The sequence below is a fragment of the Micromonospora sp. NPDC007271 genome, from assembly GCF_040634005.1.
Taxonomy (GTDB): domain Bacteria; phylum Actinomycetota; class Actinomycetes; order Mycobacteriales; family Micromonosporaceae; genus Micromonospora.
In genome coordinates, this window is record NZ_JBEYER010000002.1 from 1 (window position 1) to 191,178 (window position 191,178).

A 191,178-nucleotide genomic window follows, 5' to 3' on the forward strand; every position below is an offset into this window, starting at 1 on the left:
CCGGCGCCGCAGCCGCACAGCCGTGAACGACTCCAGGCCCAGCTCGGTGAGCAGCACATCGGGCTGCACCTGCAGCGGGTCGAGATCGAGCACCTCCGCCAGGCAGGCGCTTACGGCCTCCAGGCACTCGGCTGGCCGGTACGGCTCGGTCATACGTCTCCCTCTCCGGGCGGCTTCATTAGAACACGAAAACGAAAACTATTTCCAGCAGCGGCACTGGCGAGGCCGCAAGGGATGATGAGAGTGGGTTGCCCGGCTGGATTCGAAGATGAGGTGGACGGGCGAGTCCGTACTGCGCCGGGAGCAAGCCGGAGGAGATCTCGCCGTCGAGCAGGTAGAGCGCCGGAGCCAGCATCGCCATGGCATCGCTGAACCAGTTGGACAGGGTCGCCGTCGACCTCGTCGAACGTCACGTTGCCCACGGCCCCCGACCGGGTCCTGATGGACGGTCGGGGGCCGCGGGATTGGTTGCCGGTGTCAGCCGACCTGGATGGTGTAGCTGACGGTGGGGCTGGCGACTCCGGAGCCGCCCTGCGTGGTGGCCTTGAACGTCAGGGTGTAGGTGCCCGGTGCCGAGAATGCCCAGTTGCCGTGGGCGTGCGTGCCGGCGCTGATGCCCCCTGGCCAGGTGGAAATCGGGCAGCCGGCGGCGGTGTTGGAGTTGAGCCGGTAGGTGGGGGTACCGAAGGCGTTGGTGGTGTAGAGGGTGAATCGGCCGCCGGCGGGGACTGAGGACACGCTGACCAGTTCCATCTTGATCGGTCCCTGGTCGGCGGGCACGTCTTCGGTGTTCCAGCCGGCCCACAGCAGGCTGGTGTTCTCGGCTTGCGGGGCGACGTAGACGGTGGAGCCGGCCGTGCCGAGGCAGGTCCAGGCGGATCCGCTGGGCACCGTGATGGCAGAGCTCGACGGGAGCCGCAGGGTCGTGCCCGCCGGGGACAGGTCGTCGTTGGCGGGGCTGTACGTCCTGATGTCGAGGGTGAGCGCCCCGTTGGTGTAGTCGACGTCGAGGACGTCGAGGTGGCCGGCCTCGATGGTGGCCGCGGACGCCGGCGCGGCGGCCAGGCCGATGACGGTGGCGGTGACGGCGGCGGTGACCGCCAGCAGCCGCTTCGTGAGCCTCATGATTTTTTCTCCCTTCTACCGGCCGCAAGCCGGGCTGGGGTTGCGGGTCAGCGCTGGACCTGGAAGGTGAGCCACGCCGGTTCTGAGGTCACGCGGTTGCCGGTGGCGGCCAGGATTCCGGTTGCTTCGATCTTGATGCGGTAGGTGCCGGCCTTCTCGAATGCCCAGTTGGCGTGCAGGTGGCTGCCGACCGGCCTGGTGATCGTGTCGGGCAGGCCGTCTTCGCTGTCGACGAGCACGTTCGGCGCGCCGACCGGGTCGGTGGTGAACACGCTGAACCCGTCCGGACCCATGACCCTGGTGACCCTGACCTGGATGCTGTCGCTGGCGAAGACGCCCGCCTCCACTTCCTCGGTCGCCAGGCCGGGCCACAGCAGGTTCTCGTCCTGGACCTCGGGGAGGATGTGGACGGTGGCGCCGGGAGCGCCGAGGAACGCGTAGCGCGGGTCGTCCGGCACGGTCATGGCCGCCTCCCGCTTGACGACGAACACCACGTCGGCCGGGTCGCGTTCCACGTCCGGGTCGACGGTCTCGTCGTGGACCGAGATCTCGAGTGCGCCGTTCTCGAAGGCGACGTCAACCGCGTCGACGTGCCCCTGGGACAGCACCACGGTGCTGGCCTGGGCGGGCGCGGCCCAGGCCAGCACGCCGGCGGTCATCGCCGCCGTGACGGCGGTCAGTGTCGACATCCTGGCTCGCATGCAACTCCTCCTCACGCCCGCGACACCGCGTCGCAGACGTCTGGAAACGATAACCGTTTTCAAGTGACTGTCAATGGCGTCGCCCGGTTAGCGAGACGGCGTGGTGCGACGGGGCTCGCTGTCGTGGGGGCCTCTGTGGAATGCCTCGGTCGCACACCGCCGGTCCACCTGTCTCGACATGGCGATGGGGGCGTGCTAGCTTCCCCGCGAACCTGACATCGGTTTCCATTTTAAACTTGGAGGGAGGGAAATGAGGGCGAGAAGACTGAAGCGCCTCGCTGCCGCCGCTAGTACGCTCATCGCAACCGTCGGCGGCCTGGTGGCGGTCTCCGGCCCCGCTTCGGCCCAGGAGAGCGTGGTGCTGTCCACGGGCCACGTCGATGCGGTCGACGTGCGTTATGCGGAGGGCCGGCTGGTGTTGAAGGTGCACGACGACACCGTGCAGCCGTCGGTCAGCCGGGACCCCGGGAACGTGGTGTTCCAGGTCCTGCCGCAGGCCGCGGTCGAGGTGCCGGAGCTGCCGGAGTACGCGTTTCTCGGGCCTGCGGGCTCGACGGTGTGGCTGCTGCCGATGACGCAGGATCCGAACCTGTTGTGGCCGGGGTGGAACACCACCAGGTTGCCGTCCGGGGTGTTCCGGGGGGAGAAGGTCACCCTGAGCCTGGTGGACGTCTCCGGACCGGGCCGCGTCTCGGTGTTCATGACCGACCCGGTCGGGCAGCCGCTGATCAAGTTCCGCAGCGACGACGGGCTGCCGGATGCGATCGACGTGCCGGCCGGCACGCACGCCCACGCCAACTGGGTGTTCGGGGCGCTGGGAAGCTACACGTTGACGTTCCGCGCCGACGCCACGCTCACCGACGGGCGCCAGGTGTCCACCGGTCCGGTGGCGTACCGGTTCGTGGTGGGTGACCTGCCGGATCCCGACCCGCAGGTGCAGCTGTCGATCCAGGGCCTGCAGCCGACGTACCCGCCCGGCGCGGCGGTGACGCTGACCGCGGTCCAGACCCCGGGCAGCGACCTGAACCGGTACCGCTGGTTCAGCAAGTGCCCGGGTGCGGAGGAGTTCACCGCGGTGCCGGGTGAGACCTCAGCAAGGTACTCGTTCACCGCCACGGCCCAGCTGAACAACTGCCAGTACCTGGTCCGGCTGTACCGCGACGCTGGGGTTGTGGCGGCGGAGAGCGCACCGGTGACCCTGAACGTCGACGATGCCGGCGCACCAGCGCCGTCGCAAACGGTCACGGTCACGATCGACGGTACGCAGGGGGCGTTGGTCGTCAGCGTGGACCCCAACGATCGGACGGTGGCGCTGCCGGCGGCCGTGTTGTCCTCCGCTGGTGACCGGTGGCAGAGCACCGGTGACCTGCGTCCGGTCACGGTGACCGACACCCGACCGGGCGTGCCCGGCTGGAATGTCGCCGGCCGGTTGAGCGACTTCACCTCCGGGGCGACCCGGGTGGGTGGCAAGTACCTCGGCTGGGCACCCACCGTGCTGGGACAGGCGGACGGCCAAGGTGTCGTGGCGGGCCCGGTGGTCGATCCCGGCTTCGGCTCCGGCAACGGTCTGGCCGCCAGCAGCGTGCTCGGCTCCGCACCGGTCGGTGCCGGGCGCGGCACGGCCCGGCTCGGTGCCGGGCTGAGTCTGGAACTACCCACCCAGACCGGCGCGGGGCAGTACACCGCGACGTTGACCCTGACCGCCATCTAGATCCGTTGCGCCGTCTCGGCGGCCGCGGCCTCCGGCCGAGCCGCCGAGACGGCGCAAGCTGTGCTTCTCGACCTCCACCCGCCAGAAACGGAACGCCGATCCATGCACGTAGCAGTCGTCACGGCGGTCCACCTGATCGGCTGATTCGTGCGAGCCGGCTCGCGGCTCACGGCTGACACCTGCACCTACGTCAACGTCGTGGAGTGCGGAGGTGGATGCGTTCGCCCTGCTTTCCGAAGAGGCTGAGCACCTCGACGCTGCCACGTCCGGCGGCGCCGAACCAGTGCGGAATCTGGCAGTCGAATTCGGCTGCTTCACCGGCTCCCATGGTGAAGTCGTGGTTGCCCAATTTTACGCGGAGTTGTCCGCGGAGCACGTAGAGCCATTCGTATCCCGCGTGGGTCCGCAGGTGGGGCTGTTCGTCGTGCGCGGGAATGATCATCTTGTACGCGCGTGGTTCTCCCTCATGTCGCGACAACGGGATCAGCAGCCGGCCGTCTTTCCTGGTGGGGTGCTGCGGCACGCGAGGGTCGACTATCCGGGGCGCGGCGACGATCTCGTCGAGAGGGATGCCGAGCGTTGCAGTGATCGGTAGGAGGAGCTCGAGGCTTGGCTTGCGCTGACCGGACTCCAGTCGGGACAGGGTGCTGGTCGAGATGCCCGTGGCTCGCGCCAGGTTGGCCAGGCTGACGCCCCTCTTCTCGCGGGCGCGCCGCAGCCGAGGAGCGATCTGCTCGATCACGGCACCGACGCTCGGTTGCTCGTCCATGGGATGCAGTCAACCAACGTGTCCCGGTTTCGGCAACAGAGGTTGCTGAAACCGGTGGGCCCGCCGATCCTCTCGGTGGAGGTGATCCGAATGGACGCAACAACGCATTCCACGGGCGGATCGGAGGCAAAGGCGCTGTGGGACACCGTCATCATCGGCGGTGGCGCCGCAGGCTTGTCGGCCGGAATCGTGCTCTCGAGGGCACAGTTCACGACTCTGGTCGTTGACGGCGGCGAGCCCCGCAACGGGCCCGCCGACCACATGCACGGATACCTGACCCGGGACGGCATGGCGCCGAGAGAGTTCGTCGCGACGGGGCGGGACGAACTGAGCCGTTATGGCGGGACGCTCATGCCGGCATCGGTGGTCGACGCGCGCCGCGCGTCGGACGGCACGTTCGAGCTGCGGCTCGACGACGACCGTGCCTTGCGCGCCAGGTCGGTGCTGGTCGCAACCGGGCTGACCGACGAGCTACCCGACATCCCAGGGCTGTCCGAGCGGTGGGCATCCGAGGTGCACCACTGCCCCCACTGCCACGGCTATGAAGTGCGGGGGCGCACCATCGCGGTGATCGGCACCACGATGCAGGCGGTCTCGAGACATCTGGCCGCGCTGATGCGCCGCTACAGCTCGTCGGTGACGTTCTGCGTCAATGGCACCGAGATCAGCGCCGTCGAACGGCACCGCCTCACTGCGTACGGCGTGCGACTGGTCGACGGGCGGGTCACGCGGGTGACCAGTGCCGACACCGCCGGTAGGGACCCGGTCGTGCTTGAGCTCGACAACGGCGAGGCAGTCGAGTGTGGGGCCATCTTCGTGGCGCCTCGCCCAGTGCCCCATGACGCGATCCTGACCACGCTGGGCGCGGGCAAGGACCCGGTGAGTGGACTCGTTGCCGTCGACTCGCAGGGCGCCACGGATGTCCCCGGGGTCTGGGCAGCCGGGAACGTGGTCAATCCGCGAGCCCAGGTCGTCGCCGCCGCGGGCGCGGGCTCGACTGCCGGCATCAGCATGGCCGGCTGGCTGCTCGAACGGGAGCTGTCCGCCGCCGTCTCGGGCGACCAGCCTCACGTCGGAGGTGCGAGCTGATGGCCGGCCCCACCCCAGAGGCATCCGGGGACAGTCCCTCCCACAGGTTGCCTGCCGGCGTGTACCTGCTCGGCTTCAGCCTGTTCGCGATGGGAAGCGCGGGAGTTCCTGTTGGCCGGCGTACTGCCGGCGGTGGCCGCCGATCTGGACGTCACGCTTTCCTCAGCCGGGTTCCTGATCACCGCCTTCGCGCTGGGTGTCGTGATCGGCGGGCCACCATTTGCGGTGCTCAGTCTGCACTGGCCTCGCCGCACCGCACTGGTGGCAACCCAGGGTCTCTTCGCCGCCAGCATCGCCGTCGGACTGCTGGGCAACTACCAGGTCTTGCTGCTGACCAGGGTGGTTTCGGGTATCGCCTACGCGGGCTTCTTCGCTGTCGCGTCCGTGACGGCGATCAGCCTGGTGACGCCGGACCGGAACGCCCGTGCCTCCGGAGTCGTGGTCAGCGGGCTCAGCGTGGCAATGGTTGCTGGCGGTCCCGCAGGCACGTTGCTCAGCCACTTCACTCAGTGGCGCGGCGGCTTCTGGGCCGTTGTGGCCCTGACGGTCGCCGGAATCATCGGTTGCCTCCTCGGACTCCCCGCCGCCGACGCCAACCGGCCCACCGGACCGAGTGTGTCGCGGGAACTCGCCACCATGCGGAAACCGAGACTCTGGGGCATATACGCGATCACGATCCTGACCACTGCGGCGTACATGATCACTTTCAACTACCTCGCAGCCATGCTCGCCGACATCACCGCCATCCCCGAGGTCTGGATCCCGGCGATCCTCGCCCTGTTCGGGGTCGGCGCGTTCGTCGGTCTGTCCATCGGCGGCCGCATCTCCGACCAGCGCCCTCACCTCGCGCTCCTCACCGGCGCGTCGGCGATCGTGATCCTGTCGGTCGTGCTGCTTGTCGCGATCCGGCAGGTCTGGGCGGTGGTACCTACGGTTTTCCTGATCGGCATGGCCGCGTTCGTGCTGAACCCCGCCATCTACGGACGCGTCTTCACTGTCGCAGCCGACGCGCCGACCCTCGCCGGCGCGACCACCGTGTCGGCGTTCCAACTGGGCATCAGCATCACTCCCGTCCTCGCCGCCGCCGCACTCACCCAAGAGGCCGATCTCACCTCGGTCTGCTTGATCGGGGCCACCCTCGCCGTGCCTGCTGTGCCCCTCATTCTCCTTGACCGGGCACGACAGGCCCGCACAACGCAACGTGCGGCGGCCGCCCTCGACCCACACCCCAGCCGAGCGTGACCCGATCAGCGTGTTCAGCTGGAACGTGGCTCGACGGACGACACGGATGGCTTGCCGAAGCGGCACGTGCAGGCCGTGAGCCCAGCCAGATGAGCAGCTCGGGACGGATCAGCGCATTGGCGAAATGTGCCCGGTTGCGGCGGCCCGGCCGGTGGCTGGTTCTGCCTCACCGGAAGGCCGCTGGATTCCCGTACGACGCCAGTGCTTGGCGAGCAGTCCGTGGCGTGGGGCGAGCAGCCAGGCGGCGAGGAAGACGGCGGTGGCGACCAGGACGATGGTGCCGCCGACCGGGGTGTCGTAGCTCCACGACAGGTACAGCCCGACGAGCGCGGAGGTGCCGCCGAGCACCGGGGCGAGCAGCATCATCACGCCGAGTCGGTCGGTGAGCAGGCGGGCGGCTGCGGCGGGGGTGATCAGTAGGGCCAGGACGAGGATGTTGCCGATGGTCTGTAGGGAGATCACGACGGCCAGGGTCACCAGGATGTAGAGGACGATGTCGAGCCAGAAGACGGGCAGGCCCATCGAGCGGGCCATCTCGCGGTCCAGGCAGACCGCGACGAACTCCTTGTGCAGCGCGAGGACCAGGCCGAGGATGACCAGGCCGGTGATTCCCACCAGGTAGAGGTCGCGGTCCGGGATGCCGGTGATCGAGCCGAACAGGAACTGTTGCAGCGAGCCGGAGTATCCGGGCGCCTGCGAGATGATGACGATGCCGAGGGCGAACGTGGCGACCAGGAAGACGCCGATCAGGGAGTCTTCCTTGACCCTCCGGTTCTGGGAGAAGATCGCGATCAGCAGGGCGGTGGCGATGCCGGCGACGGCGCCGCCGAGTACCAGGCTGCCCTGCAGGACGAAGGCGATGGCGAGGCCGGGGAAGACGGCGTGTGCGACGGCGTCGCCGATGAAGGCCATTCCGCGCAGGACGACGTAGCAGCCGACCACGCCGCAGACGATGCTGGACATGACCGCGATCGCCAGGGCCTTGGGCAGGAACGCGAGGTCGGGGTTGAGCAGGTCGGTGAGGAAGTCGGTGATGGACACTAGCCGGCCTTCACGAGTTTGAGGAGCGGGGAGGTCTCACTGACGCCGAAGGTGCGCATCCACACCTCGACGTCCTGCAGGTCCTCGGGTCGTCCGTCGGCGATGACCTGGCCGTTGAGCAGGACCAGCCGGGTGCAGGCTTCCATCGCCGCGACCAGGTCGTGGGTGGTCATCAGCACCGCATGGCCTTCCCGGGCGAGGCTGGCGAACAGGTCGCCCAGCAGTTCCTGGGTGGGCATGTCCAGCCCGGTGAACGGTTCGTCGAGCAGCAGGATGCTCGGCGCGAGCGCGAGGGCCCGCGCGACCAGGACGCGTTGGCGCTGCCCGCCGGAGAGTTCGGCGACCGGGCGGCCGCGCAGCTCGGACAGCTGGACGCGGTCGAGTGCGTCGCCGACCGCCCGCCAGTCGGCTACGCCGGGCCGGCGGAGCAGGCCGATCCGACCCGTTCGACCGCTCAGCACGGTCTGTTCGACGGAGATGGGGAAGTCCCAGGTGAACTCATGGCGCTGGGGGACGTACCCGATCGCCGAGCGTCCGGGCCGGGCCGGCTTGCCCTCTACCAGCACCCGGCCGCCCCTGGTACGGATCAGCGCCAGGATGGCGCGTAGCAGGGTGGTCTTCCCGGCTCCGTTGGGGCCGAGCAGGCCCACCAGTTCCCCGCGGTCGAGGTGCAGCTGCACGTCGCGCAGTACCGGCCGGCCGCCGAGGTCCACGTCCAGGTGTGAGATGTCCAGCGCTCTCACGGCCGGCGCTCCGACGGCGGCGTGCTGCGCTCCCGTTCCGCCCGGCGCTTCGCGCCACGCCCGCGCAGCAGGACCAGGAGCAGGCCGACGGCGAGCACAACCGCGGCGGCGGCCAGCACGGCGACCAGCGGCAATGGCGATGCGTCGCCGGGTTCGTCGGCGGTGTTTCGGGTTTTTCCTGGCACCCTGTCGCCGGCCCGCGTCGTTCCGGGATCCGCGTTTGCCGTGAAGGCCGAGTCGGTGCTGGTCGCGTCGCCGACCGCGAAGCGCAGCGTCCGGATGGCGGAGACCTTCTCGCCGCTGATCAGGTCGGCTGACACCTGCACGGTGACGAGGTAGACGCCGGGAGTGGAGAAGACCCAGTTGGCGTGGGTGTGGGTGTTGACGTCGACCCAGAACGGCTGGGCCTTGGGTTCGGCGGAGCGCCACAGCACCTGCGGCGCCGCGAAGTTGCCCGCCTGGAGGAACGTGGTCAGCCTGCCCGGCCCGCGAACGCCGAGCAGGCTCAGCGTGGCACCCCGGTCGATCGTCCGCATCACCTGCGGATCCTGGGTGTTCCAGCCGATCCAGACCACGTCCTGGTTCTGCACCTGTGGCACCACATGGACCCGCTTGCCCGCGTCGATGCCGAGGAAGGCGTACGCGGGATCGTCGGGAACGGCCTGCAGCGCGGCGTCGGAGACGCGTAGCACGGTCTCGTCGGGGCTGCGCCACACCGGCTGCTGCTGGGTGCCGTCGTGGATGAGCAGCGTCCACTGGCCGTCGACGTAGCGGGGTCCGATGTCCACGTGCCCGGCGTCGAGCACGGCCCGGCCGGTGGCGATGGGCTGGTCCGCCGCGATCGACTGACCCGGGCTCGGCGCTGGCTGCCCGGCCACCGCGGGCGTCTGCGTCGCCACCAGCGCGACCAGGGTCGTGACCGACCATCGGCTGATCGCCGTCGCCGTCCGCACCGCGCGTGAATGCCCCCGTCGTGCCGTCACTTGTTCCTCCCTCGGGCCGCTCCGGTCAGGCAATCGCGCAGTGACTGGGCGTTGAACCGCATCATGTCCACGTAGTTGGTGACGTTGCCGTCGAAGGTGTCGCCGTAGATCGAGCAGATCCGCAGCCGCTCTTCCCGGGCCACCTCGCCGAGGGTGGTGGAGCGGGCCGCCAGGTTCGGTTCCAGGAACACGGCGGGGATGTTGAGGTTGCGGATCGTCTGGGTGAGCCGGCGCCGGTCGGCGAGGCTGGGCTCGGTGGCCGGGTTCGGGGTGACGAATCCGGAAATCTGAACCCCGTACGCCTGGCCCAGGTAACCGAACGCGTCGTGCGTGGTGACCAGGTGCCGCCGGGACGGGGGTATCTGAGCGATGGTGTCCCGGACGTAGCCGTCCAGCCGCTCCAGTTCGGCGATGTAGGCGGTGGCGTTGGCCCGGTACGTCGCCGCGCCCGGCGGGTCCACCCCGACCAGCGTGTCCCGGATCAACTCCACGTACGAGATCACGTTGCGTACGTTCTGCCACAGGTGCGGGTCGATCTCCCCGTGCACGTGCTTCCCGAGCACGGCCTGCGGCAACTGGTACACCCGCGTGCCGGGCCGCCCGAGGAACCGGAACCTGCGGTCACCGGGCACCTCCAGCAGCGCCTTGTTCGGCACCTCGATCACCGTGCGGGCCGGGTCGTACACCTGCTGGCTGGCCTCGCCGCTGCCCTCCGGGTCGGCGAACAGGTACAGCCGCCTCTGGTCGATGTCCGCGGTGAGGTCGGCGTGTCCGGAGTTCAGCACGGGCGCGTCCGACATGCCTGGTGCCGAGTGCGGATCCACTCCGACGGCGAAGGTGAAGGTCTGCTCGCCGAGCGGGACGGGTGCCGCCTGCGGGGTGATCGCGAGTTGTGCCCGCATTGTCAGTCGGTAGATGCCGGGCTCGGTGAACGCCCAGCTCATGTGGGTGTGCGCATCCGGCGGCAGGCGAGCGGTGTCATCCCGGTAGCCGTTGGCGGGGTCGAACCCGTCGGCGGAGTCGACGTAGAACGACGGATTGCCGAACGACTCCGTCAGGTAGGCGACCAGGCTGCCCGGCCCCTCCACCGCAGTGGCGGTGAGCAGCACGTCGGAGGAGCGGCTCGCGCCCAGCGCCGTACCGGTGCCGCGCACGCGCATGCCCAGCCAGATGGTGTCCAACGACGCGTCCTCGACCAGCGGGATGATCTCCGCCGCGTACTTCACCGCTCCCTCGGCCAGCGAGATGTTCGGCACGCCGCTGCGCAGGTTCGCGTCCAGTGCCTTGATGACGGCCTGCTCCTCCAGCAGCAGGTAGTTGCTGAACGCGACGTCGGCGTACACGACGTTGCGGACGTCGCGGAGCGACGGTTCGTAGCTGTGCGGGTCCGCCCTGTCCGGCACCAGCGAGCTGACCCGGACCCGATCGCCACCGACTCGGCTCGTCAGGTCGCGCAGGATTCCGGTGGTCGTGATGACCTGGAGCCGCTCGTCGTGCGCGCTCAACGCGACCTCGGCGCGGCAACCGGCCAGCACCCCGATGAGCAGTGGCAACACCAGAAGCCGTCGCCATGGGCCGGGCGGTCGCGGACAGGCGCGGGGAGCCGCGGGACCGACAGCGGACACCTGCGTCCTCCTTTCCCGCATGACTAGGCGGTGGGTCCGGCGGGAGCTGCCGCCGGGCGGCGGCGACGGGCGGCGATTCGCAGCAGCGCGCCGACCAACACGAGCAGGAGCGCACCGGCGGAGACTGGAATGACCCAGGACTCACCGGTACGGGGCAGGCGGCCGGTGCTGCCGGAATCGCCGTTACCGGGCTTGCCGTCACCGCCGGTGCTGGATCCGCCGCCGAAGCCGGAGTTCGGGTTGATGTTGTCGCCCACCGCGATGGTCAGCGTCTTGCTGTCGGTGACCGTCTTCCCGGCGGTGGTGGTGGCGCTCATCTGTACCGCAAGGCGGTACAGGCCGGGCTTGCTGAAGGCCCAGTTGCCGTGGGCGTGCGTGTTTGGCGGGATGGGCAGCCGCTGCGGAAGGTTCTTGGCCGAGTCGAACAGGACGTTGGCGTTGCCGAACGATCCGGTCAGGAAGAGCGTGAAGCGCCCTGGACCGTCGACGCCGGCGAGGGTCCAGGTCACGTTGCCCCGGGTGCCGGTGACGACCGACTCGTGCTGGGTGTTCCAGCCGGGCCAGACGATTCCGGCCTGCTGCGCCTGCGGCAGCAACCAGATCGTCTCTCCCGGCGTGCCGAGGAAGTCCGCGCCGGCCGGCACTGCGGTCTTGGCGTTGTCCTCGACGTGCAGGACCACGTCGGGCAGTTCTCGCCAAACCGGTGGGCTGGCCGTGTCGTCCCGGACCCGGATCGTCCAGTCGTCGCCGGACAGTTGCGGCCCCATGTCGACGTGCCCATCGGAGATCACTCGCCGAGCGGCGGTGGCCGCCGACCTGGCAGCGGCTGCGTTCGCGTCCGTAGCAGGTGAGGGCGAGGACGTGGCCGTGGGCGCGGCCGCTGCGGCGTTCGGGGCCGCCATGGCCCGCGCCGGCAGGGGAGTGGGCGTCTTGCCCACAGCGGCCGGATGGGGTAGCGGTGCGGCCGGTCCCGGCTGGATGGGCGGGACATTGATCCGGTACGTCGCCTCGGTGGTGACGGTCCGGCCAGTGGACAGCGTCGCCGACGCGGCGAGGGTCAGCCGATAGTCCCCGGCCGCGTCGAACGCCCACACCACCGGAGTGCGGGTCGCGGCCGGCAACGCGATCTCCCGTGCGGCCGCCCCGAGCAGAGGGCGGGGCGCGCCCAGGCTGGACAGGGTGTAGGCGGTGAAGTTTCCGGGGCCTTCGGCCGCTGTCAGTGACAGCGTCACCGCGTCTCCCCGAACGAGGCCACGCCTGACCCCGCTGGTGTCGAGCATGGGTAAACCGCTGTCCCCGGGGGTGAGCGACCAGATCGACGTGCCGGGGCTACCGAGGAACGCGAAAGCCGTGTTCTGCGGTACCCGTACGGCCACTCCACCGTCCGGGCCCAGCGTCACGTCGGCCGGGTCGTGCCCGACCGACTGTCGGGTCACCTGCGCGGCGCCGCGGATGCGCAGCGACAGCGCCCCGTCGGCAATGGACAGGGACACCAGGTCCGCCCCGGCGGCGTCGACCGACACCGCGGCGGCGCCCGCCGGTACAGCGCCGGCGGGCAATACCAGTACGGCCAGGGCGAACCCCGCGACCGCAACACGCATACGTGCCGTTCTCATCATTCTCCCTACTGGATCCGTCGTCTGTCGAAGTGGACCCGCGCGTGGCGCGGGCCGGTCACGCCTCGACCTCCGGAGTCGACGTGGGCGCCGCCGGTACGCCGTCTGGCCTGCGCCCGATCCCGCCCGGCAAGGCATCAGCGGTCAGGTCGGCCGCAGGTGCCTCGGGGCGTGCTGCTGTCGTCGCCGTGGCTTCGGCGCGGCCCTGCTCACGAGCGGCGGCGAGGGCCTGCGCCAAGTCGCGAGCCGCTTTGCGCCGTCGCCGTCGACGGACCGCCCAAAGCGCCCAGACGGCACCAGCGAACAGGGTCAGCATCAGCAGGTGGGACCACGGCACGGCCCAGACGGTGACCTGATGGGACGCGGTGCCCGGGGGCGGGTCGAGCGTCTGCCCGGCAACGGCTGTCGGTGTGACAGCGACGGTGGCGGTGAGCCGGAACAGGGGCGGGACCTGGGAGAGCCGCACGGTGGTCCGTGCCGCGTGTCCGGGCAGGATCTCCGGCAGCGTCCGGCCGGACGCGGATCCGGCGTTCAGGCCGAGCGGTCCCGCGGCGTGCACGGTCGGCGTGCCGGCGAGCCGGACGTTGCCGGTGTTCCGAACGGTGGCCGTAGCGGTGACCTCGCCGCCACCGAACGGGTTGAGTGAACCGTGGTGCTGTACCCGCACGTCTTGCAGGGTCAGCGCCGGCCGGAGTTCGCCGGTGACTCGCAGGTAGATGCGGGTACCGACCCGGTGGTCGACCGCCACATGGTTGCCCTGGGCGTCGGTTGTCGTGGCCGTGAGCGAGGCCACGATACCGCCCACGTGATCACCCGGGATGGCGTTGGCCGGCACGTTCACGGTGAACGGCACGTCTACCCGGGAGCTCGACGGGATTGTCAACTTCCGGGCGGTGAGGCTGACCCACGAACCCACGTCGACCGGCCGCTGCGCCGCGGGTAACAAGTCGAAGCCACCCTGCGGAGTGGTGACCGCATCACTGGCGTAGACACTCAGGGTAATCGGCCGCGCGGAGTGGTTCGTGACGGCGACGTAGTCAGTCAACCTGGCACCGGGATCAAGCTTGTAGGCGAATGCGGCACGCCCGTTGGGCCCCTTCGGGCTCGACGGGCTCACCCCCCACGTCACGGCCGCCGGTGCCACGGCAGCAGGAGAGCCGCCAGCGGGTGGCGGCGTGGGCACCGGTCCCGGTACGGCTATCGGCGGGGCGATGCCGAGCAGGACGACGGCGGAAACACCGATGAGCGAACGCATAGCAGAGGCAGCAGTCCGTTTCAGGTCGAGAACGTGGCCGGGGTGGACCAACGGTGATGGCGGCGAAAGTTACGTGAGCCACGTAGCCGGTCGTGGGGCATCAACGCTCATGAACTCGTCCCGCCGGGACGCAGCCTCTCAGTAAATGAAAACCGTTGTCAAGTAGTTGGCGGGATGCGAGTTCGCCGGATGGTTGCCGGGCGGTCAACGTGCCCATCGTCTGACGGGCCTGGGCCGCAGCGCTCCCAGCGGGCGGCCAGTCGGCGATCGGGGCAGGCGCCTCCAGTGGCCGCACGAGTCCGCGGCCTGCGTCGTCTCGTGCCGCGCGACCCGCGCTGGCCCGTCGAAGACGTGCAGGTGCTCCCTGGCGCTCCGACCCGCCGCAGAGGAGGCAAACGAAAACCATTATCATCTACGGTGCCTGTTCAACGCTCGACACGTGAAGGAGACCCCTCATGGCCGTACCGAAGCGAAAGATGTCGCGGTCGAACACCCGGCACCGCCGGGCCCAGTGGAAGGCGCAGGTGCCGCAGTTGACCCCATGCCCCTGCCCCCGCAAGGAAATGGTGGTACCGCACCGGGCCTGCGCGCATTGCGGGCTCTACAAGGGACGCCAGGTGGTGGACCAGCCGTGACCTGGCGCCTGCCGGTGACCGTGCTCTCCGGCTTCCTCGGAGCCGGCAAGACCAGCCTGCTCAACCACGTCCTGGCCAACCGGGACGGGCTCCGGGTCGCGGTCATCGTCAACGACATGAGTGAGATCAACATCGACGCCTCGCTCGTCCGGGACGGTGGATCGCTGTCGCGGACCGAGGAGCGGCTGGTGGAGCTGACCAACGGCTGCATCTGCTGCACCCTGCGCGACGACCTGCTCGACGAGATCGCGCGGCTGGCCCGGCAGGGCCGGTTCGACTACCTGCTCATCGAGTCCAGCGGCATCTCCGAACCGATGCCGGTGGCCGCCACGTTCGCCTTCGGCGTCGAGGACGGGCAGGTACTCGACGACCTCGCCCGGCTGGACACCACCGTCACCGTGGTGGACACCGCCGGGCTGCTGGCCCGCATCGAGGCGGGAGAGACCCTCGAACAGCGCGGGCTGGCCGCGTACGAGGGGGACGACCGCAGCATCTCCGACCTGCTGGTCGACCAGATCGAGTTCGCCGACGTACTCGTGGTCAACAAGACCGACCTGGTCGACCCGGACGACCTCGCGGTGGTGGAGGCGCTGCTGACCCGCCTCAACCCGGCCGCCCGCCAGGTCCGGGCGACGCACGGCCGGGTACCGCCGGCGGAGATCCTGAACACGGGCCGGTTCGACCTCGACCGCGCGGAAACCGCGCCCGGCTGGGTGGCGGAGCTCAACGGCGAGCATGTGCCGGAGACCGAGGAGTACGGCATCTCCAGCATCGTGTTCCGCGACCACCGGCCGTTCCACCCACAGCGGCTGTGGGACCTGCTGACCGGTGGCCTGGACGCCTTCGGCGTGGTGCGCTCCAAGGGGTTCCTGTGGCTGGCCAGCCGCCCGGACGTGCAGGCCCTGTGGTCCCAGGCGGGCCCGTCGGGACGGTGTGACCCGGTCGGCGTACCGGTCGCGGTGTCCGGGGAATGGCCGGACGACCCTGACGAGCGGACCGAGCTGGAGTCCCGCTGGCACCCGGTCTTCGGCGATCGGCAGCAGGAACTGGTGCTCATCGGGGTGGGCCTGGACGGCGACGGCCTGCGGGCCGCACTGGCTGCCTGCCTGCTGACCGACCGGGAGATCACGGCGGGGGAGGGCGCCTGGCGGGACCTGCCCGACCCGTTCCCCGAATGGGATCTCGGCGACCTGCACGACCACGACCTCGCGGAACCGGTCCCGATTCCGGCTTGACGATGCCGACCACGCCCACCACCGACGAGGCCCGGTGGCCCAACCAGCGCCGCAGATGGCCGGCGGCCGACAGCTGCTGCGACCGGGCTCTTTTCTCGTCGGCGACGCCATGCCGGCTGCACCGGCCGCCGCGCCGGTGCAGCCGGCCCTGACCATGCCCTGGTGGCCGCCGACCCGACCATGAGCACCACTGCGTCTCTCGGGGCGTGCAGGCGCAACTCCAGGCGGGGTCCGACGTCTCAGGGTCGATGACGGGCGGAGGAGCTGCCTTCGACCAGGGCGAGCTGCCCGTCGGGCCTCGGCCGTAGGCCAGGTGTCGGGCCACGGCGAGGTCGTGTTCCGGTTCGGTAGCCGGTGCCGCCCGCGAGCCGGTCGCCAGGTGCGACCAGCTTGCGGGCGGCGGCCCGGTACCAGGCCCGGTCGTCTGCGGCGGCACCGACGAGGCGGGGCGCGTGCCCTGCCCAGTCGGTGCGCGCTGTGCTCATCGCGACTGCTGCGGACCGCGGCGGGCGTACTTGGCGCGGAACTTCTCCACCCGGCCCTCGGTGTCGAGCAGGCGTTGCTTGCCGGTCCAGAAGGGGTGGCTGGCGGAGGAGATCTGCACGTCGATGACGGGGTAGGTGTTGCCGTCGGTCCACTCGATCGTCTGGTCGCTGGTGGCGGTGGAGCGGGTGAGGAAGGCGAAGTCGGCGGCGCGGTCGCGGTAGACGACGGGCTTGTAGCTGGGGTGGATGTTGGGCTTCATGCGGTGTCTCCTTCGGTGTCGGTTGGGGCGAGGTCGGCGAGCGGGAAGCAGCCGGTGAAGGGGTCGTCGTAGCCGCGCCAGGTGTCCTCGCCGTCGGCGAGTTCGGCGTCGGTGAGCAGGCAGCTGGTGAGGGTGCGGTGCAGGCCGGCGGGGTCGAGGTCGAGGCCGATGAAGACGAGGTGCTGGTGCCGGTCGCCGTAGTAGGGGTCCCAGTCGAGGGCGGCGGCCAGCCGGCGGTGGTCGGATGCCTCGTCCCAGTGCGGGTCGGGGAGGGCGGCCAGCCAGCGGCCGAGGGCGCCGAGGCTGAGGCCGCCGCCGGCGAAGTCCCAGGCGATCACCGCCTCGGGCTGGCTAGCGAGCCACATGTGTCCTCGGGAGCGGATGACCTCGGCGTTGACGTCCTCGAGGACGTCGTGCAGCCGTCGGGGGTGGAATGGTCGGCGGGCGCGGAAGACCACGGAGACCACCCCGCAGTCGGGGTGCGGCTCGTGCGCGCCCAGGAGGTAGCCCTCCAGGCCCCGGGTCAGGACGCCAGGGATCTCGGGGCGGTGCCGGCGGGTGCCGCGCAGTTGGCGGGTCAGCGCGGCGGCGTCGATGACATCACCGTCGACCCGCACGTGGGTCGCCCATGGCGCCATGCGTTCCAGCAGCACCGACAGCTGGCTGGTGTCGTAGGGGCCCTCCCCGGATTGTCCCCACAGGACAAGGGTGTCGGCGTACTCGAGCTGGCGGACGATGACGTCGGCGAGCCCGCGGTCGTCGTTGTCGGCGGCGTGGATGCCGAGGGTCTTGAGGTCGTCGGTGCTGGCCAGCCCGTCGAGCAGGTGCTCGGCGTCGACGACGGTGACGTACGAGTCGACGTGTAGGAGGTCGGTGATCGGCGCGCCGTCGACCAGGCAGTGCGCGCAGACGGCGGCGACGGCTTCCGGTTCGACCACCTCCGGCAGCATCAGCACCAGATCGCGGTGCGGGTGGGCGCGCGCCAGCCGGGCGAGGGCCGGCAAGACGTCCTCGCGGAGGGTGCAGGAGACGCAGCCGTGTGCGAGGGCGACGCGCTCGTCCTCGAGTATTCCCTCGCGGTCGCGCACGATGCGATGGACGGTGCCGGTGCCGAGGCCGGCGAGGTCGTGCCGGATCAGCAGCAACGACGGGTCCGCCGCGAGCAGGCTGCGGGCTATGGCGTAGGTGGCGGACGGCCAGAAGCCACTGAGCACGGTCAACGACGGTCGGGCGTAGGACGCCGGAACTCCGGCGTTGGCCGGTGCGAGCGGGGACGTCGACATCACAGTCCTCTCGACTTAGTTGAAAACGATTGTCATTATAGGCACATGGTCGACGGCGAGTGGGGGGGCGAGGTCTTGCCACGAAAGCGTCAGGGCGGCCTGGCGGCGCCGGTGGCGTGGGGGTCGCGGTGCGGGTGTCACGTCCCGGCGACTGGGCGGCATGGACGTGACGCCTCGGCTCGTCTGTGCGGTCAAGGTCGTTGGGGACCCCGAGTGGAGACCGCCGATCAGCCACGGTAAGAATGAAAACCATTGTCGTTACGGTAAGCCTTGAGGAGTACCTGTGTCCCGTCGCTGTGATGTCACCGGCGCGAAGCCGAGCTTCGGCAACGCCGTGTCCCATTCCCACCGGCGCACCCGCCGCCGGTGGAACCCCAACCTGCAGAACCACCGCTACTGGCTGCCCTCGGAGCAGCGCTGGGTCCGCCTGACGCTGACCGCCAAGGCGCTGAAGACCGTGGACCGCAAGGGCATCGAAAAGGTCGTCGCGGAGCTGCGTGCCCGGGGGGTGACGGTCTGATGGCCCGGCAGACCGACGTCCGCCCGATCGTCCGGCTGCGCAGCACAGCCGGCACCGGCTACACGTACGTCACCCGCAAGAACCGCCGCAACGACCCCGACCGGCTGGTGCTGCGCAAGTACGACCCGGTCGTCCGCCGGCACGTCGAGTTCCGGGAGGCGCGCTGACATGGCCCGCAAGAGCCTCGCCAACCGACAGGCCCGCCGCGCCGACCTGGTCACTCGCCATGCGCAGCGCCGCGCCGAGCTGAAGCGGATCATCGCCCACCCGGACACCGACCCGGCGGTGCGGGACGACGCCGTCCGCCAACTGGCGCAGCTGCCCCGGGACTCCAGCCCCGTGCGGTTGCGCAACCGGGACGTCGTCGACGGCCGGCCGCGAGGTGTGCTGACCCGCTTCGGATTGTCGCGGGTGCGGTTCCGGGAGATGGCGCTGCGGGGCGAGCTGCCGGGGATCCGCAAGGCGTCCTGGTGATGACGCCACCCGCCGCGCTGACGTCCGAATCGACGACGTCGGCGAAACTTGCTGCGAGTGCAAGACGAGGAATGACCAGGCCGTAGGCCTGCGAGACACGGACGGATCTCATCGACTGGGAGGAGGGCCGCCGGCGTGGTGTTCGCGCCGGCGGCAGTCTTGGCCGCCGGAAGGGTGGTGCTGTCGCCGGCCCTTGTGAGCGCCCGCGCCGGTATCGGCGCGGGCGCGCATTCATGCCCGTATCGCCGATCGGCGTCTGGACCATCTGCACAAGGTGACCACTCGACTCGTCCGTGAGACCCAAACGGTCGCGATCGAAGACCTCAGCGTGCGCAACATGCTCCGCAACCGCCGCCTGGCCCGCGTCATCTCCGACGCGAGTTGGAGTCAGCTCCGCAGCATGCTGTAGTACAAAGCCCAGTGGTACGGGCGTGAGGTGATCCCCGTCGACCGGTGGTACCCGTCGTCGAAGACCTGCTCCGGGTGCGGGCGGATCAACACCACCCTCGCCCTCAACGTTCGCGCCTGGACGTGCCCGGGTTGCGGGGTTGATCCCGACCGGGACATCAACGCCGCCAAGAACGTCCTCGCCGCCGGGCTGGCGGAGAGGTAAAACGCCTGGGGAGCTGACGTAAGACCCGGAGGGAAAATCCTCCCGGCAAGGCAATCGGCCATGAAACAGGAAACCTCACGGGCGACCGTGACCCCGGCTCCTCAGGGCCGGGAGGATGTCAACTGCAGTGCTTGAGCACGGCCAGGACGAGAGAGACGGCGCGGACGCTGGTGAGCGCGTATTGCATCCGGCCCTGCTGGCGGTAGCGGCGGACGAGGCGGGCGTGGCGCAGGTGCCGAAGCTGGTGCGACACGTGCGGGGCCGGTAGCTGCAGTGCGTCGGAGAGTTCGGTGACGCACGCGTCGGCTCGCGTGAGCTGCTGCAGGATGCGGATGCGTGCCGGGTGGGCGATGGTGCGTAGCAGCTCGCTGATTTCCTCGATCGAGGCGGGTTCGGCGGTCACGGCGCGGTGAGGAAGATCGTGCGGAACCCGTCGCGCAGGCGGTGCGCCGCCAGCGACCCGAGCAGGACGGTGGCGGCGGTCAGCGAGATGCTGCCACCGGCAGCGACATCCCAGAGCCGGGAGAGCCACAGTCCCGCGGCGGCGCTGCCGGCACCGAGCGTGGCGGCGAGAGCGGTCATGGGGGCGAGACGGTCGGTCCAGGCGCGGGCGGCCGCGGCGGGGGCGACGATCAGTGCCAGGGCGAGGATGGTGCCGACGGCGGGCACGATCGCGACGACGACGAGGTCGACCAGCAGCAGGAGAGCGAGGTCGAGCAGCCGAACGCGGTATCCGGCGGCGCGGGCGCCGGCGGGATCGAAACCGACGTACAGCAGGTGCCGGCCGCCGACGGCGAGCGCGACCGCCGTGACCGCCAGCAGGACGACGGTCACGACCAGGTTCTCGGTGGTGACGGTGAGGATCGAGCCGACGAGGAAGGCGGACAGGTCCCGGCTGAAACCGTTCTGGGTGGCGACCAGCGCGACGCCGAGCGCGAAGCCGGCGGAGAGGATGACGCCGGTCGCGGCGGTGGCCTCTTGGCCGCGGGTACGTGCCAGCGCGGCGACGGCGGCGGCGGTCAGCACCCCGGCGACCACGCCGCCGAGGTAGATGTTGATGCCGAGGACGGACGCGGCGACCACGCCGGGGAACGTGGCGTGGGCCATGGTCATGGTGAAGAACGACAGCCGGCGCAGCACGACGTGCACGCCGACCAGTCCGGTGAGCACCCCGACGGCGACGGCTTGGACCAGGGCGCGGCCGAAGGTGTCCTGCAGCAGCCAGCTCACCGGGTCACCGTCGCAGCGGGCGGGTGCGGCCGGCGGCGGAGGTGAGCGGCGAGCAGGGCGAGAACGTAGCAGGCCACGAGGGTGAGCACCACCGCGGCGGCGGAGGTGAGCCGGAGACCGTATCGGACGGAGGCGGTCCAGCTGGCCAGCAGGCCCAGGTAGGCGGCGAGGCCGGTGACGGCGGTGGCGATCACGGCCATGGCGGTGAGTCGGTCGGTCAGCAGGCGCGCGGTGGCGGCCGGCACGATGAGCAGGGCGATCACCAGGATGGTGCCGACGGCCTGTACGGCGGCGACGACGACCAGCGCGACGGCCGTGTTGAGCCCGAGATCGAGCAGGGTGAGGCGGTACCCGGCGGTGGCAGCGGCGATGGGGTCGAAGGCCCGCAGGATCAGCGGCCGGGCGGTGACGGCGAGGCCGGTGAGCACGATCGCGGCCAGCACGGCGGTCTGCGCGAGCTGAGCGGGGGTGACGGTGAGCAGCCGGCCGAACAGGAACGCGGTCAGGTCGCTGGTGTAGGAGTGTTGACGGGAGACGAGCACCACGCCGAGCGAGAACATGGCGGTCAGAAGCACGGCCACCGTGGTGTCGTCACTGAGCCGCCCCCAGCGGGTGAGCACGGTGAGCGCGACCGCGGTCAGTAGGGCGGCGACGAGTGCGCCGCCGGCGATGCCGGTCCAGCCGGCGACGAGGAATCCGATGACCACGCCGGGGAAGACGGTGTGGGTCAGCGCGTCGGCGACGAAGGCAATCCGGCGCAGGAAGACCAGCACGCTGACCGGCCCGCACACCACGGCGAGCAGGAGCAGCTCGGCGAGGGCGCGGCCCATGAACGGCACGCTGAACGGCGCGACGAGACCACTCATGGCGTCACCGTCCGGGCCGCGCGGCGTGCAGGTCGGCGGCCTGGCTGCCGTAGCCGTAGGCGCCGGGCAGCTCCGCGAGGATCTGTTCGGTGGGGCCGGTGACGGCGCGGCCGCCGTTGATGAGGCAGGCGGTGTCGGCGAGGTCGCGGGCCAGCCGCAGGTCGTGGGTGCTGAGCAAAACGGCGGTGCCGGCCGCGGCGAGGTCCCGCAGTTGCGTCACGATGACGTCCTGGCTGGTGGTGTCGAGACCGTTGAAGGGCTCGTCCATGAGCATCAGTCCGGCCTGGGCGGCGATGGCACGGGCGAGCAGGACCCGCTGACGTTGGCCTCCGGACAGCAGCCCGAAGCGGGTGCGCGCGCGGTCGGCCAGCCCGACTCGCTCCAGCGCGTCCGCGGCGACGGCGCGGTCGGCCGCGCGGATCTGCCGTAGCCAGCGGGTGGGCCGGTAGCGGCCCATGAGCACGACGTCGGCGGCGGTGACGGGGAAGTCCGCGTCGAGGGTGTCGACCTGCGGCACGTAGGCGGCTGCGCCTCGGGCCTGCCGCGCCGGCCGTCCGGCGACGGTGATCGTGCCGGCGAGGATGTCGGCGAGCCCGACGACGGCCTTGATGAGGGTGGACTTGCCGGCGCCGTTGGCGCCGACGAGGGCGACGATCTGGCCGGGCGCCACCGTGAGATTCACGTCGGTGAGGACGGCGCGGTGCCGGTAGCCGACGTCGGCCTGCGCGAGGTGCAGGGCGGAGTCGGCTACCGGCGCTGCGGTGGGCTCAGCCACCGAGGGCTGCCACGATGGTGTCGGTGTTGTGTTCCTCGGCGCCCAGGTAGGTGCCCTGGGGGGTGCCTTCGGGGCCGAGGCTGTCGCCGTAGAGGGCATCCTCCCCGCCGACCACCTTCACGCCTGCCTGGCGTGCGATCGCCTCGGCGGCCTTGGGCGGCAGGGAACTCTCGCTGAAGATCGCCTTCGTGCCGGTGGCCTTGATCTTCGCCACCAGGTCGTTGATCTGGGTGGCGGACAGTTCGGCGCTGGTGTCCAGGCTGGGGATCACCGCGCCGATGAACTGCAGCTGGTAGCGGTCGATGTAGTAGCCGAACGCGTCGTGGTTGGTGACCAGCTTGCGGGCGTCCGCCGGCAGGGCGGCGAACTTGCGCTCGTTGTCCGCGTCGAGCTTGTCCAGCTTTGCCGCGTACGCCTGGAAGTTGGCGCGGTAGGCGTCGGCGTGGCTGGGGTCGGCGGTGACGAGGGCCTTCTCGATGTTCTCCGCCATGATCTTGGCGTTGCGGGGGTTGTGCCAGATGTGCGGGTCGCCGTCCTTCGTCTCTTCGTCGCCGGGGTCGCCCTTGCGCAGCGCCACTCCCTCCGAGGTGTCGACGACGGTGCCCTTGAAGCCGGCCGCGGAGATGGTGTCGTCGAGCCATTCCTCGAGTCCGACGCCGTTCTTGATGACGAGCTTGGCGGCCCCGATCGCCTGGAGGTCGGCGGGGGTGGGCTCGTAGTCGTGGGGGTCGACGTTCGGCTTGATGATCTGGGTGACGCTGACGGCGTCGCCGCCGACGTTGCGCGTGAAGTCGGCGACCTCGGGCGTCGTGGCGACCACGGCGATGGTGCCGTTCTTCGCCGCGGTCGCGGTGCCGGTGTCGGTGTCGGCACCGCAGCCGGCGGCGGCGCCGATCGTCGCTATCGCCAGGACGGTGCCGAGCGTACGGATGGACAGGTTCACTACCGCTCCTTGCTCGTGGGATGAGCGGAACGGTAGCCATTTTCAATAAGTCCGTCCAACTGTCAGGTGCTCATATCAGCACCCGTGCAACCATCGCCGGTTCTACTCGTACGGCTCGGCGGGTGCGGGGATGTGTTGCCAGTCCTCCACCTGGAAATAGGGAACATCGGCGTCGTTGACCGGGTCCTTGGCGGTGTGCGGAATCCACCGGCCGGTGGCCCGTACCCAGGTGTTCGCCGGCGCCTGCGGAACCTGGCCACGCAGGCCGATCTTGATGGGGACGCCGTCGGCGGCGCAGCAGGACAGCACGATGCGGGCGAGCATGGGCTGCCGGTCCGGCCCGGGGGCGAGGAAGCCGGTCAGCTGGATGCGCCGGTCCTGCAGGGTCCGGCCGTGGTCATAGACGGCCCGGTAGCCGTAGTCGAGGAGGGTGAGCTCGGCCGGGTCGCCGGGCGGCAGGGGCGGGTAGGCGACGTCCCGGTTGTCGGTCAGGGCGGAGCCGGCGCGTGCGGCGGTGTCGGCGCCGAGTGCCGGCGGGACGACGAAGAGCAGGGCGAGCGCCGGCAGCAGCAGCAACCACCCGACGGCCGGTCCCGAGCTGCCGTGCCCGTGTCCGTCGTCGTCCGGCCCGGCCTCGGTCCGGTTGAGCTGTCGCAGCTCCTGCAGGAGTGCCACGATCGCGGTGATGACCAGCAGCGTTCCGGCGGCGATGAGGAACGGTCGCAGTCCCTGTTTGACGTAGCGCAGGTACAGGTCGGTGATGCTGGCGCGCAGGATCGCGCCACCGAGGAAGGCGAGCACCACTGCTTGGGTTCCGCGACTCACCAGATCACCGTCCCGACGCCGGCCGCGACGAGCACGGCGAGGGCGAAGGTGGCCGGCGCGAACCGGGCGGCGAATCGCCGGCCGAAGATGCCGGCCTGCATGGACAGGAGTTTCAGGTCGACCATCGGGCCGACCACGAGGAAGGCCAGCCGGGCGGTCAGGGAGAACTGGGACAGCGACGCGGCGACGAACGCGTCCGCCTCCGAGCAGATCGACAGCAGCACGGCCAGCGCCGCCAGCGCGAGCACCGACAGCAGCGGTCGGGCGGCCAGGTCGTGCAGGAGCTGCTGCGGCATGGCGACGTTGATGGTGGCCGCGGCCATTGCGCCGAAGACGAGGAAACCGCCGGCGTGGATGATGTCGTGCCGGCAGGCCGCCCAGAACGCCGCCATCCGGGGCAGCCCGTCGAGGTGCGCCCGATGCGGCAGGCGGATCCACTCGGTGCGGCCCAGCCGCAGCCACAACCATCCCATCAGCAGGGCGACCACCAGACTGGCGCCGCCTCGGGCGGCGACCATCTCCGGGTTGCGGGGGAAGGCGACTGCGGTGGCGGTGAGCACGATCGGGTTGATCGCCGGCGCGGCGAGCAGGAACGCCAGCGCCGCGGCGGGGGTGACGCCGCGGCGGATCAGCGACCCGGCGATGGGCACCGAACCGCACTCGCAACCGGGTAGTACCACGCCCGCCATGCCGGCGACCGGCACGGCGAGCGCCGGGTGGCGGGGCAGGGCCCGGGCCCAGAACGAACGGGGTACGAACACCGCGATCACGGCGGACAGGACCACCCCGAAGACGAGGAACGGCGCCGCCTGCACCATCACCGACACGAAGACGGTCAGCCAGGTCTGCAGGCGCGGGTCCGCCATCAGCGCGCCGATCGGTCGGTGCAGGATGCCGATGAGGATGAGCAGGAAGCACAGCACCTCGGTCGAGCCGACCGCCCGTTCTCTGGCGGGGGTGCCGGGCTGGAGGTCTGCGCCGGCCGGGACGGTCGGCGTGACGGGGGCTGCTGGGTCAGTCGTGCTCAGGTGGATCACCTCTCCGATCGACCATCGCATCTTACTGTGATCGTCCAGTCACACACCGTCCGAAACGGGTGATGCCCGTCCTCTGGGGAGCCCCGGGGATGGGCATTGCGAATGGGGACGTGTTCACAGCGCCGATTGCACCGCGGCCCATGATCCCGCCTTCGTCGGTGATCAGGTTGAGCCCGCCGAACCGCTGCCGGCCGGCAGCGCGGCTCTCGGTTCGTGACACCGTTCGGGTCGATGAACCTGCGCTTGTTCAGGCCAAGTTGCAGCAGGACGCGCGAGATCGTACGACGACTGATCGCGACGCCTTTCTGGGTGAGTTCGAACTGGATGGGTGCCGCCGACCATTTGTACTCGCGGCGCACCCACTCGATCTGAGCGATCACCGCGCCATCCGTCGCAGTGGGTTGGCGCAGCGGCGTCGACGAACGGTCTTGCAGGCCGAGGTCGCCAAACTGCTCGTATCGGTTCAGCCACTTCGACGCCGTCGCGCGTGAGATCCCCATTTCCGCGCCGACGTGCGCGATCGGGCGCGTGCGACAGGGGTTCGACAAGGCGACGCCGTCCCTCGACGGTCAACGGTGCATTGGCGTGGCTCATGCGCCGATCGCGTAAGACCGGGCGATGAGGTCGGCCATCGCGCTCTGGAAATCGTCACGTCGTTGCTGGCTCCATCCCGCGGTCAGCTCGGCAAAGATCTCCTCCTGCCATGCGTGGGCCTGCCGTAGCGCGGTGCGCCCGGCGGACGTGACGGACACTTCGCGTCTGCGACCATCCGACGGTGCCGTCGTCATCGTCAGGTAGCCGACGTCGACCGCGCTCTTGATCAGGCGGGATGCGCCGCTCTGGTCGATGCCGATCTCGTCAGCGACGGCGTTCACCGTCGCGGGCTCGTAGCGGCCAACCAGAGCGGCAACTGCCTCAGTCACCAGTACGAGCCTCCCCTGCTCCGCAATAGAAGCGCCCCCCGTGGTCGCCCGACGTGACCAATGCCGCACGAAACCGAACAGGAGCTGCCCCGGCCCCGCCGTGCTCATTCGGTCGCGGCCATTTCGCGGCAGATGTAGGCCAGCTCGAGGGCCGATTTCAGATCCGGCAGCCGCAGCGCGGCCGTGACCTTCGCGCCCACGACGCGGAACACCGTCGCCACGCGAGTGGGAGTCCGGTTGTCGGGCCAGGTCGCGTCTTCCTCGACCACCATGAGCCGCTCGCTGATCGGGTGCCATGAGCGCGGCACGAGCCGGATCCCCGAACGATCCACCCAGTCCGCGAACTGATCCGGCGTGATCGGACCCGCGCCCTTCGGGCCGAGGACGACGACCGGATCACCGACTGCCGCCGCCGAACGGGGGAGATCACCAGCGTTCACGCTGGCATGCCACTCGTTGATGGCATCTTCCAGTTTCGACTCCATGAACCGGAGTGTATGCGAAACGCATATGTTTCTGCCGGAGCGTCAACAACCTCCTGGCCAGCAACACCTAGCCGTCGACCTGCATCCAGGCGGGCGCCTCGCCAACCGCCTGGAGTCGCACCCAAGACTCCTTCATTCGCTGAAACGCGCGCCGGGCGGTGACGACCCGAGGTGTGGACATATGCGCAATGCATAATGGGTTCCGGTATCACGTGACCACCAGCGTCACGGGAGGACAGGGATTCGGGCGTCGAGACAGGCGCCGCGACGAGCGGAGACGGCGGACGGTGACCGAGGCAATGCCCACAGGGACCCGCAACACTCGGCAGCGTGCCGAGGTGCTGGCGCTGCTGCGCGAGGTGGAGGGCTTTCACAGCGCGCAGCAGCTGCACCAGATGCTCGTCGACCGCAAGGCGCGGGTCGGCCTGACCACGGTTTACCGGACGCTGCAGATGCTGGTCGACAGCGGCGAGATCGACTCGACGCGGCTGCCGGGCGGGGAGTACCTGTACCGGCGGTGCAGCCAGAGCCGGCACCACCATCACCTGGTGTGCCGGGAGTGCGGCCGCGCGGTCGAGGTCGCCGGCCCGGCCGTGGAGCGGTGGGCCGACCAGGTTGCCAGCCAGCACGGTTTTACCGACGTCGGTCACACCCTGGAGATCTTCGGCACCTGCGACAAGTGCGCCGCCTGACCGGCGGCTCTCGATCAGCGGCCCACCACCGCGGGCTCGCCGACCGTCTGCGGTCCCATCCGGAACTCCGGGTCGATCTGATCGGTGAGGTCCGCCCCAGCGCGCTCGTTGGCCCACGCGGCGGCGTTGCGCCGGTGGAACTCATGCGCCCACCGCGTGAAGGCCGTCCAGTCCTGCACGGTGTCGTCCACCGCCTCCACGAGCTTGGCGACGGCGGCCTGGTTGGCGGGCTCCAGCTCGGCCAGCGGGCCGACCGTGCCCCGCTCCGCCCGCCGCACGTAACCGGATCTGCTGAACCAGGTCAACAGGTCGCCGCCGACGTGCTCGCGGAGGAACTCCATGTCGCCGGCGTCCTCGACCTTGTTCCCGACCACCGACAGCGCCACGCCGTAGTCACGGGCGTAGCCGGCGTACTGCCGGTAGACCCCGACGCTGCGCACGGTCGGCTCGCACACCAGCACTGTGCGGTCGAAGCGGGTGAACAGCCCGGAGGCGAACGAGTCCGCGCCCGCGGTCATGTCCACCACCACGTATTCGCCGGGCCCGTCGAGCAGGTGGTTGAGCAGCAGCTCCACCGCTCCCACCTTCGAGTGGTAGCAGGCCACGCCGAGATCCTCGGCGGCGAACTCGCCGGTGACCGCCAACCGCACTCCACCGACATCCCGCACGCAGGCGGCGTAGATCGGGTTGTCCTCGATCACCCGCAGCAGCCGTGAGCCGCGTCCCGGCGGAGTTGTCTTGACCATTCGATCCGCACTGGTGATGCGGGGGTTGGCGCCGCGCAGGTAGTCCTTGATGGCCGGCAGGTGTTCACCGAGCGGCTTTATCGGCGGCGGCGCGTCCGCAACGCCGCCGAGGGCGGCAGCGAGATGCTGGTTGATGTCGGCGTCGATGGCCAGCACCGGCAGGCCCTGGCCGGCGAGATGCCGGGCGAAGAGCGCGGCGAGAGTTGTCTTGCCGCTGCCGCCCTTGCCCACGAACGCGACCTTCACCGCTGACACCCTCCCACTCTATTGGAAACCATTTCCATGAGCGGGACCGTACGCGATGGCTCGGGCCTGCCGGGCGGTATCCGGGCGACTCGCCGCAACGAATCGCCATCGGGCAGACCACGCACGTCTTGGTCGCCACTACCTTCGGCGCAACACCTCCCCGCTGAGCCGCCGTATGGTGCGCAGGGTCGTCGCGCGGTCCCCGGTCACCTCGGCCAGAAACAGCAGATGCCGCACACCGGGAAGTGCCGCGGCCGCGTCGACGGCCGCCTGGCACCGCTGCGGCGACCCGACCGGGTGCAGGGCGACCAGACGCCGGACGTACGCGTCGATGTCGGGCGGGCCGGCCGCGGCGCCGTCGAGACGGACGTACTCCCTGGTGCCGGCCAGCAACTCCGGCAGCCGCTCTCGCACCGTCCGAGCTGCATCCGCGTCGGTGTCCTCGACGTGCGCCAGATGGGCGCTGGCATGCGGCACCTGCGTGCTGTCGTGGCCGTGCGCGGCGGCGACCTGCGCGTACCGGTCGAGCAACGACCGCTTCTCCGCCAGGTCGGCATGCAGCCCGAGCAACAGCGGGAGGCCGTGGCGGGCGGCGAGGTCCACGGTGGCGAGCGAGGTGGCCGCGACCCACGTCGGCACCTGTCGACGGGGTCGGGGCACCACCTGCACCGGCCGGAAGGGAAAGCTTCCGTTGCCGGCGACCTGCGCCGCGCCGGACAACCACCGCAGCACGATCTCCACCGCGTCGGCGAAGCCGTTCGCGTAGCGATCCAGGCCGGTGCCGAAAACCTCGAGGTCGACCCACGGCCCGCCGCGGGCGACCCCCAATCGAAACCGGCCCCCGGACAGCTCGTCGAGCAGCACCGCTTCCTCCGCCAGGCTCACCGGGTGTCGGACCGACAGCACGCAGGCGGCGGTGCCGACGGTGATGCGGCGGGTCGCCCCGAGCAGGTGCGCGGCGAAGGTGATAGCCGACGGGCACACGCCGTAGGAGATGAAATGGTGCTCGGCGACCCAGACGCCGGCGTAGCCTGCGGCCTCCGCGGCCAGCCCGTAGCGGTACGCGTCCGCCAAGGCCTGCGCGTGCGTGCCGCCCGCGCGGTGCCCGGCAAGCAGGAACAGGTGCCATTGGACCTGCTCACCGGGCCGCGAGGTGTCGGGCGGTTCAGCAGTCACGCAGCTCTGGCGACTGGTTGAGCAGTTGTCCCCGGGTCGAGATGAACCTGCGGTACGTGTCGGAGTCCACGGCGCCCAGCCGGAACGCTGCCACCCGGTGGCAGTTCTGGAACGCCAGCTTCACCCCGAAGTGGCGCTCCAGGCTCGCCCGGATGGCGTCGCTGGCCAGCGCGCGCAGCAGCTGCCCGCGCTCCGCCTCGGTGGGTGGCGGTACCACGTTGTCGGCGAATTCGGTGTCAGACGTTTCCAGGTCGGCGACCACGCGGCTGACGGTGTTCCAGGCGTACGGAAGGGAGTCCCGGACGCAGGCGACGAAGGCGTCGTCGTCCACGGGGCCGGTCTCGGCGGCTTCGAGCAGGGCAGGCGGCACGGTGAGAGACATGGTCCTCCTCAGGGCCTTAACGACCATGATTGCCGTTAGCGTTACGCTCCGAGCACATCACGTCACCAGCCCCACGTCAACACTCGACACCTATCCCGGCCCAGGTGGCCACTGCTGGTCGTCGTTGCTCGGGCGGGCGCGTCGCTAGTGCGGACCGATGCAAGCCGCTGCCGCACGTTCGGTGACATTCGAATCGGAATTCATTATCGTGATCTCGTCCGCGAGGTAGGGGGTACGTACCTCAGGTGAGGCGGACCCGGCCGGCGTCGCTCACCCAGGGCGCACGTCGGCCGCGCCTCTCTGCCCCCGTTTGCCTCTTCACCGGTGTGACCGTGCAGCCGCCCGCCGCGATATCGGATGTCAGGCACCAAAGATGAAATCGGCTGTCATCGCAGGGATCGCGTGTGGAGCTGGTAGCTCCGGTAGTAGATCCCTGAGGCGACGCGGCGGCCCGTCACCGTTGCCGCCCGTTGCCGTCGGCTGAGCACGGGGACGACCGGCCGGGCCATCCCGAGGGATCTCGTGAACTCCTTCGGTACGGGCGGCGAGCAGGAGTCGTTCAACGCCGACCTGCCTACCGGCCCGCTGCTGGCATGGCCCACCGGCCGCAGGCGTTTCGGGCGGCCGGTCGAGCGCATCCGATGACCGCCACGGGCGCCGCCATGTACGTCTTGGCGTGATGGACGAGGCTGGATCAGCCCACGTCGGCGCCACGTCACCTCGCCGCGGTCTGCGTGGCCACGGCATCCGGAACTGCCGAGATCAGCGCACCGTGGCGGCATTGCAAGAGCAAGCTGCCCCGGGCGTCACTGCAGGAGCGCGGTAGGCTCCACGCCTCGCCGCCGGTGAGGAACTCGCCAGCGGCGAGGTCTTCGGGTTTCGCCACGAGGGAACCGCCCAGACTCTCGGAGTCGATCCGCATCCAGCGGCCGTCGTGCCGGTACTCGGTGATCCAGTGGTCCACGCCCTTGTCCGGGTTGGAAATACGTGGCGAAGCCGCAGCGGGCCCGGGCCGCGAATCCGCGGTAGCGCAGCAGGGCACAGCTGAGCATGGCGAAGTGCGGCAGGTGCCGATCACCCGCCGATCGGGGTCGCGTGCGGCGGTCAGCGGTGCCGGGTCGAGGGCCAGTAGGGCACCGATCAGGCCGCCGACGGGACGGAGCCGGTTCTCGGCGAGCCGCTCGTCGGGGACGCCCAGGCCCTTCGCGTCAGTGGGCTGGATGACGAGGTCGTGGACAAGGCGGCAGATCTCGACGGCCTCGCTCGGGAGATTCGCCAGGGCGGCTCGTGGACCGTGTCGATCCTCGTCATGGACCTGTCCCGGCGTAATCGATCGTCCCCGTCATGCCGCGCATCGGGGTCGGCCATAAATGGCTTGCACAGGCGCCGGTCCGAGAGCTTGGCTACTCGCCATGCCTTCCCCCTCACCGATCTTCGTTGCGGGTACGGGTCGTTCGGGAACGTCACGGATCGCCGATATCATCGGCGAACATCCGCTGATCCATCGGATTCCCATGGAGACCCGGTTTCTCATCGACCCGGGTGGCCTGCGGGACCTGGCCGACGCGCTCAGCGATCGATACGACCCCACCGTCGGTGAGGACGCCCTGCACCGGCTGAGCGACTTCCTCACCGTACGAGTGCCCGGCCGGCGCGACGATCGCGGCAAAACCGTTCCCGAGCTGGTCGGCGAGCGCCGCTACCGGGACGCGGTGCAACAGCTCTGGCCGCAGCTGGTCGCGTACACATTCGACGAACCTGCGCCGGCGGAAGGCTTCGGAAACGCTGGCCGGCCTGCCGGGCCCTTCGAGCCGTCGAGCCGCCGGCGGGTACTCCCGAGGTATTTCGGCGATCGGTGCGAACTGCTCGGGATCCTCCGTGGCCTGATCGACACGACGTTCGGCGGAGCAGCCGCCGATGCGGGCAAGCCGACCTGGTGCGAGAAGACACCGTTCAACCTGCTGTGCATGGACTTCCTGTGGGAACTCGTCCCCGAAGCGACCATCGTGCACATCAAGCGCCACCCGGTCTCAGTGCTCGCATCCCACCTGGCCCAGCCATGGGCACCGCCCACCGTCGACGGCACGCTCGCCTACCTCAAGCCGGTCTACCACCGCTGGCTCACCTGGAAGAACACGGTCGACCTGACGGGCAGGCGATACATCGAGGTGAAAGCAGAAGATCTCGCAGCCGACTGGCCCGGGCAGCGCCGCGCCCTGTTCGAACGGCTCGATGTCGACGACTTTGTTACTCCCTCAACGTTTCGGTCGCACAAGCTGGCGAACCGCAACGACCAATTCGACGACGAAACCCGCGAGTTCATCGAAGAAACACTCGGCGACGTCATCCCGGCCATGGGATATGAGTGACGGCTCTGGCTCTCCACCTTGACGACGCCACGTCGCGCCCTCGAACACCCGTAGGAGGAAGCTGCTTTAGCCGAACCGCATTGCAGACCACTCGTTCTTCGCTTCCGGCCTTATTTCTGAGCCCCGCGCTCATGGACAGGTGCACGCTTCTGCCGCCGAGCGGGCGTCACGGAGAGTGATCGTGATCCCTGTGCAGAACGCGCGGACGTAGCCGTTGATCGGCCACCATTCACGGGAGGGAACATGACGGGCATGTCGCTGCCCACCCCCACGCTGCACACCGCACGCCTTCGACTGCGTCCCTTTAACGACACGGATTCGAACGACCTCTTCGCGCTGCACAGCAATGCCTACGTGCTGCGCTTCTGGGACGCGCCGCCGTGGAGCGAACGCGTGCGCGCCGAGCGGTTCATCACGGCTTGCCGGCAGATGGCAGAGGGGGGCACCGGGGTGCGGCTGGCCGTGGATCGTGTCTCCGACGGGGCGTTCATCGGCTGGTGCAGTCTGACCCGGTGGAATCCGGACTACCGCAGCGCGTCGCTGGGCTACTGCTTCGACGATGCAGTGTGGGGCCACGGCTACGCGACGGAGGCCGCCCGCGCTTTGCTGCGGTGGGCATTCGACACGCTGGACCTGAATCGCGTCCAGGCTGAGACCGATACCCGCAACGTGGCATCAGCCCGCGTGCTGGAGAAGCTCGGCTTCGTGCGCGAAGGGACGTTGCGGGAAGACTGTGTCGTGAACGGCGAGGTCTCTGACTCGTGGGTCTACGGGCTGATCAGGCGGGAGTGGCGGCCGTCGACCGAGCCGGTCCCCGCCCGCTGAGTCCTCGCTCCCTCGCGAGACGTCGCCCGGCACCCGGGTGCTTCGCTTCGCCGCGCCGAGGGGCCGGCACGGGGCACTCTCATGCCGCTTCCAGGGCTCATTGACCGGCGGAGACGTCACGCTCCGCACGAGTCACGAGCTCGCCAGACTCAAGGGGGCTTGTCGGGACGGTAGGCCGTTGGCCCTTCTGCCGGTCAGCGGTGGCTGACGACGTTGACCACCTTGCCGTCCAGGTGGCGGACGAAGAAGCGCCGGACGCCGCACGGCTCGTCGGTGATCGGGTGCACAATCTCTGCGCCTGTCGCGCGTACCGCCTCGTAGGCGGCGTCGACGTCATCGACCTCCACGCTGAGGTCCGGGTTTACGGAGGCCGCATCGTGGTGATCAGGATGACCTGGGCGGTGGGGTTGGCCGATGAGACCAAGTTGACCACCCAGCCCAGGTTCATCTCCTCGCGGAAGCCGCAGCCCAAAAGCTGGTAGAAGCCGCTGCTCGCGACCGGGCCGGCGGTGGTGATGTCGGGCACGGCACGGCGAATCGTCATGCCCGATTTTGGTGGCCGCAGCCGGTTCGCTGGAGACCCGACGGTGGCTATGCCGCCGATGCGGGCGGGCACCGGTCTCCGATGCCGGCGGCAGCTACGCAGTCAGCATCGATGGCCGTGTCATCGCCACGGCAAGGTCAAGGCGCAACAGCCGCAACGGCCGGCACGCTGGCGAGCACGTCATCGCCGCCGCCCGCGCTTTCTACTCCCGGCTGTCGCTGGCGGTCGGATCGAGGCATCGGCCAGTCCCGCCCTCGGCATCACCTGACGACTTTGCCGGGGCCCTGTTGATCGGTCCATCAGCCGCTATTTGTACAGTCCGCCGCCGGCGGCGCGAAGCGGTCTCCCGCGCCGGTGTTGTGATCGTTCAGGGAATGCGAGGGTGTAGTTACAAAAAGGACCGTCTGATGTTGAGCCCAGGTCGACGTCGAATTGGCACTGGGCTCGGCAATTGTTCCGTGGCCTGGCGGGTTCGGTATTATTGTTCGCGCGCACGGCGTTGTCCGTGTACTCTAACCGAGAGTCGCCAGGCGGGCTCACCGGTCGCGCGAAATCCGCAGGTTCTGCGGTCAGTATGGCGGCGAACTGGAGATAGTGCTCGTCGACTATTCGGCGACGCGCGGTCCGGGGACCTGGCGGCTTTGACGTTTCGCGGCCCGGCCTACGGGCGAGCAACGATGGACAGTCGGAGGCCGGTCTCCGTTTCCTCGATGAGCACACGTTCGCCGTGGCTGTGGTCTGGCAGCATCGCGTCGTACAGTTCTTCGTTGCTGATCTCCACAGTGCCACCGGATCTGCCGATGAGGACGTTGAGTACGGCGCGCAGGTTGACGTCGCTGAGGTAGCGCATGGGGGTTGTCTCCGTAAGTCCTGCTGCTCGGTTCGGACATGAAGGCAGTTCGGTCCCGGCGACCGGGATGACGTCGCTCGTCAGGCACCGGTCGGCGCGGCGGGGCGCTGCTCCAGGCGTGCGCTGGATCTCGCCAACGCGGGCAACGATATCGACGAACGGTGCGGGCTGGTGCGGCCGGCGTGGACCCGGACGATCGCCCCCCGCGACGAGCCCTCGGCCCGGAGGCCGGTCACCTGTCCTGCGGGCCGTAGTGGCGCGGCGGCGGGCCGCCAGGCCACCGGTCCCAGCAGGGCTACTCTCACGGAGCTGTCGACTCGCCGAGTTCGGCGGGGTCGAGACGCAGGGTCGCGAGCAGCCCGGCGTGCCGGGTGGTGTCGACCTGCTCCGGCAGCTCCCGCTCGACCCAGTCGGCCCTGGTGTGCTGGCCGCGCCGACGCAGCGCGGAGACGATCGTGTGCCGGGCGATTGTCATGATCTGCTCCTCGGTGGCGATGGTGGGAAGATTGCCGGTCCTTCGCTGCCTCGGCGCAGGTGCTGTCGGCGCGGGTGCCGGTTCCGTTGGTGCAGGGTGTCCGGCGGGTCCAGCGTCGGCTGTGCGGGAAGCGACCGCGGCAGGGTCGCCGGAGGCGGTGCGGAGACGGCCGCCACCCTCTCCCAGGTGCGCCAGCCCGCGCTGTCGGCCGTCGGCTCGGAGATCGTGCGCGGCGACGGTGAGCAGTTGCGGAGTTTGGACCGTGTTGCCGGCGGTGGCGGCGCGCGCCATCGCCGCCTCGGCCAGGTCGACCGGGGTGCCCGGCGGGACGACCAGCAGGTCGACCCGATCCTCGTTGAGGCAGATGGCGGTCAGCAGGCTGGCGGGCTGACTGGTGAAGTAGCCCAACCGCAGTTCCCTGCCGCCGACGATCAGGCGGCGTGGGTTGCCGTCCCAGGTCTCGGTGTTGAGAAGCAGCCGGACGATCGGCCCGTGCAGCAGGTCGATGGCGAGGACGAGGCCGGGCAACTCCGCGAGCGGATCTGTCGAGCGGGGCCACCAGCCGCCGTCGAGTAGCGTGCGCGCGGACCGGGTCGGTCCGATCCGCAGGCGCGGCGCCGACGGCGGCGATGGGGGAGCGAGGGCGTTGGTCGATGGCGTCATGTTGGATCCTTATCGCCGTGACCGCGGCGTAGCGGTGGGTCGTGCGCGGAGTCGCGCCATCCGCCGGGTCGGCGCCGTTCGCCGACCCGTCCGGCCGGGTCGGCGGTTGTCCCGCTCAGTGGCGGCGCTGCAGCTGGGTGATGTGGGCAGTGCGGACCACCATGGCGACGATCGCGAGCGGCTTGCCGTGGTGCGACGCCGATCCGGGTCGCGCCGGCGCGCGTCAACGGCACCCGGCCCGGTGGGAGGGGGAAGTGTTTCCCCATGCTCCGACGGCGGGAGGTCGGTCGGGCCCGCTGCGGATCGGGTGCTTCGGGTACGAACATGGCATCCCCTCGGGGGAGCCGGCGTGGCGGGCACCTCAGGAGTGGGATGTCGTCGATTCCGGGATGGCCCCATCCTACGCCTGTCCGGGCCGGTCAGATCGGTGACGCCGCAATAGGGGCCGAGGCTCACCCCGAACGGTCCGTGGTCGGTGCCCGCCCGACGACGTGCAGCCGCGCGAGATGGCCGGGTTGATGTGGGGTCATCTCGGCCGCTGGCCACCTCAACTGGCGGCCTCCGAACTGCGGCTGCCGACCCTGGCCGACTCAGGCTACGAAGGCGCCGGCCAGAGCATCGATGAAAACGACTGGATAGACGGGATCGAGGGCCGATTCTGCTACTCGGCCATCCCCTCGAGGACCTTGTCGGTGATGCTGCTTGGACACGTCGGCGCCGTACACCTCGGCCAGGCGCGCCGCGAACTCCCCGTGCTCGACGAGGTGGCGGTGCGGCGCCCCGGCGGCGCGGGTCGGCCCAGAGCCGTCTGGACGGCCGTGGCGCGGACAAGGGCTAGAAGGCGGGGGAGGGTGCTTCGGGCGGGCGTCCATGGGCGCGAAGGATGTCCGCAGTGGCTACGCCGGCCAGGACCAGGTTCGCGAGGATGGCGGCCCCCAGCGGTGGGACGTACACCATCACCGGTGCGGCGACGGCCAGCACGAGCAGTGCGACCAGCCGGGATGGGGAGACCCGGCTGAATACCTCGTATTCGAATCGGGCTCGGCCGGCCAGGAACAACGCGGGCCCGCCGAGAATGACGGCGACGAGCCCGAAGGTGGTGTCGCCGCTGGGATGACGGATGATGGTTTCGGCTCCGGCTGCGGCGACGACGACGCCGGCCACCATGATCAGGTGGGTGTAGGGCGCTGACCGCACGAGCCGTCCCGGGTCACGGGAGGACTCGATGGCTGCCTGGAGCAGGGCCCCGGCGCGTTGGCGGTAGATCTGCCACAGCAGCACGGTGGTGACGAACGTGAGCACGAACGCGACGGTCCGGTCGAGTGCGAATCCGCCGCCGGCGTATATCAGGGTGGGGAGCAGGATGAGGTCGCCGAGGGCGAGAGTGAAGAACTGTTGGTAGCGCTCGGCCAGGTGTTCGGCCGCTAGCCTGTACTCCGACCCGGGTACCCTACCGAGCCGGGGTGTGGGGTAGCGGAGCCAGGCCGCCCCGTAATCCAGGGCGAGGGCCGCGGTCCACAGCGCTCCACGCGCGGTGCCTGCCACGGTGACTCCGACGAGCCATGGCACGGCCGAGACGGAGAACCAGAAGAGGAATCGCGCGGCGTGTCGACGTGCCTGCGGCTCCTGTAAGGCGGGCGCCAGGAAGAGATTGCGGCCGAGGTGGATCGCTACGTAGGCGCCGGCGAAGACCACGGCGTCGCGGGTGAAGGCCGCGGGCAGCGCGGCTGCCATCAGCATGGTGCCGAACATGACCGAGATGGTCATGACGTAGATCGGTGGTCGATGCGGTAGGTAGAGGTCGGTCGTGAGCGTGGTGACCGACCAGACCCACCAGAGTGCCATCAGCAGGACCAGGGTTTGAAAAGCGCCGGGCCAGGTCAGATCAGCGGCCAGCTTCTGCGAGGCCAGGGCGAGCGCGGCAACGAAGACCAGATCGAGGAACAGTTCCAACAGGGTTGCTCGTTGCGGTCCCCTGGACTGGCGGGTGAGCCCCACCGCGCGGTCGTTCGTCATGGGCCGCCTGATCTGGTGAATCGTCGGCCACCGGCAATCGGCGGCTCGCCTTCATGCTCGGCCGCCTGGCTGCCCCTAGACACGATCATGATCTGACAATTCGCCCCCTTCGGTCCAATCGTATTCAGGACTGGACCGCCGAGTACCCAAGAACGACACTCCGCTGCTGCCCCGTCGGGCGACCCCGGGGCCATCCCCGCCCTGCACCACGTTGAGGCCAGCCGCTGCTGAGGGCGGCGGCTCAGTGTGGCCGCGCCGAAGGGCGTACGACACTGGTGGCGCGAGCAGCGGTGAGGCGATCAGGGTCCGCAGCGGCGGGGTAGGCGCCAGGAAGACGACCGCCGGGATCAGCGGCAGGACGGTGCGCGTCGCGGCTGTTGGCCGCGTTCGGTGCACCCCACGTTGGCGGTCCGACCGGCGACCAGAGCGTGGGCGTCGCGGATAGGAAGCAACACGTAGTCCGACTTGCGCCCTGTCCGAGCGTGGTACGGTGGGTCCCGTTGCAGTTGCTTTCCGAATATTTTGCCAGCGCATGGTGGGTATCGGATCCCTCCGCGCCTGGTGTTCTCCGGTCATCTCCGGATGTGGGCGATCAACACCGCGACGCTGGGGCCCGCACGGTGTGGGTCCCGAATCCAGCCTTCCAAGGAGAAGACATGGCTGTCGGCACTGTGAAGTGGTTCAACGCGGACAAGGGCTTCGGGTTCATCACCCCGGATGGGGGCGGTGCTGACCTGTTCGCCCACTTCTCGGCGATCGCCTCGACCGGCTTCCGCAGCCTCGATGAGAACCAGCGGGTCGAGTTCGACATCACGCAAGGCGCCAAGGGCCCGCAGGCCGCGAACATCCGCGCCATCTGAACCACCGCCGGCCGCGTGCCCGCCGCCCCTCGGTGGTCGGCACGCGGCTGGCGTCGGCGCAGCACCCGCCGCGAGGAGGCGCCCATGTCCACAGCGTCGCCGCGAGCCGGCACGGGAAGCCCGTACGCACATCTGCTGCGCCAGATCCGTGACGCCGGACTGCTGGAGCGCCGCACCGGGTACTACATCTGGAAGATCGTCATCACCGGTCTGCTGTTCGTGGCCGGCTGGGCGGCCTTCGGGTTCATCGGGGACTCGTGGTGGATTCTGATCGTCGCGGGCTTCCTCGCGTTCGTCTTCACCCAACTCGGATTCCTCGGCCACGATGCCGGCCACCAGCAGATCTTCGTGTCCCGGCGGGCGAACTACGTGGTCGGGCTGCTGCACGGCAACCTGGCCATCGGGCTGAGCTACGGCTGGTGGGTGGACAAGCACAACCGGCACCACGCCCACCCGAACACCGACGACGCCGATCCGGACCTCAGGATCGCCGCGCTCGCATTCACCTCCCGCCAGGCCGGCAACCGGGGGCGCGTTGCCGCGTTCGCGTACCGCTACCAGGCGTTCTTCTTTTTTCCGCTGCTCCTGCTGGAGGGCCTCAGTCTGCACGTGAACAGCGTGCGCGCCCTGCTGCGCCGCGCCGGACGGCCCCGCGCGTGGGAGTCGGTGCTGTTCACCAGCCACGTGGTCGGTTACCTCGGCGCGGTATTCCTGGTACTTTCGCCGGTCCGCGCGGTGGCGTTCATCCTCGTCCAGCAGGGGCTGTTCGGGCTCTACCTTGGGTGCAGCTTCGCGCCGAACCACAAGGGCATGGTGATCCTCGCCGCCGGTGACCGAACCGACTTCCTGCGCCGCCAGGTGGTCACCACGCGGAACGTACGCGGCCATTGGCTGACCGACTTCATGCTCGGCGGCCTGAACTACCAGATCGAGCATCATCTGTTTCCCAGCATGCCCCGGTCGAACCTGCGCCGCGCGCAGACGATCGTCGAGTCGTTCTGCCGCCGGCAGGGACTTGCGTACTGTCAGACGGGCCTTTTCGAGTCGTACGCCCAAGCGCTGCGCCACCTGCACGGGGTCGGACGTACTCCCTGCCCGGCGGGCGCCTGAAACCGGTCACCTGACAGGGGACCGTTCATGAACGGAGCATGTCTTGCCTACGCCGACCGGTGCCCTGCTCGAGCCGTTCGTCGCTTTCCGTGCCGACGGGTTCGACGGACTGCGCCTGGCGCATCTTCCGTTCGTACCGGAGGTCCGCCTGCACCTGGCCGATGACGCGATCGTGTTGCGGGCCAGGTTGGAGGCGCGGGTAGGGCCGGGGCTCACGCCGTTCTGGGCGAACGCCTGGGCCGGTGGCCAGGCCCTCGCCCGGTACGTCCTGGACCATCCGCAGGTGGTGGCCGGCCGGCGGGTGCTCGACGTGGCGTCCGGCTCCGGCCTGGTCGCCATCGCCGCGGCCAAGGCGGGCGCCGCCGAGGTGACCGCCAACGACATCGACCCGTACGCGCTGGCGGCCGTCGCGATGAACGCCACCGCCAACGCGGTCAGCGTGGCGGTGAACGAGGGCGATCTACTCGACGGCGACGGCGGCCTCGCCGACGTGATCCTCGCTGGCGACGCCTTCTACGCCCCTCAGCTGGCCGCGCGGATGCTGGGGTTCCTACGCCGCGCCGCCGACCGCGGCGCGCGTGTCCTTGTCGGTGATCCCGGCCGCGGGCACCTGCCCGAGGATTGGCTGAAGGTACTGACCAGCTACCGGGTACGCGGCTTGGGCGCCGCCGAGGACGCCGAGCTCACCGAGGTTTCGGTGCTCGGCCCCGCCGGGTAGCGCTCAGCGATGGTGGACCTCCGGGGGCGCGCGTGACGTTCGAGGAGTACGGCCTCCCTGATCTCAAGACGGTCAACGGCGCAGAGTTTCCGACTCAGGGGTGAGCCGCCCGCCGGGTGGGTGGTCCGGAGGGCGGCAACGAGGGTGGTTCAGGCGGTGGGTCGCAGCTCAGCGAGCAGCTGCTCCACCCGCGCGCGGATTTCGTCGCGGATCGGGCGGACGGCGTCGATGCCCTTGCCGGCGGGGTCATCGAGCTTCCAGTCCTCGTAGCGCTTGCCGGGGAAGACGGGGCAGGCATCGCCGCAACCCATCGTGACGATGACATCGGAGGACTCCGCCGTCTCGTACTCGAGGAGCTTCGGGGTCTGGTCGGTGATGTCGATGCCGACCTCGCGCATGGCCTCGACGGCGGCGGGGTTGATGTGGTCTGCGGGTGCGCTGCCGGCGGAGCGGACCTCGACGGTGTCGCCGGCGAGGTGGCGCAGCCAGCCGGCGGCCATCTGGGAGCGGCCGGCGTTGTGGACGCAGACGAACAGGACGCTGGGCTTGTCGCTCATGAGGTGCCTTCCATGCAGTAAGAGTCGCGGGGCCGGCTGACCGGCACGTCGTTGAGGTCGAGGAACACCGGGTGAGCCGGGTCGCTGTTGCGGTCGAGCGTCCGATAGCGGCTGGGGTCGTGGCGGCGGTTGAACAAGCCGGGCGAACGCCAAGCCTCGCTGCTGTCGTGTGCCTGTTCCGTTATGGGCGGTGGCTGACGGTCGCGTCCTCGTCGGTGGGGACGACGACCTGGTCGGCGGCGGCGCCAGCGTCGGGGTAGAGGGCGGCGAGCAGGCCAACGCCCACCGCGAGGCCGACGAGTTGGGCCAGGACGAACCCGGGCACTGAGGCGGGGGCGATGCCGGCGAAGGTGTCGGTGAACGCGCGGCCGATCGTGACCGCCGGGTTGGCGAACGACGTCGACGAGGTGAACCAGTACGCGGCACCGATGTAGGCGCCGACGGCCGCGGGGGCGACCGGGGCGCGACCGGAGCGGGCGAGGGCGAAGACCAGCAGGATCAGGCCGGCGGTGGCGACGACCTCCCCGAGCCACAGGTGGCCGGCGGCCCGGTCCTTGCCGGAGAGGTCGACGGCGGCCAGGTCGAACATCAGGTTCGCCAGCACCGAACCGGCGATCGCACCAAGGATCTGGGCCGCGACGTAGCCGCCCAGGTCGCGGCCGGTGAGGCCAGTGCCGGCGCGGCGGCCGAGGAACCAGTCGGCCGCCGACACGACGGGGTTGAAGTGGGCTCCGGAGACCGGTCCGAAGATGAGGATCAGCGCGCCGAGGGCGAAGGCGGTGGCGGTGGAGTTCTGCAGCAGTTGGAGGCCGACGTCGTCGGGCGAGAGAGTGGTGGCCATGATGCCGGAGCCGACCACGGCGGTGACCAGCAGGGCGGTGCCGGTGAACTCGGCCAGCAGGCGCCGCCGAAGTGCGATGGTCATCGGTTCGTTCTCTCCCATGAGCTAAAGGGGGCCGGGCGGGGTGTGACGGTTACCAGGTGGTGGTGACGCTGAGTTCGTCGAGGAGCCGGCAGACCCGGCGTCCGATCTCGTCGCGGACCGGCCGCACATCGGTCAGGTCCAGGCCGGCGGGGTCGTCGACGTTCCAGTTCTCGTAGCGGGTGCCGGGGAAGATCGGGCAGGCGTCGCCGCAGCCCATGGTGACCAGGACGTCGGCGGCGCGGATCACCTCGTCGGTCCACGGCTTGGGGAATTCCTCGGAGATGTCGATGCCGCGTTCGGCCATCGCCGCGATCACGGAGGGGTTGATCTCGATGCCGGGCTCGCTGCCACCGGACAGCCGGCCGCGTGCTCGCCGGCCAGGTGGGTGAAGAAGCCCAGGGCCATCTGAGAGCGGCCGGCGTTGTGGGTGCACAGGAACAGCACGACCGGACGGCCGTCACGGTGGTGTCCCTCGACCGGGCCAGGGCCCGCAGCCGCTGGCGGGCGAGCCGCTCGGCGAGCAGCGGCAGGTAGTTCGGGATGCTGGCGGCAGTGGCGAACTGGTCGTAGCTGCTGTGCAGGAACCGCTCGATGGTCTCGGTGCCGTAGATGCCGTCGAACTCCTCGGCCAGCCGGGTCGCGGCGGTGTGCAGGGCGACCTGCTGGTCGAGGGTGATCTCCTGGTGGGGATAGGCGGTGGTGTCGGTCATCGGGGGCCGCCGGGCAGGACGGCGGGGGCGAGCCGGTCGACCCGGTCGGCGAGGTCGGCGTAGGCGGCTTCGAACGCCTCGTCGGTGTCCACGCGCACCGGGTCGGGCACGGACCAGTGCAGGCGGGGCCGGGCCGGGCCGATCAGTTCCTCGTGGGCGTTGTCGCACACGGCGATGACCAGGTCATCGGCGCGGACGACGTCGGTGACGTGGGCGGTGCCGGTCGGGTCGAGGTCGAGGTGGTGGCGGTCGGCCACGGCGACCGCGCGGGGATGAACCCGGGGCGCCGGCTTGGTTCCGGCGGAGGCGACATCGCTGTTGGTGCGGCGCTTCCACAGCGCGGCGGCCAGTTGAGAGCGGGCCGAGTTGTGGGTGCAGACGAACACCACCCGTCCGACGCCGGTCAGGCGTGGGGTGGCGAGGGCGGCAAGCGCCTCCGGGAGCAGCCGCAGGTAGGTGCGGCGCCGGTCTCCCTCGGAGCGGCCCTTGGCGACCAGACCGGCGTCGGTGAGGACCTTGACGTGGTGGGCGACCAGGTTGGTCGGCATGTCGAGGGTGTGGGCGATCTCCCCGGGGGAGGCGTCGCCCAGGGTGAGCGCGTCCACGATCGCCAGGCGCGCCGGGTCGCCGAGCGCGGCGTGGATCCGCGCCCGCTCGATCAAGGAAGCAAGCTCAGCGTTCATTGACTCAACTATCGCTGAGTAGCGCTTGATCGTCAAGCCGATGCTGCGTCGGTCGCGACGCCGCGCACGTCATCGCCGCACTCACCGCACACCGCCGTCCCCGCGTGCTCCGCCAGAGGCGTCGCGCGCTCGGCGGTCACCCGCGGTCGACCACGCCCCTGCGGGCGGATCGAGCCGCAGACGGCGGCTGACGGTGTCGGCGTACGGGCCAACGTGGCCAACCGGGTCCGCCCCAACGTAAAGGTGCCCGAGCCGCGCGCATCGCGGCATGAGCGGACGACGAGTCAGGGTTTCCGCTGCCCATCTGGTCCAAGAGCTGGTCCGGTCTGGGCTCGCTTGAGGAAGTGGAGCCCAGTTGCCGCGAGACTGTCGTGCTGTCGGATCGCTGACGACCGGCGCCCCGGAAAGTTCTTCAAAGAAGTCCGGGAGGCGGTGTCGGATCGGGGCGGTGGTGTTCGTAGCAGGGGTGAGGCCGCCCGCAAGGGGGCGGCGCCGAGGTAAGGAGCCGCGATCATGAAGCTGACGACCATGACTCAGGTCACCGTCGATGGAGTGATGCAGGGAAACGGCCACGCGTCGGATGAGGACCGCAGGAACGGATTCGAGCGCGGCGGATGGGCCCGGGGGAAGGGTGACAACGAGACCCACGCGTTCATCAACCAGACCTACCAGCGCGCCGACGCGTTCCTGCTCGGCCGGCGGACCTACGAGCTGTTCGCTGGCTCGTGGGGGTCCTTGACGGTCCAGGATGTCCCTGGCTGGGAGCCTGTCATGCGGGCTTTGAACACACAGCCCAAGTACGTGGCGTCGACCACGCTCACCGATCCGGCGTGGTCGGGCACCACGGTCCTGTCCGGAGACGTCGCGGCCGCCGTCCGAGAGCTGAAGGCTAAGTCGGGGGGTGAGTTGCAGGTGCACGGCAGTGGCGCGCTGACCCGGTGGTTGCTGGAGAACGATCTGGTCGACGAGATGACGCTGATCGTGGTCCCGGTGATTCTCGGTCAGGGCGCGCGATTGTTCCCGGAGACCGGCCCGGATCTTGCGCTCGACCTGGTCGAGTCGCGCGTCGACTCGAAGGGCGTGACGATCCAGGTCTACCGGCCGGCCGGGCGCCCGCAGCATGCAGCAGGCTGAAACACCTGAACTGCATCCCACACTGTCTGACACCACAGGAGATGATCTTCAGATGCAGTACCTGCTTTCCGTGATCTTCAACGAGACCGACGGTCTCGCCACCCCGGACGAGGACGCTGCGATCGACGTGTTCAACGACCGGCTCCAGGCCGAGGGCCACTGGGTCTTCGCCGGCGGCCTCGCCTCGCCCGGCGCGGCCACCGTCATCGACAACCGGGGCGGGGAGGCGCTGGTCACCGACGGGCCCTTTCTGGAGTCCAAGGAGTACCTCGCCGGCTTCTGGATCATCGAGGCCCCCGACCTCGACGTGGCGCTCAAGCTCGCCGCCGAGGGGTCGAAGGCGTGCAATCGGAAGGTCGAGGTGCGGCCGTTCCTGTGAACAGGGTCGACGCCCGCGAGGCGGTCACCCGGGCCCACCACGAGGAGTGGGCCCGGGTGGTCGCCGCCCTGACCAGGCGTTTCGGTGACCTCGACATCGCCGAGGAGGCGGCCGCCGAGGCGTTCGCGACCGCCGTCGAGCGGTGGCCGGCCGACGGCGTGCCCCCCAACCCCGGCGCCTGGCTGACCACCACCGCCAACCGCAAGGCCATCGACCGGATCCGGCGCGAGAACAAGCGCGACGACAAGCACAAGGAGGCTCAGATGGGGTACGACGACGACCCGCCCGAGCCTCTCGGCGCCATCGACGACGACCGGCTCAGGCTGATCTTCACCTGCTGTCACCCGGCGCTGGCGATGGAGACCCGGGTGGCGCTGACGCTGCGCATGGTCGGCGGTCTGACCGTGCCCGAGATCGCCCGCGCCTTCCTGGTGGCCGAGAGTGCCATGGGGCAGCGGATCACCCGCGCGAAAGCCAAGATCAAAGCGGCTCGCATCCCCTATCGCGTGCCCTCCGCCGAGGATCTCCCGGCACGCGTCTCCGGCGTACTCGCCGTCCTCTTTCTCGTGTTCAACGAGGGCTACCTGGCGACCGGCCCCGACACCGATCCCGTACGTCACGACCTGACCGCCGAGGCGATCCGGCTCACCCGCCTGATCCGCGCCCTCCTGCCGGAAGACGGTGAGGTGGCCGGGCTGCTGGCGCTGATGCTGCTCACCGAGGCCCGCCGCGCCGCCCGGGTCTCGGCCAGCGGCGAACTGATCGCCCTCGACGAGCAGGACCGTGGGGCCTGGGACAAGGCGCTGATCGCCGAGGGTCACCGGCTCGTGCGCGAGCGCCTCGCCGCTGCCGCCGCCGGGGTGGCTCCGGGTCGCTACCAGATTCTCGCGGCGATCAACGCCGTGCACACCTCCGCCCGCGACATCCGCGACACCGACTGGTCGCAGGTCCTCGCCCTCTACGACCAACTCGTCCACCTCGACCCCTCCCCGGTCATCGCCCTCAACCGGGCCGTCGCAGTCGCCGAGCTCGACGGACCGGAGGTGGCACTCGCGGCCGTCGACCGCCTTGAGCACAGGTTGGCCGGCTACCACGCCTACCACGCCACCCGCGCCGACCTGCTGCGCCGGCTGGGCCGCAGCCAGGAATCCCGCGCGGCCTACGACAAAGCCATCGACCTGGCGGGCAACACCGCCGAGACCGCCTACCTGACCCGCCGCCGCGACCAACTGCGGTAACGCCCACGGACCCCGATCGAAACACCGCGCACAGCGGCGGCCAACCCCGGTGGAACACGCGCGCGGGCCAGAGGATGGTAAGCATCGGGGTCAGGGCCATATATGCCGACGGGCATCCCTGGTGCAACAGCCCGCGCGCCGTACTCATAGAAGCGGATGTGCCATACGGTCGATGCCGGCTCGCTGGTAACGGAACGTCACGCCGCCCGCCCGCTTCCGTGGGTCTCCCTGAATCCGCTGGCCAGCTTGGGGGCGGTTGAAGGCTCGCACCTGCCGCCGCCATCTGCACGACGCTGTGCGCGGCTGTGCACGTTGACCCGTATGCCGACAGACGGTGACAGGGGAGCGGGTCAGGCTCGGGACGCGGGTGTCGACTCGATCGACAGCAGGGCGGCGAGCTGGCGCAGGATCTGCGGCCGGGCCCGGTAGTAGACCCAGGTGCCCCGCCGTTCGGCGTCCACCAGGCCCGCCTCGCGCAGCGTCTTGAGGTGGTGGGAGATCGTCGGCCCGGTCAGGTCGAACGCCGGCGTCAGGTCGCACACGCACGCTTCCCCGTCCTCGGCGGAGGCGATCATCGACATCAACTGCAGCCGCACCGGGTCGCCCAGGGCCTTGAACGCGGGCGCCAGCACCGCGGCCGTCTCAACCGGGACCCGACGCTGGGCCAGCGGAGGGCAGCACGGCGCGTCGGCGTTGAGATTGACGACGGGAAGCGGCGCTTGTTGCTTCGACATGCCTCTAGGTTGACATCTCTCTAATCAGCGTGCAAGTGTCTGATTCGACGGATGTCAAGACAGGCGTTCCGAGGAAATGAGGACGAGCATGTTCGGCTCTACCCGCCGCTCGCGCACATCCCTACCCGGTGTCCGGTTCTGCGACTCCTGCGCCCGGGTGTCCACCCCCGCGCAGCGGGCCGAGCGCCGCTACGACACCACCCGCACCACGGTCTACCCGCTGATCAGCCCCCGTTGAGGAGAGGATCCGACATGAGCGAGAGCACCCCCGCCGCCGGCGGTTTCACCGGCGACCCCGCCGCGGCCCTGCAGGTCACCGGCTCCGGCGCCTGCTGCGGCAGCCCCGCCCAAGCCGTCGGCAGAATCCTCCCGCCCGCCGGCCAGACGGCCAGCGCCGATCCGTGCTGCGGCACTCGGCAGGCCGCCCAGGCGGCGAACTCGTGCTGTGGCACCGAGGCCAAGGCCGACGCCACCGCCACCGAACGGGGATGCTGCTCATGACCCGCTCAAGCAATCTCGCTGACCTGCTCGACCAGATCAGCGCCGACCGGATGACCACCACCATCGCCACCCTCGCCTCGGACCCGATGGCAGGGCGGCGTGTCGGCTCGACTGGCGGGGCGGCGGCCCGCGCCTGGCTCGTCGACCAGCTCACCGCCCTCGGTGGCGAGGTCCGCACTGAGGAGTTCCAGGTCCGTGCCGTGCCGCAGGTGTACGACGCGCCGACGGTCACCTGGGGCGACCGGGGCGGCACCGAGGAGTTGGTGTTCGGGCGGCAGGTCGCGATCCACCCGGCCTCCGCCGACACGTCCGGCATTCGTCGCGGCCCCGTCGGCGTCGCCGGCAGGGCCGACCCGGCAGGGCGGTGGCTGGTCGTGCCGGCCGAAATGAGCCTGTTCGACGCCTACCGCGACACCCGCGGCGCGGCCGGGCTGCTGGTCCGCCGTCCGGTCGACGCCGAGGGCTGGCAGTTCACCATGCTCGCCGGCCCGGACCCGGGGCCGCTGCCGGTGCTGACGCTCGACCCGGACACCCACCACGCCGTGCTCACCGCCGCCGCCGCAGGGGATGGCTGGCTGGCCGGTGCGACGCCGCTGCGCCGCGACGACGTCACCGGCACCAACATCCACGCCCGACTCCGGCAGCATGCCCCTGCTGGCGTCGGCCTGCTGTTGACCGCCCACTACGACGGCGTCGGCGACCACCCCGGGCTGCGTCTGCCTGGCGCCTCGGACAACGCCACTGGCGTCGCCGTGGTCCTTGAGGCTGCCCGCATTCTCACCGTCGCACTGCCCGCCGGCGCCGGGCTGTCCGTCGCGCTGCTCGACGGGGAGGAGGTCGGGGCGCTCGGCTCCGCTCACCACGCCACCCAACTCCGCGCCGAAGGGGGCGCACCGCTGGTCATCAACGTCGACGGCGCCGGCCGTCTCGACGGGGCGGCCGCGGTGGAGGCCGGCGGGCCCGCCCACCGCCTCCTGGCCTTGCTCGACCAGGCCGGCCGGCACACCGGCGTCCCCCTGGCGGCGGGTCCGGTGGCGTCGGACAACCGCCGCTATGGCGGTGCCGGTTTCGCCGCAGTTGGGATCGGGGCCGGCATGGGCGGCTACCACAGCCCTGCCGACACCCCCGACAAGGTCGACCCCGCCACCCTCGGTGCGATCGCCCGCGTTGTCGTCGCGACCGCTCACCTCGCGGCAGCGGCACCCGCTACACTTCCATCGTCAATCGGCGATAAACGATAGAAGGAATGATGGTGGGCGACCTCCTCGACCGGGACATCGCGAGAACCTACGCCTCGTGGTTCCGGGCCCTCGCGGACCCGACCCGCGTGCAGATCGTGGAGTACCTCGCCCGGCACGGCCGGCCGATGAGCGTCGGCGAGATCGTCGCCGCCGTCGGACTGGCCCAGTCCACCGTCTCCCAACACCTGAAGATCCTCACCGAGGTGCGGTTCGTGCTCGTCGAGCCGATCGGCACCGCCCGTCACTACCGCATCAACGACGCCTGCGTCGGCTGCTTCCCGTCGGCCGCCGACGTCGTCATGGGCCGCCCGGCCCCCATTCCGAAGGGAGCCTGCTGATGGCCGACATCACCGTCCGTCCGATGATCTCGGACGACGCCGATCGTGTCCTCGCCATCTACCAGGCCGGCCTCGACGGCGGCAACGCCAGCTTCGAGACCATCGCCCCGACCTGGACGGCATTCGACGCGGCCAAGCTACCTGACCACCGCCTCGTGGCCGTCGACGCGGACGGCACCGTGGTCGGGTGGGTGGCGGTCTCGCCGACGTCGAGCCGGGCGGTCTACGCCGGGGTGGTCGAGCACTCCGTCTATGTCGACCCCACCGCCCAAGGGCGTGGCGTGGCCCGGCTGCTGCTGGACGCGCTGATCGCCTCCGCCGAGGCCGCCGGCATCTGGACCATCCAGTCGGGAATCTTCCCGGAGAACACCGCCAGTCTTGCCCTGCACCAGCGGGCCGGCTTCCGCGTCATCGGCATCCGCGAGCGGGTCGGGCGGCACCACGGGCAATGGCGCGACGTCGTCTTGCTCGAGTGGCGCAGCCGCGTCATCTGAACCCCTTCGGCTCTGCCCGCCCCAGCAGCGCACCTTCTTGATTCGATATTTTCAACACAGAGGAGTGTTCCGATGAGCGTCCCGAACGAGTTGCCCGTCGTGGTGATCGGCGCGGGCCCGGTGGGTCTGGCCGCCGCCGCCCACCTGCACGAGCGTGGCCTGCCCTTCCTTGTTCTGGAGGCGGGTGACACCGCCGGCGTGGCAGTCCGCCAGTGGGGACACGTCCGCCTGTTCTCCCCGTGGCGGTACAACATCGACCCGGCCGCACGTCGCCTGCTCGACGACGCCGGCTGGGTCGCCCCCGACCTCGAGGCCCTGCCCACCGGCGCCGAGCTCGTCGCCGACTACCTGCAGCCCCTCGCGGAGCTGCCGCAGCTCAAGCCGCACCTGCGCTACGGCGTCCGGGTCGAGGCGATCAGCCGCCTCGGCTTTGACCGGCTGCGCACCGCCGGCCGCGAGCAGGCCCCGTTCCTGATCCGCCTCGCCGACGGTGACGAGCTGTTGGCCCGGGCGGTCATCGACGCCTCCGGCACCTGGGGTGCCCCGAACGTCCTCGGCGCCTCCGGCCTCCCCGCACGAGGCGAGAAGGAAGCCGCCTCGTACCTGGAACACGCCCTGCCGGACGTGCTCGGCACGGACCGCGACCGGTTCGCCGGCCGCCACACCCTGGTCGTCGGCGCTGGCCACTCGGCCGCCAACACCCTGCTCTCCTTGGCGGAACTGACCGCCGCTGAGCCGGGCACCGAGGTGACGTGGGCGATCCGCTCGGCCAGCCCGGCGCGCACCTACGGCGGTGGGGACGCCGACGCCCTGCCCGCGCGCGGTGCACTCGGTTCCCGGCTGCGTGAGCACGTGGACGCCGGCCGGATCCGGCTGCTCACCGGCTTCTCCGTCCACGCCCTCACCGCGGCCGATGGCCGCGTCGCGGTGGTCGTGCGCCACGCCGACGGTAGCGAGGAGCAGGTGATCGTCGACCGGATCGTTGCCGCGACCGGCTTTCGCCCGGACCACTCGATCGCCGCCGAGCTGCGGCTCGACCTGGACCCGGTCATGGGTGCCACCCGGGCGCTCGCACCGCTGATCGACCCGAACGAGCACTCCTGCGGCACCGTGCCCCCGCACGGAGTCGACGAGCTCGCCCACCCGGAGGTCGGCTACTACGCCGTCGGCATGAAGAGCTACGGCCGCGCGCCCACCTTCCTCATGGCCACCGGCTACGAGCAGGTCCGGTCCGTCGTCGCCGCCCTCGCCGGGGACTGGGACGCCGCCCGCGACGTCCAGCTCGACCTGCCCGAAACCGGCGTGTGCAGCAGCAACCCCGCCGATTCCACCGGAAGCGACAGTTGCTGCGGGCCCGCCCCAACCGCTGCGGCCGCAAGCCGGGGCCTGGCCACCGGGATCTCCGGCGGCCTGCTGTCCGCGCCGCTGGCGCTGATCACCCTCGACACCGCCAACGAGGGCCAGACCGGCGACTGCTGCGCCAGCTGATGACCACCTCCACGACGGCGCCCGCCGAACAGACGGTCAGCGGGCGCCACGGGTGCGCATCGTCGCCGCCCTCGCCATCACCTCGACCATCGACACTTTGTCCGCTCAACCGGAGCACGCTTGTAGGCGCATTCCCGCCGGCACCGCGACCGCTGCCTGTTGGCGCCGTCCTGTCAGGCAATGCCGGGTCCGTGATGCGACATTGGTTCGTGCACGACGGCCGGCGAACCCGGTCCATCACTTTCGGGTCGACGTGTCGCGAGGTGTGGCTGCTGATGAGCTTGTCTAGACTCGGCGGTCGCACATCTGTACCGGTCGGGAGGGTGCGTGCGTTCCGTTGAGCCAGTGAGCGTGGGGTGGGTCTTCCGCCCGGAGCGTGCCGACAACGTCGAGGAGCACGCCGGTCAGCAGGTTCGCTCGGTCGGCAGCGCGGTCGATGAGGACGGTCGGGTTGAGGTGGTTCTGAGTGACGGGACGCGTGTGCGGGCGTACCGCCACGAGGTGGTTCCCGGGTAGCGCTGCCCAACCTGTTGCTACCGCTCCTGATCCGTTGACCGCTGCCCTGGGAGGGCAGTGGTCCAGACGTATACCCACAGCGGGCCGCCGCCAGCGATTGACCGCCGAAATCCAGGGCCTTCGGGAGGAGCCAGTAAAGGTGCTGTCGTGCCCCGGTTCCGGGTGCTTCGGTGCCCCGGCTTCGCCGTAGTGAGTTCGCCGCCCTCAGCGGGCATCTGAAGCTCCGTCCACAACGGACGGTCGACCACCCGGTGGCCGCGGCACGTCTACCCGCCTCCAGCAGCGGAATCTCACCCGGCGGCTGCCGTACTGGCCTGAGGTCACTTGGCGGTGAGCTTGTCGACGTCTGGGGCGTAGACGGTCATCCAGTGCGGGTGCAGCCGGTAGAAGACCACGTCGTTGTCCCAGTCGAAGGCGCCGTCGCCGTAGAAGTCTTTCAAGTACGTGAGCAGGTCTGGCCAGTCCGCGGCAGGCTCGCTGTCCTGAGGGTTGAGGATTTCCACCGTACCGTGCGTGAACACGCCCAAGTCCTCGCCACGCATGTGCGCCGCACTGGCGGCCGGACGGGCGGCGAGGTGGCGGGCCTTGGCGGCGCTGCGCGCTGTCCCGAAATGCCACTTGCCGTGTAGGAAATGCCCGTCCACGCCGCTGATCCGCGGCTCGCCCTTCGCCGTCACGGTGGACAGGGCAAGGGTGCACATGCCGGTGAGCACCTGGGTGAGCTGTTCCGCGGTCAGGGTGCGCTCAGTGAAGATCGAGCGGAGATGCGAGGTGGAGCGGGACAGGGAGGAGTCCAGGAGGTCCTGGAGCTCTTTGAGATCTTCCGGCGTTTCGCGCATCGAGGTCCTCATCTGTTCGTAAGACCGGTTCACGTCCACCACCGACGCCGACCGGTGAAACCATGTTCGATCAAAAACCTGACACCTTGTGTCGTATTTATCGGTGGCGCCGGTGAGGATGTTTGATCACCGTGGTGCCGACGCCGCCGGGGCCGTACCGCGTCGGCGACGAAGGCCATGCTCTCGATGCTGCGAGGCGCGATGTCAGCGGGCGGTGTAGCCGCCGTCGACAGGAAGTGCGACGCCGATGACGAAGCTGGCACCAGGGCTGCACAGCCACAACACCGCAGCGGCGATTTCTTCGGCTTCGCCGAGCCGGTTGATGGGTTGGTTGGCGACGGCCTCGGCCCGGTCGAGTTCACCCTTGTCGATCATGTCGGCGACCATCGGCGTTGCGATGGTGCCAGGGCAGATAGCGTTGATCCGGATGCCGCGCGGGGCGTATTCGAGGGCGGCGCTGCGGGTAAGCCCCAGCACCCCGTGCTTGGAGGCGTGGTAGGCGGCTCGGCCGGGCAGGCCCACGAGGCCGCCGAGGGAGGAGCAGTTGACGATGGCGCCGACGCCTTGGCTGCGCATCTGGGCGAGTTCGTGTTTCATGCAGGCCCACACGCCGCGCAGGTTGACGGCGTTGACCCGGTCGAAGACCTCGGCAGGCTCATCGGCGGCATCGCTGGGCGGAACTTGAATGCCGGCATTGTTGAACGCCATGTCGAGCCGGCCGAACTCCTTGACTGTCGAGCGGACGGCGGCGGCGACGCTGGCCTCGTCGGTGACGTCGCAAGTCACGTCGAGCACCCGGTGACCGGCGGCGGCCAGAGTCTCGGTGGCGGTCTGGACGGCGGCCCGGTTGATGTCGGCGAGGGCGACCGCGGCGCCGGCCTCGGCGAAAGCGCGGGCGGTGGCCAGGCCCATGCCGGAGCTGGCACCGGTGACCAGGGCGACCTGACCGGTGAAGTCGTAGGTTGGGTTCATCGTTGCGGGTGCCCTTTCGATGAGCAGCAGGCTCGTTGGCAGGCGATCCGGCGGGTGAGCCGGGCGGGACACGCGGGGTCAGGTGGCACATCGGTGCCGGTGACGCCGGCGGCCACCTCAGTGACGCTTTCCTGCGCTTCTATGGTGAAACGGCGCAGGTCGGTGGGCAGGTAGGCACTGTCCCAGCAAACCCGGTTTCACGACCGGGTGAGGAGTTTCTGTTGAAAGGTGTACTGGCAGGTCGAGTCGTTCTGCCGCAGGCACGGCCTCCCGCACTGCCAGATCGGCCTGTTCGAGTCGTGCGCCCAGGCGCTGCGACACCTGCATGCGGTCGGACGTACTCCCTGCCCGCCGGGCACCGGAAACCGGTCGCCCTGACCGGCGACGTCCATAACCGGGGCATGTCTCGTCGCTGCGGGCCAGGTGGGAGGCGCGGGTCGGAGGCTCGCCGACGTGATCCTCGCCGGCGACGCCTTCCACGACCCCGAGGTGGCCGCGCGGACGGGGCTTTCCTACACCGCGCTGCCGACCGCGGCGCTCAGGTTCTCGTCGGTGATCCCGGCCACGGGCACCTGCCGCGCCGATGGCTGAAGGTACTGACCAACTGCCGGGCACGCGGCTTGGGCGCCGCCGAGGACGCAGAGCTCACCGAGGTCTCGGTGCTCGGCCCCGCCGGGTAGGGGTCAGCGCCCGCCGTGGCGAGCGCCCGGCCGGGCCCGGGCGGAGAAAGCCGCCGCACCGGATCGTGTCGGTGCGGTTCGTGTCGAGGTGGTCGGGGCCGGCTTGCCGCCGCGTCGGCCACGGCCGCCGTGGGCGGGCTGCGGCTCGTGTCGCGGACCAGCGGGCCGCGGTACGGGCTGGGGGACCAGCGCCCGTTCCCCCGGGGCGAGTTCGCGTAGCAGCGCGTCACCCGGGCGCAGTCGGGTGATAGTCGCCGTGATGCCCGCCTTGCGCGTCAACTCCCGCACCTCGGGCACCTGCCCGTCGGTCATCAGCGTGACGACGGTCCCGGCCGCGCCGGCCCGGGCGGTACGGCCCGAGCGGTGCAGGTACGCCTTGTGCTCCACCGGTGGGTCGGCGTGCACGACAAGAGTCACGTCGTCAACGTGGATACCCCGGGCAGCGATGTCGGTGGCGACCAGCGTGTGCACCTCCCCGTCGGAGAACGCCCGCAGGTTCCGGGTGCGCGCGGCCTGGGCCAGGTTGCCATGCAGTTCGACGGCGGTCACACCGGCCGCGACCAGCCGGCGGGTGAGAGTCTTCGCGCCTCGCTTGGTACGCGTGAACACCACGGTGCGGCCCGGCGTGGCGGTCAACTCGACCAGCACGGCGAACCGGTCCTCGGCGTGGACGTGCAGCACGTGGTGCGCCATCGCGGCGACCGGCGACAGCGTCGAGTCGACGCTGTGCACGACCGGATCGGTGAGGAACCGCCGCACCAGGACATCGACGCCGGCGTCCAGGGTGGCGGAGAACAGCAGACGCTGCCCGCCGCGCGGGGTCTGCTCCAACAGCCGCCGTACGGTGGGCAGGAAGCCGAGGTCGGCCATGTGGTCGGCCTCGTCGAGCACGGTGATCTCGACGGCGTCCAAGAGCGCGTTGCCGGACTCGACATGGTCGGCGAGCCGGCCCGGGCAGGCCACCAGGACATCGACCCCGGCGCGCAGCCCGGCGATCTGGGGTCGGGCGCCGACGCCACCGAAGATGGTCATCGCGCGAAGCGACAGCGCCTGCGCCAGCGGCGCCATCACGCTGTCGATCTGGGTGGCCAGCTCACGAGTGGGGACGAGGATCAGCGCTCGGGGGCGTCCGGCCCGCCGTGGCGTGGCGCTGGCGGCCAGGCGGGTCAGCACCGCCAGCACAAAGGCGTAGGTTTTACCCGAACCGGTGCGGCCCCGGCCGAGCACGTCCCGCCCGGCGAGCGCGTCGGGCAGGGTCGCGGCCTGGATTGGGAACGGGCGATCCACCCCGGCCGCGGCCAGCACGCGGTTCAGCGCGTCGGGCACGCCGAGGTCGGCGAAGGTGATGGAGTCGGACGAGGTGGTCTGGCGCGGGCGGCTTGCCGCCATGAAGGCTCCGAACGTCGAAGGGACGTCCCGCCCGGCGCTGACCGTTTCGGCCGCGGCATGTGGCGTGGGACATCGAACCCGGCCCCCAGTTTGGGCGGGCCGTGCTGTCAGTCTACTCGAACCCGCTGCCGGATCCCGCTGCCAGCTGACAGGCGGTGAACGAGCACCGGCGCCGGCGGGTCAGGGCGCCACGACCTGCCACTGGCGCTGTCCGTCCATCCATGCCCTGGCCAGGATCTCCGCCGACTGTCGGCCCGGGCACTGGTAGATCTTCGACCGGCCGGCGCCGCCGCCGGCTCGGGCCTCGACCTCCCACGACTCGCCGTCGGTGCGGATGTACACGTCGCGACGCCCTCGCACGGTGCGGTCGCCGTTCCACCAGTGACGCTCGGTTTTCACCCCCCGACCGTATAACACGAGCTCCGAGTGTGGAACGTTGACGATCTTGGTATCCTCCGACGCCGACGCGAGGTGACCCGAACCCGCGGCAATGATCCGCTTCCGCCACGGCGACCGGCTGGTCGTCGGGTGCGGGCGCGGCGCGGGCTGACCCGCCCCACCTCGGCGAGCCGGGGCGAGCCTGCCGACGCTCGTGGCCAAGTCGCGGCACCAGAAGCCGATGGGCGGGTGCTCGCCGTCGGCGGCTTCCTCCCTTGGCGGGGATGGCCCTTGTCTGTCCAGCCGACCGCCGGCGTCCAGCACTATGCCTCAAGTCACAGCAGATCATCTAGCGCTCGCTCAGGTGCAGCCGGCTCTGTCCGCTGCACTCCTTCCTTCGATTTGACACGGTCATGGCTAGCGGTTATCTATTGTCGGCCGATGGAGGTGTTCCTGGGTGCAGGATGTGGTGCTGGCCATGCTGGCGAAGGAGCCGGCGTACGGGTACGAGCTGCGTAGCCGGATGCGTGGCGCGCTCGGCCCGCTCGGCGAGGCGATGAACGCCGGGCAGATCTACGTGACGCTGACCCGGCTGGCGAAGGCGGGGCTGGTGACGTCGGAGCGGGCCGAGGGCCTACCGGACCGGCCCGACCGGCGGGTTTACACGCTGACTCCGGCGGGGCAGCAGCGGGTCGCCGCGTGGCTGGCCGAGGTGAGCTGGCCGAAGCCGGACCTCAGCGAGTTCCATCTCAAGCTGGTGGCCGCCGCTGCTGCCCGGCTGGCCGATCCGGTGGCACTGGTCGATGCGCAGCGGCGTGAGGTGCTGCGCCGGTTGCGGGATGCCCAGCGGGCCGCGTTGGAGCGGTCGGTGGACCCGGTCGTCGGGTTGTTGTTGGAGGGGGTCGTGTTGCGGTTGCGGGCCGACCTGGAGTGGCTGGAGGCGTGCGAGCGCATGTGGACCGATCGCGACCGGGCCGGACGGAAGGCAAAGGCATGATCGAGTTGAGCGAAGGCCGCGAGGGCATGCCCGGTGGTGCCGCGTGAGTGGATCGGCGCTGCTGCGGGCGCGCGGGGTGACCAGGTGGTACGGCCGGGAAAGTGCCCTGGTCCGCGCCGTCGACGAGGTCGATCTGGACGTGCCCGCCGGGCAGACGCTGGCGATCATAGGTCCCAGCGGCTGCGGGAAGTCGACCCTGTTGCACCTGCTGGGCGGGCTGCAACGCCCCACCGACGGCGAGATATGGCTGGCCGACCATCGGATCGACGCCATGAGCGAGCGCGCCCTGGCTCGGCTGCGGCGCGACCACGTCGGTTTCGTCTTCCAGTCGTTCCATCTCATGGACGAGCTGACCGCGGTCGAGAACGTCGAGCTGGCGGCGTTGCTGGCCGGGCAGCCTCCCCGCCGGGCCCGACGACGTGCGCTGCTCCTGCTGGATCGGGTCGGGCTCGCCGACCGTGCCGGGCATCTGCCGTCGGCGTTGTCCGGCGGGCAGCGGCAGCGGGTGGCCATCGCTCGCGCGTTGAGCAACGAGCCGCAGGTCGTGCTGGCCGACGAGCCCACCGGGAACCTGGACAGCGCGGCCACCCTGGAGGTACTGCGGCTGTTCGAGGAACTGCGGCTGGCGGGGCAGACGCTGGTGGTGGTCACCCACGATGCGCGCATCGCCGCGGTCGCCGACCGGGTGATCTCCATGCGTGACGGGTCGTTCGTCGACGACAGCCGGCTCGCCGGCACCGCCGCCGGCGCGGGCACGGTCCGTGGCGGGTGGCGCTGAGGTGGCCGGGCGTCTGCTGCTGGTGTGTCGGCTGCTGGTACGGGATCTGCGCCGGCGCCGGACCGAGACAGTCTTGCTGCTGGTCGCGATCAGCGCCGCGACCGGCACGCTGACCCTCGGCCTCGCGCTGGACGGGGCGCTCGCTCGTCCGTACGAGCGGACCCGGGCCGCCACCGCGGGCCCGGATGTGGTGGCGGTACCGGGCGCGACCGGCCCGGAGGCCCTGGCCGCCCTCGCGCCGCTGGCCACCGCGCCCGGCGTCACCGCACACAGCGGGCCGTACCCGATCGCCTATCTGATGCTGACCGCAAGCGGCAAGACCGTGCCCGCGGTCGTCCAGGGCCGGGACAACTCCCCAGCGGCGCTCGACCGGCCCGCAGTGACCGCCGGCACCTGGGTGCGCCCCGGCGGCGTGGTCATCGAGCCCACCTTCGCCAACGCCCTCGGCGTGCACATCGGCGACACCGTCGAGATCAACGGCCACCCGCTGCGGGTCGTCGGGACGGCGGTCACCGCCGCCAGAGCCGTGTACCCGCGCGCCGACTGGCGCGCCGACGCGGGCAGCCCCCTGACCGAATTCGCCGGCCTGGTCTGGGTCGACAGTAGCCAGATCAGCGCGCTGGCCGGCGCACGGCCGCTGTCGTACACGCTGAACCTGAAATTCGCCGACCCGCGGGCCGGCACCTCATTCACCCACAAGAGAACCGGCGGGATCGAATACACCAGCTGGAAGGCGATCGCCCACCAGAACGGCAGGCTGGTCGAAGCCGCACACGAGGCCCTGCTCATCGGCAGCTGGCTGCTCACCGCCCTCGCGGTGGCCAGCGTCGCCAGCATCGTCGCCGGCCGCGTCGTCGACCAGCGCCGCCGGGTAGGGCTGCTCAAGGCCGTCGGCGCCGGACCGGCCATGATCGCCACCGTCCACCTCGCCGAATACCTCGTCATCGGGCTCGCCGCCGCCGGCGCCGGCCTGGCCGCCGGCTGGCTCGCCGCACCACTGCTGACCAACCCCGGCGCCGGACTCCTCGGCGCCGTCGGCGGCCACCCGCCCGCGCTACCCACCGTTGCCGCGGCCACCGCCCTCGCCCTCGCCCTCGCCGCCGCGGCGGCCCTGGCGCCCGTGGTGCGCGCCACCACCACCGACACCGTCCACGCGCTGGCCGACGCCGCCGCGCCGCCGCGGCGCCGCCGGTGGCGCGTCTGGCTGTCCCGCCGGCTCCCCATCGCCCTGTTGATCGGAGTACGCATCAATGCCCGTCGGCCCCGCCGCGCCCGGCTCGTCACGGTGAACACCCTCGTCACCACGACCGCGCTCGTCGCCGTGCTCATGTATCAGGTGCAGGACAAGCAGGTCAAGCTGGGCGACGTGGAGTTGCCCAACCCGCAGAACGCGCGGACCAACCAGGCCGTGCTCCTCGTCATCGTCGTGCTGTGCGTCCTCGCGCTCATCAACGCCATCGTGAGCACCTGGACGGCGGTCCTCGACGCCCGGCAACCCCTGGCCGTCGCCCGCGCGCTCGGCGCCACACCCGCACAGGCCAGCACGGGCATGGCGGTGGCCCAGCTGCTTCCCGCGGTGCCCGGCGTCGTCGCCGGCGTCCCCGCCGGTGTCTGGCTGTGCCTGGTGGTCGGCCGGGGCGAGGTCCGTTACCCACCCGATTCCTGGCTGTTCGCCACCGGGTTGGGAGTCCTGCTCGCCATCGCCGCGCTCACCGCCATCCCGGCGATGGCTGCCGCACGGCGCCCGGTCGCGGACACCCTCCAGTCCACACCGACCTGACGGCCGTCAACGGCCTACCGGGCGAAGTAGGCATGGGCCCTGGCCGGCGAGGCCCCGGAGCGAAATGATTTCTATCTCTCGATGCCGTTGGTAGTGTGCTGCGGTGCCTTCCCCTCGCACCGTCCGCGCGCGACCGGGCGACCGCGTCCTGATCACCGGATCCGCGCGGCCCCCCTCCCGACGACGGCGGCCGGCGCGCTTCGGTGAACCCGGCCTCGCGTGGCTGCTGCTGCTGCCTTCGGTGGTGGTGTTCGCCCTGTTCGTGTTCTGGCCGCTCGGGCGGACCCTCTACCTGTCAGTACACGGAAACGACATCTTCGGCGCCTCGTCGGTGTACGTCGGTGGTGAGCACTACCGGGAGATGCTGTCCGCGGAGTTCGGCAAGGTGCTGGCCACCACGGCGCTGTTCACGCTCTTCTCGGTGGTGCCGGCCATCCTGGGCGCGCTCCTCGTGGTGCTGTTGCTGGAGGCGCGCATCCGCGGCGTACGGGTGCTGCGCACCGCGTTCGCGCTGCCGTTCGCGTTCTCGGTGGCGACCGCGTCGGTCATCTTCGCTGTCATCTACAACCCGGCGATCGGTGTGGCGAACGGTCTGCTCGGGTCCCTCGGGATAGACCGGGTCAACTGGCTCACCGATCCGTCGATCGCGCTGCCAGCCGTCTCCGCCGCCACGGTGTGGATGAACTTCGGTTACAACATCCTGGTGCTCTCCGCCGGAGTCGCCGCCATTTCGCCCGAGGTGGTCGAGGCGGCGCGGCTGGACGGCGCGACCGGGTGGCAACTCGCCTCGCGGATCACGGTGCCGCTGCTCTCCCCGCAGTTGTTCTTCCTCGTGGTGGTCTCCACGATCCATGCGCTGCAGAGCTTCGGGCAGATCCACATCCTGACCAAGGGTGGACCGGACCAGGCCACCACCACCCTGGTCTACTCGATCTACGAGAAGGCGTTTGCCTTCGGTTCATCGGACTTCGGGGCGGCCAGCGCTCAGGCCGTCGTGCTGCTGGTCATCATGCTCGCCTGCACGGCCGTCCAGTTCGGCATCCTCGAACGGCGGGTGCACTACCGGTGAAGAAACTCAGCCTCGGACAGGTCGTCGTCTACGTGGTGCTCGGCCTGGCCGCGATCCCCGTCCTGTTCCCGGTCTACTACGGCTTCGTCGGCGCCGTCATGGGCCCCGGTGACCTCGCGACCTACCCGCCCGCGCTGGTGCCGAGCGGGTTGCACTGGCAGAACATCACCGATGTGTTCCGCTCGGTGCCGCTCGGCCGCTTCTACCTCAACTCCGCCGTCCAGGCGGGCGTCATCTCCCTGGCTCAGATCGTCACCAGCATCCTCGCCGCGTACGCCTTCGCGTTCCTTCGCCTGCCCGCGAAGGCGGCGACGTTCGGGCTGTTCCTCGCCACCCTCATGGTGCCGTGGGAAGCCATCATCATTCCCAACTACCTGGCCATCTCCGGGTGGGGGCTGGCGCGGGGCGGCCTGACGTACCTCGGCCTCGTCCTGCCGTTCCTGGCCTCGGCGTTCGGCACGTTCCTGCTGCGCCAGGCGTTCCTGCAGTTTCCGACCGAGCTGCGCGACGCCGCGGTGATCGACGGCTGCGGTCACTGGCGCCTGTTGTGGCAGGTGATCGTGCCGCTGTCCAAGCCCTCGATCGCCGCGGTCGGGGTGTACGTCTTCCTCTCCGCGTGGAACCAGTACTTCTGGCCGCTGATCCTGATCCGGGACACGGAGTACCAGACCCTTCAGATCGGCATCTCCCAGCTCAACGACGCCGAGGCGGCGCAGCCGGGTCTCGTCCTCGCCGGCGTCGCGCTCTCCCTGCTCCCCACGCTGGCCGTTGTGATCTTCGGTCAGCGGTACATCGTCCGCGGGCTGACCGCTGGCGCGCTCCGCTGAACCTCCCGGAAGGAGAACCAATGACACGACCTCGGCTGCGCCGGACCGTCACGACGTTCGTCGCCCTCGTCGCTGCCGCCGCGCTGACAGCGTGCGGCGACTCCGGATCCGGCACCGACGGCGGAAAGGATGCCCTGGAGGCGCCCGGCGCCGAGGTGTTGGACGAGGGCAAGACCACCATCGAGTTCTGGCACGCGATGAAGGGCCCCAACGCCGCCGCGGTCGACCAGCTCGTCGCCGACTTCAACGCGCAGAGCGGGGGCAAGGTCGAGGTCAAGGCCGTCTTCCAGGGCAACTACGACGAGACGATCGCGAAGTACAAGGCGTCGGTCCAGCAGAAGAGCACGCCGGCGCTGGTGCAGATCTACGACATCGGCACCCGCTTCATGGTCGACTCGAAGCAGGTCGTGCCGGTGCACAAGTTCATCGAGAAGGACGGCTTCGACGCGGCCGACATCGAGCCGAACATCGCCAGCTACTACTCGATCGACGGCAAGCTGTGGTCGATGCCGTTCAACTCCTCGACGCCCCTGCTCTACCTGAACAAGGAGGCCTTCGAACGGGCGGGCCTCGACCCGACGAAGCCGCCGAAGGACCTCACCGAGATCGGCGAGCTGGCGAAGAAGCTGACGGTCAAGGACGCCAGCGGCAAGACCGTTCAGTACGGCTTCGGCGCCGCGATCTACGGCTGGCTGCTGGAGCAGTTGCTCGCCACCGACGGCAAGGAGTACTGCGACAACAGCAACGGACGCAAGGGCCTGGCATCGAAGGTGCAGTTCGACCAGGAGACCGCCGTGCGCGTTGCGCAGTGGTGGACGGACCTGGTGAAGGGCGGCTACGCGACCAACACGGGCCGCAAGACGGACGACGCCCAGGCGGCCTTCAAGGCGGGTACGGTCGCCATGCATCTGGAGTCGACCAGCGTGCTGCGCGGGTACGTCGACGCGGCGAAGGGCAAGTTCACGGTGCTCACCGCCCCATACCCGAAGGTGAGCAGCTCCTCCACCGGTGGTCCGATCATCGGTGGCGCGTCCCTGTGGATCAACGGCGTCGGCCACAGCGCGAAGGAGAAGCGGGCCGCCTGGGAGTTCGTGAAGTTCGCTGCCAACCCCGTCGAGCAGGCCAAGTGGCACACCGGTACCGGCTACGTGCCGATCAACGCGAAGGCCCTCGATGAGCAGATCGACAAGGACTGGATGGCGCAGTTCCCCCAGTTCCGCACCGCCGTCGACCAGCTGCACGCGCTGCCGCCGTCGATCGCGTCGGCCGGCTGCCTGCTCGGCGTGATGCCGCAGGCTCGCAAGGCGTCCGAGGACGGGCTGGAGGCGGCGATCGTCGGTAGCAAGCCGGCCGACCAGGCGATGAAGGACGCCGCGGCGAGCGTGCAGGGCGCCGTCGACAGTTACAACAAGTCGGTTAGCTGACCAGCGCGTCGGCACGGAGGAGCCCGGTGATCGGGAAGGGCCAGCTCAACGGGAGCTGGCCCTTCCCGAGGTGGGTGCCGGGTTTCGGGTCGTGCTGCAGCCGTACGAGGACGTCGGGAAAATCGGTGATGATCGCGTCCACGCCGAGCGCCGTCCGGCCGGTCCGGCACGACCAACCCAGACCCGCCGGCGGCGCTACCACCGGAGGTCGCGGCCCGGTTCCCGTACCTCGCGGAGGTCGCCACAGCGGCGTCCCACGACAACGAGTCGGTCGTGGGGCAGGGCTGCGACGACCAGTTCGAGTTCGCGCTGGACCTGCTGCTGGACGGCATCGAACGGCTGCACCAGCAAGGCTGGACGTCGTCGTGCCGACCCCGGTGAGACGGCCTTAAAGCACGTTTGCGCACCATGAGCTGCCCCTTGCAGGCATGTGGGCGGCTGCGCGACAGGGCCGCAGGCGACGAGCAGCGCCGCGTGGAAACCCGGACGATGTGCGGATAATAAATCGACGGCAGTCTAAGTCTCCGCTCCGCCCCGGTCAACCGACCGGTTCGGACTGACCTCGGGTCAGGCCGTGAGGTGTGCGAGCTCGGCCGAGTTCGCCGGCCGTGATCCTCGTGCGGGCCGCCGGGTAACCGGGCAGCCCGCACGAGGACCGACTGGTGTGATCGTCAGTGGCAGTTGTTGGTGCCCCGGTCGGTGTAGGACTTACCGGACTCCGGAACGAACTCCCAGTCGTAACTGCTGGCGTGCAGGGTGAACTTCAGAACCCCGTACGTGTCGCTGTTGCGTGCCTCGCTGTTCGGCTGGATGGTGCCGAAGCCGTAGTGGCCGGCGCCGCCCATGCCGGCGACGAACGCCCGGATGCCACGGGCGGTGTCCAGACCGCCGGTGGGGTTCTGCGGGGCGAACCGCTCGTACTGGTGGTTGTGCCCCCACACCACGACCTCGGCGTTGTGGTCGTACAGCGCCTGGTAGAGCGGGCGGGTCGCGGTGGACGGGCCATGGCTGGCGCCCGAGGTGAACAGCGGGTGGTGCCAGTAGGCGAGAGTGCACGGCTTGGTGCTGGCCGCCAGGTCCGCCCGCAGCCACTGCTCCTGCGCGGAGCCGACGGACATGCTGACGTTGGAGTTGAGCGTCACCACATGCCAGTTGCCGAGGTCGTAGGAGTAGTAGCCCCGCCCGGACGGGCCGGCGTTGGCGCCGAAGTAGCCGTAGTAGCCGGTGGCACCGGAGGTGTTGTAGTCGTGGTTGCCGGGGGTCGGTCGCGTGCGGGCCTTGTGCCGGCCCCAGGTCGGCTCGTAGTAGGTGTTGAACTCGGTGGTCGTACCGTTGGAGTAGACGTTGTCGCCGGTGGTGAAGACCGTCCCGGAGATGCGGTCCAGCAGGGCGGCGGTGGCGGTGTCTCCCGAGCCGGAATCCGCGATGTCGCCCGCGCCCACCAGCACCGGATCGCTGCTCGACGTGCCGGTCGTCACGACCAACTGCGGTGCCGTGGCGCCGGACTCGCGGGAGTCGTAGTCGGCGCCGTCGCTGCTCGACGAGGTCACGCCGATGCTGAAGGTGCCGTTGCCGGCCACCAACCGGGTCACGTCCACCTCGTACCAGGCGTTGCGAGCGACGCCGCCGAGCGAACCCAGGGTCACCCCGTCGATGGCGGGCTGGTTGTTCCAGGTGACCCCGGTCTCCGACCAGGTGGTGCTGGTCATGGCCCGGAAGGTGCCGCCGCTCGGGCTTTCGGCACCCACCACGTCGTCGGTGTGGATGCGGAGTCGAGCGCTGGTCACCGGCTCGGTCAGGCCGCTGACCGAGAAGCGCAGGAACATCCGCTTCACGGGCGAGTTGTCGACACCCAGTTGTGAGCTGGTGCCGTAGTTGGTCGAGGCGGCGCTGCTGTCCACATACGCGTCGGCAACGGGGGCGAAGGTGGCCGTGGCGGCGGCTGCCGGGCCGGCCGCGGTCAGCACCGTCCCTGCGGTGACGGCAGTTAGCACGGCCGTGGCCGCGGCGGTCGCGGCCAGCCGGAATCGGCAGGTACCCATAGTGATCCCTTCTCCCGGGGGGCGGCTTTCCCGGGTCAACTGATCGACGAATGTAATGATCCGCCGAAACGGCAGGGGCGCGATCGGATGAACGGTGGGCATGTCGTGGGTTAGCTGTTCGTCCGTACGCCCGACGTGCTCCGCGTCTCGCGGGGACGACTCCGGCCCTGCTGCCAAGTAGTCCCTGCCCACTTGTTCGATTGAAGGAAACTTTCGCGCGATCCCTTGCGCGCGCCAATGCTTGCCGTCGACAGTCTGGGTCGTCACCGGCCTTCGACAACTGTCGATGCGCTTTCCCCGGTGGGCAGCTGAGGAGGAAGCATGGCACCCGTCGTCCCCCGCCGCAGAAGCCGCCTCGTCGCACTCGCGATCGCCGTCCTCGGCGGCCTGGCACCGGCCGTGCTGTGGGCACTGCCCGCGCAGGCGGCCGCCCCGCTCTACACCGCCCTGGGCGACTCGTACGCCTCGGGCGTCGGCACCCGCAGTTACTACTCCGACGGCAGCAGCTGTTACCGCTCGCCGTACGCGTACCCGGTCCTCGACGCGACCCAGATCGGCGCCAGCCTCACCTTTGCCGCCTGCTCCGGCGCGAAGGTCGCCGACGTGTCCAACAACCAGCTCGGCAGCCTCAGCTCGTCGACCAGCTACGTCACGCTCACCGTCGGCGGCAACGACGCCGGATTCTCCTCCGTCATCACGCAGTGCGCCAAGCCCTGGCCGTACACCTGCTGGGGTGACATCGACAACGCCAACAACTACATCCGGAACACCCTGCCCGGCACCCTGGACGCGCTCTACAACAAGATCCGCTCACGGGCACCGTACGCCCGAGTGGTGATCGTCGGATATCCGCGCCTGTTCAACGAGAGCGACTGCCAGTCGCTGGCCCGGATCAGCCCGGGGGAGCAGGCGGCACTGAACGACACCGCCGATCTGCTCAACGAGACCATCAAGGCCCGGGCCGTCACGCACTCGTTCCGGTTCGTGGACCCGCGAACGGCGTTCACCGGGCACGCTGTCTGCGACTCCATCGAATGGCTCAACGGACTGTCGGACCCGATCACGGAGTCCTACCACCCGAACCGCGCCGGCCAGTCGAGCGGGTACGCCCCACTGGTCAAGAACGCCATGCTCAGCACCATGACGGCGGCCGCCGGCAAGGCATAGACTGCGGGCTGGTTCGTCTTCGTCGAGGGCCTGCTCGGCAGAGCGCAGACGCCGTTGCCGTTCTCCGCGTTCCTCAGCGCCGGCTCCGGCGATCCACGCGGCCTGCTGCTCGCCTCGGGGCGGGCCGTCCTGGCATTCAGCGCCGCGGGCGTTGCCGTAGGCCGCGACCTGACCGGCGGCTAGAAGATCTTGAGGATGGAGTGGCCAGCGCAGCAACGCGGGGTAGCCGGAGGCCAGGGACTTGTGTCACTCGGTGAGGGCGCTTTGTGCGTGGGCGTCTGTTTCCTGTGAGGCGGCCCAGGAACCGAGCAGGCGTAGCGCGTCCTCGGAGGGGGAGCCGGGCTCGGCAGTGTAGATGGTGAGGGTGAGGCCGGGTTCTGCGACCATTTCCAGCCCTTCGTAGGCGAGCGTCAGGTCGCCGACGATGTGGTGGCGGAAGTTCTTGGCGCCGGTGCCGTGGTGCCGGACGTTGTGGGCTCCCCAGCGTTTCCGGAACTCGTCGCTGCGGGTGGAGAGTTCACCCACGAGGTCGTGGAGATCCTTGTCGTGGGGATCGCGGCCGGCTTCCGTACGGAGAATGGCGACGCAGATGTCGGCGGCGATGTCCCAGTCCGGGTAGAAGCGGTGCGCCTTCTCGTCCAGGAACGTGTGCCGTGCGATGTTGGCGGGGCGCTGCTGCTGGGCGTACACCTCGGCGTAGAACGCGCGGGCGAGCCGGTTCCCCGCGAGCAGGTCCATGCGGCCGTTGCGCACGAACGCGGGACCTTGGGTGACGGCGTCGAGGGCCCATTGCAGGCTGGGGCGCACCGACCACTGCCGCGCGGTGCGCCGCCGGGGCCGCATGAGGGTGCTGCTGCCGTCCGCGGCGCGGGCGAGGTCGAACAGGTGAGCCCGTTCTGCCTCGTCGAGCTGGAGCGCCCGTGCGATGGCGTTCAGGACGCCAGGCGATACTCCGGCGAGGGAGCCCCGTTCGAGTTTCGAGTAGTACTCGATGCTCACTCCGGCCAGCGACGCGACTTCGCTGCGGCGCAGTCCCGGGACCCGCCGGTTGGGGCCGGCGGGCAGGCCGGCCTGCTCCGGGCTGATCTTGGCGCGCCGCGAGACGAGGAACTCGCGGACCTCGGTGCGGTTGTCCACGTCTTCGACGGTACGTGTCACGGCTGGCCGGTGGGGTGCCCTGTCAGTACACCTTCCAGGAGAAACTTCCTGAGCGGGTGCCGCCGGGGTTTGCTGGGTGGCGATGAACGCAGCCACCGGCCGCCGCGACCACGGGGGTGATTGTCGTCGTCCCAGGCGGGTAGCACCCCCGTACGGCGGCATCATCACAGCCTGCCCGGGTAGGCCGGGGAGGAGTCGCGGCCGGTCCTTCGGAAAGGGAAGAACCTGTGCGTGGTGTTGTCATGCATGCCCCCGGCGACATTCGGGTGGAAAGGCGGGAGGACCCCCGGATCCTGCTCCCGACCGACGCGATCATTCGCCTGTCCGCCACCTGTGTCTGCGGTTCGGACCTGTGGCCGTACCGTGGCGTGGAAGCGGTCAAGGGGCCGGCCCCGATGGGCCATGAGTACGTCGGCGTCGTCCAGGAGGTCGGCAGCGAGGTCACGAACGTCAAGCCGGGCCAGTTCGTCATCGGTTCGTTCTTCGCCTCGGACAACACCTGTGAGATCTGCCGGGCTGGCTACCAGTCCTCGTGCCTCCACCGGGAACTCGTCGGCGGGCTCGGCGCCCAGGCTGAGTACCTGCGCGTCCCGTTGGCCGACGGCACTCTGGTCCCCACGCCCGACACTCCCTCGGACGACCTGATCCCGAGCTTCCTCGCCGCCTCCGACGTGCTCGGCACCGGCTGGTTCGGCGCCGTCGCCGCCCAGGTCGGCCCGGGCAAGACCGTCGCGGTCGTCGGTGACGGTGCGGTCGGGCTGCTCGCCGTGCTGGCCGCCAAGCAGCTCGGCGCGGAACGCATCATTGCGATGAGTCGGCACGAGCCCCGCCAGAAACTGGCGGCCGACTACGGCGCGACCCACATCGTCACCGAGCGGGGCGATGAGGGCGTCGCGCGCGTCAGGGAGCTCACGGACGGCCTCGGGGCGCACTCGGTGATCGAGGCGGTCGGTACCCAGGAGTCGATGATGCAGTCCATCCGCTCCACCCGTCCGGGCGGTCACGTCGGCTACGTCGGGGTCTCCCACGGCGTGCAACTCCCCGGCGAGGAGCTGTTCTTCTCCCACGTGCACCTGCACGGCGGTCCGGCGCCCGTGCGCCGCTTCCTGCCCGAGCTGATCGACCTGATCTGGAACCGGCAGATCGACCCCGGCAAGGTCTTCGACCTCACCCTCCCGCTTGACCAGGCCGCCGCGGGATACCGGGCCATGGACGAACGCCGCGCCATCAAGGTCCTCCTGAATCCCTGACGACCCGCGGCCGGTGGAGGAAACGGGTGGGCGCTCTGCTCCGACGCGGCATCATTCGCCTGGCCAAATCCGACAACAAGTTGCTGCACCCAGCAGGCCGTACCGCAGAGGAGGACACCGTGGAAGCTCTGACCAAGCAGCCGTCGGTCAAGGGACCGGCCGACTGGTTCACCGGGGACGTCTGGTTCGACCAGCTCGTTCCCATGACCGGGCCGTCCATCGGTCGGTGCAACGCCGTGCACTTCGCCCCCGGCGCCCGTACCGCCTGGCACCGGCACGCCAACGGGCAGCTGCTGCACGTCACCGAGGGCATCGGGCTGACCCAGTCACGTGGCGGCGAGGTCGTCGTCATCCGCCCTGGCGACACCGTCTGGTGTCCGCCCGGCGAGTGGCACTGGCACGGCGCCGCCCCGGAGCATTTCATGACCCACCTGGCCATCTGGGACGGTCTCGCCCCAGGGCAGGAGGGGCCAGAAACGGAGTGGGGCGAGCACGTGACCGACGACGAGTACGGCCGGCAGTCCGCGTGACCACCTGCCACCGGCCGCGTCGTCCCGCGGCCGATGGCCACCCATCGACCACCTCCACCGTGGTACGCCTGCCCGGCTCACGTCGTGCTTCGTCCACCCGCAGGGCCCGGCGAGGAGGCCGCTTCACTCGCTGGCGGCGAAGCGTTCCACGTTGTCGATCGACCCGACGATGAGGATCAGGTCACCGTAGGCGAGCACCGTGTCCGGGGTGGCATGGGTGAACTCGGGACGTCGGCCCATCGGTGGGGCCTGTGGTTTGACCGCGACCACCGTGACTCCCCACCGGCTGCGCAGTCGGGAGTCCCGCAGCGGCACGCCGACGACCTCGCGCGGCGGGGTGGTCTTGACCACGGCGAAGTCGGCGTCCACCTCGACGTAGTCGAGGATCCGGCCGGAGAGCAGATGGGCCACCCGTTCGCCCATGTCGTGTTCCGGCGCGACGACCTTGTGGGCGCCGACCCGGGTGAGGATGTGCCGGTGCTGGTCGCTGACCGCCTTGGCCCAGATGTCGGGGATGCCGAGTTCGGCCAGCAGGCTGGTGGTGAGGATGCTGGCCTGGATGTCCGTGCCGATGGCCACGACAGCGCGCCGGAACTCGGCCACCCCGAGCTGTCGCAGCGCTTCGATGTCGGTGGAGTCGGCCCTGACCACGTGCGGCAGGCGGCCGGACATCGCCTGCACCACCTTTGGTCGGTGGTCGATGCCGAGCACTTCGGTGCCGCGGCTGACCAACTCCAGGGCCAGGGCGCCGCCGAAGCGGCCCAGGCCGATGACCACGACGGGTTCGGTCACGTCAGCCAACGATCGTCCTTTCCTCGGGCAGTTCGTAGCGTCGGGTGCGGTCGCGCAGCGCCAGCGCGGTGGCCAGGGTGAGCGGCCCGATCCGGCCGGCGAACATCAGCACGACCAGCAGCAGGTCCGCCTGCGGTGGCAGGCTGCCGGTGATCCCCGTGGACAGCCCGACGGTGGCGAAGGCCGACACCACCTCGAACAACGCCCGCTCGAGACCGTGCGGCGTGATCGCCACCAGGGCGAATGTGGCGGTGACCACGGCGCCGACGCTCAGCAGCGCCACGGCGAGCGCTTGTCGCTGGTTGCTGGGCGGAATGCGTCGCTGCCCGACGTTGACGTGGCTCTCGCCGCGCATCTCCGACCAGAGTACGAACGCCAGCAGCCCGAACGTGGTGACCTTGACGCCGCCGGCGGTGCCGGCGCTGCCGCCGCCGATGAACATCAGTACGTCGCTGGCCAGCAGGCTCTCGGGTCGCATGGCGCCGATGTCGAGGCTGTTGAACCCGGCGGTACGGGTCATCGCGGAGGCGAAGAATCCGGCCAGCAGCTTCTCGGGGCCCGTCATCGGACCCAGCGTGTCCGGGTTCGTGAATTCCGTGACGGTCAGCACGGCAGTGCCCAGCACCAGGAGCGTCACCGTGAGAGTGACGGTGAGGCGGGTCATGACCGACCACAACGCGGGTCGGCGCCAGCACCGCGCCAGCTCGAACACCACCGGGAACCCCAGACCGCCGAGGATCACCGCGCCGGCGACGGTGAGGCTGATCCAGGGGTCGGTGACGTAGCCGACGAGGCTGTCCGCGTTGGTGGAGAATCCGGCGTTGTTGAATGCCGACACCGCGTGGAACACCCCGTGATAGATCGCCGGCCCCGCAGGTTCGCCGTACCCTGCGGCGAACCGCAGCGCCAGTGCCACGGCCACGACGGCCTCGCTGGCGAGGCTGAACAGCACGATCCGCCGGACCACCCCCCGTACGTCGGTGAGATCAAGGCTCTTGGTCTCCGCCTGTGCGAGGAACCGGGCCCGCAACCCCAGCCGCCGTGACACGAGCACGGTGAACAGAGTCGCCACCGTCATGATGCCCAGCCCGCCGGCCTGGATGAGCAGCAGGATGACCACCTGCCCGAACGACGACCAGTAGCTGCCCGTGTCGACCGTCACCAGACCGGTGACGCACACCGCCGAGGTCGCGGTGAACAGCGCGTCGACCAGCGGCGCCCGCTGCCCCGACTGGGTGGCCACCGGCAACGACAGCAGCCCGGTGCCCACCGCGATCGCCGTGCCGAACCCGACGGAGATCACCTGGGCCGGATGCCGGAACCGGGTGCTGCGCCGCTGCCACACCGGCCGACGGGTCATCAGGGCCACGACGAACCCGCTCGCCCCGGCCCTGCTGCCGGCGTCGTCTGCCACGTCTGTCGTGCCCGCATCACGCCTGGATACTGCCACGACCCGACCAGCGCCGATCACCAGCCACGGCTCCGCGCGACGCAGGTCAGCGGCCCGAGCGGGGGGCCGATATGATCGCCGGGCTCCATGGCGCGCCGGGAAGTCTGGTCGGCACCGTTACCCCGTCGTGCTCCCCGGAGGGTCACCCGTGCTGCTGCTGTCGTTCGCTGTCGTCCTGCTCGCCGCCGTGCTGCTGTCGGCGCTCGCGCACCGCACGATCCTGTCCACCGCGGCGTTGTTCCTGGTCGCCGGGTTCATCCTCGGAGAGGGCACCACCGGCGTGCTGCACCTGCACGCGGATTCGCCGATCGTGGCGCAGCTGGCCGAGCTGGCCCTGTTCGCGGTGCTGTTCACCGACGGCATGCGGGTGGGTTGGGCGGACCTGCGGTCGGCATGGCGGCTGCCGGGCCGGGCGTTGGGATGGGGGCTGCCGCTGACGCTGCTGGTCACCGCGGTGCTGGGGCACTACGTGGCCGGGCTGGGCTGGGCGGAGGCGCTCCTGATCGGCGCGATCCTGGCCCCGACCGACCCGGTGTTCGCCGCCGCGCTGGTTGGCAACGACAAGGTACCGGCCCGGCTGCGGCATCTGCTCAACGTTGAGTCCGGGGTCAACGACGGCCTGGCGCTGCCGTTCGTGGTGGTGCTGCTGGCGGTCGCCGCCGGCTCGGACGATCTGCATGTGGGCGAACTGGGCATCGAACTGGCCGTCGGGCTGGCGATCGGCGTGCTGGTGCCGCTGGTCGCGATCGCGCTGGAGCGGACCCGGTTCTTCGCCGCGTCGGCGGCGTATGCGCCACTCAACGGGGTGGCGATCGGCCTGCTGGTGCTCGCGCTGGGCAAGGCCACCCACGGCAACCTGTTCCTGGCGGCGTTCGCCGCCGGCATCACCGTGGCCACGTTCGGGCCACGCGAGCGGGCGGCCTTCGAGCACTTCGGGGAGAACGTCGCCGAGCTGCTGAAGCTCGCCGCGCTGCTGGTGTTCGGGGCGCTCATCTCACCGGCGTTCCTCGGTGAGATCTCGTGGACCGGCTGGGTGTTCGCGGTGCTGGCGATCGTGGTCGCCCGGCCGATCGCCCTGTGGATCTCGTTCCTGCGCAGCGGGCTGAGCCTGCGGGAGCAGGCCGCGGCGATGTGGTTCGGGCCGAAGGGCTTCGCCTCGGTCGTCTACGGGCTGCTGGTGCTGGAGTCGGGCATCGGCGCCGCCGACGAGGTTTTTCACCTGGTGGCGTTGACCATCGTCATCTCGATCCTGGCGCACTCGTCGACCGACGTGGTGGTCGCACGGGCCTTCGACGACACCCGCCACACCCCGAACTGGCACGGCGTGCTGCGCCGGATCCAGCGGGCACGCCGCACGGCGCCCGTGCCCGGGCAGCGCGCGGCGGCCACCACGGCCGAGGCGGCCACCGCGCGGGCCGGCCGGGACGGCGGCACCGAGAACGGCGAGACGGTGGGGGATCAGGCGAACGCGAAGTAGCGCAGCCACAGGTAGGGCACGGCCAACCCGACGGTGACCAGGGTGACCAGGACGCCGTACCGGGTGAACTGCCAGAAGGTGATCCGCTGCCCGGCGCGTTCGGCCAGGCCGAGCACGACGACGTTGGCGGAGGCGCCGACGGCGGTGGCGTTGCCACCCAGGTCCGCGCCGAGCGCGAGGGCCCACCACAGCACCCGGGACTGCTCGGCGCCGCCTTGGGCGTGGACCAGGTCGGCGACGACCGGGCTCATGGTCGCCACGTACGGAATGTTGTCGACGATCGCGGACAGCGCCGCGGATCCCCAGAGCAGCACCATCGACGCCGGCAGCAGCCGCCCGTCGGTGGCGCTGATCGCGGCGCGGGAGATCTGCTCCACCACGCCCGTGTTCACCAAAGCGCCGACCATGATGAACAGGCCGGCGAAGAACACCAGGGTCGGCCACTCCACGTCCCGGCTGATCTGCCCGGGATCGAGGCGGGACAACGCGAGCAGCAGCAGGCCGCCGAGCAGGGCGACCACCGCGGGTTCCAGGTGCAGGACGGTGTGCAGGACGAACGCGGCGGTCACCGCGGCCAGGACGGCGAGCCCGAGCACCAGCAACCGCCGGTCCCGGATGGCGTCGCCCTCGTGCAGGGCGGCGATCTGCGCGGCCCGCCGCGGGTCGTAGCGGAACGCCGAGCGGAACAGCACCCGGCACAGCCCGAGGAAGACCACCAGCAGCAGCACGACGAACGGGGCCAGGTGGACCAGGAAGTCGTTGTAGGTCAGCCCACCCCGGCTGCCGATGATGATGTTGGGCGGGTCGCCGACCAGGGTCGAGGTGCCGCCGATGTTGGAGGCCATCGCCTCGGCGATCAGGAACGGCACCGCCAGCACGTCGAGACGCTCGCAGACCAGGAAGGTGACCGGGGCGATCAGCAGAACGGTGGTGACGTTGTCCAGCGCCGCCGAGGCGACCGCGGTGATCACCACGAGGATCACCATCACCCGGTACGGCCGTCCCTGGGCGCGCTTGGCCGCCCAGACGGCGACGTACTCGAAACCACCGGTGCGTTTGAGGACGGCGACGATGAGCATCATGCCGACCAGCAGGAAGATCACGTTCCAGTCGATGCCGGCCTGCTCGGAGAAGAACGCGTGCGCGGTGTCGGTCGCGCCGATCAGGAACATCACCGCCGCCCCGCCGAGGGCCGCGGCGACCCGGTGGATCTTCTCGGTGGCGATCAGCACGTACGCGACGGTGAAGGCGGCCACCGCCGCCCAGGCCACCCCGGTCACGCGGTGAGCATCCGGTCGAGCAGGGCGTCGAGGGTGATCCCGCCGACCATCGGCTCCCGGGGCGCGGCCACGGCCACCAGCGGACTGCGCTTCTGCGCCATCACCGCGGCGATCTCGAGCACAGTCGCCTGGGGCTCTACCACCGGCGGTTCGGGGTGCTCCTTCGGTAGCAGGTCGGCGACCGTACGCCCCTCCGCGCCGCGCAGGAACACGTCCGCCGACGGCTCGTCGATCATCCGCGCCAGGGTCGGGTCCTCTCGGCAGTAGCCGGGGATCACCAGGCGCAGCACCTGGGTGCCGGGTAGCACGGTGACCGGGCGGCTGCGGTTGTCGACCACGATCAGACCGGGCAGGTTGTAACCGGCGAGCAGGCGGGCCGCCTCCAGCACCGACGTGGCTACGGTGATGGTCGGGAAGGGCACGGCCAGTTCTCGGGCTCGCACGACGACTCCTGTGGGTGCTGGATGCGACGGGACCGCACGCCGACCAGGCTTCCCGGCACACCGACGATCACCCTAGCCCCCGGCGGCCCCACCGGTACACCCGAACCGACTGCGGTAACCGATCGGCGCTCCTGCAGCCACCTGTTCGGAGTGGCAGCAGCGGCCGGCAGCGAACCGGTCACACCGCGATCCGCCACCGGTCGAGTCAGCTGTTCAGGTCACGGCGGTTGAAGGCGGCAACCGCCAGGCCGAGGAATAGCGCGGTGGCGCCGGTGAGGATCCCGAGGTCGGGCCACTGGAAGCCGTGCCGTAGCGGTTCGCCGGCGAGGTAGTAGTGAAATGGCGAGAGGTACTGCAGGGCGTCGGCGCCGATCTGTCCGGCGATGGTCTGCGCGGCGTAGGAGAGCACTGCGACGGCGGCGGTACCGGCCAGGGCGGCGGCGCGTCTTCCGGTGAGCGCGCCGATGGCCAGCGCGATGGTGCCGAACAGGACGGTCAGCAGCGCGAGCGCCACGCATTGCGCGGCGAACTGGGTGGGACTGATGCTGCCGAGTTGGGCGCCGGGGCGGACCGCCAGCATGGCCAGCCACACCACCGCTGCGATCAGGGCGGCTCCGGCGGCCAGGGCGGCGAAGCGGTGCAGCACGAGGCGGGTACGGCTGACCGGGTGGGCGAGCAGCAGGTCGAGATAGCCTAACTCCTCGTCGCCGGCGATGGCGCGGGTGCCGGCGCTGATGCCGTAGCTGACGGCGATCAGCGGGACGATGATGCCGAAGACGCTGGATCCGAGGTATCCGGCGGCCGAGGCGAGGTCGTCCATGCGTAGGGCTTCGCGTAGGCCGGGCGAGAAGCCCTGTACGGCCTGGCCCATCGCCCCGCCGGCCACCTGGGGGTAGAACCCGGCGTACATGGCGCCGACGGCGGCGGTGCCGACGGCGAAACCACCCAGGCCACGCCGACCGTCCCAGAGGGTCTTGCTCATGATGTCAGACACGGGTGGCCTCCATCGCGTTGTCGTCCGTCCCGTAGTAGGCGAGGAACAGTTGTTCCAGGTCGGGGGTGGTCGCGCGCAGTGCCGCCACCCGGTGCCCCGCGAGCAGTCGGATGAGTCCGTCGGGACTGCCCGCGAGTTGGAACCGCGCCGTATCCCCGGCGACGGCCAAGCCGGTGACCCCTGCCAGCGCGGCGATCTCCGCCTCCGGTGGCGCGTCCGTGAACGTGACTTCGACCTCGTGCAGCGTGCTCGCTCGCAGGTGGGCGACGGTGTCGCAGGCGACCAGGCGTCCGGCGCGGATGATGCCGACCCGGTCAGCGACCGCCTCGACTTCACTCATGATGTGGGAGGACATGAAGGTCGTCTGCCCGCCGGCCTTCGCCTCCCGGACGAGGTCGAGGAAGGTCTGTTGCACCAGCGGGTCCAGGCCCGAGGTCGGTTCATCCAGGATCAGTAGCTCTGGCCGGTGCATGAATGCCTGAACCAGACCCACCTTCTGCCGGTTGCCTTTCGACAGCGTTTTGATCTGCGCGCTGAGGTCCAGGTCCAGCCGCTCGGCAAGCTCGGTGATGCGGACCCTCGGGACGCCGCCGCGCAGGTCGGCCAGGAAGTTCAGGCATTCGTCGACCCGCTGGCGGGGGTTTACCACGAAGTCGCCGGCCAGGTAACCGATGCGGCGGTGCAGCGGCACCGCGTGCCGTCGCGGTTCCTCGCCGAACACCAGGGCCCTACCGCTGGTGGGCCGGATCAGGTCCAGCAGCAGTCTGATCGTGGTCGACTTTCCCGCCCCGTTCGGGCCGAGGTAGCCGAACACCTCGCCGCGCGTCACGGACAGGTCCAGGTCGACCAGGCCTCGACGGCTGCCGTAGTTCTTGCCCAGCTTCTTCAGCCGGATCACGTCGCTCATGTCTTCGACAATATCGTCTCTTCAAAGATTTTTGAAGAGACGGAGCTGTTAGAGTGACCTGGGTGACGATCTCGCGGGAAGGACGCTGATGACGTCGTTGAGCGAACCGGCCGAGCGGCTCGCGCTCGCCCTCGCCGATGGTGGCATGCAGCGCAGCACCGCACGGGTGCTGGCGGGGCTGCTGTTCACCGACCAGGAAGCGATGACCGCGGGAGACCTCGTCGACACCTTGGGCATCAGCTCGGGAAGCGTCTCCACCGCCCTGAAGTCCCTGTCCACCGTCGGCCTGATCGAGCGCGTACCCGCCCCGGGCAGCCGGCGCGACCACTTCCGCGTCCGCGAAGGCGCCTGGGCGACCCTCATGTCGAGCCAGAACACTGCCGTCGCCATCATGCGCGACGCCGCGGAACAGGGCATCGCGACCGCCGGAGCGAACAGCCCCGCCGCACGGCGGCTGGTGGAGATGCGCGACTTCTACGACTACCTCTGGAAGGAACTGCCAGCCGTCATCGAGCGCTGGCGAGAACAGCGCAGCGGCTCGTGAACCCGCCCGCCGGCGTCGGCCGGGCCGGCCGGCCACACTGGCGCAGCACCAAGGACATGAAGGGCTGAGGCGGGACGACCCCGTCGGGACTACTCTCCGTCGAGGCTGGGGGCGGTCGCCGCCGCGCGGCAGACCTCCGTCTGCCCGATCCGCTGCACCATCCGCCCGGCGTCAAGGCGCTGCGGGTCGGCCCGCCAATGGCCCACGGCCACCCTCGGCCCCGACCCTCACGCCCCACCTCGCGACCGGCGCCTGTCGGCGTCCTGGATCGCGTGCCGGACGGCTAGACGGATCACCCAGTAGAGAACGAACAGGCTCAGCGCGTAGAAGAGGACGGCTGCGAGTGTGGCTTCCATGATCGTGAACCGTAGGGGCCAACAGTCACTGCCGCTACCGCCGTTCGTGCAGTTGAGACGATCCGCTGACGCGGACGCCCGCGACAGCGGCAGACGGCTGACCGGGGCTCGACAGGCGTCTCACACTGCCCGCACCCCACCAGATCAGCCCCTTGCCGGAAGCTGCCGGAGTCGTGAGGATGAGCCCACCTCGCGAAGGAGCACTGATGTCAAACCCCCGCAAGCATCCGGTGGAACAACCCGTCTTCCGGTCGCTGATGTTGACCTCACTCTTCTTGGGCGTCGTGCTTCTCGCCCTGAACGAGTCGCCGTCGAGCGGCTTTGTGAGCGTCGCAGCGCTGGTGTTGCTCGCCGTTTTTGTGGTCTCCTTCGGCCTCTACTGGCTGGCTTGGGTGCTCCGGGAACACGAGCTGTGGCGCGAAGGACGCCAGGGCGAGGGGGCGTAGATCGAGGTGCGTGCCCAGGGCAACCGGCCTCCGCTGAGCAGCAGAGGGCCTAGAGCTTCGATCAGCAGGTCCGACAGCTCAACAAGGCCCGAATTGACGTACAGCATCGGGGGATGCGCGCCGTCGACCCGATAGCGCCAGGAGGCCGTTACCGCGGTCGCGCGATCGTGCGCAAGGTGGGGTGATGGCCCAGGCGGCCGGATACGGTGGAGCGCGGCGACAGCCGGTCGCCCTGCTTGCTCGCCGGGAAGAGGTGTCTCTGATGGCCGATGGGCCGATCCTGGTGCTCGGGGCGACCGGCGGTCAGGGCAGCGCCGTTACCGAGGCGTTGCTGGCCCGCGGGGCCCGGGTGCGGGCGTTGGTGCGCGACCCGAAGCGCGGGGCGGCTCGCCGGCTGGCCGACCGGGGTGTCGAGGTGGTCGGGGGATCGCTGGATGATCGCCGTTCGCTGGCGACGGTGATGGCGGGCGCGAGGGCCACTTTCGCGCTCACGACCCCATTCGAGGCGGGCGTGGATGCCGAGGTGGCCCAGGGGCGGGCGATCCTGGCAGCCGCCGGCGAAGCTCGAGTGCCCCACCTGGCGTTCAGTTCGGTGGCCGGCGCCGACCAGGGAAGCGGTGTGCCGCACTTCGACAGCAAGGCACGCATCGAAACCGAGCTGGCGGCGGGCGACGTCCCCTACACGATCTTGGGGCCGACGTACTTCTTCGACAACGCCCTCGGCGGGGCGGACCGCATTCGCAGCGGGGTACTCGATCTGCCGCTGCCGGCGGATCGACCGTTGCAGCAGCTTGCCCGCACCGACCTTGGCGTCTTCGCCGCGCAGGTGCTACTCGACCCCGCTCCCTACGTCGGGCGGCGCATCGAGCTGGCCAGCGATGCCCCTACTCCCGGCCGGATGGCGGCCGCGCTGAGTGCGGCGCTGGGACGGGACGTACGCCATGAGGAGGTGCCGCTGGCCGCCATCGGCGATCCGGACATGCACGCGATGTGGGCGTTCCTGAACGGGCCGGGCTACCAGGTCGACATCGCCGCCCTGCATGCCGCCCACCCCGAGGTTGGTTGGACCAGCTTCGCCGACTGGGCCCACCAGACGTTCGGATCCGTTCCGTGACCACTCCCGGCGGGAACGTCGCCACCACCATGCTCGGCACCGGTCCGGGCTTGGGTGACGTAGGGAATCGCCGCCGGTCACGCCGGCCCCGCGCGTTTCGGTACCACCCGCTGCGGTCCAGGTTGAGCCCCTCCCGCCCGCCGGTCGATGACCGCGGCCGGGCCGGCGGCGCGACGGACACCGGCGCCGGTGGTCAGGGTGCGTACTGCGTGCGCAGTTGCTGGTGTCCCAGCCGGCGTGCTGGGCGGGCGGTGCGGCCACCGCCGGACGGCGGGCGTGGCCCCGGTGCGGGCGATGGCGGGTACGCGAGGAGCGTTCACAGGCATGCGGAAGGACGCCACGAGGCGAGGGTGATGCGTACCGGATCATCATGCCCGCTCGCCACGACGGCGCGGTCCGTCGAGACGCTCAGCGAGTCCTCTTCGTCGCCCGCTTGCGGGGCGGCGTCAACAGGTCGGCCACCGCCGCGATCGCGGACGGCACCAGCCGGTAGTACGCCCAGACGCCGCGCTTCTCGCGCTCGAGCAGGCCGGCCTCGGTGAGGATCCGAAGGTGATGACTCACGGTCGGCTGGGAGAGCTTGAGCGGCGCGGTGAGGTCACTCACGGACGCCTCGCCCTGCGGAGCGGACTGGATCAGGCTGAGCAGCCGCAGTCGGGCCGGGTCGGCGAATGCCTTCAGCACTCCCGCGAGCCGCTCGGCGTCGGCACGCTTGATCGGCTCGCCGGCCAGCGGCGAGATAGCAGGCATAGCAGTTTTCGCAGTTCCCACGCCCTCCATCGTTGCATTTACACGGGCGATAGGCTGGCGAAATCGGAACCGAGACCCCGATGGCGATGGCGATGGATGCTGTGGCCGGGCCGGCGAGGTTACGAGCCGCCGACCGAGCTTGTCGGGATTACGTACCTCCCAGATGTGCCTGATCGGGTCGCCTGCGATCTCGTCCGCGCGGGACGCATGCGTGCGGTGATCATGGCCGGCTGATAGCCGGCCTGCCGTTCGACCCCGCCCGCTCCGATGTCACCGTCCGGCTCGGCGATGTCGAAGTGTGGCGGCTGGTCGCCGGCGTCCACCATCCCGTCCACCTCCATCGGGTCGGCTTTCAGGTGCTCTCGCGCGGCGGCCGGCCACCGCTGCCCCATGGCGTGGGCCTCCAAGGACACCGTCTCCCTGCGGCCAGGCGATTCGGCGGAGATCATCACGCGTTTCGACGGCTACCGCGGCCGCTGTCCCGTCCACTGCCACAACGCCGAACACGAGGACATGGGAAGGATGGCCAACCTCGAGATCACCTGATCTTTGCGCACCACGGGCATCTCGGCGAGCAGGCCGTTGTCGCAGGTCCGGTGGCTTATGGTGGGAGGCCGGAGGCGCCACTGTCGCCGCAGGTCGGTGCGAGCCGACGCCCCGATGAACCGCTAGGAACCTTCACATTGCCCGGCCGAATGGTGGGCCGATGACCGAGAGGACGTCGTCCGTGCCGATTGACGTCGGGAGAGCTGACGTCACCAACTCCCGCTTCGCCTACGCCGGAACGCTCGCCGTGCGGACGGGGAACGTGGGCGACGTCAACCGCTGCTGAGATGGACTGGGCCGGATGGGCGTTGTTCGGGTTGGTCGCCACCGCGGCGCTCACCGCAGCGCTGATCGCTGCTCAACTGGCCGGCCTCACGCGTCTCGACCTTCCCCTGGTGCTCGGAACCCTCGTCACCGAGGATCCCGACCGCGCCCGGGTCGTCGGGTTCTTCATCCACCTCGGTGCCGGTCAGGGCTTCGCTCTCGGTTACGCGGCCACGTTCGCCCTGCTGCACCACGCCACCTGGTGGATCGGAGCGCTGTTCGGGATGCTGCACGTCGGGATCGCGCTGACGGTGCTCCTGCCGCTGCTTCCGGGTGTCCACCCACGCATGGCCTCGCAGCGGGCGGGCCCGGCCAGCACTGCCGTGCTGGAGCCGCCCGGCCTGCTCGCTCTCAACTACGGCATCCAGACTCCGGCCGTCGCGGCCGTCGTCCACGTCATGTACGGGGTAGTCCTCGGACTGCTCCTCAAGGCCGAATGACCCGAGTCCCACCACCGTCCCCCCGTCCTGCGCTGCGTCCACCGGTGCCCGCACGACCTGTTAGGAAACGATGCCCATGACCGGCGGGCCGGACGTGAACTGCCCTCGGCCACCGATGCCGATCAGCGACTACGGGCTGCTGAGTGACACGCGCACGGCTGCCCTTGTCGCCGCTGACGGCCGGCTCGACTGGCTCTGCGTACCCCGCTTCGACGGCGAGCCCGTGTTCGGCCGGTTGGTCGGGGGCCCGGACGCGGGAACTTTCCGGGTCGGCCCGGCCCGGCCGGCGACGGTCGTCGACCGGCGCTACCGGCAGCACTCCGCCACCCTGGAGACGACATGGAGCGTGGGCGGCGGCCGACTCACCCTCACCGAGGCCATGGTTGCCGAGGTCAGCGGCCGCCTGCTGCCCACGACACTGATCGTGCGGCGGCTGTCGGCCGAGGAGGCGGCGATCGACGCCGTCGTCGAGTTCGACCCCCGCCTCGGCACCCGCCACCGCCGGCCCCGGGTCCAGCACCGGCGCCGGGCCCTGGTGTGTGAGTGGGGGTCGCTCGCCGTCTCTCTGGCCAGCGCACCCGAGCTCGCCATCGAACCGGGTCGGCCCACCTCGATCACGGTCAGGCCAGGCCATGAAGTGACCCTCGTGCTGGCCGTGGCCCACCGCGAACCGCTGATCCACGTCGAGCCGGCAGCGGCCTGGGAACTGCTCCTCGAGGACGAGAACCGATGGCGGACCTGGGCCGTCGGCATCGACGGGTCGCTACCCTTCCGAGAGCACGTCGTACGAAGTCTGCTGACCCTGCGACTGTTGACCTACTCGCCCTCGCAAGCCCCGGTGGCGGCACCCACCACGTCACTGCCCGAGGACCCCGGCGGGATACGGAACTGGGACTACCGCTATGTCTGGCCCCGGGACGCCAGCATCGGCGTCAGTGCCTTCCTCAGCGTCGGCAAACCCGAGGAGGCCCACGGTTTCCTCGCGTGGCTGTTGCACGCCAGCCGGCTGCAGCGGCCACGCCTGCCGGCACTGCTGACTCTTCACGGCCGCCACGTACCGGTGGAACGGGAGCTGCCCGGCTGGCCCGGCTACCTCGACAGCGTCCCGGTACGGTTCGGCAACGGCGCCGCCGCCCAGCACCAGCTCGACGGCTACGGCTGGGTGATCGACGCCGCCTGGGCGTTCGCACAAGCCGGACAGCGTCTCTACCCGGAGACGTGGCGGGCGGTGCGCGGCTTCGCCGACCTGGTCGCCCGTTGCTGGCCGGAGCCCGACGCCGGCATCTGGGAGGTCCGCGCACCCGCCCAGCACGTCCACTCCAAGCTCATGGGCTGGCTCGCCCTGGACCGAGCCCTGCGCATCGCTGACACTCACCCGCTACGGGACCGCCAACGTCGACGCTGGCAGGAGGCCCGGGATGCCATCGCCGCCGAGGTCCGGACGCACGGCTTCGACCCGACGGTGGGCAGCTACGTCCGCAGCTACGGCTCGAAGGACCTCGACGCAGCCCTGCTCGTCCTGCCGCTGCTGGACCTGGACAGCGTCGAGTCGCCTCGGGTGCGTGGCACCATCGACGCCATTCGGGACAGGCTCTCCGCCGGCGGTCCGCTCCTGTACCGCTACCCGCCGGGGCGTGACGGCTTCCCCGGCACCGAAGGGGCGTTCCTGCCCTGCTCGTTCTGGCTCGTTCAAGCCCTCGCCCGCACCGGACGCCGCGACGAGGCGGTCGGGTTGTTCCAGAGCTTGCTCGACTACGCCGGTCCACTCGGCCTCTACGCCGAGGAGCTGGACCCCGCGACCGGCGCCCATCTCGGCAACTACCCGCAGACGCTGACCCACGCCGCGCTCATCCAAGCCGCACTCGCAATACGAGACGCCCCCGCGATCGCTCCTGAGTCAGCCTGACTGTGGGAAAGCGCCCGGCGCCAACGAGCCCCGTGGTGCGGCGCCGGGGCCCGGTACGCGCGGCGCTACAGCTCCGGGACGAGCGCGCGCAGGGGCACGCTCGGGTCGGCGAGCCGGCGAAGGTCCACCTCCCGCCCGGCCCAGCCGGCGCGTACCAGGGCCTGGATGTCGTCCTGAACCTGCCAGATGTTCACGTTCATTCCGGCGAGCACCCGCCCGGCCGACACCCAGAACGCGAGGAACTGCGGAGGTGTGTCGTCCTGGATGGTCGGGTCGCCGCGGAAGACTACCTGATCGCAGCCGCCCGGTTCGACCCAGCCCGCGTATTCCATGCCCAGGTCGTACTGATCCGTGAAGAAGTACGGCACCCGGTCGTAGGTCACGGGTTCGCCGAGCATGGCGCGGGCGGCGGCCTTGCCGCCGTTGAGGGCGTTGGACCAGTGTTCAACGCGGATCCGCTTGCCGAGCAGCGGGTGGGCCAGCGCCGCGACGTCTCCTGCCGCGTAGATGTCGGGGTCGCTGGTGCGCAGCCCGGCGTCGACGGCGATGCCGTTGTCAACGGTCAGCCCGGCGGCGAGTGCGAGGTCGGTGGCCGGGGTGATCCCGACGCCGACGATGGCGAGGTCGGCTGGCAGTTCGGTGCCGTCGGTGAGCACCACGGCGGCGAGGTGGCCCTCGGCGCCGGCCCGGAACTGACGTACCCCGGCGTCGAAGTGGAACGCGACGCCGTGGGCGCGGTGCAGGGCGGCGAACACCGCGGCAACGTCGTCGCCGAGGACCCGCCGCAGCGGCGCCCGGTCCACCTCCACCACCGTCACGTCCGCGCCGTGGTGACGGGCTGCGGCCGCAGCTTCCAGGCCGATCCATCCCGCGCCGACCACCACCACCCGCTTCGCCGTACGCAGGTCGGCGAGCAGCGCGTCGGCGTCGGGCAGTGCGCGAAGGTACCGCACTCCGGGCAGGTCGGCGCCGGGCACGTCGAGGCGGCGTGCCCGCGACCCGGTGGCCAGCAGGAGCTTGTCGTAGCGGACCGGGTCTCGGCCGGACAGCAGGAGGGTGTGAGCGGCCCGGTCGAGTCCGGCGGCTCGCACCCCGAGCAGCAGCTCCACCCCGTGGGCGTCGTACCAGCCGGGCTCGTGCACGTATGCCTTGTCCCGCGGGTCGGTGCCGAGCAGGTACCCCTTCGACAGCGGCGGCCGTTCGTACGGCCGCTCCTTCTCCTCGCCGATGAGCAGGACGCGACCGGCGAACCCCGCGGCGCGTAGTTCTTCGGCGGCCTTCGCCCCGGCGAGCGATGCCCCGACAATGACGTACGCGGGCGAGTCAACCATGGTGAGCTCCTCAGCAGACAGTGGTCAGCCGGTGTGCAGGCCGGTCAGGGCGAAGAACTCCGCGCGGGAGCGCGGGTCGTCGCGTAGCGTTCCCAGCAGGCTGGACGTGACGGTGGTAGCCCCGACCGCCTGCACCCCGCGCAGGGTCATGCACAGGTGCTCGGCCTCGACGACCACCCCGACGCCCTTCGGCTGCAGGTGTTCGGTGAGCCATTCCGCGATCTGCTTGGTCAGCCGCTCCTGCACCTGGGCGCCGTGCGCGAACAGCTCCACCACCCGGGCCAGCTTCGACAGACCAAGGATCCGTGCGCCGGGCAGGTAGCCGACGTGTGCGACGCCGACGAACGGCAGCAGATGATGCTCGCACACCGACCGTATCGGGATGGCCCGCGCCACAACCAGCTCGTCGTAGCCCTCGTCGTTGTCGAAGGTGGTCAGCGCGAACTCGCGTGGGGTCAGCAACTCCGCGTACGCGCGGGCCATCCGCCCCGGCGTGGCGGTCAGCCCGTCACGGTCGAGGTCCACTCCGAGAGCGGTCAGGAACGCCGCCGCCGCTCGTTCCGCGGCGGCCAGATCACGCGCGGGCCGCTGGCGGGCCACCCGCATCGGGGTCACCGTCATGTCAGCTGCCACCCACACCCAGCGCTGCCTTGGCCATGACCAGGTGCACGATCCACACCACCAGGCCCACCGCGGCCAGCGCGAAGTGGGTGAACACCAGCCCGGGCGCCAGTCGCGTGCCGCTGCCCGGACGGTGCCCGCCCCGCGACACCCACAGGCCGAGCATGACGAACCCGCCGACGGCGGTGACCAGCCACGCAATCAATGCCGCGACAGCCATCAGACCCGCTCCTCCTTCCGATCGGCACCACCAGCGCCGGATGCACGGGATGCCCGTACCGCCCGGCCAGCACCGTCACCGGCCGCTTCACCTGCTTTAACGGATGCACGGGACCCACCCCCAGGTTTTCACCAATGGGCGCTATCGATAATGCTCATCCTGCACCCCGCGCCGAGGAATTTCAATAACAGAAGTTGGTGATAGCGTCGGGATGTGACTGTGGACGACCCGTGGACCGGGGTGGGCGCCCTGGTCGACCCGTCCCGGCGCACCCTCTACGACTACGTGCGCCGCGCCGGCCACCCGGTCAGCCGGGAAGAGGCCAGCGACGCCACCGGGATGTCCCGGGGCCTGGCCGCGTTCCACCTCGACAAGCTCGTCAACGCCGGCCTGCTTCAGGCCAGGTACCAGCCACCGCCGGGGCAGCTCCGCGGCCGAGGCCGTTCGCCCAAGGTGTACGAACCCGCCGGCGAAGGGGTCACCCTGACCATCCCGGAGCGCCGCTACCAGCTCATCGCGGAAATCCTCGCTGCCGCCGTGGACGACGATCCCACCCATGCGGACCAGGCTGCCGGCCGGCATGCTCACGACCGCGGACGAACCCTCGGCGCCGCCCTCGCCGCCGAAGGCGCCGACCTCACCGCCGCACTGGGCCACCTCGGTTTCGAACCCCACCCGGCCGCCGACCGGACCCTGTTGCGCAACTGCCCGTTCCACGGCCTGGCCGCCCGGCACACCGCCCTCGTGTGCGGACTCAACCACGCCTTCCTCACCGGCCTGCTCCACGGGCTGGGCGCCACCGACCGGCACGCCGTCCTCGCCCCTCACCCCGGCCGCTGCTGCGTCGAACTCGCCCTGACGCCGAACGATCACCCCGGTGCTTAGCGCCGTCCACTGTCCTCGGCACGGGGTCATGGCGATCGGCCACCACCACGATCGAGCCGCGTACGCAGGCGTCCCAGCAGCGACTGGTCGGGTAACTGCTCGCCGGTGGGCCCCGGACCCCGGTGGGTCGGCGGCTGGGCCGATTCGGTACGGGCGAGTTCGTGAACGACTCCTGCGGGTCAGGCTGACGGCCGGCCGAGAAGTCGTTCGATGAGTCGTGGCTCGCCGGGCCAGGCGGCCAGGAGAACGTCGCGGGGGACCTGCCGACCGGCGTAGCGCAGGGCCAGGGCGACCACGACGATGTCGTCGAGGGGGCCGATGACGGGCAGGAACTCGGGAATGAGGTCGATGGGGCTGGCCACCCAGAGCCCGGCGATCAGCACGGCGATCTTCGCCCGGCGGGGGACCCGCGGGTCCTTGCGGAGCCGTCGGACGGTGGTGAGGCAGTCGGGGATGAAGGCGGCGAGGTCGCGCAGGGTGCCCGGTGGTAGCCGGCGGGCCAGCAGGATCAGTAGCGCCCATGAGGCGAGCAGGAGCCCGATCGCGGTGGCCAGGGCGAGCAGCCAGTCACGCATGGGGATGCTCCTGTCCGAGCGGGGCGTGCACCGCCTTGTAGACGTCGGTGGCGTAGCTGTCGAGTGCCTCGGCGCAGCGTTTGAGGCGGTCTTCGGCCTGGACGCCTTCGGTGACGCCGAAGATGTCGCGGGCCTTGAGTTCGCGGAACCAGCGGCGTAGCCGGTCCAGGCTCTGCTCTTCCTCGTCGAGTTCGGCGACGGTGAGCTTGCCGATGCGCTTCTCCTTGGCGATCTCGGCCTCGTACTTGTCGCACTCGGAGGCGAACTCGGTCCACTCGTCGGCGCGTGCGGTGTTGAACTCGTCGAGCAGGCTGCTTCGGCTGTCGTCGTCGTGCGGGGTGGCGTCGAGCATGAGCATCCGGCCGTCCGCGCGGCGGACCAGTTCGGCGACGCGGTCCAGGCCGGTGGCGAAGACGGGAGCTGCCGGCGCGGCCCAGACGCCGCCGCTGACCGGGACGGCGCCGACTCGGCGCAGCTCTCGCCAGACCGCTACCCGGTGCCGGGACGGGCCGGCTGGGAGCCGGATCGCGGCGACCAGCCAGCCCGGAGAATCGTTTGCCACGCCGTCGAGTGTAACCACGGCTACATTCGCTCTGCCGCAGCGGACGGGTGCCGAGGGTTGAGGTGGCCATGGCCGACGGCCAGGTGGTCAGAAGCCGGCGAGGAACAGTGCGCCAGCGGCGATGAAGCCGACCTCGACACAGATGACGAAGGTCCGGTCCCTGATCCGGCCGACGATCCTCTTGCCGACCCAGGTGCCGGCGAGGGTGGCCGGGGTGAGGGCGACGCCGTGGAGCAGCACCTGTCGGGTGAGGAGGTCACCAGCGCCGAGCCGATCAGCGGCCAGCACAGTTGGTGGCGGTTGAGCCAAACTCGGGAGGCGATGTTACGGCCGCGGCTCCCGGTGTTGGTTCTGGCCGACTCGGCTGGCGGCGGCGAGGAAGGCGTTGTAGCGGGACAGCTCGTCGTCTTCGCCGGTGGCCTGGGCGCGGTCGGCGGCGCGGTCGAGGCGAGCCTGTTCGCGCTGGTCGGCCCGGATCCACTGGCGGACGAGGAGGATCATGACGACGGCGGCGGGGATCTCGCCGAACGCCCAGGCGATGCTCGCGCCCAGTTTCTGGTCCACCGCAAGGGGAGAGGCCCAGGTGGGGTGGACGGCGGTGTACCAGTCCGGGGCCAGGATCGAGGTGGTCTGCATGAGCACCAGGCCGAAGAAGCCGTGGGCCATCATCGCGGCCAGGTGGATGATCACGAGGATGGGGTGGGGGATTCTCGGCCGGCCCGGGTCGACGCCGATGAGTACCCAGAACAGCAGGTAGCCGGCGGCCACGAAGTGGATCAGCATGGCCAGGTGACCGAGGTGTGAGCGCATCAGCGTGCCGAGCAGGCCGCTGAAGTACAGGCCGAAGAGGCTGCCGGTGTAGATGCCGAGCGCGACCAGTGGGTGGGTGAGCAGCTTCGTGGGGCGGCTGTGCAGGGCGAGAAGTAGCCATTCCCGGGGACCGCGGACCTGCGGGTCGGCCGGGCGGCGCAGGGCGCGCAGGGCGAGGGTGACCGGGGCGCCACCGACGAGCAGGATCGGCACCAGCATGGACAGCACCATGTGCTGCGCCATGTGAGCGCTGAACAGCACGTACGCGTAGCGGGCGACGCCGAGGCCGGTGAACGCGGCGAAAACCAGCAGGCCGACGAGCCAGCTGGCCGTGCGGGCAACCGGCCAAGGGTGCCCGGCCCGGCGCAGCCGCCGCACGCCGGCGAGGTAGGCGACGGCCCCGCAGGCGGTGAGGGTGAGGAAGAACAGGTCCGGCAGGGGCTGGCCGAGCACGTTACCCGGGGTGGGGGCGGCGGGCATCGGGAAGCCGAGCAGTTCGGTCAGCGGGTCACCGTCCGTGGGGTCGGTGGCCACCGGTGTGGGGCTGCGGGACAGCGCCACGGACAAGCCCAGGGTGGCGGCGAACACGACGAGTTCCCCGGCGGCCAGCCGGGCGAAGGCGGCACGCCGGCCGGCGCGCAGGGCTGGCAGGGTCCGGGATCGGTGCGCCGCGCCGACGGCGCCGAGGACCACCAGCGCGAGGAGTTTGCCGCCCACCAGCCACCCGTAGCGGGACTGCCAGAGCTGGTCCACCGCCCCCAGGCGTACGGCGGCGTTGGCAATCCCACTGATCGCGACGGCGGTGAAGCAGCCCAGGGCGAGGCGGCTGTATCGGGTGGCAGCGTCGGCGACGTGTCGGCTGCGACGGACCGTCAACAGTGCGGCCAGGCCGCCGACCCACAGCGCGGCCGCCAGCACGTGCAGGACGAGGCTGCTGACCGCGATCTGGTGGTCGCCGGCCCCCGCGGCGTGCCCGGTGAACGCCGGCGGCGTCAGCGCGACCAGCGCCAGCATCGCCGCCGTGGCGGCGAGCCCACGCGACACGCCCACCCGGGCGAGCACCGCGACGGTCAGGGCCAGCCCGGCCTGCAGCAGCAGGGCCTGCCCCTGGGAGATCGAGGACGCGAAGCTGATGACGACGGCCCCGCTGAGTCGTTGCGGTGGGAGGCCGAGCAGGTCCGAGACCGTCAGCACGATCAGTGCCAGGGCGGCGGCCGCCCATCCGGTGGACAGGGCGCCGGCGCGCCGTAGCAGCAGCCAGCCGTGCGGGGACACACTCGGCCCGTCCCCGGGCAGCAGGAATGCGGCCGTGACCAGCATCCCGACCGTCAGGGTGGCGAGCACGTCGGCGAGCAGTCGGACCAGCGGCAGCGCCCAGGTGGCGACCGGCCCGGGATCCGGCAGGCCGGGTATCGCGGCCGAGAGCGCCCCGCCGGCCTGCAGGGCGAGCACAAGTGCCGCCCCCGCTGACATCGCGGCCACGACCGGCACCGCGACCGAGCCCTTCCGGCCGGTGAAGCGGATCCCGGTCACGGGCGTCTCGAGGGCTCGGCCGTCTCCGGCCGGTGTTCGCACGGCGCGAGAGCCGTCCGGGACACGGTGCGGGTCAGACTGGCGCGAACGCGTTTCTGGCACGTCGATTGTCCCTGTCAAATTGCGGGCAGGCGGGAGTGGTACACGGAGTCCGGATGGCTTCGGTCAGGAGCCGGCGCGGCGTCGACGCCGCAGCACCACGACCCCGGCGACAACGGCCACGACGGCGATACCGCCGGCCACGAGCGGCATCGGATCAGAGCCGTCGGAGCGGCGCGACGAGGCCGCCGGGCTGGCCGACGCGGAGGAGGCGGCACCCTGGTCGGCGGCAGCAGAGGCGACCACGCCCGGGGCTGCGCTGGCGGTCGGGGCGGCGGCGCTGGCGGCCGGGTCCGCGACGGTGAAGGAGTACGAGCCCTGCACGGGGTGCCCGTCGGCGGAGACGACCCGGTAGGCGACGGTGTAGCTGCCGTTGGCCAGCGGCTCGCTGATCGTCACCGTGCCCGTGGTCCCGGTGACGGCGGGCTCGCTGGTCGAGACCTTCCGCTGGTCGGCGTCGCTGAGCACGATGGTGGTGAAGGCGGGGTCCAGCTTCTGCAGGAACTTCAGGGTGATCTGCGCCGGCGGCGCGGCGAGACGAGCGTTCTTGGCGGGGTTGGCCGTCAGTAGCGAGTTGTGGGCGGCGGCGGGCGAGGCCGGTGCCAGCAGCACCGCGAGGCCGGCCAGCGCGGCGGCGACGAGGCCCGCCGAGCTCGAGCGGCGGATTCGAGTGGGCATGACTGGTCCCCTTCGCTGATTGGTCTGCCGTCTGGTTGGTTGACTGGGATGAATGGAAAGTTCCGGAATAAAAGTGATTGACGTCACCAGCCTGGAGCGGCGCGGCCGGCTCAGGCCGCCCGCCGGCCACGGACCCGAGCGGAACCTGGGTACGGCGGGACCAGCCGGAGCTGGGCCGGTTCCGCCGCCTCGTCGGCGTTGAGTCGCCAGCCCGAGCGGTCACTCCTGCCGTGCGCCGGTGGCGCGCCGGGCCGCAGGCGGGGCCGCGACAGCGCCACCACGATCGCGTACCCGGCGAGGAGGAACCCGTGGCTGACCAGACGGGCGGTGTCGACCCGCCCGGTCAGCAGGTCGTTGACCGACAGCAGCACCAGCGTGCCCACGAACGCGGTCAACATGGGCACCAGCCCGGCCGGCCGCGTGCGCCGCGCCGCCACGAACAGGAACCCGGCCCCGACCGCCACGTTCCAGGCCGCCGACTCGTGCCACAGATGCCCCACGCCGAGCACCCCGGCGTGGTCGTGCCCGCCGGCCGGCCCCCGGCCGACCTGCGCCAGCCCGAGCACCAGTTGCAGAGCGCCGAGGAGCCCCAACAGCCCCCGCAGGGTGAGCACGACCCGCTTCCGGAAATCATGGTGGGAAGGTGCGGGCGCGGGCAGCGCGGCGAGGATGGTGTCGGCCAGGTCCGGCCCCGGGGCGGCGACGGTCAGCCGGGCCCGCCGCGTTATCGCTGCGGCCTGGTCCAGCCAGGTGCGGCAGCCGGCGCACTCGTCGAGGTGCGCGTCGGCCCCGGCCTGCTCGGCGCCGGTCGCCTCACCGTCCAGCTGCGCGGACAGGACCTCACGCCACTGCTCACACCCCATGTACCGGTAGTCGCGGCCACGGCCCGGTTGGTTCCACCATTTCGGTGCGTCCCGGGTCACATCGCCACAGGTCGAGCCAAATTCAGCCCGCGGCGTGCGGCCGGTCTGCCCGGGCCATCGCTCGGCGTGGCGGTGCCGGGCCGGTCGTTGCCGGGAGACGTCGGGTGCCTCAGTTGTTGGCCGGCTGCGCCCCCCGTCGTCGTAGGTCGCCGCCGGCCCAGGCGAGCCGGCGTGCGAGGTAGTCGCCGAGCGAGGTGGCCTCCGGCACCTCTGGATCGCCGGTGCGGCCGGCGGGGGCGTAACGGGTGTGCCGCAGTTCTGCCACGAACTCGGACACCAGCGCGCAGCCCGGTGGTGATCGCGGTCGACAGGGCGTCGGTCAGGCCGGCGAGGGTGGAGCCGTGCTTGCCGACGTGCAACTCGACGTGGGCGAGTCGGTCGGCTGCGGCGGCGGTGACGAGGCAGCCGGACGGGCCGGCGCCAGCGCGACACGGCACCCATTCGCACAGATGAACGAAGACGAGGTCAGGGAGGGCGAGGCCTCACGACCGTTCCAGCCGATGCCAACTTCCCACGCGTACCGGAACGCCGAGGGACGCGTGGAGCAGGGGATCGCCGGCGGGCGGAGGCAGTCCCGCCCCGGTTGACAAGTTCTGGTCGAGCCGGAGCAACTCGGCGTGGCGCAGCGGCCACGCCGGGTGCTCCACAACGGCCGTGGCGAGCTTGCCCGCGATGACCGTGAACAGGCGGAACCGGGCGGTGAGGAAGTGCGCGAGCTCGTCGCGGTCCGGCTCGCGTAGCGGTGGGCCCAGCCGGACCTCGGCGTCACATCGCAGGGGCCGAGGGCCGGGCCAGCGGCGCTCACAGCGGTAGGCGACGTCCTTGCCGTCGATCCGTACCGTCATGGCCGACCAGTGGTAGGGCAACCGGTAGCCGAGCCGGGCCGCCAGCACCGCGGGCATGCGGGCCGCGTCCAGCGACAGGAACCAGATCCCCTGCCGTCCCCACTGGTCCTGGACGTACGTGCGGACGTTGGTCTCGGGAAAGGCCGACAACCACGGCACGGCCGGCAGCCCCGGCGCGCGCACCCCTTGCATGAGAAACGGCGTCAACCCGACCCAGGCGGATCCGTCGAAGGTCTCCACCGTCAACCCGGACGGCAGCATCGACTGCAGCACCGACGGTGGGCAGCGCCAGTGGATGAACGTAATCCAGCTCCAGCGGTGGTACATGACCGGTCGTGCCACCTTCGGCGACGGCGGAGCCTCCATCAGCTCTTCCTCCATCCGCTGGTCAGTCGTTTCGGCACCGCGTTCATAGCCGCCGGCAACCTCTCGAAACGTCGCAGGCCGCAACGTGGCGGTCGAGGGGAAAGGTGACCACGTGCCGGTCCCTTGATCGGGACCCGTGGGTGGAACGCGGCCGGTGACACCTCCCTGACCGTAAGCGTTTCACCTGGCCCAGGGCCGGGAGTCCGGCTGCGAACGATCGAGCAGCTTCGCCTTCTCTCCTGGCCGGATCGGACCGCGCCGTCGACGGGCTGCCAGCCCAGCCGCAGCTGACCGCTCAGGCATCGGGCCAGTCGCGGGCTCGGCTTCGTCAACGCGGATCCTGGGCAGTGCCCGATCGAGCCAGCTCGGCAGCCACCAGTTGAACCCGCCGACGAGTTCCATCGTGGCCGGCAGCAGGATCAGCCGCACGATGGTGGCGTCCACGAACACCGCGACGGCCAGGCCGAGGCCGAGTTGCTTGACCCCGACGTCGGCGCCGAGCATCACGGACAGGAACACCGCGATCATGATGGCCGCGGCGGCGGTGATCACCCGGGCGGTGCGGGTGAGGCCCTCGCGTACCGCCAGCCGGGTGTCGCCGACCGCGTCGTACGCCTCCCGGATCCGGGACACCAGGAAGACCTCGTAGTCCATGGAGAGCCCGAACAACACCGGAAACATGATCAGTGGTACCCAGGCGGTGACCGGCATCGTGGTGGGGAAGTTCAGCACACCGCCCAGCCAGCCCCACTGCACCACCGCCACCAGTACCCCGAACGACGCGCCGATCGAGATCAGGTTGAGCAGGCCGGCCTTCACCGCGAGCAGCAGGGACCGGAAGATCATCACCAGCAAGAGCAGGGACAGGCCGACCACCACGACGATCACCAGGGGGAGCCGGTCGGCGGTCAGTTCGGCGAAGTCGATGGCCGCGGCGACCACGCCGCCGACGAGTACCGGTTGGCCCGCGGTGACCGCCCGCAGCCGGTGCACCAGTTCGGTGGTGGCGTCGTCCTGGGTGCCGGTGGTCGGGCGGACGGCGAGCAGGGCGACGGCCCCGTCGTCGCTGCGCCGCGGCGGGCTCACTGACGCCACACCGGGCTCGGCCGCGATCGCCGTGGCGACCCGGTCCGGATCGCCCTCGGGCAGGCTGACCACGACCGACAGGGTGGCGTCGAAGCCGGCGCCGAAACCGTCGGCGAGGATCCGGTGCGCGGCATAGGCGCTGGTGTCCCGAGGCTGGGTGCTGGCGTCCGGCATGCTCAGCCGCAGGCCCAGCGCCGGGGTGGCCAGCGCCGCCAGTACCAGCACCCCGGCCAGGGCGGCGAGCAGCGGCCGGCGGATGACGCGGTCGGCCCAGCGGGACGACCAGGGCCGGGCCGAGGCGCGGCGACGGTGCACCGACAGCCGGTCGATCCGGTGCCCGACCAGGCCGAGCAGCGCCGGTAGCAGGGTGACCGCGGCCAGCATGGTGGCGAGAACCGTCACCGCCGCGCCGACCGCCAGGCCGCGCATGAAGCCGAGTCCGGTCAGCAGCAGCCCGGCCAGGCCCACCACGACGGTCGCGCCGGCGAACAGCACCGCCCGTCCGGCGGTCGCGGTCGCGGTCACCACGGCCTCCCGTGGGGTACGCCCGGAGTGCAGCGCCTCCCGGTACCTGGTCACGATGAACAGGGCGTAGTCGATGCCCACCCCGAGGCCGATCATGCTGGCCAGGACCGGTGCGAATCCGGGGGCGGGGAAGACGTGCCCCAGCAGGGACATCCCGGACAGGCCCACCGCGATTCCGAGGACCGCGGTGACGATGGGCAGCCCCATCGCCAGCACCGACCCGAACGCGACGAGCAGGACGACCGCTGCCGCGGCGAGCCCCACCGCGTCAGCCGGGCCGCCGCCAGGAGTCTCGACGTTGTTGACGGCCGGCCCGGCCAGGGCGAAGGTCACCCCGGATCCGCTGGCCTCGCGCACCTGGTCGAGCAGCGCCTGGGTCGCCGCGACCGGCATGTCGTCGCTGGGGACGTCGAGCATCGCCACGGCGTACCCGGTGTGCCGGTCGGCGGTGATCTGGTCCGCTGCGTCGTACGGGGAGCTGACCCGGGTGACGTGCGCGGTGGCGGCGAGCACGTCGACAAACCGCTGCACCGGCTCCCGCACGGCGGGATCGTCCAGGGCGGTGTCGGAGTGCACGGCCAGCGTCAGGCTGTCCCCGGTGAACCCGGGAAAGTGCTCGGCGATCAACTGCTCTGCCCGGCCGGACTGGGTGGCGTCGGTGCTGAAGTCGTCGTCGGAACCGGCGCCGTACCCGACGGCGAGCAGCACCATGGTCGCGGCGAGCACGATCCAGCCGGACAGCACCGTCAACCGGCGCCGGTGGCAGAAGGCGGCGAGGCGGGAGAGCCATGAGTCGGTCATGCCGCAGATGGTCCGGCGAACCCGAGGCGGAAACGTCCCGCCGGCGGAGGCATTCTCCGCGGCGGCCTGCTACCGGGTCGTACTCCCAGCGTCGTATCCGTCCGGGGTGACCAGGCCGTGCCGGTAGGCGAAGACCACCAGTTGGGCCCGGTCCCGCGCGCCGACCTTGACCATCGCCCGCGAGACGTGGGTCTTCGCGGTGAGCGGGCTGACCACCAGACGGGTAGCGATGTCGTCGTTGCTCAGGCCGGCCGCGACGAGTTGCACCACCTCCCGCTCCCTGGCGGTGAGCAGGGCCAACTCCGGTGGCTCGGGCCTCGGCCTGGCGGCGGGCTGCTCCGCCCCGACCGAGCGCCTGATCACCGCCCGGGTGACGCTGGGCGACAGCAGCGCATCGCCCCGGGCAATCACGCGTACCGCCTGCACCAGCTCGTCCGGGTCGGTGTCCTTGACCAGGAAGCCGCTGGCTCCGGAGCGGAGGGCGGCGAACACGTCGTCCTCCTCGGCGAACGTGGTCAGCACCAGCACCCGTACGCCAGACAGCTGCGCGTCTCCGGTGATCCGGCGGGTCGCGGTCACACCGTCCACATCGGGCATCCGGATGTCCATCAGCACCACGTCCGGGCGGAGTTCCCGGGCCAGCGCCACCGCCGCACCGCCGTTGCCGGCCTCGCCCACCACGTCGATATCGGGGATGCCCTCCAGCAACGCCCGGAACCCGGCCCGCACCAGGGCCTGGTCGTCGACGAGCAGCACCCGGATCATCGCGATCCACCTTCCAGCGTCTCCCGGGCCGGCGACATCCCCTCCGGCGCAATCCGGGGCAGTATCGCCCGGACCTGGAAGCCCCCACCCGGCCGCGGCCCAGCCTCGAACCGGCCGCTCAGTGCCTCGGCGCGCTCCCGCATCCCGGTCAGCCCCCGCCCGCCGGACGGCGTTCCGCCGGCACCGGCGCCCACCCCGTCGTCGCGTACCTCCACCCACAGCGAGTCCGGCACCGCCCGCAGCTGCACCTCGGCACGAGCGGCCGCCCCTGCGTGCCGCAGCACGTTGGTCAGTGACTCCTGCACGATCCGGTACGCCACCTCGTCGAGAGCTGCGGGCAGCCGCTCGCCGGACAGCTCGCTGTGCAGCTCGACCGGCAAGCCCGCCGCCCGTACCGCGGCCAGCAACTCGGGCAGCCGGTGCAGTCCCGTGTCCCGCTCCGGCGGCCCGCTCCCGCGCCGGTCCGGCCTGCCGTCGGAGCGCAGCCGGCCGAGGGTGGCCCGCATCTCGGCCAGCGCCGCCTTGCCGGTGCCGCGAATGCTCACCAACGCCTCCCGAGCCCGCTCCGGCTCTGCGTCCAGCAGCCGCAGCGCGGCGGCGGACTGCACGGTGATGGTGGCGATCGCGTGCCCCACCGTGTCATGCAGGTCACGGGCGATCCGCAGCCGTTCCTCGGTGACCAGGCGTCGCGCCTCCAGTTCGCGCTCTCGTTCTGCCTGGTCCAGCCGGTGCCGCACCTCGGCGGCGTACGCGGCCCGGCTCCGCATCAACGCGGCGAGCAGCAGCGCCACCGCCAGCGTCGCGGCCTGCGGCAGGAACGCGGCGAGCAGCTCCAGCGGCGGCATCTCCCGGTGCGCGATCAGCACGACAGCCCCGGCAGCCAGGAAGAACACCGGTACCGGTACCGCCCACCACAGGCGCCCGGCGCGGGCCGCGTCGTACAGCGGCACCGCGAGCACCAGTGCCGGCGGGAAGCCCGGATAGTTGAGGGCGTAGAACAGCAGCAGCACCGCTGAGACCGCGTACAGCACGGCGGCCGGGTACCGCCGGCGCAGCAGCAGCGGTGCCGCCATCGCCACTCCGAGCAGGTACGCGAACCAGTCCCGGTCGATCGAGTCGTCTTCGTTGCCGGTCGCTATCGCGATCTCGGCGGCAACCAGTACCGCGAGCACGATTCCGGCGTCCACCGTCCACCGCCGCAGCACCGGCCCGCCGCTCACCACGCGCTCACCGTATGCGCCGGGACGCCCGATCCGCCACGGGCCGTCCCGCTGCGCGGGGACGTTGGGCTCCCGTTCATGAGGCGCGGCGCCCGCCCCTGGAGGGGCGTCATCGCAGCGTTGCCGCGAAGAAGTCCACCACCATGTCGGTCACCTCCTGCGTCGACGGTCGCTGTGCGGGGGTGGCCAGGGTGTGCCCGGTGCCGGCGACCTCGACGAACTCTGTCGGCACACCGGCGGTGCGCAGCCGCTCGGCGAACCGGACGGACTGGCGCGGAGCGACGTCCTCGTCCTGCGCTCCGTGCAGGATCAGGAACGGCGGCGCGGGCCCGGTGACGTAGTTGATCGGGCTGGCCGAGTGGCGGGTGGCCGTGGATGTACCGATGCCGGCCCAGAGCAGGAACCGGATGAACGGCGGAGCATCAGTGAAGTCGTTGAGGTCGGTGGGGCCGAACATGTCCACCACGGCCTGTACCGCGCTCGACTGCTCGGCGTACGGGCCGGGCCCGCCCTGCCGACCGGTCAGACCCAGCATCGACGAGAGTAGACCTCCGCCACTGGCGCCCCACACACCGATGCGGGACGGGTCGATGCCGAGGTCGGCGGCGTGCGCCCGGAGGAACCGCACCGCACACCTGGCATCCTCGAGCGTGGCGGGCCACGGGGCGGCGGGGGTCAGCCGGTAGTCGATCGAGGCGACGAGGTAGCCGTTGGCGTTCAGCCGCTCCCGCAGCGGCGTGAACAGCGCAGCCTGGTGGTTGGACAGTGACGCGCCCAGCCCGGAGAGCTTCCGGTCGCCGAGCACCAGACCGCCGCCGTGAAGGTACATCGCTACCGGTGCGCCCCGACCCGGCGTCGCCGTGCCGGCCGGTGGGGTGTAGACATCCATGGCCAGCGGGACCCCGTCGATCCGGCAGTACGCCACCGTGCTGCGCTTCCCGGCCGGCAGGTGGCGGGGAGCCACGGTGTCGCCGGGGAACCCGGCTCCCGCGAACCCGTCGCTGGCCCCGCTGAGCCCCACGAACGTGGCAAGGAGCACGACCAGCGTCACCGGCGCGACAGCGATCGCCCCCGCCACCCGGCGCAGCCGCGGCCGGCGCGCGGCCCGCGCACCGGGGCCTCGGGCGGCGGCCACCGCGCCGAGAACCCACACGATGCCGAATCCCGCCACGCCGATGACCTGTAGCCCCGCGCAGATGCGGTCGACGAACCCGATCACCGAGTCGACCGGTATCCACGGCGAGGGACCAGGCAGGACCGGCGTGCCGCGGGTCAGGAGCCACACGACGAGTACGGCCAGCGCCGCGGCGGCGGCCAACAACAACCGACGCCACGTCGGGCGGGCCAGTACGCGGGCAACCGTGCCCAACTGCGCTGTGCCCAACGCGGCGAACAGCAGAGCGTACGGCCACGCGGTCCGCCACACCGCGGCCAGCGGAGCGAGGTAGATCAGGGCGCCGGCCGTCGCGGCCAGCAGCGACGTGATCAGCAGGGGGCCCCGGCGCAGCGGCAGATGTTCCGCCGCGGGGGCCGGAACGGCGTCTGCGCCGGGTGGGGACAGCGATGTTTCTGGCATGCCACCAATCGTCGCGCCCCTGACCCACGGAATCGTCCGCCGCTGGTAGGCGACCCGCTGCACACTGCTACTACTGCCGAATACTCCGCCCGGCGTAGCGAGCGTACGTCGTCGCGTCGATGCACTCCTCCGGCGACGCGCACGTGTGGGATTCGAGGTACACGTGCAACTTTATTGACGCGTCAACTATTCCGGCGGCGCACCAGCGCCGCCGAAGGCCGATGAGGGCGCCGACACCGTGTCAGGCCGGCACGAGGATGACCCCGCGTGAGGGAGCAATCGAGTGCGACCAGGGCGTCGACAGGGGCTGCCGACGCGCCACGACGCAACCCATCCGTTGGGGTCAGCTGCTGCGCGGGGCGTACATGATGACGGCGACGCCGATGAGGCAGATGGCGGCGCCGATGATGTCGTAGCGGTCGGGGCGGAACTTGTCGACGACCATGCCCCAGGCGAGGGAGCCGGCGACGAAGACGCCGCCGTAGGCGGCGAGGATGCGGCCGAAGTGCGGGTCGGGTTGAAAGGTGGCGACGAAGCCGTAGAAGCCGAGCGCGATGACTCCGGTCGCGATCCAGAGCAGTCCCCGGTGTTCCCGCCAGCCCTGCCACACCAGCCAGGCACCGCCGATCTCGGCGAGCGCGGCGAGCAGGAACAGCAGGATCGAGCGGGCAACTGTCATGCGTCGGACCGTAGCGGGACCACCTCGCGCTCGTGCCGGCTACCCCTGCGCGCAGGAGCAGCTGCCGACGGCGCATGAGACGGTCACTTCGGATCTTCCCGCCCGGATTCGTCGGCGTCGCGGGGGAGGCTGCCGTGCCGCGAGACCTCCTCGCGGGCCGGCACCCGCTGCCGGACCCGTTCGGCCGGCCCGGTCGGCCGGCGGGACGCCGGCCCCGTCTCCGTGACCAGATGCTCCGTCTCCTGGACCAGGTAGTGCGGCCGGCGTTTGGTCTCGTAGTAGATCCGGCCGATGTACTCGCCGATCACGCCGAGGATCGTCATCTGGATGCCGCCGAGGCCGATCACGCTGACGATGATCGTGGTGTAGCCGGGGACGTCGATGCCCTTCTCGACGGCGTCGGCGACCACCCAGGCCATGTAGCCCACCGCGATCAGGGTGAGGAACAGGCCCCCGTAGATGGCCAGTCGGAGCGGCCGGTTGTTGAACGACAGGAGTCCGTCGAACGCGTAGTTGAAGAGCTTGCCGAAGCTCCACCGGCTCCGCCCCGCCTGGCGGGTCTCGTTGCGGTGCGCGACCACGACGGTCCGGAACCCGATCCAGGAGAACAGCCCCTTGGAGAACCGGTTGTACTCCGGCATCGCCAGCACCGCGTCCACCGCGAGTCGGGACAACAGCCGGAAGTCGCCCGCCCCGTCCTGCAGCCGCACGTCGACCCACCAGTTGACGAAGCGGTAGAAGGACCGGGAGGCCAGCATCCGCAGGAACTGGTCACCGCGCCGGTCCCGGCGGGCGATCACCTGGTCGAAGCCCTGTCGGTACAGCGCCACCATGTCGGGCAACAACCGCGGCGGGTGCTGCAGGTCGGCGTCCATGAGGACGACCGCGTCCCCGGTGGCGCGCTCGAGGCCGGCCAGCATCGCCGCCTCCTTGCCGAAGTTCCGGCTCAGCGACGTGTACCGCACGGACGGGTCCCTGGTGGCGAGCCGGCGCAGCGCCCCGAGAGTGCCGTCCTCGCTGCCGTCGTCGACGTACACCACCTCGACATCGACGTCGGGCAGCTCCGCGAGCGCCTCGGTCACCGCCGTGTGCAACCGCTCCACCGACGCTTCCTCGTTGAAGCAGGGCACCACCACCGACAGTCGCACCGCCGTCACCCCGTCCGGTCCGTGCCCGTCGACCGGTCACCGGCGCCGCGCCGCGCCGCGCCCACCGGGTCAGAGGTGGTAGACCAGCACGCCATCGAGTTCCTCCCGGGTGATGCCCAGGCCGTCGACCGGCCGGTCCGCGATGCCCTCCCACGGCGTACCGGTGGCCTGGCCGGGCAGGGCCACCACCGAGCGCACGCCGATGCCGCGCAGGTACGCCACGCTGCTCGGGTCGGGGAAGGACGCCACCTCGGTCCTCGTCCGCGCCTGGGTGACGGGCTCGAAACCGGCCAGCCCGTTCGTCACCCGGGGGAACCCGTCGGCCGTCCACAGCATGTAGACCAGGTCGCCCACACCACCGGCGGGCAGGACCAGGATCGGCTCCGGCGCCGTACGCATCGCCGCCGGTGGCCGCGGTACCACCGGGTGCGGCGTCCGGTTGACCCCCTCCAGGGTGACCAGGGCCAGCGGCACCAGCAGGACCAGCGGCGTGAGCCTCCGCGCCCGGTTCCGGGTCGGCGCTCGGTGAAGCTCCTGGGCGAGCGCGGTCACCAGTCCGGCCGCCAGCACCGCCAGCAGCAGGCTGGTCCAGTGCATCATCCGGCCCGGCGTCCGCAACGCGTCCCACCCCGGCAGGTGCCGGGACAGCGTCAGATAGCCGGGATCACCGTCGCCGAGGGTGGCGCCCAGGCCAAGCAGCACCGTGCCGAGCACCCCGAGCCCCAGCGCGACGCGGTACCGCACCCGGTACACCGAGACGAACAGCCCCGCCCCGGCCAACCCCAGCAGAGTCATCCCGGGCAGCAACGCCATCTCCGGCGGCCAGGAGAGGTGCTCCCGGGCCGCGGCGTGCGACTCGCCCCACAACCACGAGTCCGCGGGCGCGGTGACGAAGCCGATGAGCGGCGGCGAGAACATCACCGTCCAGTCCAGGGTCCGCTCGGCCTGCGGATTGAGGTCGACGACCCGCAGGTAGACGAGCCCCAGCAGCAGTGTCACCGCGCCGAAGACGACCCCGCCGGCCAGATCCGCGATCAGCAGCCGCCCGCCGAACGGGGGTCGTTCCCGCCGCCACCAGGACCAGCCGTAGCCGCCGGCGGCCACCAGCACCGCGGCGAGCAGGCCGTACACCAGCGGCAGCCCGATGCCGAAACCGAGGCTGACCTGCCAGGCGGCGACGAGCCACCCGGCCAGCGCCCAGCCCGGCCGGCGCCGTTCCGGCCGGTACCCGGACCGCAGCGACCAGCCGTGACCGCGGGCCAGCATCGCCAGGCACAACGCGATCCCGCCGCTGGACAGGATGTTCAGGTGGCCGGCGTGCGCCAGCCGCCACGGCGCGAAGGCCCACGCCACCCCGGCGACCGCGCCGCCCCAGCGGCCCGCCCCGAGTTGCCGGACCAACGCGTACGCCCCGACGAACGCCAACGCGTGCAGCAGCACGTACATCACGTTGTACCGGACCACGGCGGCGTCGAAGCCCGAGCCGAGCATGCTCATCGGGGCGTACCCGAGCAGTGTGTCGCTGTAGGCGAACGTGTACTTCTCGGGGTAAAAGGTGTTCGAGTCCCAGAGGCCGGAAGGGTCGCTGCGCACCGCGTGGCCCGCCCAGGCCAGCTGCCACGCCTGCAGGGTCGGATCGCCGAGATCGCCGGGGATCGTGCTGGCCGGATGGCGCAGTGTCGGCCAGGTCAGCGCCACCGCCAGCGCCAGGCCACCGAGCACCGCCAGGGTCCATTCGTGGCGCAGCCACCGCCAGCGATGCCACCTGCCGTGGTTCGGGGCGGTGGGGGACGGATCGAGGTCGGCGATTTCGGCGGTCGGTCGCGCGTCGGTGGAGCCGGTGGTCATAGCGATCGGTGCTTTCCGATATGCGTGGCCTTGTCGATCGGTGGTCCGAACTGTGGGTTCGCGGAGGGGTCCGGGCGCTCGGATTGAGCTCAGGATCGACCTAGATTAATAGACAAAGTTGAGGATGTAAACTTACCTGCGCGGGCGGCGTCAGCGGCCGCCCCCTGGGCGGCAGCGTCACCGTGGGCCAGTCCGGCGTGCCGGGCGGGTGGCGTTCGGTGATCGCCAGCAGGTCGTCGAGGTGCCGCAGCCGGTACCGGGGCAGCATCGGGCCGCTCCGCATGAGCGCTGCGAGGAGGTCGGCCGCCAGCACGCCCCGGACCGGCAGGTCGTCGGGGAGCCGGTGGAGGTCGTTGATCGCCGCGTCCAGGTCACCCCGGCCGTAGGCCGCCCGGGAAATGGCGACGCACCGCTCGGCGATGTCCCTTGCCTCGTCCACCACCGCCCCCTCGTGACGTCCGCGCCTGACGACCTGATCTGACGGACGGCCGGACGGAACGGTGGGAGCCGGACGGGGCATCTCGTCACCCCGCCGCAGCCGGTCTGACCACGGTCCGCGGTATCGGCCCTGCGGAGGTCGCCGGTCTGCCACCGTGAACTCAGCAGAGCCTGCCGTCCATCAGGAGGTCTGGGGGTGAGCGAGCAGCCGTCCGACGGCCCGAACGACACGCCGCCCGGCCGGCCGGGCGGTTCCTGGTTGACCCGGAACCTGAAGGTCCTGTCCGGGGTGTCGCTGTTGCAGGACGCCGCGTCGGAGTTGCTGTATCCGATCCTGCCGATCTTCCTGACGACCGTGCTGGGAGCTCCCGCTGTCGTGGTGGGGGCGGTCGAAGGGGTCGCCGAGGGCACCGCGGCGTTGAGCAAGGTCATCAGCGGTCGGATCGCTGACCGGTTCCATGCCCGGCCGATGATCGGCCTCGGATACGGGCTCGCCGCGCTCGGCAAGGTCATTATCGCCGCCGCAGTTGTCTGGCCGGTCGTCCTCGCCGGTCGCGCAGTGGACCGGCTGGGCAAGGGCATCCGCGACGCCCCCCGCGACGCGCTGATAGCGACCGGCGTGCCGCCGCCCGTCAGGGGGCGGGCCTTCGGTTTTCACCGGATGATGGACACCGCCGGCGCGGTGATCGGACCGCTCATCGGTCTCGCCGGTTACCAGCTGCTGCACCACCACATCCGGCCGCTGCTCATCATCGCCGTGGTGCCCGCCGTGGCCAGCGTCATCCTGGTGGCCGCAGTCCGCGAACCGTCCCGTCGCCACCGCACCGGCAGTTGGCGCCTGCGGCACCTGCCCAGCCGCTACTGGCGGGTGGTCGCCGTACTGGCGCTGTTCAGCCTCGTCAACTTCCCCGACGCGCTTCTGCTCCTCCGCCTGCACGAGATCGGCTTCTCCGTCTCCGCCGTCATCGGCGCCTACGTCACCTACAACGCGGTCTACGCCGTCCTGAGCTACCCGGCCGGGGTGATCACCGATCGACTGTCGCCACCCGCGGTCTTCGGTGCCGGCCTGGTCCTGTTCGCCCTCGCCTACACCGGACTCGGCCTGACCCGCTCCCACACCGCCGCGTGGCTGCTCCTGGCCGTCTACGGCGGGTTCACCGCCTTCACCGACGGTGTCGGGAAAGCGTGGATCTCCGGACTCCTGGCCCATCATGAGCAGGGCACCGGCCAAGGGCTGTTCCAGGGTGTGACCGGCCTGGCCGTCCTGGCCGCCGGTCTCTGGGCCGGACTCGCCTGGGGGCACGAGGGCACCGTCCCCCTCCTGGTCTCCGGAATCGCCGCCGCCGTCCTCGCCGCATGGCTCCTCACCCACCCCGATCGACATCACGCCGACCCGAGCTGAGGCACGCGAGGCGGGACAGGATGGCGGAGCGGCGGGTGACCGAGGCCTGGTCGATGCCGTAACGCGCCACCACGCGGTGGTAGCAGGTCACCGTACCGGGGGCGGCGCCAGGTGACGCTCAGCGCGGAGCGTGGCGATCTGCCAGAGCGTACGAGGCGACTGCGGTGAGCGCCGAGACAGCCAGCACGGAGGGCCAGGCGCCGATGCGCCTGGCCAGCGGATGCGACAGGCCAAAGGACCCGACGTAGGTCGCGACCAGCGCTGCGGTCACTGCCGGGCTCGTCCGCCGGGCCCACTCGCGGCCCGCCAGCACGCCACCTGCCGCGAGAACCACGCCGCCGAGCGGCCGGTTACCGGTCCGGCGGGCGAGCTGCCACCCGCCGATAAGGGAGCCCGCGGTGGTCGCCGCGGTAGGGAGGCGCATTCCACGACCGTACACCGCTGGTGGGAGCCGCGCGGGTGGGTGGACACCGCCACCCACCCGCGGAGGACGTCGTTCCCCGGATCAGCTCGCTCCGCGGGTACGCCCGGGCAGCGCAAGGAAGGCCAGACCAACGGTGAGCACGGCCAGCCCGGCCCAGGAGACCACCGGCAGCCGTTCGTCTAGGAGTACAACGCCCAGCACGGCCGCGACAGCGGGTTCCGCCAGGGTCAGGGCCGTGGCGACCTGCGCCGTGGTATGGCGCAGGCCGTATCCGAAGAGCCGGTAGGCCAGGAACGTCGCGACGACGGCGAGGTGCACCGCCACCGCCGCGCCGCGAACGGTGAGCAGCCACCGCGGGTTGCCGGCCAGCAGCACGGGCAGAACCAGCAGCGCGGCCGCACCGAACATCGCGCCCATCACCGCCCGCGAGGCGTGTCCTCGTGCGATGAGCTTCCGGCTCACCAGCGAGTAGGCGGCGTAGGAGAACCCGGCGACGGCGGCCAGGGTCACGCCGATGACGTCTACGGAGCTGGTCCTGCCGGCGAGCTCAGGCCCCAGGACCAGGAGCATGCATCCGATGACCGCCGCCACGGTGGCGACAGCCCAACGACGGGTCGGCCTGGCGCCCTGTGCGAACCAGCCGAGCAAACCGGCGAAGACCGGTGCGCCGCCCAGCGCGATGATGGTCGCCACCGCCACGCCTGACCGTGCCACCGCCGGGTAGAAGCTGAGCGGATAGCCGGCTACCGCGACCGCCCCCAGGGCAAGTAGCCGTCGCTCGTCGCGGGCGCAGCGCCGGGGGAGCGAGCGAGCGCTTCGGGTGGAGAACAGCAGCAGCAGGCCGCCGAGGATCAGGCCGGCGGCACCGACAGCTGCCGCCGGCGCTCCGAACGGCGCGAAGGAACTCGCGGTGCCGGTGGTGCCCCACAGCACCGCGGCGGTCAGAATCGGTACGGGTCCGGTGAGAGGGTCGGTGTGGCGGGCCGGCGACCCGGCGGGAGCTGGGCGAGCAGAAACCGGCAATGATGCGCGATGTGACATGGTCGTGAACTTTCCGCGTCGAATACCGTCCGAGGGCTATGCGATACGGGCGCACGACACATGGCCGGGCCGTTCTGAAGAGCGGCCGGGATGCGGGTCGAGCCGTCAGTGTGTGCGCCCGGTCAGGCGCGCAACGGCGGCAGAACGACGTGCCAGTACGAGTTCACGCCGCGATGCTACCCGCCAACCGCGGGTGGTGGCTCGGATGCCGGCGGGATGAGCGCGGTGAGCAGGCCGGGTGCGGCGAGCCGCTGATAGACGCCGGCGAGGGCGGCAGGTCCGGGCCGGAAGTCCTGGTCGACCCACCAGGTGAGCAGGCCGAGGGCGGCTGAGGTGTAGAACGCTGCGGCGATGTCGACCGGCAGGTCGCTGCCGGCGGCCTCGATGTGCGGGCGCAGATGGTCGCGGAGCAGGCCGCTGACGAGTCCGTGCAGGTGGCGCTGCGCGACGGTGCCGCCGCGCCGGCCGCACAGCGCCAGATAAAGGTCCCGGTGCCGGTAGGCGTGGGCGAAGATCACGCCGGTCGGGCTGGTCGGATGCGGTGGCACACCCGGCTTGAGGGCGTCGAGGTCGCGCTGCAGGTCGGCGCGCAGGTCGTCGAAGCCGGCCAGCAGCAGGTCGTCCTTGTCGCGGTAGTGGGTGTAGAAGGTGGAGCGTCCCACGTCGGCACGGTCGAGAATGTCCTGCACCGTGATCCGGTCGTAGCCCTTCTCCGGGATCAGGGCGACGAGCGCCTCACGGAGAAGTCGCTGGCTGCGCCGGATCCGGCGGTCCTGTCCCGGCATCTCCTGTCCCACTTTCCGAACAGTTGCCAGCGGCTGTCCGGTAACGGATCGCGGCGCTGTTCTGGTCGTTGAACCGGCTCCCTGCCCGCGACCATACTCGGACATCATGTTCGACATCATACGAGTGTCCGACCGTGGCCGGCGGCTCTGGCCACCCCGGCGGTAGGGGAGCGCCCGATGTACCTCCACCCGCGATCTCGTCGTCTACTGCTGGCCGCCCACATCATCGTCACGGTGGGTGCGCTGGGCGCCGACGCGGCACTCCTGGCGCTGGGTGTGTCCGGCCTACGCGACAGCGATCCACGCGCGGTGTACCCGGCGGCGTACCTCCTCGGCCGGTGGCTGGTCGCGCCGTTGGCGGCCGGAAGCGTCCTGAGCGGCCTCGCCCTGGCGGCCGCCGGGCCGTGGCGGCCACTGCGGCACGGCTGGGTCACCGTCAAGCTCGCGCTCGCGGCGGTACTCGCCGCAGCCGCCCCGGCTCTGCTCGTTCCCCGGCTCGGGCACGCCGCCGCTGCGGCAGTCGGGTCCTCGACGCCGGGCGTTCCCCGCGGCGACCAGATCGTGGCGGTGGCGGCACCGGCGGCGGCACTCCTGTTCCTCGGGATCAACGTGGTCCTCGGGGTCTTCAAGCCGGGCCGGCGGCGGCCCGGTCCGGCGGCACCTTCGGAGGTGGCATATGCAGCCGATCGCCAACGTTGAGCAGGCCGAGGCGTGGAACGGGCCTGAAGGCCGGCACTGGGCCGAACACGCCGCCCAGTGGGACGCGGTCAGCGCAGCGCTCAACGAACCGCTCCTCGCGTCGGCCGGGATCAACCCGGACGATCGCGTGCTCGACCTCGGCTGCGGCAACGGTCAGAGCACCCGGCTGGCCGCCCGGCGTGCCCCGGACGGATACGCGCTCGGGGTCGACCTGTCCGGCCCGATGCTGCGGACAGCGCGGGCCCATGCCGCCGGGGAAGGGCTGACCAACGTCCGGTTCGAACAGGGTGACGTGCAGGTGCACCCGTTTCCGCCGGGCGGGTTCGATGTCGCCCTCAGCCGCGGCGGGCTGACCTTCTTCACCGACCCCGTGTCGGCCTTCACCAACGTCGCGCACGCGCTGCGACCCGGTGGTCGCCTGGCGTTCACCTGCGCGCGAGCCGTCGACGAACAGCAGTGGTTCACCGTGCTCATGGCCGCACTCGTCGGCCGCGTCCCGCGCATCGACCCCGGGGCGGCGTACGAGCCGGGCATGTTCTCCCTGGCCGACCCCCGACGCATCGACGAACTGCTGACAGCGGCCGGATTCCGTGACATCACCATCAGCGGCGTCGACCCAGCCATGACCTACGGACCCGACGCCGCGGCCGCCACCCAGCTCTTTCTCGGCACCGGACCGGCACGCGCGCTGCTGCACAACGGCGACCGGCAGGCGGCCACCCGAGCCCGGGTCGCGCTCACCACCGCACTGAGCACCTACGAGCACCCCGACGGCGTCCAGCTGAAGGGAGCATTCTGGCTGGTCACCGCCGTAGCGGGTGGCAAATGATCAACGAGTCGCGCCAGCCGGGTGGGCCGCCCGCCTCGATACATCGTGCGCTCTCGCATGACGACTGCCCGCACTGCGGTGTCCCGCCCGTTGTGCGGGTGGACACCCGTCGGATGGCGTGCTCACGCCAGTTCGGCGATCACTGCGCGGACCATTCGGCGGCCGTGCTCGGCCATTCGCGGGAAGGTGTACCGGTAGTAGTCGATGCCGGTCAGCGACGGTGCGAGGGCCCAGCCGCAGGCGCGGCGCCAGGTGGCGCCGTCGTACCCGACTGCCTGCCGGTAGGCTTCCCGGGCCGCGCCGGTGAAGGTCCACAGCGCCGGAGCCACGTCCGGTGCCGGATCGCCGACACCGAGGGCGCCGAAGTCGATCACCGCGGCCAGCCGACCGCGGTGGGTGATGAGGTTGCCCGGCTGCAGATCACCGTGGATCCACACGGGGTCCTGATCCCAGTCAGGAGCAGCCAGGCAGGCATCCCAGGCCGCCTCGGCCGCGGCCACATCGAAGCCGTCGTCATGCTCGGCGAGCCGGGGCAGCGCACGGCGGACGGCTTCGTCGGCGTGAAGCAGGGCGGACCCTCGGGTACCCGGTGGCTTGGCCGGACCTCCGGCCGGATCCACCCCGTGCAGGGCGCGAACGAAGGCTGCCACGTCGCGGGCCAGGAGTACGTCGTTGCAGCCAAGCCTGGGAGGCGTGCTCCCCACGATCCACGGCACCACGGTCCACCGCCACGGGTACCCCGCGCCCGGCTCGCCCACGTGCAGCGGAAGCGGAATCCGCGCAGGCAGGTGGGACGCCAGCAAGGGCAGCCACCGCGCATCAGAATCGGCCTGGTCGACCGCCCCGGCAATCTTGGGCATCCGGGCGACGAGTTCGTCGCCGATCCGAAAGAGTACGTGGTCGGTGCCCTCCAACTCGTCGGGCACGGGTGTCACGGGAAGATCGGCCCACTGCGGGCACTGCGCCGCCACCAGGCGCCGCACCTGCCCGACGGTGGCTCGGATCTCGTCATCATGGATGGGCACGGCGGGCACGCTAGTCCGGTTGGGCGGCGTGGTGCCAACCGATTAGGTGCCCAGCTTGCGTGGCGGCCCTGGCTCATACCTCGCGCGGCAGGTTCCACAGGTGGAGGCGGGTCCGGTCCGTGGCGACCGTGTACCAGGCACCCGCTCCGGCCGATCGGGGAGGTCCCGAGACGGGGAAGGGGTAGGCGACCTGGCCGCGCAGGGTCATCGTGTGCGGGTCGACAAGCCAGTGGCGGGAGTCCTCCGGGTAGTCCTCGGTGCCGACCACGGCGGTGTCGTCGTAGGGGAACGCCGCCGCCTCGTAGTCCCAGCGAACCCGGTCGTCGTCCTCGTCTGCGGGCTGGGGCACCGCTTCGTCGGCGTCCAGCTGCCGTAGTTCCCTGCCATCGTCCGCCCGGTGCAGGTAGAGGGACCACTGCCCCAGATCCGTGGTCAGGAAGTGCTCCCCGGACGGGCTCACGGCGAGGAGGACCTCCTCGACGAACCGCTGGACGGTGAGCGTCTCGCCATCCCAGTGTCCCCACAGCACGGGCGAGCTCTCCTCGCCCTCGCCGACGGTCAACCCCATGTACGCCGGGTTCGGGTGGGGGAAGTGGAGGGAACCGGACCCCACGGTCATCGTCCCGGCCCGGGTCAGCACCGTGCCGTCGGTGGGGTCGAGGATCAGCCACTCCTCCTCGACGTTGTGCCCCGCGTGGTTGCGGATGTGGGCCCACAGGAGCTTGCCGTCCGAGGAGAAGGCCGCCGAGCCGCTGTCCGCGTGGTCGTGGTCGTCGTCGTCGGCGTACTCGGAGAACGAGGAGTGGGCCTCGGTGCACACGGCGGCGGACCAACAGCCGTGCCGGATCTCCCACCGCACGACGCCGGTCGAATCCACTGCTCGCAAGGCGTGCACGCCGGCGAACACGGCGACATCACCGGTGGGCGAGACCGTCACCGAGCCGTACCGGCGAGGCCAGGGGGCGGGGAAGCGGACCTCCGTCCCCTCCCCGTCGAGATCGCGGACGGCCAGCTCGGTGTCCCCGCGCTGCACCAGCAGCCTGCGCCCGGGCCAGTGCAGCACCTGTGGGGCGTCCGCCGACGCGGGGTCCAGCAGAGCTGCGACGGTGGCCTCGAGACGGGCGGTGATCCGGCCGGAACCCCCGTGGGCGGCAGTGTTGGGCACGTTCGCATACTTTCACAGGCGCGCGAAAGATCAACTTAGCGTAGGCTGGGTGGCATTGGCCCGGCATCTGTCGTCACGTCTGGTGGGCCGACATCCTGACGCGGATTCGGCATCGGCGCGGATCAACAGCGTGATTTGGCGCGACTCGGCGGACGAATGGCTCGACAAGTAGTCGATCGAGAGAAGATCGTCTCTATTTCCGGCCTTACTGATTGGTAGTGGTTGACCATCTCGCGGCCCCGCCGTGACTCTATCGCCACCAGTTTCCGTGGGAGGAGGCAGGATGAGGTTACGGCAATTGGCCGCCGTGGCGGTTGTCACGGCCATGGTGGGGCTCGTATCTGTTCCCGTGCAGGCCCAGGTGCTCGAGCGGCCACCAGCCCAGGCCGGTGCCAAGGTCAAGGGTGTCCCGACGCCGAAGGAATTCTTCGGCTTCGAGATGGGCGATGAGGGGAGGCTCGCCGACTTCGACAGTATCAAGCGCTACTTCAAGCTCATCGGGGACCGTTCGGACGAGGTCGAATACCAGGTTGTGGACCGAACAACACTCGGCAACGACTTCCCGATCCTCCTGATGAGCAACAAGCACAACCTCAAACGAATCAACCAGGTCCTCGACATCAACAAGCGCCTGTCCGACCCGCGGGTGATGCAGGCCGAGGCGAAGAGGGCGGGCATCCCGGTCGACGAGTACGCCGACCAACTCGCCGCCCAGAGCCTGCCGGTCTACTACATCGAGGCGACGATCCACTCGACGGAAGTCGGCGCCACCCAGTCCCTGGTCAATGTCGTGCACCGGATGGCGACGGAGAACTCGGAATTCACTCGGCAGGTCCTCGACAACGTGATCCTGCTCGTCGTCCCGTCGCAGAACCCCGACGGGCAGCATCTGGTGGTCGACCACTTCAACAAGACGGCGGGCACCGACTTCAACCGGACCTACCCGGACCTTTACCACCATTACGCGGGGCATGACAACAACCGCGACTGGTTCATGCTGACCCAGAAGGAGTCGCAGACCCGGGTCCGGCTCGAGCAGAAATACCGCCCGGTCGCGCAGCACTACATGCACCAGGCGGGAACGACCTCCCCGCGGATCTGGTCACCGCCGTGGGACGAGCCGATGTCCGAGACGTTGGACCCGGTTGTCGTCTCCGCGTCCAACGCGCTCGGCATGCAGGCCCAGCGTGACCTCGTGGCGGCGGGCAAGAAGGGCTCGAAATGGAATGACGCGTACGGCATTCTGTGGAACGCCGACGTCATCGGCCACGCTCCTTTCCTTGGTACGTCGACCTGGTTGACCGAGATCGCATCGGCCCGGGATCTTGCTTACACCTACACCTCTGACAAGATTCTCGAGCCCGCCGACAAGACGCTGCGGTCGGTATTGCCGTATGACCGCAAGACCTGGTCGCTCAAGCAGATCGTGGAGTACGGGGACGCGGCGGCCTACTCGGGCATGAAGACGGTGGCCAAAGACCCCAAGGCGTGGCTGTACAACAACCTCTACCGGTCCAACCGGAACAGCGAGACGTGGGACGGCGGCCCGTACGCGTACGTCGTTTCGGCGGACCAGCGCGACCCGTACGCCCTGTACGACATGCTGAAGATCTTCGACTTTGGCCAGGTGGAGATCGACCAGGCCACGAAGGCGTTCACCGTGGGCGACCGGAGCTACCCCGAGGGCTCCTACATTCTCAGGACGAACCAACCGATGGGCCGTTGGGTCGATCAGCTACTTCGAATCGACAAATACCCGGACAGCGCGCGAAAGTGTGCACAATGCCCGCTGATCATGCCGTACAGCGAGACCACCGACAACATCGCACTGTTCCTGGGTGTCGACGTCGACGCCGTGGCGAAGCCCTTCACGGCGACCACGACCCGCGTCAAGGGCATCGAACCGGTGAAGCAGCAGATGCCGGCCCATCCCGGTCAGAACGGCGCCTACGTCCTCAGCCCCACCTCGTACGGCCTGGGTCAGGTCCTCGCTGACCTGCAGGATTCGGCCGTACCGACGTATCGCGCCAAGGCCGCGGTCACGGTCGACGGCAGGAAACTGCCCGCCGGTGCGGTGCTCGTGCCGTCGAAGGAACCGAAGGCGCGCCAGGTGCTGACCAGGGCCAGCCAGGAGACGGGCCTGCCGGTGTACGCCACCGACGCGGTGCCCAAGGTCGCTGCGGTCAAACTGAAGGACAACACCCGGGTGGGTCTCATTCGCGGGGCCAACAACATGCCCGGCGGGTGGATGATGTGGATGTTCGACCAGATCGGCGCGAACTACCGGGTCGTCTCCGCGGACGACTACGCCGACCTCAGCGGCAGGTACGACACCATCGTGCTCGCCCCGGGGATCTCGGCGAACACCATCACCCGTGGTCTCGACCCCGACAAGAACCCGCCGGAGTTCCACTGGGCCCGAGGCGTACCCGACGGACTCGACAAGCTCAAGCAGTTCGTGGAGGCAGGCGGCAACCTCGTGGCGCTCGGCAGCGCCTCCACCACCGCGGCCACGTCGCTCGGTTTGCCGGTCCAGAACATCACGCCCACCAACCGGACCACGTTCAACGTGCCCGGGGCGCTACTCAAGCAGCAGTACGACCCCGATGTCCCGGCGGCCTGGGGGATGCCCGAGTCCTGGCCGACCTGGTTCAACAACGACGCGGCGTTCAAGGTGACCGGCGACGCCCACGTCGCCGCCACGTACCCCAAGGAGGCCAACCTGCTCGTCAGTGGCTACGCCGACGGCACCTCCGCCATCAGCGGCGCCACCAACATCGCCACCTTCGACGTCGGCAAGGGTGAGGCCACCATCGCCGGCGGCCACATCACCTTCCGCACCTGGCCCCGTGCCGCCTGGACCGTGGTCACAAACGCCATGTACAACGGCGCTGGACAGGACGTCACGGCGGACCAGCTGGTCAGCCTCTTCCGGTAGCACTGGGCAGTCGGCTGCGACCGTCCCTGACAACCACATCGGCTGCGGTGCCAACCAGGTGCCGCAGCCGATGCGTCGCCGTCGCCCCCGGCTTCTGCGCCACTGACAGGAGTGGCCCAGCCGGCGTGGGGAGACCCGCTACCGGTGCTCCAGTTCATCCGTGCGGGAGGCTCATGCTCCGGGCTCCGGCGCGGCCGGTTTGCGGGCCTGGATGCGCTCTACCGTGCCGGCCTTGAGCCGCTGGGACTCTTCGACCTGAAATCCGGCCGACCGGACGAGGGGTAGCTGGCGGCGGGTGAAGTGCTCCCCGGCCGCGCGGACCGTGACCTGCTCGAAGAGCCGCTGGGCGGCGCGGATCAGCGGCCAACTGCTGGCGACGTGGTCCACCAGCAGCAGCGCCCCGCCGGGTACCAGGACACGTTTCATCTCCGCGACGGCCGCGGCGGGGTCGGGGATGCTGCACAGCGACAGCGCGCAGACCACCGTGTCGAACGACGCGTCGCCGAAGGGCAGACGCTCGGCGTCGCCTTCGCGTAGCTCGGCCGCGACGCCGAGGTCGGCTGCCCGCGCGCGGGCGATGGCCAGCATCGCCGGGCTCAGGTCGACGCCGGTGACGGTGACGTCGGGCCCGTAGTGGGGCAGGTTACGGCCGGTGCCGATCGCGACCTCGAGGACCCGGCCGTGCGCCCGCTCACCGAGCCATTCCCGTCCACCGGCGAACCAGATCCTCTCGAAGAAGGCGATCTGCCTGTCGTAGCCGGGCGCGGTCTTGTCCCACACCCGCTTCTGCCGGGCGGTAGGGCTTTCGTCCCCCGCTGGTTTCGCTGTGTTGGTCATAACCGTCCTTCGGTCGATGGGGAGAGAGAGCAGTCGACATCGGAGGCGACCGTGGGGCCGGGACGGGAACGAGATGACGGCCGCACCGGGCTCATCTCACCACGCCGGGCAAGGCGTGGCCGGCCCCTTGGCCCAGCCATCGTGGTCCGCCGACCGGGCGACGAGATCCGCCAGGACCTCCGTCTGGTGCACCTGCTCGATGACGTGTACCAGGCCGTGCTGCCCACCGGACACCCGCTCGCCGCGCAACGGGTGATCGACCTCGCCGGCGAACCGTCGGTCGGCAGTGAACCGCCCGGCCCCTGCCTGGAGCCGGTGATCGCCGAGCACCCATCCGAGATCACATTTCGGTCGCCAATGGTTGACACGACTCGGGCGAGGGAGCGAGGGTCACAGTGGACCTTTTCACCAATCTTGAACACGTTCCATCACATCCCGACATCCCACGAGACCCTGATGGAGGACGTATGCGCTTTCGCGCACGCGACGCCGTTGCCGCGGCCGGCATGGCGCTCGCTCTGGTGGCGAGCGGCTGTGGCGCCGACGACGGTGACGGCGGGGCCGGCAGCAAGAAGGTCGAGGTCTTCACCTGGTGGGCCGACGGCGGCGAGAAGGCCGGCCTCGACGGCCTGGTCGCCCAGTTCAAGACCGACTGTTCGCAGTACGAGTTCGTCAACGGCGCGGTCGCTGGCGGCGCCGGATCCAACGCCAAGCAGGTCCTGGCCTCACGGCTGCAGCAGAACGACCCGCCGGACACCTTCCAGGCGCATGCCGGCGCGGAGTTGTCCGACTACATCAAGGCCGGCCAGATCGAGGACCTCAGCGCGCAGTACAAGGAGTGGGGTCTCGACTCGGCGTTCCCGAAGGGTCTCGTCGACAGCCTGACCGTCGACGGCAAGATCTACTCGGTGCCCGCGAACATCCACCGCGCCAACGTGCTGTGGGGGAACAAGACAGTGCTGGCCAAGGCCGGAATCACCGCCCCGGCGACGACCCTGCCGGAGTTCTTCACCCAGCTCGACACGCTCAAGGCCAAGGGCGTCGCGACGCCGCTCGCCCTGGGCAAGGACTGGACGCAGCAGATGCTCTTCGAGGCGGTGCTGATCTCGAAGCTGGGTCCGGAGAAGTTCAGCGGCCTCTGGACCGGCCAGACCGACTGGGCCGGCGCGGACATCACCGACGCCATCAACGACTACAAGAAGCTGCTGTCGTACTCCAACAAGGACCGCGACACCTTCGACTGGACCGACGCCGAGAAGCTCGTCATGGAGGGCAAGGCCGCCTACCAGCTGATGGGTGACTGGGAGGCCGCGGACCTCGACGCCAAGGGCTTCAAGGACTACAACTACTCGGTCTTTCCGGGCAACGGCGACGCCTACCAGTGGCTGGCCGACTCGTTCGTGCTGCCCAAGAACGCGCGGAACCCCGAGGGCACCAAGTGCTGGCTGAAGACGCTGGGCAGCGCCGCCGGCCAGAAGGCCTTCAACACCAAGAAGGGCTCGATTCCGGCCCGGACCGACGCCAACGCCGCGGACTACCCCGCCTACCAGCAGGCCGCGATCGCCGACTGGGCCAAGGGCACGCCGGTCCCGTCGTGCCCGCACGGCTCGGCCTGCTCGCAGGGTTGGCAGGGCGCGGTCGCCTCGGCGCAGGGCAAGTTCTCCAGCGACGGTGACGTCGCCGCGCTGCAGAGCGCGCTCGTCGCCGCCGCGAAGCAGTACGCAGGCAAGTAGAACCGACGGCTGCGTTGGGACAGGTCGGGTGGCCTGTCCCAACGCGCGTCCCTGATGGAGGATCGGTGACCACGAGAACCGCACCGCCGACGCCGGCACGGACCCGACCGAGGCCGAGCCCGGGGGCACGGCGGGCCCGGGTACGCCGCTGGGTGCCGGGCCTGCTGCTGCTCTCCCCGTCGCTGATCCTGCTGGCCGTCTTCGTCTACGGGCTGATCGGCTGGACCGTGAAGCTGTCGCTCTCCGACGAGCACGACGCCCTGGGCGACAAGGGCTTCGTCGGGCTGTCGAACTTCAGCCACCTGTTCACCGAGGACATCAACGACCGGTTCACCCACTCCCTGAAGAACCTGCTGATCTTCACCGTGGTGTTCATGGCCGGCGCCCTGCTCATGGGCGTGCTGTGGGCGCTCCTGCTGGAGCGGGGCGTGCGTGGGGAAGGCTTCTTCCGCGCCGTGTACCTGTTTCCGATGGCGGTGTCGTTCGTCGCGTCCGGCGTGGTGTGGCGCTGGCTGATGAACTCCGGCACGGGCGAGCAGGCCGGGGGCCTCAACCGGATCTTCCACGACCTGCACCTGGGCTTCCTGGAAAACCCCTGGTGGACCGACCCCGACTGGGGCATGGCAGCCATGGCGCTGCCGGCGATCTGGCAGCTGTCGGGCTACGTGATGGCGCTGTTCCTGTCGGGGTTCCGGGGCATCCCGGCCGACCTGCGCGAGGCGGCGGCGATGGACGGGGCGAGCACCTACCAGCTGTACCGCCACGTGCTCTTTCCGCAGCTGACGCCGACGGCCCTCTCGGCCATGATCATTCTCGGACACATGTCCATGAAGATGTTCGACCTCATCATGTCGGTCTCGGGTGCCCAGTGGATCACCGAGGTCCCCGCGGTCTACGTCTGGCAGACGCTGCTCACCAGCGACTACGCGAAGGCCGCCGCGATCTCGGTCGTCCTACTGCTGCTCATCGCCGTGGTGATCGTGCCCTACCTCATCTACAACAACCGGGTGGAGCGTCGTTCATGAGCGCCAGCACCGTCACGCCCGCGCCGGAGGCGTCGATCAACAAGAAGCCGCGGCCTCAGCGACCCCGCGGCGGAATGGACCGGCGCTCGCCGCTGGGCCGCGCGGTGACGTACACGCTCCTGGTCATCTTCCTGGTCATCGTGGCGATGCCTGCCTACGTACTGCTGGTCACGAGCCTGAAGTCGGGGCGGGAAATCGGCGTCAACGGCCAGTGGAACCTGCCGACGGAGTGGACGTTCGCGTCCTGGGAGAAGGCGTGGAGCGCGCTGCGGCCCTCGTTCATCCGCACCTTCGAGCTGGCGATCCCGGTGGCGCTCATCTCCTCGGCGCTCGGCGCGGCCAACGGCTTCGTGCTGTCGCGGTGGCGGTTCCCGGGCGCCGACGTGGTGTTCACGCTCATCCTGTTCGGCATGTTCATCCCCTACCAGGCGGTCATGATCCCGCTGCGGCAGATCGTGCAGGAGATCGGACTGCCACCCGGCATCCCGACGCTGGTGTTCGTCCACTGCGTGTACGGCATCCCGATCTGCACGCTGATCTTCCGCAACTACTACGCCACGACAGTGCCGGTCGAGCTCATCGAGGCGAGCCGGGTCGACGGGGCCGGGATGCTGCGTACGCTCGCTTCGGTGATCCTGCCGCTCTCGGCGCCCGGCTTCGTGGTGGCGGTCATCTGGCAGTTCACCTCGGCCTGGAACGACTACCTGTTCGCCATCTTCATGTCGAACACCCGCAACGGACCCATCACCATCGCGCTGAACGCGCTGGCCGGTGCCCAGTCCCCGGACTACGCGGCCTCGATGGCGGGGGCGCTCATCACGTCACTGCCGACCCTGCTCGTGTACATCGTGCTGGGTCGCTGGTTCATCGGCGGGCTCATGGCGGGCTCGGTCAAGAGCTGAGCGGGCGCCGGTGCCCCGGGCGGCTCGCGTCCGGCGCCGTTCCCGTTCCGCCCCAGGCCCTGGGTTACGCCCCGCTCAACCATCTCCGCGTCGTTGGAAAGGCCCGGATCCGCCGAAGTGCAACCTATGGTTGCGCAGGGACGGGCATCCGGGTAGCGTGATGCGCAACCAAACGTTGCAGGAGGGCGTCATGGAGTACGGAACCATCGAACGCGAGATCTACGTCGAGGCGTCGCCCGAGATCGTCTTTGAGGTGGTCAGCAACCCCGACCACCTCAAAGAGTGGTGGCCGGACGACGCCCGGTACCAGCCGACGCCCGGGTCCACGGGTGAGATCGTCTTCGGCGACCGCGATGCCGGCGGGGCAGTGGTGCCGTTCACCGTCGTCAACGCGCAACCGCCGCACACGTTCTCGTTCCGGTGGACGCACCCGGCCGACGAGGTCGCGGCGGCGGGCAACTCGCTGCTGGTCACCTTCGACCTGACCCCGTCCGGCGGCGGGACGCTGCTCAAGATGACCGAGACCGGCTTCCGCGAGATGGGCTGGGCGGTCGCCGTCCTGGAGCAGCAGTACCAGGAGCACGTCACCGGCTGGGACTTCCATCTGGCGCGGCTGGCGCCGTACGTCGCGACGCTGCAGGTGCGGTCATGAGCATCGCAGCGGTTGAGCAGGTCGACGACGGTCTCTGGTCCGCGATCGGGGACCCGACCCGGCGCCGGCTGCTCGACCTACTGCTCATCGCGGGCGACAGCACGGCGACGACGCTGAGCGAGCAGTTGCCGGTCACCCGACAGGCGGTGGCCAAGCACCTCGGCGTCCTCGACCGGGTCGGCCTGGTCCGGGCGACGCCGGCCGGCCGGGAGAAGCGGTACCGGGTAAACGAGGCCCAGCTCGCCCGTGCGGTGGCCCAGCTGTCGTCGGTCGGGTCGGCGTGGGATGCCCGGCTGCAGCGGATCAAGCGGATCGCCGAGGCGATCCAGCGCACCCAACAGGACTGACAAGGGAACCGACGAGATCGAGGGAGGGTCGAGATGGTGGACATCCTGCACCGGGTCGGTGTCAAGACCCCGACGCCGGAGAAGGTGTACGACGCGCTGACGACCGTCGAGGGCCTTTCCGGCTGGTGGACGGACGACACGAAGGGGAATGGCGAGGTCGGCGACGTCCTCAGGTTCCGGTTCCCGCCCGGTGGCTTCGACCTGGAGGTCGTCGAGCTACGGCCGCTCGAACGGGTGGCGTGGCGGGTGGTCGACGGCCCCGAGGAGTGGATCGGGACCACGATCGACTGGGACCTTCGCCAGGACGGTGATTACACGATCGTGCTGTTCAAGCACCAGGGCTGGAAGGAGCCGGTGGAGTTCATGCACCACTGCAGTACCAAGTGGGGCTCGTTTCTGATGAGCCTGAAGTCGTTGGTGGAGACCGGCGAGGGCGCACCAGCGCCGCGGGACGTGCAGATCAGCGACTGGCACTGAGTCGGGTCAGGCTTCTCGGCTCGCCGTGGTCGACCCGGCTGCAGGCGGCAGATCCGCCACGCTCGCCGGAGCCGCCCGAAAAAGTGCGGGGAACCCCCCCGTCCAAGGGTCCCCCGCACTGCGGGTCGAGGACAGGTCAGACTGTGACCGGTTCCTCGACCCCGTCCGGAGGTGTCGGGTCCGCCTTCAGTGCCCGGCGTCCGGGCATCCACCAGTTGGCCTTGCCGCACAGCTCCATCACCGCGGGAACGAGGACCATCCGGATGATGGTGGCGTCGACGAGCACGGCGACGGCCATGCCCAGACCGATCTGCTTGACCGACACGTCGGGACCGAGCACGGCGGTCGTGAAGATGGCGATCATGATGGCGGCCGCGGCCGTGATGACCTTGGCGGTTCCCGCCAGCCCGCGGGTGACGGCCGTCCGGGTGTCGCCGGTGCGCTCGTACTCCTCACGGATCCGCGAGACCAGGAAGACCTCGTAGTCCATCGACAGGCCGAACAGGAGCGGGAACATCATCATCGGCACCCAGGTCGTGACCGGCATCTCGGTGGGGAAACCGAGGACCGAGCCGAGCCATCCCCACTGCACGATCGCGACCAGCACGCCGTAGGCGGCGCCGATCGACAGCAGGTTCATCACGGCGGCCTGCAGCGCGATCGTGACCGACCGGACCAGCACGACCAGCAGCAGCAGGGACAGCACGATGACGACCGTGATCATCAGGGGCAGGCGCGAGCTGGTGTCCTCGGCGAAGTCGATCGCGCCGGCGTTCGGGCCGCCGAGGTAGACATTCCCGCCGCCGGGTGTCTTGGGCAGCACGTCGTCGCGGAGCTTGTGCACCAGGTCGGCGGTCGCCTCGTCCTGGTATCCGGTCGTGGGGAAGGCCATGAAGACGGCGGCCTGCCCGTCCTTGCTGGTCCGAGGCTGCGTGGCGTAGGCGATGCCCTCGGTCTTCCGGACCGCTTCGACGACGGGACCCAGAGCGCCGTTCGTCGAGCCGACCTCGGTGGCGAAGATCAGGGGCGCGCCGTAACCGGGGCCGAAGCCCTCAGAGATGATCCTGTGAGAGGTGTAACTGCTCCGGTCGTGAGGCTGGACGCTGGCGTCGGGCAGGCTCAGCCGCATCGACAGCGCGGGGGCGGCCAACACGAGCAGGCCCGCGCCGGCCAGGATCGCGGCGATCAGCGGCCGGCGTTGCACCACACCGGCCCAACGCTCTGCCGGGGTACGGCGTTCCCGCGCCGGGGTGTTGTCGCCCCCGCGCCGGCGGGAGGTGCGACGGGGCAGGCGCAGCGAGTTGATCTTGTAGCCGATGAAGCCGAGGAACGCCGGCAACAGGGTCACCGCGGCGATCATCGTCACCAGCACGGTCACCGACGCGCCGACGGCCACGCCGGCCATCATCGCCTGTCCCATGGCGATCAGGCCCAGCAGCGCGATCAAGACGGTCGTGCCGGCGAACAGCACCGCGTGACCCGCGGTGGTGATGGCCTTGACCGTGGCGATCTCCGGCTCGTCGCCGTCCTGCAGGCTGTCCTTGTAGCGGGTCAGGATGAACAGCGCGTAGTCGATGCCGACCCCGAGCCCGATCAACGAGCAGACGAGCACGGTGAAGTCCGGCGAGGGGACCACGTGCCCCACGAGCTTCATCAGGGCGATGCCGCCGAGGACCGCCATCAGTCCGGTCACGATCGGCAGGCCCATCGCCACCAGCGATCCGAAGGCGATGAAGAGGATCACCGCGGCCGTCAGCAGGCCCACTCCCTCGGCCGGGCCCTGCGGGGGTGTCTCCGCCTTCTCCGCCTTGTCCCCGCCCAGCCCCAGCGTCACGCCGTCGCCGGAAGCGTCCTTGACGGTGTCCACCAGGGGCTTGACCTTGGACTTCGCCACGTCCTGATCGGTCAGCGGGATGGTCGTACGGGCGATACGACGGTCCTTCGTCACCAGGCTCTCGTCCTCGTACGGCGAGGTCAGCGGCCCGGTGATGGGTGAGGCGGCCAGTTCGGCGATCACCTTCTCGATCTTCTGCCGGGCCGCGGGGTCGTCGATCCCCCTCTCCGCCTTGATCGCGAGGGTCAGCGTGTCCCCCTGCTGCTCGGGGAAGTGCTTCTCGATCAGAGCCTGCGCCTTGGCGGAATGGGAGTCTCCGCCGGAGTACCTGTTGTCGGAGTCGGCGCCGTAGGTGAAGCCGACGAATGCCACGGCGATGACGCCGACGATCCAGGTCAGGAGGACCAGGCGACGGCGCCGGTAACAGAAGCGGGCCAGTCTCGCCAGCGCTCCGTCCGTACGGGGAGTCTCTGCTGTCATGATCACTTCCTCAGGTGGTTAAGGGACATCGCAGCGGGGTGAGCGCCGACGACTCGGCAAGCTCTCGCAGCCGACGGCTGACGAGCGGCGCGGGCTGGATCAGTGGCCATGGCCCGGGCCTTCGCCGTGCGAGCCGCCGAAGGGCGTCGTGACGCCGTCGTACCGGAGCCGGAGCATCATGCCCTGATCGGCATGGGGCAGGTTGTGGCAGTGGTTCATCCAGACACCGGGATTCGTCGCGCGGAACGCGACCTTCCAGGTCTCACCGGGCCGGACGTCGAACGTGTCCACCCACAGCGGACTACCCGTCGACGGCGTCCCGTTCCTGGACAGGATCAGCACCGGATGGCCGTGCAGGTGCCAGGGGTGCGGTTCCAGGCTTCGGTTGACGACGTTGAACTGGACAAGGTCGCCCTCGGCGACGAGCTGGTCGGGGATGGCGGGGTGACCTCGACCGTTGACGGTCTGCGCATACGCCGGTCGACCGTCGACCATGGCCACCCCGCGGTCGAGGACCATGGTGAAGTGCCGGTCGGCACGGCGGGGGTCGAAAGGCACGGCGGCGGGCACTCCGTACCGCAGCAGGTCGAGCTCCGGCAGGCCGGACGTGTCCTCGATGCGGGCCTCGGCGGGGGCGTCCCCGGGCGGCCGCAGGCGCAGTCCGCCGTCACGATCGTCGTCGACAACGAGCGCCACGGGCGCGTCCGGCATGCGGAACACCAGGTCGCGTCGCCCGCCTGCGGGCAGGTGCAGCGCGACGTCGCGGACCTCGCCGGGCTGGTTGAGGTCCCGGCCGTCGACCGCCGCCACCCGGAAGGGGGTTCCGGTGAGGACGATCCGGTGCGGATCGGAGTCGGTGTTGATCAGTCGCAGCCGCACCGGTGCGCCGGGTGGTGCGGGGTGCTCGGTCCGGCCGTCCCTGTCGGCGATCACGAGGATGCCGTCGAAGGTGTGCACGGGCAGGGTCAGATCCACCTGCTCCGCCGTGGCGGGCTCGTCGGCTCGCTGCCCGTCGCGCGGTGTCACGACGAGAGTGCCGTACAGCCCCTTGCGTACGCCGACATGGGACGCGTAATGGGTGTGGTACCAGTAGGTGCCCACCTGGTCGGCGCGGAAGCGGTAGACGAATTCCTCACCGGGTCGCACGGCCGGCTGGGTCAGGCCCGGCACGCCGTCCTCGCCGCACGGCACGTCGTAGCCGTGCCAGTGCAGGCTCACCCCGTCGTCGATGTCGGCGTTGCGCAACCGCACCTCGATCAGGTCACCCTGGGTCGCGGTGATCGCCGGACCCGCTACCTCGCCGTTGTAGGTCCACGCGTCCAGCTCCCGCCCGGACGCCAGCCGTACGGTGGCCTTCTGCGCGGTGAGCACCTGCCGCCGCACGGTGCCACCCGGCGCCGGTGAACCGGCGCCACGCAGGTCGGCCACCGACACGGCCGCCCGGGACGCGCGCCCGGGGCCGCCTCCCACGGTCACCGACTCGGTGGGGAGGAACGACAGCCCGGCGCCGGCGCCGGCCGCGGTCACCACGGCCGCGCCACCGGTCCAGCCGATGAACCGGCGGCGGGAGATCGGGCGTCCCTCCAGCGCCAGCGCGACGCCCGCATCGGCCGTCTCCTCGGCGGCAGGTGCGACCACTCGCACGGTCAGCAACGCGCCGGCGGACACCAGCGAGATCGTGATCAAGGCCGTGCTCACGGTGAGCGGGTACCCGACCAGGAAGGTCACCACAAGACCGGCCAGCGCCGCGTAGGCCGCGGTGAACACCGAGACCAGGCCGCCCACCGACGCTCCGTCGCCTCGCCCCCGCCTTGCCGCGAGCAGTTGCGGGCCGACGAGCAGCACGGCGACGGCCCCGGCGACTCCCAGCATCGGCAGCCCCAGGAGCACCTTCTCCTGGACGAACCACCAGCCCCGACCCGCCAGTATCGTCACGCTGACCACTCGGGCCAGGGTCACGAGCACCGCCGCGACTCCGACGGCGAGCGCCAGCCGGGCGCGCCGGAGCGCCAGTGCGACGCCGGCCCCGGACCACGTCGCGACGCCCAGCAGCGCGACGACGTGGTCCAGGATGATCAGCAGCCCGGTACTCACGGTGCCGGTCGGGTGGGTTCGGCCGGCCTGGACATCTGGCCGGCCTGGGGGGTGGGCTCGGCCGGCGCGGACAGCTGCCTGGCCTGACGGACGATCCTCACCGCCACCGCCACGATGGCGAGACCGTTGACCGCGTGCAGACCGAAGACCATCGCGCCTGCGGTCGTGCTGCCGCCGGTGTCGTTCAACGCGCCGGCGATCGCCGCGATCACGACCTGGACGATCGCGAGCCCGGCGACGAGGCCGCTCATCCCGATGAGCCGCCCGGGCATCCGGGTCACCGCGGCGACGATGGTCACCAGGATCGCGATCAGGACAATCACCGAACCCAGCATGCGGTGCGGCTGGAAGGACTCATCCTTGGGCGCCGTGGCGAACGCACCGCTGGCAGCCAGGAAGAACTGTGCGACGACGGCCAACCCCTGCAGGGCCGCCAAGCCGGCGAAGAACTTACGCATGACGCGCTCCTAGAGGTGGGGGAGGATGATCGCTCATGGTGGTGATCGTCGCGCCGGGGCGGCCACCGTCGCCTCTGACAGCGGATGGCAGCGTCTACGCAATCCGGCGTAGCCCGTTCGTGTCCCGCTACGCCGGCCGGCGTAGCAGGTCGCGCGTCTGGGCGAAGCGTCGCCCGTGCGCAGAACCGTAGGATCGCTGCATGGAACACCGTGCCGTGTCGTTCCCCCCGCGGGTGGTGGCGCAGGACCTGACGCTCGCGCTCTTCATCACCGTGATGCAGGTGCAGGGCACGGTCGCCAAGGTTGCCATCGAGGGGGCCCCTCGTCCGCTCGCCGACCTCGGAAACCTCGGATACGCGCTGCTGGCGGTGAGTGGCCTGGTCGTGGCCGTCCGCCGCCGGTGGCCGGTTCCGGTGTTCGTCACCACCGCACTCGCCAGCCTGGTGTACTTCAGCCTCGACTTCCCGGACGGGCCCGGCTGGCTCGGGCTCTTCGTCGCCCTGTACACCCTCACCGCGTACGGTGACGGGCGCCGGTCGCTGGTGTTGGCTGGCGTGGGCATTACGGTGCTCGCCGTCGGGTGGCTGGTCGCCGCGGCCGACATCGAGCCACGCGCCGCCATCGGCTGGGTGTTCTTCCGGATCGGTGCTTCGGTCATGAGCGCGGCCCTCGGCGAGTCCGTCCGGTCTCGACGGGTCATCGCAGCCGAAGCTCAGGACCGTGCCGAGCTGGCTGAACGGACTCGCGAGGAGGAGGCGCGGGCGCGGGTCGACGCCGAACGGCTGCGGATCGCACGCGAGGTCCACGACACCGTTGCGCACGCCATAGCGATCATCAACATCCAATCCGGTGTCACCGCGCACGTGCTCGACAAGAGACCGGAAGTGGCCCGCGAGGCGCTGCAGGCCATCGAGCAGACCAGCGCTCGGGCGCTGCGGGAGATGCGGGCCATCCTCGGGGTGCTCCGTGACGACGACGACAAGCGTGTGCCGTACCCCGGGCTCGGGCAGATCGACGAACTCACCGCCAAGGCACGCGACGCCGGGCTCGACATCAGCCTTGAGCAGGCCTCGTCCCCGGCGCCGGTGCCGAGCGCGGTGGGGAGTGCCGCCTACCGGATCCTGCAGGAATCGATCACCAACGTGATCCGCCATGTCGGCCCGACCCGGGTGACCGTGGCGCTGCACCCAGGGGTCGACGCCTTGGAGATCCGGGTGACCGATGAGGGCCGGCGCGGCGCCCCAGGCGACCTCGCCCACGCACACCTACCGGCCCAGCATCCGACCAGCACCGGCAGCTCGGCCAAGCCCGGCCGCGGGATCCTCGGCATGCGCGAGCGTTGCCAGCTGCTGGGCGGCGAACTCGAGGCCAGGCCGACTCCGGGCGGAGGGTTCGAAGTCCGGGCCCGGCTGCCCCTCGCGCCGACCGGGTCGCGCCTGTGAACGCGGCGGCCGGGTCACCGGCAACCAATGCTCCGATCAAGGTGCTGCTCGCCGACGACGAGGGGCTCGTGCGGTCCGGGTTCAAGGTCCTGCTCGGTGTCGAGGACGACATCACGGTGGTGGGCGAAGCCGCCAACGGACACGAAGCCGTCGAGCGGGCCCGCGCCACCCGCCCCGACGTCGTCCTCATGGACATCCGCATGCCAAAGCTGGACGGGATTCAAGCCACCACCCAGATCACCGAGACCCGCGGGTTGGAGCAGGTCCGGGTCATCATCCTCACCACCTACGACACCGACGAGTACGTCTTCGAGGCGTTACAGGCCGGCGCGAGCGGCTTCCTGCTCAAGGACGCCGGCCCCGCCGAGCTCCTGCATGCCATCCGGGTGGTCGCCGCCGGGGACGCGCTGCTCGCGCCGCGGATCACCCGACGCCTCATCGGCCAGTTCACCGCGCAGCGGACAGCCACCCAGGCCGCGGAGGAGCGGCTCGCGGTGCTGACCCAGCGCGAGCGCGAAGTGCTGGCTCTGGTGGGGCAGGGCCTGAGCAACAACGAGATCGGCAGCGAGTTGTTCCTCAGCCCGGCCACCGCGCGCACCCATGTCAGCCGCGCGATGGCGAAACTGGGTGCGCGCGACCGCGCGCAACTGGTGGTCATCGCCTACCAGACCGGACTGGTCACCGCGCCCTAGTCGAGCAGGGCGAGGAACCGGCGCAGGGCCGGGTTCGTGCTGTCGCGCGGCCACGCCAGGGCGACGTCCACGGTGGGCGTCGGGGCGGTGAACCGGCGCAGCCGTACCCCGCGCAGCCGCAGCGCGCGGGCCCGGCCGGCCGGGACGGCCGCGACCACGTCCCCCTGCGCCACCGCCCGCAGCAGCTGCTCGTCGTCCGGCTCCTGCCGGACGAGCCGGAAGCCGCCGCGCGGCCAGACCTGAGCGATCGTCCGGTCGAACATGCCGGGGCCGTTCTCGCGCGGCCACATCACGGCCGGCAGGTCGACCACCTCGGCCCGGCTGATCCGCCGGCGGCCGGCGGCGAGGGGGTGGCCCGTGGGCAGGGCCAGCACCAGCTCCTCGGTGTCGACCGTCCGGCAGGCCAGCGTCGGCTCGTCGATCGGCGGGCGGACGAACGCCGCGTCGAGCCGGCCGGCCAGCAGGCCGGCCACGTTCGGTGCCGTCCAGGCCGTCTCCGGGACCACCTCGACGTCCGGGTGGGCGGCCCGGAACCGGGCGACCAGGGCATCGACCCGGCCGCCGCGCGCCGACCGGGTGTACGCCAGCCGGAGCCGGCCGCCCCGCCCGCGTACCAGGTCCCGGATGCGGGCGGTCCCCGCGTCCACCTCGGCGAGCAGCCGGGCGGCCTCGTCGGCGACCCGCGCCCCCACCTCGGTCAGGGTGCAGCCCCGGCTGGTGCGGTGCACGAGCGGCACGCCGAGCTGGCGTTCGAGGGCGCGGATCTGCTGGCTGAGCGCGGGCTGGGCGACGCGCAGCCGGGCGGCGGCCCGGGTGAAGTGCAGTTCCTCGGCGAGCACCGCGAAGTAGCGCAGCCGCCGCAGGTCCGACCAGGCGTCCAGGGCCGGCGCGTCGGACATGGACCCATCATAAGCGCCGCTTATCGCCGGCTGCCCGATCCGTCTTGGACGGCGGCCCGCCGGGACGACGACGATCCGGCCAACGGCACGAGTGACGGGAGCGGGCGATGACGGCAGCGACGGACGTGGTGGTGGTCGGCGGCGGGGTTGTCGGGATGACGGCGGCGGTCACCCTCCAGCAACGGGGGGCGCGGGTGACCGTGCTGGCCGCCGACGAGCCGGCGGACACGGTGTCCACGGTGGCCGCCGCGGTGTGGTACCCGAGCCACACCGACCAGGACCCGCGGGTGCTGCGCTGGGCGGGGGAGACGCACGCGGAGCTGATCCGCCAGGCGGCGGACGGGGTGCCGGGAGTGGTCGAGCGGCCGACCCGGATGCTGCTGCGCCATCCGTACGCCGGCCCGCCGTGGTGGGCGGAGGCGTGCGGGGGCCTGGTGGCGGAGCCGGCGGAGCCGCCGTACACGGCGCTGCTGCGGTTCACCGCGCCGATGGTGGAGATGACGCCGTACCTGGCCTGGCTGCGGGAGCGGCTGGCGGCCGGCGGCGGGCGGGTGCTGCGCCGCCGGGTGCGGCGGCTCGCCGACGCGTTCGACCTCGCGCCGACGGTCGTCAACGCGACGGGGCTGGCCGCCGGCCGGCTCGCCGCCGACCCGGCCGTGCACCCGGTGCGCGGGCATCTGGTGCTGGTGGCGAACCCGGGCCTGACCGTCTCCGTGCGCGACGAGAACGACCCGGCCGGAATCACGTACGTGCACCCGCGCCGGCACGACGTGGTGCTCGGCGGCACGTACCAGCCGGGGGTGGGGCACACCGCGCCCGACCCGGACACGGCGGCGGCGATCCGGCGCCGCTGCGTCGCGCTGGTGCCGGAGCTGGCCGACGCGCCGGTGCTCGGTGAGCGGATCGGGCTGCGGCCGGCCCGGCACGGTGGCCCCCGGGTCGAGGTGGACCCGGACCCGGCGGGCCCGCCCGGCAGCCGGCTGGTGCACGCGTACGGCCACGGGGGAGCGGGGGTCACCCTGTCCTGGGGGTGCGCCGCCGAGGTGGCGGATCTCGCCCTGGGCCGCTGACCGGCCGGCGCCGCCTGCTCGCCGCCAGCGCGCGCCGGGGGAGGGCACGCCGGGGCCGTCGAATATGAGGCGACCGCCCCGGCCGCGGCGGCTACGGTCATCGGGTGACTTCGAACCTGGCCTGTGTCGGCCTCGGCGTGGCCGATCGCGCCGGCATGCGACAGCTGGTGAGTCTCGCGTTGGCGAGTGCCGAGCGGCTGGGCGAGGCGGACGGGATCGCGGTGCTGCGCTGGCAGGATCCCAGCGGCGCCCGGCTGGTGCTGGGCGTACGGGGGGACGAGGTCGTCGACCTGTTGCCGTCGTACGCCGGCACGCCCGGCGCCCGGCTGGCCGACGTCCGCGCCGTCAACGAGGACGTCGTCGTCGCCGACCTCGTGGACGACGAGGGGGAGCAGGTCACCATGCTGGCCGTGGAGTTGGAGCAGCGGCGGTTGCTGCCGGCGGCGACCGGCACGGTGGGCGGGCCCGCCGGTGTGGTCGCGCTCGGGGTCGACGTCACCGTGTACGCCGACGCCGAGGCGTTCGACGCGTCGGACGCGAGCCGAGTCGGCGACGCGGACGACCCCGGCGAGCCGCCCGCGCACGTCGTGGCGGAGGGCTGGCCGTGGCCGCCACGGATGGCCGCCGAGTCGTTCATCTCGTACGGCGTCTTCGGCGAGCCCGCGCAGGCGCAGGCGTACGCGCGGCTCAACGGCACGGTGCTCGGCGCGCGACCGCTGACGGTCACCGCGACCGGGCAGCGGTTCGTCGCCGCCCGCGTGCGTACCGTCGGGTTCGAGGCCGACGTCTGCCTGTCGGCGGGCGACGTCCGGGAGTTGCCGCGGCCGGGGAACGTCATCGCGGGGACGGTGTTCCTGGTCGGTTCGCTGCCGGTCCCGGCAGCGGCCGACCACGCGGTTCCCGACAGGCGCTCCTGGCTGCCGTGGCGGCGTTGACCGCCGACCGCCGCGGGCGTGGGCCCGGCGCGGCGATCATCGGGCCCGAGCCGGCGGCCGGCACGCGGAGGTGCTGCTCGGCGACGTCGACCCGGTCGACCTCGACCGCTCGTCGACGTCGCCTCGACCCGTCCCTGGTCAGGTCGGTGGTGGGCAGAAGCCCGCGTGCGGATCAACGTCCGGCCAGGGCGCGGCCCGGCCGGTGGAGCAGAGGCGGTCAGCGGTGCTGCGAGAGACACTTCAGCGGTGGGATCCTCGGGTGTGGAACGCCACGCCGGAGGAGGTGGCGGCCGACTATCCCTGTGGCCGTCATCTGACCGTGCCGTTCCGTTCGTTCGTCCGGGCCGTGGACGTGGCGGCGCCGGTGCCGGTGGTGTATCGGTGGCTGTGTCAACTCAAGGTCGCGCCGTACAGCTACGACCTGGTCGACAACCTGGGGCGGCGCAGCCCTCGAACCCTGACCCCGGGCGCCGAGGACCTGGCGATCGGCCAGAAGTTCCTCATCTTCGAGGTGGTCGAGTTCGTGCGCGACGAGCATCTCACCGGGTTGATCGCGCAGCGGCACCGGCGCAGCTACGGCGAGGTGGCGGTGACCTACCGGGTGACGCCGTGCGCTGCCGGTACCCGGCTGGTCGGGCGGCTCGACGTCGGCGCCACGACCGTCTTCGAGCAGGCGCGGCGGGCCGCGCTGGCGGTCGGTGACGCGCTGATGGGCCGCAAGCAGCTGCTCACCATCAAGCAGTTGGCCGAGGCCACCGCCCAGACGGAATGAACGACGTCGGGCCCAGGTGACGACGTTTTTGGCATTCACGTCGGCATATTCGATGTCTCCCTGGTGCGCGCCGTGGGGCGCAGCGGCGTACCACTAAAGTGGTATCGATGAAGTCCGATGGGTCTGGATGGCTGCTCTCCTTCGTTGCACAGGTCTTGAGGCTGGCCCGCTGATGGCTAGCGTCTATGCCACATGCATAGAGAAGAAGAGGGTAAAAAATGCTCCGCTTCAACATCCTCGGCAGCCTGGAAGTGCGGCAGCACGGCGTCGACCGCACCCCGACCGCGCCGAAGGTCCGCGCGGTCCTCGCGCTCCTCCTGCTCCGTGCCAATCAGACGGTGAGCCAGGACGCCATTTTCGACTGGCTGTGGGGCGATCGGCCACCGCGGAGCGCCGCGACCACCACCCAGACCTACGTCTACCAGCTCCGGGCGCTGTTCGAGCGGATGGGCGTCGCCGGCTCCGCCGACCAGCTTCTGATCACCCGACCGACCGGGTACCTGCTCTCGCTCGGCGAGGAACAGCTCGACGCGACCGTCTTCGCCCGCCTCTGCGAGGAGGGCGGCGCGCTGCTGGACGGCGGGCGGGCGGCCGAGGCCGCGCAGCGACTGCGCCAGGCCCTCTCCCTGTGGCGGGGGCCCGTGCTCGCCGACGTCCACGTCGAGGACTCGATGGCCGCCGACGTCACGCACCTCACCGAGCTGCGCATGCGGGCGCTGGAACTGCGCATCGAGGCGGACGCCCGACTGGGCCGCTACCGCGAGCTGATCACCGAACTGCGCGGCCTGGTCGCGGCGCACCCGTTCAACGAATGGTTCCACGCCCAGCTGATCACTGCCCTGAACCGGTGCGGCCGGCGGGCCGAGGCGCTGCACGCGTACCGGAACCTCCGGCAGACCCTCTCCGACGAGCTGGGCCTGGAACCGACGCCGGAGCTGCAGGAACTCCAGCGGCAGGTGCTCAACGGCACCCCGGCCCGCCTGCTCGTGGCCGCCGGCTGACCGTGGGCCGCCGCCCCCGACTCCCGACCGGTCCGACCGGAAGGAGCGGGGGCGCCGGCCTGACCGGGTCGGCAGGGTCGCGCCGCGGTGGAGCGGTGCCCCACGATCGGACGGTGCCCGACCTGGTCACCCGCGCAGGCGCGGCGCCGGTGGCTTCTCCGGGCTGATCAGGTTCATCGCGATGGCCTTGTTCACCGCGTCGATCCGGGACACCGCCCCCAGCTTGGTGAACACGTTGCGCAGGTGCCGCTTGACGGTGCCCTCGGTGATGTCCAGCCGGCGGGCGATCTGCGAGTTGCTGTACGCCTGTGCCACCAGGCCGACGATCTCCACCTCGCGATCGGACAGGATCCGGGTGCCGGTGTCGCTGACCTGTTCGAAACTCTCCCGCGAGATGGACAACATGATCCGGTCGGCGTCGGTCCGCACACTGCGCAGTGTCGCCACGAGATCGTCCCGGGTCACGCTCTTCAGCAGGTACGCGCGTGCGCCGGCGCCGAGCAGTTCCTTCACCACCGACGGTTCGTCGAACATGCTCAGGATGACGATGCGGGTGGCCGGTGCCGCCGCGAGGGTCCGGGCGATGGTGGTGGCGGCGTGGTCACCGGGGATGCCCACGTCGAGCAACATCACGTCCGGCCGGTGCGCGGCGACGAACGCCACCGCCTCGGCGCCGGTGCTCGCCTCGCCGATCACCGTCAGGTCCGGCTCCATCGACAGCAACTCGCGAAGACCGTGCCGGAACAGCGCGTGGTCGTCGACGAGCAGGATCCTGGTCGGCGTGGCCGGCCCGCCGGACGCCGTCATTTCGCGGCCCCGGCCAGCGGGATGAACGCCTCGACCATGGTGCCGTGCCCCGGCGCGCTGTGCAGCATCAGCTTGCCGCCGAGCAGTTCGACGCGTTCCCGCATCGAGGCGAGTCCGGTGCCGCCGTCGCACCCGCCGCTCTCCGGGTCGAAGCCCACACCGTCGTCGCTGACCCAGGCCCGTATCTCGTGCGGTGCGATGTCCACGTGGCTCAGTATGGTGGTCGCCCACGAGTGGCAAAAGGCGTTGCGCAGCGCCTCCCGCACCACCAGGAAGACCTCGGCCAGCACCTCGGGGGGAACCCACGCCTCATCCCCGCTGACCGCGAGTTCGACCGTCGCGTTGCCCTCGCCCATGACGTCGAGAAAGCCGCGCAGGGCCTGCTCCAGGTTGTCGAACTTGGACTCCAGCCGCAGATCGGCGGCCACGCCCCGCACCGCCTCCAGGGTGTGCACGCTGGCCAGGTAGGCGACGTCCATCTTGCCCTGGCACCGGTCGGGGTCCGTCTCCGCGTACGTCCGGGCCAGTTCGAGGTTGCGGTTGACGACGCTGGCCGATCCGCCGACCCGGTCGTGCAACTCGCGGGCGATCCGGCGCCGCTCGGCGAGCTGGGCCTCCTGGACGCGGTCGAGCAGGAACGCGACGTACGCCTCGGAGGACCAGCGGATCCGGGTCATCACGCTGCGCTGCAGGGCCTGGGTGGCCGTGCGGATGATGCAGGTGGCGTCCGGGTGCCCGGCCGCGGTATCGATCACCGCGTCGAGCACCGACTCGAACAGCTCGGTCGCGGCCCGCATCGAGTCGACCGGGTGCGGGTTGCCCTCGACCGCCGCCGCGCCCTGCCAGACGAGGGCGATCGCCGTCTCGTTGACCTGGGTCCGTCCAGTTTGGATACTCTCGGTCACATCGGCCAAAACCTGCCGGGCCTGGTTCAATGCCTGGTTGAGTAGCGTTTCTTCCAGGCCCTGCGGGCCGCAAATCCCCATCAGGCGCTTACGGAAAGTGTCCAGAACTGTGTCGTGCCGGGCCCGGAACGCGCTCGCGATAGCGATTCCCGTGGCGAGCGCGCTTGGATCCATTGGTCTCTTACCCTTCGCCGGACCTTCCCCCCGAGGGGCAAGTTTCCATTGCTAGGGGGCAAGTCTGCAAGATCCTCTGCCATACGATCGAACTAGTTCATCAATTTGTGCTGTGCCGTTCGTGAGGTGAGCCGCGAGTAACGGATAGCCGCGAGGGTGAACAACAGCCCGCCGGCGAGCCAGATCGGATCCCACAGCAGCAGGTGCCACGGCAGGGCCGCCCTGCCCAGCCCGGCGGGAACCTCGACCACCCCGGCCACGATCAGCAGGTGTTGGGCCAGGTTGGCCAGGGCGTAGAGCGAGAGCAGGCCGGCGGCGCCCCAGCCGGCGAGCAGCAGCAGCCAGCGCGGCGCCCAGCGCGGAATCTGACGGACCAGCGCGAGGGCGAGCAGCGCGGCGATCAGCTTGAGCACCGCGGTGGCCCACAGCACGGCCACGAACGCGGGCTCCCGGGCCAGCGCCGGGCCCTCGACCGCCGGGCCGATGGTGCCCGCACCGACCAGGCCGCCGGCCGCCCAGTAGAAGCTGAGCGCGGCGAACAACAGCGACCAGACGCAGGCGCCGTATCCGGCCCAGGTGCCCGGGCGGACACCTGCCCGCCCCGCCGAGGCGGCCGGGCCGCCGCGCCGGCCCTCGGTGCTCGCTGCGGTACTGGGGGTCAACGGTCCTCCCGTTTCGTCGGGTTCGTCGGTCAGCGAGATGATATCGGTGGGCATCGGTCCGGTTGTGCGCGCCGGCACCCTGGCAGGCTCCTCCGCCGCCCTCGAAACGGCCTCTACCTTCACTCGACGCCCGGCCGTTCGAGGCGACGTCGAGGCCGCCGCGAGGCCGCCACAAGGCGGTGGCTCGACCGTGGGAACCCGACCACGCTGCGGACGACGGGGCGGCGCGCGGCGCTCGCCCCCGGGCGCGGCCCAAGGACTCACGAAGGACTCCTGGGTGATGAACCGACGGGTTGTGGTAACCGGGCTCGGGCCGGTGTCGAGCATCGGCACCGGTATCGACGCCTTCACGACGGCACTGCGCGCCGGGCGCAGCGGGATCACGCCGATCGCCAGCTTCGACACCACCGGCTTCCTCACCGACCGGGCCGGCGAGGTGCACGACTTCGAGCCGCACCGCATGGTCACCCGGCTGGACCCGGCGGAATGGGGCCGGAGCAGCCTCTTCGCCGCCGCGGCGGCCCGGCTGGCGCTCGCCGACGCGCAGGCCACCGACGTACCGGACCGGTCCGACCGGTTCGGCGTCTGCATGGGTACGACCAGCGGCGAGTCGCAGGTGGTGGAGCGGCTCACCGAGCACTGGCTGGCCCACGGCTACCCGGACACGCCGCAGCGGTTGGCCCGCCAGCTGCCCGCGGGCCGGGTCGCCGAGGCGGTGAGCCGCGAACTCGGGCTGACCGGCACCACGCTGACCGTCTCGACCGCCTGCTCGGCGAGCAACTACGCCCTCGGGTACGCCTTCGACGCCATCGCCACCGGACAGCAGGACTACATGATGGTCGGCGGCGCCGACTCGGTGTGCCGCTGGGCGCACGCCGGCTTCTACCGGCTGGGCGCGCTCGCCGCCGAGCGGTGCGCGCCCTTCGACCAGGACCGTGCGGGGGTGATCACCGCCGAGGGGGGCGTCGCGCTGTTCCTGGAGAGCCTGGACTCGGCCCGGGCCCGCGGCGCCCGCGTCTACTGCGAGGTGCTCGGCTACGGGCTCACCTGCGACGCCAAGCACCCGACCGCTCCGGACGCGACGAGCGTCGCCCGCTGCATGCGGCTGGCCCACCGGGACGCCGGCATCAAGCCCGACGAGGTCGACTTCATCTGCGCCCACGGCACCGCCACCCCCGCCAACGACACCGCCGAGTACGAGGCGGTGCGCGAGGTCTTCGGCGACCGGATGCCGCCGATGAGCTCGGTCAAGTCCATGCTCGGCCACACCATGGGCGCGGCGAGCGGGTTCAGCGCCCTGGCCGGCGCGCTGGCCATCTCCGCCGGCTTCCTCGCGCCGACCATCAACCACGTGACCACCGACCCGGCGATGCCCGGCCTGGACGTCGTGCCGAACGAGGCGCGGCCCGAGCAGCCCCGCATCGTCCAGGTCAACGGGTTCGCCTTCGGCGGCAACAACGCCATCACCATCCTTGGACGGCTCTCATGACCGTGACCACCGAATCGCGTACCGACACCTTCGTGCTCGGCGTCTCCGGCTGGGGAGTGCTCTCCCCGTACGGACTGGGCGCCGACGAGTTCACCGCCGGGCTGCGTACCGGGCGGGACGGCACGATCGACGCGGCGGAACTGACCGACGAACCGGTCCCGGACCCCCGGGCGTACGCCCTGGCCGGGTTCCGGGCCCGCGACCACCTGGGCCGCAAGGGCACCAGCTTCCTCGACCGGCGGACCGCCTTCGCGGTGCTGGCCTGCGGGCAGGCGCTGGCCGACAGCGACCTCGTCGTCAGCGACGACAACCGGGACCGGATCGGCGTGGTGCTCGGCACCGGAGTCGGCAGCCTCCAGTCGACCAGTGACTACAGCCGCGACACGCTGGTGCAGGAGAAGCCCTACCTGGTCAACCCGATCCTCTTCCCCAACACCGTGCTCAACTGCGCGGCCGGCCAGGCGGCCATCCGGCACGGGCTGCGCGGGGTGAACGCGACGCTCGCCGGCGGCGGGATGGCCACCCTGGCCGCCCTGCGCTACGCGATGACCGTGCTGGGCCGCGGCCGGGCGGAGGCGCTGCTGGTCGGCGCGATGGAGGAGTACACCCCGCAGATGGCGTGGGCCGAGCACGCGGCCGGCTCGTCGGCGACGACCGCCGGCGGCGAGGGCGGTGCGATCTTCCTGGTCGAGGACGCCGCCGCCATGCGCGCCGCCGGCCGGGAACCGGTCGCCGAGATCCTCGCCGTCGACCTCGGCCACACCGGCGGGCGCAGCCACCTCGCCACCGCGCTCGCCGACCGGATCCGGCGGGTGCTGCACCAGGCCGGCGTCGCCCCCGAGGACCTCGCCACCGTGGTCACCTCCGGGGCCGCCGTCGAGGAGGAAGCGCTCGACGCGACCGTCGGCCCGGACGCCAGCCGGGTGGCCATCGCCGACCTCGCCGGCAACTGCCCGACCGCCGCCGGGGCGCTCCAGGTCGCCGCCGTGCTGGCCCACCACCGGGGCGAGCCGGGGCACCACGACTGCCGCTCACTGATCGTCGCCAGCACCGCCGACGGTTCCGTCGGCGCCGCCGTGCTGAAGGGGAACGGGCGTGCCGCTCGCGATCACCGGTAGCGCCATGCGCACCAGCCTCGGCGACACCGCCGAGACGTACCAGGCGTTGCTCGCCGGGGAATCCGGGCGGCAGCCGCTGCGGTACGTCGCCCCGGAGGGGGTCAACGTCCGCTACGGGTACCACGTCGACGCGACCGGCCCGGAACGGCCGTACCGGGCCAGCGCCTGGCTGACCGAGTGCGTGACGGCGGCGGCCCGGGAAGCGGGACTCGACTGCGCCCGGCAGCGCGTCGTCGCGATCGTCGGCACCGGCCTGCGCGAGCTGCGCGCCGTCGAGCGGTGGCGGGCCGACGGGCAGCCGGCGGACCTGGGCGCACTGCACTTCGGCGCCGCCGTCCGCGCCGCGCTGCCCGGCGTCGAGGAGGTGGTCACCGTCTCCAACGCCTGCTCGGCCTCCTCGCACGCGCTCGCCCTGGCCGCCGACCTGATCGAGCTGGACGAGGCGGACGCGGTGCTGGCCTGTGGCGCGGACGCGATGACGGAGAGCATGCTCGCCATGATCGGGCGGGTCGGGGACGAGTCCAGCGACGCGGTACGCCCCTTCGACGCCGACCGCAGGGGCGTGCTGCTCGGCGACGGCGCGGTGGCCGTCGTGGTGCAGCGGGCCCCCGAGACCGGCGCCGCGGTACGGCTGCGCGGGGTGGGCATGTCGTGCGACGCGTACCACGAGACGGCGCCCGACCCGGACGGCCTGCGGGCCGCGATGACCGACGCCTACCGGCGGGCCGGCCTGCGCCCGGCCGACGTCGGCCTGGTGCTGGCGCACGGCACCGGCACCGCGCTGAACGACCCGACCGAGGCCGGCGTGCTGGCCGGGCTCTTCGCCGACGCCGAGCCCGGACCGCTGGTCACCGGGATCAAGGGCGCGGTCGGGCACACCTCCGGCAGCGCCGGGCTGATGAGCCTGCTCGTCGCCGTCGAGGCACTGCGCCACGGCCAGGTGCCGCCGGTGGTCGGGCTGCGCACGCCGATCGCCGAGGCCGCCCCGCTGAACCTGGTGGTCGGCGAGCCGGTCGACACCGACGCCCGGGTGGCCCAGGTCAACGCGTTCGGATTCGGCGGCGTGAACGCCGTCTGCCTGGTGGAGGTGCGGCGTGAGCGGTGACCGGGTGGCGGTCGAGGCCGCGGCGGTACACGTGCCGGGGATCGCCCCGGAGCGGCTGATCGCCTCGGCGACCGAGCCGGACTGCGGCCCCGACGAGGCGCACACCCTGCTCGGCCGCAAGGGGCTGCTGTTCAAGGAGCCGGCGGTGCGGATCGCGATGTGTGCCGTACACCGGGCCCTCGGCCTGCCACCGGGCCGGCCGGCCGCGCCGGTGCCCGGGGCCGCCGGCACGGCCGTGGTGGTCAGCTCCAACCTCGGCAACGTCGCCACCGTCTGCGACATCGTCGACCAGGTCCGCGCCGGTGGCCTGCGCGGGGTGAGCCCGATGCAGGCGCCGAACGCCTCCAGCAACATCATCGCCAGCAGCATCGCCATCCGGTACGGCTTCACCGGCCCCAACCTGATGGTCTGCTCCGGGGCGACCGGTGGCCTCGACGCGCTACGGCTCGGCGCCCTGCTGGTGCGCAGCGGCCGGGCACCGCGCGTCGTCGTGGTGGGGGCCGAGCCGGCCGACGAGACCGCGACCTCGCTGCGTGCCGCCGCCGGCCTGCCGCCGGGCCCGCCCCAGGGGATCGCCGCCTGCGTGGTGCTCGCCCCGGCCGAGCGGCCCGGCGGGGTCCGGTTGCACTCGGTACGCCGGCACCGCGCGCCGGAGCCGATCCCGGCGGGCGGGCCCCGGACCGTCCGGCTGGCCTGCGGCACCGGGTTCGGCCCGGCGGACGACGACGTGGCCGCCCTGGTCGGTGCCGGCTACGGCGCGACCGGCGTGTTGCAGGCCGCGCTGGCCACCCGGTGGCTGACCGACCCGGCCACCCGGCCGGCCGGCGTCGACGAGGCGGCCGAGGCGATGCTCACCTGCGGCTCGGCCGGCGACGGATTCGCCACCGCCCGGCTCTACCGGGACGGGGCCGGGACATGACCTGGCGGTTGCTCGCCACGCCCGACGCCGCCCCGGCTCCCGGGCGCGGGCGGGTGGTCGCGGCGGTGCACGGCCTGGCCGACAACGGCTCCACCTGGCAGGAGTTGGCCACCCGGCTCGGCGCCGGCTACCGGTGGTACGCCGTGGACGCGCCGTGGAGCGGTGACCCGGGCCGGTCCCTGCGGGACGGTGCGTTGCCCGCCCGGTGGCTGCGGCAGGCCCTGGCGGCCGTGCCGGAACCCGTCGACATCCTCGTCGGCCACTCCTTCGGCGCCAACGCCGTCCTGGACCACCTGGCCACCCGGCCGGAGCCCCCGGTCCGCGCGGCCGTGCTGATCGCGCCGCTGGTCCGCCCCGAGGAGCAGGCCCCGCACCCGGTGCTGATCGCCCGTACCCGGGCGGCGATCCGGGAGGTGGTGGCCGACGGGCTGCGGGCCCGGCTCGGCCCGCGCGCCACCCACGTCGCCGACGACGTGCTCGCCGCGATGGTCGACAAGGCCGTCGCGCGGGTGCCGGACGGCGCCGCCGAGGTGGTGCTCGAGCGGCTGCTCGCCACGCCGCGGCCCGCGCTGGGACGGGTCGGCACCCCGACCCTCGTCCTGGCCGGCCGGAGTGACCAGCGGCTGGCCGGAGTGCGGGCCAGCTCGCTCGCCGTGATGCCGGCGGTGGAGACCCGCATCCATCCGCACCACGGCCACTTCTGTCACATCACACAGGCGACCGAGGTGGCCGCCGAGTGTGCCGAGTTCCTCGACCGAGTCGTGCCGGCACCGTCGCCGACCGGTCCGACCCTGGAGGTTGCCGCATGACCGTTGCCCTCGACGCCCACCCGAGCACGTACCGCGGCCGGCCGCGGTACGAGGGTGCCAACATCGGCACCTGGGTCGGCTTCAAACAGTTCGTGTACCTGGCCGAGGACGCGGTGCTGCAGTACTACCGGGACCGGGGGGCCGGCCCCGGCGACCTGTTCCACGGCAACGGCGTCCAGCTGTCCATCGTGGAACACTCGGCGCGGCTGCCCGGCCCGGTCTTCGTCGACGACGAGGTGTACGCCGAGGCCACGCCCGCGCCGGGCGGCAACGGCGTCGAGGACACCTTCGCCGTCACGCTGACCGTCGAACGGCACGGGCAGCCGGTGCCGGTGCTCAAGGGCAAGGTCCGGGTCGCGTTCGTCGCGCCGACCGGGGTCACCGGCGACCTGCCCGCGGCCCTGGCCGGCCGGGTGGTGCCCGGCATCGCCGCCCTGCGCCCGCCGGCCGAGTCGCCCGCCGCCTTCCGGCCGGGCTTCCGGTGGAGCGAGACGATCCCGTACCCGCACTGCCAGTTCTCGGACCGCATGCAGCACTCCGGCTACGTGCGGGACCTGGAGGAGGTGGTGCACCGGTACCTCGCCGACCGGGGCATCTCGATCCGGCGGATGCTGACCGAGCGCAACTGGATCCCGGCCGTGACCCGGTCGCAGGTGCGGCTGCTCGCCGACGCGTACCTGGAGGAGGAGCTGCACACGGTCTTCACCGTCGACGACATCGTCAAGGACGTCATGTTCAGCGGCCGGATGGACTGCTACGTGGTTCGCGACGGGCGGATCGTGCACACCGCCACCGGCTCGATCACCCACGGGTACGGGGTGGCCAGCGGCCCGGACGCCGGCCAGGTCGCCGTGATGGACGCGCAGACGCAGGCCGCGCTGCTGTGGAGCGGGTCGTGACCGGCCGGCCCCGGGTGTACTTCTCGTTCCAGAGCCCGTTCAGCTGGATGGCGCTGCGGCAGCTCGAGGAGCGCGTGCCGGACTTCGCGGACATGTTCGAGTACGTACCGTTCTGGGACCCCGACGCCCGGACCCGGGCCGGCCTCGACGCGCACGGCGCGGACTTCCACTACACCGTGATGAGCAAGGCCAAGCACCTGTACATCCTGCACGACACCAAGCGGCTCGCCGCCGGCTTCGGCTACCGCCTGGTCTGGCCCGTGGACGTCGCGCCCTGGTGGGAGCCGTCCGCGCTGGGCTGGCTGCGCGCCCGCGAACTGGGCTGCGAACGGCAGTTCTACCGGGTCGTCACCGAGGTCCGTTGGGATCGGGGCGAGAACATCAGCGACCCGGCGGTGCTGCGCGCCGCCTGCGACGCGGCGGGGCTGCCCGGCGCGGAGCTGATGGCCGCCGTCGACGACGACCGGATCCGGGACCTGGGCGTGGCGGCGTTGGTCAGCGCACATCACGACGAGGTGTTCGGCATCCCGCTGTTCATCGTCGACCGGCAGCGCTACTGGGGCGTGGACCGGGTCGCCGATGTCGAGGCGGCGGTGCGGGCGCTGCGCGGCGCCGGCCCGGCGGTCGGGTCGACCGACCTGCTGGAGAGCCTGCCGGTGGCGGCGCTGGCGACGGTGGGCTCGTTCGACCACGACGAGACCGGCGGCTGCGGCTGACCGGGCAGGAAGGAGACGACAGTGCGCACCTGGCAGGGTTCCCGCATCGCCGGGCTCGGGTACTACCAACCGCCCCGGGTACTCACCAACGAGCAGCTCTCCCAACTGGTCGACACCGACGACGCGTGGATCCGCAGTCGGGTCGGCATCCAGCAGCGGCACGTCGCGGAGGACCAGTCGGTGGCGGACATGGCGACCTCGGCGGCCGGCAAGGCGCTCGGCGCGGCCGGCGTGCAGCCCGCCGACGTGGACCTGGTGGTGGTCGCCACCTGCACCTCCGTCGACCGGGTGCCCAACGTGGCGAGCCGGGTCGCCGCGAACCTGGAGATGGCGGGGCAGGCCGCGTACGACATCAACACCGCCTGCTCCGGCTTCTCCTACGCGCTCGCCACCGCCGACCACGCCATCCGTGCCGGTGCCGCCGGCACGGCGCTGGTGATCGGGGCGGAACGGCTCACCGACTTCATCGACTGGCAGGACCGCAGCACCTGCATCCTCTTCGGCGACGGTGCCGGGGCCGCGGTGCTGGTCGGTGACGACGAGCCGGGGGTCGGCCCGGTGGTGTGGGGCGGGTCCGCGCAACGCGGTCCGGCGATCCGGATCGAGGGCCGGTCGGCGCGCATCGAGCAGGACGGCCAGACCGTGTTCCACTGGGCCACCACCGCGCTCGCGCCGATCGCCGAGGAGGCCTGCCTGCGCGCCGGCATCAAGCCGGGGGAGTTGGCCGGGTTCGTGCCGCACCAGGCGAACCTGCGCATCATCAACGCGGTCGCCCGGGATCTCGGCATCGAGCAGGCCGTGGTCGCCCGGGACATCGTCTCGTCCGGCAACACCTCGTCCGCGAGCACCCCGATCGCCCTGGCCAAGCTGGTGGAGCGCCGCGAGGTGCCCAGCGGCGCCCCCGTCCTGCTGCTCGGCTTCGGCGGCGGCCTGACCTACGCCGGTCAGGTGATCCGCTGCCCTTGAGGCGCCTGACCTTCCCGCGATCTTGCACTTCCGGTCGCCAAGATACGGCTTTCAGCCCGGTTTGCGGGGGCCGCAACTGCAAGATCGCGGGAGGGGGGAGGGGGGCTGCTCGTGGCGGCCGTTGATGTTGCAGGGGAACCAGCTGTCCGGCGTCCTCGAACCACGATCGACCGCGGCTCGACGGCGACGCGCGGCTCGAGCGGGTTGCTAGCCGTCCCCGACCCCGATCCGAGCCCACCCCGAGCCGGGTGACCGACCGTGAGCGGGCGTTCCCATGCGCCCGCCGCGTCGCCTGACACGAGCCGCCGGGCCTCCTTCGAACAGGAACGGGGAGTACGAGAGAGATGTTCCAGTGCGGAAGTGATAGCCGTGAGCCGTGAAGCCCTGCTGGCCAGCCTGGCCATGGTGGGGCGGGCGATGCCGCGTACCCCGTTGGTGCAGCTGCGGCACGACCGGCTGAACCTGTTCGCCAAGTTGGAGTACGTCAACCCGAACGGCAGCTCCAAGGACCGCTCGGCCTTCTGGATCCTGAAGCGCGCGGTCGAGCGCGGCGACATCACCGAGCGGACCACCATCGTGGAGTCCTCGTCGGGGAACTTCGCCATCTCGCTCGCCTCGTTCTGCCGCTGGGTCGGGCTGACCTTCGTCCCGGTGATCGACCCGAACGTCAACGCCAGCACCGAGGCGTACCTGCGCCGGCTGTGCGACCGGGTGGAGAAGGTCACCGAGCCGGACGCGACGGGTGGCTACCTCTCCACCCGGCTGAGCCGGGTCGAGGAGCTGCGGGCGGAACTGCCCTCGGTCTACTGGCCCAACCAGTACGCCAACCCGGACGCCCTGGAGGCGCACGACCTGCTCACCGGTGCCGAACTCTGCGCGGACCTGCCCACCATCGACTACCTGTTCGTCGGGGTGAGCACCGGCGGCACCATCGCCGGGCTGTCCACCCGGCTCAAGCGGCTCCGCCCGGACGCCTGGGTGGTCGCGGTCGACGCCGAGGGCTCGGTCGTCTTCGGCGGCCCGCCGGCCAAGCGGCGCCTGCCCGGGCTCGGCTCCAGCATCGTGCCGCCGCTGGTCGGCAAGGCCGGCATCGACGACGTGGTGATCGTGCCCGAGGTGGACGCCGTACGCGGCTGCCACGAGCTGTTCGAGCGGCACGGACTGTACGCCGGCGGGTCGACCGGCAGCGTCTACAGCGCGATCGAGCGGTACTTCGCCGACCACCGGGGACCCCGCCCGACGGTCGCCTTCCTGTGTGCCGACCGAGGCACCGGTTACGCCGACACCGTGTACGACCCGGAGTGGGTCGCCCGGTTCGTCGCCCAACGCGACCGCGGCCAGTCCGTGGCGCTGGTGTGAGAGGACCTGAAACAGCATGACCGAGACGCACCGACCGACCGTCCGGCCGTTCACGGTGGTGACCGCGGCCGAGGTGGCCGCGGCCATCGAGGCCGACCGGGCCGCCTGCCTGGACGCCGTACGCCGCTGCTACCTCACCCACGACGAGGCGGCCACCGCGCTGCCGCACAGCAGCTTCCTGCGCTTCCCGCAGCTGCCCCGGGACCGGATCATCGCCCTGCCCGCCTACCTGGGCGGCGACTTCGAGGTGGCCGGCATCAAGTGGATCGCCAGCTTCCCCGGCAACACCGCGCACGGCATCCCGCGCGCCTCGGCCGTGCTGCTGCTCAACGACCTGGCCACCGGCTACCCGTACGCCTGCCTGGAGTCCTCGCTGATCTCCGCGACCCGGACCGCGGCGTCCGCCGTGCTGGGGGCGGAGGAGTTGGTCGGCGGCCGGCGGGTCGGCAGCGTCGGCTTCATCGGCACCGGCCTGATCGCCGAGCACGTCCGCCGGTTCCTGCGCGACCTGGACTGGGAGATCGGCGAGTACCGGCTGTTCGACCTCGACCCGGCCGCGGCCGACCGGTTCGCCGCCACCGTGCAGGCCGACGGGGTGGGCGCGGTCAAGGTGGTCCCCGAGGCCGCCGACGCCTGCGCCGCCGACCTCGTGGTGCTCGCCACCGTGGCCGGCGAGCCGCACCTGCACGACCCGGCCCTGTTCGCCCACCGCCCGGTGGTGCTGCACCTGTCCCTGCGCGACCTGTCGCCGGAGATCGTGCTCGCCGCCCAGAACGTCACCGACGACGTCGACCACGCGGTCCGCGAACGGACCTCGCTGCACCTGGCCGAACAGCGGGTCGGGCACCGCGACTTCGTCGCCGGCACCCTCGCCGACGTGCTGCGCGGCCGGATCCGCCGAGACCCCGACCGGGCCGCGATCTTCGCGCCCTTCGGCCTCGGGGTGCTCGACCTCGCCGTCGGGGCGTGGGCCTTCGACCGGGTACGCGCCGACGGCGGCGGCCGGCCGATCGCCGACTTCTTCCCGCTGGCGAACTGAGGGGGTGTCACGTGGAGCTGACGATCGAGGCCGAAGGGCTGCGCAAGAGCTACGGCACCCACACCGCGCTGGGCGGGGTGGACCTCGCCGTGCCGGCCGGCACCGTGCTCGGCCTGCTCGGCCCGAACGGGGCCGGCAAGACCACCATGGTGCGGATCCTGTCGACGCTGCTCGCGCCGGACGGCGGCACCGCCCGGGTCTGCGGGCACGACGTGGTCCGGGAACCGCGTGAGGTGCGCCGGCGGGTCGGCCTCACCGGCCAGTACGCGGCCGTGGACGAGCTGCTGACCGGCCGGGAGAACCTCGTCCTGATCGGCGTCCTGCACCACCTCGGCCGCCGGGCGGCCCGCGCCCGGGCCGACGAGCTGCTGGAGCGGTTCCAGCTCACCGACGCCGCCGGCCGGGCCGCCCGCACCTACTCCGGTGGCATGCGGCGCCGGCTCGACCTGGCCGCGAGCCTGGTCGCCGACCCGCCGGTGCTGGTGCTCGACGAGCCCACCACCGGGCTGGACCTCACCAACCGCCGGACCCTGTGGACGATGGTCCGCGAGCAGGTGGCCAACGGCACCACGGTGCTGCTCACCACGCAGTACCTGGAGGAGGCCGACCAGCTCGCGGACCGGATCCTCGTCCTCGACGGCGGGAAGGTGATCGCCGAGGGCACCCCCGACGAGCTGAAGCGCAAGGTCGGTGACGAGCAGCTGCAGATCCGGCTGCGGGACGGCGGGCAGCGGTCCGCGGCCGTGGCCGCCCTCGCCGCCGTCACCGCGCAGCAACCGGTGCTCGACGACGACGTGGCGAGCCTGCGGCTGCCGTTGACCGACGGGCTGGCCGGAATCGCGGCCGTGGCGAGCGCGCTCGACGGCGCCGGCATCGACGTCGAGTCGTTCGCCAGCTGCGCGCCGACCCTGGACGACGTCTTCCTCTCCCTCACCGGGCGGAGCACCGCCGAGAAGCCGGAGGCAGCGGCATGACCACCCTCGCCGTCGAGACCTCGGCCCTGGTGGGCCGCCACCTGCGTCACCTCTCCCGGGTGCCGATGCGGCTGCTCGGCGTGACCGTGATGCCGGTCGCGTACGTGGTGATCTTCGGTTACCTCTTCGGCAGCGTCATCGAGGTCCGGGGCGGCGGCTATCGGGAGTTCCTGATGGCCGGCATCTTCGCCCAGATGATGCTCACCAACCTGCAGCACACCGCGCTCGGCGTGGTCGACGACCTCGGCAACGGCATCGACGACCGGTTCCGCTCGCTGCCGATCGCCGGGCTCGCCGTACCGCTGGCCCGGACCGTGGCCGACCTCACCCGGGTGGTGGTCGCCTGCGTCGCCATGGCGGTGGTGGGCTTCGCGATGGGCTGGCGGACGCACTCCGGTCCGGCGCAGGTGCTCGCCGGCTTCGGGCTGCTGCTGCTGCTCGGCTTCGCCGCCTCCTGGCTCGGGGTCCTGCTCGGGCTGCGGTTGCGCTCTGCCGAGGCGGTCAGCGCCGTGGCGTTCCTCGTCGTCATGCCGATGACGTTCCTGTCCAACGCGTTCATCCCGCTGCACGGGCTGCCCAGCTGGCTGCGGGCGGTGTGCGAGTGGAACCCGCTGTCCGCCGTCGTCGCCGCCTGCCGGGAGCTGTTCGGCAACCCGGGCTCGGCCGGCGACGCCCTGCCGATGCGGCACCCGGTCGCCGCCTCGCTGCTGCTGATCTGCGTCCTGCTGGTGGTCAGCGCGGCGCTGGCCACCCACGCCTACCGGGCCGCCGCCCGGGGGCGCTGACTCCTCCGATCCGCCGGCCGCCTTGCCCCGTCCCCCCGGAGGGGCCGGGCGGCCGGACGGTGAACCCTCCGGTCACCACCGCGCGGCCAGCCGCCCGCGGACCCGTCCGTAGCTGCCGAAAGGACTGCCGTGCCCGACCACGAGGATGCGCACTGCCCGCTGACCACCGCGCAGTTCGGCGTCTGGCTGGGCCAGCGGCTCGACCCGGACAACGCGATCTACAACCTCGCCGAGTACGCCGACCTGACCGGCCCGCTCGACCACGCGGTGTTCGAGGCGGCGCTGCGCCGTACCGTCGCCGACACCGAGGCGCTGCGGATCCGGGTCGAGGAGCCCGCCGAGGGCCAGCCCGTGCTGTCGGTGTCGCCGTCTGTCGACTGGCCGCTGCCGGTGCTCGACCTGCGCGGGGAGACCGACCCGTACTCGGCCGCCCTGGACTGGATGCGCGTCGACGCCGCCCGGCCGGTCGACCCCGGCCGGCCGCCGCTGTTCCGGTACGCGCTGCTGCGCCTTGCCGACGACCGGACCCTGTGGTACCAGTGCTACCACCACCTGGCCCTCGACGGGTACGGCATGGTGCTGGTGGCCCGGCGGGTGGCCGAGGTCTACACCGCGCTCAGCGGCGGCGACGAGCCCGCCCCGGCGTCGTTCGGGCCGCTGCGGGCGCTGGCCGAGGCGGAGGCCGCCTACCGGGCCGGTGACCGGTTCGACCGCGACCGTGCGTACTGGACCGGACGGTTCGCCGACCGGCCCACCCCGGCCAGCCTCGCCGACCGGCAGCCCGGCACCCCGCGCCGGCTGGTCCGGCGTACCGCCGCGCTGGATCCGGCGACGATGGGCCGGCTGCGGGCGGCGGCCCGGGAACACGGGGTCGCCGTGCCGGCCGTGGTGGTGGCCGCGGTGGCGGCCTACTTCCACGGGCTGACCGGCAACGAGGACGTGGTGCTGGCGCTGCCGCTGACCGCCCGGCAGGGCGCGGCGGCCCGGACCACGCCCGGGATGGTCTCCGCGATCGCGCCGCTGCGCCTCGCGGTACGCGCCGACGCCGCCCTCCGGGCGCTGGTCGCCGGCGTCTCCCGGGAACTGCACGACGTGCTGCGCCACCAGCGCTACCGCTTCGAGGACCTGCACCGCGACCTGGGCCTGACCGGCGGCGCGTCGCTGCTCGGTCCGCACGTCAACCTCCTGCTCGACGCCGGCCCCGGCGGGGCCGGGACCGCGTTCGGCGCCGCCACCGGCACCGACCACAACCTCGCCGGCGGGCCGGTCGACGACCTGGCCGTGGTGCTCGACGCCCGGCGCGGCGACACCGACGCCCGGCTGGACCTGGACGCCAACGCCGACCTCTACCCCGACGCGCAGGTCGCCGGGCACGCCGAGCGCCTCGCCGCCTTCCTCGACGCCTTCGCCCGCGTCACCGCCGACGCGCCGGACACCCCGGTCGGCCGGCTCGACCTGGCCGGCGACGCCGAGCGCCGGCTGGTGCTGCACGAGTGGAACGACACGGGCCGGCCGGTGCCGGACCTGCGGCTGCCCGCGCTGATCGAGCGGCAGGTGGCCCGTACCCCGGACGCCCCGGCGGTGACCTGCGGCCCGACCACCCTGACCTACGCCCGGCTCAACGCCGCCGCCAACCGGCTGGCCCGGCTGCTGGTCGCCCGCGGCGCCGGCCCGGAGGGGCTGGTCGCGCTGGCGTTGCCCCGGTCGGCGGAGATGATGGTCGCCCTGCTCGCCGTCCTCAAGGCCGGCGCCGGATACCTGCCGGTCGACCTGCGCTACCCGGCGGACCGGATCGAGTTCATGCTGGCCGACGCGGACCCCCGGCTGGTGCTCACCGTCGGCGGCGCCGGCGACGCCCTGCCGGTACGCGACCCGGACCGGCTGCTGCGCCTCGACGACCCCGCCGTCGCTGCCCTGCTCGCCGAGCAGGACGACACCGACCTGGCCGACGCCGACCGGCTGCGCCCGCTGCGCGGCGCCCACCCGGCGTACGTCATCTACACCTCCGGCTCCACCGGCCGGCCCAAGGGCGTGGTGGTCAGCCACGACAACGCCGTCGACCTGGCCTGCTGGGCGGTCGCCGAGATCGGCCCGGCCGCGCTGTCCCGGGTGCTGGCCAGCACCTCGCTCAACTTCGACGTCTCCGTCTTCGAGATGTTCGGCCCGCTCGCCTGTGGCGGGGAGATCGAGGTGGTCGACGACGTGCTCGCGCTCGCCGAACGGGCCGACGGCTGGACCGGCAGCCTGATCAGCGCCGTGCCCTCGGCGTTCGCGCAGCTGCTGGCCGGCGGCGCGGTCGACGCCCACGCCGACCTGGTGGTGCTCGCCGGTGAGGCGCTGTCGGCCCAGGCGGTGCGGGACATCGACGCCGCGCTGTCCGGCGCCCGGGTGGCGAACATCTACGGCCCGACCGAGGCCACCGTCTACTCCACCGCCTGGTACGGCGGCGACCTCGCCGACGGCGGCACCCCACCGATCGGCCGGCCAACCACCAACACCCGGGTGTACGTGCTGGACAGCGCGCTGCGCCCGGTGCCGCCCGGCACCGTCGGCGAGCTGTACCTGGCCGGTGCCGGCCTGGCCCGCGGCTATCTGAATCGGCCCCGGCTGTCCGCCGAACGCTTCGTCGCCGACCCGTTCGGCCCGCCCGGCGCCCGCATGTACCGCACCGGCGACCTGGTCCGCTGGCGGGCGGACGGCCACCTCGACTACCTCGGGCGGATCGACCACCAGGTCAAGGTGCGCGGCTACCGGATCGAGCTCGGGGAGATCGAGTCGGTGCTGCTGGCGCACCCGGACGTGGCCCAGGCCGCGGTGGTCGCCCGCGCCGACACCGGCGTCACCGCCCAGCTCGTCGGCTACCTGGTGCCGGCCGACACCGCCACCGCACCGGCCCCGGCCCAGCTGCGCGAGCACGTCGCCGCGGCGCTGCCCGAGTACATGGTGCCGGCGGCGTTCGTGCTGCTGGACGCGTTGCCGCTGAACCCGACCGGCAAACTCGACCGCCGCGCCCTGCCCGCCCCGGACTTCGCCGCGGCGGCCGGTGCCGGCCGGGCCGCGGCCGGCCCGCGCGAGGAGCTGCTGGCCCGGCTCTTCGCCGAGGTGCTGGGGCTGCCCGCGGTCGGCGCCGAGGACAGCTTCTTCGACCTCGGCGGGGACAGCATCGTCTCCATCCAGTTGGTCAGTCGGGCGCGGCAGGCCGGGCTGCGGCTCACCCCGCGCGACGTCTTCACCCACCGCACGGTGGCCGCCCTGGCCCGGGTGGCCGGCGAGCTCGGGACGGCCGAGACCGAGGACCCGGACGCTGCGCTCGGGGAACTGCCCCTGCCGCCGATCGTCGACTGGCTGCGCGGCCGGGCGGGGGCCACGTACCCGGTCGACGGCGTCGCGCAGAGCGTCGTCGTGCGTACCCCCGCGGGGCTGCGCGAGGCGGACCTGGCGGCCGGGTTGCAGGCGCTGCTCGACCACCACGACGCCCTGCGGCTGACCCTGCACCGCGACGGCGAGCGGTGGCAGCTGGTGGTCCCGCCCCGGGGCACGGTGTCGGCCGGGGACTGCCTGCGCCGGGTCGCCGCCGGGCCGACCGCCGCGGTCTCCGCCGGGCCGGACACCGGGATCGCCGTCGCCCGCGCCGCCGCGGTGGCGGGACTGCGGCCGGGCGACGGGCAGCTGGTGCGGGCGGTGTGGGGCGACGCCGGAGCGGACCGCCCCGGCTGGCTGGTGCTCGCCGTCCACCACCTCGCCGTCGACGGCGTCTCCTGGCGGATCCTCCTCGACGACCTGGCCACCGCCGTCGCCGCGAGCGCGGCCGGCACGCCGCCCCGGCTGGGCCCGGTGCCCACCTCGTACCGCAGCTGGGCCCGGCTGGTCGAGGAGCGGAGCGGCCCCGCCCGGGCTATCTCCACGAGTGACGCGCCGCTCGGGCGGCGCCCGGTCGGCCCGGACGACACCGAGGCGGCGGCCCGCCGCCGCACGGTGGCGCTGCCGACGGCCCGTACTGAGGCGCTGCTGCGCACCGCACCCCGGTGGCACGCCGGCGTCGACGACCTGCTCCTGACCGCGCTGGCGGTCAGCGTGGCGGACTGGCGCGGCCGCCGCGGCCCCGAGGCCGGTGGCGGTCTGCTGGTCGACGTCGAGGGGCACGGCCGGGACGGCGTGGACGAGGTGGACCTGTCCCGGACCGTCGGCTGGTTCACCCGGCTGGTCTCGGCGCGGCTCGACCTCGGCGACCTCGACCCGGCCGAGGCGTTGGCCGGCGGTCCGGCCGCCGGCCGGGCGGTGAAGCGGATCAAGGAACAGCTGCGCGCCGCGACCGTCGCCGGGTCGCCGGCCGCGCAGATCGGCTTCAACTACCTGGGCCGGCTGGCCGCCGACGACGGCGCCGCCTGGTCGCTGCTCACCGTCGACGGCGAGGTCGCCGCCGGTGGGACGAGTGCGCTGCCGATGGCCCACCCCCTCGACATCAACGCGATGGTGGTGGACGGGCCGGACGGGCCCCGGCTCACCGCCGAGTGGAGCTGGCCCGACGGGGTGCTCACCGACGGCGACGTGCGGGACCTCGCCGACGGCTGGCTCGCCGCGATCGAGGCGATCGCCGATCACGCGACCCGACCGGGCGTCGGTGGCCGTACCCCCTCCGACCTGCCCCTGGTCGAGCTGGACCAGGACGAGGTGGAGCGGCTGGAGCGGCGCTACCCGGCCCTGGCCGACGTGCTGCCGCTCGGCCCGCTCCAGGAGGGGCTGCTCTTCCTCTCCGCCTACGACGAGCAGGCCCCCGACATCTACACCGTGCAGTTCGTCTTCGACCTCGACGGCAAGCTGGACTCCGCGCGGCTGCGTACCGCCGCCCAGGCGCTGCTCGACCGGCACCCGGGGCTGCGCGCCGGCTTCACCCACCGCGACCTGCGTCGCCCGGTGCAGGTGGTGCCGGAGACGGTCGAGGTGGACTGGCGCGAACCGGACCTGACCGGGACGGCAGCCGCCGAGGTGGACGACCGGCTCACCGAACTGCTCGCCGCCGACCGGGCGGAACGCTTCGACCTGACCCGCCCGCCGCTGCTGCGCTTCACCCTGATCCGGCTGCCCGCCGGGCGGTACCGGCTGGTGCTGACCAACCACCACATCCTGCTCGACGGCTGGTCGATGCCGGTGCTCGCCGGGGAACTGTTCGCGCTGTACCGCACGGCCGGCCGGGCCGACGCGCTGCCGCCCGTCACCGACCCGCGGGCGTACCCCGCCTGGCGGGCCCGGCAGGACGTGCCCGCGGCCGAGGCGGCCTGGCGCGACGCGCTCGCCGGCCTGGCCGAGCCGACCCTGGTCGCGCCGGCCGCGGCCGAGCGGGGCCCGGTGCCGCCGGCCAAGCTGCTGCGCGAGCTGCCGGCACCGCTCACCGAGGCCCTCACCGCCACGGCCCGGGCGGCGGGGGTCACCCTCAACACCGTCGTGCAGGGCGCCTGGGCGGTGCTCGTCGGCAGCCTCACCGGCCGCGACGACGTGGTCTTCGGCGCCACCGTCGCCGGCCGCCCGGCCGAGCTGGCCGGTGTGGAGACGATGGTCGGTCTGTTCATCAACACCGTGCCGGTGCGGGTCCGGCTGGACCCGGCCGAGCCGGTCACCGCCGTGCTGGCCGGGCTGCAGGAACGGCAGGCCGCGCTGCAACCGCACCAGCACCTCGGCCTGCCCGACATCCAGCGCCTGGCCGGGCACGGCGAACTCTTCGACACCCTCGTGGTGTTCGAGAACTACCCGGTCGACCCGTCCGTGCTCGACCTGGCCGGCACCGGGCTGACCGTACGCGGGGTGCACGGGCTCGACGCCACCCACTACCCGCTCACCCTGGTGCTGGTCCCCGGCGACCGGCTCGGGCTGCGGCTGGAGTACCGGCCGGACCTGATCGACGAGACCACCGCCGGGGCGCTGCTGGAGCGGACGCACCGCCTGCTGGCCGGCATCGCCGCCGAACCGTCCGCCCCGGTGGGCCGGCTCGACCCGGCCACCCCGGCCGAACGCCGGCGGGTCCTCGTCGAGTGGAACGCCACCCGGCACCCGGTCGATGCGGCCACGCTGCCCGACCTGCTGGCCCGGCAGGTCGCCGCCACGCCGGACGCCACCGCGGTGGTCTTCGATGGGAGCGGCCTGAGCTTCCGGGAGCTGGACGAGGCGAGCAACCGGCTGGCCCGGCTGCTGGTCCGCCGCGGCGTCGGCCCGGAGCGATTCGTCGCCGTGGCGGTGCCCCGCTCGCTGGAGCTGGTCGTCGCCCTGTGGGCGGTGCTCAAGGCCGGCGCGGCGTACCTGCCGGTCGACCCGGACTACCCGGCCGACCGGATCGCCTACCTGCTCGACGACGCCCGCCCGGCGCTGCTGCTCACCACCCGGGCCACCGTCGGGCTGGCCGCCGACCCGGCCACCGCCCTCGTGCTGGACGCCGACGAGGTACGGCGGGCGGCGGCGGAACACTCGCCTGCCGCGCTGACCGACGCCGACCGGCCCGCGCCGCTGCGCCCGGCCAACCCGGCGTACATGATCTACACCTCCGGCTCGACCGGCCGCCCGAAGGGCGTCGTGGTGCCGCACGCGGGCATCGTCAACCGGCTGCTGTGGATGCAGCACGAGTACCGGCTCACCCCGGCCGACCGGGTGCTGCAGAAGACCCCGTCCGGCTTCGACGTGTCGGTCTGGGAGTTCTTCTGGGCCACCGTCGTCGGCGCCACCCTGGTGGTGGCCCGGCCCGAGGGGCACAAGGACCCGGCGTACCTGGCGGAGGTGATCCGCGCCGAGCGGGTCACCACGCTGCACTTCGTACCGTCCATGCTGGCGGCGTTCCTGGCCGAACCGGCCGCCGCCGGCTGCACCGGGCTGCGCCGGGTGATCTGCAGCGGCGAGGCGCTCCCCGCCGACCTGGCCGAGCGCTTCCACGCCACCCTCGACCCCGCCGGCGCGCACGGCGTCGAGCTGCACAACCTGTACGGGCCGACCGAGGCCTCGGTCGACGTGACGTACTGGCCGTGCCGGCCGGGGGAGCGGAGCGTGCCGATCGGCGCGCCGGTGTGGAACACCCGGCTGTACGTGCTGGACGGGTTCCTCCGGCCGGTGCCGCCCGGCGTGGCCGGCGAGCTGTACCTGGCCGGCGTGCAGCTGGCCCGCGGGTACCAGGGCCGGGCCGGGCTCACCGCCCAGCGGTTCGTCGCCGACCCGTTCGCCGCCGCGCTGGCCGCCACCGACCCGTCCGTCACGCCCGGGGAGCGGATGTACCGGACCGGGGACGTGGTGCGCTGGCGCGCCGACGGGGTGCTGGAGTACGTGGGCCGGACCGACCACCAGGTCAAGATCCGCGGCTTCCGGATCGAACTGGGCGAGATCGAGGCGACTATCGCCGAGTACCCGTCGGTGGGGCAGTGCGTGGTCCTCGCCCGGGAGGACCAGCCGGGGGTCAAGCGGCTCGTCGCGTACGTCGTACCGGCCGCCGGCCAGCAGGTCGACGCGGCCGTGCTGCGCGAGCACGTCGCCGGACGGCTGCCGGAGTACATGGTCCCGGCGGCGGTGGTGGCCCTGGACGCCCTGCCGGTGACCGCCAACGGCAAGCTCGACCGGGCCGCGCTGCCGGCACCCGACTTCGCCGAGGTCACCACCGGCGGGCGGGCGCCGTCGACCCCGCGCGAGGAACTGCTCGCCGGCCTCGTCGCCGAGGTGCTCGGCCTGCCCCGGGTGGGCGTCGACGACAGCTTCTTCGACCTCGGCGGCGACAGCATCGTCTCCATCCAGCTGGTCAGCCGGGCGCGGCAGGCCGGGCTGGAGCTCACCCCGCGCGAGGTGTTCACCCACAAGACCGTCGCGGCGCTGGCGGCGGTGGCCCGGGAGGCGGCCGGCAACGCCGAGGTGGACCCCGACGCCGGCATCGGCGAGCTGCCGCTGACCCCGATCGCGCACTGGTGGCTGGACCGGGCCGGCCCGCTGGGCGGGTTCCATCAGTCGGTGGTGGTGCCCGCGCCGGCCGGGCTGACCGCCGAGCGGCTGCGCGGCGCGGTGCAGGCGCTGCTCGACCACCACGACGTGCTGCGGATGCGGCTGGCTGGCCCGGCCGGACAGCGCCGGCTGGTGATCGGCCCGCGCGGCAGCGTGGCCGCCGCCGACCTGATCACCCACGTGCCCACCACCGGTTGCGCCGGGGGCGCCGACGTGCCCGCCGAAGCCGGTGAGCCCGACCTGGCCGCGCTGGCCGAGGCGGCCCGCGCCGAGCTGGACCCGACGGCCGGCCGGATGGTGCGGGTCATCTGGTGCGACGCCGGCACCGAGCCGGGGCAGTTGCTGATCCTGATCCACCACCTGGCCGTCGACGGCGTCTCGTGGCGGATCCTGCTGCCCGACTTGGCCGCCGCCCTCGACGCCGCGCCCGGCACGCCGCCCCGGCTCACCCCGGTCGGCACCTCGCTGCGGGAATGGGCGGAGCACCTGGTCCGGGACGCGCACAGCCCGGCCCGGCTGGCCGAACTGCCACTGTGGACGAAGCTGCTCGACCAGCCGGAGCCGGCCCTGGCCGGGCGCCCGCTCGACCCGGCCTGGGACACCGTCGCCACCCTCGCCGAGCTGCGGGTGGAGCTGCCCGCCGCGCAGACCGAGCCGCTGCTGACCGCCGTACCGGCGCTGTTCCACGCCCGGGTCGACGACGCGCTGCTGACCGCCCTGGCCCTCGCGGTGGCGCACTGGCGGCGGCGGCGCGGACTGGGCGCCGACCCGGCGGTGCTGGTGGACCTGGAGCGGCACGGCCGCGCCGACGACGTACCGGGGATGGATCTGTCCCGCACCGTCGGCTGGTTCACGAGCCTGGCTCCAGTCCGCCTCGATCCCGGCACGGTGGAGTGGGACCAGGTGCGCAACGGCGGCCCGGCCGTCGGAACCGCACTCAAGCGGGTCAAGGAGCAGCTGCGGGCCGCGCCCGACGACGGCCTCGGTTACGGCCTGCTGCGACACCTGAACAGCGAGACCGCGCACGTGCTGGCGGACCTGGCCGAGCCGCAGATCATGTTCAACCACCTGGGCCGGCTGGGCGGGTCCGCCGGGCGGATCGGCGGCGGGGCGGACCCGGAGCAGCCGGTGGCGTACCCGATCGAGGTCACGAGCTGGACCGTGGACGGCCCCGACGGGCCGCGATTCACCGCGGTGTGGCGGTGGCCGGCCGGGCTGCTCGACGCGGGCGACGTCCGTCAGCTCACCGACGACTGGCGGGCGGCCCTGGACGGCATCGTGGCGTACGCCGCGGCCGGCGGGACCGGCGGGCACACCCCGTCCGACCTGACGCTGGCCTCGCTGTCCCAGGACGAGATCGACGAGTTCGAGGACGAACTGGAAGCGGAGTGGAGTTAACGTGGTGAAGCAGTCACGCGTCGAGGACATTCTGCCGCTGTCACCGTTGCAGCAGGGGCTGCTGTTCCACGCGCTGTACGACGGAACGGCATCGGACCTCTACACCGTGCAGTTCGCGCTGGACCTGACCGGCCCCGTCGACGGCGACCGGATGCGCCGCGCCCTCGCCGCGATCCTGGCCCGGCACGCCAACCTGCGGGTCGGCATCCGGCAACGCAAGACCGGCGAGTCGGTCGCGGTGGTGCCGCGCGAGATCGCCCCTGCCTGGCAGGAGCACGACCTGACCGGCCACCCCGCGGCGGACCGTGCCGCCGAGGTGGCCCGGCTGCTCGCCGCCGACCGCGCCGCCGGATTCGACCTGGCCCGCCCGCCGCTGCTGCGCGCCGCGCTGATCCGGACCGGGCCGGAGCGGGCGACGCTGGTGCTCACCAACCACCACGTGCTGCTCGACGGCTGGTCGATGCCGCTGCTGGCCAAGGAGCTGTTCGCGCACTACGTCGCCGGTGGGCAGGACCGCACGCTGCCGCCGGTCACCCCGTACCGCGACTACCTCGGCTGGCTCGACCGGCAGGACCGGGCCGCCGCCGAGCGGGCCTGGCGGGACGCGCTGCGCGGGCTGGCCGGGCCGACCCTGCTCGTACCGGCCGACCCGGCGCGGCCCCCGGCCACCCCCGAACAGCTCGCCGTGGCCCTGCCCGCGGAGCTGACCGCCGGGCTCACCGCCGCGGCCCGCCGGCTCGGCGTCACCCTCAACACCGTCGTCCAGGGCGCCTGGGCGCTGCTGCTCGGCACCCTCACCGGCGACGCCGACCTGGTCTTCGGCGCCACCGTCGCCGGCCGGCCGCCGGAGCTGCCCGGCGTCGAGTCGATGCTCGGGCTGTTCATCAACACCGTGCCGGTGCGGATCCGGCTCGACCCGGCCGAGTCCCTGGCCGCCCTGCTGGCCCGCGTGCAGGACGAGCAGGCCGCCCTGATGGCGCACCAACACCTCGGCCTCGCCGAGATCCGCCGGCTGGCCGGCACCGGCGACGGCGACCTGTTCGACACGCTCACCGTCTTCGAGAACTACCCCCTCGACCCGGCCGCGCTGGACCTGCCCGGCACCGGCCTGCGGGTCACCGGCGTCACCGGCCACGACGCCACCCACTACCCGCTGACCCTGGCCGTGCTGCCCGGCGAGCGGCTCACCCTCCGCCTGGACCACCGGCCCGACCTGCTGGACGCACCGGCCGCGCGGCGGATCGCCGACCGCCTGGTCCGCCTGCTCAGCGCCGTCGTCGACGCGCCGCAGACGCCGGTCGGCGCGCTCGACCTGCTCGACGACGCCGAGCGCGCGGCCGTCCTCGGCACCTGGTCCGCCGGGCCGGCGCCCGTGCCGCCGCGCACCTTCCCGGAGCTGTTCGCCGCCCAGGTCGCGGCCCGCCCGCAGGCGCCGGCCCTGATCGGCGTCGACGGCACCATGTCGTACGCCGAACTGGACGCCGCCGCCGACCGGCTGGCCCGGCTGCTCATCGAGCGGGGCGTCGGCCCCGAGCGGGTGGTCGCCCTGGCGCTGCCGCGCAGCCCGGAGCTGGTCACCGCCGCGCTCGCGGTGAGCAAGGCCGGCGGCGCCTGGCTGCCGGTCGACCCGGACTACCCGGCGGACCGGATCGCGTTCATGCTCACCGACGCCCGGCCGGTGCTGCTGGCCACGCTGTCCGGGCTCGACCTGCCCGACGCCGGCGTGCCGCGGCTGGTGCTCGACGAGCCGGCCACCGTCGCGGACCGGTCGGCCCGGCCCGCCGGCCCGATCACCGACGCCGAGCGCGCCGCCCCGCTGCGGCCCGCGCACCCCGCGTACGTCATCTACACCTCCGGCTCCACCGGCCGTCCCAAGGGGGTGCTGGTCACGCACGCCGGGCTGCCGAGTTTCACCGCCGCGATCGTGGCCGGCTTCGACGTCGACCCCGACAGCCGGGTGTTGCAGTTCTCCTCGCCCAGCTTCGACGCGTCGGTGCTGGAACTCTGCGCCGCCTTCGGTGCCGGGGCGGCACTGGTCGTACCGCCGCCCGGGCCGCTGGTCGGCGACGACCTGGCCGCCGTACTGACCGGCCAGCAGGTGACCCACGCGCTGATCCCGCCGGCCGCGCTCGCCGGCCTGCCCGACGTGGCGCCGCCGGTGCTGCGCACCCTGGTCGTCGGCGGCGACGCCTGCGGCCCGGAGCTGGTCGCCCGGTTCGCCCCCGGTCGGCGCATGGTCAACGCGTACGGGCCGACCGAGATCACCGTCGCGGCGACGCTCAGCGCGCCGCTGGTGCCCGGCGCGGGCGCCCCGCCGATCGGCGCCCCCGTCGCCGGTGCCCGGGCCTACGTCCTCGACCGGTTCCTGCGCCCGGTGCCGCCCGGCGTACCCGGGGAGCTGTACGTCGCCGGGGCCGGGCTGGCCCGCGGCTACCTGGACCGGTCGACGCTGACCGCCGAGCGGTTCGTCGCGGACCCGTTCGCCGCCGCGCCGGGCGGGCGGATGTACCGCACCGGCGACCTGGTGCGCTGGGGTGCCGACGGGACGCTGGAGTTCGTCGGCCGGGCCGACGCCCAGGTGAAGATCCGCGGCTTCCGGGTCGAGCCGGGCGAGATCGAGGCGGTGCTGTCCCGCCACCCGGCCGTCGCGCAGGTCGCGGTCATCGCCCGCGAGGACCAGCCGGGCGTGAAGCGCCTGGTCGGGTACGTGGTGCCGGCGGCCGGCGCGCTGGTCGACCCGGCCGCGCTGCGCGCACACGTCGGCGCCAGTCTGCCCGAGTACATGGTGCCGGCGGCCGTCGTCGGCCTCCCGGCGCTGCCGCTGACCCCGAGCGGGAAGCTCGACCGGCGGGCCCTGCCGGCACCCGGTTTCACCGGCGCGGGCGGTGGCCGGGCCCCGGCCAACGAGCGCGAGACGGTGCTCGCCGGGCTGTTCGCCGAGGTGCTCGGCCTGGACGCGGTGGGCGTCGACGAGAGCTTCTTCGACCTCGGCGGCGACAGCATCGTGTCGATCCAACTGGTCAGCCGGGCCCGCAAGGCGGGGCTGTCGTTCAGCCCCCGGGACGTCTTCCTGCACCGCACGGTGGCCGGTCTCGCCGCCGCCGCGGCGGCGGCGGACGGCGCCGCGCCGGTGGCCGTTGACGACGGTACCGGCGAGGTGCCGCTGACCCCGATCGTGCACTGGCTGCGCGAGCGGGGCGGCCCGATCGACGGCTTCCACCAGTCGATGCTGGTCAACACCCCGGCCGGGCTGCGGCCGGAGCACCTGGTCGCCGCCGTGCAGGCGCTGGTCGACCACCATGACGCGCTGCGGCTGCGGCTGGTCCGCGACGAGCCGGGCGGCTGGCGGCAGGTGATCGGCGAGCGCGGCAGGGTGGCCGCCGCCGACCTGGTGACCCGGATAGACGCGACCGGCCTGGACGCCGACGAGCTGCGGGCGCTCGTCGAGGAGCAGGCCAAGGCGGTGCAGGCCCGGCTGTCGCCGGGCGACGGGCGGGTGCTGCGGGCGATGTGGTTCGACGCCGGCCCGGACCGGCCCGGCCGGCTGCTGCTGGCCCTGCACCACCTGGTCGTCGACGGGGTGTCGTGGCGGATCCTGCTGCCCGACCTGGCCGTCGCCGCGCAGGCGGTCGCCGCCGGGCGTACCCCCGAACTGGAGCCGGTGCGGACCTCGCTGCGCCGCTTCGCGGAGCAGCTGGTCGCCGAGGCCGCGCGGCCGGAGCGGATGGCCGAACTCGACGGCTGGCTGGACCGCCTCGGCACCGGCGAGGCCCCGCTCGCGGCGCGGCCGCTCGACCCGGCGCGGGACACCGTGGACACCGGCCGGGCGCTGACCGTCACCCTGCCCGCGGAGCGCACCGCGCCGCTGCTGACCCGGGTGCCGGCGGCCTACCACGGCCGGGTCAACGACGTGCTGCTCACCGCGCTCGCCCTCGCGGTCACCCGGTGGCGGCGCCGGCGCGGCGCGGCGGACGCCACCGGCCTGCTGGTCGACCTGGAGGGCCACGGCCGGGAGGAACTGGCCGCCGGCCTGGACCTGTCCCGCACCGTCGGCTGGTTCACCACCATGTACCCGGTCCGGCTCGACCTCGGCCGGCTCGACCTGGCCGAGGCGTTCGCCGGGGGCGCCGCCGCCGGCCGCGCGATCAAGCGGGTCAAGGAGCAGCTGCGCGCGGTGCCGGACAACGGCATCGGCTACGGCCTGCTGCGCCACCTCAACGCCGACACCGCCCGCCGGCTGGCCGACCGGCCCGCGGCGCAGATCGGCTTCAACTACCTCGGCCGGTTCGCCACCGCCGACGGCGGGGACACCGACTGGGCGGTCGCCGCCGACACCCAGGCTCTCGGCGGCGGCGCGGACGGCGCCCTGCCGGTGCCGCACGCCATCGAGGTCAACGCGGTCACCCGGGACCACGCCGACGGCCCCCGCCTGTCGGCGACCTTCTCCTGGCCGCAGAGCCTGCTCAGCGAGGCGGAGGTACGCGAGCTGGCCGACGACTGGCTGGCCGCGCTGGACGCCCTGGTCGCACACGCCGCCGCCCCCGGCGCCGGTGGGCACACCCCGTCCGACCTGCTGCTGCGCCTGTCGCAGGAGGAGATCGAGGCGATCGAGGCCGCCCAGCCGGCCGCCAGCGACCTGCTGCCGCTCTCCGCCCTGCAGGAGGGGCTGCTGTTCCACGCCCTGTACGACGGGCCGCACCGCGACGTCTACACCGTGCAGCTCTGCTTCGACCTGGCCGGCGAGCTCGACGGGGCGGCCCTGCGCACCGCCGCCGACGCCCTGCTGGCCCGGCACGCCAACCTGCGGGCCGCGTTCCGCCAGCGCTCCTCCGGCGAGTCGGTGCAGGTGGTGGTGGACGGGCTGCGCGCCGGCTGGCGGGAGCACGACCTGCGTACGCTGACCGGCGCGGAGCAGGCCGACCGGGTTCGCGAGCTGCTCGCCGCCGACCGGGCCGAGGGCTTCGACCTGACCCGCCCGCCGCTGCTGCGGTTCACCCTGCTGCGGCTGGCCGACGCCGCGCACCGGCTGGTGCTCACCAACCACCACATCCTGCTCGACGGCTGGTCGGTGCCGACGCTGATGCGGGAACTGCTGGCCCTGTACGCCGCCGGCGGCGACGACCGACAGCTGCCCCGGGTGGCGCCCTACCGCGACTACCTGGCCTGGCTCGGCACCCAGGACCGGGCCACCGCCGAGCAGGCCTGGGCCGACGCCCTCGCGGGCCTGGCCGAGCCGACCCTGCTCGCCCCGGCCGACCCGGCGCGGACCCCGGAACTGCCCGACCGGCTTGTCGTCGACCTGACCGCCGAGCTGACCGCCGACCTGCAGGCGCAGGCCCGCCGGCACGGCGTCACCCTCAACACCATCCTGCAGGGCGCCTGGGGCGTGCTGCTCGGCGCGCTGACCGGCCGCGGCGACGTGGTCTTCGGCGGCACGGTCTCCGGCCGTCCGCCGGAGATCGCCGGCGTGGAGACCATGGTCGGGCTCTTCATCAACACCCTGCCGGTCCGGCTGCGGCTGGACCCGGCCGAGCCGGTCGCCCGGCTGCTGTCGCGCCTGCAGGACCAGCAGTCCGCGCTGATGGCCCACCAGCACCTGCCGCTGACCGAGGTGCAGCGGCTCGCCGGCCACGGGGAACTCTTCGACACCCTGGTCGTCTTCGAGAACTACCCCCTCGACCCGAAGCTGCTCAGCCTGCCCGGCACCGGCCTGCGGCTGACCGGGGTGTCCGGGCGGGACGCCACCCACTACCCGATCACCGTCACCGCGATCCCCGGCGAGCGGCTGAAGCTGCAGCTCGACCACCGCGTCGACCTCTTCCCGGCCGACGCCGCCCAGCGCCTCGCCGACCGGCTGCTGCGCCTGCTCGGCGGCCTCGCCGCCGACCTGGGCACCCCGGTCGGGCAGCTGGACGTCCTCGACGCGGCCGAGCGGCGGCTGGTGCTGGCCGACTGGAACGACACCGTCCAGCCCGAGCCGGCGCCGGCCGGCGGGGTGGCCGCCCGGTTCGCCGCGCAGGCCGCCCGCACCCCGGACCAGGTCGCGATCCGCGCCGCCGACGGCGGCACGCTGACCTACCGGGAACTCGACGTCCGGGCCAACCGGCTCGCCCAGCACCTGGTGGCGCTCGGCGTCGCCGCCGAGGACCGGGTCGCCCTGCTGCAGGAACGCTCGGTCGACCAGGTGGTGTCGGTGCTGGCGATCCTCAAGGCCGGCGCGGCGTACGTGCCGCTGGACGCGCGCTACCCGGCGCACCGGTTGACCCACATCGCCACCGACACGGCCAGCTCGGTGCTGCTCACCGACCGGGCCATGGCCCATTTGCGGTTCGACCACGAGATGACGGTGGTCACGGTCGACGGCGACGCCGCCGCCGGGATCGCCGCCCGGCCGGACGCCGAGCCGGCCCGGCCCGCCCACCCCCGGCAGCTCGCCTACGTCATGTACACCTCCGGGTCGACCGGGCTCCCGAAGGGCGTCATGGTCACCCACCACGACGTGCTCAGCCTCGCCGCCGACCGGGCCTGGCGCACCGACCGGCAGCGCCGGGTGCTGCTGCACTCGCCGCTGGCCTTCGACGCCTCCACGTACGAGCTGTGGGTGCCGCTGCTGAACGGCGGCGAACTGGTCGTGGCGCCGCCCGGCGAGCTGAGCATGGACGACCTGCGGGCCGTGCTCACCGGCGGCGGGGTCACCGCGCTCTGGCTGACCGCCGGCCTGTTCCGGCTGCTGGCCGAGGAGACGCCGGAGGCGTTCGCGCAGGTCCGCGAGGTGTGGACCGGCGGCGACGTGGTGCCCGCGCCGATGGTGCGCCGGGTGCTGGCGGCCTGCCCGGGCCTGGTGGTCGGCGACGGTTACGGCCCGACCGAGACCACCACGTTCGCCTCCCACCACCTGATGCACGCGGTGGCCGAGGTGCCGGACTCGGTGCCGATCGGCCGGCCGCTGGACAACATGCGGCTGTACGTGCTGGACGACTACCTGCGCCCCACCCCGCCCGGGGTGGCCGGTGAGCTGTACATCGCCGGCGCCGGACTGTCCCGCGGCTACCTGAACCGGCCCCGGCTGACCGCCGAGCGGTTCGTGGCCGACCCGTTCGACGCCGGCTCCCGGATGTACCGCACCGGCGACGTGGTGCGCTGGCGGCCCGACGGCACGCTGGAGTTCGTCGGCCGCGCCGACGAGCAGGTGAAGATCCGCGGCTTCCGGATCGAGCTCGGCGAGATCGAGGCGGTGCTGGCCCGCGACCCCGGCCTCGGCCAGGTGGCCGTGGTGGTCCGCGAGGACCGGCCCGGCGACAAGCGGCTGGTCGCCTACGTGGTACCCGCCGCCAACCCGTCGGCGGCGGTCGCCGACGCACTGCGCGCTGCGGCGGCGCCCGACCCGACCGCGCTGCGCGCGCACGCCGCCGAGGTGCTGCCCGAGTACATGGTCCCGGCCGCGGTGGTGGTGCTGGACACCCTGCCGTTGACCGGCAACGGCAAGGTGGACCGACGGGCCCTGCCCGCGCCCGACTACGCGGCCGGCTCCACCCGCCGGGCGCCGCGCACCCCGACGGAGGAGGCGCTCTGCGCCCTCTTCGCCGACGTGCTCGGCCTGCCCGAGATCGGCATCGACGACAGCTTCTTCGCCCTCGGCGGCCACTCCCTGCTGGCCACCCGCCTGGTCAGCCGGATCCGCACCGCGCTCGGCGCGGAACTGGCCATCCGGGACCTGTTCGAGTCGCCCACCGTGGCCGGGCTCGCCGCCCGCCTCGGCGACGCGAAGCGGGCTCGCCGCGCCCTGGAACCGATGCCCCGCCCGGAGCGGATCCCGCTGTCGTACGCACAGAACCGGCTCTGGTTCATCAACCGGCTCTCCGGCGCCGACTCGCCGTACAAGATCCCGATCCTGCTGCGGCTCACCGGTGAACTGGACGTGGCCGCGCTGCGCGCCGCGCTGCGCGACGTGCTCGAGCGGCACGAGAGCCTGCGCACGATCTACCCGGACGCCGACGGCGACCCGTACCAGGTGATCCTCGACGCCGAGACGGCCTGCCCGGAGATCACCGTGGAGACCGCCGACCCGGCGCAGGTCCGGGAGCTGATGCTCGCCGAGACCCGGCGGGGGTTCGACCTGGCCGTCGACCCGCCGCTGCGGGCCCGGCTGTTCGCCCTCGGCGGCGGCGAGTACTTCCTGCTGCTGGTGCTGCACCACATCGCTGGGGACGGCTGGTCGATGGCCCCGCTGGGCCGGGACTTCTCCACCGCGTACGCCGCCCGGGTCGCCGGGCGGGCGCCGGAGTTCACCCCGCTGCCGGTCCAGTACGCCGACTACGCCCTCTGGCAGCGCGCGGTGCTCGGCGACGAGGCCGACCCGGACAGCGAGATCGCGCAGCAGGTGCGGTTCTGGCGGGACGCGCTGGCCGGCGCCCCGGACGAGCTGGCCCTGCCGGCCGACCGGCCGCGCCCGCCGGTCGCCAGCCACCAGGGCGGCATGCTGAGCTTCGTCATCGAACCGGCCCTGCACGAGCGGCTCAACGCGCTGGTGCACGCCACCGGGGTCAGCCTGTTCATGGTGTGCCAGGCGGCCCTGGCCGCCCTGCTCACCCGGCTCGGCGCCGGCACCGACGTGCCGATCGGCAGCCCGATCGCCGGCCGCACCGACGAGGCGCTCGACGAGCTGGTCGGCATGTTCGTCAACACGCTGGTGCTGCGCACCGACACCGCCGGCAACCCCACCTTCCGGCAGCTGCTCGACCGGGTCCGCGAGGCCGACCTGACCGCGTACTCGCACCAGGACACGCCGTTCGAGCGGCTGGTCGAGGTGCTCAACCCGCCCCGGTCGATGGCCCGCAACCCGTTGTTCCAGGTCATGCTGGTGCTGCAGAACAACGCCACGGTCGACCTGGACCTGCCCGGCCTGCGGGTCGCCGTCGACAACGTCGGCGCGCACGCGGCCCAGTTCGACCTCTCGATCGACCTCACCGAAGCGCCGACGCCCAACGGTGGGATCGACGGCCGGCTGGACTACAGCCGGGACCTGTTCGACGAGGCGACCGCCGAGCGGATCCGCACCGGGTTCGTCCGGATGCTGGAGGCCGCCGTCGCCACCCCGGACACCCCGATCGGCGCGATCGACGTGGTCGGCCCGGCCGAACGGCAGCGGCTGCTCGTCGACTGGAACGCCACCGGCCGGCCACTGCCCGGCGAGGACCCGGTGACGCTGATCCGCGCGGTGGCCGCCGAGCGCCCCGACGCGGTCGCGGTGACCGACCCGCGGCAGACCCTCACCTACGCCGAGCTGACGGGCCGGGCCGACGAGCTGGCCGCCCGGCTGCGGGCCGCCGGGTTCGGGCGGGGCTCGCTGGCCGCGCTGCTGACCGACCGGGGCGCCGACGCGATCACCGGGGTGCTGGCCGCGCTCACCGCCGACGGCGCGTACCTGCCGCTGGACCCGCGCTCGCCGGTGGCCCGCAACGCCGACCTGCTCGCCGACAGCGGCACCCGCTGGCTGCTGGTCGACGCGGCGCACGAGGCGCTGGCCGCCGAGGTGGTCGCCGCCGCCGGTGTCCCGGTCACCGTCCTGCCGCTGGCCCCGGCCGGCCCGCCGGTCGCCCCGGCACCGCTCGCCGCCGGCCTGGCCGACCTGGCGTACGTGATCTTCACCTCCGGCTCCACCGGCCGCCCCAAGGGCGCCATGGTGCACCGGCGGGGGATGCTCAACCACCTGCTGGCCAAGGTGGAGGACCTGAACCTCACCGACGCCGACGTGGTGGTGCAGAACGCCGCCCTCACCTTCGACGTGTCGGTCTGGCAGATGCTCTCCTCGCTGGTCACCGGCGGCAGCGTCGACGTGGTCGACGACGACACCGCGCTGGACCCGGGCGCCCTGTTCGGCCGGGTGGACCGGCACGGGGTGACCATCCTCGAGGTGGTGCCGTCGCTGCTGCGGACCGCGCTGGACGCCTGGGACGCCGGCGCCCCGGTGCCCGAGCTGGCGAAGCTGCGCTGGCTGATGGTCACCGGCGAGGCGCTGCCGCCGCAGCTGTGCCACCGCTGGCTGGCCCGGTATCCGGGGATCCCGCTGATGAACGCGTACGGCCCGACCGAGTGCTCCGACGACGTCACGCACGCGGTCATCGCCACCCCGGCCGACGTCGACGCGGACCGGGTGCCGATCGGCCGGGCCATCCGCAACACCCAGCTGTACGTCCTCGACGCGAACCTGCAGCCGGTGCCGCCCGGCGTGCCCGGCGAGCTGTGCGTCGGCGGCGTCGGGGTCGGCTTCGGCTACCTGGGCGACCCGCGCCGCACCGCCACCGTCTTCGTCGCCGACCCGTTCTCCGACCGGCCCGGCGCCCGTCTCTACCGCACCGGTGACCGGGTCCGCCACCGCCCCGACGGGCAACTGGAGTTCCTCGGCCGCAACGACGACCAGGTCAAGATCCGCGGCCAGCGGATCGAGCTGGGCGAGGTCGAGGCGGCGCTGCGCGCCGCGGCCGGGGTGACCGCCGCGGCGGTGGCCGTGAACACCGACCCGGCCGGCACCAACCGCCTCGTCGGGTATGTCGTCGGCGACGCCGACCCGGAGGCGGTGCGCGACCACGTCGCCGCCCGGCTGCCGGACGCGATGGTGCCCTCGGTGGTGGTCCGGCTGGACGCGCTGCCGCTGAGCAAGAACGGCAAGGTCGACCGCAAGGCGCTGCCCGCGGTGGACTTCGGTTCCGGCGGCGGGCGGGCCGCCCGCACCCCGCAGGAGGAGCTGCTCTGCGGCGTCTTCGCCGACGTGCTCGGCATCGAGCGGGTCGGCGTGGACGACGACTTCTTCGCCCTCGGCGGGCACTCGCTGCTGGCCACCCGCATCGTCAACCGGATCCGCGCGGTCTTCGGCGTGGAGCTGCCGATCCGGGCGGTGTTCGAGACGCCGACCGTGGCCGGTCTCGCCGCCCGGCTGCTGGCCGGCGAGGAGAGCCGCCCGCCGCTGCGCCCCGGACCACGCCCCGAACTGGTGCCGGTGTCGTACGCCCAGCGCCGGCTGTGGTTCCTCAACCGCTTCGACGACTCCGACGTCAGCTACAACGTGCCGCTGGCCCTGCGGCTGCGCGGCGAGCTGGACCGGGCCGCCCTGCACGCCGCGCTGGCCGACGTGGCGGCCCGGCACGAGACGCTGCGCACCGTCTTCGTCGAGGTCGACGGCGAGCCGTACCAGCGGGTGCTCGACCCGGCGGCGGCCGTGCCGGTGCTGGCCGGGTACGACGTCACCGAGGCGGAGCTGCCGGCCGCGCTGGCCGCCGCGATCGGGCACCGGTTCGACCTGGCCGGTGAGCCGCCGCTGCGCGCCGACCTGTTCCGGCTCGCCGACGACGAGCACGTCCTGCTGCTGCTCATGCACCACATCGCCAGCGACGGGCAGTCGGCCGGGCCGCTCTCGGCGGACCTGGCCGCCGCGTACACCGCCCGCCGGGCCGGCCGGGCGCCCGACCTGCCCGCCCTGCCCGTGCAGTACGCCGACTTCGCGCTCTGGCAGCGCGCCGTGCTGGGCGAGGAGACCGACCCGGACAGCCTGGTCAGCCGGCAGACCGGCTACTGGGCGCAGACCCTCGCCGGCCTGCCCGAGCAGCTGGAACTGCCGGTCGACCGGCCCCGCCCGGCGGTGTCCAGCCGGCGCGGCGGCAGCGTGACCTTCGAGGTGCCGGCCGAGCTGCACGCCCGGCTGACCGGCCTGGCCCGGGAACGGCAGGCGAGCCTGTTCATGGTGGCCCAGGCCGCCCTGGCGGCGCTGCTCACCCGGCTCGGCGCCGGCGAGGACATCCCGCTCGGCACCCCGATCGCCGGCCGGGTCGACGAGGCCGTCGACGGGCTGATCGGCTTCTTCGTCAACACCCTGGTGCTGCGCACCGACACCGCCGGCGACCCGACCTTCGGTGAGCTGCTGGACCGGGTCCGCGCCACCGACCTGGCCGCGTACGCCCACGCGGACGTGCCGTTCGAGCGGCTGGTCGAGGTGCTCAACCCCACCCGGTCGGTGGCCCGGCACCCGCTGTTCCAGGTGGTGCTGGCGGTGCACAACCACGCCCGCCTCGACGTGGAGCTGCCCGGCCTGACCGTGTCCGGGCTGCCGGCGGGCACCGGCGGCGCCAAGTTCGACCTGAACGTCAGCCTCGCCGAGCAGCTGGACGAGGCCGGTGCCCCGGCCGGGCTGGCCGGCCGGATCGAGTACAGCGCCGACCTGTTCGACCACGGCACCGTCGAGCGGATCGCCGACCGGCTGCTCACCATGCTCACCGCCCTCGCCGCCGACCCGGACCAGCCGATCGGCGTGGTGGACCTGCTCACCGGGGCGGAGCGCGAGCGGGTGCTGGTCACCTGGAACGACACCGCCGCACCGGTGCCGGCGGCCACCCTGCCGGAGCTGTTCGCCGCGCAGGTCGCCCGTACCCCGGACGCGCCGGCCCTGGTCGACGCCGACACCGAGGTGACCTACGCCGAGCTGGACGCGTACACCAACCGGCTGGCCCGGCTGCTGATCGCGCGCGGCGTCGGCCCGGAGCGGTTCGTCGCGGTGGCGCTGCCCCGCTCCGCCCGGCTGGTCGGCTGGCTGCTCGCGGTGCTCAAGGCCGGCGGCGCGTACGTGCCGGTCGACCCCGGCTACCCGGCCGACCGGATCGCCTTCATGCTCGCCGACACCGCGCCCGCGCTGCTGCTCACCGACGCGGCCACCGCCGCCGCGCTGCCCGCCGACGCCGGCGGGGTGCCGCGGCTGCTGGTGGACGGGTGCGACCCGGCCGCTTTCCCGGCCGAGCCGGTCACCGACGCCGACCGGGCCGCCCCGCTGCGGCTGAACAACCCGGCGTACGTCATCTACACCTCCGGCTCGACCGGCCGGCCGAAGGGCGTGGTGATCGAGCACCGCTCGCTCACCGACTACCTCACCTTCGCCGGCGGCGACTACCAGGGCGTGCGCGGCAGCGCGCTGCTGCACTCGTCGGTCTCGTTCGACCTGAGCGTCACCGGCATGTGGGTGCCGCTGACCGTCGGCGGTACGGTGCACGTCGCGGGCCTGGACGACGACCCGGCCACCCGGGAGCGGCTGCGCCGGCACGCCTGCACCTTCCTGAAGGCGACCCCGAGCCACCTGCCGCTGCTGGCCGCCCTGCCGGACGACTACGCGCCGACCGCCGAACTGCTGCTCGGCGGGGAGCTGCTGCTCGGCGAGGTGGTCGACGAGTGGCGCCGCGAGCACCCCGGCGTGGCGGTGTACAACATGTACGGCCCGACCGAGACCACGGTCAACTGCACCGAGTACCGGATCGAACCGGGCGCGGCGATCCCGCCCGGCCCGCTGCCGATCGGCGGCCCGCTGGCCAACACCCGGCTGTACGTGCTCGACGCCCGGCTGCGGCCGGTGCCGCCCGGCGTGCCCGGCGAGCTGTACGTCGCCGGTGGCGGCCTGGCCCGGGGCTACCTGGCCCGGCCGGGCCAGACCGCCGGGAAGTTCGTGGCCGACCCGTTCGGCCCGCCCGGCACCCGGATGTACCGCACCGGCGACATCGTGCGCTGGACCGAGCGCGGCGAGCTGATGTTCCTGCGCCGGGTCGACGACCAGGTCAAGCTGCGCGGCTTCCGGATCGAACTGGGCGAGATCGAGGCGGTGCTGGCCGGCCACGACGACGTGGCCCGCTGCGCGGTGATCGTCCGCGAGGACCGCCCCGGCGACCAGCGGCTGGTCGGCTATGTCGTACCGGCGCCCGGCCGGACCCCGCAGCCGGCCGAGCTGCGCGCCGCGGTGGCCGCGGCGATGCCCGAGTACATGGTGCCGGCGGCGGTGGTGACGGTGGACGAGCTGCCGCTGACCCCGAACGGCAAGCTGAACCGGGGTGCCCTGCCGGTGCCGGAGGCCGCCGACACCGGGGCGGGCACGCAGCGGCGGGCCCCGCGCAGCCACCGGGAACGGGTGCTCTGCGGCCTCTTCGCCGAGGTGCTCGGCGTACCCGAGGTGGGCATCGACGACGGCTTCTTCGACCTGGGCGGCCACTCGCTGCTGGCCACCCGGCTGATCAGCCGGGTGCGCGCCACCTTCGAGGTGGACCTGGCGATCCGTACCCTGTTCGAGGCGCCGACCGTGGCCGAGCTGGCCGACCGGCTGGACACCGCCGACGACGGTCGGGGCGCGTTCGAGGTGCTGCTGCCGCTGCGCCGGCACGGCGCCCGGCCGCCGCTGTTCTGCGTCCACCCGGCCAGCGGTTTCAGCTGGTCGTACTCCGGTCTGATGGGGCACCTCACCGACCGACCGATCTACGGCCTGCAGTCGCGGGGCCTGGCCGAGCGCGAGGAGCTGCCGGGCGACGTCGGGCAGATCGCCGAGGACTACCTGGCCCGCATCCGCGAGATCCAGCCAGCCGGCCCGTACCACCTGCTGGGCTGGTCGTTCGGCGGGCTGATCGCCCACGAGATCGCCGCCCGGCTGCGGGCCGAGGGCGAGCGGGTGGCGCTGCTGGCGCTGCTGGACTCGTTCCCGAAGACCGAGGCGGAGCGGGCCGAGCCGGCGATCCTCAACCGCACCGAGTTCCTGGCCGGGATGCTGCAACTGGCCGGCTACCCGGCCGACGCCGCCGACGCGCAGCCGGTCGACGAGGAGCGGGTCGCCGAGCTGCTCAGCCGCAACGAGGGCGTCCTCGGCCGGCTGGAGGCCCGGCACGTCACCGCCCTGTACGAGGTGTTCGCCAACAACTCGCGGCTGGCCCGGGAGCACCGGCCGGGGCACGCCGACCTCGACGCGCTGCTCTTCGTCGCCATCCGCGACCGGGCGCCCGGGGTGGACCCGGTGGCCGCCTGGCGGCCGCACCTGTCCGGCACGGTGCGGACGTACGACGTCGACTGCCAGCACAACGACATGACCCAGCCGGAGCCGCTGGCCGCCATCGGCCGGGTGCTGGCCGAGCGGCTGGGCGCGATCGACACCGAATCCGAGGGAGAGGGAGAACCGCGATGAGCAGCAACCCGTTCGAGAACGAGGAGGGCCGGTACCTGGTGCTGGTCAACGACGAGGGGCAGCACTCGCTGTGGCCGTCGTTCGTGCCGGTGCCGGACGGCTGGCGCACCGCCTTCGGCGAGGACAGCCGGCAGGCCTGCCTCGACTTCGTCGAGCGCGAGTGGACCGACATGCGCCCGAAGAGCCTGATCGCCGCGATGGCCGCCGACGGCGCCGGCGCGGACCGCTAGGAGGATCTGATGGAGCAGCGCACGGCGCTGGTCACCGGCGGCTCGCGCGGCATCGGCCGCGCGGTGGCGCTGCGGCTGGCCGAGGACGGGTACGACGTGGCGTTCTGCTACCGCAGCGGCGGCGAGGCGGCGGCGGAGACCGCCGACGCCGTCAAGCAGCGCGGGGTGCGCTGCTTCCACGCCCCCTGCGACGTGGCCGACCCGGACGCGGCGACGGAGTTCGTCGCCGCCGTCGAGGCGGAGCTCGGCCCGGTGGAGACGCTGGTCAACAGCGCCGGCATCGTCCGGGACAAGCCGCTGGTGCTGATGCCGTTCGCCGACTGGGAGGCGGTGGTGGACACCAACCTCACCGGCACCTACAACTTCTGCCGGGCGGCGGTGTTCAACTTCATGAAGCGCAAGCGCGGCAGCGTGATCAACATGTCCTCGGTCGCCGGGGTGTACGGCAACGCCACCCAGGCCAACTACTCGGCCAGCAAGGGCGGGATCAACGCGATGAGCCGGGCCCTGGCCAAGGAGCTGGGCCCGTACGGGATCCGGGTGAACGTGGTGGCGCCCGGGTTCATCGAGACCGACATGACGGCCGCCCTGCCCGAGAAGGCCCGCTCGAAGGCCGTCGGCATGATCCCGCTGCGCCGGCTCGGCCAGCCGGCCGACGTGGCGGAGCTGGTGTCCTTCCTGGCCTCCGACCGGGCCACCTACATCACCGGTCAGGTGCTCCAGGTCGACGGCGGGATCGTGCTCTGAGGGCCCGAGCCGACCCTGAGCCGGCCTCGAGCCGGCCCCGGTGCAATCGGACAGCGGAGCAGAGAGGAGGGGCCATGGCCCGCAGTTTCGCCGCGCCACTGGACGCGGTCGACCAGGTGGAACCCGGCGCCGACGGGGTCACCGCGACCAAGCGGATCGTGGCCACCGACCCGTACCTGGAGGGCCACTATCCCGGCTTCCCCATCTACCCCGGGGTGTTCACGCTGGAGTCGGTCTACCAGGCGGCCCGCCGGGCCGTCGAGGCCGACCGCGGCCCGGACGCCCGGGTCGAGCTGGCCGTGGTGCGGTCGGTGCGGTTCAAGGCGCCGCTGCTGCCCGGTGACGTCCTCACCGTCAGCTGCCGGCTGACCGACGACCCGGAGGACCCGCGGCGGGTGCGGGCGGTCGCCGACTGCCGCCGCGGCGACGGCGCGGTCAGCGCGAAGGCCACCCTGGAACTGCGCGTGCTGGAGCGGACCGATGCTTGATTACGCCGACCTCACCGCGATCCTGCCGCACCGGCACCCGATCCTGCAGGTCGACCGGGTCCTCGAGGTGGAGCCCGGCCGGCGCGTCGTGGCGACCAAGGCGGTCAGCGGCAGCGAGCCCTGCTTCGCCGGCCTCGCCGACGGGCTGCCGCAGTCCGCGTACGCCTATCCGGCGTCGCTGATCGTGGAGTCGCTCGGGCAGGCCGGGGCGGTGCTCTGGCTGCTCACCGCCAGGGCGGCCGGCGAGACCACGGAGGGGACCCTCGTGTTCGGCGCGGCCCGGGACTTCGAGTTCCTCGGGGCCGCGTACCCCGGCGACGTCATGCGCCACGAGGTGGTCGTGGAGTCGCTCAAAACCAACAGCGCGGTCATGCGCGGCGAGACCTGGGTCGGCGATCGGCGGATCGCCGTCGTCGGCTCGATGCTCGCGGTCGCCCGGCCGGACACCGAACTGGCCGCCGGGCCGACCGGCTGAGCCAGCAACCACACCAGAGAAGGGAAGGCAGCACGATGACCCAGGTCATGAGCAACCGGATGAACGAGCTGCGTGAGGTCGTCGCCGAGGTCCTCGAGGTCGAGCCCGAGGAGATCACCGAGACCAGCCACTTCATCGACGACCACGACGCGGACTCGCTGCGGGCCATCGAGATCCTGGCTCGGCTGGAGAAGATGTACAAGATCGAGATCCCGCAGACCGAGCTGCCCAAGATGGAGAACCTGCGCGCCGTCTACGACGTCGTCAAGCAGTACGCCGGCTGGCAGGACTGACCCACATGACCGCCCTGGTCCCGCCGCGGGGAGCCGCCACGAGCCGGCCACCCCGCGGCGGGCAAGGCTCGGAGGTACGCCGTGACCTGGAATCCCGTCGTCGAGGTGGAGTGCGACGGCGAACGCCTCGGGGTGCACCGCGGCCCGGGCAGCGGCCCGGCGCTGGTGCTCGCCCACGGCCTGGAGGACTCCTGGCACACCTGGCGGCCGTTCGTCGACGCGCTGCGCGGTGACCTCCCCTTCACCCCCTACGCCCTCGACCTGCCGTGGCGAGCCGGCGCACAGTACGCCTGGGTGCACCGCACCAGCCCCGCAACGCTGCTGCGGCACGCCCTGGCGCTGCTCCCCGAACCACCCGCCCTGCTGGTGGGCCACTCGTTCGGGGCGAACGCGGTGCTGGAACTCCTCGCCGAGGCGGACCGTCCCGCGTTCCAGGGCGTCGTGCTGCTCGCCCCGTACTTCCGTCCCCCCGACGACCCGGTCGACTGGCGGCTCTTCGACCGGGAACTCGCCCGGTTCCGCGCGGTGATCGGGGAGGGGGTCCGGCTCAAGCTGGGCGAGCGGCGGCACGCACTCGACCCGGATCTGGTCGACACGATGGTCGCCAAGGCCCTCGAGCGGGTCGGCCCACTCGGCTTCGTCGCCCTGCTCCGCCAGTTCATCACCACCACCGACCTCGAACTCGGCACCGTCCCGGTGCCGACGCTGGTGATCAGCGGCGCCGCCGACGCGGCGCTCGCCGGTCCCCGCACCGAGGCGTTCCGCCGGGCCATGCCGACGGCGACCGTGCACACCCGGTCCGGCGGTGGCCACTTCTGCCATCTGGAACAGGCCGCCGAGGTGACCGCCGAGGTCCGGCGGTTCCTGACGGCGCTCCCCACCCCGATCGAAGCCTGAATCCGAGGAGACCCCCCGACATGCGTAAGCCTCCCCGGCTCTACTTCTCGTTCCGCAGCCCGCGCAGCTGGCTCGCCGTACGCCAGCTCGCGGAACGCTGGCCGGAAGCGCCGGACGCCATCACCTTCGTGCCGCACTGGGTGCCGGATGACGGGCTGCGCGCCGCGCTGGCCGAGGCGGATTCGGCCTTCCTGGACACTCCGATCAGCCGGGCCAAGCACGAGTACCTGCTGGCCGACACCAACCGGCTGGTGCAGCGGTTCGGCTACCGGATGGCGTGGCCGGCGGACATGGACGTCGACTGGGCGGTCCCGCACCTGGCCTGGCTCCACGCCCAGCAGCAGGGGCGCGGCTGGGCGTTCTACCAGGCGGCGGCGCGCGCCCGCTGGGAGCGCGGCGAGAACATCAGCGACCCGGCGGTGCTGGCCGGCCTCGCGACCGAGGCCGGGATCGATCCGGCCGGGACGCGGGCCGCCGTGGCCGACCCGGCCCTGCGCGACGCGGCCGTGCGGGCCCTGGCGAGCGCGTACGACGACGACATCTTCGCGGTGCCGTACTTCATCGCCGGCCGGCACCGGTTCTGGGGCCTGGAGCGGCTCGACGGCTTTCTCGACGCCCTCACCGCCGCCGGAGTACGCCGATGACCGTGTCGGCACCGGCCCGGCCGGCGCCGGCCGGCGGTGGACGCACCGTGCTGCTCGGCACGGTCTCCTCCGACGCGCACACCTGGAACCTGGTCTACCTGCAACTGCTGCTCGAGGAGGCCGGGCACCGGGTGATCAACCTCGGTGCCTGCGTGCCGGAGGAGCTGTTCGCCGCGGAGTGCCACCGGCACAACCCGGATCTGGTGGTGGTCTCCAGCGTCAACGGGCACGGCTGCACGGACGGCAGGCGGCTGGCCGCCGTGCTGCGCGCCGACCCGGCGCTGGCCGCCGTGCCGATCGTCATCGGCGGCAAGCTGGGCGTCGACGGCCGGCTGACCGGGGCGCAGGTCGACGAGCTCTTCGCGGCCGGGTACACCGCCGTCTTCGACGACGGCGCCGACCGGAACCGGTTCCTGGAGTACCTGTGCCGGCTGGAACTGCCCATGGCCGGAGCGGCGCCGTGAGCACCCCCGAGCCCGGCCCGCCGCGCGGCCCGTTCGCCGCGGCCGTCGCCGCCGCGCGGGCCCGGGGCGAGCTGGTCGTCCAGCCCCGGATGGGCTTCGGCGATCCGGCCGCCATGCGCGCCGGGCTGACCGCGGTCGCCCGGGCCCGGGCGACCACCGTGGGCACCATCACCCTGGACAGCTACACCCGGGTCGGCGACCAGGCCGCGGCGGTACGCGCGCTGGCCGACGGGTCACCCCTGAACGGGTACCCGATCGTCGCGCACCCGGTGGAGGTGACCCGCTGGGTGCTCGCCGCCGCGCAGGAGGGCGGCGTGCCGGTGCAGGTGCGGCACGGCTCGGCGCGGCCCGAGGAGATCTTCGCCGCGCTGCTGCGCACCGGGGTGGACGCCACCGAAGGCGGGCCCGTCTCGTACTGCCTGCCGTACAGTCGGGTGCCGCTGCGGGACGCCGTCGACAGCTGGGCCCGCTGCTGCGAGACGTACACCCGGCTGCGCGACTTCGGGGTCGAGCCGCACCTGGAGAGCTTCGGCGGCTGCCTGCTCGGGCAGCTCTGCCCGCCCAGCCTGCTGGTCGCAGTGAGCGTGCTGGAGGGCATGTTCTTCCGGCAGCACGGGCTGCGCAGCGTGTCGCTGAGCTACGCCCAGCAGACCTGCCCCGAGCAGGACGAGGAGGCCCTGGCGGCGCTGCGCCGGCTGATCGACGAACTGCTGCCCGAGCTGGACAGCCACGTGGTGCTCTACACCTACATGGGGGTGTATCCGCGTACCCCCGAGGGGGCGCTGCGGCTGCTCGGCGCCGCCGCCCGGCTGGCCGTACGCGGGGGAGCGGCCCGCCTGATCGTGAAGACCCCGGCCGAGGCGCACCGCATTCCGACCATCGAGGAGAACGTGGCGGCGCTGGAGCACGCCGCCCGGGTCGCCGCCGCCGAGCCGCCCGCCCGCATCGCCGCCCCGGACACCGGCATCTACGCCGAGGCGCGCACGCTCATCGAGGCGGTGCTGGAACTCGGCCCGGACGTGGGCGTGGCCCTGCGCCGCGCCTTCGAGCGCGGCCACCTCGACATCCCGTACTGCCTGCATCCGGACAACGCGGGGCGGGCGCGCGGCTACATCACCGCGCAGGGGCGGCTGGCGTGGGCCCGGCCCGGCCGGATGCCGGTCCGGGTCGACCACCCGGCCGGTGGCCGGCCGGCGGAGATGACCAGCGACGGCCTGCTCACCGCGCTGTCCTACGTCGCCACCCGGTACGACGACGCGGCGCTGCCGACGCTCGGGCCCGAGTCCGTGCGGGAGCTGACGTCAAAAGGTGAAACGAGCTACCCACCGGGGATCGGGCAGCTGACCTCAATCACCTAGCATGGGCTGCCATGGCGCGTACCCGGCCGATCGAACCGCCCGCCGCACCCCTCACCGACGGCGCGGTCACCCTGCGTCCCCGGCGGGAGTCCGATCTTGATGCGATCGCCGCCGCCAGCCGGGACCCGGAAATCCGTCGCTGGCTGGACGACGAACCGATGGACGAGCAGGCGCGGCGGACCAGCCTGGCCCGGGCCGAGGAGGCGTGGCGCAGCGGTACGGCGGCCCCGCTCACGATCGCGGACGCGGTGACCGACGAGCCGGTCGGGCTCATCAACCTCCAGTTCCGCGGTGACGCGGAGGCCAGCGTCGCGTACGGGGTGTTCCCGCAGCGCCGGGGGCGGGGCGTCGCCCCGCGGGCCGTCCGGCTGCTGGCCGGCTGGGCGCTGGCCGACCTGGCGCTGGAGCAGGTGATCCTGGAGACGGACGAGCGGAACATCGCCTCGATCCGGGTCGCCGAGAAGTGCGGCTTCCACCGGGTCGGCACCCGGGTCGAGGCGACGGGGGATGGCGCCCCTCAGACCCTCGTCGTCTTCGCGCTCGGCGGGCGGTGAGCCCGGGTCACCTCGACGCGGCGGGGTCGAAGGCGCGGCGCTCGACCAGGACCAGCCAGTTGCCGGAGTTGTCGCGGGCGACCGCCTCCACCCCGTACGGTCGCTCGGCCGGCTCCTGGATGAACTCGACGCCCTTGGCGAGCAGCTCCTCGTGGGTCTTGCGGCAGTCGTCCACGTCCAGCCCGAGGCCGAACAGGCTGCCCTCGTCCTGGGCGCGCCGTAGGGTGGCCGCCACCTCCGGCGAGTACGGCGGCCCGGGCAGGGTCAGCTGCACCTGCAGCTCCGGCTGGTTCGGGTGCGTGATCGTGCACCACCGGTAGGTGCCGTCGCCCACGGTGATGTCGGTGTGCTCGGCGAACCCGAGCACGTCGAGGTAGAACGCCTTGGCCACGTCGATGTCCTTGACCAGCACGCTGATGATCGAGATGTTCGTAATCACCCGACCAGATTAGAAATGCGCTGGTCAGCCGGGCTTCTCCTGGCTTGCGGAGCCGCGCCGCTCCGCCAGCCCCCACATCAGCACGAAGCACCCCGGGATGCGCGGCGCCCCGGTCGCCGCCCAGCGCCGCTGGAACTCGCTCGGCGGCTCCCCGACGAGTTCCCGGAACCGCCCGCTGAACGAGCCGAGGCTGGTGAACCCGACGGCGTGGCAGACCTCGGTGACGGTGAGGTTGGTGGCCCGCAGCAGGTCCTGGGCCCGCTCGATCCGGCGACGGGACAGGTGGGCGGCGGGGGAGAGGCCGTAGGTGACGGTGAAGAGCCGGTGGAAGTGGTACTTGCTGAGCCCGGCGACCGCGGCGACCGCGGCCAGGTCCAGCGGCTCGGCGTAGTGCCGGTCCATGTGGTCCCGGGCCCGGCGCAGGTGGACCAGCAGATCGGCCGGGGCCCGGCGCGGCGGCATGCTCATCGGTACCGAGGGTAGGCGGTCGACCTGCCGCGACGCCCAGGCCGGGCCGGCCGTCCGGAGCGTTAACAAGGGGCCCCTTCACCTCGTTCGGCGTTAATAAGGGGCCCTTCCTTTCAGGCGGGCGGGGTGGGCGGCAGGGCCAGGGCGAGGGTGAGGTCGAGGACGGTGGCCGGGTCGTGCAGCCGGTCCCCGTACAGCTCGCGCAGCTTGCCCATCCGGTAGCGGACGGTCTGCGGGTGCACGAACAGCTCTGCGGCCACGTCGTCGCGGCGGCCCTGGTGCAGCAGCCAGGACCGGAGCGTCTCGGCGAGCCGGTGCGCGGTGGCCGGGGGCAGCGACGCCAGCGGGCGCAGCGCCTGGGTGCGCAGGTCGGCCAGCCCTTCCGGGTCCAGGCTGAGCAGCAGTTCGGCGAGGTGGTGCTCGGTGTCGACGGGCCCGGCGTCCGGCTCGCCGAGGCCGAGCGCGAGGGCCCGGGTGGCCCGCTCGTACGACGTGCCGACCCGGTGCCACGGCCGGGCCGGCCCGAGCACCGCCCGGTGCCCGGCCAGCAGCCGGGTGAGCTGCCGGCGCCGGCCGCCGTGCATGTCCGGCACCAGCAGCACCGCCAGCTCCTCGGCCGGGTCCATGCCCGGCAGGTCCTCGCCGCTCTCCAGGGTGTGCGGGCTGACCAGGGCGAGCACCGCGCGCAGGTTCCGGCGGGGCAGCAGGACGACGGTGAGCGTCTGCGGCAGTGGCCAGTCCGCCCGTTCGGCGCTGCGGCGTAGGGTCTCCTCCGGCTCCCCGGCGAGCAGCTGCTGGGTGAGACGTTCCAGCTCGCGGCGGCGGACCCGGCCGGCGCTGGCGAGTTCGTCGGCGTGCCCGGCCACGCTGGCGGCCGACAGCTCGTCGATGTACGCGAACATCAGCTCGGCGAACTCGGCCACCGTCCCGGCGGACAGCCCGCTGCGTACGGTGGTGGTCGACACCTCCCGCCACGCCACCCGCGCGCCCACCCGGTACGCGGCCAGCAGCGCGTCCATGCTCCGCCCGGAGCGGGCCTCCCCGCTGCCGAGGGCGTACGCGGCCTCCAGCGCGGGGGCGAGCGGGGTGCTCGGGTCGATGGCCTGCGCCCCCTCGATGAGCTGCAGGAACGTGCCGAGGGCGATCCGGACGGCGTTCTCGATCTTCGCCCGCATCGCGCCGGTGAGCGCGCCCCCCGAGTACGCGGGCACCTCGGCGATGATCGCGCTGACCGTCCGCTCGGCGACCACAGGGAGGTGGTCGCGGAGTCGGGAGGCGACCCGTTCGTCCAGTTCAAGGTGGGCGGCGCGATGGGTCGTCCCAGACTCGTCCGACATCTTGTTCTCTCCGCACAAAAACCCGCGTTTGATTCACCTTCGTCGGACAAGATGTTATGCGATCACGTAGCCACCCTGGTCACATGACCACAACCGCCCGCGCGAAGGTTCCCTTCCGGCGCCAGCTGCTGCGGCTGGCTGAGACGGTAACCACCCCGCTGCTGCCGGCGGACTACCTCGACCTGGTCGCGCCGCTGCGGGCCGGTGCCGCCCTGCGCGGCCGGATCGTGGAGGTACGCCCGGAGACCCGGGACGCGGCGACCGTGGTGATCCAGCCCGGCCGTGGCTGGCGTGGCCACCTGCCCGGCCAGTACGTGCGCCTCGGCGTGGACGTCGACGGGGTGCGCCAGTGGCGGGCGTACTCGGTCACCTCCGTGCCGGGCGGGGCGGACCGGCGGATCACCGTCACGGTGAAGGCGATCCCCGACGGCAAGGTCAGCAACCACCTCGTACGCCGGATCCGGCCCGGCACGATCGTCCAGCTCGACCAGGCGCAGGGCGACTTCGTGCTGCCCGAGGCGACGCCCGAGCGGATCCTGTTCCTCACCGCCGGCAGCGGCATCACCCCGGTCATGGCGATGCTCCGGGCCGGCCTGCCGGCCCGGGCCGACGTCGTGCTGATGCACTCGGCGCCCACCCGGGACGACGTCATCTTCGGCCCGGAGCTGCGGGCGCTCGCCGCGCGCGGCGGGCTGCGGCTGATCGAGCGGCACACCGACACCGACGGCCTGCTCGGCGTCCACGAACTGGACGACCTGGTGCCGGATCACCCGCAGCGCCAGACCTGGGCGTGCGGGCCGGTCGGCCTGCTCGACGCGGTCGAGGAGCACTGGGCGTCCCGGGGGGTGGCCGACCGGTTGCACACCGAGCGGTTCCGGCCGACCGTGATCTCCCCGGGCGAGGGTGGCACGGTCACCTTCACCGACGCCGGCGTGACCGTCGAGGCGGACGGCGCCACTCCCATCCTCGACGCCGGTGAGAACGCCGGGGTGCTCATGCCCTCGGGCTGCCGGATGGGGATCTGCTTCGGCTGCGTCGTCCCGCTGCGCCAGGGCGCGGTGCGCGACCTGCGCAACGGCGACCTCACCACCGCCGTTCCCGGCGACGGCGTGCTCATCCAGACCTGCGTGTCGGCGGCCGCCGGTACCTGCGACATCGAACTCTGACGGGAGGCCACCGACGTGACCGTGATCCAGAAGAAGGCCGTCAACCCGATCGCCCACCTGACCGCCGAGGACATCGAGATCATCGGCAAGGAGCTGGACGCCATCCGGGACCGGGTGATCGTCGACCGGGGCGAGCGGGACGCCCGCTACATCCGCAAGGTCATCAAGACCCAGCGGACGTTGGAGATCAGCAGCCGGGCGGTGCTGCTCTTCTCGCTGTTCCCGCCGGCCTGGATCCTCGGCACCGCCGGCCTCGCCGTGGCCAAGATCCTCGACAACATGGAGATCGGCCACAACGTCCTGCACGGGCAGTGGGACTGGATGCGCGATCCGAAGATCCACTCCACCACCTGGGACTGGGACCACGTCTCCCCGGCCGACCAGTGGAAGCACTCGCACAACGAGCTGCACCACCGGTACACCAACGTGCTCGGCAAGGACAACGACCTCGGGTACGGAATCATGCGGGTGGACGAGGACCAGCCCTGGAGCCCCGGCCACCTGGGTCAGCCGTTCTACAACCTGCTCAACGCCTGCTTCTTCGAGTACGGCATCGCCGCGTACGACCTGGAGCTGGGCGAGAACCTGCGCAACGGCGGGCACAAGGCCCCCGAGTTCCGGGCCCGGGCGAAGGCGGTCGGCCGCAAGATCCGCCGCCAGGTGCTCAAGGACTACGTGGTGCACCCGCTGCTGTCCGGGCCGTCGTTCCTGACCACCCTGGCCGCCACCTTCACCGCGAACCTGATCCGCAACCTGTGGAGCCACTCGGTGATCATGTGCGGGCACTTCCCGAGCGGGGTGGAGACCTTCGAGAAGACCTCCATCGAGGGCGAGACCAAGGGCGAGTGGTACCTGCGGCAGATGCTCGGCTCGGCCAACATCAGCGGCCCCCGGCTGCTGCACATCATGACCGGCAACCTGTCGTACCAGATCGAGCACCACCTCTTCCCCGACCTGCCCAGCAACCGCTACCAGGAGATCGCCCCGCAGGTCCGGGCGCTGTTCGACCGGTACGGGCTGAAGTACACCAGCGGCCCGCTGCCCAAGCAGGTGGCCTCCGCGTGGTGGAAGATCATCCGGCTGTCCCTGCCCAACCGGAAGCGCAAGGCGCCGAAGACGGTGGCCCCGGCGCCGCTGGTCTCCGCGGGCGCCTGACGCACCGGCCCGGAGCCCGGGCGGACCGAGCCGGGGGCGTCCCGGGCGGGTCGCAGCGCGGGAGCACGGTGGACCCCGGAGCGTCATGCCGCTGAGGCATGAATATGACTCAGCGGCATATCGCTCTCAGGACTTGTCCCGCCCGCCTGGGCCGTCGCTGTGCGCCCGCCGGCTCGGGCGGGACAGCACGGCGTCGTACAGTTCCTCCAGCCGCCGGGTCTGCTCGTACAGGTCGAAGTGCGCGGCGACGTGCTCCCGGGCGGCCGCGCCGAGCCGGGCCCGCAGCGCCTCGTCGCCCAGCAGCGCGTCAAGGTGCTCGGCGAGCGCGACCCGATCGCGTTCGGCGCAGAGCAGCCCGGTCTCGCCGTGCCGTACCGCCTCGGGGATGCCGCTGTGGTAGGTCGCGACGGCCGGCAGCCCGGCTGCGGCGGCCTCCAGGATGGTGGTGGGCAACCCCTCGCAGTCCCCGTCGGGGGCGGTCCGCGACGGCGCCGCCAGGATCCGCGACCCGGCCAGGTGGCGGCGGACCGCCTCCGGGCTCTGCGCGCCCAGGAACGTGGCGTCCAGGCCGAGTTCGGCGGCGCGGCGCCGGGTCGCCGCCTCGAGCGGCCCGCTGCCCACGAAGAGCAGCCGGGGCCGGCGTGCGGCGGGCAGCAGCCCGGCCGCCTCGACCAGGTCGTCGACGCCCTTCTTGGCCACGAACCGGCCGACGAAGAGCACGTCCCAGTGCTTCGGCGTCGCCGGGGCGGGCGGCGCGATCGGCACGCCGGTGTGGTGCACCCGCACCCTGGCCGGGTCGGCGCCGAGGGCCACCGCCCGATCGCGGATGAAACCCGACACCGCGATGACCAGGGCCGCCCGGTCGAACGCCTGCCGCAGGTGCCGCCGGGCGCGGACGCCCCGCGCCCCGGGCTGCGCGGGCTGCCGCGTCACGTCCTGCCCGTGCAGGGTCACCACCAGGGGTACGCCGAGCCGCCGCGCGCTGCCGCTGACCAGCCAGCCGTCGCCGCCGAAGTGGGCGTGCACCAGGTCCGGCCGCAGCCGGGCCAGCGCGGTGTCCAGCCGGGCCGCCCGGCCGGTGAGCTTGAGCAGCAGCAGCTCGGCCCGACCACGCGGATCGTCGGGAAAGGCGACCACGTCGGTGTCCCGGGCCAGCGGGGAAGCCACCTTGACCGCGCCCAGGTAGTGGGGCCGCCACCGGGTGAGCGCGTCGCCCTGGCCGCGGATGAAGGTCTCCGACCCGGGCAGCAGGTGGCTGCGCCAGATCACCGCCCTGGGCCCGGACATGGCCGCGGCCCTACGGCCGGCCGCCGCCGGCCACCGGCTTCGGCTTCCCGAGCGTGGCCGGCGTCGGCTCGGCGTGGGCGGCCCGGAGACCCGGCGGGACGACGTCGGACGGCTGGCCGGCGTCGGCGACCACCGCGTCGGCGGGGCTCGCCCCGGGCGCGGGCGGCTGCCCGCCGTGGCGGCGGTCGAGCAGCCGGTCGCGCAGCCGGTGCCGCAGGTCCGGCGGGATCAGCCAGATCTGCAGGTAGGTCACGTAGTCGATGAGGCTCGGCCGACCGTGCCGGCGGGCCTCCGCCAGCAGCGTCCGGAACACCCGGAAGCTGCGCGTGGTGGCGGCCATCGAGCCGATCACGCTCATCGCCAGCGCCGCGTACGCCCGCGGGGTGAGCAGCGGGCGGCTGGTGCGAAGCCACTCGAACTGGGCCTCCCAGGGCGACTGGAGGCTGATCCGCGGCCGGTCCTCGTCCTGGTGCCAGACGACCAGCGGCTCGGCGGCCATCACCAACTCGACGTCCGGGTGGCTGACCGCCCGCAGCGTCCAGTCCAGCTCCTGCTGTCGGCGCAGGCCGACGGTGAACGGCACCCGGCGCAGCAACTCGGTGGGGGCCATGATGGTCGAGGTCTGGATGAAGCCGTCGCCGTGGAACAACCCCCGCCGCACGGTCAGGTACTCGCTGACCGGCTCGCCCGGCTCGGGCAGTCGGCGCGGCAGCACGAACTCGGCCCGGGGGGTGCGGTTGAGCAGCCGGCTCGCCACGACCGGCAGCGGCGCCCGGGCCGACCGCGCCGCCGCCAACTGCACCGCCAGCTTCTCGGGCAGCCACTCGTCGTCGTCGTCCAGGAAGGCCGTCCACGGCGCCCGGGCCTCGCGGACGCCGACGTTGCGGGCGTTCGGCGCGCCGCCCCGCTCGGGCAGCGGCACGACCCGCAGCCGATCGTCCCGCAGCGCGGCCAGCGCCGCCCGGGTCGCCTCGTCTCCGCCGTCGATCACGACGATGACCTCGATGGTGTCGATGGTCTGGGCCAGTGCGCTCTGTACGGCACGCACCACCAGATCCGGCCGGTCGCAGGTGGGAATGACCACGCTGACGTCAGGTGTACGGGTCATGAAAACTCGCTCACTCACACGTGACTTCGAGGTGTATTTGCCGTCGTCGAACCGTCCGGCGGCCGTTCTTCGCCGGGCCGGCTCGTTTTCCAGAGGTCGTGGAAACGCTAATCGGCGCTACGTGTGCAACGGGTTAATGGTGGGTGCCAATCGTCTGGCAAAGCGGACGACTGCCGGTGTCCTGGCAGGTGACAGCCGGTTGATTGCCCCCGTTGGACGCCGTTTCCACGCAATTCCCGCACCGGCCGGGGCCGTCTCGTCGGCGCGGAATTCTGCCGTACACTCGCCGGGCACCGGGCGGACGAAGAATGGGAGAGATCGTTCATGCAGTTCGACGACGCGTCGCGGCACGGCCTCCGCGGCCGGGTGGTCATGCTCGTCGACAACGGGGTCGAGGCGGACTCCCGGGTGCAGAAGGCCGCCCGGTCGGCGGCCGACGCGGGCTGGGACGTGACCCTGCTCGGCTGCGCCCGCACCGACACCGAGCGGGCGTGGCGGCTCGGCCGGGCGCGGGTCCGGGTGCTGCCGATGGGCGCGCCCGCCGGCAGCCCGGCCGGAAGTGTCCGCGGCCTGCGCCAGCGGCTGGTCGGCCGGGGCGGGCTGCCGCTGCGCGTCGCGCGGCTGGCCCGCCGGCCGGTCGAGCACGCCCAGGTCCTCCTCTGGCGCGGCCTGCACGGAGACCGGGCCTGGCGGCGGCTGGAGCCGGGGCTCTGGGGCTACGAGCGGCTCTTCGGTCCGGTCATCGACGAACTGCGGCCCCACCTCATCCACGCGCACGACTTCCGGATGCTCGGGGTGGCCGCCCGCGCCAAACTGCGCGCCCGGGTCGCCGGCCGGCCGGTGCGGCTGGTCTGGGACGCGCACGAGTGGCTGCCCGGCGCCAAGCCCCGGCGGGACAACGCTCGCTGGCTTCCCGCCCACCTCGGGTACGTGCGGGAGTACGTCGGGCAGGCCGATGCGGTGGTCACCGTCTCGGAGACGCTCGCCGAGCTGCTGCGACGCGACCACCACCTGGCCGAACGCCCGGGCGTGCTGCTCAACGCGCCGGTGACCGCCACCGCCGAGCCGATCGCCGCCGAGCCGGCCGCCGCCGAGCCGACCGCCGTCGGGCCGACCGCCGTCGGGCCGGCCGCCGTCGGGCCGGTCGGCGGTGTGGAGCGCGCGCCCGACCTGCGGCGGCTCTGCGGCGTCGACCGGGACACGCCGCTGCTGGTCTACAGCGGCGCGATGGCCCCGCAACGCGGCCTGGACACCGTGATCGAGGCGTTGCCCCGGCTGCCCGGCGCACACCTGGCCCTGGTGGTCAATGACCCGGCCGCCCCGTACGTGCGGCAGCTGATGGCCCGGGCCGACCGCCTCGGCCTGCCGGACCGGGTGCACGTGGTGCCGTACGTGCCGCACCGGCAGCTGGTGGCGTTCCTCAGCGGCGCCGACGTGGGGCTCATCCCCCTGCACCACTGGCCCAACCACGAGATCGCCCTCATCACCAAGTTCTTCGAGTACTCCCACGCCCGGCTGCCGATCGTGGTCAGCGACGTACGGACCATGGCGGAGACCGTCCGGGCCACCGGCCAGGGCGAGGTGTTCCGGGCCCGGGACGCGGCCGACCTGATCCGCGCCGTGCGGGCGGTGCTCGCCGAGCCGCAGCGCTACCGGGCCGCGTACGAGGGGCCGGAATCGCCGCTGCCGGGCTGGACCTGGGAGGCGCAGGCCCGGAAGCTCGACGCGCTCTACCGGCGGCTGCTGACGCCGGCCGCCGACGACCCGACCACGGAGGCCCGCGCCCGATGAGTGCCCCGGACGTGAGCGTGGTGGTGCCCGTCTACAACACCATGCCGTACCTGACCCGCTGCCTGAACTCCCTGGTCGAGCAGACCATCGGCCCGGACCGGCTCCAGGTCGTCGCCGTCGACGACGGGTCGACCGACGCCAGCGGCGCCGAGCTGGACCGGTTCGCCGCCCGGCACCCCGGCGTGTTCACCGTCATCCACCAGGCCAACTCGGGCGGTCCCGCCGGCCCGTGCAACCGGGGCCTGGACGCGGCCGCCGGCCGGTACGTCTTCTTCGTCGGCGCCGACGACCACCTCGGCCCCGACGCGCTGCGCCGGCTGGTGACCGCCGCCGACGACTGGGAGTCCGACGTGGTGCTGGGCCGGGTGGTGGGGGTCAACAGCCGGCACATCTACCAGGACATCTTCGCCCGTACCCGGAAAGACCTGGACCTCTTCGACTCACCGCTGCCGCGCTCGCTGGCCAACACCAAGCTGTTCCGGCGCGAGCTGCTGGAAAAGTACGGCATCCGCTACCGGGAGGACCTGCCGCTCGGCAGCGACCTGCCGTTCACCCTCGAAGCCTGCTACCGGGCCCGGCGCGTCTCGGTGCTGGCCGACTACGACTACTACCACGCGGTCCGCCGGCACCGCGCCACCAACATCACCTACCTGAGCCGGCACGCGGACCGGCTGCGGGCGGTCGAGGCGACCGCCGCGTTCGTCGCCGAGTTGATCCCCGCCGGCCGGCAGCGCGACGCGATCCTCGCCCGCCGGTTCGACCACGAGATCGCCAAGCTGCTGGAGGACGACCTCCTCCGCCTCGACCGGGACACCCAACAGCTCGTCCACGACGGCATCGGCCGGCTCGTCCGAGCGCACCTCACCGACGGGATCGCCGCCCAGCTCAACGCCGAGACCCGGATCCGGCTCGCGCTGACCCGCGACGGCACGCTCGACGACCTGCTCGCCGTGATCCGCCAGGACGCCCGGGCCGGCGTGCCGCCCACGGTCGTCGACGGCGACCGGCGGTACGCGGCCTACCCCGGCTTCCGCGACCCCGACCGCAACCTGCCGGACTCCTGCTTCGAGGTGCCCCCCGACTGGTACGCCAAACTCGACGCCACCGCGCTGGCCTGGGAGAACGACGAACGCGGCGACAAGGTGCTGACCATCACCGCGGTCAGCCCGCTGCCCGACCTGGCCGCCGTCGGCGCCGAGCCCCTCGCGGTCAGCGCCGAGGAGATCCCCGGCCAGGTCACCACCGTCGACCGGGGCGCGCACGGCACCACCCTGCGGATCCGGTTCCGGGCCGACGAGCTGCTCGCCGCCAGCGGCCCGACCGGGCAGCGCCGGGCGATCTCCGCGCAGGTCGGCGGCTTCGACCCCGGCCGGGCGGCGGGCGCGGCGACGGCCACCGGCGCGGCCGGCTCCGCCGCCGTCCGCGCCCCCCGGGTCCGGGCCACGGTGCCGCTGGTACGCCGGCGCGGCGGCCGGCTGTACGTGGTCACGCCGGTGCTCGACGAGTCCGGCCGGCTGATGATCTCGGTCGTGCCGGTCACCGCCTCCCGGGTGGCCGCCCAGCTGCGCCGGGCCCTGCGGCGGCACCGGTAGCCCGGTGCCGGGCGGAATTTCGCTGGGCGACGCCGCCGTCGACCGGCTACGGTCGGGGCATGCAGATCAGGCGCAGCACCATCGCCGCCGCGCGAGCTTCCCGCTCGCCGGTTGCCGCCGCCTGACCGTACCCAATTCCTCGCCGGCGACCGGAAACGGTCCGCCGGCGTCGCCGTGTCACGCCACCGCCCGCGCGGCGGACCCTTCCCGTCGCCCCGACCCGGAAGGCGAACGCCGTGACACCCGACCAGATCCTCGACACGTTCCTCGACCACTACCACCGCCGCGACCACTGGGAGGCGCCGGAGAGTTCCCTCATTCCGCCGCCCGGCGACCCGGTGCTCTTCACTACCTCCGGCATGCACCCGCTCACGCCGTACCTCCTGGGCCGCCCCCATCCGGGCGGCCGGCGCCTGGTCAACGTGCAGCGCTGCCTGCGCACCACCGACCTGGACGAGGTCGGCGATCGTACCCACCTGACCGTCTTCCACATGCTCGGCTCCTGGTCGCTCGGCGACTACGACATCGCGACCAGCCTCCGCTGGGGCTTCGAACTGCTCACCGAGGGCTTCGGCGTCGACCCCGGCCGGCTGCACGCGACCGTCTTCGGCGGCGACCACCAGATCGGCCCGGACGAGACCGCCTGGGCGACCTGGACCGAGCTGGGCGTGCCGGTCGAGGCGAACGGCGCGGACAACTGGTGGTCCAACGGCCCGACCGGCCCGTGCGGCCCCGACTCGGAGATCTTCGTCTGGACCGGGGACGGGCCACCCACCGGCACGCCCGGCACCGACGACCGGTGGATGGAAGTCTGGAACCACGTCCAGATGCGCCTCCACCGCCACGACGACGGCCGGCTCACCCCGCTGCCGGTGTCCAACATCGACACCGGGATGGGGCTGGAGCGCCTGGAGATGGTCCTGCGCGGCGACCGGTCGGTCTTCGCGGGCGACGGGCTGCGACCGTGGGTCGAGGCCGTCCAGGACCGGTGGCCGCTGGACGGGCCGGACCTGCGGATCGTCGCGGACCACCTGCGCTCCGCCGTGGTGGTGCTCGGCGACGGCGTACGGCCCGGCAACACCGGACGCGGGTACGTGCTGCGCCGCCTCGTCCGCCGGGCGCTCACCGTGCTGTGGCGGGACGACCCGACCCGCGGCCTGACCGAGTTGCCCGTCGACCCGTACGCGGACACGCTGCGCCGGTTCCGGCAGCGGGCGGAGGTGGAGCCGCTGCGCGCGGTGCTCCTCGACGAGGAGCGGCGCTTCCGCGGCCTGCTGCGCCGGGGCCGCCCGCTGGTCGACCGGCTCCGCACCCGCGGGCCGCTCACCGAGCGTGACTACCACTGGCTGCACGACACCCACGGGCTCCCCCGCGACCTGGTCGACGGCCTGCTCACCGAGGCCGGCTGACCCGAGCAAAGGACACGGGAAGATAACTGAGGGATACAAGGTCGTCGAAGATCGCTAGCCTCGATGGCTGACCAGACGACGCCGTCTGGAGTTAGGGGGAGGATGGATGAAACTTCGCAGGAAGGTGCTGCCGCCCGTGGCGGCGGCCGGTGCACTGGCCATCGTCACAAGCCTCACGGGCTTACCCTCGGCGGCGCACGCCGCTCCGGCGTCGGCGGCGGCTGACGCCCCGATCACCCACGCGGAGAATCCACGGGTTCCCGTGGGGGCCGCGTGGACGGAGGCGTACTTCCCGTCCTCGGACGGCAGCGACGTCGAGCTGCACGCCGACGTGCTGCGCCCGGCGCACCTGCCGGCGGACGCGAAGACGCCGGTGATCCTGTCGGTGGGCCCGTACTTCTCGCACGCGGGGGAGACCTCCCCCGCGGGATGGGACCGGGTCGGGCCGTCGGCGCGCTTCCAGGATTTCATCGACGGCGCGCGGCTCATGGCGCGTGGATACACCTTCGTGATGGTCGACCTGCGTGGCTTCGGCGGCAGCACCGGATGCCTGGACTTCCTCGGCCCCGGGGAGCAGGCCGACATCGCGGCAGCTGTCGAGTGGGCAGCGAGCCAGCCGTGGTCGACCGGCAAGGTGGGCATGTACGGCAAGTCGTACGACGCCAACACCGGGCTGGCGGCCAACACCCTCAAGCTCAAGCCGCTGCGGGCGATCGTCTCCCAGGAACCGACCTGGAACCGGTACAACTACCTGTTCAGCAACGGGGTGCCGCGGTCCAACGCGACCAGCACCCCGCGGAGCTACTACTCGATCGCGACCATGCGGCCGCTGGCCGACGACAGCGACCGCTACAAGGCGAACGCCGAGTACGAGAAGAGTCACCCCGAGTGCGAGAGTGACAACCTCACCAACACCCAGAACCCCGACCCGAAGTCGCCGTTCTGGCGGGCCCGCGACTTCGCCTCCCGCGCGGCCGGGTCCCAGACGCCGCTGTTCGTCACGTCGGGCTTCATCGAGGACAACACCAAGCCCGAGGACATGCAGAAGTACCTGGCCAACCACCAGGGTCCGGAACGCGGTTGGCTCGGCCCGTGGGAACACGTGCGCGGCAACGACACCACCAGCAGGGGCCAGCTCAAGATGGGCCGGGCGGGCTGGTTCGACGAGGTGATGCGCTTCTACGACCAGCACCTGCGCGGCCTCGAACCGTCGGTGACCGACCCGGCCTTCTCCATCGAGGACAGCCTCGGCAACTGGCGCGCCCAGTCGACCTGGCCGGTGACCAACGACGCGTACAAGGTGCGGCTGTCGCCCGGGCAGTACGTCGACAGCGGCAGCAACGCGCAGGCGGCCGCCCTGTCGATGACGGCACCGCAGGCCGACGGCTGGGACATCGAGTACGCGCCGGAGGCCGGCTCGCTGTCGACCGACCAGACGAGCCCGCTCAGCGCCGACGCGCCCGGCAACAGCTACTGGACCTTCTCCACGCCCGCCGCCGAGCAGGTGCGGATCACCGGCACGCCGGAGATCAGGCTGATGACCAGGGGCCAGGGCAACGTCTGGGTACGGCTGTGGGACGTCGCTCCGGACGGCAGGGCGACGATGTTCAACGAGAACGTCGCCGTGCTGGACCACAGTGGATCGACCTCGTTCGCCCTGAAGGCGACCGACTGGACCTTCGAGCCGGGGCACCGGCTGGGGGTCCAGGTCGGGACCATCGCCTCACGGGGCTGGCGGGCCGTACCCTCGGGCGAGACGATCACCGTCACCGACGCGCACCTCGCGCTGGAGGTGCAGGACCCGCGGTTCGACTCGCCGACCCAGGGTGAGCGCTCGCCGTACCTGGACACGTACGTGCGGGCGAACACCACCACGCTCAACAACGTCGGCGCCGGCACCTTCCCGCTGAGCAACTCAAAGCAGGGATGACCGGTAGGCTGCCTGGCACCCGCGCCTGACGGGTGCCAGGCAGCCCGTCACCGCCCGGCGGAGCGGGCCGGTGCCGGCTACGGGACCACGCGTCTCGCGTATCAGGTGATAATCACGTTCATGGCCTGGTCCGAGGCGCGGTCAGACGAGCCGTCAACCCCAACGTCGCGAGTCATCACCGGCGCCGCTGTCATGCTGGCCTGGTTCGCTGCTGCCGTCGCCGCGATGGTCTACTGGGTGGCGCATCAGTCGAACCGGGCAGGTGCCTGCGGCAGCTTCTGCCTCTCGGATCAGGTCAAGGCCTTCCTCGCGGCGTTCTTCATCGGAATACCAGTCGTCGCCGTCGGCCTGATCGCCGCTGTGCTCCTCCTCGTGTCACTCGTACGGCGGATCCGTTCGGGGTGGCTCGCGGGCATTCTCGCCGGCGTTGGTGGCCTCGTCACCGGACTGGTCGTCGTGGTCGGTGGGCTCGAGATCTGGGCCTGGGTCGCGGCGACCGCCGGCTGGTGATGCGCCCGCGCCGGGACCAACAAGTGGCTACCCGGCTAATGTCCGACGCATGACGATTCGCCGTGCCGTGCCCGACATCACCACCGCCGACCCGGTCGCGAGCAGCGCCTTCTACCAGCTTCTCGGCTTTCGTGAGGAGATGAACCTGGGCTGGGTGGTCAACCTGGTCTCGCCGGCCAACCCCACTGCCCAGGTCATCCTCATCAGCAAGGATGCAGCGGCCCCCGTCAACCCGGACCTCACCGTGGAGGTCGATGACGTCGACGCCGCCTACGAGGCGGTACGCGCGACCGGCGCGGAGATCGTGCACCCGATCACCGACGAGGAGTGGGGCGTCCGGCGTTTCTTCGTCCGCGACCCGGACGGCAAGGTGGTCAACGTCGTCAGCCACCGCTGACCGGCAGGAGGGCGAAGTCGGGTGCCGGCCGGCTGGAGCCGATCGTGCGGCGAGCGCGACTCGCCGAGGCGACACGGTTCGCGGCGGAAAGTGCGCCGGCCGCCGCGATCCGTCACGATGACCTCCGAGAAACCTTCGCCGGGCCGCGCCGCCGACCCGACGACGGTACGGCCGGAAGGAGACCTGTGTCGTCCTCGTCCACCCTGCTGTCCCGGCGCGACCTGGCGTTCCTGCTCTACGACTGGCTGGACGTGCCCCGGCTGACCGAGCGACCCCGCTACGCCGAACACTCCCGCGATACCTTCGACGCCGCGCTGGACCTCTCCGCCCAGGTCGCCGTCGAGCAGTTCGCCACCCACAACCGGGCCGCCGACGCCACCGAACCCAGCTACGACGGCCGCCGGGTGCACACCATCCCCCAGGTCAAGGCCGCCCTGGACGCCTTCGCCCAGACCGGGCTGCTGGGCGCCACCATGGACACCTCGATCGGCGGCATGCAGCTGCCGCACACGGTCGCCGCCGCCTGCTTCGCCTGGTTCCAGGCCGCCAACGTGGCCACCTCCGCGTACCCGATGCTCACCCTGGGTGCCGCCAACCTGCTGCTCACCCATGGCAGCGCCGAGCAGATCGACGCCTGGGTGCGGCCCATGGTCGAGGGGCGCTTCTGCGGCACCATGTGCCTCTCCGAGCCGCAGGCCGGCAGCTCCCTCGCCGACATCACCACCCGCGCCGAGCCGCAGGACGACGGGACGTACCGGCTCGTCGGCACCAAGATGTGGGTCTCCGGCGGGGACCACGAGCTGGCCGAGAACATCGTCCACCTGGTCCTCGCGCGGATCCCCGGCGGACCGCCCGGAGTGAAGGGCCTCTCGCTGTTCATCGTGCCGAAGGCGCTGCTCGACGCCGACGGCGCGCTCGGCCCGCGCAACGACGTGGTGCTGATCGGGCTCAACCACAAGCTGGGCTACCGGGGCACCACCAACACGTTGCTCAACTTCGGCGAGGGCGTGCACCGCCCGTACGGGCGGCCCGGGGCGGTCGGCTATCTGGTGGGGGAGCCGCACCAGGGGCTCGCGCAGATGTTCACCATGATGAACGAGGCGCGGATCGGCGTCGGGGCCGGCGCCACCGCCCTCGGCTACACCGCCTACCTCAAGTCCGTCGCGTACGCCCGCCAACGCCCGCAGGGACGCCCGGTCGCCGACAAGGACCCGACCACGCCGCAGGTGCCGATCGTGGCGCACGCCGACGTACGGCGGATGCTGCTGGCGCAGAAGAGCTACGTCGAAGGGGCGCTCGCGCTGATCCTCTACTGCGGACGGCTGCTCGACGAGGAGAAGACCGCGTCCGCCGAGGCCGACCGCGCCCGGGCCCACCTGCTGCTGGAGCTGCTCACCCCGATCGCCAAGAGCTGGCCGGCACAATGGTGCCTGGCCGCCAACGACCTGGCCATCCAGGTCCACGGCGGCTACGGCTACACCCGCGACCACGACGTCGAGCAGCACTGGCGGGACAACCGGCTCAACGCCATCCACGAGGGCACCCACGGCATCCAGGCGCTCGACCTGCTCGGCCGCAAGGTCACCATGCGCGGCGGGGCGGGGCTGGAGCTGCTGCTGGAGACGATCCGAGCGACGGTGGCGCGGGCCTGGAAAGCCGAGGGCGAGGCGGCCGAGCTGGCCGGCCCCGGACGGCGCGGTGGACAACGACGCCACGCTGGAGGCGTACGCCCGGATGGC

Annotated in this window: 179 protein-coding genes and 6 pseudogenes; 96 read left to right on the forward strand and 89 right to left on the reverse strand. The window is 71.8% G+C overall.

What is annotated here, in order from left to right:
• The 3 genes from ABZ570_RS00935 to ABZ570_RS00945 all read right to left on the reverse strand — a co-directional run.
• On the reverse strand, positions 1–153 hold a 153-nt coding region (locus tag ABZ570_RS00935; RefSeq protein WP_358055695.1), incomplete at its 3' end, for an acyl carrier protein.
• Positions 154–477: 324 nt separating this feature from the next.
• Entirely contained in the window at positions 478–1,125 is a 648-nt protein-coding gene (locus ABZ570_RS00940) for a choice-of-anchor M domain-containing protein (protein WP_358055324.1), read from the reverse strand.
• A gap of 47 nt (positions 1,126–1,172) precedes the next feature.
• A complete protein-coding gene (locus ABZ570_RS00945) occupies positions 1,173–1,826 on the reverse strand; it encodes a choice-of-anchor M domain-containing protein (RefSeq protein ID WP_358055327.1) in 654 nt (217 codons plus the stop codon).
• Positions 1,827–2,076: 250 nt separating this feature from the next.
• Here ABZ570_RS00945 and ABZ570_RS00950 point away from each other — a divergent pair, with 250 nt between their 5' ends.
• Complete coding sequence (locus ABZ570_RS00950) at positions 2,077–3,537, forward strand: choice-of-anchor M domain-containing protein (RefSeq protein ID WP_358055329.1); 1,461 nt, start codon at positions 2,077–2,079, stop codon at positions 3,535–3,537.
• 190 nt (positions 3,538–3,727) lie between these two features.
• Here ABZ570_RS00950 and ABZ570_RS00955 read toward each other — a convergent pair whose 3' ends face one another.
• Positions 3,728–4,306 carry an XRE family transcriptional regulator gene (locus ABZ570_RS00955; RefSeq protein WP_358055331.1) on the reverse strand — a complete coding sequence of 193 codons (579 nt, stop codon included), beginning with the start codon at positions 4,304–4,306 and terminating at the stop codon, positions 3,728–3,730.
• Positions 4,307–4,309: 3 nt separating this feature from the next.
• On the opposite strand from ABZ570_RS00955, the gene ABZ570_RS00960 reads away from it, so the two are divergent.
• A complete protein-coding gene (locus ABZ570_RS00960; protein ID WP_358055333.1) occupies positions 4,310–5,395 on the forward strand; it encodes an NAD(P)/FAD-dependent oxidoreductase in 1,086 nt (361 codons plus the stop codon).
• Between the two features lie 111 nt (positions 5,396–5,506).
• Positions 5,507–6,637, forward strand: a complete 1,131-nt coding sequence (locus ABZ570_RS00965) for an MFS transporter (protein ID WP_358055335.1) — start codon at positions 5,507–5,509, stop codon at positions 6,635–6,637.
• A 108-nt stretch (positions 6,638–6,745) separates the two neighbouring features.
• Here ABZ570_RS00965 and ABZ570_RS00970 read toward each other — a convergent pair whose 3' ends face one another.
• From ABZ570_RS00970 to ABZ570_RS00995, 6 genes are all read right to left on the reverse strand, one after another.
• Complete coding sequence (locus tag ABZ570_RS00970) at positions 6,746–7,678, reverse strand: anchored repeat-type ABC transporter permease subunit (RefSeq protein ID WP_358055338.1); 933 nt, start codon at positions 7,676–7,678, stop codon at positions 6,746–6,748.
• Complete coding sequence (locus ABZ570_RS00975; RefSeq protein ID WP_358055341.1) at positions 7,678–8,421, reverse strand: anchored repeat-type ABC transporter ATP-binding subunit; 744 nt, start codon at positions 8,419–8,421, stop codon at positions 7,678–7,680. Before ABZ570_RS00975 ends, ABZ570_RS00970 begins: the two co-directional genes overlap by 1 nt.
• On the reverse strand, positions 8,418–9,323 hold the full coding sequence (locus ABZ570_RS00980) for a choice-of-anchor M domain-containing protein (RefSeq protein ID WP_358055697.1): 906 nt from the start codon (positions 9,321–9,323) through the stop codon (positions 8,418–8,420). Before ABZ570_RS00980 ends, ABZ570_RS00975 begins: the two co-directional genes overlap by 4 nt.
• Before the next feature lie 77 nt (positions 9,324–9,400).
• Positions 9,401–10,960 (reverse strand): anchored repeat ABC transporter, substrate-binding protein, encoded by a 1,560-nt coding sequence (locus ABZ570_RS00985; protein WP_358055343.1) that lies wholly within the window; start codon positions 10,958–10,960, stop codon positions 9,401–9,403.
• Positions 10,961–11,052: 92 nt separating this feature from the next.
• Positions 11,053–12,630, reverse strand: coding sequence for a TIGR03773 family transporter-associated surface protein (locus tag ABZ570_RS00990; protein WP_358055345.1), 1,578 nt, complete (start codon positions 12,628–12,630; stop codon positions 11,053–11,055).
• Between the two features lie 73 nt (positions 12,631–12,703).
• Positions 12,704–13,900 carry a DUF916 domain-containing protein gene (locus ABZ570_RS00995; RefSeq protein WP_358055347.1) on the reverse strand — a complete coding sequence of 399 codons (1,197 nt, stop codon included), beginning with the start codon at positions 13,898–13,900 and terminating at the stop codon, positions 12,704–12,706.
• Between the two features lie 455 nt (positions 13,901–14,355).
• On the opposite strand from ABZ570_RS00995, the gene rpmF reads away from it, so the two are divergent.
• Together rpmF and ABZ570_RS01005 are read left to right on the forward strand one after the other, a co-directional pair.
• Positions 14,356–14,535 (forward strand): 50S ribosomal protein L32, encoded by a 180-nt coding sequence (rpmF, locus tag ABZ570_RS01000; RefSeq protein ID WP_358055349.1) that lies wholly within the window; start codon positions 14,356–14,358, stop codon positions 14,533–14,535.
• Positions 14,532–15,770 carry a GTP-binding protein gene (locus ABZ570_RS01005; RefSeq protein ID WP_358055352.1) on the forward strand — a complete coding sequence of 413 codons (1,239 nt, stop codon included), beginning with the start codon at positions 14,532–14,534 and terminating at the stop codon, positions 15,768–15,770. Before rpmF ends, ABZ570_RS01005 begins: the two co-directional genes overlap by 4 nt.
• Before the next feature lie 481 nt (positions 15,771–16,251).
• Here ABZ570_RS01005 and ABZ570_RS01010 read toward each other — a convergent pair whose 3' ends face one another.
• Together ABZ570_RS01010 and ABZ570_RS01015 are read right to left on the reverse strand one after the other, a co-directional pair.
• Positions 16,252–16,515: a type B 50S ribosomal protein L31 gene (locus tag ABZ570_RS01010; protein WP_358055354.1), complete on the reverse strand. Its 264-nt coding sequence runs from the start codon at positions 16,513–16,515 to the stop codon at positions 16,252–16,254.
• Positions 16,512–17,798, reverse strand: coding sequence for a GTP-binding protein (locus ABZ570_RS01015; RefSeq protein WP_358055356.1), 1,287 nt, complete (start codon positions 17,796–17,798; stop codon positions 16,512–16,514). The genes ABZ570_RS01010 and ABZ570_RS01015 overlap by 4 nt, the downstream gene beginning before the upstream one ends.
• A gap of 283 nt (positions 17,799–18,081) precedes the next feature.
• On the opposite strand from ABZ570_RS01015, the gene rpmB reads away from it, so the two are divergent.
• The 5 genes and pseudogenes from rpmB to ABZ570_RS01040 all read left to right on the forward strand — a co-directional run.
• Complete coding sequence (gene rpmB / locus ABZ570_RS01020) at positions 18,082–18,318, forward strand: 50S ribosomal protein L28 (protein WP_358055358.1); 237 nt, start codon at positions 18,082–18,084, stop codon at positions 18,316–18,318.
• Positions 18,318–18,485 (forward strand): 50S ribosomal protein L33, encoded by a 168-nt coding sequence (gene rpmG / locus ABZ570_RS01025; protein WP_013287204.1) that lies wholly within the window; start codon positions 18,318–18,320, stop codon positions 18,483–18,485. Before rpmB ends, rpmG begins: the two co-directional genes overlap by 1 nt.
• Position 18,486: 1 nt before the next feature.
• Positions 18,487–18,792 carry a 30S ribosomal protein S14 gene (gene rpsN, locus ABZ570_RS01030; RefSeq protein ID WP_358055361.1) on the forward strand — a complete coding sequence of 102 codons (306 nt, stop codon included), beginning with the start codon at positions 18,487–18,489 and terminating at the stop codon, positions 18,790–18,792.
• Between the two features lie 229 nt (positions 18,793–19,021).
• A complete protein-coding gene (locus ABZ570_RS01035; protein ID WP_358055699.1) occupies positions 19,022–19,201 on the forward strand; it encodes a transposase in 180 nt (59 codons plus the stop codon).
• Positions 19,202–19,213: 12 nt separating this feature from the next.
• Positions 19,214–19,405: pseudogene (locus tag ABZ570_RS01040) on the forward strand (zinc ribbon domain-containing protein); the annotation flags it as partial.
• A 118-nt stretch (positions 19,406–19,523) separates the two neighbouring features.
• Here ABZ570_RS01040 and ABZ570_RS01045 read toward each other — a convergent pair.
• From ABZ570_RS01045 to ABZ570_RS01090, 10 genes and pseudogenes are all read right to left on the reverse strand, one after another.
• Positions 19,524–19,808: a metalloregulator ArsR/SmtB family transcription factor gene (locus ABZ570_RS01045; RefSeq protein ID WP_358055363.1), complete on the reverse strand. Its 285-nt coding sequence runs from the start codon at positions 19,806–19,808 to the stop codon at positions 19,524–19,526.
• On the reverse strand, positions 19,805–20,635 hold the full coding sequence (locus ABZ570_RS01050) for a metal ABC transporter permease (protein ID WP_358055366.1): 831 nt from the start codon (positions 20,633–20,635) through the stop codon (positions 19,805–19,807). Before ABZ570_RS01050 ends, ABZ570_RS01045 begins: the two co-directional genes overlap by 4 nt.
• A complete protein-coding gene (locus ABZ570_RS01055) occupies positions 20,632–21,501 on the reverse strand; it encodes a metal ABC transporter permease (protein ID WP_358055368.1) in 870 nt (289 codons plus the stop codon). Before ABZ570_RS01055 ends, ABZ570_RS01050 begins: the two co-directional genes overlap by 4 nt.
• 4 nt (positions 21,502–21,505) lie before the next feature.
• A complete protein-coding gene (locus tag ABZ570_RS01060; protein ID WP_358055370.1) occupies positions 21,506–22,276 on the reverse strand; it encodes an ATP-binding cassette domain-containing protein in 771 nt (256 codons plus the stop codon).
• Entirely contained in the window at positions 22,269–23,219 is a 951-nt protein-coding gene (locus ABZ570_RS01065; protein WP_358055372.1) for a metal ABC transporter substrate-binding protein, read from the reverse strand. Before ABZ570_RS01065 ends, ABZ570_RS01060 begins: the two co-directional genes overlap by 8 nt.
• Positions 23,220–23,321: 102 nt before the next feature.
• On the reverse strand, positions 23,322–24,044 hold the full coding sequence (locus ABZ570_RS01070) for a TIGR03943 family protein (RefSeq protein ID WP_358055374.1): 723 nt from the start codon (positions 24,042–24,044) through the stop codon (positions 23,322–23,324).
• A complete protein-coding gene (locus ABZ570_RS01075) occupies positions 24,041–25,102 on the reverse strand; it encodes a permease (protein WP_358055376.1) in 1,062 nt (353 codons plus the stop codon). Before ABZ570_RS01075 ends, ABZ570_RS01070 begins: the two co-directional genes overlap by 4 nt.
• Before the next feature lie 176 nt (positions 25,103–25,278).
• A pseudogene (locus ABZ570_RS01080) lies at positions 25,279–25,675 on the reverse strand (leucine zipper domain-containing protein); the annotation flags it as partial.
• Positions 25,672–26,004 (reverse strand): MarR family winged helix-turn-helix transcriptional regulator, encoded by a 333-nt coding sequence (locus ABZ570_RS01085; RefSeq protein ID WP_358055377.1) that lies wholly within the window; start codon positions 26,002–26,004, stop codon positions 25,672–25,674. The gene ABZ570_RS01085 and the pseudogene ABZ570_RS01080, both read right to left, overlap by 4 nt.
• Positions 26,005–26,108: 104 nt before the next feature.
• Entirely contained in the window at positions 26,109–26,489 is a 381-nt protein-coding gene (locus tag ABZ570_RS01090) for a hypothetical protein (RefSeq protein ID WP_358055379.1), read from the reverse strand.
• A gap of 299 nt (positions 26,490–26,788) precedes the next feature.
• Between ABZ570_RS01090 and ABZ570_RS01095 the strand changes: the two genes are divergently transcribed.
• Positions 26,789–27,181, forward strand: a complete 393-nt coding sequence (locus ABZ570_RS01095) for a transcriptional repressor (RefSeq protein WP_358055382.1) — start codon at positions 26,789–26,791, stop codon at positions 27,179–27,181.
• A gap of 14 nt (positions 27,182–27,195) precedes the next feature.
• Here the strand turns inward: ABZ570_RS01095 and ABZ570_RS01100 are convergent, their stop codons facing one another.
• The 4 genes from ABZ570_RS01100 to ABZ570_RS01115 form a co-directional block, all read right to left on the reverse strand.
• Entirely contained in the window at positions 27,196–28,182 is a 987-nt protein-coding gene (locus ABZ570_RS01100; RefSeq protein WP_358055384.1) for an ATP-binding protein, read from the reverse strand.
• 129 nt (positions 28,183–28,311) lie between these two features.
• Positions 28,312–29,349 carry an LLM class flavin-dependent oxidoreductase gene (locus ABZ570_RS01105; protein WP_358055386.1) on the reverse strand — a complete coding sequence of 346 codons (1,038 nt, stop codon included), beginning with the start codon at positions 29,347–29,349 and terminating at the stop codon, positions 28,312–28,314.
• Positions 29,339–29,731, reverse strand: coding sequence for an SCO5389 family protein (locus ABZ570_RS01110; RefSeq protein WP_358055388.1), 393 nt, complete (start codon positions 29,729–29,731; stop codon positions 29,339–29,341). The genes ABZ570_RS01105 and ABZ570_RS01110 overlap by 11 nt, the downstream gene beginning before the upstream one ends.
• A 715-nt stretch (positions 29,732–30,446) precedes the next feature.
• Positions 30,447–30,695: a hypothetical protein gene (locus ABZ570_RS01115; RefSeq protein ID WP_358055390.1), complete on the reverse strand. Its 249-nt coding sequence runs from the start codon at positions 30,693–30,695 to the stop codon at positions 30,447–30,449.
• A 448-nt stretch (positions 30,696–31,143) separates the two neighbouring features.
• Between ABZ570_RS01115 and ABZ570_RS01120 the strand changes: the two genes are divergently transcribed.
• Positions 31,144–32,100, forward strand: coding sequence for a sulfotransferase (locus ABZ570_RS01120; protein ID WP_358055392.1), 957 nt, complete (start codon positions 31,144–31,146; stop codon positions 32,098–32,100).
• Positions 32,101–32,352: 252 nt separating this feature from the next.
• Positions 32,353–32,925, forward strand: coding sequence for a GNAT family protein (locus ABZ570_RS01125; protein WP_358055394.1), 573 nt, complete (start codon positions 32,353–32,355; stop codon positions 32,923–32,925).
• A gap of 194 nt (positions 32,926–33,119) precedes the next feature.
• Here the strand turns inward: ABZ570_RS01125 and ABZ570_RS01130 are convergent, their stop codons facing one another.
• The 5 genes from ABZ570_RS01130 to ABZ570_RS01150 form a co-directional block, all read right to left on the reverse strand.
• Positions 33,120–33,272, reverse strand: coding sequence for a VOC family protein (locus tag ABZ570_RS01130; RefSeq protein WP_358055396.1), 153 nt, complete (start codon positions 33,270–33,272; stop codon positions 33,120–33,122).
• 14 nt (positions 33,273–33,286) lie between these two features.
• The gene (locus ABZ570_RS01135; RefSeq protein ID WP_358055398.1) at positions 33,287–33,469 is read right to left on the reverse strand and encodes a hypothetical protein; all 183 of its coding nucleotides are present in this window, start codon (positions 33,467–33,469) and stop codon (positions 33,287–33,289) included.
• Positions 33,470–34,130: 661 nt separating this feature from the next.
• Entirely contained in the window at positions 34,131–34,319 is a 189-nt protein-coding gene (locus ABZ570_RS01140; protein WP_358055400.1) for a hypothetical protein, read from the reverse strand.
• A gap of 301 nt (positions 34,320–34,620) precedes the next feature.
• Entirely contained in the window at positions 34,621–35,457 is an 837-nt protein-coding gene (locus tag ABZ570_RS01145) for a DUF5994 family protein (RefSeq protein ID WP_358055402.1), read from the reverse strand.
• A gap of 834 nt (positions 35,458–36,291) precedes the next feature.
• The gene (locus ABZ570_RS01150) at positions 36,292–37,455 is read right to left on the reverse strand and encodes a low temperature requirement protein A (protein WP_358055404.1); all 1,164 of its coding nucleotides are present in this window, start codon (positions 37,453–37,455) and stop codon (positions 36,292–36,294) included.
• A gap of 674 nt (positions 37,456–38,129) precedes the next feature.
• On the opposite strand from ABZ570_RS01150, the gene ABZ570_RS01155 reads away from it, so the two are divergent.
• From ABZ570_RS01155 to ABZ570_RS01165, 3 genes are all read left to right on the forward strand, one after another.
• The gene (locus ABZ570_RS01155; protein WP_358055406.1) at positions 38,130–38,333 is read left to right on the forward strand and encodes a cold-shock protein; all 204 of its coding nucleotides are present in this window, start codon (positions 38,130–38,132) and stop codon (positions 38,331–38,333) included.
• A gap of 84 nt (positions 38,334–38,417) precedes the next feature.
• Positions 38,418–39,443, forward strand: a complete 1,026-nt coding sequence (locus ABZ570_RS01160) for an acyl-CoA desaturase (protein ID WP_358055408.1) — start codon at positions 38,418–38,420, stop codon at positions 39,441–39,443.
• A gap of 43 nt (positions 39,444–39,486) precedes the next feature.
• A complete protein-coding gene (locus ABZ570_RS01165; RefSeq protein ID WP_358055411.1) occupies positions 39,487–40,161 on the forward strand; it encodes a 50S ribosomal protein L11 methyltransferase in 675 nt (224 codons plus the stop codon).
• A 149-nt stretch (positions 40,162–40,310) separates the two neighbouring features.
• On the opposite strand, the gene ABZ570_RS01170 is transcribed toward ABZ570_RS01165, so the two are convergent.
• The 5 genes and pseudogenes from ABZ570_RS01170 to ABZ570_RS01190 all read right to left on the reverse strand — a co-directional run bounded on the left by ABZ570_RS01170 (position 40,311) and on the right by ABZ570_RS01190 (position 43,036).
• Positions 40,311–40,718 carry an arsenate reductase ArsC gene (locus ABZ570_RS01170; protein ID WP_358055413.1) on the reverse strand — a complete coding sequence of 136 codons (408 nt, stop codon included), beginning with the start codon at positions 40,716–40,718 and terminating at the stop codon, positions 40,311–40,313.
• A gap of 217 nt (positions 40,719–40,935) precedes the next feature.
• Positions 40,936–41,643, reverse strand: a pseudogene (locus ABZ570_RS01175) (MIP/aquaporin family protein); the annotation flags it as partial.
• Positions 41,644–41,692: 49 nt separating this feature from the next.
• Positions 41,693–41,959, reverse strand: coding sequence for a hypothetical protein (locus ABZ570_RS01180; RefSeq protein ID WP_358055415.1), 267 nt, complete (start codon positions 41,957–41,959; stop codon positions 41,693–41,695).
• Between the two features lie 223 nt (positions 41,960–42,182).
• A pseudogene (locus ABZ570_RS01185) lies at positions 42,183–42,353 on the reverse strand (three-helix bundle dimerization domain-containing protein); the annotation flags it as partial.
• The gene (locus tag ABZ570_RS01190) at positions 42,350–43,036 is read right to left on the reverse strand and encodes a helix-turn-helix domain-containing protein (RefSeq protein WP_358055417.1); all 687 of its coding nucleotides are present in this window, start codon (positions 43,034–43,036) and stop codon (positions 42,350–42,352) included. The gene ABZ570_RS01190 and the pseudogene ABZ570_RS01185, both read right to left, overlap by 4 nt.
• A 513-nt stretch (positions 43,037–43,549) precedes the next feature.
• Here ABZ570_RS01190 and ABZ570_RS01195 point away from each other — a divergent pair.
• From ABZ570_RS01195 to ABZ570_RS01205, 3 genes are read left to right on the forward strand one after another with little or no spacing between them, the layout of a single operon-like run.
• Positions 43,550–44,170 (forward strand): dihydrofolate reductase family protein, encoded by a 621-nt coding sequence (locus ABZ570_RS01195; protein ID WP_358055419.1) that lies wholly within the window; start codon positions 43,550–43,552, stop codon positions 44,168–44,170.
• Positions 44,171–44,222: 52 nt separating this feature from the next.
• The gene (locus ABZ570_RS01200) at positions 44,223–44,549 is read left to right on the forward strand and encodes a YciI family protein (RefSeq protein WP_358055421.1); all 327 of its coding nucleotides are present in this window, start codon (positions 44,223–44,225) and stop codon (positions 44,547–44,549) included.
• Positions 44,546–45,787, forward strand: a complete 1,242-nt coding sequence (locus ABZ570_RS01205) for a DUF6596 domain-containing protein (RefSeq protein ID WP_358055424.1) — start codon at positions 44,546–44,548, stop codon at positions 45,785–45,787. The genes ABZ570_RS01200 and ABZ570_RS01205 overlap by 4 nt, the downstream gene beginning before the upstream one ends.
• Before the next feature lie 350 nt (positions 45,788–46,137).
• Here ABZ570_RS01205 and ABZ570_RS01210 read toward each other — a convergent pair whose 3' ends face one another.
• Positions 46,138–46,521: a metalloregulator ArsR/SmtB family transcription factor gene (locus ABZ570_RS01210; RefSeq protein WP_358055426.1), complete on the reverse strand. Its 384-nt coding sequence runs from the start codon at positions 46,519–46,521 to the stop codon at positions 46,138–46,140.
• Between the two features lie 88 nt (positions 46,522–46,609).
• On the opposite strand from ABZ570_RS01210, the gene ABZ570_RS01215 reads away from it, so the two are divergent.
• From ABZ570_RS01215 to ABZ570_RS01245, 7 genes are all read left to right on the forward strand, one after another.
• Positions 46,610–46,759, forward strand: coding sequence for a hypothetical protein (locus ABZ570_RS01215; protein ID WP_358055428.1), 150 nt, complete (start codon positions 46,610–46,612; stop codon positions 46,757–46,759).
• Between the two features lie 14 nt (positions 46,760–46,773).
• Positions 46,774–47,022 (forward strand): hypothetical protein, encoded by a 249-nt coding sequence (locus ABZ570_RS01220; protein WP_358055430.1) that lies wholly within the window; start codon positions 46,774–46,776, stop codon positions 47,020–47,022.
• Positions 47,019–48,263: a M28 family peptidase gene (locus tag ABZ570_RS01225; protein ID WP_358055433.1), complete on the forward strand. Its 1,245-nt coding sequence runs from the start codon at positions 47,019–47,021 to the stop codon at positions 48,261–48,263. The genes ABZ570_RS01220 and ABZ570_RS01225 overlap by 4 nt, the downstream gene beginning before the upstream one ends.
• An 8-nt stretch (positions 48,264–48,271) precedes the next feature.
• Positions 48,272–48,601 (forward strand): metalloregulator ArsR/SmtB family transcription factor, encoded by a 330-nt coding sequence (locus ABZ570_RS01230; protein ID WP_358055701.1) that lies wholly within the window; start codon positions 48,272–48,274, stop codon positions 48,599–48,601.
• On the forward strand, positions 48,601–49,095 hold the full coding sequence (locus tag ABZ570_RS01235; RefSeq protein ID WP_358055435.1) for an N-acetyltransferase family protein: 495 nt from the start codon (positions 48,601–48,603) through the stop codon (positions 49,093–49,095). The genes ABZ570_RS01230 and ABZ570_RS01235 overlap by 1 nt, the downstream gene beginning before the upstream one ends.
• A gap of 72 nt (positions 49,096–49,167) precedes the next feature.
• A complete protein-coding gene (locus ABZ570_RS01240) occupies positions 49,168–50,583 on the forward strand; it encodes an FAD-dependent oxidoreductase (RefSeq protein WP_358055437.1) in 1,416 nt (471 codons plus the stop codon).
• 327 nt (positions 50,584–50,910) lie between these two features.
• Positions 50,911–51,099, forward strand: coding sequence for a hypothetical protein (locus tag ABZ570_RS01245; RefSeq protein ID WP_358055439.1), 189 nt, complete (start codon positions 50,911–50,913; stop codon positions 51,097–51,099).
• 320 nt (positions 51,100–51,419) lie between these two features.
• On the opposite strand, the gene ABZ570_RS01250 is transcribed toward ABZ570_RS01245, so the two are convergent.
• Both ABZ570_RS01250 and ABZ570_RS01255 read right to left on the reverse strand, forming a co-directional pair.
• Positions 51,420–51,938, reverse strand: coding sequence for a pyridoxamine 5'-phosphate oxidase family protein (locus tag ABZ570_RS01250; RefSeq protein ID WP_358055441.1), 519 nt, complete (start codon positions 51,936–51,938; stop codon positions 51,420–51,422).
• A 204-nt stretch (positions 51,939–52,142) separates the two neighbouring features.
• Positions 52,143–52,982: a glucose 1-dehydrogenase gene (locus ABZ570_RS01255; protein WP_358055443.1), complete on the reverse strand. Its 840-nt coding sequence runs from the start codon at positions 52,980–52,982 to the stop codon at positions 52,143–52,145.
• 381 nt (positions 52,983–53,363) lie between these two features.
• On the opposite strand from ABZ570_RS01255, the gene ABZ570_RS01260 reads away from it, so the two are divergent.
• A complete protein-coding gene (locus tag ABZ570_RS01260; protein ID WP_358055445.1) occupies positions 53,364–53,501 on the forward strand; it encodes a hypothetical protein in 138 nt (45 codons plus the stop codon).
• A gap of 92 nt (positions 53,502–53,593) precedes the next feature.
• Here ABZ570_RS01260 and ABZ570_RS01265 read toward each other — a convergent pair whose 3' ends face one another.
• Together ABZ570_RS01265 and ABZ570_RS01270 are read right to left on the reverse strand one after the other, a co-directional pair.
• Positions 53,594–54,979 carry a DEAD/DEAH box helicase gene (locus tag ABZ570_RS01265; RefSeq protein WP_358055447.1) on the reverse strand — a complete coding sequence of 462 codons (1,386 nt, stop codon included), beginning with the start codon at positions 54,977–54,979 and terminating at the stop codon, positions 53,594–53,596.
• A 180-nt stretch (positions 54,980–55,159) separates the two neighbouring features.
• On the reverse strand, positions 55,160–55,378 hold the full coding sequence (locus tag ABZ570_RS01270; RefSeq protein ID WP_358055449.1) for a hypothetical protein: 219 nt from the start codon (positions 55,376–55,378) through the stop codon (positions 55,160–55,162).
• Positions 55,379–55,814: 436 nt separating this feature from the next.
• Here ABZ570_RS01270 and ABZ570_RS01275 point away from each other — a divergent pair, with 436 nt between their 5' ends.
• The 6 genes from ABZ570_RS01275 (at position 55,815) to ABZ570_RS01300 (ending at position 62,232) form a co-directional block, all read left to right on the forward strand.
• A complete protein-coding gene (locus tag ABZ570_RS01275; RefSeq protein ID WP_358055451.1) occupies positions 55,815–56,354 on the forward strand; it encodes a PadR family transcriptional regulator in 540 nt (179 codons plus the stop codon).
• Between the two features lie 43 nt (positions 56,355–56,397).
• Positions 56,398–57,132: an ABC transporter ATP-binding protein gene (locus ABZ570_RS01280; RefSeq protein WP_358055455.1), complete on the forward strand. Its 735-nt coding sequence runs from the start codon at positions 56,398–56,400 to the stop codon at positions 57,130–57,132.
• Position 57,133: 1 nt separating this feature from the next.
• Positions 57,134–58,912, forward strand: coding sequence for an FtsX-like permease family protein (locus tag ABZ570_RS01285; protein ID WP_358055457.1), 1,779 nt, complete (start codon positions 57,134–57,136; stop codon positions 58,910–58,912).
• A 103-nt stretch (positions 58,913–59,015) separates the two neighbouring features.
• On the forward strand, positions 59,016–59,981 hold the full coding sequence (locus ABZ570_RS01290) for a sugar ABC transporter permease (protein ID WP_358055459.1): 966 nt from the start codon (positions 59,016–59,018) through the stop codon (positions 59,979–59,981).
• Entirely contained in the window at positions 59,978–60,808 is an 831-nt protein-coding gene (locus tag ABZ570_RS01295; protein WP_358055461.1) for a carbohydrate ABC transporter permease, read from the forward strand. Before ABZ570_RS01290 ends, ABZ570_RS01295 begins: the two co-directional genes overlap by 4 nt.
• Before the next feature lie 20 nt (positions 60,809–60,828).
• Positions 60,829–62,232: an ABC transporter substrate-binding protein gene (locus tag ABZ570_RS01300; protein ID WP_358055463.1), complete on the forward strand. Its 1,404-nt coding sequence runs from the start codon at positions 60,829–60,831 to the stop codon at positions 62,230–62,232.
• Here the strand turns inward: ABZ570_RS01300 and ABZ570_RS01305 are convergent.
• Positions 62,225–62,374 carry a hypothetical protein gene (locus ABZ570_RS01305; protein WP_358055465.1) on the reverse strand — a complete coding sequence of 50 codons (150 nt, stop codon included), beginning with the start codon at positions 62,372–62,374 and terminating at the stop codon, positions 62,225–62,227. The two genes, ABZ570_RS01300 and ABZ570_RS01305, sit on opposite strands and share 8 nt — an antisense overlap.
• 11 nt (positions 62,375–62,385) lie before the next feature.
• Here ABZ570_RS01305 and ABZ570_RS01310 point away from each other — a divergent pair.
• A pseudogene (locus ABZ570_RS01310) lies at positions 62,386–62,613 on the forward strand (TetR/AcrR family transcriptional regulator C-terminal domain-containing protein); the annotation flags it as partial.
• A 290-nt stretch (positions 62,614–62,903) separates the two neighbouring features.
• On the opposite strand, the gene ABZ570_RS01315 reads toward ABZ570_RS01310, so the two are convergent.
• Complete coding sequence (locus ABZ570_RS01315) at positions 62,904–64,274, reverse strand: DNRLRE domain-containing protein (RefSeq protein WP_358055467.1); 1,371 nt, start codon at positions 64,272–64,274, stop codon at positions 62,904–62,906.
• 321 nt (positions 64,275–64,595) lie between these two features.
• On the opposite strand from ABZ570_RS01315, the gene ABZ570_RS01320 reads away from it, so the two are divergent.
• Positions 64,596–65,441, forward strand: a complete 846-nt coding sequence (locus ABZ570_RS01320) for an SGNH/GDSL hydrolase family protein (protein ID WP_358055469.1) — start codon at positions 64,596–64,598, stop codon at positions 65,439–65,441.
• A gap of 246 nt (positions 65,442–65,687) precedes the next feature.
• Here ABZ570_RS01320 and ABZ570_RS01325 read toward each other — a convergent pair whose 3' ends face one another.
• Positions 65,688–66,578: a helix-turn-helix transcriptional regulator gene (locus ABZ570_RS01325; RefSeq protein WP_358055471.1), complete on the reverse strand. Its 891-nt coding sequence runs from the start codon at positions 66,576–66,578 to the stop codon at positions 65,688–65,690.
• 248 nt (positions 66,579–66,826) lie between these two features.
• On the opposite strand from ABZ570_RS01325, the gene ABZ570_RS01330 reads away from it, so the two are divergent.
• Together ABZ570_RS01330 and ABZ570_RS01335 are read left to right on the forward strand one after the other, a co-directional pair.
• A complete protein-coding gene (locus tag ABZ570_RS01330; protein WP_358055473.1) occupies positions 66,827–67,849 on the forward strand; it encodes a zinc-dependent alcohol dehydrogenase family protein in 1,023 nt (340 codons plus the stop codon).
• A gap of 119 nt (positions 67,850–67,968) precedes the next feature.
• Positions 67,969–68,379 (forward strand): cupin domain-containing protein, encoded by a 411-nt coding sequence (locus ABZ570_RS01335; protein ID WP_358055475.1) that lies wholly within the window; start codon positions 67,969–67,971, stop codon positions 68,377–68,379.
• A gap of 123 nt (positions 68,380–68,502) precedes the next feature.
• On the opposite strand, the gene ABZ570_RS01340 is transcribed toward ABZ570_RS01335, so the two are convergent.
• Together ABZ570_RS01340 and ABZ570_RS01345 are read right to left on the reverse strand one after the other, a co-directional pair.
• Positions 68,503–69,171: a TrkA family potassium uptake protein gene (locus ABZ570_RS01340; protein WP_358055478.1), complete on the reverse strand. Its 669-nt coding sequence runs from the start codon at positions 69,169–69,171 to the stop codon at positions 68,503–68,505.
• 1 nt (position 69,172) lies between these two features.
• Positions 69,173–70,531 (reverse strand): potassium transporter TrkG, encoded by a 1,359-nt coding sequence (locus ABZ570_RS01345; protein WP_358055703.1) that lies wholly within the window; start codon positions 70,529–70,531, stop codon positions 69,173–69,175.
• Positions 70,532–70,748: 217 nt separating this feature from the next.
• Here ABZ570_RS01345 and ABZ570_RS01350 point away from each other — a divergent pair, with 217 nt between their 5' ends.
• Positions 70,749–72,098, forward strand: a complete 1,350-nt coding sequence (locus tag ABZ570_RS01350) for a cation:proton antiporter (protein ID WP_358055480.1) — start codon at positions 70,749–70,751, stop codon at positions 72,096–72,098.
• Here the strand turns inward: ABZ570_RS01350 and ABZ570_RS01355 are convergent.
• The 4 genes from ABZ570_RS01355 to ABZ570_RS01370 all read right to left on the reverse strand — a co-directional run bounded on the left by ABZ570_RS01355 (position 72,080) and on the right by ABZ570_RS01370 (position 75,722).
• Positions 72,080–73,378, reverse strand: coding sequence for an ArsB/NhaD family transporter (locus ABZ570_RS01355; protein WP_358055482.1), 1,299 nt, complete (start codon positions 73,376–73,378; stop codon positions 72,080–72,082). The two genes, ABZ570_RS01350 and ABZ570_RS01355, sit on opposite strands and share 19 nt — an antisense overlap.
• Positions 73,375–73,821, reverse strand: coding sequence for a CBS domain-containing protein (locus ABZ570_RS01360; protein WP_358055484.1), 447 nt, complete (start codon positions 73,819–73,821; stop codon positions 73,375–73,377). Before ABZ570_RS01360 ends, ABZ570_RS01355 begins: the two co-directional genes overlap by 4 nt.
• Positions 73,822–74,026: 205 nt before the next feature.
• Positions 74,027–74,815 carry an ABC transporter permease subunit gene (locus ABZ570_RS01365; protein ID WP_358055487.1) on the reverse strand — a complete coding sequence of 263 codons (789 nt, stop codon included), beginning with the start codon at positions 74,813–74,815 and terminating at the stop codon, positions 74,027–74,029.
• Positions 74,808–75,722, reverse strand: coding sequence for an ABC transporter ATP-binding protein (locus ABZ570_RS01370; RefSeq protein ID WP_358055489.1), 915 nt, complete (start codon positions 75,720–75,722; stop codon positions 74,808–74,810). Before ABZ570_RS01370 ends, ABZ570_RS01365 begins: the two co-directional genes overlap by 8 nt.
• 88 nt (positions 75,723–75,810) lie before the next feature.
• Between ABZ570_RS01370 and ABZ570_RS01375 the strand changes: the two genes are divergently transcribed.
• Positions 75,811–76,266: a MarR family transcriptional regulator gene (locus tag ABZ570_RS01375; RefSeq protein ID WP_358055491.1), complete on the forward strand. Its 456-nt coding sequence runs from the start codon at positions 75,811–75,813 to the stop codon at positions 76,264–76,266.
• Between the two features lie 227 nt (positions 76,267–76,493).
• Here ABZ570_RS01375 and ABZ570_RS01380 read toward each other — a convergent pair whose 3' ends face one another.
• Positions 76,494–76,622 (reverse strand): hypothetical protein, encoded by a 129-nt coding sequence (locus ABZ570_RS01380; protein WP_358055493.1) that lies wholly within the window; start codon positions 76,620–76,622, stop codon positions 76,494–76,496.
• A gap of 206 nt (positions 76,623–76,828) precedes the next feature.
• Between ABZ570_RS01380 and ABZ570_RS01385 the strand changes: the two genes are divergently transcribed.
• Both ABZ570_RS01385 and ABZ570_RS01390 read left to right on the forward strand, forming a co-directional pair.
• Positions 76,829–77,068 (forward strand): hypothetical protein, encoded by a 240-nt coding sequence (locus tag ABZ570_RS01385; protein ID WP_358055495.1) that lies wholly within the window; start codon positions 76,829–76,831, stop codon positions 77,066–77,068.
• A gap of 184 nt (positions 77,069–77,252) precedes the next feature.
• Positions 77,253–78,182 (forward strand): NmrA/HSCARG family protein, encoded by a 930-nt coding sequence (locus ABZ570_RS01390; RefSeq protein ID WP_358055497.1) that lies wholly within the window; start codon positions 77,253–77,255, stop codon positions 78,180–78,182.
• Positions 78,183–78,590: 408 nt separating this feature from the next.
• Here the strand turns inward: ABZ570_RS01390 and ABZ570_RS01395 are convergent, their stop codons facing one another.
• Positions 78,591–78,962, reverse strand: a complete 372-nt coding sequence (locus ABZ570_RS01395; RefSeq protein WP_358055500.1) for a metalloregulator ArsR/SmtB family transcription factor — start codon at positions 78,960–78,962, stop codon at positions 78,591–78,593.
• 212 nt (positions 78,963–79,174) lie between these two features.
• Between ABZ570_RS01395 and ABZ570_RS01400 the strand changes: the two are divergent.
• The 5 genes and pseudogenes from ABZ570_RS01400 to ABZ570_RS01420 all read left to right on the forward strand — a co-directional run.
• A pseudogene (locus ABZ570_RS01400) lies at positions 79,175–79,300 on the forward strand (multicopper oxidase domain-containing protein); the annotation flags it as partial.
• Positions 79,301–79,322: 22 nt separating this feature from the next.
• Entirely contained in the window at positions 79,323–79,478 is a 156-nt protein-coding gene (locus ABZ570_RS01405; RefSeq protein ID WP_358055502.1) for a multicopper oxidase domain-containing protein, read from the forward strand.
• A 160-nt stretch (positions 79,479–79,638) separates the two neighbouring features.
• On the forward strand, positions 79,639–79,764 hold the full coding sequence (locus ABZ570_RS01410; RefSeq protein WP_358055504.1) for a hypothetical protein: 126 nt from the start codon (positions 79,639–79,641) through the stop codon (positions 79,762–79,764).
• A gap of 1 nt (position 79,765) precedes the next feature.
• Positions 79,766–80,242, forward strand: coding sequence for a hypothetical protein (locus ABZ570_RS01415; protein ID WP_358055506.1), 477 nt, complete (start codon positions 79,766–79,768; stop codon positions 80,240–80,242).
• 115 nt (positions 80,243–80,357) lie between these two features.
• Positions 80,358–82,148, forward strand: a complete 1,791-nt coding sequence (locus tag ABZ570_RS01420; protein WP_358055508.1) for a glycoside hydrolase family 15 protein — start codon at positions 80,358–80,360, stop codon at positions 82,146–82,148.
• Between the two features lie 65 nt (positions 82,149–82,213).
• On the opposite strand, the gene ABZ570_RS01425 is transcribed toward ABZ570_RS01420, so the two are convergent.
• Genes ABZ570_RS01425 through ABZ570_RS01435 form a run of 3 tightly spaced genes read right to left on the reverse strand, consistent with a single transcriptional unit; the run spans position 82,214 to position 84,320 of the window.
• A complete protein-coding gene (locus ABZ570_RS01425; RefSeq protein WP_358055510.1) occupies positions 82,214–83,479 on the reverse strand; it encodes an FAD-dependent oxidoreductase in 1,266 nt (421 codons plus the stop codon).
• Positions 83,480–83,503: 24 nt separating this feature from the next.
• On the reverse strand, positions 83,504–84,100 hold the full coding sequence (gene folE, locus ABZ570_RS01430) for a GTP cyclohydrolase I FolE (protein ID WP_358055513.1): 597 nt from the start codon (positions 84,098–84,100) through the stop codon (positions 83,504–83,506).
• Position 84,101: 1 nt separating this feature from the next.
• Complete coding sequence (locus tag ABZ570_RS01435; protein WP_358055515.1) at positions 84,102–84,320, reverse strand: hypothetical protein; 219 nt, start codon at positions 84,318–84,320, stop codon at positions 84,102–84,104.
• Between the two features lie 213 nt (positions 84,321–84,533).
• On the opposite strand from ABZ570_RS01435, the gene ABZ570_RS01440 reads away from it, so the two are divergent.
• Entirely contained in the window at positions 84,534–85,205 is a 672-nt protein-coding gene (locus tag ABZ570_RS01440) for a hypothetical protein (protein ID WP_358055517.1), read from the forward strand.
• A gap of 179 nt (positions 85,206–85,384) precedes the next feature.
• On the opposite strand, the gene ABZ570_RS01445 is transcribed toward ABZ570_RS01440, so the two are convergent.
• The 16 genes from ABZ570_RS01445 to ABZ570_RS01520 form a co-directional block, all read right to left on the reverse strand.
• Positions 85,385–85,780 (reverse strand): DUF1232 domain-containing protein, encoded by a 396-nt coding sequence (locus ABZ570_RS01445; protein WP_358055520.1) that lies wholly within the window; start codon positions 85,778–85,780, stop codon positions 85,385–85,387.
• Entirely contained in the window at positions 85,773–86,342 is a 570-nt protein-coding gene (locus ABZ570_RS01450; protein WP_358055522.1) for a Chromate resistance protein ChrB, read from the reverse strand. The genes ABZ570_RS01445 and ABZ570_RS01450 overlap by 8 nt, the downstream gene beginning before the upstream one ends.
• An 87-nt stretch (positions 86,343–86,429) precedes the next feature.
• Positions 86,430–86,630 (reverse strand): hypothetical protein, encoded by a 201-nt coding sequence (locus tag ABZ570_RS01455; RefSeq protein WP_358055526.1) that lies wholly within the window; start codon positions 86,628–86,630, stop codon positions 86,430–86,432.
• A 36-nt stretch (positions 86,631–86,666) separates the two neighbouring features.
• Positions 86,667–88,685, reverse strand: a complete 2,019-nt coding sequence (locus ABZ570_RS01460; RefSeq protein WP_358055528.1) for a cytochrome c oxidase assembly protein — start codon at positions 88,683–88,685, stop codon at positions 86,667–86,669.
• Between the two features lie 165 nt (positions 88,686–88,850).
• Positions 88,851–89,462, reverse strand: coding sequence for a copper resistance CopC family protein (locus tag ABZ570_RS01465; RefSeq protein ID WP_358055530.1), 612 nt, complete (start codon positions 89,460–89,462; stop codon positions 88,851–88,853).
• Between the two features lie 110 nt (positions 89,463–89,572).
• Complete coding sequence (locus ABZ570_RS01470; RefSeq protein ID WP_358055532.1) at positions 89,573–90,325, reverse strand: zf-HC2 domain-containing protein; 753 nt, start codon at positions 90,323–90,325, stop codon at positions 89,573–89,575.
• A 169-nt stretch (positions 90,326–90,494) separates the two neighbouring features.
• Positions 90,495–90,662 carry a hypothetical protein gene (locus ABZ570_RS01475; RefSeq protein WP_358055534.1) on the reverse strand — a complete coding sequence of 56 codons (168 nt, stop codon included), beginning with the start codon at positions 90,660–90,662 and terminating at the stop codon, positions 90,495–90,497.
• A 205-nt stretch (positions 90,663–90,867) separates the two neighbouring features.
• Positions 90,868–91,596, reverse strand: a complete 729-nt coding sequence (locus tag ABZ570_RS01480) for a DUF2071 domain-containing protein (RefSeq protein ID WP_358055537.1) — start codon at positions 91,594–91,596, stop codon at positions 90,868–90,870.
• 180 nt (positions 91,597–91,776) lie between these two features.
• Positions 91,777–94,008 (reverse strand): MMPL family transporter, encoded by a 2,232-nt coding sequence (locus ABZ570_RS01485; RefSeq protein WP_358055539.1) that lies wholly within the window; start codon positions 94,006–94,008, stop codon positions 91,777–91,779.
• Positions 94,009–94,077: 69 nt separating this feature from the next.
• Positions 94,078–94,773: a response regulator transcription factor gene (locus ABZ570_RS01490; RefSeq protein WP_358055541.1), complete on the reverse strand. Its 696-nt coding sequence runs from the start codon at positions 94,771–94,773 to the stop codon at positions 94,078–94,080.
• On the reverse strand, positions 94,770–95,996 hold the full coding sequence (locus ABZ570_RS01495; protein WP_358055543.1) for a sensor histidine kinase: 1,227 nt from the start codon (positions 95,994–95,996) through the stop codon (positions 94,770–94,772). Before ABZ570_RS01495 ends, ABZ570_RS01490 begins: the two co-directional genes overlap by 4 nt.
• Before the next feature lie 106 nt (positions 95,997–96,102).
• Entirely contained in the window at positions 96,103–97,569 is a 1,467-nt protein-coding gene (locus tag ABZ570_RS01500) for an alpha/beta hydrolase (RefSeq protein WP_358055545.1), read from the reverse strand.
• Between the two features lie 343 nt (positions 97,570–97,912).
• A complete protein-coding gene (locus ABZ570_RS01505; RefSeq protein ID WP_358055547.1) occupies positions 97,913–98,248 on the reverse strand; it encodes a YnfA family protein in 336 nt (111 codons plus the stop codon).
• A gap of 83 nt (positions 98,249–98,331) precedes the next feature.
• Entirely contained in the window at positions 98,332–99,405 is a 1,074-nt protein-coding gene (locus tag ABZ570_RS01510; protein ID WP_358055549.1) for a glycosyltransferase family 2 protein, read from the reverse strand.
• A gap of 60 nt (positions 99,406–99,465) precedes the next feature.
• Positions 99,466–101,244 carry a hypothetical protein gene (locus tag ABZ570_RS01515; protein WP_358055552.1) on the reverse strand — a complete coding sequence of 593 codons (1,779 nt, stop codon included), beginning with the start codon at positions 101,242–101,244 and terminating at the stop codon, positions 99,466–99,468.
• A 100-nt stretch (positions 101,245–101,344) separates the two neighbouring features.
• A complete protein-coding gene (locus ABZ570_RS01520) occupies positions 101,345–101,683 on the reverse strand; it encodes a hypothetical protein (protein WP_358055554.1) in 339 nt (112 codons plus the stop codon).
• 195 nt (positions 101,684–101,878) lie between these two features.
• On the opposite strand from ABZ570_RS01520, the gene ABZ570_RS01525 reads away from it, so the two are divergent.
• Positions 101,879–103,084, forward strand: coding sequence for an MFS transporter (locus ABZ570_RS01525; RefSeq protein WP_358055557.1), 1,206 nt, complete (start codon positions 101,879–101,881; stop codon positions 103,082–103,084).
• Positions 103,085–103,202: 118 nt separating this feature from the next.
• Here ABZ570_RS01525 and ABZ570_RS01530 read toward each other — a convergent pair whose 3' ends face one another.
• The 3 genes from ABZ570_RS01530 to ABZ570_RS01540 all read right to left on the reverse strand — a co-directional run bounded on the left by ABZ570_RS01530 (position 103,203) and on the right by ABZ570_RS01540 (position 105,334).
• Positions 103,203–103,508 carry a hypothetical protein gene (locus tag ABZ570_RS01530; RefSeq protein WP_358055560.1) on the reverse strand — a complete coding sequence of 102 codons (306 nt, stop codon included), beginning with the start codon at positions 103,506–103,508 and terminating at the stop codon, positions 103,203–103,205.
• A gap of 81 nt (positions 103,509–103,589) precedes the next feature.
• Positions 103,590–104,549, reverse strand: a complete 960-nt coding sequence (locus tag ABZ570_RS01535; RefSeq protein WP_358055562.1) for an EamA family transporter — start codon at positions 104,547–104,549, stop codon at positions 103,590–103,592.
• A 176-nt stretch (positions 104,550–104,725) separates the two neighbouring features.
• Positions 104,726–105,334 carry a TetR/AcrR family transcriptional regulator gene (locus tag ABZ570_RS01540; protein WP_358055564.1) on the reverse strand — a complete coding sequence of 203 codons (609 nt, stop codon included), beginning with the start codon at positions 105,332–105,334 and terminating at the stop codon, positions 104,726–104,728.
• 177 nt (positions 105,335–105,511) lie between these two features.
• Between ABZ570_RS01540 and ABZ570_RS01545 the strand changes: the two genes are divergently transcribed.
• The gene (locus ABZ570_RS01545; RefSeq protein WP_358055567.1) at positions 105,512–106,033 is read left to right on the forward strand and encodes a hypothetical protein; all 522 of its coding nucleotides are present in this window, start codon (positions 105,512–105,514) and stop codon (positions 106,031–106,033) included.
• Positions 106,011–106,862 (forward strand): class I SAM-dependent methyltransferase, encoded by an 852-nt coding sequence (locus ABZ570_RS01550; RefSeq protein ID WP_358055570.1) that lies wholly within the window; start codon positions 106,011–106,013, stop codon positions 106,860–106,862. Before ABZ570_RS01545 ends, ABZ570_RS01550 begins: the two co-directional genes overlap by 23 nt.
• A 122-nt stretch (positions 106,863–106,984) precedes the next feature.
• On the opposite strand, the gene ABZ570_RS01555 is transcribed toward ABZ570_RS01550, so the two are convergent.
• Both ABZ570_RS01555 and ABZ570_RS01560 read right to left on the reverse strand, forming a co-directional pair.
• Positions 106,985–107,887 carry an aminoglycoside phosphotransferase family protein gene (locus ABZ570_RS01555; RefSeq protein WP_358055572.1) on the reverse strand — a complete coding sequence of 301 codons (903 nt, stop codon included), beginning with the start codon at positions 107,885–107,887 and terminating at the stop codon, positions 106,985–106,987.
• 73 nt (positions 107,888–107,960) lie between these two features.
• Complete coding sequence (locus ABZ570_RS01560; RefSeq protein ID WP_358055574.1) at positions 107,961–109,052, reverse strand: hypothetical protein; 1,092 nt, start codon at positions 109,050–109,052, stop codon at positions 107,961–107,963.
• A 283-nt stretch (positions 109,053–109,335) separates the two neighbouring features.
• On the opposite strand from ABZ570_RS01560, the gene ABZ570_RS01565 reads away from it, so the two are divergent.
• Positions 109,336–111,990, forward strand: coding sequence for a M14 family zinc carboxypeptidase (locus ABZ570_RS01565; RefSeq protein ID WP_358055576.1), 2,655 nt, complete (start codon positions 109,336–109,338; stop codon positions 111,988–111,990).
• Positions 111,991–112,161: 171 nt separating this feature from the next.
• Here ABZ570_RS01565 and ABZ570_RS01570 read toward each other — a convergent pair whose 3' ends face one another.
• Positions 112,162–112,827, reverse strand: coding sequence for a class I SAM-dependent methyltransferase (locus ABZ570_RS01570; protein ID WP_358055578.1), 666 nt, complete (start codon positions 112,825–112,827; stop codon positions 112,162–112,164).
• A gap of 506 nt (positions 112,828–113,333) precedes the next feature.
• Between ABZ570_RS01570 and ABZ570_RS01575 the strand changes: the two genes are divergently transcribed.
• The 6 genes from ABZ570_RS01575 (at position 113,334) to ABZ570_RS01600 (ending at position 117,963) form a co-directional block, all read left to right on the forward strand.
• Positions 113,334–114,560 (forward strand): extracellular solute-binding protein, encoded by a 1,227-nt coding sequence (locus ABZ570_RS01575; RefSeq protein ID WP_358055705.1) that lies wholly within the window; start codon positions 113,334–113,336, stop codon positions 114,558–114,560.
• Between the two features lie 152 nt (positions 114,561–114,712).
• Positions 114,713–115,585, forward strand: coding sequence for a sugar ABC transporter permease (locus tag ABZ570_RS01580; RefSeq protein ID WP_358055707.1), 873 nt, complete (start codon positions 114,713–114,715; stop codon positions 115,583–115,585).
• Positions 115,582–116,487 carry a carbohydrate ABC transporter permease gene (locus ABZ570_RS01585; RefSeq protein WP_358055580.1) on the forward strand — a complete coding sequence of 302 codons (906 nt, stop codon included), beginning with the start codon at positions 115,582–115,584 and terminating at the stop codon, positions 116,485–116,487. The genes ABZ570_RS01580 and ABZ570_RS01585 overlap by 4 nt, the downstream gene beginning before the upstream one ends.
• 190 nt (positions 116,488–116,677) lie before the next feature.
• Complete coding sequence (locus ABZ570_RS01590; protein ID WP_358055582.1) at positions 116,678–117,139, forward strand: SRPBCC family protein; 462 nt, start codon at positions 116,678–116,680, stop codon at positions 117,137–117,139.
• A complete protein-coding gene (locus ABZ570_RS01595) occupies positions 117,136–117,486 on the forward strand; it encodes a helix-turn-helix domain-containing protein (RefSeq protein ID WP_358055584.1) in 351 nt (116 codons plus the stop codon). Before ABZ570_RS01590 ends, ABZ570_RS01595 begins: the two co-directional genes overlap by 4 nt.
• A 33-nt stretch (positions 117,487–117,519) precedes the next feature.
• A complete protein-coding gene (locus ABZ570_RS01600; protein WP_358055586.1) occupies positions 117,520–117,963 on the forward strand; it encodes an SRPBCC domain-containing protein in 444 nt (147 codons plus the stop codon).
• A 136-nt stretch (positions 117,964–118,099) separates the two neighbouring features.
• On the opposite strand, the gene ABZ570_RS01605 is transcribed toward ABZ570_RS01600, so the two are convergent.
• The 3 genes from ABZ570_RS01605 to ABZ570_RS01615 all read right to left on the reverse strand — a co-directional run bounded on the left by ABZ570_RS01605 (position 118,100) and on the right by ABZ570_RS01615 (position 122,829).
• The gene (locus ABZ570_RS01605) at positions 118,100–120,277 is read right to left on the reverse strand and encodes an MMPL family transporter (protein ID WP_358055588.1); all 2,178 of its coding nucleotides are present in this window, start codon (positions 120,275–120,277) and stop codon (positions 118,100–118,102) included.
• 99 nt (positions 120,278–120,376) lie between these two features.
• Positions 120,377–122,371 carry a multicopper oxidase family protein gene (locus tag ABZ570_RS01610; RefSeq protein ID WP_358055590.1) on the reverse strand — a complete coding sequence of 665 codons (1,995 nt, stop codon included), beginning with the start codon at positions 122,369–122,371 and terminating at the stop codon, positions 120,377–120,379.
• Positions 122,368–122,829, reverse strand: a complete 462-nt coding sequence (locus ABZ570_RS01615) for a DUF6220 domain-containing protein (RefSeq protein ID WP_358055592.1) — start codon at positions 122,827–122,829, stop codon at positions 122,368–122,370. Before ABZ570_RS01615 ends, ABZ570_RS01610 begins: the two co-directional genes overlap by 4 nt.
• A gap of 200 nt (positions 122,830–123,029) precedes the next feature.
• Between ABZ570_RS01615 and ABZ570_RS01620 the strand changes: the two genes are divergently transcribed.
• Both ABZ570_RS01620 and ABZ570_RS01625 read left to right on the forward strand, forming a co-directional pair.
• Positions 123,030–124,271 carry a sensor histidine kinase gene (locus ABZ570_RS01620; RefSeq protein ID WP_358055594.1) on the forward strand — a complete coding sequence of 414 codons (1,242 nt, stop codon included), beginning with the start codon at positions 123,030–123,032 and terminating at the stop codon, positions 124,269–124,271.
• Positions 124,268–124,963: a response regulator transcription factor gene (locus ABZ570_RS01625; protein WP_358055596.1), complete on the forward strand. Its 696-nt coding sequence runs from the start codon at positions 124,268–124,270 to the stop codon at positions 124,961–124,963. The genes ABZ570_RS01620 and ABZ570_RS01625 overlap by 4 nt, the downstream gene beginning before the upstream one ends.
• Here ABZ570_RS01625 and ABZ570_RS01630 read toward each other — a convergent pair.
• Complete coding sequence (locus ABZ570_RS01630; protein ID WP_358055598.1) at positions 124,960–125,862, reverse strand: LysR substrate-binding domain-containing protein; 903 nt, start codon at positions 125,860–125,862, stop codon at positions 124,960–124,962. The two genes, ABZ570_RS01625 and ABZ570_RS01630, sit on opposite strands and share 4 nt — an antisense overlap.
• 107 nt (positions 125,863–125,969) lie before the next feature.
• On the opposite strand from ABZ570_RS01630, the gene ABZ570_RS01635 reads away from it, so the two are divergent.
• The 4 genes from ABZ570_RS01635 to ABZ570_RS01650 all read left to right on the forward strand — a co-directional run bounded on the left by ABZ570_RS01635 (position 125,970) and on the right by ABZ570_RS01650 (position 129,640).
• On the forward strand, positions 125,970–126,932 hold the full coding sequence (locus ABZ570_RS01635) for an FAD-dependent oxidoreductase (protein ID WP_358055600.1): 963 nt from the start codon (positions 125,970–125,972) through the stop codon (positions 126,930–126,932).
• A gap of 104 nt (positions 126,933–127,036) precedes the next feature.
• On the forward strand, positions 127,037–127,867 hold the full coding sequence (locus tag ABZ570_RS01640) for a hypothetical protein (RefSeq protein WP_358055602.1): 831 nt from the start codon (positions 127,037–127,039) through the stop codon (positions 127,865–127,867).
• Between the two features lie 259 nt (positions 127,868–128,126).
• Positions 128,127–128,639, forward strand: a complete 513-nt coding sequence (locus tag ABZ570_RS01645; protein WP_358055604.1) for a hypothetical protein — start codon at positions 128,127–128,129, stop codon at positions 128,637–128,639.
• Between the two features lie 218 nt (positions 128,640–128,857).
• Positions 128,858–129,640, forward strand: a complete 783-nt coding sequence (locus ABZ570_RS01650) for an AfsR/SARP family transcriptional regulator (RefSeq protein ID WP_358055606.1) — start codon at positions 128,858–128,860, stop codon at positions 129,638–129,640.
• A 126-nt stretch (positions 129,641–129,766) separates the two neighbouring features.
• Here the strand turns inward: ABZ570_RS01650 and ABZ570_RS01655 are convergent, their stop codons facing one another.
• The 3 genes from ABZ570_RS01655 to ABZ570_RS01665 all read right to left on the reverse strand — a co-directional run bounded on the left by ABZ570_RS01655 (position 129,767) and on the right by ABZ570_RS01665 (position 132,188).
• Positions 129,767–130,447: a response regulator transcription factor gene (locus ABZ570_RS01655; RefSeq protein WP_358055608.1), complete on the reverse strand. Its 681-nt coding sequence runs from the start codon at positions 130,445–130,447 to the stop codon at positions 129,767–129,769.
• Positions 130,444–131,352: a histidine kinase gene (locus tag ABZ570_RS01660; RefSeq protein ID WP_358055610.1), complete on the reverse strand. Its 909-nt coding sequence runs from the start codon at positions 131,350–131,352 to the stop codon at positions 130,444–130,446. Before ABZ570_RS01660 ends, ABZ570_RS01655 begins: the two co-directional genes overlap by 4 nt.
• A gap of 266 nt (positions 131,353–131,618) precedes the next feature.
• Complete coding sequence (locus ABZ570_RS01665) at positions 131,619–132,188, reverse strand: DUF3995 domain-containing protein (protein WP_358055613.1); 570 nt, start codon at positions 132,186–132,188, stop codon at positions 131,619–131,621.
• 280 nt (positions 132,189–132,468) lie between these two features.
• On the opposite strand from ABZ570_RS01665, the gene ABZ570_RS01670 reads away from it, so the two are divergent.
• From ABZ570_RS01670 to ABZ570_RS01785, 24 genes are all read left to right on the forward strand, one after another.
• Positions 132,469–133,677 carry a beta-ketoacyl-[acyl-carrier-protein] synthase family protein gene (locus tag ABZ570_RS01670; protein ID WP_358055616.1) on the forward strand — a complete coding sequence of 403 codons (1,209 nt, stop codon included), beginning with the start codon at positions 132,469–132,471 and terminating at the stop codon, positions 133,675–133,677.
• Positions 133,674–134,795, forward strand: a complete 1,122-nt coding sequence (locus ABZ570_RS01675) for a beta-ketoacyl synthase N-terminal-like domain-containing protein (protein ID WP_358055618.1) — start codon at positions 133,674–133,676, stop codon at positions 134,793–134,795. Before ABZ570_RS01670 ends, ABZ570_RS01675 begins: the two co-directional genes overlap by 4 nt.
• On the forward strand, positions 134,773–135,900 hold the full coding sequence (locus tag ABZ570_RS01680; protein WP_358055620.1) for a beta-ketoacyl synthase N-terminal-like domain-containing protein: 1,128 nt from the start codon (positions 134,773–134,775) through the stop codon (positions 135,898–135,900). Before ABZ570_RS01675 ends, ABZ570_RS01680 begins: the two co-directional genes overlap by 23 nt.
• A complete protein-coding gene (locus tag ABZ570_RS01685) occupies positions 135,890–136,819 on the forward strand; it encodes a beta-ketoacyl synthase N-terminal-like domain-containing protein (RefSeq protein ID WP_358055622.1) in 930 nt (309 codons plus the stop codon). The genes ABZ570_RS01680 and ABZ570_RS01685 overlap by 11 nt, the downstream gene beginning before the upstream one ends.
• Entirely contained in the window at positions 136,816–137,628 is an 813-nt protein-coding gene (locus ABZ570_RS01690; protein WP_358055624.1) for an alpha/beta hydrolase, read from the forward strand. The genes ABZ570_RS01685 and ABZ570_RS01690 overlap by 4 nt, the downstream gene beginning before the upstream one ends.
• On the forward strand, positions 137,625–138,527 hold the full coding sequence (locus tag ABZ570_RS01695) for a thioesterase (protein ID WP_358055626.1): 903 nt from the start codon (positions 137,625–137,627) through the stop codon (positions 138,525–138,527). The genes ABZ570_RS01690 and ABZ570_RS01695 overlap by 4 nt, the downstream gene beginning before the upstream one ends.
• On the forward strand, positions 138,524–139,243 hold the full coding sequence (locus tag ABZ570_RS01700) for a DsbA family protein (RefSeq protein ID WP_358055628.1): 720 nt from the start codon (positions 138,524–138,526) through the stop codon (positions 139,241–139,243). The genes ABZ570_RS01695 and ABZ570_RS01700 overlap by 4 nt, the downstream gene beginning before the upstream one ends.
• Before the next feature lie 21 nt (positions 139,244–139,264).
• The gene (locus ABZ570_RS01705) at positions 139,265–140,209 is read left to right on the forward strand and encodes a beta-ketoacyl-ACP synthase III (protein WP_358055631.1); all 945 of its coding nucleotides are present in this window, start codon (positions 139,265–139,267) and stop codon (positions 140,207–140,209) included.
• A gap of 369 nt (positions 140,210–140,578) precedes the next feature.
• Positions 140,579–141,568, forward strand: a complete 990-nt coding sequence (sbnA, locus tag ABZ570_RS01710; RefSeq protein WP_358055633.1) for a 2,3-diaminopropionate biosynthesis protein SbnA — start codon at positions 140,579–140,581, stop codon at positions 141,566–141,568.
• A 16-nt stretch (positions 141,569–141,584) separates the two neighbouring features.
• Positions 141,585–142,607 carry a 2,3-diaminopropionate biosynthesis protein SbnB gene (gene sbnB / locus ABZ570_RS01715; protein ID WP_358055636.1) on the forward strand — a complete coding sequence of 341 codons (1,023 nt, stop codon included), beginning with the start codon at positions 141,585–141,587 and terminating at the stop codon, positions 142,605–142,607.
• 11 nt (positions 142,608–142,618) lie between these two features.
• Complete coding sequence (locus ABZ570_RS01720) at positions 142,619–143,581, forward strand: ATP-binding cassette domain-containing protein (RefSeq protein ID WP_358055639.1); 963 nt, start codon at positions 142,619–142,621, stop codon at positions 143,579–143,581.
• Positions 143,578–144,366, forward strand: coding sequence for an ABC transporter permease (locus ABZ570_RS01725; RefSeq protein ID WP_358055641.1), 789 nt, complete (start codon positions 143,578–143,580; stop codon positions 144,364–144,366). The genes ABZ570_RS01720 and ABZ570_RS01725 overlap by 4 nt, the downstream gene beginning before the upstream one ends.
• Positions 144,367–144,495: 129 nt before the next feature.
• A complete protein-coding gene (locus tag ABZ570_RS01730; protein ID WP_358055643.1) occupies positions 144,496–153,726 on the forward strand; it encodes an amino acid adenylation domain-containing protein in 9,231 nt (3,076 codons plus the stop codon).
• A gap of 4 nt (positions 153,727–153,730) precedes the next feature.
• On the forward strand, positions 153,731–168,700 hold the full coding sequence (locus ABZ570_RS01735) for an amino acid adenylation domain-containing protein (protein ID WP_358055646.1): 14,970 nt from the start codon (positions 153,731–153,733) through the stop codon (positions 168,698–168,700).
• Positions 168,697–168,930, forward strand: a complete 234-nt coding sequence (locus tag ABZ570_RS01740) for an MbtH family protein (protein WP_358055648.1) — start codon at positions 168,697–168,699, stop codon at positions 168,928–168,930. Before ABZ570_RS01735 ends, ABZ570_RS01740 begins: the two co-directional genes overlap by 4 nt.
• 9 nt (positions 168,931–168,939) lie before the next feature.
• The gene (gene fabG, locus ABZ570_RS01745) at positions 168,940–169,677 is read left to right on the forward strand and encodes a 3-oxoacyl-[acyl-carrier-protein] reductase (RefSeq protein WP_358055651.1); all 738 of its coding nucleotides are present in this window, start codon (positions 168,940–168,942) and stop codon (positions 169,675–169,677) included.
• 74 nt (positions 169,678–169,751) lie between these two features.
• Positions 169,752–170,165, forward strand: coding sequence for a 3-hydroxyacyl-ACP dehydratase (locus tag ABZ570_RS01750; RefSeq protein WP_358055653.1), 414 nt, complete (start codon positions 169,752–169,754; stop codon positions 170,163–170,165).
• Positions 170,158–170,640: a 3-hydroxyacyl-ACP dehydratase FabZ family protein gene (locus ABZ570_RS01755; protein WP_358055655.1), complete on the forward strand. Its 483-nt coding sequence runs from the start codon at positions 170,158–170,160 to the stop codon at positions 170,638–170,640. Before ABZ570_RS01750 ends, ABZ570_RS01755 begins: the two co-directional genes overlap by 8 nt.
• A 35-nt stretch (positions 170,641–170,675) precedes the next feature.
• Positions 170,676–170,933, forward strand: a complete 258-nt coding sequence (locus tag ABZ570_RS01760) for an acyl carrier protein (RefSeq protein ID WP_357858894.1) — start codon at positions 170,676–170,678, stop codon at positions 170,931–170,933.
• 81 nt (positions 170,934–171,014) lie between these two features.
• Positions 171,015–171,830: an alpha/beta hydrolase gene (locus ABZ570_RS01765; RefSeq protein WP_358055657.1), complete on the forward strand. Its 816-nt coding sequence runs from the start codon at positions 171,015–171,017 to the stop codon at positions 171,828–171,830.
• 20 nt (positions 171,831–171,850) lie between these two features.
• Positions 171,851–172,474 (forward strand): DsbA family protein, encoded by a 624-nt coding sequence (locus ABZ570_RS01770; protein WP_358055659.1) that lies wholly within the window; start codon positions 171,851–171,853, stop codon positions 172,472–172,474.
• The gene (locus ABZ570_RS01775; RefSeq protein ID WP_358055661.1) at positions 172,471–172,938 is read left to right on the forward strand and encodes a cobalamin-dependent protein; all 468 of its coding nucleotides are present in this window, start codon (positions 172,471–172,473) and stop codon (positions 172,936–172,938) included. Before ABZ570_RS01770 ends, ABZ570_RS01775 begins: the two co-directional genes overlap by 4 nt.
• On the forward strand, positions 172,935–174,296 hold the full coding sequence (locus ABZ570_RS01780) for a methylaspartate mutase (protein WP_358055663.1): 1,362 nt from the start codon (positions 172,935–172,937) through the stop codon (positions 174,294–174,296). The genes ABZ570_RS01775 and ABZ570_RS01780 overlap by 4 nt, the downstream gene beginning before the upstream one ends.
• 11 nt (positions 174,297–174,307) lie before the next feature.
• On the forward strand, positions 174,308–174,850 hold the full coding sequence (locus ABZ570_RS01785) for a GNAT family N-acetyltransferase (RefSeq protein WP_358055665.1): 543 nt from the start codon (positions 174,308–174,310) through the stop codon (positions 174,848–174,850).
• A 7-nt stretch (positions 174,851–174,857) separates the two neighbouring features.
• On the opposite strand, the gene ABZ570_RS01790 is transcribed toward ABZ570_RS01785, so the two are convergent.
• The 3 genes from ABZ570_RS01790 to ABZ570_RS01800 form a co-directional block, all read right to left on the reverse strand.
• Complete coding sequence (locus ABZ570_RS01790) at positions 174,858–175,289, reverse strand: VOC family protein (protein ID WP_358055667.1); 432 nt, start codon at positions 175,287–175,289, stop codon at positions 174,858–174,860.
• A 24-nt stretch (positions 175,290–175,313) separates the two neighbouring features.
• Positions 175,314–175,757, reverse strand: a complete 444-nt coding sequence (locus ABZ570_RS01795) for an AraC family transcriptional regulator (protein WP_358055669.1) — start codon at positions 175,755–175,757, stop codon at positions 175,314–175,316.
• 113 nt (positions 175,758–175,870) lie between these two features.
• Entirely contained in the window at positions 175,871–177,094 is a 1,224-nt protein-coding gene (locus ABZ570_RS01800) for a helix-turn-helix domain-containing protein (RefSeq protein ID WP_358055671.1), read from the reverse strand.
• Positions 177,095–177,177: 83 nt separating this feature from the next.
• Between ABZ570_RS01800 and ABZ570_RS01805 the strand changes: the two genes are divergently transcribed.
• Positions 177,178–178,260: a ferredoxin reductase gene (locus tag ABZ570_RS01805; protein WP_358055673.1), complete on the forward strand. Its 1,083-nt coding sequence runs from the start codon at positions 177,178–177,180 to the stop codon at positions 178,258–178,260.
• 15 nt (positions 178,261–178,275) lie between these two features.
• The gene (locus ABZ570_RS01810; protein ID WP_358055675.1) at positions 178,276–179,415 is read left to right on the forward strand and encodes an acyl-CoA desaturase; all 1,140 of its coding nucleotides are present in this window, start codon (positions 178,276–178,278) and stop codon (positions 179,413–179,415) included.
• A gap of 126 nt (positions 179,416–179,541) precedes the next feature.
• On the opposite strand, the gene ABZ570_RS01815 is transcribed toward ABZ570_RS01810, so the two are convergent.
• Complete coding sequence (locus tag ABZ570_RS01815) at positions 179,542–180,702, reverse strand: glycosyltransferase (RefSeq protein WP_358055677.1); 1,161 nt, start codon at positions 180,700–180,702, stop codon at positions 179,542–179,544.
• 10 nt (positions 180,703–180,712) lie between these two features.
• Positions 180,713–181,810, reverse strand: a complete 1,098-nt coding sequence (locus ABZ570_RS01820) for a glycosyltransferase family 2 protein (RefSeq protein WP_358055679.1) — start codon at positions 181,808–181,810, stop codon at positions 180,713–180,715.
• A gap of 324 nt (positions 181,811–182,134) precedes the next feature.
• On the opposite strand from ABZ570_RS01820, the gene ABZ570_RS01825 reads away from it, so the two are divergent.
• From ABZ570_RS01825 to ABZ570_RS01855, 7 genes are all read left to right on the forward strand, one after another.
• Positions 182,135–183,601, forward strand: a complete 1,467-nt coding sequence (locus tag ABZ570_RS01825; RefSeq protein ID WP_358055681.1) for a glycosyltransferase — start codon at positions 182,135–182,137, stop codon at positions 183,599–183,601.
• Positions 183,598–185,193 (forward strand): glycosyltransferase, encoded by a 1,596-nt coding sequence (locus ABZ570_RS01830; RefSeq protein ID WP_358055683.1) that lies wholly within the window; start codon positions 183,598–183,600, stop codon positions 185,191–185,193. The genes ABZ570_RS01825 and ABZ570_RS01830 overlap by 4 nt, the downstream gene beginning before the upstream one ends.
• Positions 185,194–185,429: 236 nt before the next feature.
• Entirely contained in the window at positions 185,430–186,602 is a 1,173-nt protein-coding gene (locus ABZ570_RS01835; RefSeq protein WP_358055685.1) for an alanine--tRNA ligase-related protein, read from the forward strand.
• Between the two features lie 106 nt (positions 186,603–186,708).
• Positions 186,709–188,532 (forward strand): CocE/NonD family hydrolase, encoded by a 1,824-nt coding sequence (locus ABZ570_RS01840; protein ID WP_358055687.1) that lies wholly within the window; start codon positions 186,709–186,711, stop codon positions 188,530–188,532.
• Positions 188,533–188,652: 120 nt separating this feature from the next.
• Positions 188,653–189,042: a hypothetical protein gene (locus tag ABZ570_RS01845; RefSeq protein ID WP_358055689.1), complete on the forward strand. Its 390-nt coding sequence runs from the start codon at positions 188,653–188,655 to the stop codon at positions 189,040–189,042.
• A 49-nt stretch (positions 189,043–189,091) separates the two neighbouring features.
• Positions 189,092–189,439, forward strand: coding sequence for a VOC family protein (locus ABZ570_RS01850; RefSeq protein ID WP_358055691.1), 348 nt, complete (start codon positions 189,092–189,094; stop codon positions 189,437–189,439).
• Between the two features lie 185 nt (positions 189,440–189,624).
• A partial coding sequence (locus tag ABZ570_RS01855; RefSeq protein WP_358055693.1) for an acyl-CoA dehydrogenase family protein occupies positions 189,625–191,178 on the forward strand: 1,554 nt, incomplete at its 3' end.

Bases quoted from the DNA above. Each gene is read 5' to 3' on its own strand.
- ABZ570_RS00940 (WP_358055324.1), bottom strand. From the start codon at position 1,125: ATGAGGCTCACGAAGCGGCTGCTGGCGGTCACCGCCGCCGTCACCGCC.
- ABZ570_RS00945 (WP_358055327.1), bottom strand. From the start codon at position 1,826: ATGCGAGCCAGGATGTCGACACTGACCGCCGTCACGGCGGCGATGACC.
- ABZ570_RS00950 (WP_358055329.1), top strand. From the start codon at position 2,077: ATGAGGGCGAGAAGACTGAAGCGCCTCGCTGCCGCCGCTAGTACGCTC.
- ABZ570_RS00955 (WP_358055331.1), bottom strand. From the start codon at position 4,306: ATGGACGAGCAACCGAGCGTCGGTGCCGTGATCGAGCAGATCGCTCCT.
- ABZ570_RS00960 (WP_358055333.1), top strand. From the start codon at position 4,310: ATGCAGTCAACCAACGTGTCCCGGTTTCGGCAACAGAGGTTGCTGAAA.
- ABZ570_RS00990 (WP_358055345.1), bottom strand. From the start codon at position 12,630: ATGCGTGTTGCGGTCGCGGGGTTCGCCCTGGCCGTACTGGTATTGCCC.
- ABZ570_RS00995 (WP_358055347.1), bottom strand. From the start codon at position 13,900: ATGCGTTCGCTCATCGGTGTTTCCGCCGTCGTCCTGCTCGGCATCGCC.
- rpmF (WP_358055349.1), top strand. From the start codon at position 14,356: ATGGCCGTACCGAAGCGAAAGATGTCGCGGTCGAACACCCGGCACCGC.
- ABZ570_RS01010 (WP_358055354.1), bottom strand. From the start codon at position 16,515: ATGAAGCCCAACATCCACCCCAGCTACAAGCCCGTCGTCTACCGCGAC.
- ABZ570_RS01015 (WP_358055356.1), bottom strand. From the start codon at position 17,798: ATGTCGACGTCCCCGCTCGCACCGGCCAACGCCGGAGTTCCGGCGTCC.
- rpmG (WP_013287204.1), top strand. From the start codon at position 18,318: ATGGCCCGGCAGACCGACGTCCGCCCGATCGTCCGGCTGCGCAGCACA.
- rpsN (WP_358055361.1), top strand. From the start codon at position 18,487: ATGGCCCGCAAGAGCCTCGCCAACCGACAGGCCCGCCGCGCCGACCTG.
- ABZ570_RS01055 (WP_358055368.1), bottom strand. From the start codon at position 21,501: ATGAGTGGTCTCGTCGCGCCGTTCAGCGTGCCGTTCATGGGCCGCGCC.
- ABZ570_RS01075 (WP_358055376.1), bottom strand. From the start codon at position 25,102: ATGCGATGGTCGATCGGAGAGGTGATCCACCTGAGCACGACTGACCCA.
- ABZ570_RS01090 (WP_358055379.1), bottom strand. From the start codon at position 26,489: ATGGAGTCGAAACTGGAAGATGCCATCAACGAGTGGCATGCCAGCGTG.
- ABZ570_RS01095 (WP_358055382.1), top strand. From the start codon at position 26,789: ATGCCCACAGGGACCCGCAACACTCGGCAGCGTGCCGAGGTGCTGGCG.
- ABZ570_RS01110 (WP_358055388.1), bottom strand. From the start codon at position 29,731: ATGTCTCTCACCGTGCCGCCTGCCCTGCTCGAAGCCGCCGAGACCGGC.
- ABZ570_RS01120 (WP_358055392.1), top strand. From the start codon at position 31,144: ATGCCTTCCCCCTCACCGATCTTCGTTGCGGGTACGGGTCGTTCGGGA.
- ABZ570_RS01125 (WP_358055394.1), top strand. From the start codon at position 32,353: ATGTCGCTGCCCACCCCCACGCTGCACACCGCACGCCTTCGACTGCGT.
- ABZ570_RS01135 (WP_358055398.1), bottom strand. From the start codon at position 33,469: ATGACGATTCGCCGTGCCGTGCCCGACATCACCACCGCCGGCCCGGTC.
- ABZ570_RS01140 (WP_358055400.1), bottom strand. From the start codon at position 34,319: ATGCGCTACCTCAGCGACGTCAACCTGCGCGCCGTACTCAACGTCCTC.
- ABZ570_RS01145 (WP_358055402.1), bottom strand. From the start codon at position 35,457: ATGACGCCATCGACCAACGCCCTCGCTCCCCCATCGCCGCCGTCGGCG.
- ABZ570_RS01155 (WP_358055406.1), top strand. From the start codon at position 38,130: ATGGCTGTCGGCACTGTGAAGTGGTTCAACGCGGACAAGGGCTTCGGG.
- ABZ570_RS01160 (WP_358055408.1), top strand. From the start codon at position 38,418: ATGTCCACAGCGTCGCCGCGAGCCGGCACGGGAAGCCCGTACGCACAT.
- ABZ570_RS01170 (WP_358055413.1), bottom strand. From the start codon at position 40,718: ATGAGCGACAAGCCCAGCGTCCTGTTCGTCTGCGTCCACAACGCCGGC.
- ABZ570_RS01190 (WP_358055417.1), bottom strand. From the start codon at position 43,036: ATGAACGCTGAGCTTGCTTCCTTGATCGAGCGGGCGCGGATCCACGCC.
- ABZ570_RS01195 (WP_358055419.1), top strand. From the start codon at position 43,550: ATGAAGCTGACGACCATGACTCAGGTCACCGTCGATGGAGTGATGCAG.
- ABZ570_RS01200 (WP_358055421.1), top strand. From the start codon at position 44,223: ATGCAGTACCTGCTTTCCGTGATCTTCAACGAGACCGACGGTCTCGCC.
- ABZ570_RS01210 (WP_358055426.1), bottom strand. From the start codon at position 46,521: ATGTCGAAGCAACAAGCGCCGCTTCCCGTCGTCAATCTCAACGCCGAC.
- ABZ570_RS01215 (WP_358055428.1), top strand. From the start codon at position 46,610: ATGTTCGGCTCTACCCGCCGCTCGCGCACATCCCTACCCGGTGTCCGG.
- ABZ570_RS01220 (WP_358055430.1), top strand. From the start codon at position 46,774: ATGAGCGAGAGCACCCCCGCCGCCGGCGGTTTCACCGGCGACCCCGCC.
- ABZ570_RS01225 (WP_358055433.1), top strand. From the start codon at position 47,019: ATGACCCGCTCAAGCAATCTCGCTGACCTGCTCGACCAGATCAGCGCC.
- ABZ570_RS01230 (WP_358055701.1), top strand. From the start codon at position 48,272: ATGGTGGGCGACCTCCTCGACCGGGACATCGCGAGAACCTACGCCTCG.
- ABZ570_RS01235 (WP_358055435.1), top strand. From the start codon at position 48,601: ATGGCCGACATCACCGTCCGTCCGATGATCTCGGACGACGCCGATCGT.
- ABZ570_RS01240 (WP_358055437.1), top strand. From the start codon at position 49,168: ATGAGCGTCCCGAACGAGTTGCCCGTCGTGGTGATCGGCGCGGGCCCG.
- ABZ570_RS01250 (WP_358055441.1), bottom strand. From the start codon at position 51,938: ATGCGCGAAACGCCGGAAGATCTCAAAGAGCTCCAGGACCTCCTGGAC.
- ABZ570_RS01265 (WP_358055447.1), bottom strand. From the start codon at position 54,979: ATGGCGGCAAGCCGCCCGCGCCAGACCACCTCGTCCGACTCCATCACC.
- ABZ570_RS01300 (WP_358055463.1), top strand. From the start codon at position 60,829: ATGACACGACCTCGGCTGCGCCGGACCGTCACGACGTTCGTCGCCCTC.
- ABZ570_RS01315 (WP_358055467.1), bottom strand. From the start codon at position 64,274: ATGGGTACCTGCCGATTCCGGCTGGCCGCGACCGCCGCGGCCACGGCC.
- ABZ570_RS01320 (WP_358055469.1), top strand. From the start codon at position 64,596: ATGGCACCCGTCGTCCCCCGCCGCAGAAGCCGCCTCGTCGCACTCGCG.
- ABZ570_RS01345 (WP_358055703.1), bottom strand. From the start codon at position 70,531: ATGACCCGTCGGCCGGTGTGGCAGCGGCGCAGCACCCGGTTCCGGCAT.
- ABZ570_RS01370 (WP_358055489.1), bottom strand. From the start codon at position 75,722: ATGAGCGACGTGATCCGGCTGAAGAAGCTGGGCAAGAACTACGGCAGC.
- ABZ570_RS01375 (WP_358055491.1), top strand. From the start codon at position 75,811: ATGACGTCGTTGAGCGAACCGGCCGAGCGGCTCGCGCTCGCCCTCGCC.
- ABZ570_RS01380 (WP_358055493.1), bottom strand. From the start codon at position 76,622: ATGGAAGCCACACTCGCAGCCGTCCTCTTCTACGCGCTGAGCCTGTTC.
- ABZ570_RS01385 (WP_358055495.1), top strand. From the start codon at position 76,829: ATGTCAAACCCCCGCAAGCATCCGGTGGAACAACCCGTCTTCCGGTCG.
- ABZ570_RS01390 (WP_358055497.1), top strand. From the start codon at position 77,253: ATGGCCCAGGCGGCCGGATACGGTGGAGCGCGGCGACAGCCGGTCGCC.
- ABZ570_RS01395 (WP_358055500.1), bottom strand. From the start codon at position 78,962: ATGGAGGGCGTGGGAACTGCGAAAACTGCTATGCCTGCTATCTCGCCG.
- ABZ570_RS01405 (WP_358055502.1), top strand. From the start codon at position 79,323: ATGGCGTGGGCCTCCAAGGACACCGTCTCCCTGCGGCCAGGCGATTCG.
- ABZ570_RS01410 (WP_358055504.1), top strand. From the start codon at position 79,639: ATGACCGAGAGGACGTCGTCCGTGCCGATTGACGTCGGGAGAGCTGAC.
- ABZ570_RS01415 (WP_358055506.1), top strand. From the start codon at position 79,766: ATGGACTGGGCCGGATGGGCGTTGTTCGGGTTGGTCGCCACCGCGGCG.
- ABZ570_RS01420 (WP_358055508.1), top strand. From the start codon at position 80,358: ATGCCGATCAGCGACTACGGGCTGCTGAGTGACACGCGCACGGCTGCC.
- ABZ570_RS01425 (WP_358055510.1), bottom strand. From the start codon at position 83,479: ATGGTTGACTCGCCCGCGTACGTCATTGTCGGGGCATCGCTCGCCGGG.
- folE (WP_358055513.1), bottom strand. From the start codon at position 84,100: ATGACGGTGACCCCGATGCGGGTGGCCCGCCAGCGGCCCGCGCGTGAT.
- ABZ570_RS01435 (WP_358055515.1), bottom strand. From the start codon at position 84,320: ATGGCTGTCGCGGCATTGATTGCGTGGCTGGTCACCGCCGTCGGCGGG.
- ABZ570_RS01445 (WP_358055520.1), bottom strand. From the start codon at position 85,780: ATGCGTGACTGGCTGCTCGCCCTGGCCACCGCGATCGGGCTCCTGCTC.
- ABZ570_RS01465 (WP_358055530.1), bottom strand. From the start codon at position 89,462: ATGCCCACTCGAATCCGCCGCTCGAGCTCGGCGGGCCTCGTCGCCGCC.
- ABZ570_RS01470 (WP_358055532.1), bottom strand. From the start codon at position 90,325: ATGGGGTGTGAGCAGTGGCGTGAGGTCCTGTCCGCGCAGCTGGACGGT.
- ABZ570_RS01480 (WP_358055537.1), bottom strand. From the start codon at position 91,596: ATGGAGGCTCCGCCGTCGCCGAAGGTGGCACGACCGGTCATGTACCAC.
- ABZ570_RS01485 (WP_358055539.1), bottom strand. From the start codon at position 94,008: ATGACCGACTCATGGCTCTCCCGCCTCGCCGCCTTCTGCCACCGGCGC.
- ABZ570_RS01490 (WP_358055541.1), bottom strand. From the start codon at position 94,773: ATGATCCGGGTGCTGCTCGTCGACGACCAGGCCCTGGTGCGGGCCGGG.
- ABZ570_RS01500 (WP_358055545.1), bottom strand. From the start codon at position 97,569: ATGCCAGAAACATCGCTGTCCCCACCCGGCGCAGACGCCGTTCCGGCC.
- ABZ570_RS01505 (WP_358055547.1), bottom strand. From the start codon at position 98,248: ATGACAGTTGCCCGCTCGATCCTGCTGTTCCTGCTCGCCGCGCTCGCC.
- ABZ570_RS01515 (WP_358055552.1), bottom strand. From the start codon at position 101,244: ATGACCACCGGCTCCACCGACGCGCGACCGACCGCCGAAATCGCCGAC.
- ABZ570_RS01530 (WP_358055560.1), bottom strand. From the start codon at position 103,508: ATGCGCCTCCCTACCGCGGCGACCACCGCGGGCTCCCTTATCGGCGGG.
- ABZ570_RS01535 (WP_358055562.1), bottom strand. From the start codon at position 104,549: ATGTCACATCGCGCATCATTGCCGGTTTCTGCTCGCCCAGCTCCCGCC.
- ABZ570_RS01540 (WP_358055564.1), bottom strand. From the start codon at position 105,334: ATGCCGGGACAGGACCGCCGGATCCGGCGCAGCCAGCGACTTCTCCGT.
- ABZ570_RS01545 (WP_358055567.1), top strand. From the start codon at position 105,512: ATGTACCTCCACCCGCGATCTCGTCGTCTACTGCTGGCCGCCCACATC.
- ABZ570_RS01550 (WP_358055570.1), top strand. From the start codon at position 106,011: ATGCAGCCGATCGCCAACGTTGAGCAGGCCGAGGCGTGGAACGGGCCT.
- ABZ570_RS01565 (WP_358055576.1), top strand. From the start codon at position 109,336: ATGAGGTTACGGCAATTGGCCGCCGTGGCGGTTGTCACGGCCATGGTG.
- ABZ570_RS01570 (WP_358055578.1), bottom strand. From the start codon at position 112,827: ATGACCAACACAGCGAAACCAGCGGGGGACGAAAGCCCTACCGCCCGG.
- ABZ570_RS01575 (WP_358055705.1), top strand. From the start codon at position 113,334: ATGGCGCTCGCTCTGGTGGCGAGCGGCTGTGGCGCCGACGACGGTGAC.
- ABZ570_RS01585 (WP_358055580.1), top strand. From the start codon at position 115,582: ATGAGCGCCAGCACCGTCACGCCCGCGCCGGAGGCGTCGATCAACAAG.
- ABZ570_RS01590 (WP_358055582.1), top strand. From the start codon at position 116,678: ATGGAGTACGGAACCATCGAACGCGAGATCTACGTCGAGGCGTCGCCC.
- ABZ570_RS01595 (WP_358055584.1), top strand. From the start codon at position 117,136: ATGAGCATCGCAGCGGTTGAGCAGGTCGACGACGGTCTCTGGTCCGCG.
- ABZ570_RS01600 (WP_358055586.1), top strand. From the start codon at position 117,520: ATGGTGGACATCCTGCACCGGGTCGGTGTCAAGACCCCGACGCCGGAG.
- ABZ570_RS01605 (WP_358055588.1), bottom strand. From the start codon at position 120,277: ATGACAGCAGAGACTCCCCGTACGGACGGAGCGCTGGCGAGACTGGCC.
- ABZ570_RS01615 (WP_358055592.1), bottom strand. From the start codon at position 122,829: ATGCGTAAGTTCTTCGCCGGCTTGGCGGCCCTGCAGGGGTTGGCCGTC.
- ABZ570_RS01620 (WP_358055594.1), top strand. From the start codon at position 123,030: ATGGAACACCGTGCCGTGTCGTTCCCCCCGCGGGTGGTGGCGCAGGAC.
- ABZ570_RS01630 (WP_358055598.1), bottom strand. From the start codon at position 125,862: ATGTCCGACGCGCCGGCCCTGGACGCCTGGTCGGACCTGCGGCGGCTG.
- ABZ570_RS01635 (WP_358055600.1), top strand. From the start codon at position 125,970: ATGACGGCAGCGACGGACGTGGTGGTGGTCGGCGGCGGGGTTGTCGGG.
- ABZ570_RS01650 (WP_358055606.1), top strand. From the start codon at position 128,858: ATGCTCCGCTTCAACATCCTCGGCAGCCTGGAAGTGCGGCAGCACGGC.
- ABZ570_RS01655 (WP_358055608.1), bottom strand. From the start codon at position 130,447: ATGACGGCGTCCGGCGGGCCGGCCACGCCGACCAGGATCCTGCTCGTC.
- ABZ570_RS01670 (WP_358055616.1), top strand. From the start codon at position 132,469: ATGAACCGACGGGTTGTGGTAACCGGGCTCGGGCCGGTGTCGAGCATC.
- ABZ570_RS01675 (WP_358055618.1), top strand. From the start codon at position 133,674: ATGACCGTGACCACCGAATCGCGTACCGACACCTTCGTGCTCGGCGTC.
- ABZ570_RS01690 (WP_358055624.1), top strand. From the start codon at position 136,816: ATGACCTGGCGGTTGCTCGCCACGCCCGACGCCGCCCCGGCTCCCGGG.
- ABZ570_RS01695 (WP_358055626.1), top strand. From the start codon at position 137,625: ATGACCGTTGCCCTCGACGCCCACCCGAGCACGTACCGCGGCCGGCCG.
- sbnB (WP_358055636.1), top strand. From the start codon at position 141,585: ATGACCGAGACGCACCGACCGACCGTCCGGCCGTTCACGGTGGTGACC.
- ABZ570_RS01725 (WP_358055641.1), top strand. From the start codon at position 143,578: ATGACCACCCTCGCCGTCGAGACCTCGGCCCTGGTGGGCCGCCACCTG.
- ABZ570_RS01740 (WP_358055648.1), top strand. From the start codon at position 168,697: ATGAGCAGCAACCCGTTCGAGAACGAGGAGGGCCGGTACCTGGTGCTG.
- fabG (WP_358055651.1), top strand. From the start codon at position 168,940: ATGGAGCAGCGCACGGCGCTGGTCACCGGCGGCTCGCGCGGCATCGGC.
- ABZ570_RS01750 (WP_358055653.1), top strand. From the start codon at position 169,752: ATGGCCCGCAGTTTCGCCGCGCCACTGGACGCGGTCGACCAGGTGGAA.
- ABZ570_RS01755 (WP_358055655.1), top strand. From the start codon at position 170,158: ATGCTTGATTACGCCGACCTCACCGCGATCCTGCCGCACCGGCACCCG.
- ABZ570_RS01760 (WP_357858894.1), top strand. From the start codon at position 170,676: ATGACCCAGGTCATGAGCAACCGGATGAACGAGCTGCGTGAGGTCGTC.
- ABZ570_RS01770 (WP_358055659.1), top strand. From the start codon at position 171,851: ATGCGTAAGCCTCCCCGGCTCTACTTCTCGTTCCGCAGCCCGCGCAGC.
- ABZ570_RS01775 (WP_358055661.1), top strand. From the start codon at position 172,471: ATGACCGTGTCGGCACCGGCCCGGCCGGCGCCGGCCGGCGGTGGACGC.
- ABZ570_RS01785 (WP_358055665.1), top strand. From the start codon at position 174,308: ATGGCGCGTACCCGGCCGATCGAACCGCCCGCCGCACCCCTCACCGAC.
- ABZ570_RS01795 (WP_358055669.1), bottom strand. From the start codon at position 175,757: ATGAGCATGCCGCCGCGCCGGGCCCCGGCCGATCTGCTGGTCCACCTG.
- ABZ570_RS01800 (WP_358055671.1), bottom strand. From the start codon at position 177,094: ATGTCGGACGAGTCTGGGACGACCCATCGCGCCGCCCACCTTGAACTG.
- ABZ570_RS01805 (WP_358055673.1), top strand. From the start codon at position 177,178: ATGACCACAACCGCCCGCGCGAAGGTTCCCTTCCGGCGCCAGCTGCTG.
- ABZ570_RS01815 (WP_358055677.1), bottom strand. From the start codon at position 180,702: ATGTCCGGGCCCAGGGCGGTGATCTGGCGCAGCCACCTGCTGCCCGGG.
- ABZ570_RS01820 (WP_358055679.1), bottom strand. From the start codon at position 181,810: ATGACCCGTACACCTGACGTCAGCGTGGTCATTCCCACCTGCGACCGG.
- ABZ570_RS01825 (WP_358055681.1), top strand. From the start codon at position 182,135: ATGCAGTTCGACGACGCGTCGCGGCACGGCCTCCGCGGCCGGGTGGTC.
- ABZ570_RS01830 (WP_358055683.1), top strand. From the start codon at position 183,598: ATGAGTGCCCCGGACGTGAGCGTGGTGGTGCCCGTCTACAACACCATG.
- ABZ570_RS01840 (WP_358055687.1), top strand. From the start codon at position 186,709: ATGAAACTTCGCAGGAAGGTGCTGCCGCCCGTGGCGGCGGCCGGTGCA.
- ABZ570_RS01845 (WP_358055689.1), top strand. From the start codon at position 188,653: ATGGCCTGGTCCGAGGCGCGGTCAGACGAGCCGTCAACCCCAACGTCG.
- ABZ570_RS01850 (WP_358055691.1), top strand. From the start codon at position 189,092: ATGACGATTCGCCGTGCCGTGCCCGACATCACCACCGCCGACCCGGTC.